The 227,603-nt window shown below is 64.0% G+C and carries 200 protein-coding genes, 1 other RNA gene and 4 pseudogenes (1 of these 205 running past the window's edge); 104 read left to right on the forward strand and 101 right to left on the reverse strand.

Translation table 11 applies throughout. The features are described from left to right. Window positions 1–1,289, forward strand: the 3' portion of a protein-coding gene (recN, locus tag CSC73_RS02725; RefSeq protein ID WP_163838888.1) for a DNA repair protein RecN. 379 nt of this gene lie to the left of the window's left edge; 1,289 of the gene's 1,668 nt are visible here — the last part of the coding sequence; the start codon falls outside the window, past its left edge; its stop codon occupies window positions 1,287–1,289. Window positions 1,290–1,543: 254 nt separating this feature from the next. Here recN and fur read toward each other — a convergent pair whose 3' ends face one another. Then, window positions 1,544–1,945: a ferric iron uptake transcriptional regulator gene (gene fur, locus CSC73_RS02730; RefSeq protein ID WP_163838889.1), complete on the reverse strand. Its 402-nt coding sequence runs from the start codon at window positions 1,943–1,945 to the stop codon at window positions 1,544–1,546. A gap of 114 nt (window positions 1,946–2,059) precedes the next feature. Here fur and CSC73_RS02735 point away from each other — a divergent pair, with 114 nt between their 5' ends. After that, the gene (locus tag CSC73_RS02735) at window positions 2,060–2,458 is read left to right on the forward strand and encodes an outer membrane protein assembly factor BamE (protein ID WP_163838890.1); all 399 of its coding nucleotides are present in this window, start codon (window positions 2,060–2,062) and stop codon (window positions 2,456–2,458) included. A 3-nt stretch (window positions 2,459–2,461) separates the two neighbouring features. On the opposite strand, the gene CSC73_RS02740 is transcribed toward CSC73_RS02735, so the two are convergent. After that, on the reverse strand, window positions 2,462–2,722 hold the full coding sequence (locus CSC73_RS02740) for an RnfH family protein (protein WP_163838891.1): 261 nt from the start codon (window positions 2,720–2,722) through the stop codon (window positions 2,462–2,464). Then, on the reverse strand, window positions 2,722–3,150 hold the full coding sequence (locus CSC73_RS02745; RefSeq protein WP_093280074.1) for a type II toxin-antitoxin system RatA family toxin: 429 nt from the start codon (window positions 3,148–3,150) through the stop codon (window positions 2,722–2,724). The genes CSC73_RS02740 and CSC73_RS02745 overlap by 1 nt, the downstream gene beginning before the upstream one ends. Before the next feature lie 64 nt (window positions 3,151–3,214). Here CSC73_RS02745 and smpB point away from each other — a divergent pair, with 64 nt between their 5' ends. Next, a complete protein-coding gene (gene smpB / locus CSC73_RS02750) occupies window positions 3,215–3,709 on the forward strand; it encodes an SsrA-binding protein SmpB (RefSeq protein WP_163838892.1) in 495 nt (164 codons plus the stop codon). Window positions 3,710–3,785: 76 nt separating this feature from the next. Here the strand turns inward: smpB and CSC73_RS02755 are convergent, their stop codons facing one another. Then, entirely contained in the window at window positions 3,786–6,254 is a 2,469-nt protein-coding gene (locus tag CSC73_RS02755; RefSeq protein WP_425502261.1) for a S8 family peptidase, read from the reverse strand. A gap of 156 nt (window positions 6,255–6,410) precedes the next feature. Here CSC73_RS02755 and ssrA point away from each other — a divergent pair. Continuing rightward, window positions 6,411–6,764: a transfer-messenger RNA gene (ssrA, locus tag CSC73_RS02760) on the forward strand. 89 nt (window positions 6,765–6,853) lie between these two features. Here ssrA and CSC73_RS02765 read toward each other — a convergent pair. From CSC73_RS02765 to CSC73_RS02795, 8 genes are all read right to left on the reverse strand, one after another. After that, window positions 6,854–7,078, reverse strand: coding sequence for a helix-turn-helix transcriptional regulator (locus CSC73_RS02765; RefSeq protein WP_163838893.1), 225 nt, complete (start codon window positions 7,076–7,078; stop codon window positions 6,854–6,856). A gap of 132 nt (window positions 7,079–7,210) precedes the next feature. Next, the gene (locus CSC73_RS18620) at window positions 7,211–7,525 is read right to left on the reverse strand and encodes an FDXHR family putative zinc-binding protein (RefSeq protein WP_425502262.1); all 315 of its coding nucleotides are present in this window, start codon (window positions 7,523–7,525) and stop codon (window positions 7,211–7,213) included. Further along, a complete protein-coding gene (locus CSC73_RS02770; RefSeq protein ID WP_163838894.1) occupies window positions 7,525–8,166 on the reverse strand; it encodes a hypothetical protein in 642 nt (213 codons plus the stop codon). The genes CSC73_RS18620 and CSC73_RS02770 overlap by 1 nt, the downstream gene beginning before the upstream one ends. Before the next feature lie 127 nt (window positions 8,167–8,293). Continuing rightward, window positions 8,294–8,569 (reverse strand): hypothetical protein, encoded by a 276-nt coding sequence (locus CSC73_RS02775; protein WP_163838895.1) that lies wholly within the window; start codon window positions 8,567–8,569, stop codon window positions 8,294–8,296. Between the two features lie 423 nt (window positions 8,570–8,992). Then, a complete protein-coding gene (locus CSC73_RS02780; protein ID WP_163838896.1) occupies window positions 8,993–9,673 on the reverse strand; it encodes a recombinase family protein in 681 nt (226 codons plus the stop codon). 1,281 nt (window positions 9,674–10,954) lie between these two features. After that, the gene (locus CSC73_RS02785) at window positions 10,955–11,359 is read right to left on the reverse strand and encodes a hypothetical protein (RefSeq protein ID WP_163838897.1); all 405 of its coding nucleotides are present in this window, start codon (window positions 11,357–11,359) and stop codon (window positions 10,955–10,957) included. 17 nt (window positions 11,360–11,376) lie between these two features. Continuing rightward, window positions 11,377–11,652, reverse strand: a complete 276-nt coding sequence (locus CSC73_RS18625; RefSeq protein ID WP_163838898.1) for an integrase core domain-containing protein — start codon at window positions 11,650–11,652, stop codon at window positions 11,377–11,379. A gap of 97 nt (window positions 11,653–11,749) precedes the next feature. Beyond that, window positions 11,750–12,679 (reverse strand): LysR family transcriptional regulator, encoded by a 930-nt coding sequence (locus CSC73_RS02795; protein WP_163838899.1) that lies wholly within the window; start codon window positions 12,677–12,679, stop codon window positions 11,750–11,752. A 100-nt stretch (window positions 12,680–12,779) separates the two neighbouring features. Between CSC73_RS02795 and CSC73_RS02800 the strand changes: the two genes are divergently transcribed. The 3 genes from CSC73_RS02800 to CSC73_RS02810 all read left to right on the forward strand — a co-directional run bounded on the left by CSC73_RS02800 (window position 12,780) and on the right by CSC73_RS02810 (window position 15,138). Then, window positions 12,780–13,415 (forward strand): NAD(P)-dependent oxidoreductase, encoded by a 636-nt coding sequence (locus tag CSC73_RS02800; RefSeq protein WP_163838900.1) that lies wholly within the window; start codon window positions 12,780–12,782, stop codon window positions 13,413–13,415. Between the two features lie 65 nt (window positions 13,416–13,480). Next, on the forward strand, window positions 13,481–14,434 hold the full coding sequence (locus CSC73_RS02805) for an MBL fold metallo-hydrolase (RefSeq protein WP_425502263.1): 954 nt from the start codon (window positions 13,481–13,483) through the stop codon (window positions 14,432–14,434). A gap of 146 nt (window positions 14,435–14,580) precedes the next feature. Next, window positions 14,581–15,138 (forward strand): sugar O-acetyltransferase, encoded by a 558-nt coding sequence (locus tag CSC73_RS02810; RefSeq protein WP_163838902.1) that lies wholly within the window; start codon window positions 14,581–14,583, stop codon window positions 15,136–15,138. A gap of 51 nt (window positions 15,139–15,189) precedes the next feature. On the opposite strand, the gene CSC73_RS02815 is transcribed toward CSC73_RS02810, so the two are convergent. The 3 genes from CSC73_RS02815 to alr form a co-directional block, all read right to left on the reverse strand. After that, window positions 15,190–15,867: a YiaD family glycine zipper/OmpA-like lipoprotein gene (locus CSC73_RS02815; RefSeq protein ID WP_093280067.1), complete on the reverse strand. Its 678-nt coding sequence runs from the start codon at window positions 15,865–15,867 to the stop codon at window positions 15,190–15,192. A gap of 121 nt (window positions 15,868–15,988) precedes the next feature. Further along, window positions 15,989–17,458, reverse strand: coding sequence for a WS/DGAT/MGAT family O-acyltransferase (locus CSC73_RS02820; protein ID WP_163838903.1), 1,470 nt, complete (start codon window positions 17,456–17,458; stop codon window positions 15,989–15,991). Between the two features lie 80 nt (window positions 17,459–17,538). Beyond that, complete coding sequence (gene alr / locus CSC73_RS02825; protein WP_163838904.1) at window positions 17,539–18,726, reverse strand: alanine racemase; 1,188 nt, start codon at window positions 18,724–18,726, stop codon at window positions 17,539–17,541. Between the two features lie 38 nt (window positions 18,727–18,764). On the opposite strand from alr, the gene CSC73_RS02830 reads away from it, so the two are divergent. Continuing rightward, window positions 18,765–19,691: a hypothetical protein gene (locus CSC73_RS02830; protein ID WP_211840793.1), complete on the forward strand. Its 927-nt coding sequence runs from the start codon at window positions 18,765–18,767 to the stop codon at window positions 19,689–19,691. A gap of 76 nt (window positions 19,692–19,767) precedes the next feature. On the opposite strand, the gene CSC73_RS02835 is transcribed toward CSC73_RS02830, so the two are convergent. The 6 genes from CSC73_RS02835 to CSC73_RS02860 all read right to left on the reverse strand — a co-directional run bounded on the left by CSC73_RS02835 (window position 19,768) and on the right by CSC73_RS02860 (window position 24,986). Continuing rightward, window positions 19,768–21,162 (reverse strand): replicative DNA helicase, encoded by a 1,395-nt coding sequence (locus tag CSC73_RS02835; RefSeq protein WP_163839069.1) that lies wholly within the window; start codon window positions 21,160–21,162, stop codon window positions 19,768–19,770. A gap of 210 nt (window positions 21,163–21,372) precedes the next feature. After that, window positions 21,373–21,822, reverse strand: a complete 450-nt coding sequence (gene rplI, locus CSC73_RS02840) for a 50S ribosomal protein L9 (protein ID WP_163838905.1) — start codon at window positions 21,820–21,822, stop codon at window positions 21,373–21,375. Window positions 21,823–21,948: 126 nt separating this feature from the next. Beyond that, complete coding sequence (rpsR, locus tag CSC73_RS02845; protein WP_093280062.1) at window positions 21,949–22,179, reverse strand: 30S ribosomal protein S18; 231 nt, start codon at window positions 22,177–22,179, stop codon at window positions 21,949–21,951. 11 nt (window positions 22,180–22,190) lie between these two features. Next, window positions 22,191–22,622, reverse strand: a complete 432-nt coding sequence (gene rpsF, locus CSC73_RS02850; RefSeq protein WP_093280061.1) for a 30S ribosomal protein S6 — start codon at window positions 22,620–22,622, stop codon at window positions 22,191–22,193. 174 nt (window positions 22,623–22,796) lie between these two features. Continuing rightward, on the reverse strand, window positions 22,797–24,557 hold the full coding sequence (locus tag CSC73_RS02855; RefSeq protein WP_163838906.1) for a DUF885 domain-containing protein: 1,761 nt from the start codon (window positions 24,555–24,557) through the stop codon (window positions 22,797–22,799). 93 nt (window positions 24,558–24,650) lie between these two features. After that, window positions 24,651–24,986, reverse strand: a complete 336-nt coding sequence (locus CSC73_RS02860) for a HesB/IscA family protein (RefSeq protein ID WP_093280059.1) — start codon at window positions 24,984–24,986, stop codon at window positions 24,651–24,653. 118 nt (window positions 24,987–25,104) lie between these two features. On the opposite strand from CSC73_RS02860, the gene asnS reads away from it, so the two are divergent. From asnS to CSC73_RS02905, 9 genes are all read left to right on the forward strand, one after another. After that, window positions 25,105–26,505: an asparagine--tRNA ligase gene (asnS, locus tag CSC73_RS02865; RefSeq protein ID WP_163838907.1), complete on the forward strand. Its 1,401-nt coding sequence runs from the start codon at window positions 25,105–25,107 to the stop codon at window positions 26,503–26,505. 168 nt (window positions 26,506–26,673) lie between these two features. After that, window positions 26,674–26,979, forward strand: coding sequence for a hypothetical protein (locus tag CSC73_RS02870; protein ID WP_163838908.1), 306 nt, complete (start codon window positions 26,674–26,676; stop codon window positions 26,977–26,979). Continuing rightward, window positions 26,976–27,284 carry a hypothetical protein gene (locus CSC73_RS02875; RefSeq protein ID WP_163838909.1) on the forward strand — a complete coding sequence of 103 codons (309 nt, stop codon included), beginning with the start codon at window positions 26,976–26,978 and terminating at the stop codon, window positions 27,282–27,284. Before CSC73_RS02870 ends, CSC73_RS02875 begins: the two co-directional genes overlap by 4 nt. A gap of 9 nt (window positions 27,285–27,293) precedes the next feature. Beyond that, window positions 27,294–27,926 carry an FMN-binding negative transcriptional regulator gene (locus CSC73_RS02880; RefSeq protein WP_163838910.1) on the forward strand — a complete coding sequence of 211 codons (633 nt, stop codon included), beginning with the start codon at window positions 27,294–27,296 and terminating at the stop codon, window positions 27,924–27,926. A 7-nt stretch (window positions 27,927–27,933) separates the two neighbouring features. Beyond that, on the forward strand, window positions 27,934–28,722 hold the full coding sequence (locus tag CSC73_RS02885) for an SDR family oxidoreductase (RefSeq protein ID WP_163838911.1): 789 nt from the start codon (window positions 27,934–27,936) through the stop codon (window positions 28,720–28,722). A gap of 70 nt (window positions 28,723–28,792) precedes the next feature. Beyond that, on the forward strand, window positions 28,793–30,220 hold the full coding sequence (locus CSC73_RS02890) for an aldehyde dehydrogenase (RefSeq protein ID WP_163838912.1): 1,428 nt from the start codon (window positions 28,793–28,795) through the stop codon (window positions 30,218–30,220). 7 nt (window positions 30,221–30,227) lie between these two features. After that, on the forward strand, window positions 30,228–30,893 hold the full coding sequence (gene can / locus CSC73_RS02895; protein WP_163838913.1) for a carbonate dehydratase: 666 nt from the start codon (window positions 30,228–30,230) through the stop codon (window positions 30,891–30,893). Beyond that, complete coding sequence (locus tag CSC73_RS02900; RefSeq protein WP_163838914.1) at window positions 30,886–31,311, forward strand: RidA family protein; 426 nt, start codon at window positions 30,886–30,888, stop codon at window positions 31,309–31,311. The genes can and CSC73_RS02900 overlap by 8 nt, the downstream gene beginning before the upstream one ends. Window positions 31,312–31,315: 4 nt before the next feature. Continuing rightward, window positions 31,316–31,861 (forward strand): 3-hydroxyanthranilate 3,4-dioxygenase, encoded by a 546-nt coding sequence (locus tag CSC73_RS02905; protein ID WP_163838915.1) that lies wholly within the window; start codon window positions 31,316–31,318, stop codon window positions 31,859–31,861. 40 nt (window positions 31,862–31,901) lie between these two features. On the opposite strand, the gene CSC73_RS02910 is transcribed toward CSC73_RS02905, so the two are convergent. After that, on the reverse strand, window positions 31,902–32,420 hold the full coding sequence (locus tag CSC73_RS02910; RefSeq protein WP_163838916.1) for an REP-associated tyrosine transposase: 519 nt from the start codon (window positions 32,418–32,420) through the stop codon (window positions 31,902–31,904). A 131-nt stretch (window positions 32,421–32,551) separates the two neighbouring features. Here CSC73_RS02910 and CSC73_RS02915 point away from each other — a divergent pair, with 131 nt between their 5' ends. From CSC73_RS02915 to CSC73_RS02940, 6 genes are all read left to right on the forward strand, one after another. After that, complete coding sequence (locus CSC73_RS02915) at window positions 32,552–33,562, forward strand: amidohydrolase family protein (RefSeq protein ID WP_163838917.1); 1,011 nt, start codon at window positions 32,552–32,554, stop codon at window positions 33,560–33,562. 121 nt (window positions 33,563–33,683) lie between these two features. Then, the gene (gene kynU, locus CSC73_RS02920; protein ID WP_163838918.1) at window positions 33,684–34,958 is read left to right on the forward strand and encodes a kynureninase; all 1,275 of its coding nucleotides are present in this window, start codon (window positions 33,684–33,686) and stop codon (window positions 34,956–34,958) included. A gap of 78 nt (window positions 34,959–35,036) precedes the next feature. Then, the gene (locus tag CSC73_RS02925) at window positions 35,037–36,404 is read left to right on the forward strand and encodes an FAD-dependent oxidoreductase (RefSeq protein ID WP_163838919.1); all 1,368 of its coding nucleotides are present in this window, start codon (window positions 35,037–35,039) and stop codon (window positions 36,402–36,404) included. Beyond that, window positions 36,404–37,846, forward strand: coding sequence for an exodeoxyribonuclease I (sbcB, locus tag CSC73_RS02930; RefSeq protein WP_163838920.1), 1,443 nt, complete (start codon window positions 36,404–36,406; stop codon window positions 37,844–37,846). The genes CSC73_RS02925 and sbcB overlap by 1 nt, the downstream gene beginning before the upstream one ends. Before the next feature lie 93 nt (window positions 37,847–37,939). Further along, window positions 37,940–38,626, forward strand: coding sequence for a DUF2461 domain-containing protein (locus CSC73_RS02935; RefSeq protein WP_163838921.1), 687 nt, complete (start codon window positions 37,940–37,942; stop codon window positions 38,624–38,626). A gap of 2 nt (window positions 38,627–38,628) precedes the next feature. After that, a complete protein-coding gene (locus tag CSC73_RS02940) occupies window positions 38,629–39,165 on the forward strand; it encodes a DUF2939 domain-containing protein (RefSeq protein WP_163838922.1) in 537 nt (178 codons plus the stop codon). A gap of 75 nt (window positions 39,166–39,240) precedes the next feature. Here CSC73_RS02940 and CSC73_RS02945 read toward each other — a convergent pair whose 3' ends face one another. The 4 genes from CSC73_RS02945 to CSC73_RS02960 form a co-directional block, all read right to left on the reverse strand. Continuing rightward, entirely contained in the window at window positions 39,241–40,149 is a 909-nt protein-coding gene (locus CSC73_RS02945) for a 5'-nucleotidase (RefSeq protein WP_163838923.1), read from the reverse strand. A 110-nt stretch (window positions 40,150–40,259) separates the two neighbouring features. Continuing rightward, a complete protein-coding gene (locus CSC73_RS02950) occupies window positions 40,260–40,760 on the reverse strand; it encodes a hypothetical protein (protein ID WP_163838924.1) in 501 nt (166 codons plus the stop codon). A gap of 100 nt (window positions 40,761–40,860) precedes the next feature. Next, complete coding sequence (locus CSC73_RS02955) at window positions 40,861–41,628, reverse strand: NAD kinase (protein ID WP_163838925.1); 768 nt, start codon at window positions 41,626–41,628, stop codon at window positions 40,861–40,863. Window positions 41,629–41,738: 110 nt separating this feature from the next. Continuing rightward, complete coding sequence (locus tag CSC73_RS02960; RefSeq protein WP_425502265.1) at window positions 41,739–46,721, reverse strand: NAD-glutamate dehydrogenase; 4,983 nt, start codon at window positions 46,719–46,721, stop codon at window positions 41,739–41,741. Between the two features lie 355 nt (window positions 46,722–47,076). On the opposite strand from CSC73_RS02960, the gene CSC73_RS02965 reads away from it, so the two are divergent. The 6 genes from CSC73_RS02965 (at window position 47,077) to CSC73_RS02990 (ending at window position 58,868) form a co-directional block, all read left to right on the forward strand. Then, window positions 47,077–47,742, forward strand: coding sequence for a TetR/AcrR family transcriptional regulator (locus tag CSC73_RS02965; protein ID WP_163838927.1), 666 nt, complete (start codon window positions 47,077–47,079; stop codon window positions 47,740–47,742). A gap of 14 nt (window positions 47,743–47,756) precedes the next feature. Next, window positions 47,757–48,962 (forward strand): efflux RND transporter periplasmic adaptor subunit, encoded by a 1,206-nt coding sequence (locus tag CSC73_RS02970; protein WP_163838928.1) that lies wholly within the window; start codon window positions 47,757–47,759, stop codon window positions 48,960–48,962. 15 nt (window positions 48,963–48,977) lie between these two features. Continuing rightward, on the forward strand, window positions 48,978–52,142 hold the full coding sequence (locus tag CSC73_RS02975) for a multidrug efflux RND transporter permease subunit (protein ID WP_163838929.1): 3,165 nt from the start codon (window positions 48,978–48,980) through the stop codon (window positions 52,140–52,142). A gap of 522 nt (window positions 52,143–52,664) precedes the next feature. Then, a complete protein-coding gene (locus CSC73_RS02980; RefSeq protein ID WP_163838930.1) occupies window positions 52,665–53,861 on the forward strand; it encodes an efflux RND transporter periplasmic adaptor subunit in 1,197 nt (398 codons plus the stop codon). A 10-nt stretch (window positions 53,862–53,871) separates the two neighbouring features. Further along, window positions 53,872–57,048: an efflux RND transporter permease subunit gene (locus CSC73_RS02985; RefSeq protein ID WP_163838931.1), complete on the forward strand. Its 3,177-nt coding sequence runs from the start codon at window positions 53,872–53,874 to the stop codon at window positions 57,046–57,048. 143 nt (window positions 57,049–57,191) lie between these two features. Beyond that, a complete protein-coding gene (locus tag CSC73_RS02990) occupies window positions 57,192–58,868 on the forward strand; it encodes a M28 family peptidase (protein WP_163838932.1) in 1,677 nt (558 codons plus the stop codon). Between the two features lie 266 nt (window positions 58,869–59,134). Here the strand turns inward: CSC73_RS02990 and CSC73_RS02995 are convergent, their stop codons facing one another. Together CSC73_RS02995 and CSC73_RS03000 are read right to left on the reverse strand one after the other, a co-directional pair. After that, a complete protein-coding gene (locus CSC73_RS02995) occupies window positions 59,135–61,012 on the reverse strand; it encodes a DUF885 domain-containing protein (RefSeq protein ID WP_163838933.1) in 1,878 nt (625 codons plus the stop codon). Between the two features lie 388 nt (window positions 61,013–61,400). Next, on the reverse strand, window positions 61,401–62,582 hold the full coding sequence (locus CSC73_RS03000; protein ID WP_425502266.1) for an acyl-CoA dehydrogenase family protein: 1,182 nt from the start codon (window positions 62,580–62,582) through the stop codon (window positions 61,401–61,403). A 90-nt stretch (window positions 62,583–62,672) separates the two neighbouring features. Between CSC73_RS03000 and CSC73_RS03005 the strand changes: the two genes are divergently transcribed. From CSC73_RS03005 to CSC73_RS03025, 5 genes are all read left to right on the forward strand, one after another. Then, window positions 62,673–63,602, forward strand: a complete 930-nt coding sequence (locus CSC73_RS03005; protein WP_163838935.1) for an ArsR/SmtB family transcription factor — start codon at window positions 62,673–62,675, stop codon at window positions 63,600–63,602. After that, entirely contained in the window at window positions 63,599–64,678 is a 1,080-nt protein-coding gene (locus CSC73_RS03010) for a homocysteine S-methyltransferase family protein (protein ID WP_163838936.1), read from the forward strand. Before CSC73_RS03005 ends, CSC73_RS03010 begins: the two co-directional genes overlap by 4 nt. Before the next feature lie 135 nt (window positions 64,679–64,813). After that, a complete protein-coding gene (metH, locus tag CSC73_RS03015) occupies window positions 64,814–67,528 on the forward strand; it encodes a methionine synthase (RefSeq protein ID WP_163838937.1) in 2,715 nt (904 codons plus the stop codon). 203 nt (window positions 67,529–67,731) lie between these two features. Further along, window positions 67,732–68,436, forward strand: a complete 705-nt coding sequence (locus CSC73_RS03020; protein WP_163838938.1) for a hypothetical protein — start codon at window positions 67,732–67,734, stop codon at window positions 68,434–68,436. Window positions 68,437–68,448: 12 nt separating this feature from the next. After that, on the forward strand, window positions 68,449–69,630 hold the full coding sequence (locus CSC73_RS03025) for an MFS transporter (RefSeq protein ID WP_163838939.1): 1,182 nt from the start codon (window positions 68,449–68,451) through the stop codon (window positions 69,628–69,630). Window positions 69,631–69,740: 110 nt separating this feature from the next. Here CSC73_RS03025 and CSC73_RS03030 read toward each other — a convergent pair whose 3' ends face one another. From CSC73_RS03030 to CSC73_RS03055, 6 genes are all read right to left on the reverse strand, one after another. Beyond that, window positions 69,741–70,229 carry an alpha/beta fold hydrolase gene (locus CSC73_RS03030; protein ID WP_163838940.1) on the reverse strand — a complete coding sequence of 163 codons (489 nt, stop codon included), beginning with the start codon at window positions 70,227–70,229 and terminating at the stop codon, window positions 69,741–69,743. A gap of 220 nt (window positions 70,230–70,449) precedes the next feature. Further along, window positions 70,450–71,109 carry a DUF2058 domain-containing protein gene (locus CSC73_RS03035; RefSeq protein ID WP_163838941.1) on the reverse strand — a complete coding sequence of 220 codons (660 nt, stop codon included), beginning with the start codon at window positions 71,107–71,109 and terminating at the stop codon, window positions 70,450–70,452. A 69-nt stretch (window positions 71,110–71,178) separates the two neighbouring features. Then, a complete protein-coding gene (locus tag CSC73_RS03040) occupies window positions 71,179–71,415 on the reverse strand; it encodes a SlyX family protein (protein WP_163838942.1) in 237 nt (78 codons plus the stop codon). Next, the gene (locus CSC73_RS03045) at window positions 71,405–72,757 is read right to left on the reverse strand and encodes a UDP-glucose dehydrogenase family protein (protein ID WP_163838943.1); all 1,353 of its coding nucleotides are present in this window, start codon (window positions 72,755–72,757) and stop codon (window positions 71,405–71,407) included. Before CSC73_RS03045 ends, CSC73_RS03040 begins: the two co-directional genes overlap by 11 nt. Window positions 72,758–72,783: 26 nt before the next feature. Further along, a complete protein-coding gene (locus CSC73_RS03050; protein WP_163838944.1) occupies window positions 72,784–73,728 on the reverse strand; it encodes an FKBP-type peptidyl-prolyl cis-trans isomerase N-terminal domain-containing protein in 945 nt (314 codons plus the stop codon). Between the two features lie 87 nt (window positions 73,729–73,815). Continuing rightward, on the reverse strand, window positions 73,816–74,376 hold the full coding sequence (locus CSC73_RS03055) for a glutathione peroxidase (RefSeq protein ID WP_163838945.1): 561 nt from the start codon (window positions 74,374–74,376) through the stop codon (window positions 73,816–73,818). 137 nt (window positions 74,377–74,513) lie between these two features. Here CSC73_RS03055 and CSC73_RS03060 point away from each other — a divergent pair, with 137 nt between their 5' ends. From CSC73_RS03060 to CSC73_RS03085, 6 genes are all read left to right on the forward strand, one after another. Beyond that, the gene (locus CSC73_RS03060; protein ID WP_163838946.1) at window positions 74,514–74,774 is read left to right on the forward strand and encodes a hypothetical protein; all 261 of its coding nucleotides are present in this window, start codon (window positions 74,514–74,516) and stop codon (window positions 74,772–74,774) included. Between the two features lie 6 nt (window positions 74,775–74,780). Further along, on the forward strand, window positions 74,781–75,149 hold the full coding sequence (locus CSC73_RS03065; RefSeq protein ID WP_163839070.1) for a GntR family transcriptional regulator: 369 nt from the start codon (window positions 74,781–74,783) through the stop codon (window positions 75,147–75,149). Next, window positions 75,146–76,033, forward strand: a complete 888-nt coding sequence (locus CSC73_RS03070; RefSeq protein ID WP_163838947.1) for an ABC transporter ATP-binding protein — start codon at window positions 75,146–75,148, stop codon at window positions 76,031–76,033. Before CSC73_RS03065 ends, CSC73_RS03070 begins: the two co-directional genes overlap by 4 nt. Further along, entirely contained in the window at window positions 76,030–77,025 is a 996-nt protein-coding gene (locus CSC73_RS03075; RefSeq protein WP_163838948.1) for an ABC transporter permease, read from the forward strand. The genes CSC73_RS03070 and CSC73_RS03075 overlap by 4 nt, the downstream gene beginning before the upstream one ends. A gap of 78 nt (window positions 77,026–77,103) precedes the next feature. Continuing rightward, window positions 77,104–77,934, forward strand: a complete 831-nt coding sequence (locus tag CSC73_RS03080) for a DUF4097 family beta strand repeat-containing protein (RefSeq protein WP_163838949.1) — start codon at window positions 77,104–77,106, stop codon at window positions 77,932–77,934. A gap of 24 nt (window positions 77,935–77,958) precedes the next feature. Continuing rightward, window positions 77,959–78,651 (forward strand): DUF2884 family protein, encoded by a 693-nt coding sequence (locus CSC73_RS03085; protein WP_163838950.1) that lies wholly within the window; start codon window positions 77,959–77,961, stop codon window positions 78,649–78,651. Between the two features lie 44 nt (window positions 78,652–78,695). On the opposite strand, the gene CSC73_RS03090 is transcribed toward CSC73_RS03085, so the two are convergent. Continuing rightward, entirely contained in the window at window positions 78,696–80,102 is a 1,407-nt protein-coding gene (locus CSC73_RS03090; protein WP_163838951.1) for a class II fumarate hydratase, read from the reverse strand. Window positions 80,103–80,319: 217 nt separating this feature from the next. On the opposite strand from CSC73_RS03090, the gene purB reads away from it, so the two are divergent. From purB to pilH, 14 genes and pseudogenes are all read left to right on the forward strand, one after another. Further along, window positions 80,320–81,687, forward strand: a complete 1,368-nt coding sequence (purB, locus tag CSC73_RS03095) for an adenylosuccinate lyase (RefSeq protein ID WP_163838952.1) — start codon at window positions 80,320–80,322, stop codon at window positions 81,685–81,687. Between the two features lie 32 nt (window positions 81,688–81,719). Beyond that, window positions 81,720–82,199, forward strand: a complete 480-nt coding sequence (locus CSC73_RS03100; protein ID WP_163838953.1) for a VOC family protein — start codon at window positions 81,720–81,722, stop codon at window positions 82,197–82,199. Then, entirely contained in the window at window positions 82,196–82,594 is a 399-nt protein-coding gene (locus CSC73_RS03105) for a VOC family protein (RefSeq protein ID WP_163838954.1), read from the forward strand. The genes CSC73_RS03100 and CSC73_RS03105 overlap by 4 nt, the downstream gene beginning before the upstream one ends. Then, the gene (bla, locus tag CSC73_RS03110) at window positions 82,591–83,523 is read left to right on the forward strand and encodes a subclass B3 metallo-beta-lactamase (RefSeq protein WP_163838955.1); all 933 of its coding nucleotides are present in this window, start codon (window positions 82,591–82,593) and stop codon (window positions 83,521–83,523) included. Before CSC73_RS03105 ends, bla begins: the two co-directional genes overlap by 4 nt. After that, window positions 83,520–84,692: pseudogene (locus CSC73_RS03115) on the forward strand (ribosomal protein uL16 3-hydroxylase); the annotation flags it as partial. The gene bla and the pseudogene CSC73_RS03115, both read left to right, overlap by 4 nt. Window positions 84,693–84,694: 2 nt before the next feature. After that, window positions 84,695–85,603: a GNAT family N-acetyltransferase gene (locus tag CSC73_RS03120; protein ID WP_163838957.1), complete on the forward strand. Its 909-nt coding sequence runs from the start codon at window positions 84,695–84,697 to the stop codon at window positions 85,601–85,603. Window positions 85,604–85,825: 222 nt separating this feature from the next. Further along, window positions 85,826–88,666: a 2-oxoglutarate dehydrogenase E1 component gene (locus CSC73_RS03125; protein ID WP_163838958.1), complete on the forward strand. Its 2,841-nt coding sequence runs from the start codon at window positions 85,826–85,828 to the stop codon at window positions 88,664–88,666. A gap of 41 nt (window positions 88,667–88,707) precedes the next feature. After that, a complete protein-coding gene (sucB, locus tag CSC73_RS03130) occupies window positions 88,708–89,940 on the forward strand; it encodes a dihydrolipoyllysine-residue succinyltransferase (protein ID WP_163838959.1) in 1,233 nt (410 codons plus the stop codon). 194 nt (window positions 89,941–90,134) lie between these two features. Beyond that, window positions 90,135–91,559, forward strand: coding sequence for a dihydrolipoyl dehydrogenase (lpdA, locus tag CSC73_RS03135; RefSeq protein WP_163838960.1), 1,425 nt, complete (start codon window positions 90,135–90,137; stop codon window positions 91,557–91,559). A 180-nt stretch (window positions 91,560–91,739) separates the two neighbouring features. Further along, window positions 91,740–92,333: an LOG family protein gene (locus CSC73_RS03140; protein ID WP_163838961.1), complete on the forward strand. Its 594-nt coding sequence runs from the start codon at window positions 91,740–91,742 to the stop codon at window positions 92,331–92,333. 242 nt (window positions 92,334–92,575) lie between these two features. Further along, window positions 92,576–92,734: pseudogene (locus tag CSC73_RS18430) on the forward strand (GIY-YIG nuclease family protein); the annotation flags it as partial. 3 nt (window positions 92,735–92,737) lie between these two features. Then, window positions 92,738–92,854 carry a GIY-YIG nuclease family protein gene (locus tag CSC73_RS18715; protein ID WP_484573218.1) on the forward strand — a complete coding sequence of 39 codons (117 nt, stop codon included), beginning with the start codon at window positions 92,738–92,740 and terminating at the stop codon, window positions 92,852–92,854. Between the two features lie 70 nt (window positions 92,855–92,924). Further along, complete coding sequence (locus tag CSC73_RS03150; protein ID WP_163838962.1) at window positions 92,925–93,920, forward strand: acrylyl-CoA reductase family protein; 996 nt, start codon at window positions 92,925–92,927, stop codon at window positions 93,918–93,920. Window positions 93,921–94,015: 95 nt separating this feature from the next. Then, complete coding sequence (pilH, locus tag CSC73_RS03155) at window positions 94,016–94,408, forward strand: twitching motility response regulator PilH (RefSeq protein WP_093280002.1); 393 nt, start codon at window positions 94,016–94,018, stop codon at window positions 94,406–94,408. A 36-nt stretch (window positions 94,409–94,444) separates the two neighbouring features. On the opposite strand, the gene CSC73_RS03160 is transcribed toward pilH, so the two are convergent. Next, complete coding sequence (locus CSC73_RS03160; RefSeq protein ID WP_163838963.1) at window positions 94,445–95,341, reverse strand: DnaJ C-terminal domain-containing protein; 897 nt, start codon at window positions 95,339–95,341, stop codon at window positions 94,445–94,447. A gap of 106 nt (window positions 95,342–95,447) precedes the next feature. Then, on the reverse strand, window positions 95,448–95,900 hold the full coding sequence (locus CSC73_RS03165; RefSeq protein ID WP_163838964.1) for an Hsp20/alpha crystallin family protein: 453 nt from the start codon (window positions 95,898–95,900) through the stop codon (window positions 95,448–95,450). 147 nt (window positions 95,901–96,047) lie between these two features. On the opposite strand from CSC73_RS03165, the gene CSC73_RS03170 reads away from it, so the two are divergent. Together CSC73_RS03170 and CSC73_RS03175 are read left to right on the forward strand one after the other, a co-directional pair. After that, complete coding sequence (locus CSC73_RS03170; protein ID WP_163838965.1) at window positions 96,048–96,530, forward strand: peroxiredoxin; 483 nt, start codon at window positions 96,048–96,050, stop codon at window positions 96,528–96,530. Between the two features lie 29 nt (window positions 96,531–96,559). Further along, window positions 96,560–97,144: a ferritin-like domain-containing protein gene (locus CSC73_RS03175; protein WP_163838966.1), complete on the forward strand. Its 585-nt coding sequence runs from the start codon at window positions 96,560–96,562 to the stop codon at window positions 97,142–97,144. An 83-nt stretch (window positions 97,145–97,227) separates the two neighbouring features. Here the strand turns inward: CSC73_RS03175 and pbpC are convergent, their stop codons facing one another. The 10 genes from pbpC to CSC73_RS03225 all read right to left on the reverse strand — a co-directional run bounded on the left by pbpC (window position 97,228) and on the right by CSC73_RS03225 (window position 121,201). Then, window positions 97,228–99,609, reverse strand: a complete 2,382-nt coding sequence (gene pbpC / locus CSC73_RS03180) for a penicillin-binding protein 1C (RefSeq protein ID WP_163839071.1) — start codon at window positions 99,607–99,609, stop codon at window positions 97,228–97,230. 107 nt (window positions 99,610–99,716) lie between these two features. Further along, window positions 99,717–104,642 (reverse strand): alpha-2-macroglobulin family protein, encoded by a 4,926-nt coding sequence (locus CSC73_RS03185; RefSeq protein WP_163838967.1) that lies wholly within the window; start codon window positions 104,640–104,642, stop codon window positions 99,717–99,719. Window positions 104,643–104,873: 231 nt separating this feature from the next. After that, window positions 104,874–107,465, reverse strand: coding sequence for a DNA gyrase subunit A (gene gyrA / locus CSC73_RS03190; protein ID WP_163838968.1), 2,592 nt, complete (start codon window positions 107,463–107,465; stop codon window positions 104,874–104,876). 312 nt (window positions 107,466–107,777) lie between these two features. Next, window positions 107,778–108,833 carry an S-methyl-5-thioribose-1-phosphate isomerase gene (gene mtnA, locus CSC73_RS03195; protein ID WP_163838969.1) on the reverse strand — a complete coding sequence of 352 codons (1,056 nt, stop codon included), beginning with the start codon at window positions 108,831–108,833 and terminating at the stop codon, window positions 107,778–107,780. Between the two features lie 41 nt (window positions 108,834–108,874). After that, a complete protein-coding gene (locus CSC73_RS03200; protein WP_246197293.1) occupies window positions 108,875–109,579 on the reverse strand; it encodes a DUF3011 domain-containing protein in 705 nt (234 codons plus the stop codon). Between the two features lie 93 nt (window positions 109,580–109,672). Continuing rightward, complete coding sequence (gene epmA, locus CSC73_RS03205) at window positions 109,673–110,632, reverse strand: EF-P lysine aminoacylase EpmA (RefSeq protein ID WP_163838970.1); 960 nt, start codon at window positions 110,630–110,632, stop codon at window positions 109,673–109,675. 100 nt (window positions 110,633–110,732) lie between these two features. Next, entirely contained in the window at window positions 110,733–113,072 is a 2,340-nt protein-coding gene (gene ligA / locus CSC73_RS03210) for an NAD-dependent DNA ligase LigA (RefSeq protein ID WP_163838971.1), read from the reverse strand. Window positions 113,073–113,612: 540 nt separating this feature from the next. Beyond that, window positions 113,613–114,338: a cell division protein ZipA gene (gene zipA, locus CSC73_RS03215; protein ID WP_163838972.1), complete on the reverse strand. Its 726-nt coding sequence runs from the start codon at window positions 114,336–114,338 to the stop codon at window positions 113,613–113,615. Between the two features lie 106 nt (window positions 114,339–114,444). Continuing rightward, window positions 114,445–117,948, reverse strand: a complete 3,504-nt coding sequence (gene smc / locus CSC73_RS03220) for a chromosome segregation protein SMC (protein ID WP_163838973.1) — start codon at window positions 117,946–117,948, stop codon at window positions 114,445–114,447. Between the two features lie 301 nt (window positions 117,949–118,249). Next, window positions 118,250–121,201, reverse strand: coding sequence for a DUF748 domain-containing protein (locus CSC73_RS03225; protein WP_163838974.1), 2,952 nt, complete (start codon window positions 121,199–121,201; stop codon window positions 118,250–118,252). A 273-nt stretch (window positions 121,202–121,474) separates the two neighbouring features. On the opposite strand from CSC73_RS03225, the gene CSC73_RS03230 reads away from it, so the two are divergent. The 4 genes and pseudogenes from CSC73_RS03230 (at window position 121,475) to CSC73_RS03245 (ending at window position 126,883) form a co-directional block, all read left to right on the forward strand. Further along, window positions 121,475–121,885, forward strand: coding sequence for a GntR family transcriptional regulator (locus CSC73_RS03230; protein WP_163838975.1), 411 nt, complete (start codon window positions 121,475–121,477; stop codon window positions 121,883–121,885). A gap of 53 nt (window positions 121,886–121,938) precedes the next feature. Further along, window positions 121,939–122,523, forward strand: a pseudogene (locus tag CSC73_RS18630) (ABC transporter ATP-binding protein); the annotation flags it as partial. A gap of 376 nt (window positions 122,524–122,899) precedes the next feature. Beyond that, a complete protein-coding gene (locus CSC73_RS03240; protein WP_163838977.1) occupies window positions 122,900–124,717 on the forward strand; it encodes a hypothetical protein in 1,818 nt (605 codons plus the stop codon). 54 nt (window positions 124,718–124,771) lie between these two features. Next, window positions 124,772–126,883 carry a S9 family peptidase gene (locus CSC73_RS03245; protein WP_163838978.1) on the forward strand — a complete coding sequence of 704 codons (2,112 nt, stop codon included), beginning with the start codon at window positions 124,772–124,774 and terminating at the stop codon, window positions 126,881–126,883. Here the strand turns inward: CSC73_RS03245 and CSC73_RS03250 are convergent. Next, window positions 126,880–127,977, reverse strand: coding sequence for an ABC transporter ATP-binding protein (locus CSC73_RS03250; protein ID WP_163839073.1), 1,098 nt, complete (start codon window positions 127,975–127,977; stop codon window positions 126,880–126,882). The genes CSC73_RS03245 and CSC73_RS03250 overlap by 4 nt on opposite strands. A 217-nt stretch (window positions 127,978–128,194) precedes the next feature. On the opposite strand from CSC73_RS03250, the gene CSC73_RS03255 reads away from it, so the two are divergent. From CSC73_RS03255 to CSC73_RS03270, 4 genes are all read left to right on the forward strand, one after another. After that, on the forward strand, window positions 128,195–129,556 hold the full coding sequence (locus tag CSC73_RS03255) for a GH1 family beta-glucosidase (RefSeq protein ID WP_163838979.1): 1,362 nt from the start codon (window positions 128,195–128,197) through the stop codon (window positions 129,554–129,556). A 49-nt stretch (window positions 129,557–129,605) separates the two neighbouring features. Then, window positions 129,606–130,640: a glucokinase gene (gene glk, locus CSC73_RS03260; protein ID WP_163838980.1), complete on the forward strand. Its 1,035-nt coding sequence runs from the start codon at window positions 129,606–129,608 to the stop codon at window positions 130,638–130,640. Between the two features lie 211 nt (window positions 130,641–130,851). Further along, window positions 130,852–132,765 (forward strand): phosphogluconate dehydratase, encoded by a 1,914-nt coding sequence (gene edd, locus CSC73_RS03265; protein ID WP_163838981.1) that lies wholly within the window; start codon window positions 130,852–130,854, stop codon window positions 132,763–132,765. A gap of 177 nt (window positions 132,766–132,942) precedes the next feature. After that, window positions 132,943–133,602 carry a bifunctional 4-hydroxy-2-oxoglutarate aldolase/2-dehydro-3-deoxy-phosphogluconate aldolase gene (locus tag CSC73_RS03270; RefSeq protein ID WP_163838982.1) on the forward strand — a complete coding sequence of 220 codons (660 nt, stop codon included), beginning with the start codon at window positions 132,943–132,945 and terminating at the stop codon, window positions 133,600–133,602. 134 nt (window positions 133,603–133,736) lie between these two features. Here the strand turns inward: CSC73_RS03270 and CSC73_RS03275 are convergent, their stop codons facing one another. The 11 genes from CSC73_RS03275 to CSC73_RS03325 form a co-directional block, all read right to left on the reverse strand. Further along, window positions 133,737–136,970: a discoidin domain-containing protein gene (locus CSC73_RS03275; RefSeq protein WP_163838983.1), complete on the reverse strand. Its 3,234-nt coding sequence runs from the start codon at window positions 136,968–136,970 to the stop codon at window positions 133,737–133,739. An 80-nt stretch (window positions 136,971–137,050) separates the two neighbouring features. Continuing rightward, window positions 137,051–137,875, reverse strand: coding sequence for a carbohydrate ABC transporter permease (locus tag CSC73_RS03280; protein ID WP_163838984.1), 825 nt, complete (start codon window positions 137,873–137,875; stop codon window positions 137,051–137,053). Next, complete coding sequence (locus CSC73_RS03285) at window positions 137,872–138,750, reverse strand: carbohydrate ABC transporter permease (protein WP_163838985.1); 879 nt, start codon at window positions 138,748–138,750, stop codon at window positions 137,872–137,874. The genes CSC73_RS03280 and CSC73_RS03285 overlap by 4 nt, the downstream gene beginning before the upstream one ends. Continuing rightward, a complete protein-coding gene (locus CSC73_RS03290) occupies window positions 138,747–140,081 on the reverse strand; it encodes a sugar ABC transporter substrate-binding protein (RefSeq protein ID WP_246197295.1) in 1,335 nt (444 codons plus the stop codon). Before CSC73_RS03290 ends, CSC73_RS03285 begins: the two co-directional genes overlap by 4 nt. Window positions 140,082–140,239: 158 nt before the next feature. Then, a complete protein-coding gene (locus tag CSC73_RS03295; RefSeq protein ID WP_163838986.1) occupies window positions 140,240–141,844 on the reverse strand; it encodes a glucoamylase family protein in 1,605 nt (534 codons plus the stop codon). Between the two features lie 77 nt (window positions 141,845–141,921). Continuing rightward, entirely contained in the window at window positions 141,922–143,448 is a 1,527-nt protein-coding gene (locus tag CSC73_RS03300) for a tryptophan halogenase family protein (RefSeq protein ID WP_163838987.1), read from the reverse strand. A 134-nt stretch (window positions 143,449–143,582) separates the two neighbouring features. Continuing rightward, on the reverse strand, window positions 143,583–146,585 hold the full coding sequence (locus CSC73_RS03305; protein ID WP_163838988.1) for a TonB-dependent receptor: 3,003 nt from the start codon (window positions 146,583–146,585) through the stop codon (window positions 143,583–143,585). Between the two features lie 82 nt (window positions 146,586–146,667). Further along, complete coding sequence (locus CSC73_RS03310) at window positions 146,668–147,708, reverse strand: LacI family DNA-binding transcriptional regulator (RefSeq protein ID WP_163838989.1); 1,041 nt, start codon at window positions 147,706–147,708, stop codon at window positions 146,668–146,670. Between the two features lie 211 nt (window positions 147,709–147,919). Continuing rightward, window positions 147,920–150,124 carry a glycoside hydrolase family 3 N-terminal domain-containing protein gene (locus tag CSC73_RS03315; RefSeq protein WP_425502267.1) on the reverse strand — a complete coding sequence of 735 codons (2,205 nt, stop codon included), beginning with the start codon at window positions 150,122–150,124 and terminating at the stop codon, window positions 147,920–147,922. Between the two features lie 156 nt (window positions 150,125–150,280). Next, entirely contained in the window at window positions 150,281–150,568 is a 288-nt protein-coding gene (locus CSC73_RS03320; RefSeq protein ID WP_163838990.1) for a BolA family protein, read from the reverse strand. Beyond that, window positions 150,565–150,864 carry a YciI family protein gene (locus CSC73_RS03325; RefSeq protein WP_163838991.1) on the reverse strand — a complete coding sequence of 100 codons (300 nt, stop codon included), beginning with the start codon at window positions 150,862–150,864 and terminating at the stop codon, window positions 150,565–150,567. Before CSC73_RS03325 ends, CSC73_RS03320 begins: the two co-directional genes overlap by 4 nt. Before the next feature lie 354 nt (window positions 150,865–151,218). Between CSC73_RS03325 and CSC73_RS03330 the strand changes: the two genes are divergently transcribed. From CSC73_RS03330 to CSC73_RS03350, 5 genes are all read left to right on the forward strand, one after another. After that, the gene (locus tag CSC73_RS03330) at window positions 151,219–152,136 is read left to right on the forward strand and encodes a segregation and condensation protein A (protein WP_163838992.1); all 918 of its coding nucleotides are present in this window, start codon (window positions 151,219–151,221) and stop codon (window positions 152,134–152,136) included. 26 nt (window positions 152,137–152,162) lie between these two features. Beyond that, window positions 152,163–152,987 (forward strand): SMC-Scp complex subunit ScpB, encoded by an 825-nt coding sequence (gene scpB, locus CSC73_RS03335; RefSeq protein WP_246197298.1) that lies wholly within the window; start codon window positions 152,163–152,165, stop codon window positions 152,985–152,987. Next, on the forward strand, window positions 152,984–154,627 hold the full coding sequence (locus tag CSC73_RS03340) for a pseudouridine synthase (protein ID WP_163838993.1): 1,644 nt from the start codon (window positions 152,984–152,986) through the stop codon (window positions 154,625–154,627). The genes scpB and CSC73_RS03340 overlap by 4 nt, the downstream gene beginning before the upstream one ends. 120 nt (window positions 154,628–154,747) lie before the next feature. Further along, entirely contained in the window at window positions 154,748–155,866 is a 1,119-nt protein-coding gene (locus CSC73_RS03345; protein WP_163838994.1) for an NAD(P)/FAD-dependent oxidoreductase, read from the forward strand. A 90-nt stretch (window positions 155,867–155,956) separates the two neighbouring features. Continuing rightward, window positions 155,957–156,745 (forward strand): ferredoxin--NADP reductase, encoded by a 789-nt coding sequence (locus CSC73_RS03350; RefSeq protein ID WP_163838995.1) that lies wholly within the window; start codon window positions 155,957–155,959, stop codon window positions 156,743–156,745. 81 nt (window positions 156,746–156,826) lie between these two features. On the opposite strand, the gene CSC73_RS03355 is transcribed toward CSC73_RS03350, so the two are convergent. Beyond that, complete coding sequence (locus CSC73_RS03355) at window positions 156,827–157,312, reverse strand: glutathione peroxidase (RefSeq protein ID WP_163838996.1); 486 nt, start codon at window positions 157,310–157,312, stop codon at window positions 156,827–156,829. Window positions 157,313–157,439: 127 nt separating this feature from the next. On the opposite strand from CSC73_RS03355, the gene CSC73_RS03360 reads away from it, so the two are divergent. Then, window positions 157,440–158,042 carry a hypothetical protein gene (locus CSC73_RS03360; RefSeq protein WP_163838997.1) on the forward strand — a complete coding sequence of 201 codons (603 nt, stop codon included), beginning with the start codon at window positions 157,440–157,442 and terminating at the stop codon, window positions 158,040–158,042. A gap of 15 nt (window positions 158,043–158,057) precedes the next feature. Here CSC73_RS03360 and CSC73_RS03365 read toward each other — a convergent pair whose 3' ends face one another. Next, the gene (locus CSC73_RS03365; RefSeq protein ID WP_163838998.1) at window positions 158,058–160,106 is read right to left on the reverse strand and encodes an amidohydrolase family protein; all 2,049 of its coding nucleotides are present in this window, start codon (window positions 160,104–160,106) and stop codon (window positions 158,058–158,060) included. Between the two features lie 152 nt (window positions 160,107–160,258). Between CSC73_RS03365 and CSC73_RS03370 the strand changes: the two genes are divergently transcribed. After that, window positions 160,259–162,451 (forward strand): M3 family metallopeptidase, encoded by a 2,193-nt coding sequence (locus CSC73_RS03370; RefSeq protein WP_163838999.1) that lies wholly within the window; start codon window positions 160,259–160,261, stop codon window positions 162,449–162,451. 603 nt (window positions 162,452–163,054) lie between these two features. On the opposite strand, the pseudogene CSC73_RS18635 reads toward CSC73_RS03370, so the two are convergent. The 5 genes and pseudogenes from CSC73_RS18635 to CSC73_RS03395 all read right to left on the reverse strand — a co-directional run. Next, window positions 163,055–163,831: pseudogene (locus CSC73_RS18635) on the reverse strand (glycerophosphodiester phosphodiesterase family protein); the annotation flags it as partial. Between the two features lie 225 nt (window positions 163,832–164,056). Further along, entirely contained in the window at window positions 164,057–164,464 is a 408-nt protein-coding gene (locus tag CSC73_RS03380; protein ID WP_163839001.1) for a hypothetical protein, read from the reverse strand. 72 nt (window positions 164,465–164,536) lie between these two features. Continuing rightward, entirely contained in the window at window positions 164,537–165,667 is a 1,131-nt protein-coding gene (cfa, locus tag CSC73_RS03385; RefSeq protein ID WP_163839002.1) for a cyclopropane fatty acyl phospholipid synthase, read from the reverse strand. A gap of 13 nt (window positions 165,668–165,680) precedes the next feature. Beyond that, window positions 165,681–166,514, reverse strand: a complete 834-nt coding sequence (locus CSC73_RS03390; protein ID WP_246197301.1) for a DUF3298 and DUF4163 domain-containing protein — start codon at window positions 166,512–166,514, stop codon at window positions 165,681–165,683. Between the two features lie 82 nt (window positions 166,515–166,596). Beyond that, window positions 166,597–166,872 carry a GNAT family N-acetyltransferase gene (locus tag CSC73_RS03395; RefSeq protein ID WP_163839003.1) on the reverse strand — a complete coding sequence of 92 codons (276 nt, stop codon included), beginning with the start codon at window positions 166,870–166,872 and terminating at the stop codon, window positions 166,597–166,599. Between the two features lie 198 nt (window positions 166,873–167,070). Here CSC73_RS03395 and CSC73_RS03400 point away from each other — a divergent pair, with 198 nt between their 5' ends. Next, on the forward strand, window positions 167,071–167,286 hold the full coding sequence (locus CSC73_RS03400) for a hypothetical protein (RefSeq protein ID WP_163839004.1): 216 nt from the start codon (window positions 167,071–167,073) through the stop codon (window positions 167,284–167,286). Window positions 167,287–167,432: 146 nt separating this feature from the next. Here CSC73_RS03400 and CSC73_RS18540 read toward each other — a convergent pair whose 3' ends face one another. From CSC73_RS18540 to CSC73_RS03415, 3 genes are all read right to left on the reverse strand, one after another. Then, window positions 167,433–168,077, reverse strand: coding sequence for a hypothetical protein (locus CSC73_RS18540; protein WP_281352867.1), 645 nt, complete (start codon window positions 168,075–168,077; stop codon window positions 167,433–167,435). Window positions 168,078–168,159: 82 nt separating this feature from the next. Further along, window positions 168,160–168,774: a rhomboid family intramembrane serine protease gene (locus CSC73_RS03410; RefSeq protein WP_163839005.1), complete on the reverse strand. Its 615-nt coding sequence runs from the start codon at window positions 168,772–168,774 to the stop codon at window positions 168,160–168,162. After that, window positions 168,774–170,393, reverse strand: coding sequence for a POT-type proton-dependent oligopeptide transporter (locus CSC73_RS03415; protein WP_163839077.1), 1,620 nt, complete (start codon window positions 170,391–170,393; stop codon window positions 168,774–168,776). Before CSC73_RS03415 ends, CSC73_RS03410 begins: the two co-directional genes overlap by 1 nt. A 139-nt stretch (window positions 170,394–170,532) precedes the next feature. Here CSC73_RS03415 and CSC73_RS03420 point away from each other — a divergent pair, with 139 nt between their 5' ends. From CSC73_RS03420 to dbpA, 5 genes are all read left to right on the forward strand, one after another. Continuing rightward, on the forward strand, window positions 170,533–172,305 hold the full coding sequence (locus tag CSC73_RS03420) for a M14 family metallopeptidase (RefSeq protein ID WP_163839006.1): 1,773 nt from the start codon (window positions 170,533–170,535) through the stop codon (window positions 172,303–172,305). Between the two features lie 20 nt (window positions 172,306–172,325). Further along, entirely contained in the window at window positions 172,326–173,231 is a 906-nt protein-coding gene (locus CSC73_RS03425; RefSeq protein WP_163839007.1) for an endonuclease/exonuclease/phosphatase family protein, read from the forward strand. Between the two features lie 87 nt (window positions 173,232–173,318). Continuing rightward, a complete protein-coding gene (locus CSC73_RS03430) occupies window positions 173,319–173,870 on the forward strand; it encodes a guanyl-specific ribonuclease (RefSeq protein WP_163839008.1) in 552 nt (183 codons plus the stop codon). After that, window positions 173,867–174,304, forward strand: a complete 438-nt coding sequence (locus tag CSC73_RS03435; protein ID WP_163839009.1) for a barstar family protein — start codon at window positions 173,867–173,869, stop codon at window positions 174,302–174,304. The genes CSC73_RS03430 and CSC73_RS03435 overlap by 4 nt, the downstream gene beginning before the upstream one ends. 62 nt (window positions 174,305–174,366) lie before the next feature. Further along, a complete protein-coding gene (gene dbpA / locus CSC73_RS03440; protein WP_163839010.1) occupies window positions 174,367–175,755 on the forward strand; it encodes an ATP-dependent RNA helicase DbpA in 1,389 nt (462 codons plus the stop codon). 45 nt (window positions 175,756–175,800) lie between these two features. Here the strand turns inward: dbpA and CSC73_RS03445 are convergent, their stop codons facing one another. Together CSC73_RS03445 and CSC73_RS03450 are read right to left on the reverse strand one after the other, a co-directional pair. Continuing rightward, the gene (locus CSC73_RS03445; protein ID WP_163839011.1) at window positions 175,801–177,360 is read right to left on the reverse strand and encodes a protein adenylyltransferase SelO; all 1,560 of its coding nucleotides are present in this window, start codon (window positions 177,358–177,360) and stop codon (window positions 175,801–175,803) included. A gap of 96 nt (window positions 177,361–177,456) precedes the next feature. After that, the gene (locus CSC73_RS03450; protein WP_093279947.1) at window positions 177,457–177,666 is read right to left on the reverse strand and encodes a cold-shock protein; all 210 of its coding nucleotides are present in this window, start codon (window positions 177,664–177,666) and stop codon (window positions 177,457–177,459) included. A 265-nt stretch (window positions 177,667–177,931) separates the two neighbouring features. Between CSC73_RS03450 and CSC73_RS18340 the strand changes: the two genes are divergently transcribed. After that, complete coding sequence (locus CSC73_RS18340; RefSeq protein WP_170299048.1) at window positions 177,932–178,090, forward strand: hypothetical protein; 159 nt, start codon at window positions 177,932–177,934, stop codon at window positions 178,088–178,090. Here the strand turns inward: CSC73_RS18340 and CSC73_RS03455 are convergent. After that, window positions 178,087–179,091, reverse strand: coding sequence for an RluA family pseudouridine synthase (locus CSC73_RS03455; protein ID WP_163839012.1), 1,005 nt, complete (start codon window positions 179,089–179,091; stop codon window positions 178,087–178,089). The two genes, CSC73_RS18340 and CSC73_RS03455, sit on opposite strands and share 4 nt — an antisense overlap. On the opposite strand from CSC73_RS03455, the gene CSC73_RS03460 reads away from it, so the two are divergent. Then, window positions 179,042–179,596 (forward strand): YaeQ family protein, encoded by a 555-nt coding sequence (locus CSC73_RS03460; RefSeq protein WP_163839013.1) that lies wholly within the window; start codon window positions 179,042–179,044, stop codon window positions 179,594–179,596. The two genes, CSC73_RS03455 and CSC73_RS03460, sit on opposite strands and share 50 nt — an antisense overlap. 4 nt (window positions 179,597–179,600) lie before the next feature. Then, window positions 179,601–180,785 carry a BaiN/RdsA family NAD(P)/FAD-dependent oxidoreductase gene (locus tag CSC73_RS03465; RefSeq protein WP_163839014.1) on the forward strand — a complete coding sequence of 395 codons (1,185 nt, stop codon included), beginning with the start codon at window positions 179,601–179,603 and terminating at the stop codon, window positions 180,783–180,785. 91 nt (window positions 180,786–180,876) lie between these two features. Here the strand turns inward: CSC73_RS03465 and CSC73_RS03470 are convergent, their stop codons facing one another. From CSC73_RS03470 to CSC73_RS03480, 3 genes are all read right to left on the reverse strand, one after another. Continuing rightward, entirely contained in the window at window positions 180,877–181,860 is a 984-nt protein-coding gene (locus tag CSC73_RS03470; protein WP_163839015.1) for an LLM class flavin-dependent oxidoreductase, read from the reverse strand. Window positions 181,861–181,956: 96 nt separating this feature from the next. Beyond that, window positions 181,957–182,628 (reverse strand): glutathione S-transferase, encoded by a 672-nt coding sequence (locus tag CSC73_RS03475; RefSeq protein WP_163839016.1) that lies wholly within the window; start codon window positions 182,626–182,628, stop codon window positions 181,957–181,959. Between the two features lie 217 nt (window positions 182,629–182,845). Continuing rightward, window positions 182,846–183,583 carry a sulfurtransferase gene (locus CSC73_RS03480; RefSeq protein ID WP_163839017.1) on the reverse strand — a complete coding sequence of 246 codons (738 nt, stop codon included), beginning with the start codon at window positions 183,581–183,583 and terminating at the stop codon, window positions 182,846–182,848. 90 nt (window positions 183,584–183,673) lie between these two features. Here CSC73_RS03480 and CSC73_RS03485 point away from each other — a divergent pair, with 90 nt between their 5' ends. The 3 genes from CSC73_RS03485 to CSC73_RS03495 are packed head-to-tail and all read left to right on the forward strand — an operon-like array spanning window position 183,674 to window position 185,027. After that, on the forward strand, window positions 183,674–184,030 hold the full coding sequence (locus tag CSC73_RS03485; RefSeq protein WP_211840795.1) for an ArsR/SmtB family transcription factor: 357 nt from the start codon (window positions 183,674–183,676) through the stop codon (window positions 184,028–184,030). Next, complete coding sequence (locus tag CSC73_RS03490; RefSeq protein ID WP_163839018.1) at window positions 184,027–184,470, forward strand: SRPBCC family protein; 444 nt, start codon at window positions 184,027–184,029, stop codon at window positions 184,468–184,470. The genes CSC73_RS03485 and CSC73_RS03490 overlap by 4 nt, the downstream gene beginning before the upstream one ends. 23 nt (window positions 184,471–184,493) lie before the next feature. Then, on the forward strand, window positions 184,494–185,027 hold the full coding sequence (locus CSC73_RS03495; protein WP_163839019.1) for an SRPBCC family protein: 534 nt from the start codon (window positions 184,494–184,496) through the stop codon (window positions 185,025–185,027). A 156-nt stretch (window positions 185,028–185,183) separates the two neighbouring features. On the opposite strand, the gene CSC73_RS03500 is transcribed toward CSC73_RS03495, so the two are convergent. Next, window positions 185,184–185,549 carry a DUF6164 family protein gene (locus tag CSC73_RS03500; RefSeq protein WP_163839020.1) on the reverse strand — a complete coding sequence of 122 codons (366 nt, stop codon included), beginning with the start codon at window positions 185,547–185,549 and terminating at the stop codon, window positions 185,184–185,186. Between the two features lie 74 nt (window positions 185,550–185,623). Here CSC73_RS03500 and CSC73_RS03505 point away from each other — a divergent pair, with 74 nt between their 5' ends. Together CSC73_RS03505 and CSC73_RS03510 are read left to right on the forward strand one after the other, a co-directional pair. Further along, window positions 185,624–186,055, forward strand: a complete 432-nt coding sequence (locus CSC73_RS03505) for an FKBP-type peptidyl-prolyl cis-trans isomerase (protein ID WP_163839021.1) — start codon at window positions 185,624–185,626, stop codon at window positions 186,053–186,055. 6 nt (window positions 186,056–186,061) lie between these two features. Beyond that, window positions 186,062–187,315: a TIGR03862 family flavoprotein gene (locus CSC73_RS03510; protein ID WP_163839022.1), complete on the forward strand. Its 1,254-nt coding sequence runs from the start codon at window positions 186,062–186,064 to the stop codon at window positions 187,313–187,315. 149 nt (window positions 187,316–187,464) lie between these two features. On the opposite strand, the gene CSC73_RS03515 is transcribed toward CSC73_RS03510, so the two are convergent. From CSC73_RS03515 to CSC73_RS03530, 4 genes are all read right to left on the reverse strand, one after another. Then, the gene (locus CSC73_RS03515) at window positions 187,465–187,617 is read right to left on the reverse strand and encodes a DUF4175 domain-containing protein (RefSeq protein ID WP_143014527.1); all 153 of its coding nucleotides are present in this window, start codon (window positions 187,615–187,617) and stop codon (window positions 187,465–187,467) included. 31 nt (window positions 187,618–187,648) lie between these two features. After that, the gene (locus tag CSC73_RS03520; RefSeq protein ID WP_163839023.1) at window positions 187,649–187,840 is read right to left on the reverse strand and encodes a hypothetical protein; all 192 of its coding nucleotides are present in this window, start codon (window positions 187,838–187,840) and stop codon (window positions 187,649–187,651) included. 24 nt (window positions 187,841–187,864) lie between these two features. Next, entirely contained in the window at window positions 187,865–188,374 is a 510-nt protein-coding gene (locus CSC73_RS03525; protein WP_163839024.1) for a DUF1993 domain-containing protein, read from the reverse strand. Window positions 188,375–188,493: 119 nt separating this feature from the next. After that, on the reverse strand, window positions 188,494–189,351 hold the full coding sequence (locus tag CSC73_RS03530; RefSeq protein ID WP_163839025.1) for a PA4780 family RIO1-like protein kinase: 858 nt from the start codon (window positions 189,349–189,351) through the stop codon (window positions 188,494–188,496). A 117-nt stretch (window positions 189,352–189,468) separates the two neighbouring features. On the opposite strand from CSC73_RS03530, the gene CSC73_RS03535 reads away from it, so the two are divergent. After that, the gene (locus CSC73_RS03535; protein WP_163839026.1) at window positions 189,469–190,179 is read left to right on the forward strand and encodes an rRNA pseudouridine synthase; all 711 of its coding nucleotides are present in this window, start codon (window positions 189,469–189,471) and stop codon (window positions 190,177–190,179) included. Between the two features lie 342 nt (window positions 190,180–190,521). On the opposite strand, the gene CSC73_RS03540 is transcribed toward CSC73_RS03535, so the two are convergent. Beyond that, entirely contained in the window at window positions 190,522–190,866 is a 345-nt protein-coding gene (locus tag CSC73_RS03540; protein WP_163839027.1) for a RidA family protein, read from the reverse strand. A gap of 178 nt (window positions 190,867–191,044) precedes the next feature. On the opposite strand from CSC73_RS03540, the gene CSC73_RS03545 reads away from it, so the two are divergent. From CSC73_RS03545 to CSC73_RS03555, 3 genes are all read left to right on the forward strand, one after another. Further along, a complete protein-coding gene (locus CSC73_RS03545; RefSeq protein ID WP_246197318.1) occupies window positions 191,045–192,460 on the forward strand; it encodes a phospholipase D family protein in 1,416 nt (471 codons plus the stop codon). 192 nt (window positions 192,461–192,652) lie between these two features. Beyond that, the gene (locus CSC73_RS03550) at window positions 192,653–193,339 is read left to right on the forward strand and encodes a class I SAM-dependent methyltransferase (RefSeq protein ID WP_163839028.1); all 687 of its coding nucleotides are present in this window, start codon (window positions 192,653–192,655) and stop codon (window positions 193,337–193,339) included. Beyond that, entirely contained in the window at window positions 193,336–193,659 is a 324-nt protein-coding gene (locus CSC73_RS03555) for a YkgJ family cysteine cluster protein (RefSeq protein ID WP_163839029.1), read from the forward strand. The genes CSC73_RS03550 and CSC73_RS03555 overlap by 4 nt, the downstream gene beginning before the upstream one ends. An 81-nt stretch (window positions 193,660–193,740) precedes the next feature. Here the strand turns inward: CSC73_RS03555 and CSC73_RS03560 are convergent, their stop codons facing one another. Beyond that, the gene (locus CSC73_RS03560) at window positions 193,741–193,905 is read right to left on the reverse strand and encodes an oxidoreductase-like domain-containing protein (protein ID WP_163839030.1); all 165 of its coding nucleotides are present in this window, start codon (window positions 193,903–193,905) and stop codon (window positions 193,741–193,743) included. Window positions 193,906–193,943: 38 nt separating this feature from the next. On the opposite strand from CSC73_RS03560, the gene CSC73_RS03565 reads away from it, so the two are divergent. After that, on the forward strand, window positions 193,944–194,447 hold the full coding sequence (locus CSC73_RS03565; RefSeq protein WP_163839031.1) for a M48 family metallopeptidase: 504 nt from the start codon (window positions 193,944–193,946) through the stop codon (window positions 194,445–194,447). Here CSC73_RS03565 and CSC73_RS03570 read toward each other — a convergent pair. The 3 genes from CSC73_RS03570 to CSC73_RS03580 all read right to left on the reverse strand — a co-directional run bounded on the left by CSC73_RS03570 (window position 194,444) and on the right by CSC73_RS03580 (window position 195,820). Further along, window positions 194,444–195,058 carry an HD domain-containing protein gene (locus CSC73_RS03570; RefSeq protein ID WP_163839032.1) on the reverse strand — a complete coding sequence of 205 codons (615 nt, stop codon included), beginning with the start codon at window positions 195,056–195,058 and terminating at the stop codon, window positions 194,444–194,446. The two genes, CSC73_RS03565 and CSC73_RS03570, sit on opposite strands and share 4 nt — an antisense overlap. 64 nt (window positions 195,059–195,122) lie before the next feature. Next, window positions 195,123–195,461: a tRNA-binding protein gene (locus CSC73_RS03575; RefSeq protein WP_163839033.1), complete on the reverse strand. Its 339-nt coding sequence runs from the start codon at window positions 195,459–195,461 to the stop codon at window positions 195,123–195,125. 29 nt (window positions 195,462–195,490) lie between these two features. Next, window positions 195,491–195,820: a hypothetical protein gene (locus CSC73_RS03580; protein ID WP_163839034.1), complete on the reverse strand. Its 330-nt coding sequence runs from the start codon at window positions 195,818–195,820 to the stop codon at window positions 195,491–195,493. Window positions 195,821–195,955: 135 nt separating this feature from the next. Between CSC73_RS03580 and CSC73_RS03585 the strand changes: the two genes are divergently transcribed. From CSC73_RS03585 to CSC73_RS03600, 4 genes are all read left to right on the forward strand, one after another. Next, window positions 195,956–196,963 (forward strand): cupin-like domain-containing protein, encoded by a 1,008-nt coding sequence (locus CSC73_RS03585; RefSeq protein ID WP_163839035.1) that lies wholly within the window; start codon window positions 195,956–195,958, stop codon window positions 196,961–196,963. A 292-nt stretch (window positions 196,964–197,255) separates the two neighbouring features. Next, on the forward strand, window positions 197,256–199,055 hold the full coding sequence (locus tag CSC73_RS03590; protein ID WP_246197303.1) for a Calx-beta domain-containing protein: 1,800 nt from the start codon (window positions 197,256–197,258) through the stop codon (window positions 199,053–199,055). A gap of 231 nt (window positions 199,056–199,286) precedes the next feature. After that, window positions 199,287–200,666 (forward strand): hypothetical protein, encoded by a 1,380-nt coding sequence (locus CSC73_RS03595; RefSeq protein WP_163839036.1) that lies wholly within the window; start codon window positions 199,287–199,289, stop codon window positions 200,664–200,666. A 194-nt stretch (window positions 200,667–200,860) separates the two neighbouring features. After that, window positions 200,861–202,699, forward strand: a complete 1,839-nt coding sequence (locus tag CSC73_RS03600; protein WP_211840797.1) for an extracellular catalytic domain type 1 short-chain-length polyhydroxyalkanoate depolymerase — start codon at window positions 200,861–200,863, stop codon at window positions 202,697–202,699. An 82-nt stretch (window positions 202,700–202,781) separates the two neighbouring features. Here CSC73_RS03600 and CSC73_RS03605 read toward each other — a convergent pair whose 3' ends face one another. Beyond that, window positions 202,782–203,405, reverse strand: a complete 624-nt coding sequence (locus CSC73_RS03605; protein WP_343042684.1) for a DUF6445 family protein — start codon at window positions 203,403–203,405, stop codon at window positions 202,782–202,784. 44 nt (window positions 203,406–203,449) lie between these two features. Continuing rightward, window positions 203,450–203,716: a DksA/TraR family C4-type zinc finger protein gene (locus tag CSC73_RS03610; protein WP_163839038.1), complete on the reverse strand. Its 267-nt coding sequence runs from the start codon at window positions 203,714–203,716 to the stop codon at window positions 203,450–203,452. A 182-nt stretch (window positions 203,717–203,898) separates the two neighbouring features. On the opposite strand from CSC73_RS03610, the gene CSC73_RS03615 reads away from it, so the two are divergent. Then, complete coding sequence (locus CSC73_RS03615; RefSeq protein ID WP_163839039.1) at window positions 203,899–204,990, forward strand: tetratricopeptide repeat protein; 1,092 nt, start codon at window positions 203,899–203,901, stop codon at window positions 204,988–204,990. Here the strand turns inward: CSC73_RS03615 and CSC73_RS03620 are convergent. Beyond that, window positions 204,985–205,587 (reverse strand): 2'-5' RNA ligase family protein, encoded by a 603-nt coding sequence (locus CSC73_RS03620; RefSeq protein ID WP_163839040.1) that lies wholly within the window; start codon window positions 205,585–205,587, stop codon window positions 204,985–204,987. The two genes, CSC73_RS03615 and CSC73_RS03620, sit on opposite strands and share 6 nt — an antisense overlap. A 196-nt stretch (window positions 205,588–205,783) precedes the next feature. Continuing rightward, window positions 205,784–206,590 carry an AraC family transcriptional regulator gene (locus CSC73_RS03625; RefSeq protein ID WP_163839041.1) on the reverse strand — a complete coding sequence of 269 codons (807 nt, stop codon included), beginning with the start codon at window positions 206,588–206,590 and terminating at the stop codon, window positions 205,784–205,786. Window positions 206,591–206,688: 98 nt separating this feature from the next. Here CSC73_RS03625 and CSC73_RS03630 point away from each other — a divergent pair, with 98 nt between their 5' ends. The 3 genes from CSC73_RS03630 (at window position 206,689) to CSC73_RS03640 (ending at window position 210,713) form a co-directional block, all read left to right on the forward strand. Continuing rightward, window positions 206,689–207,168, forward strand: coding sequence for a DUF3224 domain-containing protein (locus CSC73_RS03630; RefSeq protein WP_343042682.1), 480 nt, complete (start codon window positions 206,689–206,691; stop codon window positions 207,166–207,168). An 88-nt stretch (window positions 207,169–207,256) separates the two neighbouring features. Then, on the forward strand, window positions 207,257–207,499 hold the full coding sequence (locus CSC73_RS03635; RefSeq protein WP_163839042.1) for a DUF2789 domain-containing protein: 243 nt from the start codon (window positions 207,257–207,259) through the stop codon (window positions 207,497–207,499). A 313-nt stretch (window positions 207,500–207,812) separates the two neighbouring features. Continuing rightward, window positions 207,813–210,713, forward strand: coding sequence for a bifunctional diguanylate cyclase/phosphodiesterase (locus tag CSC73_RS03640; RefSeq protein WP_163839043.1), 2,901 nt, complete (start codon window positions 207,813–207,815; stop codon window positions 210,711–210,713). Between the two features lie 99 nt (window positions 210,714–210,812). Here the strand turns inward: CSC73_RS03640 and CSC73_RS03645 are convergent, their stop codons facing one another. From CSC73_RS03645 to CSC73_RS03665, 5 genes are all read right to left on the reverse strand, one after another. Next, window positions 210,813–211,451: a Crp/Fnr family transcriptional regulator gene (locus tag CSC73_RS03645; protein ID WP_163839044.1), complete on the reverse strand. Its 639-nt coding sequence runs from the start codon at window positions 211,449–211,451 to the stop codon at window positions 210,813–210,815. A 153-nt stretch (window positions 211,452–211,604) separates the two neighbouring features. Continuing rightward, window positions 211,605–213,278, reverse strand: a complete 1,674-nt coding sequence (locus tag CSC73_RS03650) for an AMP-binding protein (RefSeq protein WP_163839045.1) — start codon at window positions 213,276–213,278, stop codon at window positions 211,605–211,607. A 138-nt stretch (window positions 213,279–213,416) separates the two neighbouring features. Further along, on the reverse strand, window positions 213,417–214,556 hold the full coding sequence (locus CSC73_RS03655) for an SDR family oxidoreductase (protein ID WP_163839046.1): 1,140 nt from the start codon (window positions 214,554–214,556) through the stop codon (window positions 213,417–213,419). Between the two features lie 265 nt (window positions 214,557–214,821). Continuing rightward, complete coding sequence (locus CSC73_RS03660; RefSeq protein ID WP_163839047.1) at window positions 214,822–216,138, reverse strand: aminotransferase class V-fold PLP-dependent enzyme; 1,317 nt, start codon at window positions 216,136–216,138, stop codon at window positions 214,822–214,824. A gap of 101 nt (window positions 216,139–216,239) precedes the next feature. Continuing rightward, on the reverse strand, window positions 216,240–217,163 hold the full coding sequence (locus CSC73_RS03665) for a M14 family metallopeptidase (RefSeq protein ID WP_163839048.1): 924 nt from the start codon (window positions 217,161–217,163) through the stop codon (window positions 216,240–216,242). Window positions 217,164–217,377: 214 nt separating this feature from the next. Here CSC73_RS03665 and CSC73_RS03670 point away from each other — a divergent pair, with 214 nt between their 5' ends. The 3 genes from CSC73_RS03670 (at window position 217,378) to CSC73_RS03680 (ending at window position 218,772) form a co-directional block, all read left to right on the forward strand. Beyond that, entirely contained in the window at window positions 217,378–217,608 is a 231-nt protein-coding gene (locus CSC73_RS03670; RefSeq protein WP_163839049.1) for a DUF4287 domain-containing protein, read from the forward strand. Between the two features lie 91 nt (window positions 217,609–217,699). Next, entirely contained in the window at window positions 217,700–218,050 is a 351-nt protein-coding gene (locus CSC73_RS03675) for a hypothetical protein (protein ID WP_163839050.1), read from the forward strand. A 116-nt stretch (window positions 218,051–218,166) separates the two neighbouring features. Continuing rightward, a complete protein-coding gene (locus CSC73_RS03680) occupies window positions 218,167–218,772 on the forward strand; it encodes a DUF1579 domain-containing protein (RefSeq protein WP_163839051.1) in 606 nt (201 codons plus the stop codon). 240 nt (window positions 218,773–219,012) lie between these two features. Here the strand turns inward: CSC73_RS03680 and CSC73_RS03685 are convergent, their stop codons facing one another. Both CSC73_RS03685 and CSC73_RS03690 read right to left on the reverse strand, forming a co-directional pair. Next, window positions 219,013–219,915 (reverse strand): bifunctional helix-turn-helix transcriptional regulator/GNAT family N-acetyltransferase, encoded by a 903-nt coding sequence (locus CSC73_RS03685; protein WP_163839052.1) that lies wholly within the window; start codon window positions 219,913–219,915, stop codon window positions 219,013–219,015. A gap of 106 nt (window positions 219,916–220,021) precedes the next feature. Beyond that, window positions 220,022–220,273, reverse strand: a complete 252-nt coding sequence (locus CSC73_RS03690; protein ID WP_163839053.1) for a hypothetical protein — start codon at window positions 220,271–220,273, stop codon at window positions 220,022–220,024. A gap of 319 nt (window positions 220,274–220,592) precedes the next feature. Between CSC73_RS03690 and CSC73_RS03695 the strand changes: the two genes are divergently transcribed. After that, a complete protein-coding gene (locus tag CSC73_RS03695) occupies window positions 220,593–220,814 on the forward strand; it encodes a hypothetical protein (RefSeq protein ID WP_163839054.1) in 222 nt (73 codons plus the stop codon). Between the two features lie 526 nt (window positions 220,815–221,340). Here the strand turns inward: CSC73_RS03695 and CSC73_RS03700 are convergent. After that, entirely contained in the window at window positions 221,341–222,723 is a 1,383-nt protein-coding gene (locus CSC73_RS03700) for an SPFH domain-containing protein (RefSeq protein ID WP_163839055.1), read from the reverse strand. A 437-nt stretch (window positions 222,724–223,160) separates the two neighbouring features. Between CSC73_RS03700 and CSC73_RS03705 the strand changes: the two genes are divergently transcribed. Next, complete coding sequence (locus CSC73_RS03705; protein ID WP_163839056.1) at window positions 223,161–223,397, forward strand: hypothetical protein; 237 nt, start codon at window positions 223,161–223,163, stop codon at window positions 223,395–223,397. Window positions 223,398–223,666: 269 nt separating this feature from the next. Beyond that, entirely contained in the window at window positions 223,667–224,260 is a 594-nt protein-coding gene (trmY, locus tag CSC73_RS03710; RefSeq protein WP_163839057.1) for a tRNA (pseudouridine(54)-N(1))-methyltransferase TrmY, read from the forward strand. A 36-nt stretch (window positions 224,261–224,296) separates the two neighbouring features. Here the strand turns inward: trmY and CSC73_RS03715 are convergent, their stop codons facing one another. The 4 genes from CSC73_RS03715 to CSC73_RS03730 all read right to left on the reverse strand — a co-directional run bounded on the left by CSC73_RS03715 (window position 224,297) and on the right by CSC73_RS03730 (window position 226,484). Continuing rightward, window positions 224,297–224,554 carry an RICIN domain-containing protein gene (locus tag CSC73_RS03715; protein WP_163839058.1) on the reverse strand — a complete coding sequence of 86 codons (258 nt, stop codon included), beginning with the start codon at window positions 224,552–224,554 and terminating at the stop codon, window positions 224,297–224,299. A gap of 33 nt (window positions 224,555–224,587) precedes the next feature. Continuing rightward, window positions 224,588–225,028 carry a hypothetical protein gene (locus CSC73_RS03720; protein ID WP_163839059.1) on the reverse strand — a complete coding sequence of 147 codons (441 nt, stop codon included), beginning with the start codon at window positions 225,026–225,028 and terminating at the stop codon, window positions 224,588–224,590. Between the two features lie 151 nt (window positions 225,029–225,179). After that, the gene (locus CSC73_RS03725; protein WP_163839060.1) at window positions 225,180–225,992 is read right to left on the reverse strand and encodes a restriction endonuclease; all 813 of its coding nucleotides are present in this window, start codon (window positions 225,990–225,992) and stop codon (window positions 225,180–225,182) included. A 45-nt stretch (window positions 225,993–226,037) separates the two neighbouring features. Next, window positions 226,038–226,484 (reverse strand): hypothetical protein, encoded by a 447-nt coding sequence (locus CSC73_RS03730; protein ID WP_163839061.1) that lies wholly within the window; start codon window positions 226,482–226,484, stop codon window positions 226,038–226,040. Window positions 226,485–227,603 lie beyond the last annotated feature (1,119 nt).

Consider the following 227,603-nt stretch of genomic DNA (forward strand, 5'->3'; position numbering starts at 1 on the left):
TCCATGGCCAGCACGAACATCAGGCGCTGCTGTCGCGCCACAGCCAGCTGGAGCTGCTGGACGCCTACGCGCGCAACGAATCCGAACGCGCCGCTGTCCGCAACGCCGCGCAGGCCTGGAGCGCTTTGCTGCACGAACGCGACACCCTCTCCCGGCAAGGCGACGTGTCGGACCGAATCAATTACCTGGAACATCAATTCAAGGAACTGGAGCGAGAAGAATTGGCCGCGGCGGCCATCGAATCGCTGTCGGCCAGCCACCGCCGCCAAGCCCATGCCTCGGGCCTGATCGACGCCTGCAACGCCGCCTTCGCGCGTCTGGCAGGCGAGGAAGCGCCTTCGGTTTCCAGGCAGTTGCAGCAGACCCGCAGCGAACTGGCGCGCATGGCCGAGCACGAGCCGCGTCTTGGCGAAGTCGATGCGCTGCTGGAAAGCGCCAATATCCAACTGGACGAAGCGCTGGTGGTGCTGGACAAGGTGCGCGACGACCTCGACGCCGATCCGGCGCAATTCATGGAGTTGGAACGCAAGCTCACCCGTATCCACGACCTGGCGCGCAAGCACCGGGTCGCGCCGGAGCAGCTAGAGACGCGCCGCGACGCCATCGCTGCGGAACTGGATGGCTTGCGCGGCGCCGGGGAGCGCCTGCTCGGCTTGAATACCGAAATCGCCTCGGCCACCACTGCGTGGCGCGATGCCGCCGCTAAATTGAGCAAGACCCGCCAGAGATCCGCCGACAAACTCGCCAAGGCGACCGCCGCGCTGATCGCCGAGCTCGGCATGGGCGGGGGCCGCTTCGAGATCGCGCTGGAAGCCAACGAAACCGAGCGCGCCGACCCGCTGGGCGGCGAGCGGGTGGAATTCCTGGTGTCTGCCAATGCCGGCCAACCCCCGCGTGCGCTGCGCAAGGTGGCTTCCGGCGGCGAGCTCTCGCGCATCTCGCTGGCCATCGAAGTGGCGGCGCTGGGGCTGGACGCGGTGCCGACCATGGTCTTCGATGAAGTGGATTCGGGCATCGGCGGCGCGGTTTCGGACATCGTCGGGCAGAAACTGCGTGCCCTGGGCGAAAAGCGCCAGGTGTTGTGCGTGACCCACCTGCCGCAAGTCGCGGCGCAGGGCCATGCGCACTACCGCGTCAGCAAGGCGCCGGTGGACGGCATGACCCAAAGCTCTGTGGAATTGCTGCGCGCGAAAGATCGGGAAGAAGAACTCGCCCGCATGCTGGGTGGCGTGGAAGTGAGCAAGGAAGCGCGCGCGGCGGCGAAGCGGCTGTTGAGCGACGTGGCGTGAATCCACCTCTCCCCTTGTGGGAGAGGTCGGCGCGCGAAGCGTGCCGGGAGAGGGGCTGGTGGAGAGGTGAATACTTCCGACCGCAGCCATCAAGCCGTGTTCGCTAGATCATCTGTAGTCCTGACTGTTAAGGCGTACCACTCCGCTCGCCCTCTTCCGCCCCCGTATCAAGTACAGGGCAAGCTCTACGGGCACCCCGTATCGAGTACGGGGCAGGCTCTTCTCCCGCAAGGGGAGAAGGGAAAAGCACAACCTCAGCGTTTCTTGCGCACGTAAAGCACCAGCGAATGCTCTTCGATCTCGTAGCCGTGCTGGGCCGCGATCTTGGCCTGCAGCGCCTCGATCTCCTCGCTGGAGAATTCGATGACCTTGCCGGTGTCTATGTCGACCATGTGGTCGTGGTGCTGGCCGCGGTCCAGTTCATAGACCGCTTGCCCGCCTTCGAAGTTGTGCTTGAGCACCAGGCCCGCAGCCTCGAACTGGGTCAACACCCGGTAGACCGTGGCCAAGCCGATTTCGTCGCCATGGTCCAGCAAATGGCGATAGATGTCCTCGGCGGTCATGTGGCGGGGCTTGCTCTGTTCCAGCAGCTCCAGGATGCGCATCCGGGGATGCGTCACCTTCAGTCCGACTTTGCGTAGATCCTGCGATTCCATGGCCTCTCCGTTCATTGGCGGTTTAGCGCCAGCTGCCTCGAACCGGGTTGCGGCGGTCGTCGGAAGTGTATCATCGCCCGGTCAATTCCCTGTCGAATCGCGGTGCCCTTCCCGATGCGTAAATTCCTGCTGATCGCCGCCGTAACCTTCGCTGTCTCCGGTTGCGGCATCCTGTACAAACAGCCGATCTACCAGGGCAACCTGATCGAGAAGAGCAACGCGGACCAACTGGCGGTGGGCCAGAGCAAGCAACAGGTCGTCGCCCTGCTGGGCACGCCCTCCATCGCCGATCCCTTCCATGCGCAGCGCTGGGACTACACCGCCTCCGAACGCACCAACCGCCGCGGCAGCATCGAGATCAAGAACCTCACGGTGTTTTTCGAAGGCGACGTGGTTTCGAAGTGGGAAGGCGAATACTTCCCTGAAAACGATGTGCAGCTGTCCAAAGATGTGCGCAAGTTCGGTCCGAACCTGGCCAAGGACAAGAAGAAAGGCGGCTCCCGCCGCCGCTGAGCCTCAGCGCTTGGCTTTCGATGCGCGCCGGCGGCGCGCATCCTTGGGATCGATCTGCAGCGGCCTCAACAGCTCTATGCGATCGCCCTCATGCAATACGGTCGATGCTTCGGCGTTGACGCCGAAGACCGCGTAGCCGTCCACATTCTCGACCTGCGTCCAGCCCGCCTTCTCCAGAGCCTGCTGCAGTGTGGCGTTTTCGGGCAGATCCAGCGTCACGGCCCGGTGCCGGCGCGGCCACGCCATGATCAGTTCGACCTTCATCATTCGCCCCGGTCGGCGACCCGCACGAAATCGTCCACCATGCGGTCCGCCAGCCCCTGGAATCCCAGCGCGATCGCCGGGCCCAGCAGACGGTTGTTGGGATCGAATTCCAGCGTCAGGGTGACTTTGCTCGCGCATTCGTCCAGCGCATGGAATTCCCAGCGGCCGTGCAATTTCCGGAACGGGCCGTCGACCAGGTTCATGTCGATGCTGTGCGGGCGGTCGAGCGTGTTTTCGGTGGTGAACCAGGTGCTCAAGGCGCCCAGCCCCAGGTCCAGCCGCGCGACAAGGCGGTCGGGGCCGGACTCGATCAACTCGGCGGCGCTGCACCAGTCGAAGCGCCGCGGGTAGGCGGCCACGTCGTTGACCAGTTCGAACATGCGGGCGGTGGAGTGTTCGACCAGGGCGCTGCGGCGGATGGTTTGCATGCGTTGACGGGACTCTTTATGGGACAAGCTCGCGTGCACTTCCCCCATCGGCGACAATAGCGCCATGGCGAAGAAACCCGGCAAGGATAAAGCAAACAGCACTGGCACGATTGCGCAGAACAAGCGCGCGCGCCACGAATACCACCTCGAGCAGCATTACGAGGCCGGCATGGCGTTGCAGGGCTGGGAGATGAAGGCCATCCGCGCCGGCCGCGCCAACATCACCGAGGCCTATGCGGTGGTCCGCAATGGCGAGCTGTTCCTGTTCGGCGCGCAGATCACGCCCCTGATCCAGGCCTCCACCCACGTGGTCGCCGACGATCGCCGCACCCGCAAGCTGCTGCTGCATAAACGCGAGATCGACGTGCTGATCGGCAAGGTGGAGCGCGACGGCTACACCATCGTGCCCACTTCGCTCTACTGGAAAGGCAACAAGGTCAAGGCCGGCATCTCCCTGGCCAAGGGCAAGCAGACCCACGACAAGCGCGAAGCCAGCAAGGACCGCGACTGGGCGCGCGACAAACAGCGCGTGATGCGCCGCCACAACCGCGACGCCTGATTTTTGTAGGAGCGGGTCCTGCCCGCGACGGGCGTTACCGGCAAAGCGGTCGCGGGCAGGGCCCGCTCCTACAACATCAGGTGGAAGCCAGCATCTGGATCATGTTGGGAATGCCCTTGCCCTGCATGTAGGGATCGCGTCCGATGTCGGTGCAGTGGTTCAGCACTATCTGCTTGACCCGGTCGGGGAAGCCGATGACCTCCCGCCGTACCGACAGAAAGCCCGCGATCAATCCCGACACATGCGGCGCGGCCATGCTGGTGCCGCTCATCTCCACCATCCAGGTGTTCGGGTCCGACGCCTTGAACCCGTAGTGCGCCGAAATGATCTTTTCGCCGGGCGCCACCACGTCGGGCTTGTGCCGGCCATCGGCGGTAGGACCCCGCGAGGAAAAATAGGAAACGCCGTAGCTGTGCGGATTGCCTTTGTGCACCGAACCCACCGCGATCGCATCCTCGAGGTTGGCCGGATCGCCGATGGTCATGTCCATGTTGGCCGGGTACGACTCGCCGTCGTTCTGCACCAGCCAGGCCAGGCCTTCGTTGCCCGCGGCCAGCACCACCACCACGCCCTGCCGCCACAGACGCCGCAGTTCGTTGCATAGCGGGGTGAAGCCGCAGCCGTAGCTTTCCGCATCGAAGTATCCGCCCAGGCTCAGGTTCATGCCGTGGATGACCAGCTCCCCGGCGTGGTCGTTGATGTCGGCCACCTGTTGCACCGCCTTGATGATCCACGAGTCGCGGCCGTTGCCGTCATCGTCCAGCACCTTGAAACCGTACAGCTGCGCCAGCGGCGCGATGCCGGCGAAATCCACCTTTTCCTTGCCGTCGCCCGGCAAGGGAGCGCTGCACTGCCCTGCGATCACTCCCGCCACGTGCGTGCCATGGCCGTTGCGGTCCAGCTTGCTGAAGGCCACGCCGTCGGCGCGCAGCAATTTCCTCGGCTTGCCGCGCACGGTGCAATCCCACTGCGCCGCCACCACGTCGCGCTTGCCCTTCTCGTAGAAATGCGGGTGCCCAGCGGCGATGCCGGTATCCAGCACTGCCCAACCGATCTTCTGTCCCAGCGCGCGGTAGGCCGTCTGCGCGGCGTCGGCCTGGATCACGCTGCGCGACTGGTTCAGCAGCGCGCGCTTGCCCGCATCGCGCCACAGCCGCTTGAAACTCAAGGTCTGGTAGTCGTTGCGCAGCGATTCGATTTCGAAACGGGTCAGTTTGGCCGAAACGAAACGCTGCAGGTTGTCCTCCAGGTAGATTTCGTCGTCCAGCGCCTGGTTCCTGAGCTTGGTCGTTTCCGAAGCCAGGCCGCGTATGCGCGCGACCAGCGCAGCGCGCGCTGCCTCGCGACCGCCCTCGCCCGCCGGCAGCTTGTCGAGCTCGATCAGCACTTCATGGCGATGCTCGGCGCCGTTGGCTTCCAGCTGGTCGGACAGATCCTTGATGAGCACGGTGTTGGAAACCGGCTGGTCGAAACCCACGCCCACCACTTCGCGCACTTTGGCGCGCACATGCAGATTGGAAAGGTAGCCGGAACCGGAATGCGGATTGCGCGGACTGTCGGTATTGACGTCGGCGCCTTGCAGGTTGGAGAAGCGTTGCCCGGGATTCTCTATGTCGTCGGTCAGATTGCCGTCCAGCGCGACCGGATCCTGGCGGTCGGCGACGTTGTACCAATGGCGCACGCAGGACGGGAACGGCAGCTTCTTCTTGCCGATCGACTGCTTGAACATGCTGCGGACGCTGGGCAGGCCGAGCGGCGAGCCGATGGTGACGAACAGCGCCACGTCGTATTTGGCCGGGTCGAGTTTGCGCAGCACTTCGTAGGCGATCATCGAGCCCTGACTGTGGGACACCACCACGAATGGCCCGCCACCGGATTCCATACGGTCCAGCAAACTGCGCTCCATCGCCCCGCGCCGCGTCTTGTCGAAGAAAAAATCATGCACGTCCTGCAACAGGGCGGCTGAGATCAGTTTGAGCAGGATTTCATTGACCTTATCCAGCAGTCCGCGCTTGCCGGGGCCGCGTTGCGGCGTGCCGGTCGCGCCCATCTCCTCAAGCATGGCGTGCAGCATTTCGCTCTCGGCGGGCGTACCGGCCAGCGCGTCGGCCAGTTCGCCCAGGTCGCGGCGGCTGGGCGCGACACCCAGCGCGCTCAGCACGCGCTGCTCGGCCTGATTGATGGTGGGGCCCTGGTCGCGGTCGCCGCAGGTGCCTGGCTCCGGAGTCGGATAACGATTGCGATTGACCCAGTACGCCAGCCGCGTGCGCTCGCCCATGCCGCGTCCGAACAAAGCCTTGTCCCATTGGCAGCGCAGGACCTCGGCGGTCGGCTTGTTGCCGATGCCATGGATGTAGATGACGGTCTTGGCCTCGCCCTGGGCGGCCGCCATGAAATCGGAACGCTGCAGGGCGTCGGACTTGGCGGACTTCGCTGGGGCCGCTTTCCTGGCCTTGGCCAGTGCCTTCGCCTTGGTGGTCGTCTTGCCCGCTGTTGCGACGCCGCGTGACGCCGGGATCCGTTTGCCGCCTTTCTTTGCCGCCATGATCGATCCTCCGCTCTCCACCGGAAACGCATTCCCACCGGGCCCAGGGCCATCGGCGCGGAAAGCGATGAAGCAATGCTAACCAGCGCCTGTCGCAGAAGTTGTGACCCGGGTCCATCGCCCCTACACTGGGGGTATCAGCAAGATCTGATTCCCGGGGATGCACTGGCTTCGACGGGGGTTGCGAAATTGCCTGGTGCATGCCGAGGGGGCGACTTTCCTCGTTAATCCAGTAGCAAACTTCTAGTTGCCAACGACGACAACTACGCTCTCGCCGCTTAAGGCGTAAGCCCCGAACCCACTTGTGCCCGTGCTCGTGGATGTAGGGTCATTATCACGGAACCGGCTGTGACGGCTGCCTGTCAGTCACGGCTTAACCAAAACAGGCTGGTCACCGGGTGCGCTTTGCGTGCCGTGCTGCCCGGGGGCGAGATCTAACGGAACGCTAAGCATGTAGTACCGGGGATGGAGTGCCTTCGGACGCGGGTTCGATTCCCGCCATCTCCACCATATACTGGTGGCACAGCAATTAAGCCCTTGATTTTAAAGGGCTTTTTTGTTGTCTGCGATTTCCTTCCCTACGAACCTTCCCCACTATTTCAATGGATCAGCTTGCTTGTGATCCATGCCTGCACAGCCTTCTCTGACCAGACAGATGCGCCACCAAGCTTCACCGGCTTGGGAAAGTCCTTTGTCTGGATTCGATGGTAAAGAGCGGACTTGCTCAATGCTGTCGCCTCTAGAACGTCGTCCTTCTTGAGGAACTTGTCAGGGCATGGGCACGGCACATTCGCCGAGATATCAACTTGGGTTTCTACGGTCATGCAACAATCCTCCTAGTAATGATTGGGGCTTCCTACTGGTAAGCCCCTTCGGTTTTCCATCGCCCACAGTCGAACGTCCACCCGATGTCCTGGGTGCGCGTATGCAGGTGTAGTGCGGCTCAGAGGAGCCGGTTACGCAGCTTGTGCGATTTGCACTTTTCCGGCCCGTTGAGAGCGGACCCTTCCCCAACTACCGTGACCTATTACGGACGGCTGTTCTATCTCAGCCCCGGCACTTTTGAGAGCCCTTCTACGGGCATCGGGTACTAACCAAAAACCCTTGGGGTTCCTGTCCCAATTCGCAGCCAGCATTTCGGCAGGTGTCAGGCAGCTCCTCGGAACCCCTGTTCCGAATTTGCCCATTCTGTGCTTGTCGAACCCCCTCACGTCGCTAAAGAACTCGCCGCAGGCTGTGCATTCGCACCTGCCTCCTCGTAAGGCAGGCATTAGCGAGCCCGCTTCTTGTTGTAATCGAGAGCGTTGTCAATGCGACGCCAATCCTTGTTGATTGCGTCATGCATTCCCAACTGGGCAAACAACTGATGCTTGGTTGCCAGCACGTCAACTAAATCGTGACTAAGGGACAACTGCCCTTGGTACTCACGCTTCACTAGGAGATCGCCCTTACCCTTCGGCACGAACAGTCCGCCGTATGGCAAGTCGTCGGAGGGCAGGATGATCTGCTGAGGCCAATCATGCTCCTGGGGAAATCGCTTGAATGTCAGCTTCCTCTCTCGCTTCAGCCACTCTAGCGCTTGGTAGGCCTGCTCTAGGGTTTCCGCCCCCTCCACGTCTTCATAAATTGGAAGCGCTGCTATGAAACCTGTTAGGACCTTTCCTCGTAGGTCTGTGCCCGCAACATTTAGAAGAACATCGGCCACGGTCGAGGGGTGGCGAGCCGGGATTCTCGTTTGCTCCAACCTATAAGCGCCGAAGCCCTGTGCATTGAAGTGATCCTCAACCGCTGCCCAAACTATGACTTCCTCATCCCGAACGCGGCTTGCTACGGTGTCATCTTCAAGGTCGAACCTTTCTGACTGAGTTTTCCATGTTGCTACCCAGTGCTGTCCGCTTTCTGCTTTCCTCACTTATCTGCATCTCCTTTAGTTTGTTCGTCGAACGTTTTTAACTGCTGCCTTGCCAGCGCTAAAGCTGGGATGGGGTGGTCTGTCCTGAGCGCGTTGACATAGAGCAGGAACAGCCGATCCTCAAGCGTCACTCAGCTTCCTCCTGGCGTTCGTTCTCGTCACCATCCCCATAAATGCCGCCCTTACCGCTCGGCTGCTTAACCAGTCCGAGAGACTTAGCAACGTTGACTTGTGTTGCGTGCCATTCGGCTTGGAGCTTTGTGGGGTTCTTTGGCAACGGGGTAATCGTGTACGCGGTCGGTTGTCCGTTCTGCGCTGCTACGCGCTGTTTAACAGTCTCCCACTCGGTACGTAACGCTGAGCGCGGCGAGCCGTGCAAGCGGAACGGTTTGGGTTGGTTCAAATCTGTTTCTCCTTCTGAATTGCGGAAATGATTTCGACAACCGCGTCACTAATGACCGGAAGTCGGGCTGGAGTTGGTGGTAAGCGGCGTCTAGTGCCGTTGGCGAACTTCACAGAGCGGACGTACTTCGGCTCTAAGTTCATTGCTGTTGCGATCTGATACGGGGTGAACCCGTCACTCACGTGCCGCATTATCTCTGCACGGATTCTTGCGTCGTACTTCTCCCGCCTGTCCCCTTGAGGGGCGGGGCTGTTACTCACACTGCTTTGCAGTAGTCACTCCTTTGCGTGGCTTAGGAAAGACGTTTCTTCCCTTATAAGAACATTATACCACAATTGCGTATAATGTCAATACCGCATCTACAATCTATCTATATAAATCAATTAGATACAACTTTACATAATATTCTCGCTTAGCTGTAATTCAGCCTAGCCTCGCAAGTAACAGCGACACGGAGCTTCTCCCCCACTTCCCGCCACGGGGACTAGGCATGGATCGAGCATTCAACCCGTCCGCTACAGCTGCAAGCGTTGTTGCTCCCTGTGACCGTAAATCCTCAATCACCTCCTTCAATCCCTGTGCTCTGGCCTGAGCCAGGTGGGAGGCTGCCTTTGTGCCAGCTTGATTGCCTCTCCCTGCCCTTCGTAGTGCTGCTGCCCCGTTGGGATTGCCAAGCCGAACTCCCCGCGTCTTAGCCGCAGCTAACGCTTCCTTAGTCCGCTTAGAGATTGCCTCTCGCTCCTGCTGAGCAACAAGCGCCATGATGCCTATGGTGAGGTTGTTAGCCTGGGGCATGTCGGCTGCTACGAAGCGAACGCCACTCTCTTGAAGGCTTAGGAGGAAGGCTGCATTCCTGCTCAAGCGATCCAACTTCGCGATCACCAGGGTTGCATTTGTTAGACGGCACTGCTTGAGCGCTTTCATAAGCTCTCTGCGCCCGTTTCTAGAGCCGCTCTCTACTTCGGTGTACTCACCGAGCACAGAGCCCTGCACGGCTGCTACGTAGGCGTCTACGGCGCTCTGCTGCGCCTCCAATCCGAGTCCGCTCCTGCCTTGTTTATCAGTGGATACACGACGATAGATCACCAACTTTTGTTTCTGCATTTCCAATTCCTCGCAACGTTCGATAGCTGGAAGTGGACAGCAGAAAACAAGGGGTTTCAAGCATTATCAGCTGATAAAACAACCGCCTATCGGGTAGTTGAACCAGCGCGAGAGCCACGGCTGAAAGCGATCACTCAACGTCACGAGCGACAGAGATTGTGAGGGTCAGAGATGAAGTGTTTGGGGATGGGAAAAGCAGTGCTGTTGCAGGGGGTACCCCGGGGGGATAGGGGGTATGCGTAGGGAGATGGACTCGACCTACACAAAATCTCAAAAAAAAATACCAGTTTCCAAAGGCTTACCCACAACGTAGACAGCCAAAGGGCGTAGATATCACCGATAAAGATGGATTTTCAGAGCAAGGCAGCTTTGCTTGCAGCACTAGCTGCATAGGTAATTCCATGTGGCAACCATGGCTGTAGGTTGCCCCAACTCCCTTCGGTGTCTTTCCTCTCACCTCAGAACCCGAACTTTCAGCGCTTCGCTTGGTGGCCATGCTCTCCTCGAAGAGGGAAGCCGCATATGTCCCAGCCTACGGCTTAGGGCTGGGACAAAGGCGAGAATCTCGAAAGAGATTCGAGCTATCACCCTCTCCCTTTCCCCTCAAAGGGAGGGAGAGGTTTAGCTTCATTCGCAGTGGTCATGCCCCGCACTGCTCACCCAATCAAGATCAAGATCCAGAGCTTCCAAACCTACTGGATTTGAGAAGCTCACCCCCTTGTGGGGTGTTGGGTAAGTCAAGAGCACTCTTTAGATAAAAATATCTTAAAGCTTTTAAAGCTATAGCTTTTAAGATGATCTTTAAAAGCTAAAAGCTTTTGTTTTTAATCTTTAAGAGCTTTTGCTGTTGCTTTTGCTTTTAAGCTGAGATCCAGCGGCTACCGCCTGCCGCTGGAGATGCCCTCCAACCCCCAAGGGTTTTCGCTTCACCGATTGGCGGGGCGCTGCTACATGCCGGGGTGCACTTTTCAGGGCTGTCTGACCCTACCCGCACCGCTGGTATACCCGAGCCCCTGCGTGGTCGTTCTACTTCAGCCCCGGCACCTCTCAGGGCTATCTCAGATCCATCGGTTGCCGCGCCGTTGCAGGTGGCCCGGATGGACGGCCAGGAAGACCGGTAATTAATCAATGAGAATTGCTCTCATTAAACTGAGATTTGAGGCCCCTGACAGGCTGGCCGGTAGGTTGGGCTATCCAAGCCCCTCGGTGCCTCTTCTACTTCAGCCCCGGCAGTAACCAGAGGCATTCTGGAAGCTGCTTCTCGCCCTCACGGTCGGCTGCTCATTGGGGGCAGTGCTTCCCTTTCACTTTTACTTCCAACTTGTCCGCAAACTTTCGGGCAATCGCCTCTGCGCCGCCACCAAAGTTAACAAAGATCTTCTCTTCCCAGAGCTTCTTGCCGTTGGGGGCGTAGCAGACGACCCGGCCTGTCTCAAAAGCTGCGTCGGTGTCTAGTTTGATTTCTATAACCCCTTTTGCTTCTCCTGACTTGGCTAGAGTTAGCGCCTGGAGCAGCGAACCTTCGTGATAGGCAACTTCGTCAGCAAGCACGGCTCCTATCTGAGCGGCCGCCCACGGGTGGTTGGGGTCAGGCACCACTAGCACCACGTCGTCCTTCGGTCGGACCTCTTGGCTAAAGCCGTGGAAGCCCACCACACAGAGCAGGATCAATAGTAAATATTTCACAACACCCCCACTCTGCTTTAGCTGGATTTCGCTAGAACAGCATACTGCAAAGGGGATAGCCCTCCGAGCGAATGGTGAGGCCTGGAAAGGTTATACCGCACACGCCAGTCTTCGAGCATCCGGCCTGCCTCGGCAATCGAAGTCAACAAGTAGCGGTCAAGCACCTCTTGCCGCATGGTGAGGTTGAAGCGCTCCACAAGGACATTTTCGGTAGGAGATTTTGGACGGATGTAGACCCTTCGGACGGCAGCGGCCTTTGTCCAAGCGATGTAATCATGCCCTTTAAACTCCATACCGTTATCGCTCCGGATTGCCTTGGGAACTCGCCCAAGCACGGAACCGCGAGGTTCCGGCTTTTCGTTTTCCGGCGGTCGCGCCGCGATGGAGCGCCTAACCCAGCGGCAGGACCGATGGCGGCTCACGGTCCCAGTCGGGCGCTTCGCCGAAGCGTTCGCCCAGGAAATCCAGGAACGAGCGCACCAGCGTCGGCATCTGCCGGCGTGAAGCGTAGACGCCGTAGATGCCCATCGGCGGCACTTCGTAATCCGGCAGCACCGGGATCAGTTCGCCGCTGCGGATGAGCGGCGCCAATTGATAGGTCGGCAGCATGGCGATGCCGGCGTCGGCGCGCACCGCCTGCAGCAGTACGCTCGCCTCATTGGCGCTGATGCTGCCGCCCACCGCCACTGCGATGTCGCGCCCGTTGCGGCGCAGCTGCCACAGGCTTTTGCCGACGAAATGATGGGTCAGACAGTCGTGCCGGAGCAGGTCCTCGGGCCGCTGCGGGGTGCCGCGTGCGGCCAGATAGGCAGGCGTGGCGCACAGCAGCGAACGGCAGACCGACAGCCGGCGCGCGATCAGGCCGGGATCCGGTTCGTGGGTGATGCGGATAGCCAGATCGATGCGTTCCTCGATCAGATTGACGGTACGGTCCACCATCAGCATGTCCACCCGCACGCCGGGAAAGCGGGCGATGTAATCGGCTACCGCCACGGCCAACTGGCTTTGTCCGAACGAGGTGCTGCAGGTGATGCGCAACTGGCCGCGCGGCGAGGCATCGGTGCTTTCGCCGACTGCCGACTGGAGATCCTCGCCGAGTTCCAGCAACCGGCGGCAGCGTTCCAGCGCCTGCTCCCCTGCGAAGGTCAGGTTGATGCGCCGGGTGGTGCGATGGAGCAGCCGCGCGCCCAGCCAGCCTTCCAGCTCGGTCAGATAGCGGGTGACCATCGCCCGGGACATGTCCAGCGCATCCGCCGCCGCGGTCATGCTGCCGCGCTCGGCGACTTCGACAAAGACGGTCATGGCGGTCAGCCGGTCCATTATTTGATCGATCCACGCAACAAATAAAGTACTTATACGGGGTTTTTCGCGCGATTTCAGCTCACTAAAGTGCCTCCATCCCTCAACACTGGAGTGCTCCATGAAAATCGCCCTTATCGCCGCCACCGGCAAAATCGGCCGTCACATCGCCCAGCAGGCGATCGCCCGCGGCCACGAGGTCACTGCCATCGTCCGCCGCGATGCCGGCCTGCCCCCTGAATTGGCCGGTGCCCGTCTGGTTATTGCGCCGTTGGACGATCACGACGCGCTGGTTGCGGCTATCCGGGGCAACGACGTGTTGGCCAGCGCCTATGGTCCGGCACCCGGGGCTGAGGCAGCGCTAAGCGGGGTTGCCGACGAGCTGATCGCCGCGGCGCGCGACGCCGGCATCCGTCGCCTGGTCGTCGTAGGCGGCGCAGGCAGCCTGGAAGTGGCGCCCGGCACGCAACTGGTCGATGCGCCGAATTTCCCGGCGGCTTACAAGCCGGTCGCCCTTGCCCATCGCGATGCGCTGAAGCGCTACCGGGCTGCCGACGATCTGGACTGGACCTTCTATTCGCCTGCCGCGGAAATCGGCCCGGGCGAGAAGCGCGGCGTCTTCCGCAGCCAGGCCAACGCGTTCCTGGCCGATGCCGACGGCAGAAGCGCCATCAGCTACGCCGACTACGCCGATGCCTTCGTCAGCGAAATCGAACGGCCCAGATACCCGAAGCAGATAGCCACCGTCGCGTACTGAAAGCACCGGTAGCGACTCCATCGCGAGAAGTTCGAACCAGCCCTATCGCACACGAAGGAACAATCATGAAAACGAACATGAAGCCTCGCTCCCTGCTTGCGGCCTGCAGCGCAGTCCTCGCCCTGACCCTGGGCGCATGCGACCGCCAAGCGGCTCCCGCCGCTGCAACCGATGCGACCACCACGGCTGCGGAAATCGCCGAACCGGCCGCCCAACCACTGACGACCGAAATCTACAACCCTGGCGAGAAAGCGATCTTCGCCGTGACTTCGGTGCTGGTCAGCGGCGCGAAGGACGCCGTCCTGATCGACGCGCAGTTCTCCACTATCGACGCGCAGAAAGTGGTGGACCTGATCCGTGCTTCCGGCAAACGGCTGACCACGATCTATATCAGCCACGGCGATCCCGACTTCTATTTCGGTCTGGAAACGCTGAAACAGGCATTCCCCGAAGCGAAGATCCTGGCCACCCCGCAGACCATCGCGCATATCAAGGAAACCAGCGCGGGCAAGCTGGCCTACTGGGGACCGATCCTGGGCGCCGGCGCGCCGAAACAGGCGATCGTTCCCGAACCATTGGATGGCGACAGCCTGGATCTGGAAGGGCGGAAACTTCAGATCGTCGGCCTGGACGGCCCTACCCCGGACCGCAGCTTCGTGTGGATTCCCTCGATCAGGACCGTCGCCGGCGGCATTCCGGTGCTGGCCGGCGAGCACGTGTGGATGGCCGATACGCAGACTCCGCAATCGCACGCCGACTGGCTGGCCACGCTGGCCAGGATCGAATCCCTGCAGCCGGTACGGGTGATCCCCGGACACTTCGCGCCTGGCGCGGCGCAAGACCTGCAGGCAGTGCGTTTCACCGCCGCTTACATCAAGGCCTACGACGAGGAGGCCGCCAAGGCCAAGAATTCGGACGCGCTCATCGCGGCCATGAAACGGCGCTACCCCACACTGGGCGCGCTGCCGTCGCTGGAACTGAGCGCCAAGGTCAGCAAGGGCGAAATGAAATGGCCGTAATCGCGTCATAGTCAACCGTCGGCCGGCGACGTTGGAAAGTTCCGGGAGATGGGTCGCGAAGGCGGCCCATCTTCGTTGCATTCCGGTTTCGTGGGCTGCGTTGTGGGCGCTTAGAATCGCGTCACGCCAACAGGGATCCAATTGCGATGAATGCCCGCTCCGAAATGCAGAAGATGCTGGCCGGCGAGCTCTACGACGCGGGCGATACGGAGATACAGACCGCGCAAGCCGCCGCCAAGCACTGGATGGCGCGCTACAACGCCGCAGCGGACCAGCCCGCTTCGTTCCGTCGCGAACTGCTTCGCGAACGTTTGGCGGCCGTGGGCGATGGCGCGGTCATCCGCCCGCCGTTCCATTGCGACTACGGCTTCAACATCCACCTGGGCGCAGGCGTATTCCTCAACTTCAATTGCGTGATCCTGGATGTCGTGACGGTGACCATCGGCGCCAGGACCCAGATCGCGCCGGGCGTGCAGATACTGACCGCCGACCACCCGCGCGATCCGGAAACCCGGCGCACGGGGCTGGAATTCGGCCGCCCGGTGCGTATCGGCGAAAATGTCTGGATAGGGGCCGGCGCGCTGATCCTGCCGGGGGTGACGATCGGCGACGATGCCCTGATCGGCGCCGGCAGCGTGGTGACGCGCGACGTGGCCGCCGGCGCTACGGTGTTCGGCAATCCGGCGAGGGCCAAGCCGCAATGAAAACGGGCCGCTTTCGCGGCCCGTTTCATCAATACAACCGAACGTCGTGGCTTACGAACGTAGCGGCAACACGCGGATTTCGACGCGGCGGTTCAAGGCACGGCCCGAATCGGTGTCGTTGCTGGCCACCGGCTGGGTTTCGCCGAAGCCGACGATTTCGAAACGCTCGCGCACCAGCCCCTTGCCGATCAGGTAATTGCCCACCGAATTGGCGCGTTGCACCGACAAGGTCTGGTTGGCCGCATCGCTGCCCACGCTGTCGGTGTGGCCGGACACCTCGACGATGGTCTGGTTGTATTGGGCCAAAGTACTGGCGACGTTATCGAGCGCCGGATAGAACTGCGGTTTCAGGTTCGCCTTGCCGAAGTCGAAAGTAACGCCATCAGGGAGATTGAGCTTGATGACATCGCCATCGCGGCTGACCTCGATTCCGGTTCCCGCGGTCTGCCGGCGCAGCTCGGCTTCCTGACGGTCCTGATAGGCGCCGATGGCGCCGCCGGCAAGGCCGCCCACGCCCACGCCGACCAGCGCGCGCTGACGCCGTTCGGTCGCGTTGCCGCCGCTCAGCAAACCGGCCACTGCGCCGATACCGGCGCCGATCAGCGCGGCATTGCGGGTGCGGTTGGGATCGTTGGGATCGTTGGTCTGCCCGGTGTAGGTGGCGCAGCCACCCAGGGTGAGGGTGGCGATAAGCGCAGCTGCGGTGGCCTTGATTGCGTAGGTCTTCATTCGACTTCTCCTGTCATGAGGGACCGTGTCCCCTGGGTGGTTCAGAGTCCGCAAGCTACCTAGCCTGTGATGTCTGCTGGATAAAGCGGAGTGAAGAAAACGCAAAACGGAGTTGATCCGTTCAGTTTGAGGCGACGGTCAGAGCGGCCGCCGCTTCCGAATCCAGACTCCTGTCCCAGTTGCCCATCAGCGCCAGATACAGCAATTTCTCGAACTCCGGACCGAAACGCTGGATCACCGCGTCCGGATCGGGAACCAGCTTGGCGTCGGCGATCAGACCGAAATGCACGCGGTTGTTGTAGCTCATGATGGAAATGCCGATGCCGATAGAGCCGGTCTGCGGTACCCAGAACATCATCTCCCGCATCTTGCACCCGCCCAGATACAGAGGCTGTTGCGGGCCGGGAACATTCGTCGCCACCGCCGTGGCCTTGCGGCTGAAAAGCTCCAGCGCGACCCCCTGCACCGCCGTTGGCGCCATTCCCAGTGCGGCGAGAAGTCCAAATGCAACAATGGCTTGCCTTGAATTCTTCAAGTCATTCATACATTGAGCGACACGCTCCACCCGCCGGATCGGGTTGTCCTCCCCGACCGGCAGCTCAAGAAAGACAAGACCGAAGTGGTTGCCCAGTTTCTTGGCGTGTTCCAGCGGGCGCAGGTTCACCGGCACTGTGGCGCGCAAAGTCACTCCTTCCAGATCCTCGCCGCGTTCGATCATGTAGCTGCGCAGCGCGCCGGCCGCCGCCGCCATCAGCACGTCGTTGACAGTGCAGTCGCAGGCGCGGCCGACCGCCTTCACTTCATCCAGATCGAGCGGTTCTGCCCAGGCCACGCGCTTGCTCACGCCCAGCTTGCCGCGGAGCATGGTGGGCGGATCGTCGGACAGCGCCAGCGCCGCCAGCAGTTCGCGGCCGATCTCGCCGCCCTCCTTGGCCAGCATGGTGGCCAGGGTCGGGTCGCGATATATCTCCATGCCTTTGTCCAGCACCTTGCCGCCGATCTTCATGTAGCGGTCCATGGCGCCGACCCGGCGCACGACTTCGGCGCCGTCCTGCTTGAGCCAGGCGGCGCGCAGCTCGCTGCTTTTCTCGGGCTTGCGGGTGGTGTCGGTCAGCGACAGCAGTACCTGCACCAGGGCGATGCCGTCGGCGTAGCTGTGGTGGATGCGGGTGACCAGCGCCGAACCGCCGCCGTACTTCTCCACCAGGTGGAACTGCCAGAGCGGCTTGGATTTGTCCAAGGGCGTGGACGCCATCTGGCTGACGAAGCGCTCGAACGCCTTTTTCTCGGATTTCTTGTCGCTGCGGCCCGGCAGCGCGGTCATGCGCACATGCCAGTCCAGGTCGAAGTGCTCGTCTTCCAGCCAGGCCGCGCCGGCTGGCGTATCCACCGCCTTCTGCAGGAACCGCGGATAGGCCAGGAAGCGCTTTCTGATCACTTTCTTCAGCGTTTCGAGCGTCATCGGCTCGTCCAGCATCAGCACGCCGGTGATCATCATCGGGTTGGTGGGACGTTCCATGTGCAGCCACGCGGTATCGACCCGCGACATGGGTTCCTTGCGCGGCTTGCGTGGCGCTTTCGTCGTTGCCATCGTTTTCTCCTCTCCCGCGCCGAGTGAAACACGCAGCGACGAAGGGCGTCAACGCAGCTTGGAAGGCCAGGCGGGAAGCGTTATGCGACGACGGCGCCGCCTGCAAGGTACTCGCGCGGTATGCGCTGGTTGAGGCCGGTCAGGATTTCGTAGGGAATGGTGCCTGCGGCCTGCGCCACCGCTTCGCAGTCGATCGCCGCATCGCCCTGCCGCCCGATCAGCACCGCTTCGTCGCCGTTGTAGGCGGTACCGTCCGGGCCGATATCGACCATGAACTGGTCCATGCAGATGCGGCCGACGATAGGGTACCGCTGCCCGCGCACCAGCACCTGGCCGCGCGAGGACAACGCGCGCGGGTAGCCGTCGCCGTAACCGATGGGAAGCGTGATCACGCGGGTATCGGCGCTGGCGGTCCAGGTAGCGCCGTAGCTCACCGTGCGGCCCGCCTTCACTACTTTGAAGTAGACCACGCTGGACACCAGCGACAGCGCCGGTTTCAGCGCCACAGTAGCGCGCGAGGCCGGGTCCGGCATCACTCCGTACAGGGCGATGCCAGGGCGCACCATGTCCAGCCAGGTTTCCGGGAAATGCAGCACACCGCCGGAATTGGCCAGATGGCGCAGCGGCATCGGCGCGCCGATCCGCTCGAAGTGCGAGCAGGCGGCCAGAAAGCGCTGCAACTGCATGGCGGTCATGGCAGAAGAAGGATCGTCGGAACAGGCAAGATGCGAATAGACGCCCTTGACCGTGCACCAGGACGAAGCCGCCGCCGCTTCGATGAACGCCGCCGCGCTCTCGCTGTGCACGCCGATGCGTTCCATGCCGGTATCGATCTTCAGGTGGATCACCGCCTTGCGGCCGATGGATTGGGCGGCCTGCTCCACCTGGCGAAGCTTGTCGATCGAGGAGACGGTCACTTCCAGATCGTGGATCAGGAACTGGGTCACCTGCGGGGCGTGGATGCCGCCCAGCACCAGGATCGGCACCCGCACTCCCGCCCGACGCAGCGCCAGCCCCTCTTCCACGAAGGCGACGCCCAACTGGGCGATGCCCTGCGCTTCGAGGTGCAAAGCCACGGGCACCAGGCCATGCCCATAGGCATTGGCCTTGACGATGCCCATGACCGGCACGCCGGTGCGGCTGTGCAGCGCTCGCAGGTTGTGGGTCAATGCGTCGAGGTCCACGCGGATGCGCGTGGGGCGGTCGCTGGCTTCGGTGCGATACAGGTTGGCTTGGCCGGGCACGGCGGTCGTAGACGGTTCGGACATCGCCGGATTGTAGCCGCCCTGCCCCGGCGGCATCGCAGGTGGCCTGCGCCACCGCCGGATTTCGTATCGACAAGGATAGCCACGGCGCGCCAGGATCGATGATGGACACCACGCCCAACCCGGACAGTTCGGTCTACCGCATCCTCTATTTCGAAGAGATATACCCGAGCCGGGCCGCTGAAGAGCAGGCCGAGAAAAGCAAGCTCGCCGCCTTCGGCACACTGGCCCGGCTCAACCCGTTGAACCGTCCGAAACCCGAAACCGTGAAGCTGTCGAAGTGGGAGCTGCGCTACGAACCCTTCTGGCACCTCGTGGCGCGCCGCGAGATCGACTACCTGCACGAAGCGGTGTATCCGGTGCAGATCACCAATCCTTATGCGCGCAGGGTGGAAATCGCCGGCAGCGCCTTCGAGATCGTTCCCGACAGCGGCAGCAAACCGCGCATCGACGTGCAGCTGCAGGAATTCTGCCACCGCAAGATCGACGCGGTAGTCCACCAGGACGGACTCAAGCGCGGGATCAAGCCGGTCAAGCTGCAGAGCTACATCGACCGCTACAAGGCCACCGAGCGCACCCAGCTGGACGTGGACGGCACTATCCCGCCACAGCTGCCGTTCAACGCCGCGGTGCAGATCGTGAAGGCCAAACTGGCCGCCGAGCCCATCGATGCGCATTCGATCCAGAGCGACACGGTGGAGTTCACTACCGCGCACCTGTACTTCCGTCCGGTATTTGCCTTCGAATACAACTGGAACAACAAGCTGGGCGTGATCGAGATCGACGGGTTGACCGGCGAGGTGATCGAGAACGGGGAATGGTTCCGCGAGAAGGTGGACATCGTGATGTCGCGGGAAATGATGTTCGAGCTGGGCGCCGAAATGGCCTCGGCGGTGGTGCCGGGCAGCGGCTATGCGGTGAAGTTGTTGAACAAGGTGACGCAGGAGAAGCCCAAGGCCAACATGTAGGGCGGGCACTGCCCGCCATGGATCTCCGACGTACATGGGTGGCGGGCAGTGCCCGCCCTACGTTTGTCGCAGAACGCTATTCGAAGCTTCCCACCGCATCGTGGGCCAGATTGTCGAAGCGCGTGTACTCGCCGAAGAACTTCAGCTTGACCGAACCGGTGGGGCCGTTGCGCTGCTTGCCGATGATGACTTCGGCCAGGCCCTTGTCCGCCGAGTCCTTGTGGTAGTACTCGTCGCGGTAGATGAAGATGATGACGTCGGCGTCCTGCTCGATGGCGCCCGATTCGCGCAAGTCGGCCATCACCGGGCGCTTGTCGGTGCGGGTTTCCAGCGAGCGGTTGAGCTGGGAGAGCGCGATCACCGGCACGTTGAGTTCCTTGGCCAGGCCCTTTAGCGAGCGCGAGATCTCGGAGATCTCGGTGGCCCGGTTTTCGCTGTTGCCCGGTACCGCCATCAGCTGCAGGTAATCGATCACGATCAGGCCCAGATCGTGCTCGCGCTTGAGGCGGCGCGCCTTCGAACGCAATATGTCGGGCGACAGCCCCGGCGTGTCGTCGATGAAGATCTTGGTTTCCTTGAGCATGCGGATGGCGCTGGTGACGCGGCTCCAGTCCTCGTCCTCCAGCTGGCCGGTACGCAGGCGGGTGGCGTTGACCCGGCCATTGGAGGAAATCAGGCGCAGGGCCAGCTGCGACGCCGACATTTCCATCGAGAACACGGCCACGGCCTTCTTCGACTTGATCGCCGCATACTCGGCGATGTTCAGCGCCAGGGTGGTCTTGCCCATCGCCGGGCGCGCGGCCAGGATCAGCAAATCGGTGGGCTGCAGGCCGGCGGTCATCTCGTCGAATTCGTGGTAGCCGGTCGGCAGGCCGGTGATGCTGCCGCCGTTCTCGAAGCGGTTCTGCAGCACTTCGAACGCGTCCTTCAACGCGGTGTTGACCGCGGTGAAATCGGTGCGTCCGCGCGCGCCGGCCTCGGCGATGGCGAAGACTTCCTGCTCGGCCTTGGCCAGCAGCTCGGCGCTGTCGCGGCCGTCGGGCTGGAAACCGTCGTTGATGATCGCGGTGCCGACTTCGATCAATTGCCGCATCACCGCTTTGTCGCGCACGATCTCCGCATAGGCCACGATGTTGGCGGCCGACGGCGTGGTGGTGGCCAGCTCGACCAGATAGGCGCCGCCGGCGACCTGCTCGATCTGCCCCTGCGATTCGAACCACTCCCCCAGGGTCACCGCGTCGTAGGGGCGGCTCTTTTCCGCCAGTTCGCTGATGGCGCGGTAGATGAGCTGGTGGTCGCGGCGGTAGAAGTCGACGTCGTTGAGTTTGTCGTTGATGCGGTCGTAGGCTTCCGGCGCCAGCATCAGCCCGCCCAGCACCGCCTGTTCGGCTTCGATGGAGTGCGGCGGCACGCGCAGTTGTTCGATACGCGCGTCGTGCTGGTCGTAGCGGAAACCTGGGCGTGCGGACATGGGTGCGGTGGATTCCTGTGCGGTTCTTGCGATGCTGCGGATGCTTGCGTGATCGGCCATCGTAGGTGCTCCGCCTGTGTGCTCGCGATGGCACAACCTGTGGATAAGTACGATTGCTTGATAAACCTTTCGAGTCTCAGGGGCTGCGACCTTCGGAAACGAAACAGGCGCCTTTCGGCGCCTGTCCCGGATGCAGCTTGAAACAGCAGCTTACGCTTCGGCGATGACGACGACCTTGACGGTCGTCTCGACGTCGGCGTGCAGGTGCACCACCACGTCGTACTCGCCGATGTGGCGGAATGCGCCTTCGCCGAGAATGACTTCGCTCTTCTCCAGCGGGTAGCCGGCCTTGGTGAAGGCTTCGGCGATGTCGCGCGGACCGACCGAACCGAACAGCTTGCCTTCGGTAGCGGCGTTGGCGCTGATGGTGACGCTGGCGCCTTCCAGCTTGGCGCGGCGGCCTTCGGCTTGGTCATGGATCGACTTGGCCTTGGCTTCGTATTCGGCGCGCTTGGCTTCGAACTCGGCCACGTTGGCGGCGGTGGCCGGCACGGCCTTGCCCTGCGGCACCAGGTAGTTGCGGCCGTAGCCCGGCTTCACGTCGACTTTGTCGCCGAGCACGCCCAGGTTGGTCACTTTCTGCAGGAGGATCAGTTGCATGGTATTGCTCCGTATTCGTTAGCGGGATTCATCCCGCAGCGGTGGGCTGTCCGAATGACAGTGGAAGTTGGCGAAGCCTTGCCGGGAAGAGCCGCGCACTGCTGCGGGCTCCTCGCGGGCTACGACTCAGTTGTCGTGGCTGTCGGTGTACGGGATCAGCGCCAGGAAACGCGCGCGCTTGACTGCGGTCTGCAGCTGGCGCTGGTAACGCGACTTGGTGCCGGTCACGCGGCTGGGGACGATCTTGCCGGTTTCGGTCAGGTACTGGCGCAGGGTGTTGAGATCCTTGTAGTCGATCTCTTTCACGCCTTCGGCGGTGAACTTGCAGAACTTGCGGCGACGGAAGAACTTGGACATGGGGGTGCTCCTTAGGCGGCTTCGGCAGTGTCGGAATCGGTATCGACGGCGGCTTCGACAGCCTCGCCCTCGTCGTCATCGCGACGGCGACGTTCGCCACGCTCGGGCTTGTCGCCCTTCTCGTCCTTGCTCTTCATGATGATCGACATCTCGGTGTCGGCTTCATCGCGCTTCATGATCAGGTGGCGCAGCACCGCATCGTTGAAGCGGAAGCTTTCGGTCAGTTCGGCCAGGATCGCCTGTTCGACTTCGATGTTGAACAGCACGTAATGGGCCTTGACCAGGTTCTGGATGGGGTAAGCCAGCTGACGGCGGCCCCAGTCTTCCAGGCGGTGGATCTTGCCGCCGCCGTTTTCGACCAGCGTCTTGTAACGCTCGATCATGGCGGGGACTTGCTCGCTCTGGTCGGGGTGGACCAGGAACACGACTTCATAATGACGCATCGTTGTATACCTTTCGGATGATGGCCGGCATCCCTGGTGGAGGCCGGCCGGACAGCCCCCCGACCGTCCCCAGAGTGGGAATGAAGGACGCGGTGGGGCAAGGATTCCCGCAGGACAAGCCCGCAGGAAGCCGGAAATTATGTCAGCTCAATGACTTAGCTGCAAGCAGCAAGGCTATTTTGCCGCCTTCCGGGCGCTTATCCAGGCGTCGATGTGCTTCTCCAGGGCCTCCAGCGGCACCGAGCCGGTTTCCAGCACGGCATCGTTGTACTCGCGCAGATCGAATTTCGGCCCCAGCTCCCGCTGGGCGCGGGTCCGAAGCTCGGAGATCTTCATCTGCCCGATCTTGTAGGCCAGGGCCTGGCCGGGGGTGCCGATATAGCGGTCGATCTCGTTGACGATGTCCTGCTCGGTCTTGGCCGCGTTGTCCTTGAAATAGGCGATGGCCCGCTCCCGGCTCCAGCCCTTGGCGTGCATGCCGGTGTCCACCACCAGGCGCACGGCGCGCCACATTTCGTAGACCAGCTGGCCGAAATGGTCGTAAGGGTCGTCGTACAGGCCCATTTCGAAGCCCAACTGCTCGGCGTACAGGCCCCAGCCTTCCCCGTAGGCCACAAAATAGGCGGTCCGGCGGAACATCGGCGCGTCGGGAATCTCCAAGCCCCGCGCGAACTGGAAATGGTGCCCCGGCACCGCCTCATGCAGGGACAGCGGCACCATTTCCCAGGTCGGCCGCACCTCGGGCTTGTACAGGTTGACGTAGTAGTAGCCCGGACGGGTGCCGTCCGAAGCGCCCGGCTGGTAGTAGGCGGTGGTGGTGTCGGGGGCGATGTTGTCCGGGATCGGCCGCACGCCGTAGGGCAGGCGCGGGATGGTCTTGAACACCTTTACCAGTTCCGGGTCGATGCGCTTGGACAGCGCGCGGTAGGCGGTCAGCAACTCATCTGGCGTCTTGTGGAAGAACTTGGGGTCGCTGCGCAGATAGGCGAAGAACTCGGCCAAGGTGCCCTTGAAGCCAGCCTGCGTCTTCACCTTCTCCATCTCCGCGCGGATGCGCGCGACTTCTTTCAGGCCGATGGCGTGGATCTGCTCGGCGGTCAGGTCGGTGGTGGTGTAGTAGCGGGCCAGGAAGTCGTAATAGGCCTTGCCGTCCGGCAGATCGGTCGCGGCGATCGACTCACGGGTCTTGGGCAGGTATTCCTCATTGAAATAGGTTTGCAGCTTGCGGTAGGCCGGAACGACGTCGCTGGCGATCACGCGCCTGGCTTCCGCCTGCAGCTTGTCCCGGTCGGCTTGAGCGATGGAATCCGGGAACTTGAGGAACGGCTTGTAGAACGCGCTCTTGGCCGGATCGTCCACCACCTGCCCCGCAATCTGCGCCGGCACGCGCTGCATCAGCACGCGCGGCGGCAGGTTGCCCGCCTTCACGCCTTCCTGCATCAGCACCACGACCTGGTCCAGGGTCCTGGGCAACGCCTGCAGGCGCTTCAGCCAATCCTGGTAGTCCTTGACGGTGGCGAACGGCAGCACCTCGGCGATCCCGTCCGCGGTCTGCGGTCCGCCCTGGTGGCTGATCGGTTGCTGGTATTCGTGGAATTTCTGCCGCTCGATGCTGCGCTGCAGGTTCCATTCGAAAGTGTCGTAATCCAGCTGGTCGGCCGCCGACAGGGTCTTGCGGTCGATCGCATGCAGTTTTTCCAACGCCGCGCGATCTTCTTCTTGCCGGATAGCGATGGCCGACAGGCTGAAATCGGTCCAGCGGTCGTTGAAGCGGGGGTCGCCGTTGTAGCTGGCGTTCTCGGGGCTTTCGCGCAGGCCTCGCTCCCATTCGTCGGCGAAAAGCTTGTGGAGCGTGGGGTTCTGGGCGCTGGTTTGCGCGTGCGCGGGTAGAACGGCGGCGAGCGTCAACGCTGCCAGCAACAGGGGACGGAACATGGACCACTCCGGATTCGGCGAACCGGGAGCTTAATACGGAGAGGTCAGGTCGGTGGGAGTGCCATTGGTCGCACTCGCCGCACTGCGGTGCCTTCAGGCCAGATCGGCTTCGGTGGTGAAGCTTTCTCCGCATCCGCATTCGGCGGTGGCGTTGGGGTTGCGGAACAGGAAGGTTTCGCTGAGGCCCTGCTTGCCGAAGTCGATCTCGGTGCCGTCGACCAGGGACAGGCTGTCGGCATCGACGAAGATCTTCACGCCTTCCTGTTCGAACACGGTGTCGTCCTGGCGCTGGTCGCGGGCCAGGTCGGCCACATGGCCCCAGCCGGAGCAACCGGTGCGGGTAACGCCGAAACGCAGACCCAGGGCGCCCGTCTCGGCAACGAAACGCTGCACGCGCTGGAATGCGACCGGGGTAAGGGTGATGGCCATCGGATCTCCTGCTGGCGACGATTATAGACTTGCATAGACCTGCGGACGGGGCTTTCCGGGCGCTGCTCCGGTAAACTCCGCATTCCATTAATGGTTGCGTTCCCCAAGGATTCAAGTCATGACGGTGGTAAGCGTCGAACATGCGCTGGCGGGCAAGATCCCGGCCGGCGGCGAAGTCACGGTACGCGGCTGGGTGCGCACACGGCGCGATTCCAAGGCCGGCCTGTCCTTCGTCAACGTCAGCGACGGCTCCTGCTTCGCGCCGATCCAGGTCGTCGTGCCCAGCGCGCTGGGCAACTACGAATCGGAAGTGAAGCATCTCACCGCCGGCTGCGCGGTGATCGCCACGGGCACGCTGGTGGCCTCCCAGGGCCAGGGCCAGAGCTACGAAATCCAGGCCTCGACGCTGGAAGTGGTGGGCTGGGTGGAGGATCCGGAAACCTATCCGATCCAGCCCAAGGCGCACTCGCTGGAATTCCTGCGCGAAGTGGCCCACCTGCGCCCGCGCACCAATCTGTTCGGCGCGGTGACCCGCATCCGCAACTGCCTGGCCCAGGCGGTGCACCGCTTCTTCCACCAGAACGGCTACTACTGGATCAGCACGCCCATCGTTACCACCTCCGACGCCGAGGGCGCCGGCCAGATGTTCCGCGTGTCCACGCTGGACCTGGCCAACCTGCCCCGCACCGACAAGGGCGAGGTGGATTTCAGCCGCGATTTCTTCGGCAAGGAAACCTTCCTCACCGTGTCCGGCCAGCTCAATGTCGAGGCCTACTGTCTGGCGCTGAGCAAGGTCTACACCTTCGGCCCCACCTTCCGCGCCGAGAACAGCAACACCACCCGCCACCTGGCCGAGTTCTGGATGATTGAGCCGGAAATCGCCTTCGCCGACCTGGCCGAGGACGCGCGCGTGGCCGAGGCTTTCCTCAAGTACCTGTTCCGTGCGGTACTGGACGAACGCGGCGACGATCTGGCCTTCCTGGCTGAGCGCGTGGACAAGAACGCGATCAGCAAGCTGGAGGATTTCATCAACGCGCCGTTCGAACGCATCGAGTACACCGATGCGATCAAGCTGCTGCAGGAATCCAAGCAGAAGTTCGATTTCCCGGTGGAATGGGGCCTGGACCTGCAGACCGAGCACGAGCGCTGGCTGACCGAGCAGCATGTGGGCCGGCCGGTGGTGGTGACCAACTACCCCGAGCACATCAAGGCCTTCTACATGCGCCTCAACGACGACGGCAAGACCGTGGCCGCGATGGACGTGCTGGCGCCGGGCATCGGCGAGATCATCGGCGGCAGCCAGCGCGAAGAGCGTCTGGACGTGCTGGATGCGCGCATGGCGCAGTTCGGCCTGGATGCGGCGCATTACGGCTGGTACCGCGATTTCCGCCGCTACGGTACGGTGCCGCATGCCGGCTTCGGCCTGGGCTTCGAGCGGCTGGTGGTCTATGTCTGCGGACTTTCCAATATCCGCGATTCGATCCCCTACCCGCGTGCGCCGGGGAATGCGGAGTTTTGATGTCACCGGCATCCGAGAAAATAGAGCATCGTCATCCCAGCGAAAGCTGGGATCCATCTTGATCTTCGCGACGGCGTTTCAGATGCATGCAAGTCAAGGGCAAAGTCAAAATGGATCCCAGCTTTCGCTGGGATGACGGCCCTTGAAAATTACGAGGTTTGATTCCCAGTGATCCTGTTCTTCGCCCTGCTTTTCCTGGCCACCGCCATCGCCGGTTTCTGCGCGTTCGTGATTTTCTGGCCACTGACCCTGGTGCACGTGCGCGACCGCCATGAAGCCATTGCCGCGGAATTCGGCGCTGGGGCTTTTCTCAAGCCGGTCGCATTGGGTTGGCTGTTGAGCGGGCGCTATCGCGATACCAACGACCGCTCGCTGACCGGTTTGGCGACACCGGCGAAGGTTTCGCTACTGGTCATTTTTGGTGGCTTGGCGTGCGCAGCAGCGCTCTGGCTTTTGTCCCTGGTGATGGCATGAACGAAACCGTGGAATACCAATGGTACGTGGCGTCCCTGGGTCGCACCCTCGTGTGGGCGCGGTTGCGCGTGCGCGAAGCGGGCACTGCGGAAGTCTTCGATAGCGACGGCAACACCTTGACCTACGACAGCGACGACACCGCCCGCGCCGCGCTGTTCGACGCCGAATTCGTGGCCTTCGACGGTCTGGACGAAGACGATGCGCTGGCCAGGGGCTTCTCGCTGGACGAAGTCTCTCCCCCACGCGCCGAGAACGACGCGGCATTGCGCCACCTGATGGTGCAGTCGCTGGGCGCGCGGGCCTGATTCGGGCCGATGTACACGCCCAGGGCCTTCGTTGAAACCGACCTGTTGGAATTGGACAGGCTGCTTGCGCGCGATCCCTTCGTCACCCTGATCACCAACGACGAAGGCATTCCCTTCGCCAGCCACCTGCCGGTGCTGTATTCGCGCGACGGCGGACAAGTGATACTCGAAGGCCACTGGGCCAAAGCCAACCCGCAGGTCCTGCACTCCGGCCCCGCCCTGATGATCGTGCAAGGCCCGCATGCGTACATCTCCCCGGGCTGGTACACCGACAAGGAAGAAGCGGCGCGGGTGCCCACCTGGAACTATGCCGTGGCGCACCTGATCGGCCGGCTGCAGGCTTCCGACGAAGAGGATTTCCTTGCCAGCATCGTCGACCGCTTGAGCATCCGCCACGAAACCGCCGTCGGCAGCGATTGGCGTTATGAACACGACAATCCGCGGCTTCGCAGCCAGCTGCGTGGCATCGTGGGGTTCCGTTTCGTGCCCGAACGGATCGAACTGAAGTTCAAGCTCAGCCAGAACCATCCTGAGGCCAATGTGCGCGGCGCGGTAGAGGGATTGTCCGGGCTGGAAGACCCGCAATCGCATGAGATCGCGGAACTGATGAGAGAGCGGCTGGCAAACCGCGCACCCGACTGAGGAACGCATGGACCTGAATCTCAACGGCAAGCACGCGCTGGTCTGCGGAGCATCGGCAGGCATCGGCCGTGCGGCCGCGCTGGAACTCGCGCTGCTCGGTGCGGACGTCACCCTGCTCGCGCGTCGCGCCGAGACGCTCGAAGCGGTGGCGTCCTCCCTGCCCCGCAAGGCCGAAGGCCAGCGACACGGCTGGATAGCCGCCGACATCTCCGAACGCGATGCGCTTGCCGCGCGCGTACAGGCGCTCGCCGCCGCCAATCCGGTGCATATCCTGGTCAACAACACCGGCGGTCCGCCCGGCGGCCGCGCCATCGATGCGGAGGCCGACGCTTATCTGGACGCTTTCAACAGGCATCTGCTCGCCAACCAGGCGCTGGTGCGGGCGGTGCTGCCGGGCATGCAGAGCGCGCAATGGGGCCGCATCGTCAACGTGATTTCCACCTCCGTGAAGGAACCCATCGTCAACCTCGGCGTGTCCAACAGCATCCGCGGCGCGGTGGCGAGTTGGGCCAAGACCCTGTCGCGTGAGCTCGCCCACGACGGGATCACGGTGAACAACGTACTGCCGGGCTACACCCGCACGCAGCGGCTGGAGCAGATTCTGGACGACCGTTCCGCTTCCACCGGCAAGTCGCGCGATGCCATCGCCGCCACCATGCTGGCGACCGTGCCGGTGGGCCGCTTCGCCGAAGCGAGCGAGATCGCCGCAGCCATCGCCTTCCTTGCCAGCCCTGCCGCCGCCTACATCAATGGCGTCAGTCTGGCGGTGGATGGCGGACGCATGCAGTCCATCTAGGTAGGTCGGGGCTACGCCCCCGACGCCCTCCATGCTCATCCTCCTGCGCCCGTGCGGTTAAGCTTGGCATATGCAGAAACTGCACCACTGGATCGACGGTCAGGCGCAGCCGCCCCGAAGCGGAGGTTGGCTGGACGTATTCGACCCCAATACCGCGCAAGTCCATGCACAAGTGGCGCGCGGCGACGCTAGCGATGTCGAGGCCGCGATGGCTGCCGCGGCACGCGCCTTTCCTTCATGGTCCGCGCTACGCAACAGCGAGCGCGCCGGGTGGCTTGAAAAGCTGGCGTCGGCGCTCGAATCGCGTACGGAGGAATTCGCCCGCGCCGAATCGCTGGACGGCGGCAAGCCGCTGGCTTTGGCGCGCGACGCTGAAATTCCCCGCGCCGTCTCCAACCTGCGCTTCTTCGCCCATGCCGCGACCCAGTTCGCCAGCGAGTCGCATCACGGCGAGGCCGGCCTGAATTACACGCTGCGCCCGCCCTTGGGAGTGGTGGCGACGATTTCGCCGTGGAACCTGCCGCTGTACCTGTTCACCTGGAAGATCGCCCCTGCCCTGGCGGCCGGCAATACCGTTGTCGCCAAGCCTTCCGAAGTGACGCCGCTGACGGCGACGATGTTGGCCGAATTGGCGGCCGGGATCGGGTTTCCCAAAGGCGTGCTCAACATCGTCCATGGATTGGGACCGGAGGTCGGCGAACCGTTGGTGACCCACACCCAGGTGCGCGCGGTCTCGTTCACCGGCAGCACCGCCGTCGGCAAGCGCATTGCGGCGCTGACTACGACTTCGCTGAAGAAGCTGTCGCTGGAACTGGGCGGCAAGAACCCTACCCTGGTCTTCGCCGACAGCGATTGGCGCCGGCAGCTGGATACGCTGGTCCGCTCCGCTTTCCAGAATTCCGGGCAGATCTGCCTGTGCGGGTCGCGCCTGCTGATCGAGCGTTCGATCTACGGCGAATTCCGCGATGCATTCGTCGAACGGGTACGCGGCTTGCGGGTCGGCGATCCGGCGACCGAAGGGACCAACCTGGGTCCGCTCGTTTCCCAAGCCCACTTCGACAAGGTCATGGCCTGCCTGCAGCGTGCCCGCGACGAAGGCGGCACGTTCCTGTGCGGCGGCCGCAGTATCGAGCGCGCCGGCTGGTTCGTCGAACCGACGGTGATCGAAGGGCTGGGACCGGGTTGCGTCAGCAACCGCGAGGAAATCTTCGGCCCCGTGGTCACGCTGCAGCCATTCGATACGGACGAAGAAGCCCTGGTCCTGGCCAACGCCAGCGACTACGGCCTGTCCGCGTCGCTATGGACACGCGACCTGGATCGCGCGCACCAGCTTTCCGCACAGCTGCGCGCAGGCATCGTGTGGGTCAATACCTGGCTGATGCGCGACCTGCGCACGCCGTTCGGCGGCGTGGGTTCTTCCGGGCTGGGCCGCGAAGGCGGGGCCGAGGCGATGCGCTTTTTCACCGAAGCGAAAAATGTCTGTCTGGCTCTGGGATAATGGACGCATGAGCGAACTCGACGACCTGCTGCGCAACAACCGGGAATGGGCCGAACGGATCAAGCAGGAAGATCCTGGCTTCTTCAAGCGCCTGTCCCAGCAGCAATCCCCGCGTTACCTGTGGATCGGCTGCTCGGACTCGCGCGTGCCGGCCAACCAGATCCTGGGCCTGGACCCTGGTGAGGTCTTCGTACACCGCAACATCGCCAATCTGGTGGTGCATACCGACCTGAACTGCCTGAGCGCCATCCAGTTCGCGGTGGACCTGCTCAAGGTCGAACACATCCTCATCGTCGGCCACTACGGCTGCAGCGGCGTGCACGCCAGCCTGACCAATCGCCGCGTCGGCCTGGCCGACAACTGGCTGCGCCACGTGGGCGATGTGGCACAGAAACATGCCGCGCTGCTGGAGCAGGTGGAAACCGATTCGCTGCGTCACGCCCGTCTTTGCGAGCTCAACGTGATCGAACAGGTCAGCAACGTGTGCCAGACCACCATGCTGCAGGACGCCTGGGCACGCGGACAGAAGGTCTCGGTGCACGGCTGGGTCTACAGCCTGTTCGACGGACGCGTGCGCCAGCTCGGCATCGATGTGGACAACGCCGACCAACTCGTTTCCGCATACCAGAACGCCGTTGCCGCGGTGAAGCCGCAGGGCGACCGGCATGAGTGAAGTCGTGCGCACGGATTCGGCCCCGGCTCCCGTGGGCAGCTATCCGCATGCGTGCCGCGTGGGCAACCTGCTTTTCCTTTCCGGCATCGGTCCTCGCGATGCGACGACCAATGAGATCGCTGGCAACGAGTATTTCGCCGACGGTCGCGTGCGCAAATACGACATCGAGGCCCAAGCGCGCGCTGTATTCGCCAACGTGCGCGCCGTGCTGCAGGCCAGCGGCGCGCAATGGGCCGATCTGGTGGATGTGACCGTCTACCTCACCGATATGGGCCACGACTTCAAGGCCTACAACAAGGTCTGGGCCGAACATTTCCCCGATCCGGCCACTGCGCCGTGCCGGACCACGCTGGGCATCACCGCCCTGCCCACGCCCATCGCCATCGAGCTCAAGTGCGTCGCCGCGATCAAGGAGTAATCGGATGCTTTCCAGCCCGCTGAACCTGCAAGCCTGGATCGAGGAACACCGCCACCTGCTGAAGCCGCCTGTCGGCAATAAAGTGATCTATGCCGGCGATTTCATCGTCATGGTGGTGGGCGGCCCGAATTCGCGCACCGACTACCACTGGGACGAAGGTCCGGAGTGGTTCTACCAGTTGGAGGGCGAGATGGTCCTGCGTATCCAGGAACATACCGATGACGGCGGGAGCGCGGTGCGCGACATTCCCATCAAGGCGGGCGAAATCTTCCTGCTGCCGCCGCGGGTCCCGCACTCGCCGCAACGCATGCCCGACTCCATCGGCCTGGTGATCGAGCGCAAGCGCCTGGCGCATGAGGACGACGGCCTGCTGTGGTTCTGCGAGCGATGCAACCACAAAGTCTATGAGGAGTACTTCCACCTGCACGACATAGAAAAAGACTTCCCGCCAGTGTTCGATCGCTTCTATTCCTCAGTTGAACACAGGACCTGCAAGCACTGCGGCCACCTGAACCCCGCACCGATCCGTTATGTAATGCCGGACACCTGAGCTGATGTAGGGCGGGCACTGCCCGCCGCTCCATCCGTCATCACTCGCCAAAACCGGAATCCGGCTGATTGCCAACGATTCCCCAATCGCTCTCATAGAACCCTTCGCGTACCAATCTATGGAAGCTGGAGAACGGCCAATCGCACACTCGTGCAACCATGCCGTGCTTGACCGGATTGAAATGCAGATAATCCATCTGACGGCGCCAATCTGATTCATCACGAATCAGATGCTCCCAGAATCGAGGCTGCCATACGCGGGCGTCGCCTCTAATTCCAGTGCAGCTGGATAGCCTGCTCTCCTTCGAGAATTCTGCCTTGATAAGCCCCAATCGTTTCGAATAGTTGCAGTCATGTTCCGGTAAATGCCAGATGGCATGCATGTGGTTAGGCAGGACCACCCAACCGTCAATCCGGAACGGAAGCGCGACCCGCACTCTAGCCACGATCTCGCGTAGCAATTCGATATTGGACCCTGCCAGCATGGGTCGCCGGTTCTTGGTGACCACGGTGAACGAGTAACGGGCTCCGTGAGCATGGGCACGACGGTAGTTCGGCATTGCCACAGGCTAGCGGCCGCGGCGGGCAGTGCCCGCCCTACAAACCCGATTTTAATGTAGGAATCTTGCTTGATTGGCCATCTTTGACGTTCGAGCCGGGCAGGCCACGCCTTGCCCGGCTAAACTGGGCCATGCTCAAGATCGACACCCACGCCCACTACCTGCCGCACACATGGCCGGACCTGGCCAAGAAGTACAACGACGAGCGTTTCCCGGTCATCCATCACGGCGACGACGGGCGGGCGCGCATCTATAAGGACGGGAAGTTCTTCCGCGAAATCTGGCCCAAGACCTGGGACCCGCAGGTGCGCATCGACGATTACGCCCGGTTCGGCGTGCAGGTGCAGGTGCTCAGCACCGTGCCGGTCATGTTCAGTTACTGGGCCAAGCCCAATCAGGCCCTGGAATTGCATCAGGCCCTCAACGACCACACGGCCGAGGCGTGCCGGCAGTACCCGCGCCACTACGCGGGCATAGGCACCGTGCCCATGCAGTCCCCGCGCCTGGCGGTGCAGGAACTGGAGCGCTGCATGGACCAGTTGGGGCTGCAGGGCGTGCAGATCGGCAGCCATATCGGCGAGCTGAATCTGGATGCGCCCGAGCTTTTCGAATTCTTCCAGGCGGCGGCCGAACTGGAAGCTGCGGTACTGGTGCACCCTTGGGACATGATGGGCGCCGAAAGCATGCCCAAATACTGGCTGCCCTGGCTGGTGGGCATGCCCGCCGAACAATCGCGCGCGGCCTGCTGCCTGATCTTCGGCGGTGTGCTGGAGCGGTTGCCGAAGCTGAAGATCTGTCTGGCCCATGGCGGCGGCAGTTTCCCCTACACCATCGGCCGTATCGAGCACGGATTCAATATGCGTCCGGACCTGGTGGCCACCGACAACCCCGGCAACCCGCGCGACTACATCAAGCAGCTCTACTTCGATTCCTGGGTAGCCGATCCCCGCGCCCTGCAATACTTATTGGATACAGTAGGCACCGATCGGGTGATGCTGGGTACCGATTACCCGTTCCCATTGGGCGAACAGGAACCGGGCGCAGGCATCGCTGCGCTGAACCTGGATGGGGCCGGCCAGGCGCGCCTGTACCACGGCACAGCGCTGGAATGGCTGGGCCTGTCGGCCTCGAGATTCCAATGACCCCTATCCCCCCGTAGGAGCGACGTAAGTCGCGATGGATTTTTGCTGGTGAAACCTGATCGCGACTTACGTCGCTCCTACGGCGCTTCTACGGCGCTTCATTCTTTCCATTGAAAGGCTTATGACCGACTCGCTTTCACGCACTCACGCCATGGCGCTGGATGCCGCCGATCCGCTGCGCCCTCTGCGCAGCGAATTCCTGATTCCCAAGCACAAACACAGCGAACAGATCTATTTCTGCGGCAACTCGCTGGGCCTGCAGCCGCGCGGCGCCCGCGCGCACGTGCTGCAGGTGCTGGACAAGTGGAGCCATGAGGCGGTGGAAGGCCATTTCACCGGCCAGGCGCAATGGATGACCTATCACGAACAGGTACGCGAACCGCTGGCGCGCGTGGTCGGGGCCCAACCTTCGGAAGTAGTGGCGATGAATTCGTTGACCGCCAACCTGCATCTGATGATGGTCAGCTTCTACCGCCCCACCAGCGAACGCGCAGCCATCATCATCGAAGCGGGCGCTTTTCCTTCCGACCGGCATGCGGTCGAATCCCAGATCCGCTTCCACGGTTTCGATCCGGCGACCCACTTGATCGAAGTCGAGCCCGACCAGGCCGATGGCACCTTGTCGATGGAGGCCGTAGAACGCGCGATAGGCCAACACGGGTCGCGCACTGCTTTGGTGTTGTGGCCGGGCATCCAGTACCGCACCGGACAGGCTTTCGAACTCAAGAAGATCGCACGCCTCGCCCATGCGCAAGGTGCGGTGGCGGGTTTCGACCTGGCCCATGCGGTCGGCAACGTGCCAGTGAACCTGCACGACAGCCAGGCCGATTTCGCGGTGTGGTGCCATTACAAATACATGAACTCCGGCCCGGGTGCGGTGGGCGGTTGTTTCGTGCACGAGCGCCATGCGCGCACCAGCCGTCCGCGCTTCGCCGGCTGGTGGGGCCATGAAAAGGAAACCCGTTTCCAGATGGGCCCGCGGTTCGTGCCGACACCCGGAGCCGATGGCTGGCAGCTCAGCAATCCGCCCATTCTGGCGCTGGCGCCGCTGCTGGCCTCGCTGGAACTGTTCGACAAGGCCGGTGGCATGACCGCGATCCGCACGAAGTCGGAGAAAATCACCGGCTTCCTCGAAGCGCTCATACACGCGCGCGTTCCCGAGACCCTGGAGATCGTCACTCCTTCCGACCCGGCCCGTCGCGGCAGCCAGCTTTCGCTGCGCGTCGCCGGCGGGCGCGAACGCGGACGCGAGCTGTTCGAATACCTTTCCTCCGTCGGCACCGTCGGCGACTGGCGCGAGCCCGACGTGATCCGCATCTCGCCCGCTCCGCTCTACAACAAGTTCATGGATGTCTACCGGTTCGTGGAAGAAGTGGAGTCGTGGAGAGGTGTCTGACGAGCATTGTTGGACCGTAATCCCCGCCTTCGCGGGAATGACGAGCGGAAATTTTGCGAATGACGAAAGGTGGATGCATTGACTGATACGACCGCCAGATCCATCACCCTCATCGGCGCCGGCCTTGCCGGCGCATTGCTGGCCATCCTGCTGGCGCGCCGCGGCTGGCGGGTGGACGTCTACGAGAAGCGCGGCGATCCGCGCGTAAAAGGCTACCAGGGCGGCCGCTCCATCAATCTGGCCCTGGCCGAACGCGGGCGCAACGCGCTGCGCCAGGCCGATGCCGACGATGAGGTTATGAAACAGGCGGTGATGATGCGCGGCCGCATGGTGCATTTCCTGGATGGCCGCCAGCAGCTGCAGCGTTATGGACGCGACGATTCGGAAGTGATCTGGTCGATCCACCGCGGCGATCTCAATATCGTGTTGCTCGATCTCGCCGAACAGGCAGGCGCGGGCCTGCATTTCGACCGCAAGCTCGAGAGCGTCGATTTCGACACCCGCTGCGCACGTTTCGTCGATGAGCGCGATGGTTCGGAAAGCGAAACAGCGTTCGAGGCATTGGTGGGCGCCGATGGCGCAGGTTCGTCGCTGCGCGCTGCGATGATGAAGCAGACCGATCTGGGCGAGACCACCGAATTCCTGGATCATTCCTACAAGGAACTCGAAATCCCGCCGGATGCCAACGGCGGGTTCAAGATCGAACCCAATGCGCTGCATATCTGGCCGCGCGGCCACTACATGTGCATCGCCCTGCCCAACGACGAGAAGACCTTCACCGTCACCTTGTTCCTGCCCAATCAGGGCGACCCCAGTTTCGCGACGCTGCGCACCGGAGCCGAAGCCAGGGCGCTGTTCGAGCGCGATTTCGCCGACGCCGTACCGTTGATCCCGCGGCTGGAGCAGGACTGGGAGCGCAATCCGCCTGGTCTGCTGGCCACGCTATATCTGGATAGATGGCATATCGACGGCCGCGCGGTGCTGCTCGGCGATGCCGCACACGCCATGGTGCCCTTCCATGGGCAAGGCATGAACTGCGCTTTCGAGGATTGCGTGGTATTGGCGCGCAAGCTGGAGCAGCATGCGGACCTCGCCGATGCCTTCGCCGCTTTCGAGGCCGAACGCAAACCCAACGCCTCTGCCATCCAGCAGATGGCGCTCGAGAACTACCTGGAGATGCGGGACCGCGTGGACGACCCTGATTTCCTGCTGCAGCGGGAACTGGAACGCGTATTGCAGGAACGCCACCCCGGGCGCTTCGTGCCGCATTACACCATGGTCACTTTCATGCTGATCCCGTACGCGACCGCACTGCACCGCAGCGAAATACAGCGCGAAATCCTGGTCGCCGCCACACGCGGGCTAGATTCGCTGGACGCGGTCGATTGGAAAGTCGTGGATGCCGAGATAACGGCGCGCTTGGACGTGCTGGTGGATGCCGCCTGATGGCCGCAAGTTTTCTGTTCTACGATCTGGAGACTTTTGGCCGCGACCCGCGCCGCACCCGCATCGCGCAGTTTGCAGCGGTGCGTACCGACAGCGATCTCAATATCGTGGAAGAGCCCATCAGCTTCTTCGTGAAACCTGCCGACGACCTGCTGCCCTCGCCCACCGCCACTCTGATCACCGGCATCCCCCCTCAGCATGCGTTGCGCGAGGGCGTGGACGAAGCGGAAGCCTTCGCCCGTATCGCCGAGGAAATGTCGCGGCCGGAAACCTGCACATTGGGCTGGAACTCGCTGCGTTTCGACGACGAGTTCGTGCGTTACGGACTGTTCCGCAATTTCTACGACCCGTACGAACGCGAATGGCGCGGCGGAAATAGTCGGTGGGACATGCTGGACGTGATGCGGCTCGCACACGCGCTGCGTCCCGAGGGAATCGTCTGGCCGGAACGCGAGGATGGAGCTACCTCCTTCAAACTGGAGCACCTGGCGGCGGCCAATGGCGTTCGCGAGGGCGATGCCCATGAGGCCTTGTCCGACGTAAACGCCACGATAGGCATGGCGCGTAAATTCCGCGATGCCCAGCCGCGCTTGTGGGACTACGCATTGAAACTTCGCGACAAGCGTTTCGCCGCCACGTTGCTGGATACCATGGCGCTGACCCCGGCTCTGCATATCTCCCAGCGCTATCCCGCAAGCCGGATGTGCGCTGCGCCCGTGCTGCCGCTGGCCCGCCATCCGCGATTCGACAATCGCGTTATCGTGTTCGACCTGGATGGCGATCCTGAAGCGTTGCTGGGTCTCGACGCCGGAGATATCGCCGACCGGCTCTACACACCTGCGGCGGATCTTCCGCCCGGCGAGCAGCGCGTGCCGCTGAAAGAAGTGCACCTGAACCGCTCTCCCGCGCTGGTCGCATGGCCGCACCTGCGCGAGGAAGATTTCGCCCGCCTGCGGATCGACAGGCGTGCCGCGGAAGCCGTGGCCGAGCGGCTGCGTCCTTTCGCGGCGCAACTCGCCGAGAAGATGCGGCAGGTTTTCGGCAGCGAACGCGCTCACGACAAACCCGACGTCGATGCCGCTCTCTACGACGGCTTCATCGCCGATGGCGACAAACGCAGGATGGCCGAGGTCCGCGCCACGCCGCCCGAGCACCTGGACAAGCGCGAATTCGGCTTCAGCGATCCGCGGCTGCCAGAGTTGCTGTTCCGCTACCGCGCACGGAATTGGCCCGGCACCTTGACGCAACCCGAACAGGAACGCTGGAACCATTACCGTCGGCAACGGCTATGCGCGGACAGTGGAATGTCGGAAGTGACGTTCGAATCCTATTACCAGGAGATCGATACCCTGCGTCTGCAGTATGCGACAGACGGCGCCAAGCAGATCCTGCTGGATCAGCTAACGGCATGGGGCAACGAACTGGAACACCAACTATCGTAGGAGCGACGTAAGTCGCGAAGGACATCTTCCATAGCATCCTTCGCGACTTACGTCGCTCCTACGCGATTACATGCAACCCGTTATGGCCTTTCTATGACCGCCTATTTCTCCGATGCCAGCTTCAAGTTCCTGCGCGCCCTGGCCAAGCACAACGACAAGGCCTGGTTCGCCGCCAACAAGCAGAAGTACGAAGACCACGTGCGCCAGCCGTTCCTGCGCCTGCTGGTCGACCTGCAGCCGGACCTGGCCCGGGTCAGTCCCCATTTCCGCTCCGACCCCAAGACCGTGGGCGGTTCGCTGTTCCGCATCTATCGCGACGCGCGCTTCTCCAACGACAAATCCCCCTACAAATCCTGGCAAGGCGCGCGCCTGTACCACGAACGGCGCAAGCAGGTGCCCGCGCCTTCCTTCTATGTGCATCTGCAGCCCGGCGAATGCTTCGTCGGAGCGGGCTTGTGGCATCCGGAACCCGATACCCAGCGCCGCGTCCGCCAGTTCATCCACGACAATCCGGGAAGCTGGAAGGCGGCCGCGCATGCGCCCAAATTCCGCAAGCGCTTCGAATTCGAAGAAAGCGAGATGCTGACCCGACCGCCGCGCGGGTTCCCGGCCGATTTCGAATTCATCGACGACCTGAAGCACAAGAATTTCGTGTTCTGGCGCTCGCTGGACAACGAAACCATGACCGGACCCAGACTGCGGCAGACGCTGGCGGCGGACCTTGCCGCCCTTGCGCCGTTCGTGGACTATCTGTGCGCGGCCCTGGATCTGGAGTTCTGAGCATGAAGAAGTGGATCGCCTTGGTAGCAGCGGTACTGATCGCTCTTGGCGGCTATGTGGCTGCCGGGCCTTACCTGGCCATCAACGGCATCCGCACGGCATTGGCCGAGCAGGACACCGGGAAGCTGGAGCGGCACGTCGATTTCCCCGCGCTGCGCGTCAGCATCAAGGCGCAGATGGAAGACGCCCTGGCGCGGCGTGCGGGCAGCGATCTGGGCTCCAATATCTTTGGCGCCGTTGCGTTGTCGATCGCCAGCAATGTAATGGGCACCGGCGTGGACACCATGGTGACACCGCTGGGCATCGGCGCCTTGCTGCAGGGCCGCAGCATGTGGAAAAAGTCCATCGGTGAAACCGTTGATGGCGACACCTACGGCAAACCCGTGCCTGCTGACCCTTTGAAAACAGCGACACATAAGTACGAGTCGCTGTCGCGCTTCACCGCCACGGTGCACGACGAGGACGGCGACCCGGTGATCTTCGTGTTCGAGCGCAAAGGGCTGACCTGGAAGCTGGCCGACATCCGCCTGCCCTTGTAGGAGCGGGCCCTGCCCGCGACCGCTTCTCACGCAAAAAAGCGGTCGCGGGCAGGGCCCGCTCCTACAACAGACCGATCAGGAATTGGCTACGCCGTGCGGCACATGGCCGGTGGCCACATGCAGACGTGCGCTGTCGATGTTGTGCTGCGAATCGTCGAAGAAGATGTCGGCGCCGAAGGCTTCCAGGAACGGGCCTTTGTGCCTGCCGCCGAGGAAGAGCGCTTCGTCCAGACGCACGCCCCACTCTCGCAGCGTACGGATCACGCGCTCGTGCGCCGGGGCCGAGCGCGCCGTGACCAGCGCGGTGCGGATTGGCGCGTCCTTGCCGGGCGGGAAAGCGGCCTGCAGGTCGTGCAACGCGGAAAGAAAGCCCTTGAACGGACCGCCCGACAAAGGCTCCTTGGCGCGGTCGCGCTCATGCCGGCCGAAAGCTTCCACCCCCTGCTCCCGCGACACGCGTTCGCTTTCGTCGCCGAAGATCACCGCGTCGCCGTCGAAGGCGATGCGCAGCTGATCGGAACGCTGCTGCAGGGCCTTGGCCGGCAGGATGGTCGCCGCGGCGATACCGTGCTCCAGCGAACGCCGCACGGACTCCGGATTGGCGGAGAGGAACAGGTCGGCGCCGAACGGCTTGGCGTACGGCCAGGTCGGCTCGCCCGAGGTGAACGTGGCGCGGACGATGCCCAGTTTATGGTGCTGGATGGAATTGAAGATGCGCAGCCCGGTATCGGCCGAATTACGCGACAGCAGAATCACCTCGACCCTGGGCGTGTCGGCAGGCGCGCCTTCGTTGAGCGCCAGCAACTTCCGCACGACCGAGTAAGCCATGCCGGGCGCCAGCACGTCGTCCTCGTGCGTGCGTTGGAAATCGCTATAGGCCTCGACTCCTTGGCTCTCGAACAGGGCGTGACTTTCTTCCAGGTCGAAGAGCGCGCGGGAAGTGACCGCGACCGTCAGCAGGCGGGGGGCGTTATCGGAAGACATGCGCCATTATCCCGCACCCTGGTCGCATGCAACGAGATCCCGTAGGTCGGGGCTACGCCCCCGACGCACGGACGATTTCGGTATACGCACGTCGGGGGCGTAGCCCCGACCTACATTGCTCCTGGAGCCGCCCGCACCACGATCCGGGTCGCCGGACCGCGGCGGTTGTCGCGGGTGACCGCCCGCACGTCGACCTGCAGGTCGATGGTCTTCTGCTGGGCCGGCGCGCCTTCCTGCCACATGAACAGGAAATCGCTGCTGCGTCCATCGACGGGAGCCTGTATCGGCCCCTCGGGGAAGATCGCATAAGGCTGGCTGCCTGAAACCACTTCGAACTCGAACCCCAGGTCGCGCAGCTTGTGCTTCCCGCGAGGCCATTCCAGCGCCACCGAAAGCAAGCCTGTGTCGTCGCAGGACGCATGCTTGGGCCCGATGCCGCGAACTATTTCCTTTACCGCCACCACGGGCGCGGGAATCTCGCCGTCGGTCGTTTCGGCAGACCCATTGCCCGCGTCCAACGCGAACGGCGTCAGCCTGTTGGTCATCCCGCACGCATATACATGCGGTGCGGCCAATAGCGCGCACAGCATGACCGTCCACTTGCCCTTCATAGGAGACCCCTCCCCCAATCGGATGTGTCTGTACTTCGGCCGCCCCACTTCGCGGCCACCGGAAGCATACCCCTTTCCGGTCGAGCCGAGTCAAGCAGGCTCAGACCACGAACTGCTCGCTCAGGATGCGCTCTTCCAGGTTGTGTTCCGGATCGAACAGCAGCGTCACCGTGCGCTCGCGGGATTCGCGGATGGTGACTTCCACCACGTCGCGCACTTCGTGCGAATCGGCGGTGACGCTGACCGGACGTTTGTAGGGATCCAGCACGCGGAAGCGCACTTCGGTGTCGGCCTTGAGGATGGCGCCACGCCAGCGGCGCGGGCGATACGGCGCGATAGGAGTCAGGGCGATGGTGTGCGAGCCCAACGGCAGGATCGGGCCGTGCGCTGAAAAATTGTAAGCCGTGCTTCCGGCCGGAGAAGCCACCAGCACCCCGTCGCAGACCAGTTCATCGACTCGCGTCTGGCCGTTGAGGTCGATGCTCAGATGCGCCGCCTGCCGGGTCTGGCGCAACAACGAAACCTCGTTGTAGGCCAGCGAGCCGATGCTGGCGCCCGACTCGGTGAGCGCCAGCATTTCCAGCGGGCGCAGTTTGGCGGGCTCGGCCGCGGCGATGCGATCGAGAAGGCCTTCGTCGCGGTAGTGATTCATGAGGAAGCCGACCGTACCCAGCTTCATGCCGAACACCGGTTTGCCCAGGCCACCATGGCGATGCAGGGTCTGCAGCATGAACCCGTCCCCGCCCAGCGCGCAGAGCACGTCGGCCTCTTCCGGTTCGCAGGCGCCATGAAGCGCGGTCATTTGCACCAGCGCCTGTTGTGCTTCTTCGGCGGGACTGGCGAGAAAGGCGATGCGGGGCGTAGTCATGGCGGCAGCATAACCGGTCTCCCCATCAATGTAGGAGCGGGCCCTGCCCGCGACGCTTTTGTCGTGCGAAACGAAAAGCGTCGCGGGCAGGGCCCGCTCCTACAAGGGGCTCAGTGCTTGGTGGACAGTTGCGATAGACGCTGGACCGCGACGGAGGCCGTCGGATAGTCGAGCGTCTTCTGCGCCGCCAGTTCGTTGAGCATCGCCAGGGTGAAGCGCAAGAGAGCGTCGTCGCGTCCGATCCAGTTCTGGACCTTGGCATCGGCATTGGCGCCCGGCATCGACAGCACCTGGTCGGTAAGCAGGCGCTGCTGCAGGGCGAGTTCGTCGCGCAATACGCCGCGCGCCACCGCGTGCCAGCGGCCGTCGACCTGCAATGCGTCTATCTGGTCGAACAGCCAGGGCAGGTGCAGCGCTTCGCCCAGGCGGTAGTGGACCTTGGACACTTCCGCGGGCTTGAGCTTGCGCGCACGCGCCAGTTCGATGATGTCGCTGGACGGCTCAAGGTACGGCAACGCCGCCAGCTGGCCGGCGAGCGCGGGCGGCAAGCCCTTCTCCTTCCAGTCCTGCAGGCTGGCCTCGTAGGCAGGACGCAGGGAAGCGGGCAACACGCCGTCGGCCGCACGGATCTCGTTGTAACCGTCGTGGTAGCGCGCCACCGCCGTGGCGATATCGGGAATGGCGCCCGGGCGGCTCAGCAACCAGCGCGTGAACGAACGCTGCAGCGACCAGATCACCTGCAGGGCGTCGATCTGCACGGGTTCGGGCACCTTGCCGTCCAACGCATCGATCTGGGTCCACAGGGCGCGGGCGTCCAGGGTTTCGCGGGTGATGGTGAACGCCTTGGCCACTTCGGCCGGACTACGCCCGGTGTCTTCCTGCATGCGCAGCAGGAAGGTCGCGCCCATGCGGTTGATGGTGGAATTGGTCACTGCGGTGGCGATGATTTCGCGCTTGAGGCGGTGCTTCTCCATTTCGTTGGCGTATTTCCTCTGCAACGGCTCGGGGAAGTAGCGCTGCAGTTCCTTGGACAGGTAAGCGTCCTCGGGAATGTCAGAATCCAGCAACTGTTGGTAAACCACCAGCTTGGAATAGGACAGCAGCACCGCCAGTTCCGGACGGGTCAGCCCCTGTCCACGCACCTTGCGCTCCGCCAGCTCCGCATCGGAGGGCAGGAACTCGATCTGCCGGTCCAGCAGGCCCTGCGATTCCAGGGTCTGGATGAAGTGCTGCTTGGAGCCCAGGCGCGAGACGCTCATCCGCTCCATCAGGCTGATGGCCTGGTTCTGGCGGTAGTTGTCGAACAGCACCAGATCGGCCACCTCGTCCGTCATCGACGCAAGCAGTTTGTTGCGCGCCTCGAAGGTCAGCTTCTTGGACTGCACCACGCCGTTGAGCAGGATCTTGATGTTGACCTCGTGGTCGGAGGTATCCACGCCGGCGGAGTTGTCGATGAAGTCGGTATTGAGCAGCACGCCGTGCTGTGCGGCCTCGATGCGGCCGAGCTGGGTCAGGCCCAGGTTGCCGCCCTCGCCAACCACCTTGCAGCGCAGGTCGCTGCCGTTGACGCGCAATGCATTGTTGGCGCGGTCGCCGACGTCGGTGTGCTGTTCGCTGCTGGCCTTGACGTAGACGCCGATGCCGCCGTTCCACAGCAGGTCCACCGGCGACTTCAGGATCGCGCTCATCAGTTCGTTCGGCGACAGCGACTTCACGTCTTCGGCCAGGTCCAGCGAAGCGCGGACTTCGGGGCTGATGGCGATAGCCTTCAGCGTGCGCGGATAGACGCCGCCGCCCTTGGAGATCAGGTTGACGTCGTAATCGGCCCAGCTTGAACGCGGCATCTGGAACATGCGCTGGCGCTCCTTGAACGAACGCGCCGCATTGGGATTCGGATCCAGGAAAATATGGCGATGGTCGAACGCCGCGACCAGGCGGATATGTTCGGACAGCAGCATGCCGTTGCCGAACACATCGCCCGACATGTCGCCGATGCCGGCGCAGGTGAAATCCTCGGTCTGCGAATTGCGGCCCATGGCGCGGAAGTGGCGCATGACCGATTCCCAGGCGCCCTTGGCGGTGATGCCCATGCCCTTGTGGTCGTAGCCGACCGAGCCGCCGGACGCGAACGCGTCGCCCATCCAGAAACCATGCGCGATGGCCAGGCCGTTGGCGATGTCGGAGAAGGTCGCCGTGCCCTTGTCCGCGGCGACGACCAGGTACGGATCGTCGTTGTCGTGGCGGACCACGTCCGGCGGCGGCACGATCTTGTTGCCGACTATGTTGTCGGTGATGTCCAGCAAGCTCTGGATGAACATCTTGTAGCAGGCGATACCCTCGGCCAGCACCGCGTCACGATCGCCGCCGACCGGCGACTGCTTGACGAAGAAGCCGCCCTTGGCGCCGACCGGCACGATCACCGTGTTCTTCACCATCTGCGCCTTGACCAGGCCCAGCACCTCGGTACGGAAATCCTCGCGCCGGTCGGACCAGCGCAGACCGCCGCGCGCCACCGGACCGAAACGCAGGTGCACACCTTCCACGCGCGGGCCGTACACGAAGATTTCGCGGTACGGGCGCGGCTTGGGCAGGTCCGGCACCTTCGCCGAATCCAGCTTGAAGCTGATCGTATGCGCGGGCAGGCCGTCGGCGCTCTTCTGGTAATAGTTGGTGCGCAGAGTGGCCTCGATCACGCCCATGAAGCTGCGCAGGATGCGGTCTTCGTCCAGGCTGGAGACGCGGTCCATCAGCTTGAGCAGGGTCTTGTGGGTGGCTTCGACCTGGTGCTCGCGGCCTCCGCCGCGCATTTCGATCACGTACTGCAGCGACTTGAGCGTGGCTTCGTCGCCGGCCGCCAGGGCGCGCAACTGCTGCGCGAAACGTTCCTGGCCCTGCTTGATCTCGGCCTTGCTTTCCTTGCCCGTGCAGGGATCGAAGCGCGCCTCGAAAAGCTCCACCAGCAGCCTGGCCAACAGCGGATAGCGGTTCAGCGTCTCCTCTACGTAACTCTGCGAGAACGGCACGCCGGTCTGCATCAGGTATTTGCAATAACCGCGCAACAGCGCGACCTGGCGCCATTCCATGCTGGCGCCCAGCACCAGGCGATTGAACCCGTCGTTCTCGGCGTCGCCGCGCCAGATGCGCGCGAACGCTTCCTCGAAAGCCGCGTTGCGGGCTTCCACATCGATCTCGCCGAAGGTGGACTCGACTTCGAATTCCTGGATGTAGACCGGACTGTTGTCCACTTCCAGCCGGTACGGATGTTCGGAGATCACGCGCAGGCCCATGTTCTCCATCAACGGCAGGGCGTCGGAGAGCGGCAGGTCGCTGTTGCGGCGATAAAGGTTGAGCCGCAGCCTGCCCTCGCCCTCACGCTGGCGGCGCGATAGATGCAGGCTCAGGCGCAGGTCGTCAGGGCCGTTGAGCGCAGCGAGTTGCTCCACATCGTTGGCGGCGATATCGGGAGATACGGTTTCGATATAGCCAGCGGGCAAGGCGCGTGCATAGCTGCCCGAGAGTTTCAGGCCATCGGATTCGCCATGGCGCGCGATCAGGATTTCGCGCAGATCGTCCTGCCAGTTGCGCAGCAGGTGCGCCAGACGCGCTTCGAGTTCGGCGGTGTCGACATCGACCTGCTCGCCCGCGCGCGGGCGCACCACCAGATGCAGCTGCGCCAGCGGCGATTCGCCCAGCTGCACGTTGGTGTCCACGTATTCGCCGTGCAGCGCTTCCTTCAACAAAGCCTCGATGCGCAAGCGCACGTCGGTATTGAAACGTTCGCGCGGAATGTAGACCAGCGCCGAGAAGAACCGGCCGTAACGGTCGCGGCGCAGGAACAGCTTGCTGCGCACGCGTTCCTGCAAGCCCAGGATGCCCAGGCTGGTGCGGCTGAGTTCGTCTTCGTTGGACTGGAACAGTTCCTCGCGCGGCAGCGTTTCCAGGATATGGCGCAAGGCTTTACCGCTGTGGCTGCTGGGCGACAGGCCGGATTGGCGCATGACGTGTTCGTGGCGCTCGCGCACCAGCGGGATTTCCCAAGGGCGGCGGTTGTAGGCGCTGGAGGTGTACAGGCCGATGAAGCGCTGCTCGGCCACCGGATTGCCCTTGGCGTCGAATTCCAGCACGCCGATATAGTCCATGTTGCCGGGGCGGTGCACGCTGGAGCGGGCGTTGGTCTTGGTCAGGATCAGCGTATCCACCGAACCCGATTGCGGCATGTAATGGGCGGCCAGCGACTTCACGTTGCGCGCGGTCGATTGGCCCTTGCCGCGCAGCAGGCCCAGGCCGCCCCCGGTCGCCTCCAGAATCCGTTCGCCGTCCTTGCGTTCGATGCGGTATTCGCGATAGCCGAAGAAGGTGAAGTGGTCGTCGGCGGCCCAGCGCAGGAATTCCTGCGCCTCGCGACGGCCGGCGTCGTTGACCGGCATGCGGCGCGTGGCCAGTTCTTCGGCCAGCGCCAGCATTTTGTCGCGCATCGCGCTCCAGTCCTGCACGATGGAGCGCACTTCGCCCAGCACCTTGCGCACGCGGGCTTCGATCACCGGCATCTGTTCGGCGGGCTGACGGTCGATCTCCAGCAGCATCAGCGATTCGGAATTACCCTCGCCCACCGCGGTCAGCTTGCCGGCCTTGTCGCGGGTGAAGCGCAGCAACGGATGCCCAAGCACGTGCACGCCGATACCGGCCTCGGCCATGGCCATGCTTACCGAATCGACCAGGAACGGCATATCGTCGTTGACGATCTGCAGCACCGTGTGCGGCGACTCCCAACCGTTGGCTTTCACAGTGGCGTTGAACACGCGCACGTTGGCGGCGCCCGGCTTGCGCACGCGCGCGAAATCCAGCATGTCGCAGGCCAGCGCAGCCCAGGCTTCGGGCGTGTGGTGCGGGTATTCGTCGTCTTCCATCCGCTTGTAGAACGACTCGGCGAAGGCCTTGGCTTCGGCCTGACGCGCGGCGGGCAAACGCTTGCGGATGGCAGTGAAGATGGGTTCGAGCGAGAAGCCCGGAGCGGGCTTGGCTGGCGCCGCTTTCGCTGCAGTGGCCTTGGTCGCTTTGGTGGTCTTGGCCGCGGTGGCCTGGGTGCCGCTGATCGCGGATTCTGGCTTGGAAGCGGACTTCGCGTTCTTTTTGGGTGCGGTTTTTTTCGGTTTGCGAACAGCGTTCATGCAGGCCGTGACTCTGTGTTTGTAGGCAGTCGTTCATTGTAGCCTCGCGGGCGATGACAGCCTTGTTGCGCGGCCGCAAATATCGGGGTGGCTTCATCGAGGAATCAGCGGTCTGCTGGTAGGCCGATGGCGGTCGATTCGGAACATGCGTACCCCTTCGCTTTTCGAACAAGCCCCGGCCCTGGGATCGATGAATTGCCCATGCGGGTATCGAAACGAACCCTGCTTGGGCTCCAAAGGGCTGGTCAAATTCTGAACTGGACGGTATAGTCCAATTCTTATGCCCCCCTCCCCCAAGCCTTCTCCTGCCTTGCGGCGCCGCCAACGCGTGCACGACGCCGTGCGGGAGTTGATGGCCGAACAGGGCTTCCGGATCAGCATGGACGCGGTGGCCGCCCGCGCCGGCTGCTCCAAGCAGACCCTGTATTCGTACTTCGGCAGCAAGCAGGAGCTGATGCGCAGCGTCATGCAGGAACACCTGGACATGGCCACCGCCCGCCTGGACAACCAACACGGCGATCTACGCACGGCCCTGCTAGCTTTCGCGATGGAACACCTGCAGCGCCTGTCGGAGCCGCACGTGATCGTCACCTGCCAACTCTTGAGCGCGGAGGCTGCCCTGTTCCCCGAAGAGGCCCGGACCCTGTACCGCGACAGTTGCGACACCCTGCAGCAGCGCCTGGCCGAATGGCTGGAGCAGGCCATGCGCCGCGGACAGCTCAGGCATGACGATCCGCACTGCGCCTCGGAACTTTTGCTGGGCATGATCGTCGGCCTGGATTTCGAGCGCCAACGCTTCGCCGTGCCGCATCGCGACACCGATGCCGCGCGTGGGCACTGGACCGAATTCGCTGTCGATGCCTTCCTGCGCGCGTTCGCACCGGATGCGCGCGCCCTGTCTGCAGCTTCTCCTGTCGCTTTTCTTTCTCCCGTACCCAAGTCTTGACCCGGAGTTCCCCCATGACCCCCACTCTTCGCCCCATCGCCTTGAGCGCCGCATTGCTTCTGGCCCTGGCCGCCTGCAAGAAGCAGGAGCAGCCCGCACCGCCGCCGCCGGAAGTCGGGGTGGTCGCCGCAGCGCCGCAGACGGTGCCGCTGCAGCGCGATCTGGTCGGCCGCCTGGCCCCGTACCGCAGCTCCGATGTGCGCGCCCGCGTACCCGGCGTGCTGACCAAGCGCGTGTACCAGGAAGGCAGCGATGTGAAGGAAGGACAGGTGCTGTTCCTGATCGACCCCGCTCCGCTGCAGGCTTCCCTGAGCGCAAGCCAGGCGCAGCTGGCGTCGGCGCAGGCCAGCTATACCAACGCGCATATCGCCGCCGAGCGCGCGCGTCAGCTGATTGGCCAGAAGTTCATTTCCAAGTCCGACCTGGACAACGCCGAAGCGGCCGAGCGCAGCGCCGCGGCGGCGGTGCAGTCGGCCAAGGCCGGGGTGACCAGTTCGCGCATCAGCCTGGACTACGCCAGCGTGCGCGCGCCCATTTCCGGACGCGCGGGCAAACAGCAGGTCACCGAAGGCGCGCTGGTCGGACAGGGCGACGTGACCCTGCTGACCACCATCGACCAGATCGACCCGCTGTATGTCAATTTCTCGATGAGCGTTTCCGAGCTCGAAGCGCTGCGCAAGGCGCAGGGCGCCGGCAGCGTGGCGCTGCAGGGCAACGGCAAGGCGCAGGTGCAGGTGACGCTGGGAGACGGCAGCGTGTACGGCGAAACCGGCACGCTGGATTTCTCGGACGTGGTGGCGGATCCGCAGACCGGCGCGGTGTCGCTGCGGGCGCAGCTGCCCAATCCCGACAAGGCACTGCTGCCCGGCAGCTTCGTCACTCTCAAAGCGACGCTGGGCGAGCAGAACAACGTGTTCCTGGTACCGCAAGCGGCGGTGCAGCGCGACACCATCGGCGCCTACGTGATGGTCGTCGGCAAGGACGGCAAGGTAGTGCGCAAGAACGTCGAGACTTCCGGTACCCGCGACGGCAAATGGCTGGTGACCTCCGGTCTGGCCGCAGGCGACCAGGTCATCGCCGCAGGCTTGCAGAAGGTCAAGGAAGGCGTATCCGCCAAGACGACGCCGTGGAATCCGAACGCAGCCCCGGCCGGCGCTCCGAACGCCGCCAAACCCGATGCGCAGCCGAAGGGCGAAAAGCCCGCCGCGCAGCAGAACTGACCGAGGCGCCAGACCATGTCCAAGTTTTTCATCGACCATCCCGTCTTCGCTTGGGTGGTGGCGATCCTGATCACGCTTTCGGGCGTGATCTCGATCCTGGGGCTCGGCGTCGAGTCCTACCCCTCCATCGCCCCACCGCAGGTCACCGTCAACGCGACCTACCCCGGCGCCAGCGCCGACACCGCCGAAAAATCGGTCACCCAGGTGATCGAGCAGCAGCTGACCGGCATCGATCACCTGCTGTATTTCAGTTCCTCGTCCAGTTCCAACGGTCGGGTCAGCATCACCCTCACCTTCGAAACCGGCACCGACGCCGACATCGCCCAGGTGCAGGTGCAGAACAAGGTCGCCCTGGCCACGCCGCGCCTGCCCAGCGAAGTCACCCAGCAGGGCGTGGTGGTGGCCAAGGCCAACGCCGGCTTCCTGATGGTGGTGGGCCTGCGCTCGACCAACAGCGCCATCGACCGCAACCGTCTCAACGACATCATCGGCTCGCGCGTGCTGGAACAGATTTCGCGCATCCCCGGCGTCGGCAGCACCCAGCAGTTCGGTTCCGAATACGCCATGAACATCTGGCTCAACCCCGACCGCCTGCAGGGCTACGGTATGTCGGCCAGCCAGGTGCTGACGGCGATCCGCGGCCAGAACGTGCAGTTCGCCGCCGGCTCGGTCGGCGCTTCGCCGCAGCCGCAGGGCCAGGGCTTCACCGCCACGGTCTCGGCCGAGGGCCGCTTCAGTTCGCCCGAGCAGTTCGAGAACGTGGTGCTGCGCGCCAACAGCGACGGCACCACGGTGCGGCTGAAGGATGTGGCGCGGGTCGAGTTCGGGGCGCAGAGCTACGGCAACGACACCCGCTATAACGGCGCGCCCACCGGCGCCTTCGCCGTGCAGCTGCTGCCAGGCGCCAATGCGTTGAACGTGGCCGGCGCGGTGCGCAGCAAGATGGACGAACTGGCGCCCAGCTTCCCGCAGGGCGTGGAATGGTTTTCGCCCTACGACAGCACCACCTTCGTCAACATCTCGATCAAAGAGGTGATCAAGAGCCTGGTCGAGGCGATGGTGCTGGTGTTCCTGGTGATGCTGATCTTCCTGCAGAACTTCCGCGCCACGCTGATTCCGACCCTGGTGATTCCGGTGGCGTTGCTGGGGACGTTCCTGGGCATGAGCGTGATCGGCTTCACCATCAACCAGCTGACCCTGTTCGCCATGGTGCTGGCGATCGGCATCGTGGTGGACGATGCGATCGTGGTTATCGAAAACGTCGAGCGCATCATGTCGGAAGAAAAGCTTCCGCCGCGCGAAGCCACCCGCAAGGCCATGGGACAGATCACCGGCGCGGTGATCGCAATCACGGTGGTGCTGGCCGCGGTGTTCATTCCCAGCGCCCTGCAGGGCGGTGCGGCGGGCGAAATCTACAAGCAGTTCGCGCTCACCATCGCCATCGCCATGGCGTTCTCGGCGTTCCTGGCGCTGGGTTTCACCCCGGCGCTGTGCGCGACCATGCTGAAGTCCGAGCACCACGACGGGAACAAGAAACCCAACTTCGTCTTCCGCATCTTCAACAAGTACTACGACAAGGTGCAGCACACCTACGTCGGCCACATCACCAGCGCCGTCAAGCACGCGCCGCGCTGGATGATCCTGTTCGCGGTGCTGGCGGTGCTGACCGGCTTTCTGTTCACCCGCATTCCGGGCAGCTTTTTGCCGGAAGAGGACCAGGGCTATGCCCTGGCCATCGTGCAACTGCCGCCGGGCGCGACCCTGGAGCGCACCAACAAGGTGTTCGAACAGATGCGCGGCAAGTTGGACGGCATGGAGGGGATCGAGGGCATGCTGCAGATCGCCGGCTTCAGCTTCGTCGGCTCCGGCGAGAACGTCGGCATGGCCTTCATACGGCTCAAGCCATGGGACGAGCGCGACGTGGTCGCTTCCGATTTCATCGGCCAGGCCAACGGTGCGTTCTCAAGCATCAAGGAAGCGCAGATCTTCGTGGTCAACCTGCCGACCGTGCAGGGCCTGGGCCAGTTCGGCGGTTTCGACATGTGGCTGCAGGACCGTGCCGGCCTGGGCCATGAAGCATTGAACCAGGCCCGCAATACCCTGCTCGGTGCCGCCGGTCAGAACCCGGTGCTCACCGGCGTGCGCCCGAACGGCCTGGAGAACGCTCCCCAACTGCAACTGCACGTGGACCGCGTTCAGGCGCAGTCGATGGGCATGTCGGTCAACGACATCTATAGCGCGATCCAGCTGATGCTGGCGCCGGTATACGTGAACGACTTCTTCTACGAAGGCCGCATCAAGCGCGTCAACCTGCAGGCCGATGCGCCGTACCGGCAAGGCCCCGAAGCGCTGTCGCGCTTCTACACCCCCAGCACGCTGGCCACCGGCAGCGGCGGCACCACCACCATGATTCCCCTGAGCAATGTGGTCAGCAGCGAATGGGTGACCAATCCGCCCTCGCTGACCCGCTACAACGGCTATGCGGCGGTCAACATCGTGGGTTCGCAGGCGCCAGGCCGCAGTTCCGGCGAGGCGATGAGCGCGATGGAGGAAATCGTGCGGGACAAGCTGCCGGCAGGCTACGGCTACGACTGGGCCGGCATGTCCTACCAGGAGATCATCGCGGGCAACTCGGCGACGTTGCTGCTGGTGCTTTCGCTGGTGGTGGTGTTCCTGTGCCTGGCCGCTCTGTACGAGAGCTGGTCTATCCCGCTGGCGGTGATGCTGGTGGTGCCGATAGGCATCCTGGGCGCGCTGTCGTTCTCGATGCTGCGCGGTTTGCCGAACGATCTGTACTTCAAGATCGGCATGACCACGGTGATCGGTCTGGCGGCCAAGAACGCCATCCTGATCATCGAATTCGCGGTCGAACAGCGGCGCGAGGGCAAGACCCTGCGCGAAGCCGTGGTCGAAGCGTGCCGCTTGCGTTTCCGCCCCATCCTTATGACCTCCTTCGCCTTCATCATGGGCGTGATCCCGCTGGCGGTCTCCACCGGCGCCGGCGCCAACTCGCGACATGCCATCGGCACCGGCGTGATCGGCGGCATGATGTTCGCCACCTTCATCGGCCTGCTGCTGATCCCGGTGTTCTTCGTGGTGGTGCGGCGCATGCTGGGCGACAAGCTGGATGAGCCCTCGGGCGAATACCTGGAACGCCAGAAGCTGCCGCCGCCGCGCTGATCCGAAAAAACGCGGACCCTTGAGAACCCCGGCATGCTGCCGGGGTTCTTAATTTTCAGCGAGGCGGCCCGTTAGCCGTAACGACAGTTACAATACGGTCGATCACCCGGCAAGCCGCCAATCGATGCAAAGGATCGCCAGTGCCATGGAAGCGCGTGCGGAAATGTCGAAACGGCATGCTTCGATTCGTCGTTTGAAGAAGGCCAGCGGCCTCCATCCCTCTTTCGAGCGCGGAGCAGTCGCCAGTCCGGTCCGTCAGCGCCGTGCGCTTCTGTCGCAATCCATGCGACTGCGTACGACCATGATGGTTGCGATGCATCGGTTCGGTCAGGGGACTTTTCTTGTACTCATGCGTTCGGTATCTTTCACCTTCAGCGCTTTCCCCCAGCCAAGCTTTCATTCGTCGTTCCCGCTCTTCGAGCGCCGGGCCCCGACGAAATGACACCAGCACCCGGGTTCCATCCCGCTAGATTCCCGCACGGTCGCCGTCACCCTGCCCGCCCTTTGCCCTGAGGTTTCACCATGGTCCAGAAAGAAAAGAAGCAGAAGAAGCCCGCCTCCATGCCCAAACGTCTGTTCTGGATGCTGCTGCTGGCGCTGGTGGTGTTCGGCGGAGTATTCGGCATCAAGGCAATGATGGCCAAGCAGACCAACGCCTTCTTCGACAGCATGCCGCAGCCGGCGTCGGCGGTGACCGACTTCGCAGCCAAGAAGGAACAATGGGCCGATGCCGAGGAATCGGTAGGCACCTTCGTCGCCATCAACGGCACGGACGTGACCACCGAAGCCGGCGGCATCGTACGCGAACTGTCGATCAAGCCGGGCCAGCCGGTGAAGGCCGGCACCGTACTCGTGCAGTTGAACACCACCAATGAAGTAGCCGTGCTGCGCTCGCTGGAGGCAGCGGCCAAGCTGGCCGTGGTCCAGCGCGATCGCTGGCGTGCACTGGGCAAGGACAAGCTGGTTTCGCAGGCCGAAGTGGAAGAGCGCGCGACCACCGCCGCCACCACCCTGGCGCAAGCCGAAGCACAACGCGCACTGATCGCGCAGAAGACCATCCGTGCGCCGTTCAGCGGCGTGCTGGGCCTGCGCAAGGTGAATCTGGGGCAGTACGTCAATCCGGGCGACCCCATCGTCAGCATCCAGTCCTTGGATCCGATCTTCCTGGACTTCTCTCTGCCCGAGCAGCGCATGGGCCAGGTACTGGAAGGCACGCTCATCCGCGCCACCGTCGACGCCCTGCCCGGCCAGGCTTTCGAAGGCAAGGTCACCGCGATCGAACCGCTGGTCGACACCAACACCCGCAACTTCAAGGTCCAAGCGACCTTGCCCAACCCCGAAAACAATCTGCGCCCGGGCACTTTCGCCCATGTCAACTTTGACACCGGCGGGCTGCGCGAGGTGGTGGTCATCCCGCAAACCGCGGTCAGCTTCAATCCATACGGCAACGCGGTCTACGTGATCAGCCAGGTGCCGCGCGGCAAGGACGAGAAGGATATGCAGGGCAAGCCCCTGACCGGCAACAAGCTGATCGTGAAGCAGCGCTTCATCAAGACCGGCGCCACCCGCGGCGATCTGATCGCGGTGACCTCCGGCCTGAAGCCCGGCGAGCGGGTCGCGACCAGCGGCCTGTTGAAACTGCGCAACGACGCAGAGGTGACTGTGAACAACAAAGTGCAGCCGACCGCCAACGCCGCCCCCACGCCCGAAAACCGCTGAGGATCGCCGGATGAAATTCACCGATATCTTCATCAAGAAACCGGTGCTGGCGATGGTCGTCAGCTTGTTCATCTTGTTGTTCGGGATGCGCGCGTTCACCGAACTCAACGTGCGCCAGTATCCAGAACTGCGCAACGCCGTGATCAACATCAGCACCACTTATTATGGCGCCGATGCGGATCTGATCCAGGGCTTCATCACCACGCCGCTGGAGCGCGAGATCGCCAGCGCCGAAGGCATCGAGTACATGAGCTCGACCAGTTCGGCCGGCATCAGCACCATCCAGGCGTACATCCGCCTGGATCAGGACCCCAATGAAGCGCTGACCCAGATCGCCGCCAAGGTCAACAAGATGCGCGGCCAGCTGCCGCCCGAATCTGAAGACCCGGTAATCGACCTGCAGCAAGGCCAGCAGATCGCGGCCATGTACGTCTCCTTCGCCAGCGACACCCTGGACAATAATCAGATCACCGACTACCTGACCCGCGTCATCCAGCCCAAGCTGGTGACCATCCCCGGCGTGCAGCGCGCCGACATCCTGGGCGCAGGCACCTTCGCCATGCGCGTGTGGCTGAAGCCGGACCGGATGACGGCATTGAAGGTCACCGCCAGCGACGTGGCCAACGCCCTGCAGAACAACAACGTGCTTTCGGCGGTGGGTTCGACCAAGGGCGAGATGGTCGCCATCGACATGACCGCGCGCACCGACCTGCGCAACGCCGATGAGTTCCGCAAACTGGTGGTGCGCGAGCAGGACGGCGCCATCGTGCGCCTGGGCGATGTGGCCGACGTGATGTTGGGTTCGGAGAACTACGGCACCTCGGTGCGCATCAACGGCGAAGCGGCCACATTCATGGGTATCTTCGTCGCCCCGGACGCCAACTCGCTGGACGTGATCAAGGACGTGCGCAAGTTGTGGGACGGCGAAATCGTGCCGCAGCTGCCGCAGGGCATCAAGGCCACCATTCCCTACGACAGCACCGAGTCCATCCAGGACGCCATCGACGAGGTGGTGAGCACCATAGTCGAGGCGGTGATCATCGTGATCGTGGTGATCTTCCTGTTCCTGGGATCGATGCGCAGCGTGCTGATCCCGGCGGTGACGGTGCCGCTGTCGCTGATCGGCGGCCTGTTCCTGATGCTGCTGATGGGCTTCACCATCAACCTGCTGACTCTGCTGGCCATGGTACTGGCGATCGGCATCGTGGTGGATGACGCGATCATCGTGCTGGAGAACATCCACCGCCATATCGAGGAAGGCATGTCGCCGTTCGACGCTGCGATCCGCGGCGCGCGCGAGCTGGCCTGGCCAGTGGTGGCCATGACCACCACGCTGGTCGCGGTGTACCTGCCGATCGGCTTCCAGGGCGGTCTGACCGGCGTGCTGTTCACCGAGTTCGCCTTCACTCTGGCGGGCGCGGTGCTGTTGTCCGGCGTGATCGCGCTGACCTTGACCCCGATGATGTGCGCCAAGATCCTCAAGCCGCACGCCGAAGGCAGCAAGGGCAAGCTGGAAGCCTGGCTGGACGCCCGCTTCGATTGGCTTCGCCATGGCTACCAGGGCAAGTTGCACGGAGCGCTGGAAACCAAGGGCGTGATCGCCATCTTCGGCATCATCACCCTGGTCTCGTGCGCGTTCCTGTACATGGGCGCGGCCAAGGAGCCGGCGCCACTGGAGGACGAAGGCTTCATCTTCTCCATCGCCAATGCCGATCCCACCGCCACCCTGGACTACGTGGAACGCTACACCGAGGAAGTCACCGAGATCGCCAAGGGCGTGCCCGAGGTGCAGGACTACTTCCTGTTCAACGGGGGCTTCGGCGGCAGCGGCGGCGGCGCTAGTCCGATGGCGATGGCAGGCTTCGTGCTCAAGCCCTGGGGCGAGCGCGACAAGTCGACCAACGCGGTGTTGCAGCAGGAGCTGCAGCCGAAGATGAGCCAGGTTACGGGACTCAACGTGTTCGCTTTGGTTCCCCCTTCCCTGCCCAGTGCGGGTGGCGATGGCGGCGGCGAGTTCATCATCGGCGGGGTCGGCGACCTCAGCCAACTCAGCGAACTGGCCGACGGCATCCTGGCCAAGGCGATGGAGAGCAAGCGCTTCATCTTCCTGGACAAGGATCTGAAGATCGACAAGCCGCGCATCGAAGTGCAGATCGACCGCGACAAAGCCGCTAGTCTGGGGATCGACATGCGCACCCTGGCTGCGGACATGTCGGCCATGCTGGCGGGCGGTTACATCAACCGTTTCGCGATGCAGAACCGTTCTTATCTGGTGATCCCGCAGGTGCAGCGCAGCGACCGTCTCAACGCCAGCGCATTGGGCAACTACTATACCCGCACCCGCGACGGCGAGTTGATTCCCCTGTCCACCGTGGTAACGCTGAAGGAAAGCGCACAGCCCCAATCGCTCAAGCGTTTCCAGCAGCTCAACTCGGTGTCGATCACCTTCGCTCCGCGTCCCGGCGTCAGCAAGGGCCAGGCGCTGGAAATCCTGGACCAGGCGGCCAAGGAAATCCTGCCGCAGGGCTACAGCGTGGACTACGCAGGCGAATCGCGGCAGTTCAAGGAAGAAGGATCGACCATGCTGCTGACCCTTGCGTTGGCGCTGGTGGTGATCTTCCTGGTGCTGTCGGCCCAGTTCGAGAGCTTCCGCGATGCGCTGATCATGTTGTTGACGGTGCCCATGGCGATCTGCGGCGCATTGTTGGCGTTGAACGTGCTGGGCCTGCTGTCGGGCATCCTGCAGTTCATGGGCATCGAAGCCTTCCCCGGCATGAGCATCAACATCTACACTCAGGTGGGCCTGGTGACCCTGGTGGGCGTGATCTCCAAGCACGGCATCCTGATCGTGGAGTTCGCCAATAAGCTGCAGCTCGATCAGGGTCTGAGCAAGCGCGAAGCGATCGAGGAAGCCACTGCGATCCGTCTGCGTCCGGTGCTGATGACCACCGCCGCATTGGTGTTCGCGATGATCCCGCTGCTGATCGCCAGCGGTCCGGGCGCTGCTTCGCGCTTCTCCATGGGCGTGGTGATCGCCTCGGGCATGACCATCGGCACCGCGTTCACCCTGTTCGTGCTGCCGGCGTTCTATCTGTATCTCGCCCAGGACCACAGCAAGGCGCACGCGCAGGCCAAGGACGACGACGCGTTACCGTCGCTGCCCACGGTAACGCCAACGCCGCACTGATGCTTGGCCTCCGGCGGTGGTCCACGACCATCGCCGGAGCTTCCGTCCGGGTGTTGTCCCTGTTTGGCGTTGTGCGTTCCGGCACTCGGTGGGCCTGCAACCAGCATGCTAGGGTTCCGGCTCCTTCGATGGAGCCGTTGCCCATGCCCCGCAATATCCCCTTGATCCTTGCGCTTGCCTGCCTGGCCGCGTGCAAACCCGAGCCGGCACCGGCACCGGAAACCGCAACGCAGGCTCCTTCCGCAAGCGCCTCCTCCGATGAAGCCAGGCGCATCGAAGCCGACGTGCGCTATCTGGCGGACGACAAGCTGGAAGGACGCGACACCGGTACACCGGGCTACGACCTGGCAGCCGAGTATGTGGCCCGACGCTATGCCGACATGGGCCTGAAACCGGCGGGCGACGACGGAACCTTCTTCCAGCGCGTGCCGCTCCTGAAAGCGCTTCGCCAGGAACAAGGGGCCGCCTTCACCATCGAGCGCGACGGCGGCAAGGTGTCGTTGAAATTCCGTGACGAATTCCTGCCGGGCCTCAACTACAACGCGCCTTCGCATTCGCTGACCGCAGCGGCGGTATTCGTCGGCCAGGCCGTGTACGCGCCTGACCTGGGACAGGACGATTTCGCCGGAGTCGATGTGCGCGGCAAGATCGCGGTGCTGTTCCCGGGCGCGCCCGCACGCTTCGACAACGACCGCCGCGCCTTCTATTCGTCCGGCACCCAGAAGCTGCGCACGCTTTCGGAGAGAGGCGCGGCCGGCGTGGTGTTCGTGGGCACTCCGCAATACGAGGAGCGCGGGCCCTGGGCGAGTTCGGCCGCCAAATGGAGCATGCCCGGCATGCGCCTGCGCGCCGAAGACGGCACCGGCATCGATACGTTTCCGCAGCTGAAGGCGAGCGCCTCGGTCAGCGCGGCCATGGCCAAGGCGATCTTTGCCGGCAGCGGGCACGAAGCGGACGCCTTGTTCAAGGCCGCCGCGGACGGACAGCTGAAAGCGTTCGATCTGCCGGGCACGCTGACCCTGGCGGGAAGAACCCGCATAGAGCCGGCCGAGTCGCGCAATGTCGTGGCCAGGTTGAACGGCAGCGATGCCGCGTTGGGCCGCGAGTTCATCGCCTACACCGCCCATCTCGACCATATCGGCGTGGGCGCGGCAGTGAACGGCGACCGTATCTACAACGGAGCCATGGACAACGCACTGGGCGTCTCGGTGATGCTGGAAGCGGCGAAACAGTTGACCGATGCCGCGGACAGACCCAAGCGCTCGTTGCTGTTCATCGCCCTGACCGGCGAGGAGAAGGGATTATTGGGTGCGGAATGGTTCGCCTCGCACCCCACCGTACCCAAGACCGACCTGGTGGCCAACATCAATATGGACATGCCGGTGCTGCTGGTGCCGGCCAAGGATGTAGTGCCGATCGGCTTGGAGCATTCGACGCTGAAAACCGCGCTGGATACGGCAGCCAGGGAAATCGGCGTGGGGCTGTCGGCCGATCCGTTTCCGGAAGAGGTGGTGTTCGTGCGCAGCGACCAGTACGCCTTCGTGCGTGCGGGCATTCCGGCGGTCTATCTGGACGGCGGCATAGAGCCTGCTGCAACTGGCGGTGCGAGTCCAAAGGAAGCCTTGGACAAGTTCCTGCGTACTTGCTACCACCAGCCCTGCGACGACGCCTCACAGCCGATCCAGTACGAAGACGCGGCTAGGCTGGCCAAACTCAATGCAAGGATCGGCGTGCTGATTGGCGATGCGGCCGAGCGACCACGCTGGAATCAAGGGGATTTCTTCGGGGATAGATTCACCCCAAATGCCAGCGGGCACTGAGAAAGTAAAGAGTCCCTCTCCCGCTTGCGGGAGAGGGTGCCGAAGGCGGGTGAGGGAAACGCCGGAGCCGATTTACTCTTATAGCCAGCGCGTACCGAGTGTGGAACTCCAAGCTTCTTGGGTGCCGTCTATCCGCACAACCAAACAGCTGCGGCAGCCTCCCTCATCCGGCCTGTCGGCCACCCCGTATCGAGTACGGGGCAGGCTCTTCTCCCGCAAGCGGGAGAAGGACGCACCCCAGGAAATCTCGACGAGTAGTCAGCAAACTACTTCGCAGCAGCAGCCGCATCCTTCTCACTGGCGATCCACTGATCCACCCGCTTCTCCAGCAAAGTAAGCGGCAACGCGCCACCACCAAGCACCGTATCGTGGAAACCCTTGATGTCGAACTTGTCGCCCAGTTCGGTCTCCGCTTTCTTGCGCAGTTCCTGGATGCGGATCATGCCGATCTTGTAGGCCGTGGCCTGCCCCGGCATGATCAGATAGCGCCGCACTTCGGAGCGGATAGCCGCCAGCGGCACGGCGCTGTTGTCGTCGAAATACTTGACCGCTTGCTCCTCGGTCCAGCCCTTCGCATGCAGGCCGGTATCCACCACCAGACGGATCGCCCGCCACATCTCCGAGCTCAGACGGCCGAACTCAGAATACGGATCCTGATAGGTGTTGGGCATCTCCTTGGCCAGCCATTCCGAATACAGGCCCCAGCCTTCCTGATACGCGGTGAAACCGGCCTGCGTACGGAACTTGGGCACGCCGGTGAGTTCCTGGGCGATGGAGATCTGCATGTGATGGCCCGGCAGGCCTTCGTGGTAGGCGATGACTTCCAGTTCCGGTTTCGGCATCGCGCTCATGTCGGACAGGTGCGCGTAGTACACGCCCGGGCGCGAACCGTCCGGCGTGCCGGGGAAGTAATGCTGGGCCGCGCCATCCTGTTCGCGGAAGGCCTCCACGCGCTTGACCACCAGGTCCGCCTTCGGCAACAGACCGAAGTAGTTCGGCAGTTCCTTCTTGATATTGGCGATGACGCGGCTGGCTTCGTCGATGTACGCCTGGCGTCCGGCGTCGGTGTTGGGGAAATTAAATTGCGGATCGCTGTCGATGAAGGCGAAGAAAGCGTCCAGGTCGCCCTTGAAGCCGACCTTGTCCTTCAGCGCGGTCATTTCGCCCTTGATGCGCTCCACTTCCTTCAGGCCCAGCGCATGGATCTCCTCGGCCGTCATCCCGGTGGTGGTCATCAGGCGCAAGCGGTACTCGTAGTAGGCCTTGCCGTTGGGATGCGTGCTGCCCACGCCGGTGGCATTGACCGCGGCGTTCGGCAGGTCTTCCTCGCACCAGGCGATCACGCGGTCGTAGGCGGGTTTGAACTGCTCGAGCAGCGCCTTGCGCGCCTCTTCTTTCAACGCGGCCGCGCGCGCAGCGTCGATCTTGCCGCTCTTGACCAGCGCGTCCGCCTTGGCCTGCGCGTCCGCCCAGATCGCCGAATCCTTGCCTGCCGAGAACGGCGCGCCGGCGATCACTTTGCGCGACTGGTCGATGACGCCCTCATAGGCGAATTTGGGCGGGCGGATGCCCTGCCCGGCCGACTTGCGGGCGCGTTCCAACAACTGGTCGAATGCGCGCGCGGTGGCCTTCAGACGGGAGACGTAGGCGGTGTAGTCGGATTCTTCGTCCACCTTGTGGAAACTAATCAACACGGTGGGCAGGAAACTCTGCGCGCCGTTCATCTGATCGAAGCTGTAGCCGTCGTCCAGGAAAGGCAGGCCGGCTTTGGCATCCTCGTACTGCAGTTTCCAGAGATCGTAGGAAAACTTGCCTTCGTCGCTTAGCTTGCCGTAGTCGAAGGTTTTTTCCATCTCCTCGACACTGGCCTTCTGCCAGGCCAGCTGGTCGATCTGGCCCTTCTCCGACAGATCGTCCAATTGGTCGTACAGATCCTTGCGCCCCTGGAAAGTCAACTGCAACGGGCTGAAACGCAGTTGTTCTTCGTACTTCTTCTCGAACCACTGGTTGAGGCGTTCGGTTTCGGCTGCGATGTCGGCTTGGGAGGCGGCGACAGCGGGTTTCGCGGCGGTATCGGACGAAGGAGCGCGGTCACAAGCGGCCAGGGCCAACGCCATGGCACAGACGATCAGGGTTCTACGCATCGGGTTCTCCAGTAGAGGCACGGTGGTCAAGGGCATAAGGCATGTCCAACCGCCGAACTCTAACGGATCGGAGCGATCCCGTCCGCTGCGCGCATTCCACAACCGTATCGAGGGCAGGCTCCGCTCTTGCTTTGCTTGCTTTGCTTGCTTTGCTTGCTTTGCTTGCTTTGCTTGCTTTGCTTGCTTTGCTTGCTTTGCCCCCTTTGGAAAAGGGGGCTACGGGGGATTTGCTTTTGATCTTGATCTTGATCTTGCTCTGCGCGAAGAGCAAATCCCCCTCGGTCCCCCTTTTTCAAAGGGGGAGGCCATCACGACTTGTGCAGGGAGGACTGCAATCGACCGCTTCGATCTTTCTCCAACATACAAGCGATCCGCAGACCCTCGAATCTCAGCGCAAACCCGTCTCGTTGCGGGCGATCACAAGCCGCTGGATCTCGCTGGTGCCCTCGTAGATCTCGGTGATCTTGGCATCGCGGAAATAACGCTCCAGCGGCATTTCCTTCGAATAGCCCATGCCGCCGTGGATCTGCACCGCCTGATGGGTGATCCACATGGCCGCTTCGGAAGCGGTGAGCTTGGCGATGGCCGCCTCGTTGCTGAAGCGCTGGTCCTGGCCCTTCACCCATGCCGCGCGCAGGGTCAGCAACAAGGCCGCGTCCAGCTTGCACTTCATGTCGGCGATCTTGGCCTGGGTCATCTGGAAAGTGCCGATGGCCGCACCGAAGGCTTTGCGCTCCTTCACGTATTCCAGCGTCGCCTCGTACGCCGCCCGGGCGATGCCGATGGCCTGCGAGGCGATGCCGATACGGCCGGCGTCCAGCACGCCCATGGCGATCTTGAAGCCCTCGCCTTCGGCGCCCAGCACATCCTCGGCGGCGACCACGTAATCCTGGAACTCGATCTCGCAGGTGGCCGAAGCACGGATGCCCAGCTTCGGTTCGGTCTTGCCGCGGTGGAAACCGGGATTGGCGGTGTCCACCAGGAACGCGGTGATGCCGCGCGCGCCCTTGTCCGGTTCGCTCATGGCGAACAGCACGATGTACTTGGCTACCGGTCCGGAAGTGATCCAGCTCTTCTTGCCGTTGACCACGTAGCTGCCGTCGGCCTGCTTCACCGCGCGGCAACGCATGGCGGTGGCGTCGGAACCGGATTGCGGCTCGGTCAGCGCGAATGCGCCGATCTCGCGGCCTTCGGCGATCGCACGCACGTACTTCTGCTTCTGCGCTTCCGTGCCGCTCTTCAGGATGCCGTTGCAGAACAGCGAGTTGTTGACCGACATGATGGTGGAATGGGCCGCGTCGCCAGCGGCGATCTCGACCATGGCCAGCACGTAGGCGATGGGGTCCATGCCGGCGCCGCCGTATTCCTCGGGCACCTCGATGCCCATCAGGCCGTTCTCGCCCAGCAGGCGGATGTTCTCCAGCGGGAACTCGCCCGCCCGGTCGAAGTGCTCGGCGCTGGGCGCGATCTTCTCCTGCGCGATGCGTCGCGCCACGTCCTGAAGCATCAACTGTTCTTCGGTGAATCCGAAATCCACGGCAAACCCCTTCCTGTAAGCATGTCCGCCTATTGTACCGGGCCACCCTACGCGGGCGTACGCGGCTTGACCCGGCGCCCGCCACGGCGGACAATATCTTTATATCGCGATAGGAAGATATGTATGGATCTGGAAGCCTGGTCGACCCGGCTCAAGGTATTCGCCGATGCCACCCGCGTGCGCCTGCTGGTGCTGTTGGCCTCCGAAGAGCTGACTGTGGCCGAGCTTTCGGCCATCACCCAGCTGGCCCAACCCCGGGTTTCCACCCATCTGGCGAAATTGAAGGAAGCCGGCCTGGTGCGCGACCGCCGCGCCGGAGTGTCGGCGTATTACCGCTTCGACGAAGACAATCTGGACAGCGCCCAGCGCGAACTGTGGCGCAGCCTGCGCCAGGGCAGCGACGATCCGCTGCTACGTCAGGACGCCGAGCGGGTACCGTCGGTGCTGGCCTCGCGCGCGGCCGAACAGAACTGGGCCGACAGCGTGGCCGGCGACATGGAGCGGCACTATTCCCCCGGCCGCACCTGGGAGGCGCTGGCCCGCACCGCGCTGCCCCTGCTGGAAACCGGCGACGTGCTGGATATCGCTTCCGGCGACGGCGTCCTGGCGGAATTGCTGTCGCCGCACGCCAAGCGTTACGTCTGCATCGACACCAGCGCCCGCGTGGTGGCGGCCGCGGGCGAGCGCCTGCGCCGTTTCCCCAATGTGGAAGTGCGCGAAGGCGACATGCATGCCCTGCCCTTCAAGGACAACGGTTTCGACCTTGTGGTGCTGATGCACGCCCTCACCTATTCGTCCAAGCCCGCGCAGGCGGTGGCCGAAGCGGCCCGCGTGCTGCGCCGTGGCGGGCGCCTGCTGCTCAGCAGCCTGGCCAAGCACGAGCACCAGGCCGCGGTGCAGGCCTATGGCCACCTCAACCTGGGTTTCACCGACAAGGAACTGCGCAGGTTCGCCGAAAAGGCCGGGCTGCAGGTCTCCAACCTGGGCACGGTGACCCGCGAACGCCGCCCGCCGCATTTCGAAGTGATCTCGCTGATAGGAGTCAAACCATGAAGACCCTGCCCTGGTTGAATCCGGCGCGCGCGCAAGCGCTGCAGAACGCCTTGTCCGAACGCATCCTGATCATCGATGGCGCGATGGGCACCATGATCCAGCGCCACCGCCTGGAGGAAGCCGACTACCGCGGCGAGCGTTTCGTCGACGGTTTCGACAGCGCGCATGTCCACGACGGCCAATGCGGCCACGACCTGAAGGGCAACAACGACCTGCTGCTGCTGAGCAAGCCGGAAATCATCGCCGGCGTGCACACCGAGTATCTGGAAGCCGGCGCGGATCTGGTGGAGACCAACACCTTCAACGCCACCTCCATCAGCCAGGCCGACTACCACCTGGAGCACCTGGTCTACGAACTGAACAAGGAAGGCGCACGGGTCGCCCGCGCCTGCTGCGATGCCGTGGAAGCCAGGACGCCGGACAAACCCCGCTTCGTGATCGGCGTGCTCGGCCCCACCAGCCGCACCGCTTCCATCAGTCCCGACGTCAACGACCCCGGCTACCGCAACACCAACTTCGACGAACTGCGTACTACCTACCGCGAGGCGATCGAAGGTCTGATCGACGGCGGCGCCGATACGATCATGGTGGAAACCATTTTCGACACGCTCAACGCCAAGGCCGCGCTGTACGCGATTGAAGAGGTATTCGAGGCGCGCGGTGGCCGTCTGCCGGTGATGATTTCCGGCACCATCACCGACGCGTCGGGACGCACGCTTTCCGGCCAGACCGCCGAGGCGTTCTACGCCTCCGTTGCGCACGGCAAGCCGTTGTCGGTGGGCCTGAACTGCGCACTGGGCGCCAAGGACCTGCGCGAACACGTGGAAACGCTCGCCCGCGTGGCCGACGGATACGTCAGCGCGCATCCCAACGCCGGCCTGCCCAATGCGTTCGGCGAGTACGACGAGACGCCCGAAGAGATGGCTGCGACCCTGAAGGAATTCGCCGAATCCGGCCTGCTCAATCTGGTCGGCGGCTGCTGCGGCACTACTCCGGCGCATATCAAGGCTATCGCCGAAGCCGTCAGGGGCATCGCACCGCGCCGGCTGCCTGCGTTGCTTGCGCATGCTGCCTGACTTGCCTGCGATGCGTAGGTCGGGGCTATGTCCCCGACGTTCGTGTGTCCGGGCAAGAGCCGTCGGGGGCATAGCCCCGACCTACGCATTGGCTCACATCGAGCCGCACCGATCCGTATTCGAAGAGCTTTCCACATGACGGCAACCCCGCGCCACACCCGCCTTTCCGGCCTCGAGCCGCTGGTCATCACGCCCGATCTGTTGTTCATCAACGTCGGCGAGCGCACCAACGTCACCGGCAGCGCGCAGTTCAAGAAGCTGATCAAGGAAGAACGCTACGAGGAGGCGGTGGAAGTCGCTCGCCAGCAGGTCGCCAACGGCGCGCAGATCCTCGACGTCAACATGGACGAAGGGCTGATCGATTCGGAGAAGGCGATGGTGCGCTTCCTCAACCTGATCATGTCCGAACCTGATATCGCCCGCATTCCAGTGATGGTCGACTCGTCCAAGTGGAGCGTCATCGAGGCCGGCCTGAAGTGCCTGCAGGGCAAGAGCGTGGTCAACTCCATCTCGCTGAAGGAAGGCGAAGAAGCTTTCGTCGAGCACGCGCGCAAGGTCTTGCGTTATGGCGCCGCCGCGGTGGTGATGGCTTTCGACGAGGACGGCCAGGCCGATACCTGCCAACGCAAGGTCGAGATCTGCACCCGCGCCTACAAGGTGCTGACCGAGAAGGTGGGATTCCCACCCGAAGACATCATCTTCGATCCGAACATCTTCGCCGTGGCCACCGGCATCGAGGAACTCGACAACTACGCGGTCGATTTCATCGAAGCCACGCGCATCATCAAGCAGACTTTGCCGGGCTGCCACGTCTCCGGCGGCGTGTCGAACGTGTCGTTCTCCTTCCGCGGCAACGAACCGGTGCGCCAGGCGATCCACTCGGTGTTCCTGTACCACGCCATCAAGGCCGGCATGGACATGGGCATCGTCAACGCCGGCGGCATGCCGATCTACGACGATCTGGACCCGGAGCTGCGCGAACGCGTCGAGGACGTGATCCTCAACCGGCGCAAGGATTCCACCGAGCGCCTGCTGGAGATCGCCGAGCGCTACCGCGGCAAGAAGGGCGAGGTACAGGTCGAAAACCTGGCCTGGCGCGAAAAGCCGGTGCGCGACCGCCTCAGCCACGCGCTGGTGCACGGCATCGACCAGTACGTGGAGACCGATACCGAGGAGGCGCGGCAGATGTCCACGCGCCCGTTGGATGTGATCGAAGGTCCTTTGATGGACGGCATGAACGTGGTCGGCGACCTGTTCGGCGCGGGCAAGATGTTCCTGCCGCAGGTGGTGAAGTCGGCCCGGGTCATGAAGAAGGCGGTAGCCTACCTACTGCCCTTCATCGAAGCCGAAAAGTTGCGCACGGGCGAAGTCGGCAAGTCCAACGGCAAGATCATCATGGCCACGGTCAAGGGCGATGTGCACGACATCGGCAAGAACATCGTCGGCGTGGTGCTGGCCTGCAACAACTTCGACGTGGTGGACCTGGGCGTGATGGTGCCCACGCAGAAGATCCTGGATGTGGCGCGCGCCGAGAACGCCGACCTGATCGGCCTGTCCGGCCTGATCACGCCCTCGCTGGAGGAAATGACCCACGTCGCGCGCGAGATGCAGCGCCAGGGCATGACCATGCCGTTGCTGATCGGCGGCGCCACCACTTCCCGAGCACATACCGCGCTGAAGATCGATCCGCACTACAAGTCGCCGACCGTCTGGGTGAAGGATGCTTCGCGCGCGGTGGGCGTGGCGCAGTCGCTGATTTCCAAGGACCTGCGCGGGCCGTTCATGGCCGCCAACGACGCCGATTACGCGGAGATCCGCGAGCGTCACAAGAATCGCGGCGACGCCAAACGCCTGGTTTCGCTGGCGAAAGCCCGTGAGCAACGCTTCGATGGCGGCTGGGACGACTACACCCCGCCTACACCGAACAAACCGGGCATCACCGTGTTCGACGACTATCCGCTGGCCGAGCTGGTGGAGCTGATCGACTGGACGCCGTTCTTCCAGGCATGGGAGCTGGCGGGCAAGTATCCGGCGATCCTCACCGATGAAGTAGTGGGCAAGCAGGCCAGCGAACTGTTCGCCGATGCGCAGGCGATGCTGAAAAAGATCGTCAGCGAGAAATGGTTGACGGCCAGGGCGGTGTTTGGGCTGTGGCCGGCAAATAGTGTGGGCGATGACGTTGTAGTCGGAGGCGTAGGAGCGACGTCAGTCGCGACTGACGTCGCTCCTACGAGAACTTTGCACTTCCTTCGTCAACAGGTGGACAAACCCATCGAACGCCCCGACTTCTGTCTGGCCGACTTCATAGCTCCGAAGGATAGCGGCAAGCAGGACTGGATCGGCGCCTTCGCGGTCACCGCCGGCATCGGCATCGACGAGCACGTGGCCCGCTTCGAGGCCGACCACGACGACTACAACTCGATTCTGCTCAAGGCGCTGGCCGACCGTCTGGCCGAAGCCCTGGCCGAACGCCTGCACCAGCGCGTACGCAAGGAGTTCTGGGGCTACCAGCCCGACGAGCAGCTGGACAACGAGGCTCTGATCGCCGAGAAGTACGTGGGCATCCGCCCCGCTCCGGGCTACCCCGCCTGTCCGGAACACAGCGAGAAGGGAACGCTGTTCGAATTGCTGGACGCAGGCAACAACGCCGGCATGGCTCTGACCGAGAGCTTCGCCATGCTGCCTACCGCGGCGGTGTCGGGCTACTACTTCAGCCATCCCCAAAGCCAGTACTTCGTCGTCGGCCGCGTTTCCAAGGAGCAGGCCGAAGACTATGGCAAGCGCAAAGGGGCCGATCTGGCACAGGCCGAAAGATGGCTGGCTTCCAATCTGGACTACGATCCGGAATAGGTGTTCATAGAACCGATGGCCATTGCTGGCGAACTGTCCCGAAATACCGTTCGTGGTGAGCTTGTCGAACCACGCTTTTCGAGCAGGCGCCCGGCTATCGCGATCCGTCGGATCATGCCAAGAGCGTGGTTCGACAAGCTCACCACGAACGGATTTGAGTTCTAATATTTACGAATCTGCCGGAACGAAAATCCCGAACCCACATGGACGTCGTCGAAAACCACTCCCAATCCTCCAACGCCGCCTTCATCCGCAAGCATGCCGCCCCCGGCCGTATCGGCCTGAGCGGCGGCCGCGACTGGATCAACAAAGCCATCCGCAAGGCGCAGGCGCCGCTGACCAACGACGGGCACCGCAGCCTGTGGTCGCATGCCTTCGTTTTCAGCGAGCAGCGTCTCGACGGGCACTGGTGGGTGCTGGAATCCGATCTGGACCTGCGCTACCGGCAGATCCGCCTGGGCGTGCAGGAAAACCGCGCCGACCGCTATTTCGACGACGAATTGTTTCCGAACCTTGCCATTCTCGATTTCGGACTGGATGAAGCGAAAATCCGCCAGGTCCAGATTGCGGGGCTGGATCTGCTGTCCGGGCTCTCCAGCTATTCGCTCAGCGAGCTGGTCGGCACTCTGTTCGCCATGCACAGTACCCGCCTGCGCAAGCGCGACAACCTGCTGGCCAAGGAAGGCGCGCTGTACTGTTCGGCGATGGTGCAGCACTGCTACGCGGCGGCTGGCGTGGAATTCATTCCCGGCGTGCACGGCAAGAACATCGCGCCGCAGGACATCTACGACTCCGTGCTCCCGCACCGGACCCATTCGCTGATCCGCGATCTCGGCATTTCCAGCCTGCGCCGTTTCGCCCACGAAGCCGGCGAACTGCTCAATACGCCGGTCGAGGATCTGCTCTGAGCATCCGCCGCCATGGCTGAGGCAGCGCCGCAAGCGATCGCCGGCGCGCGCGTGCCCATGGTCCGCCTGTCCGGTTTTTATTTCGCCTACTACGCGGCGCTGGGCGCCTTCACGCCCTACTGGAGCCTGTATCTGAAGTCGCGCGGCATGGAAGTGGCCGCGATCAGCGTGCTGATGAGCCTGTGGTACGCCACCCGTATCGTCGCGCCCAGCACCTGGACCACGCTGGCCTCGCGTTCGGCGCATCCCATCGGCTGGTTGCGCCTGGGCTGCCTGCTGACCTTGGTGAGCTTCGCCGCCTTTCTGCTGCCGCTGGATTTCACCGGGCTGTTCGCGGTGATGTGCGCGTTCTGTTTCGCCTACAACGCGGTGATGCCGCAGTTCGAATCGATCACCATGTCGCACCTGGGCGCGCGCAGCGACCGCTACGGGCATATCCGGGTCTGGGGTTCCATCGGCTTCATAGCGGTGGTCTCGCTGTTCGGCGTGCTGCTCGACCGCTTCGGCGTAGGCACCCTGCCCTGGCTGATGCTGCCGTTGCTGGCCGGGCTGCTGGCGTCGTCTTTCGCCAACAACTACGCGCACCCCGTCGAAGAAACGCATGACGAGAACCATGTGGGTTTCCGGGCGCGGTTGAAGCGTCCGCAGGTGATCGCCTTCTTCGTGGCGGCGTTCCTTGCCCAGGTTTCGTTCGGGCCGTACTACACGTTCTTTTCGATCTATCTGACCGAGCACCATTACTCGGCGACCATGCTGGGCGTGTTCTGGACCGTGGGCGTGCTGGTGGAGATCGGGGTGTTCTTCCTCTCCAGCCGCATCTTCCGGCGCTGGGACGCCGGCAAAGTGCTGATGTTCGCCCTGCTGAGCGCGGCATTGCGCTGGTGGGCGACGGCGCTCTGGCCCGACAACGTTCCGGTGATGGTCCTGGCTCAGCTGACCCACGCGCTCAACTTCGGCGCGTTCTTCGCGGCGGTGATGCAGTTGCTGGTGCGCTTTTTCCCGGGACGCATGAACGGCCACGGGCAAGGCGTTTTCTACGGCCTGTCGTCGGGCGTAGGCGGCGTGGTCGGTGCGCTGACGGCCGGACAGCTGTGGCACTTCGGCGGCAATGTCGCGTTTTTGGCGGCAGGCTGCTTCGCGCTGCTGGCCGCTTTCATAGCCTGGTACTGGCTGGTGAGACGGAACGCTGCGTAGGACTGCGTAGGAGCGACGTAAGCCGCGATTGGACACGCCAGGGAATTCTGCACAAATGACATTCGCGACTTACGTCGCTCCTACGCCAAGCCAGCGCGCTGGGTCCTCGGTCAACCGTTCCGGATATCGCGGTCCCGCAGGAAATTCCGTATAGCTTCGGCGGCTTGGGAAGCCACTACCTGGAATATGAAATGCGGCGCTTCGATGTCGGTGCGCCACACGCCGGGCATGTTGAAGTCGTTCTCCACGCCGCTTTGAAGCAGCCGGTCGCGGTTGGCCCGCAAATACAACACGGGCACGGTTATCCGCTGGAAATCCACCCTGACGTCCACTTGCAGCGTCGCCATCAGACGTGCCTTCAGTACCTTGAGCTCGACGAGGCGCAGCGATGCTCCGAGTTCGCGCTTCACTTCGGCATCCTTCCAACCACCCATCAGGACGGCCTCGAGTGCGGGAAGAGGTGGTGGCGCCCAGGCGGGTAGGAAGCGCAAGACTCGCGACAGCAAGCCGGCCCGCGCAACTGGATTGCGGAGGAACGAGGCAGCGATGACTACGCCTTTGAGGCCAGGTGGCGCCGTCGCAGCCAGCAGAACCGCCAAGGGGCCAGCAAACGACTCCGCCGCGATCAGGAAGCGCCCATCCTGGGGGAGACGAGGTGCAAGCGCTTCGGCAAGGGCCTGGTAACCATCGAATTCATCGACCGGATAGCTGATACCCGCACATCGAAGTCAGCCGCCAGATCCGCGGCGAGACGGTTATACAGTCGACCGGTGCCATCCAGACCAGGCAATAGACAGACAATCAGACGTTGATCGTCGGCTACCAAATCAGGTCATCGGGCACTTGGTACTGCGGGTCGGCATACGGGTCGTCGCCCACCGGCGCATCCGGATCCACCTTCAAAGCCACGCATGCCGGGAAGATGCTTTCGGCTTCGGCCAGCAGCGCCGCGGTAACCAGCAGATAGCGGCCGTTCTGCTGCACCACGCCCAGTTCGCCGGCATTGAGCGCTTTCAGCTGCTCCGCGTTGACATGGATGCGCTTGATCTTGCCGCCATAGGGGAAATGGCGCGCGATCTCCGCATTGGGGTCGTTCAACGATTTGCCCTTCAGCAATTCCTCGACGCGGGCCTTGGCTTCGCGGCGCACGCGCGCCTCTTCCTGCTTCAGGCGCTCGGCTTCGATGCGTTCATCCTTCTCCTTCTGCGCGCGGATGGCGTAGGCCTTGGCCAGATCCATTTCCTCGCGCGAACGTGCAGGCTTGGGCTGGGCCGCACGCGGCGCGTTGTTCGGCCTGGGGGCCTGGCCCGGCCGGCCAGCTGGCTTGCCTGTGGGCTGGTTGCCGGCCTGCCTGTTGCCGGGCCGGGAATCAGCCCTGGAGTCGGGTTTGCGCTCCGGCTTACGCTCGGGTTTGCGTTCGGGCTTCGGTGCCGGCTTGAAGCCCAGCCCCAGGAGTTGGTCGCGTAGGGAGTCGGTCATGGTCGTAGGGGATGGAGGAATCGCTGGTCCGGCATCCATCTCTACCGGAGCCAGCGGAATCGCAGGGTATCAATAGTGCGGCGGCGGCGGTTCGTCCGCGGCATCGGCGTACAGCTCGGTCCGCACCTTGCGCAGATCCGACAGCATGTTGCGCATCAGCTCGGAGGTGCGGTTGCCTTCCGCGCGCGCATCGGCGAGCGCTTCGCTCAACTCGCCAAGCGCGTGTTCCTGGAAGGCGAGCCGGGTCTCCAGTTCGATCAGGCGTTGTTCCAGCGCGGGATCCAGTGCTTTGGGATCATCCGGCATGCACCGATCTCCCCCGGCCTATGCCGTAGTACGCCAGGCCCGCCGCCTCGACGTCGGCGGGCTGGTAGAGATTGCGGCCATCGAACACGACCGCATCGCACAGCGCCGCCTGCAGCCGCGCGAAATCCGGGCTGCGGAACTGTTTCCACTCGGTGACCACCACCAGCGCATCGGCGCCTTGCACCGCCTCCGTGGCCGATTCGCAAAGCACCAGATCATCGCGCTCGCCGAAGATGCGGCGCGCTTCATGCGAAGCCTCCGGATCGTAGGCGCGGACCAGGGCGCCGGCTCCCCACAGCTGCTCCAGCAGGCGCCGGCTGGAAGCCTCGCGCATGTCGTCGGTATTGGGTTTGAAGGCGAGCCCCCAGACCGCGAAGGTCTTGCCGCGCACGCCTTCGTCCTCGCCAAGGTCGTAGTGGCGCTGGATCAGCTCGAACAGATGGCCCTTCTGCGATTCGTTGACCGCTTCCACCGCATTGAGCAGGCGCGCGTCGTAATGGTGCTGGTGCGCGGTACGGGCCAGCGCCTGCACGTCCTTGGGGAAGCAGGAACCGCCGTAACCCGCGCCGGGATAGATGAAATGCCAGCCGATGCGCGGGTCCGAGCCTATCCCGTGGCGCACGTGTTCGATATCGGCGCCCACGCGTTCGGCGATGTTGGCGATCTCGTTCATGAAACTGATCTTGGTGGCCAGCATGGCGTTGGCCGCGTATTTGGTCAGTTCGGCCGAACGCACATCCATCGCCACGATGCGCTCGTGGTTGCGGTTGAACGGCGCGTACAGGCGCTTCATCCTGTCGACGGCGCGCGCGTTGTCGGCGCCGATCACGATGCGGTCGGGGCGCATGCAGTCGTTGACGGCATCGCCTTCCTTCAGGAACTCCGGATTGGAGACCACGTCGAAGGCCACATCGGCTCCGCGCGACTGCAATTCCGAGGCGATGGCGGCGCGCACCTTGTCGGCCGTGCCTACCGGCACGGTGGACTTGTTGACCACCAGGGTCGGCCTGTCGATGTGCCGGCCGATGGTGCGCGCGACCGTGAGCACGTACTGCAGGTCGGCGCTGCCGTCTTCGTCGGGCGGCGTACCCACCGCGATGAAAATGACCTCGCCATGGGCGATGGCCGAGGCGGCGTCGGTGGTGAAATCCAGCCGGCCCGCAGCATGGTTGGCTTTCACCATGGGCTGCAGGCCCGGCTCGAAAATGGGCACTACGCCCTGCTTCAGACTGTGCACTTTGCCTGCGTCGATATCGACGCAGACCACGTCATGGCCTACTTCCGCCAGACAAGTGCCGGTGACCAAACCAACATAACCGGTTCCGAATATTGCAATCCGCATGGGGGACTCACTGAATCAACAAAGGACTACTGCAGGATACCCATCAGTTCGACATCGAATGTCAGCGTCGCGTCAGGACCGATCGGTCCCTGGCCGCCATTGGGGCCGTACGCAAGGCTAGATGGGATCCAGAAACGGTACTTGGCGCCCACCGGCATCAGCGAAACGCCTTCGGTCCAGCCGGCGATGACCTGGTTCAGGCCGAATTCGGCCGGCTGGCCGCGCTGGTAGGAGCTGTCGAACACGGTGCCGTTGAGCAGCTTGCCTTCGTAGTTCACCCGCACGCGGCTCTGCGGCGTGGGACGCGCGCCGCTGCCCTGGCGCAGCACCATGTACTGCAGGCCGGACGGCGTGGTGATGACGCCCTTCTCGTTCTTGTTCTTGCTCAGGAAAGCGGCCCCTTCCTCGCGGTTCTTCTGGCCGGCGGTGCTCTGCTTCTTGGTCATGTAGGCCTGCATGGTGGCCTGCGCTTCCTGCTCGGTCATCAGCAACGGGCTCTTGGCGAGCGAGCTGCGCACTGCCTGGATCAGCACGGGCAGGTCTATTTCGTCCTTCAGGGGCGCCAGCGACGGGCCTACCGCGAAACTGCCCAGCATCAGGCCCACCTTGTCCTTGGCCACGGCCGGCGGCTGCGAACCCGGCGGCATGCCGGGAACAGGCGCACCCTGCTTCACCGCCAGGTTCATGCGCAGGGCTTCATCGGTCGCTTTGGCTTCGGCCTCGCTGATCAGCGGCTGCCCCCCGGCGAAGATGTTGCCGATGGCGCGTTCGAACGCGGCCACGTCGATGTATTCGCCGATCGGCTGGAAGGACCGGCCCACATCCATGCCCACCGCATAGCTGACTTTGTCCTTCTCCGTCACCAGCGCGGCCTTGCCGCCCTTCTCCGCCGTTTGCGCCGACAAGTTGCCTCCCATCATCGCCAAAGTCGCCGCCATCAATGCGGCTACGCCGCGCATCGCCCGCTTCATTGCTAACTCCTGAAAAATTGGGAACCGACGCCGGTACCCGGCGCAATGCGGATATTGTCGCATGCACGGCTCCGATCACGTGGCGGCTTACTTGCCGGGACCTTTGGCCTTCAGTTCGCGTTCTATCGCAGCCACCAGCGCAGCATCGTCCGGCTTGACCTTGCTGGGAAAATTCGCCACCACCGTGCCATCGCGTGCGATCAGGTATTTGTGGAAATTCCAGCCGGGCGACACGCCGGTCGCTTTCGCCAATTCCCGATACAGCGGCGTGGCTTCGTCGCCTTTGACGTGCACCTTTTCGAACATCGGGAACTTCACGCCATAGGTGAGCGTGCAGAACTCCTTGATCTGCGCTTCCTCGCCCGGTTCCTGGCCCATGAAGTCGTTGGAAGGAAAGCCGAGCACCGTGAAGCCGCGCGCGGCGTATTTCCGCTGCAGCGCCTCCAGGCCCTCGTACTGGGGAGTGAAACCGCACTTGCTGGCGGTATTGACCACCAGAATGACGTCGCCGCCATAGGCTTCCTTCAGGTTGACGGCGGTTTTCCCGGCCAGCGCCCGGTAGTTCTGGTCCAGCAATCCTTGCGCCATTACGCTCTGACCGGTCACCAGAAGACCGATTAATATCAATGTTTTCAATATGTTAGTCATAGCAATAACGCCTTGGGGAGAATCGGCAGGCAGTATGCCTTCAGTTGGGGTCACAAAGTTGACATGGGCTATTGACGCACCGTGATTAGGTGTTATAGTTCAATACAACACCACTCACCCAACGCAGCGGGGGTCCCATGAACCACAAACTGTTCACCGCACTGTCCAGCCTCTCGATCAGCAGCGCACTGCTGGCCGTGGGCCTGATGGCCAACGGCGAGGCTGCCCGCCTGCCGGATCCGGTCAGCGACAGTCCGCTGGTCGAATCCGTCGAAACCGGCGCCGCGCAGGCGACCGAAGAAGTTGTGGTCCCGGTTGAGCGAAAACACCGTCGCGGCCGTTCCTCGCTGTCGATGCCCTATTTCTCCTTCGCCCAATCACTGCGTCCGCGGGGCTGAACCATGATGACTCTTACTTCTATCCAATGGAGCGACGGCGCTCCCATTTACCGCCAGCTGAAGGATCGCGTGATCGCGATGATGCTGGACGGTGTGCTTAAACCGGGCGATGCCTTGCCCTCGGTGCGCCAGGTGGCGGCCGAGTACCAGCTGAACCCGATCACCGTCTCGCGCGCCTATCAGGAACTGGCGGACGAGGCACTCGTCGAAAAACGGAGAGGACTGGGGATGTTTGTCACCGACGAAGCCGCAAAAAAACTGCTCGTTAGCGAGCGCGAACGATTCCTCCAGGATGAATGGCCGGCAGTCGCCGAGCGCATCAACCGTCTGGGTCTGTCCACCGAAGAATTGCTGCGCCAGGGGGGTGCCAAATGAACGCTGCGGACAATGTGGTCGGTTCAAATACGGTCATCAGCGCGCGCAACCTGCGCAAGGCCTACCGCAACAAGGTCGCTCTGAACGACACCGGCTTCCAGATCGAAGCCGGCAAGATCATCGGCCTGATCGGCCCCAACGGCGCCGGCAAGACCACCGCGCTTAAAGCGATTCTGGGGCTGGTGCCCTTCGAGGGCGATCTGAAAGTGCTTGGGCTGGATCCGCGCAAGCAGCGCGACGAGCTGATGAACGAAGTCTGCTTCATCGCCGACGTGGCGGTGCTGCCGCGCTGGATCCGGGTCAAGGAAGCCATCGATTTCGTCGACGGCATCCACCCGCGCTTCGACCGCGCCAAGTGCGAGCGTTTCATCGCCCACACCCAGCTCAATCCCAATCTGCGCGTGCGCGAAATGTCCAAGGGCATGATCGTGCAACTGCACCTGGCGCTGGTGATGGCCATCGACGCCAAGCTGCTGGTGCTGGACGAACCCACTCTGGGCCTGGACATCCTGTACCGCAAGCAGTTCTACCAGCGCCTGCTGGAGGATTACTTCGACGAGCAGAAGACCATCATCGTCACCACCCACCAGGTGGAGGAGATCGAGAACATCCTCACCGACGTGATGTTCATCCGCGACGGCAAGATCGTGCTGACCGCGGCCATGGACGAAGTGGCCGACCGCTACACCGAAGTGCTGGCCTCGGCCGAACACGTCGAAACGGCCCGCGCGCTCAAGCCCATCGACGAACGCGCCCTGCCCTTCGGCAAGACCGTGATGCTGTTCGATGGCGTTCCCAGGCAGCAGCTCGCCGCCCTGGGCGAAACCCGCAACCCCGGCCTGGCCGATCTGTTCGTGGCCATCATGAAAGGAACCTACGCATGAATGCCGTCACCACCCATGACCACAAGACCAACAAGTTCAAGTGGCTGCTGAAGCGGGAATTCTGGGAAAACCGCGGCGGTTTCCTGTGGGCCCCGCTGATCACCGGCGCCATCATCTGCATCCTCACCGCGATATTCGCCGTGATCGGTCTGGTGCGGTTCAAGAACAGCGGCGCTGGGTCGGACCTGCAGTTCAGCGGAAACATGGCCGAACACGCCCGTCAGATCGGCGGCATCGGCGACACTGCCCTGCTGGTCGGCATCAGCCTGACCACACTGGTGCTGGCGTTCGTGGTGTTCTTCTACGCGCTGGGCTGTCTCTACGACGACCGCCGCGACCGCAGCGCGTTGTTCTGGAAATCGCTGCCGACTTCGGACCTGCAGATGGTGTTGTCGAAGGCGACCTGGGCATTGCTGCTGGCCCCCGCCCTGTCCATCGCGGTGGGCGTGCTGATCGGCGTGGTGCTCTGGTTGATCGTCGGCGTCACCCTGGCGGCAGCGGGAATGCCGGGCATGTCCGCCGTCTTCACCCATGCCCATCCGTTGAGCGTGATCGGCAACACTCTGACCGTCATCCCTGTCTACCTGTTGTGGGCGCTGCCCGCGGTCGGCTGGTTGATGCTGTGCTCGGCCTGGGCGCGCAGCAAGCCGTTCCTGTGGGCCGTGCTGATTCCGGTTCTGGCCTGCGTGATCGTGAGCATGTCGGGCATCCTGCCGGGAATGGACATCAATTACGGCACCGTCTGGTACACGCTGGTCTACCGCGGATTGCTGAGCGTGGTGCCCGGCAGCTGGGCTCCGGCCAGCAGCGCGTTCGAGTCCAACTTCAACAACAACTCGGAAATTCACGGGCCGGCCGATCTGATGCACCTCATGAACGTCAGCAACCTCGACGTCCTGGCTTCGCCGGACTTGTGGATCGGCGCGGCCGTCGGCGCGGCCTTCATCGCCGGCGCCATCTACCTGCGCCGCTGGCGCGAGCTGGCCGACTGATGCCGGCACCGGGCGGGCCCATGGGGACCCGCCCGGCAACGAAACCCGCATAGCACTGGTTCGAACTGGAGTTCTCCCATGCGCAAGCTGTCCCTGTTGACTCTGTTGTTGCTGGCGCCCGCCGCGGCTTTCGCGGCAACGCCGGAATGCAAGCACTCCCAGCCTCGGAATCTCGCGCTGGACCTGACCGGCGTCAAGGCGGTGGTTTTCGACATCGCCTCCAATGACCTGACCGTGGACGCCATCGCCGGCGCCAAGGCGGCCCTCGGAGGCCAAGCCTGCGCGTCCGACGAAAAATACCTGCAGCAACTCAAGCTGACCCAGCACAAAGCAGGCGACAAGCTGTACGTCACCGCCCGCCGCGAAGGCTCGGCCAGCGGAATTTTCCTGGGCAGCAACTACGCCTATCTGAAACTCGCCGCCACGTTGCCGGACGATGTGATGGTGCAGTTGAAAGTGGGCTCGGGCGATGCCGTGGTCACCGGCGCCCCGCTGCTCAGCGCCGATGTGGGCTCCGGCGATGTAGAAGCCAGGCACATACGCGGGCTGGTCGCGGCGACCGTCGGTTCCGGCGATATCACCCTGGAGGATATCGGATCGTTGCACGTCATCTCCGTGGGTTCCGGCGATCTTTCCGCCAGGAAGGTGCGCGGACCGGCCAAGGTAGGCAGCGTCGGTTCGGGCGATTTCGAACTGGATGGCGCATCGGGCGATGTGGAGATCGGATCGGTCGGCTCCGGCGACGCCAGAGTCACGGGAGTCTCCGGCAGCGTGAACGTGGCTTCGGTGGGATCGGGCGACGTCGAGGTCGACGACATCCGCGGCGATCTGTCCGTTGCTTCGAAAAGCAGCGGCTCGGTGAGCCACAATCGCGTCGATGGCCGCATCAGCGTGCCCAGCGACAACTGACTCCGCCCCGCACTCGAGACTCCCATGAAGACCATGCATTTTTCTCTCCTGCTCGCGCTTTCCCTGGCCGTACTGGTCGCCGGCTGCAGCCCGGGCACGCACGTCTCCACCGACAAGGGCAATGTCACCAGCAATGGCAAGGTCATCACGCTGCGCGCCAACGGCCAGCCCGACGCCAAAATTTCCGCTGATGGCGAGCTGACCATCGATGGCAAGGTGGTGGCCGTGAACGATGCGCAACGCGCGCTGCTGCAGAGCTACCTCAAGGAAATGAATGCGATGACCGCCGACGGCATCGCCATCGGCAAGCAGGGCGCCGCATTGGCGGGCACTGCGGTCAGCGAAGCCATCAAGGGCGCGATCAAGGGCGATGGCGACCAGGTCGACGCCAAAGTCGAGGCCGAAGCCAAAAAGATCGAACAGCAGGCCATGCAGCTATGCAAACGGCTGGCGACCATCAAGGCTTCGCAGGACGCGCTGGCCGAGCAGCTTCCTGCGTTCAAGCCCTACGCCACCATCGATGCTTCCGATGTGGACGATTGCGGGTCCGAGAGCGGCGATAGCTACGCCGCGGGCAAGGAAGCCGGCGGCTCGCTGGCCAGAGCGATGAAGGGCGAGAACGAGAAAGCCGAACGGGCCGCTGCCGAGCCTGGCGACGCGGCTGCGCAGGCTGACGCCGCTGCCACTGCCGCCGACAACGACGCAAAGAACCGCTGATTCCGGCTGCCGTCGCGCGCATGCGTGACGGCAACACCCACATCCTAGCCCGCGCCACCGCCCGGCTTGCCGTGGATGCCGCCCTTGGCCAATACCGCCGGATCGAGCAAGGCTTTCAGGGTCTTCTCGGATAATCCGGTGACTTCCATCGCCACCTCCAGCACCGGACGGTTCTGCTTGTAGGCCTGCTTGGCGATGGCCGCGCCCTTCTCATAGCCGATCACCGGATTCAATGCCGTCACCAGGATCGGATTGCGGTCCAGCGCTTGGCGGATATGCGCCTGGCGCACGGTGAGGCCGGCGATGGCCGAATCGGCCAGCAACCGCGACACATTGCCCAGCAACTGGATCGAATCCAGCAGATTGGCGGCGATCAGCGGCAAGGCCACGTTCAATTGGAAATTGCCGGTCTGCCCGGCGACGGTAATGGCAGTGTGGTGGCCGATGACCTGCGCGCAGACCATCACCGCGGCTTCCGGGATCACCGGATTGACCTTGCCCGGCATGATCGAGCTGCCGGGCTGCAAGGCGGGCAGTTCGATTTCGCCCAGGCCCGCCAGCGGTCCGGAATTCATCCAGCGCAGATCGTTGGAGATCTTGATCAGGGCGACCGCCAGCGCGCTCAGCTGGCCGGACAGTTCCACCGCGTCGTCCTGCGCGGCCAGGCCTTCGAATTTGTTCGCGGCCGATTCGAAACGGGACTTCGTCATCGACGACAGCGTGCGCGCCACCCTTGCGCCGAAGCGCGGGTCGGCGTTGATGCCGGTGCCTATCGCGGTTCCGCCCAGAGGCAGGCGCCGCAGGCGCTTCAGGCTGTCCTGAAGGCGGTCTTCCGCCGATTTTAACTGCGCCGACCAGCCCGAGAACTCCTGCTGGAAAGTCAGCGGCATCGCATCCATCAGATGCGTGCGGCCGGTCTTCACCACTTTGGCCAGCGATCTGCCGCGCCGGTCGATGGTCCGGCGCAGATGCTTGAGCGCGGGCAGCAGGTGCTCCACTACCGCCAGCTGCGCCGAGACGCGGATCGCCGTGGGAATTACGTCGTTGGAACTCTGGCCCAGATTGACGTGGTCATTGGCATGCACCTTGGTCTTGCCGCCGGCCGCGGCCAGCTTGGCGATGACCTCGTTGGCATTCATGTTCGACGAGGTGCCGGAACCGGTCTGGTAGATGTCGATAGGAAAATGCGCGTCGTATTCCCCCACGGCCACTTGCAGCGAGGCCGTGCGGATCGCCTTGGCCACGCCCTTGGGCAGCAGGCCCAGGCCCGCATTGACCTCGGCGGCGGCGGCCTTGATCAGCCCCAGTGCGCGGATGAAGCCGCGCGGCATCGGCTGGCCGGAGATCGGAAAATTGTTCACGGCGCGCTGGGTCTGCGCGCCCCACAGGGCTTCGGCGGGGACTTTCAGCTCACCCATGCTGTCGTGTTCGATGCGAAAGGAATCGCTCATGGCGGTCTCCATTGCCAGTGATCGTTCTACCGTCATTCCCGCGAAGGCGGGAACCCAGCGACTTTCGGGCAGGTGGCGATATCTTCACGCCAAGGCACTGGGTTCCCGCCTTTGCGGGGTTCTCAACAGCCGAATGGCTGGTCATGACGAATCGGGTTTTCTGAAGGATACGCCCACAACGTTTAGAATGTCGGCCCCACTGCCCAGCCTTGCCTACATGTCCGACTCCGCCCTGCTAGCCCTGTCCCCGCTCGATGGCCGCTATGCCGGCAAGGTGGATGCCCTGCGTCCGATCTTTTCCGAGTACGGCCTGATCAAGGCGCGGGTGAAGGTGGAGGTCGAATGGTTGCTCGCCCTGGCGGCCGAACCGGGCATTACCGAGCTGGCCGATTTCAGCGACGCCGCCCGGCAGCGCCTGCGCGCGCTGGCCTCCGGTTTCTCCGTGGCCGATGCGGCGCGGGTCAAGGAAATCGAGCGCACCACCAACCACGACGTCAAGGCGGTCGAATACTTCATCAAGGAAAAGCTGAAGTCCGATGCCGAACTGGGCCCGGCGCTGGAATTCGTCCACTTCGCCTGCACCAGCGAGGACATCAACAACCTCAGCTACGCGCTGATGCTGGAGCAGGCGCGCAGCGAAGTCCTGTTGCCGGCGCTGGACGCGGTGATCGGCACCCTGCGCACGCTGGCCCATGCGCAGTCCGCGCAACCCATGCTGTCGCGCACGCACGGGCAGACCGCTTCGCCGACCACGCTGGGCAAGGAAATCGCCAACGTGGTGGCGCGTCTGCAACGCCAGCGCAGCCAGATCGCTGGGGTCGAGCTGACCGGCAAGATCAACGGCGCGGTCGGCAACTACAACGCGCACGTGATCACTTACCCGGACGTGGACTGGCCGGCCTTCGCCGAAGCCTTCATCCGCAGTCTGGGCATCGTGTTCAATCCCTACACCACCCAGATCGAGCCGCACGACAACGTGGCCGAAATCGGCGACGCTACCCGCCGCGCCAACATCATCCTGATCGACCTGGCCCGCGACATCTGGGGCTATATCTCGCTGGGTTATTTCAAGCAGACGTTGAGGGAAGGCGAAGTCGGTTCCAGCACCATGCCGCACAAGGTCAACCCGATCGACTTCGAGAACGCGGAAGGCAACCTGGGCCTGGCCAATGCGCTGTTCGAACACTTCAGCGCCAAGCTGCCGATCAGCCGCTGGCAGCGCGACCTTACCGATTCCACGGTGCTGCGCGCGTTGGGCACCGCCTTCGGCCACACGCTGGTGGCGCTGGACTCTTTGGGCAAAGGCCTGGGCAAGTTGACCGTCGCGCCCGAGCGCCTGGACGCCGACCTGGATGGCGCATGGGAAGTGCTGGCCGAAGCCGTGCAGACCGTCATGCGCCGCCACGGGCTGCCCAACCCGTATGAACAACTGAAAGCGCTGACCCGCGGACAGGGCATTACCGAGCAGTCGATGCGGGAGTTCATCGCGACGCTGGAGTTGCCGACCGATGCGAAGCAAAGATTGCTGGAGTTGACGCCGGGAAGCTACACCGGTCTTGCCGATTCACTAGCAAAAAAAATATAAACGACGTCATCCCAGCGGCTTTCAACAGCCAAATGGCTGGTCAAGCTGGGATCCATTTTGACTTTCGCGTTTCAGCAGGAATGCACCGATGTCCAGCCAAGATCAAGATGGATCCCAGCTTTCGCTGGGATGACGAGCAAGCGATGATGCCCGCACTCCCCGAAAACCAGGCTCAAGGCGTCATAGAGATTGTCGGACCCGATGTCGAGGCACTGCTGGAGTTCTATCTGTCGATAGGCTTTGAACTGGAGCGTCGCGACGGCGATTTCGCAGTGGTGCATTGGGAAGGCACGCGACTATTCCTGGCGGGCAACCCCGATGCGCCGGTCACCGACTGCTGGCGCAGCCTGCGCATCATGGTCGACAACGTAGATGCCAAGTGGGACGAGGCCAACCGGTTGCAATTGGAAATAAGTAATCCGATCGCGGACAAACCCTATGGATTGCGCGATTTCGTTCTCAAGGATCCGGCCGGCTTCGGCCTTCGCTTCGCCCAAGCGATCTCCGCATGAAGCAACTCATCAACATCGACGTACCAGATCTTGTGGCCGCTGAAGCTTTCTATGGCGAAGCATTCGGCCTGCGGCCCGGCCGCCGTCTCGGCCGCGAAGTCCTGGAAATGCTCGGCGGCACTGCGCCGCTATACCTCTTGCAGAAAGCACCCGACAGCATCGGCGCGGCAGATGATACGCGCACCTACCAGCGACATTGGATGCCGATGCATGTGGACGTGGTGGTCGATGAGTTGGAACCGGCGCTCGAACGCGCGCTTGCCGCGGGCGCCATCAAGGAAGGATTGATTCGCGAAGCCGGCTGGGGGCGTATCGTCCAGCTGGCCGATCCCTTTGGCCATGGCTGGTGCCTGTTGCAGTTCGTGGGCCGCGGCTACGACGAGATTGCCACATGACCCTGCGCAACACCCTGCTCCGCTACGCGTTCGCACCCGCTCTTTTGCTGCTTGCCCAGCAGGTCACCGCCTCGGACAAGATCGCAGCGCCCCCCACTTCCACCAAAGTGTGTGCCGACGACGCGGACTGGAGCGATCCGTCCGCTCCGCTGCGGGTCTACGGCAACACCTGGTATGTCGGCACCTGCGGGATAGGCGCCTTGCTGGTGACTTCGCCGCAGGGCCACATTCTGATCGACGGCGCCACCTCGCAAGCCGGGGCGCAGATCCTGGCGAACATCCGTTCCCTTGGCTTCAGGCCGGAAGACGTGCGCGCCATCCTGTCCACGCACGAGCACTCCGACCATGCCGGCGGACTGGCCGGACTGCAACGCGCCACCGGCGCCCCGGTGCTTGCGCGCGCACCCGCCGTGGAAACGCTGAAACGCGGCGCCAGCGACCGCAGCGACCCGCAGCTCCTGGAACTCACGCCCTTCCCCGCAGTCGCCAACGTGAAGTCCATCGCCGATGACGAAATAGTCGCGGTCGGTCCGCTGGCGCTGCAGGCCATCGCCACGCCCGGACATACGGCCGGCGGCACCAGTTGGACCTGGCGTTCGTGCGAAGGCGATGACTGCCGGCAGATCGTTTATGCGGACAGCCTGACCGCCATCTCCGACGATACCTATCGTTTCAGCGACGACGACGCGCATCCGGGCTATCTTGCCGCGTTCCGCGAAACGCTGGCGCGCGTGGACGCGCTGCCCTGCGATATCCTGATCACGCCGCATCCTTCGGCCAGCGGTTTGTGGTCGCGTATCGGTCCCGGCGCCAACCAGCCGCTGGCCGACACCGGCGCCTGCCGCGCTTACGCGCAGAAGGCCACGGCACGGCTGGACAAGCGTCTGGCCGACGAAGCCGCCGCCCCCGCCGACAAGAGCGCGCCATGATCGAAGTCCACGCCACCGCCAAACATTTCCTGGGCATGCCTGCGGCGAAGTTCCTGCAGGAATACTGGCAAAAGAAGCCGCTGCTGATCCGCGCCGCTTTTCCGGACTTCGTGTCGCCCATCGAACCGGAGGACCTGGCTGGTCTGGCCTGCGAAGAACTGGCCCTGTCGCGCATCGTCGCCCACGACCGTGCGGCCGATGCCTGGACGCTGCGCACCGGCCCCTTCAGCGAGGAAGAATTCCCCGGCATGCCCGACCACGACTGGACCCTGCTGGTGCAGGATGTGGACAAGTGGGACGTGGACGTGCGCCAGTTGCTGGGGCACTTCGATTTCCTGCCGCGCTGGCGCATCGACGATGTGATGGTCAGCTTCGCCGCCACCGGCGGTTCGGTGGGCGCGCATGTGGACCAGTACGACGTATTCCTGCTGCAGGGCCAGGGCCAGCGCCGCTGGCAGATCGATGCCGGCAAGAATCCACCCACCCGTTTCCGCGACGATGCGGAATTGAAACTGCTGCGTGAATTCACCGCGACCCACGACTGGGTCCTGGAACCGGGCGACATGCTGTACCTGCCGCCGGGCGTGCCGCACCATGGCGTTGCGGTCAACCCGTGCCTGACGCTTTCCATCGGCATGCGCGCGCCATCTTCGGCCGAACTGGTCAGCGACTACCTGGACAACCTGATCGCCGACGCGGACGAATCGTTGCGCTACCACGACCCGGATCTGGTCCCGCCCAAGGATCCCAACGAAATCGACGCTGCGGCGATGGTCCGCGCGGTCGAGGCATTGAATGCGTTGCGGCTCAACGATCCGGACAAGCTGGGGGACTGGTTCGGTCGTTTCATCACCACCTACCGCGCCGGCGGCGAAGTGGTGGCCGGCGGCGATCCGCGCTCGCGCATCGAAATCGAATGGGACCTGCAACAAGGCGCTGTACTGCAACGCCACCCGTTCTCGCGCCTGGCCTGGCGCCGCAGCGGCCGCCAGGCCACGCTGTTCTGCAGCGGCCTGGAATTCAGCCTGCCGGTGAAGGACGCGCAGCGCCTGGCCGCTGCCGAGACGCTCGACGGCGACGCCTATGCCGGGCTTTCCGAAAGCGGCCGCGACGTGGCCATGGAACTCCATTCCCAGGGCCATTATCAGCTGCTGGTGGACGAGGACGACTGATGGACGCACGCGCCTTCCATGTGGAACCCATCGACTACGCGACCGGGCTGGCCGAACTGCGCGCGGTGCGCGAAACGGTGTTCGTGCTGGAGCAACAGGTGCCGGTCGAAGAGGAATGGGACGCGCTGGATCCGCTCTGCCGGCACGTCATCGCCCGCGACCGCGACGGCAAACCCATCGGCACCGGACGGCTGACGCCGGAGCGCAAGATCGGCCGCATGGCGGTACTGGCCGACTGGCGCGGCCAGGGCGTGGGCGATGCGATGCTGGCCGCGCTGCTGTCAGAGGCCCGCAACCAGGGCTGGCCGGCGGTGTCTTTGAACGCGCAGGTATCGGCCGAAGCCTTCTATGCGCGCCAGGGTTTCGTTCCCTACGGCGAACGCTTCTGGGAAGCGGGTATCGAACACCAGGCCATGCGCCGGGTCCTGCACGGCCCCACCGTCGTGGAGAACGCCGCCGGGGCCATCGCCGCGCTGACCGCCGTGACCGCGCAGGCCCGCCGCTGCCTGCGCATCTACAGTCGGGAGCTGGATCCCGGCTTGCTGGACAATCCGCTGGCGCTGGATGCGCTGCGCCGCTTCGCCACCGGTACCCGTGGCGGCGAAATACAGATCCTGCTGCAGGACGCCGCCACTCCGCAGCGCACCCTCGCGCCGCTGCTGACCCTGGCCCAGCGTCTGCCGAGCGTGTTCGCGTTCCGTGAAGTCCGCGAGCCCGTAGACAAGGCCTACGCATCTGCTTTCGTCTGCAACGATGTGAGCGGCTACTACTTCCGCCCGCTGGGCCACCGCTTCGATGGCGAGGCCGACCTGGACGGCGCGGGCCGCGCCCGGCAGTTGTACGAGGAGTTCGGCCGCTTCTGGGAGCGTTCACGGCCCTGCACCGAGTACCGGGCACTGGGGATCTGAGCGGCAGCTCCGGTGAAGGCGGCGTGCACGACAGTTCCGTGACAGCCATGCCCGCCGGTTGGGCGGTTTTCCTTCGCCATTAGTCCAATGCGGGTGCCCGCCCCATTCACCATGCGCGTATAATTTCCGCGTATTCATCTCGCCCGGGCGGGGCCCCACCCATACCCGCCGGAACCCCCCAAGCCAGACATCGGCCCTCCGACAAAGCCAACCTACGCCATCGTGGACAACCTCCTGAAGCAGTTTGCGCAATCCTCGCAACTCGGCGGCGGCAACGCCTCCTTCATCGAAGACCTGTACGAGCAATACCTGGTCTCTCCCGATAGCGTCGGCCCCAAATGGAAGGCCTATTTCGACGGCTTCAAGGGCCGCGAAGCTGGCGACATCCCTCACTCGGCGGTCATCGCCCAGATCACCGAGGCCGCGCGCCATGCCGCCAACAACGGCTATGCCAGCGCTCCTGCTCCAGCCGCCGGCGACGAGCGCGAGCGCAACGTCGGCCGTCTGATCACTTCATACCGTTCGCGCGGCCACCTGGCCGCCAACCTGGATCCGCTGGGGCTGACCCCGCGCCAGGACTCTCCGGACCTGGAGCTTGCGTTCCACAACCTGTCCGACCGCGACCTGGATACCGAATTCAGCACCGGAGGCGTGGCCGGCCAGCCGCGCATGAAGCTGCGCGACCTGCTGGCGCGGCTGAAGGCCACCTACGCCGGCTCCATCGGCACCGAATTCATGTACATCACCGACGTCGAGCAGCGCCAGTGGCTGTACCAGCGCCTTGAAGCGGCCGGCGGCAATTACGGGCTGGACGCCGATGCCCAGCGCAGGACCCTGGAACGCGTGACCGCGGCCGAGGGCCTGGAACGCTACCTGCACACCAAGTACGTGGGTCAGAAACGCTTCTCGCTGGAAGGCGGCGATGCGCTGATCCCGCTGCTCGACCTGACCATCCGCCGCGCCGGTACCGACGGAGTCAAGGACATCGTGCTGGGCATGGCCCACCGCGGCCGCCTCAACGTGCTGGTCAACACCCTGGGCAAGTCGCCGCGCAAGCTGTTCGACGAGTTCGAAGGCAAGTTCGAGCATGCCGAAGACGACCGCGCCCATACCGGCGACGTGAAATACCACATGGGCTTCAGCGCCGACATCGCCACTCCGGGCAATCCGGTGCACCTGGCGCTGGCCTTCAATCCTTCCCACCTGGAAATCGTCGACCCCGTGGTCGCCGGTAGCGTGCGTTCGCGCCAGGAACGCCGCGGCGACAACGAGCGCAAGGCCGTGCTGCCGGTGATCATCCATGGCGACGCCGCCTTCGCCGGCCAGGGCGTGGTGATGGAGCTGTTCCAGATGTCGCAGGCACGCGGTTTCGCGGTCGGCGGCACGCTGCATATCGTCATCAACAACCAGATCGGCTTCACCACCAGCGCGCGCGACGACGCCCGTTCCACCCTGTACTGCACGGACGTGGCCAAGATGGTCGGCGCGCCGGTGCTGCACGTGAACGGCGACGATCCGGAAGCGGTGGTGTTCTGCGCCAACCTGGCCTACGAATTCCGCCAGGCCTTCAAGAAGGACGTAGTGATCGATCTGGTCTGCTACCGGCGCTGGGGCCACAACGAGGCCGACGAGCCGGCGGCGACCCAGCCGTTGATGTACCAGGTGATCCGCGCCCACAAGACCACGCGCGAGCTCTATGCCGCGCAGCTGGAAGAAAAAGGCGTGATCCGTCCGGGCGAGGCGCAGGCGCTGGTCGACAGCTACCGCAACAAGCTCGATTCGGGCGAAGTCACCACCGAGCTGGCCAAGCCCAAGCCCGACGAACTGGCCATCGACTGGTCCAAGTACCTGTCCGGCAAGATCACCGATCCGGTAGACACCAAGGTCAAGCGCAAGACGCTGGACCAGCTGGCCAAGATCGTCAACACCATTCCCGCAGGCGTCACCCTGCATCCGCGCGTGGCCAAGATCTACGAAGACCGCGTGAAGATGAGCAAGGGCGAGCTGCCCGGCGACTGGGGCTTCGCCGAGAACCTGGCCTACGCCACTCTGTTGTCCGAAGGCCACCGCCTGCGCCTGGTCGGCCAGGATGCGGGACGCGGCACCTTCTTCCACCGCCATGCCATCCTGCACGACCAGAAGACCGACAGTTATTACCTGCCGTTGCGCCAACTGGTCGACAATCCCGAAGACGCCACCATCATCGACTCGCTGCTCAGCGAGGAAGCGGTGATGGCGTTCGAGTACGGCTACTCCACCACCGACCCCAACACGCTGGACATCTGGGAAGGCCAGTTCGGCGACTTCGCCAATGGTGCGCAGGTGGTGATCGACCAGTTCATCGCTGCCGGCGAAGCCAAGTGGAGCCGTATCAGCGGCCTGACCCTGCTGCTGCCGCACGGCTACGAAGGCCAGGGCCCGGAGCACAGTTCCGCGCGCCTGGAACGCTTCCTGCAGCTGTGCGCGCTGGAGAACATGCTGGTCTGCGTGCCCACCACGCCGGCGCAGTGCTTCCACATGATCCGCCGCCAGTTGCGCATGACCACGCGCAAGCCGCTGATCGTGATGACGCCCAAGTCGCTGCTGCGCCACAAGCTGGCGGTGTCGTCGCTGGACGAGCTGGCCAATGGCGAGTTCCAGCACCTGATTCCGGATGCCAGCGCCGATCCGAAGAAGGTCAAGCGGGTGGTGCTGTGCTCGGGCAAGGTCTATTACGACCTGCTGGAAGACCAGCAGAAGCGCGGCCAGGACAACGTGGCGCTGGTCCGCATCGAACAGCTGTATCCGTTCCCGCGCGAACTGCTGGCCGCCGAACTCAAGCGCTACGCCGCCGCCAAGGAAGTGGTGTGGTGCCAGGAAGAGCCGCAGAACCAGGGCGCGTGGTACCAGATCCGCCACCACCTGAAGGCCTGCACCAGCGACAAGCAGGAGCTGTATTACGCTGGCCGTCCACGCTCGCCCTCGCCGGCCGCCGGCCATTTCGCCCAGCACGTGGAAGAACAGCTGAAGCTGGTCGCCGACGCGCTGGTCAACAAGTTCGGCAACGTCATCGTCGCCGAATAATTCCATTCGAATAAACCATCCAAACAGGAAGCCTTTCCAACATGGCCACCGAAGTAAAAGTCCCGGTTCTTCCCGAATCCGTTTCCGATGCCACCATCGCCACCTGGCACAAGAAAGCCGGCGACGCGGTCAAGCGCGATGAGAACCTGGTGGACCTGGAGACCGACAAGGTCGTGCTGGAAGTGCCCTCGCCGGTCGACGGCGTGCTGAAGGAAATCAAGTTCGCCGAAGGCGCCACGGTGACCAGCCAGCAATTGCTGGCGATCATCGAGGAAGGCGCGGCGGCGGCGGTAGGCGCGCCTGCTTCGGCCGGCACCGCGCCGAGTTCGGCATCCACACAGCCGACCGCGGCGGTCGCCGAAGCCCCTAAAGCGCAAGCTTCCAATCCCCCGCCTTCGGCCGGCACCGCGATCACCTCGACCACTACGGACCTGCCACCGGGCGCGCGCTTCACCGCTATCAAGGAAGGCATCAATCCGGCCGACGTCGAAGGCACGGGCCGCAAGGGCGCGGTGACCAAGGAAGACCTGATCAACTACGCCAGCGGCAAGACCGCCGGCGTGTCCGGTGGCGCCCGCCCGGAAGAACGCGTGCCGATGACCCGCATCCGCACCCGCATCGCCGAACGCCTGATGCAGTCCAAGAACTCCATCGCCATGCTCACTTCCTTCAACGAAGTGAACCTGGGCAAGGTCATGGCGATGCGCAAGGAACTGGGCGAATCGTTCGAAAAAGCCAACGGCGTCAAGCTCGGTTTCATGAGCTTCTTCGCCAAGGCCGCCGCCAACGCGCTGCAACGCCACCCGGTGGTGAACGCCTCGGTGGACGGCAACGACATCATCTACCACGGCTACGCCGACATCTCCATCGCCGTTTCCACCGACAAGGGCCTGGTCACGCCGGTGCTGCGCAATGTCGAGCGCCAGAGCTTCGCCGATATCGAAAAGGGCATCGGCGAATACGCCAAGAAGGCGCGCGACGGCAAGCTGGCGCTGGAAGACCTGCAGGGCGGCACCTTCACCATCACCAACGGCGGCACCTTCGGTTCGCTGATGTCCACGCCCATCGTCAATCCGCCGCAGAGCGCCATCCTGGGCATGCACGCGATCAAGGAACGCGCCATCGTCGAAAACGGCGTCGTCATCGCCGCGCCGATGATGTACATCGCCCTGTCCTACGACCACCGCATCATCGACGGCAAGGACGCGGTGCTGTTCCTGGTGGATATCAAGAATCAGCTGGAAAATCCGAGCCGCATGCTGCTCGGGATGTGATGCTTAAAGCCCCTCTCCCATCGGGAGAGGGGTTGGGGTGAGGGTACGGCGAAGCACTTCTGGTGACCTCAGAAGATAGTAATCGGCTCTTTTAATCCCCTTCCAGCGGCACCATTTCTACTCCGCCGTACCCTCATCCGCCCTACGGGCACCTTCTCCCGACGGGAGAAGGGAAAGGCAAAGGAATTCAGAACATGGCAGAACAATTCGACGTCGTCGTCATCGGCTCCGGCCCCGCCGGTTACCACGCAGCCATCCGTGCCGCGCAACTCGGCCTGAAAACCGCCTGCATCGACGCGGCGCTTGGCAAGGACGGCAAACCCGCACTGGGCGGCACCTGCCTGCGTGTCGGATGCATTCCGTCCAAGGCGCTGCTGGATTCCTCTCGCCAGTTCTGGAACCTGCAGCACCTGTTCGGCGAACACGGCATCACCACCAAGGACGCCAAGATCGACGTGGGCACCATGATCGGCCGCAAGGACAAGATCGTGAAGCAGTTCACCGGCGGCATCGCCTTGCTGTTCAAGGCCAACAAGATCACACCGTACTACGGCTTCGGCCAGCTGCAACCCGGCAACATCGTCAAGGTGAAGCAGCACGACGGCACCGAAGTGGAACTGAAAGGCACCAACGTGATCATCGCCGCCGGTTCCGATTCGATCGAACTGCCGTTCGCCAAATTCGACAACGAATACATCGTCGACAACGTCGGCGCGCTGGATTTCACCAGCGTACCCAAGCGCCTGGCCGTGATCGGCGCCGGCGTGATCGGCCTGGAACTGGGCAGCGTGTGGAAGCGCCTGGGCGCCGAAGTCACCATCCTGGAAGCGCTGCCGGAGTTCCTGCCCGCTGCCGATACCGAAGTTTCGAAGACGGCCGCCAAGGAATTCAAGAAACAGGGCCTGGACATCCGCCTCGGCGCCAAGGTCAGCAAGACCGAGGTCAAAAAGAAAGAGGTGCACGTCACCTACACCGGCGCCGAAGGCGAGAAAACCCTCGTCGTCGACCGCTTGCTGGTAGCGGTCGGTCGCAAAGCGGCCTCCAAGGGCCTGCTGGCCGAAGGTACGGGCGTGAAGCTCAACGAGCGCGGCCAGGTGGAAGTGGACGAGCATTGCCACACCGGCGTCGATGGTGTGTGGGCGGTCGGCGACTGCGTGCGCGGCCCGATGCTGGCGCACAAGGGTTTCGAGGAAGGTATCGCGGTGGCCGAACTGATCGCCGGTCTGCCCGGCCACGTCAATCTCGACACGGTTCCGTGGGTGATCTATACCGAGCCGGAAATCGCCTGGGTCGGCAAGACCGAGCAGCAGCTCAAGGCCGAAGGCATTCCGTACAAGACCGGTAGCTTCCCGTTCGCGGCGCTGGGCCGTGCGGTGGCGATGGGCGAGCCCGCGGGCTTCGTCAAGGTCATCGCGCACGAAGAGACCGACCGCATCCTGGGCATGCATCTGGTGGGTGTGGGCGTTTCCGAACTGGTGCACGAAGGCGTTCTGGCCATGGAATTCAGCGGCTCGGCCGACGACCTGGCCCGTATCTGCCACGCGCACCCGACGCTTTCCGAAGCGGTGCACGATGCGGCGATGTCGGTGGCCAAGCGGTCTATCCACAAAGTCAATTGATCTCTCGTCCTTCTCCCATCGGGAGAAGGTGCCCGCAGGGCGGATGAGGGCATGGGCTGTCGGCGTTGGTGTCAGCTTCATGGCGAGTCATTCCGCCTCCCTCATCCGGCGCCGCGCGCCACCCCGTATCAAGTACGGGGCAAGCTCTTCTCCCGGCGGGAGAAGGAAGCAAGAGCAACCATGAAATCGATTTGCGTCTATTGCGGCTCAAACGCCGGCAGCAAGACCGTCTATTCCGAGCGTGCAGCGGCGCTGGGCGACCGTATCGCCAAGGAAGGGCTTCGCCTGATCTACGGCGGCGGCAATGTCGGCTTGATGGGCGTGGTCGCCAATGCCGTGCTGGAAGCCGGTGGCCAAGTGACCGGCGTGATTCCGAAGCAACTGGCCGATTGGGAAGTGGCGCACCGCGGCCTGACCGAACTGGAAATCGTCGGCTCCATGCACGAGCGCAAGGCGCGCATGTTCGACCTGGCCGACGGCTTCGTCACCCTGCCCGGCGGCTTCGGCACCATGGAAGAGATCTTCGAGATGCTGACCTGGCGCCAGCTGGGCATAGGCAACAAACCCTGCGCCTTCCTGGACGTGGACGGCTTCTACGCGCCGCTGATCGGCATGATCGACCGGATGGTGGAAGAGCGCTTCCTGCACGCGGACCAACGGCAGGATCTGTGGCACGGCGAAGATATCGCCGCGATGCTGCAATGGATGCGCGATTACCAGCCGGCGCAGGCTTCTAAGTGGATCGATGAGAAGCGGCGGATGGCGTTGCGGTGACTCCGCCCATTAGGGAGATCGCTGAGAGCTGGTCAGCTGTCCTTTTTAGTCATTTCGTAATCCTCATCGACGTCATCCCAGCGAAAGCTGGGATCCATTTTGACTTTCGCGCCATCCCCATTTGGCGCGCGCCGGCGTAATTTGCGAAGATCAAGATGGATTCCAGCTTACGCTGGAATGACGATTCATTATTTCGTGCAAATCCGGGCTAAGGAAAGCCAAATGCAACGAGAGCGCATCCCTTGCGTCTATATCCTCGCCAGCTCAAGGCGGGGCACACTTTATATGTAGGTGTTACATCCAACCTCCCCGCCCGCATCTGGCAGCACAAGAACAATCAGGTGGACGGATTCACCAAAAAGTATCGGATACATACTTTGGTCTGGTACGAGGTGCACGGGACCATGGAATCTGCAATCCTGCGCGAGAAGGCGATCAAGGCCTGGAAGCGGCTTTGGAAAATCGAGTTGGTGGAGAAGTCGAATCCGGAGTGGCTGGATCGTTATTCCGGAATACTCTGATTCGGCCCTGGAACAAGATCAAAATGGATCCCAGCGTTCGCCGGGATGCCGACTGGAGAAGTTCATTGTCATGACCATCCCGAATCAGTTCCCCGCCTTCCGCATCCACGACGACGCCGACGGCTACCGCGCCGGCATCGAATCCATTTCGCTGGATGACCTCAATCCCGGCGAAGTGGTCATCAAAACCGAATACTCCTCGGTCAACTTCAAGGATGCCCTGGCCGGCACCGGCAAAGGCAAGATCCTGCGCAAGTTCCCACTGGTGGGCGGCATCGATGTCGCCGGCCACGTGGTTGCCAGCACCGATCCTGCTTTCAAGGAAGGCGACGCAGTGCTGGTCACCGGCTCCGGATTGAGCGAAACCCGGGACGGCGGTTACGCCGCCTATGCGCGGCTGGAGTCGAAGTGGGTGATTCCCCTGCCCACCGGCCTGAGCCTGCGCGAGAGCATGATCCTGGGTACGGCCGGCTTCACTGCAGCGCTCGCGCTCTACCGCATGCTCGACAACCGGCAGACGCCCGGCCTGGGGCCGCTGGCCGTCACCGGCGCCACGGGCGGCGTGGGTTCGCTGGCGGTCGATATCTTCTCCAGCGCCGGTTTCGAGGTGCATGCCATCAGCGGCAAGGCCGACCAGGCGGACTACCTGAAGTCGCTGGGCGCCGTCCAGGTGCTGGGACGCGACGCGCTGGCTACCACCCGCCCGATGGAATCGGTGCGCTTCGGCGGCGGCCTGGACAACGTGGGCGGCGGCATGCTCACCAGCCTGCTGGCGCAGACGGCTCCTTACGGCAACGTGGCTTCCGCTGGCCTGGTGGCCAGCCAGGAACTGCCCACCACGGTCATGCCATTCATCATCCGCGGCGTCTCTTTGCTGGGTGTGGCCTCGGCGGGAACCGCCCGCGGCATACGCGACGATATCTGGCGGCATCTGGCCGACGACTGGAAACCGAAGCGCCTGGAGGCCATCTGCAAGCGGGAAACGGCGCTGGACGGCCTTCCCGAGGTGTTCAACGGCATGCTTTCGGGCCGGTCGTTCGGCCGCACCCTGGTCAAAACAGGCTGAACGCCAGCCCGGTCGCGCCAGCCCGGCGCCTACCCCATTTTCCGTTGACGCAAAGTCGCACTACAATCGGCGCTGGGGACTACTTGGGGTAAAGCATGGCGCGCATTCTGATCGTCGACGATTCGCCTTCCCAGCTGCTGGGCATCCAGCGGATCGTCGAAAAACTTGGCCACGAATCACTCACCGCCGAAGACGGCGCTGCGGGCGTCGAAGTCGCCAAGCGCGAACTTCCGGACATGGTGCTGATGGACGTGGTCATGCCCAACCTCAACGGCTTCCAGGCCACGCGCACTTTGAGCCGCGAAGCCACCACCCGGCACATCCCGGTCATCCTGGTCACCACCAAGGACCAGGACACCGACCGCATGTGGGGACTGCGCCAGGGCGCCAAGGCCTACCTGACCAAGCCGTTCTCGGAAGACGAGCTGGCCGAAGTCATCGAGCGCATCTTCAGCACCAGCGAAATGCCGCCGTCCACCGCGGCCTGACGCAAGCGATCGGAATATCCACGAAAACGACGGGGCTCACCCGTCGTTTTCTTTTTCCTCGAACGCATTGGCCAGCATCCGGTAGACGGTGCGCTGACGCTCGTTCACTGCGCGCGGCGCGGTGATTTCCAATTCCACGATCTGGTCGCCGGTGGGCGTGCCCGGCAATCCGCGCCCGCGTAGCCGCAGCTTGCGCCCGGCTTCGGAGTCGGGAGGAATCTTCAGCTCCACCGGGCCGCCCAGGGTGGACACGCTGACCGTGGCGCCGAGCGCGGCCTGCCAGGGAGCCACCGGCAGTACATAGATGATGTTGCGTCCGTCCACCTCGAACTGCGGGTGCGCGGCGTACTCGACTTCCAGCAGCAGGTTGCCGCCACCGTCGCCCTGCCCGGCCAGACGGATCACCTGTCCGGGGCGCACGCCCTTGGGCACGCGCACATCAAGCTGCTTGCCGTTGAGCCCCAGGCGCACACTGCCGCCGTCGTAGACCGCTTGCAGCGGCACGGACACCTTGGCACGCGTATCGCTGGGAGGACGCGGCCCGCGTGCGCCCGCGCCGGGGTGCTGCGCGCGGCGGCCGAACAGGCCTTCGAAGAAATCGCTGAAGCCGCCGTTCGAGCCATCGCTGCCGAATACCTCTTCGAAATCGAAACCCGGGCCGCCAGCGCCGCCGCGCCCGAAATCGGGCGGCGGACGGAACTCCTCGCCGGGCCGGTAACCCCGCGCACGCAACTGGTCGTAGGCCTGGCGCTTCTGCGGGTCGCGCAGCGCCTCATAGGCTTCGTTGACGCCTTTGAACTTCTCTTCGGCCCCCGCTTCCTTGCTGACGTCGGGGTGGTACTTGCGCGCCAACCGCCGGTAGGCGGTCTTGATTTCGGCATCGCCGGCAGTCGGCTCGACCCCGAGCACCTGGTAGTAATCCTTGAACTGCATCGTTCACCTCATGAGCAATCGGCCCGCAATCCTGCGACTGCGAGCCGATTCTACTTAACTGCGGGGCACGGGCGGCGCTACACGCCGAATGCCGTGCCCGCTCCGCTTACTGCACCGTCGGTTCGCCGACCTGGATGCGGCGCGGAGCCGGTTGGGCCTTCTTGGGAATGCTGATCTCCAGCACGCCGTTGCTGCCCTTGGCGACGATGCCTTCGGCGTCGGCGCTGTCCGGCAAGGCGAACTCGCGGTGGAACGCGCCCTGGCGCCGCTCGGTGCGCGAGTATTTCTCGCCTTCGCCGAGCGCCGGATTGGCGCGCTCGCCCTTGATGCTCAACACGCCCTTGTCCATCTGGATCTCGATGGCGTCGGCGGAGATGCCCGGCAGATCGGCCAGGATCACGAAACGTTCCGCTTCCTCGCGCACGTCCACGCGCGGCACCCACTGGGCTTCTGCGGGGCCGTTGGCGGCGGTCTTGTCGAAGAAGTGCTCGAACAACTGGTTGATCTGCTGCTGGCGCGCGACCTGGCGCGGCCAATGGCGGTAACGAACGGCATGCATGGTGTAACTCCTGGAATCTGTTTCCGGTAGGGAGCGGCACTCGGCCGCCATGCACAGGAAATAGGCGTCAAGCAGCCGATTTCAAGTACCTTTGACACGGCCTTACCATTCCACCGCCTACCCTTCGTTCATTCTCAAGGAGTCTCCATGACCATCCAGACCGGCGATGCAATCCCCGAAATCACCCTGAAGCGCATCCGCGAGGGAGTTGAAACGGTGGACACGCCGACGTTGTTCCAAGGCCACAACGCGGTGCTGTTCGCGGTGCCCGGCGCCTTCACGCCCACCTGCTCCGAACGCCACCTGCCCGGCTTCATCGAACACTTCGACCAATTCCGCAAGCGCGGCATAGATGTGTATTGCGTGTCGGTCAACGACCCGTTCGTTATGCAGGCCTGGGGGCAGTCGCAACACGTGCCCGAAGGTTTGCAGATGCTGGCCGATGGCAACGCCGATTTCACCCGCGCGCTGGGCCTGGAAATGGACGCCAGCGGCTACGGCATGGGCGTGCGTTCCAAACGCTACGCGCTGTACGCCGAAGACGGCGTGGTCAAACAGCTGTGGGTCGAATCCCCGGGCGAATTCAAGGTGTCTTCCGCCGAGCACGTACTGGAAAACCTGCCGAACTGATTCCTTCCCCCACGCCACAAGGCCAGCCGATGTCCAAGCCAGCCAGCAAATCCAAGCCACGGCAAGCTGCCGTTACCGGCAAGTCGCCTTTGACCGACACCGCCACCCTGCGCGCCAATGCCCGCAGGAACATCGAGGACGGTGCGGTCACCAGCACCTACGGCGCAGACAAGGAGGAAGTGATACGCCTTCTGAACGGAGCGTTGGCCACCGAGTGGGTCTGCGTGTTGCGCTACTACCGCCATTACTTCATGGCTTCGGGCATGCTGGCCGACTCGGTCAAGGCCGAGTTCCTGGAACACGCGCAGCAGGAGCAGGAGCACGCCAACAAGATCTCCGAACGCATCGTGCAACTGGGAGGCGAACCGGATCTGAATCCCGACACGCTGAGCAAACGCGCGCATGCCGAATACAAGGTGGGCCACAACCTTCGCGACATGGTCAAGGAGGATCTGATCGCCGAACGCATCGCCATCGACAGCTATCGCGAAATGATCAACTACATCGGCGACCGCGACACCACCACCAAGCGCATCCTGGAATCCATCCTGGCCCAGGAAGAAGAGCACGCCGACGAGTTCTCGGACCTGCTCGACGGCTGGATAGGCGACTGACCGGTTTTGTAGGAGCGGGCCCTGCCCGCGACGCTTTTATCGGGCGAAATGAAAAGCGTCGCGGGCAGGGCCCTACACGATCCTCATAAAAGGACGCGGAAACCTATCCGCGTCCAGGCGCCGTTCTCCGCCAGCGCGGTCAGGGTGTGGTCGCCGGGCTCCGCATAGTCGCGCTGGAAAGACTGCGCGCCCTGGGTCTGCGCTATCCACTTTCCATCCAGCAGCCATTGGATCTTGGCGTCGCTGCCCAGCGCGCGTATCTGCAATCTCGCGGCATGCGCACTGCCGGGCGCACGGGCGATGGTGGCGCGGTCGTTCAGGCCTTCGATGCGAAGTTCCGTGGAAGCTTCGCGTCCATCGGCGATGCAGTCCGGGGACAGGGCCGGCAACCGGGATTGCTTGCGCGTTTCCGCCGACAGCCACGGCGAGGCCAGTGCCGGCCAGCGCGCGATCTGCGCCGCACGCGGCTCATGCGCTTTCGCGCACTCGCCCGAGAGCCTGAGACCTGTTTTCGCATCCACCTCGAAGCGCTCGCGTCCTGCACTCCAGAGTCTGGCATCGCGCTCGGCGAAAGTCGGCGGGACGGCTCCGTCCAGCGTCCATGCCTTCATCCGCCGCTGGCACAGTTGCGGCGCTTCGGTTTCTGGCGGCAGCCCGAGCGGCCAGCAGATCTCGGTTTCCGCCACGTTGGCCGGCGGCGGCACGGGAACGCCATCGCTGCGCGCGCGCGGCAGACTGTCGATCACTTCGAACATCAAAGGCAGCGCGGTGACCGCGCCGTACTGGCCCGGCAAGGGCGTACCGTCCGGGCGCCCTACCCACACGCCGACCGTATAGCGGCGCGTGCCGCCGATCGCCCATGCGTCGCGGAAACCGTAGCTGGTGCCGGTCTTCCACGCTACGCGCGGACGCGAACCGATATCGAACGTACCCAACCCATAACCAGGCCTCGGGTTGGCTTCGAGTATTTCGCGCAGGATCCAGGCCGCGCCCGGCGACATCATGCGTCGGTCCACCGCCGGGTCGGCATCGGTATAACGCACGCGCCCGGCGAGGCCTTCGCGGTTGAATGCGGCGAACGCGCCCACCAGGTCTTCCAGCCGCGCGCCTGTGCCGCCCAGGATCATGGCCAGATTGGGTTTGCCGCCACGCGGATATTTCAGCTCGATCCCGCCATTGGCCAAGCGCGCGGAAAAACGCGCCGGGCCTACCCGATCCAGCAAGTCCACCGCGGGCACATTCAAGGAAAGCCGCAAGGCTTCGGCCGCGCCGATGGGACCGTTGAACGCCGAATCGAAATTGCCGGGACGATAGCCGCCGAAAGTCTGCGGCGCATCGATCAGCAGGCTTTCCGAATGGATCAGCCCGTCGTCCAGCGCCAGCCCATACAGGAAAGGCTTCAAGGTGGAACCGGGCGAGCGCCAGGCCTGCACCATGTCCACGTGGCCCAGTCGTTGTTTGTCGCCGAAAGTCACCGAACCCACGTAGGCGCGCGCCTGCATACTGGCGTTGTCGACCACCAGCAGGGCCGCCGAAGTGCGTTCGGGAAGATTGGAGAAATAAGCGGCCACGCGTTCCTCCAGTGTGCGCTGGAGTTCGGGATCGATGCTGGAGACGATGCGCGCGGCCTTGGGATCGGCCTGATGCAGGCGTTCGGCCAGCAAGGCGGCGTTGAGCGGTGGTTTCAGGGAACGGGCGACCACCGATTCGACGCGGGCATCGTCCACCTCCGCTTGCGACCAGACGCCTAAGGCGACCATGCGCTTGAGCACTTTGTCCCGCGCCGCGCGCGCCGCTTCCGGATGCCGGTCCGGGCGCAGGCGGCTGGGCGATTGCGGCAACACCGCCAGCAGAGCCGCTTCGGCCTGCGACAGTCGCGAAGCCGGTTTGCCCAGATAGGCCCAGCTGGCCGCTTCCACGCCCTCGATGGTGCCGCCGAACGGTGCGCGCTCCAGATACAACTGCAGGATTTCCCGTTTGGACAGATGCGCTTCGAGCTGCAGCGCACGCAGCAGTTGCTTGGCCTTGCCCCAGGGCGTGCGCGAGTGCGGGTCGAGGATGCGCGCGACTTGCATGGTCAAGGTGGAACCGCCGGAGACGATGCGTCCGCCACTAAGCCATTGCCCGCCCGCGCGCAGCAACGCCCAGGGGTTGATGCCGGGATGCTTCCAGAACCAGCGGTCTTCGTAGTTGAGCAGCGCCTGCAGGTACAGCGGCGACACGGTTTCGGGAGTGGCCGGGTAGCGCCAGACGCCATTGCGGTCGGCGAAGGCACGCAGCGGAGTTCCGTCGCGCGCTACCACCAGCGTGCTGGTGTCGCGGGCCTTGGGAAGTGGCAGCGGAAAGGCGAGATCCAGAACGAGGACCGTCACCAGCACGGCGACGGTGCCCCATCGAAGCCAGGACAGCAGGCGTCGCACGCCTTTCCTTCTCCCTCCGGGAGAAGGTGGCGCGAAGCGACGGATGAGGGAGTGGAAATTCCGCGTCACGGATGTCTACCGCGAGCGGATAGTCCGCTCCCTCATCCGCCCTTCGGGCACCTTCTCCCAGAGGGAGAAGGGAAGCCCGCAAGTCACGGCTGAACCACCGTGATCGAAGCCGGCGTCGACTTGCCCACCCCGCGGATATCCGGCCGATACATATCTTCCACCAGCGGCGGCGGCACGCTGTAGGTGCCGGGCGTGACCGCGCGGACCAGATAGAACACCTTGGCCGCGTCGCCGCGGTCCAGCTTCAGCGCAGCCACGTAGCGGTCGTCGCGGTACTCCTCGTGCTTGACGTCGGCGGAACTGGAACGGTCGGTGATGTTGATGCCGTCCACCACCACATCCGCCCACTGCTTGGCGTCGCCCAGGTTGAAGTTCTCGATCTCGAGGCCCGCCGGCAGCAGATCGGTGAACAAGGCGTCGGGCATGCTCACGTTGGCGGTGATGCTGACGCGGACGATCAACGCCTCGCCTTCCTTCAAGACGCCGCCCTTCCACTCCTTGCCGTCGGTCGTGTAGTAATCGCGCTCGATGCCGATCTGCTTGTTGTCGAAGGCCGGCGCACTACGCGGAATGCCGGCGATTTCCAGGCTGGCGAACAGCGGCGGCGCGCCTTCCGGCGTGAACTTCACGCCCTTGGCCAGGGTGACGTAGTCGAACGCACGGCCGAACAGCTTGGTTGGCGCAATGCTTTCGCTTTCGCCGCCTACGCTGTAGCTGCCGGACACCAGTTTCGTCTGGTCGGCCATCAAGGCCTTGCCCAGCCGCGCCAGCGCGACCTGCTCCTGCGTGCTCAAGTACATCCAGCCGGAATTGCGGCGTGCATCCAACTCGCGCCCCAAGGCCACCGAACGCGCATCGTAAGCCGGCTTGGACAGCTTGCGTTCGTGCACCAGCGCGATCATCAGCGCATCGTCCCGCACGCGGCTGCCGTAGTCGCCCAGGTAACCGGGACGGTCGCCGGTCTTGGCGAAACCATCGGCGATGGCCTTCTCGCCCCGCTTCTTGTCGCCCTGCAGCGACAGCGCGATGCCCAGATGGACCAACGGCAAACCGGTGAGGCTCTTGCCGCGCTCGTTGTCGTACAACGCGCGCAGCGTGCCCAGCGGCGCACGATTCACCCGTGCCAGCACGTAGCCCGAGTAAGCCTGGCTGGCGAACTTCAGATGGTCGCGCGAGTCGTAGCCGTAGAACTGCGCGCCACCAGCCAGCAGATCCTCGCTCAGGCGATTGAGCGCTTTCTGCAATACGCTATCGGGCACGGCGAATCCGCCCTCCTTCGCATCCAGCAGGAACTCGACGATGTACGGGGTCAGGCCGGGATTGACGTAACCGTCGTCGCCCCACATGGAGAAGTGCCCAGTCGAGACCTGCATCGAAGCCAGCCGCCCGAACGCGCCTTCCATGCGCTCGCGCCGCTTCTTCGGATCCAGGCCCTTCACGCCCAGCATCTTGGCGGTGGCCTCGTCCAGTTCCAGCGCTGCATAACCCTTGCTGGTGGTCTGCTCGGCGCAGCCGTACGGATATTCAAGCGCGCCTTGCAGCGCGCTTGCGAACGGAATCGGCGGCAATGCGCTGACCATCATGCGGGCGGTGACCGAACCGGTCATCAAACCATCGGCGAACCCGCTGCCCAGTTCCACCGGCGACAGCGTATCGAGCACGCGCGTCTGCGAACGCAGCACCGAGGGCCAGCCGGCGCGCACCGGCACGTCGTACTTGCGGTCCACTTTGAAACCGCCCCCGTCCACACGCACGCGTACCTGCGCGGTCGTGTAGCCCTCGCCCGCAACGATGGGGAAGCTCAGCGTGGTCTTGGCGTCCTTGCCCAGCTTGGCGCTGCGTGCCGACTGGGCGATGTTCAACGGCCCGATGCCATCCACCTGCACCTTGAAGTCGCCTGCCGCGCCGGTGAAATTCTGCACGTCCAGGGTCACCGTGCTCTTGTCGCCCGGCGCCAGCACGCGCGGCAGGCTGGCTTCGGCCACGATGGGCGCGCGCACCAGGGTCTCGCGGTCCTTGTTGCCGTAACGGTCGTCGGAATACACCAGCACCGACACGCGCAAGGTGCCGTTGAAATCCGGAACCTTCAATTTGACCCGCGCATTGCCCTTCGCATCCAGTTGCACCGGCCCGGCGAACAGGTCCACGGTCTGCACGCGCGAAGTCGGGCGCTTGGCCTGCGGCAGCGCCGCCAGCGCCATGTCGCCGCCGAAACGGATCTTGGCGGTATCGCCTTCGAAGCTTTCGATCACGCGGCCGTACACGTCGTACGCGTCCACGCCCAAGCGGCGCTGGGCGAAGAACTGCGCATTGGCGTCGGGTACCGGGAAACGGGTGATGTTGAGGATGCCCACATCCACCGCCGACACCGTCACGAACGCCTGCTTGCCGGCCAGTTCCGGTACGCTGACGGTGACCGGCATATCCTGCTCGGGCCGCATCTGCTTGGGCGCGACCAGACCCACCGAAACACGCCGCGCCCTGCGGTCCATAGGCACATGCGCCACGCCCACGGCGCGCGCCGGAGTGATCTTGCTGGGCACCGAACCGCCGCGGAACACCAGCGCAGTGACGTACACGTCATGGCGCTCCCAATCCTTGGTCACCGGAATCTCGAAGGTGCTGCCCGGCTTGGCGTCGATCTCCTGCACGTACAGCAGGCGGTCGCTCTCGACCATCAGCAGGCCCTTGCCGGGGTGCGGCGGGGTGACGGTGACCTTGAGCGTATCGCCGGCCTTGTAGCCGGTCTTGTCCAGCGCGATCTTCACTTTGTCGGGACGCGCGTCCAGGCCGCGGTTCTCGTCGTCCCAGCTCCAGCCGGCATTGAACGGATAGCGCGTGGTCAGGCCGGTGGCCGGATCGAACACTTCCAGCCGGTAGCCGCCCCACTCCACCGGATAATCGACCTTGGCCGCGGTGGCGCCGACATCGAGGGTCTTCACCTCCAGGTTCTCGAAGCGCTGGGTGAAGTCGTAGTCCCAGCCGTCGTCCTCGTCGTAGTTCCAGTGGTAGTCGCGATGCTCGCGCACCAGGGTGACCTTCAGGCCCTTGGCTGGTTGCGGTTTGCCGGCGGCGTCCACCCGCACCAGTTCGAAGCGCGCGTTGCTGTTGGCATCGGCGCCGTCTTTGTCGTCGAACAGCGGGCGCACACCGACCAGCGCAGCGGCCGGCCACAGCACGCGCTTGAGCGTACGGTTGACGGTGCGTCCGCCGGTTTCGTACACGCTGCCCGACACCACCGCCGCTATGGTGCTGGTGGGCTTGGCTTCGGCGGGCAGCGCTATGTCTTCTTCGTACACGCCTTCGGCATTGAAGGTGGTGTCGATGATGTCCTTGGCTTCCTTGGGCAACTGCAATGTTGGGTCGCCGAAGAAGTAACCGGGCAGCTGTTCCAGCGGATGTTGTTCCACGGCGATCGCCAGCTTGGCGGTGAAGCGGTTGCCGTCGGCGGGCGCGCCGTACAGATAAGCGGCCTTGGCCTTGATCTTGAAAGGCTCGCCCGGCTTGAGCACGGCCTGCGTCGTTTCCAGGTCCAGCTTCATGCGCTCGGGCAGGAATTCCTCGATGCGCAGGGTCATGCCCTGCACCGCTTCCTTGCTGGCCGGATCGGTGCGGAATTCCACCTGCCAGCGGCCGGTGGGCGCTTCCACCGGAATGGTCTGTTCGAAGCTGAAATAACCCAGCGCCCCAGGCTGCAGGCGTGTCTCGCGGAAGGTCTTGCCGTCCGGCTGTTTCAAACGCAGGAACACCGGTTGCGGCTTGGTGGGCTTGCCGTCGTTGTCGCGCAACAGCGCGTTGATGCGTACGGTTTCGCCCGGGCGGTAGAGATCGCGTCCGGACCAGGCGAAAACATCGAACCAGGCGGCTTCACGGCCCGCCACCGAGAACTCGGACAGGTCCAGCGCCGGCTGGTTGAACGGCAGCATGGACACGTCGTTGCCGCGCTTGGCGATCAACACCTGTCCCGCATCCAGCTTGTAGTTGAGCAGGACGTTGCCGTTGCCGTCGGTCTCGCCCTTCAGGAACACTTCGCCCTGCGGGTCCAGGACCTTCAGCTCCACCCCGCCGATGGCATCGCCGTTGTTGAGCGAGGCGGTGTGCACGAACAACTTGTCCTTGTAGGCGCGCGCGTGCAGGCCGATGTCGCTGACGGTGAAGAAGGCGGTTTCGAAATCGCCGGAGAACTTGCCGGTGCGCTTCATCACCGCGAAGTACAGGCCGGGTTCCTGCAGCTCCTTGATGTCCTGGATGGGCAGGTAGGTCAGCATGCGTTCGTTGGGCTTGCCGCCCAGCACGAAGCGGTTGACGTAGACCGGTTCGGCCAGATCTCCGATCGGCGTGTTGTCGCCGTAGTCGCTGTCCAGGTCCCAGCTGCCGCGGCGGCCGCCGCGCTGGTACTCGGAAAAGAACTTGGGCAGGCTCTTCTCGCCGACGCGCAGGAACTCCACGTCCACTTCCTTGACGTTGATCGACACCACCGGCAGGCCACGGCTTTCGCGCGCCGGCAGCACGCTGCCTTGCGAGGCGAAGCCCACTGCAGGATCCAACTGGCCGGTATGGACTTTCTCTTTCAGCTCCTTGCCCAGACGGCTGCCGTCGGCGGCCAGCAGGTCGGCGCGTACCAGGACCTGATAGTCCTTGGCCGCTTCCACGTAAGGGAAGCGCAGGATCAGGCCTTTTTCGTCCAGCACCCAGCTGCCCTTGACCGCAGCGCCCTTGTCGTCGGTCACCGCCAGCAGGTCGTCGAAGTTCTGCGAGCCCACCAACGGGCGGCTGAATTCCAATGCGATGGAAAGGTCGCCGTCGTGTTCGTCCGGGTAAATGCTGGCCAGCGCGAAGCCCTTGATCTCCTGCTTCTGCGCCTTGATCGGCTCGCCGCTGGGCTCGGGAAGCTGCCCGGTTTCGTTGCGCTTGCAGGCGCCCAGCGCCAGCAGCAATAACGCTGAAACGAAAAACGCGCGCACCAGATGGGTACGCGCGTTTGCCTTGCTCTGCGATGCCGATTCCATTTGCATTTCCCTGCCTAGGATGTACTGGCAGTATAGAACGCAAACCTGACCTGTTCGGGGTCAACCCTACTCACAATTGCAAGATTCTGCCCTCGCTCAAACGCATGGCTTAAGTCAGCGATCGGCTCTTGCTTTGCCCCCTTTGGAAAAGGGGGCTACGGGGGATTTGCTCTTGGCGCCAAAAGCAAATCCCCCTCAATCCCCCTTTTTCAAAGGGGGAGGCAACGTTGGTCAGGCTTGCGGACTGGGACCATCAAGCGACGCCACCTCGGCAGCGCTCTCTTCCTCGTCGTCCAGCGACGCATCCAAACGCTCGACCGCCTGCAGGGTTTCTTCCTTGGCCAGCTTGATCAGGGTCACGCCCTGGGTGTTGCGGCCGACCTGGGAGATTTCCGCGGCGCGGGTACGCACCAGGGTGCCGCCATCGGAAATCAGCAGCACTTCGTGATGGTCGGACAACTGCACCGCGCCGACCAGCTGGCCGTTGCGGGCGGTGGTTTGCAAAGCGATCACGCCCTGGGTGCCGCGGCCCTTGCGCGGGTAGTCCTCGACCGGAGTGCGCTTGCCGTAGCCGCGCTCGCTGGCGGTCAGGATGTCGCCGTCGCCCTCGACCACGATCAGGCTGCGCACCTGCTCGCCCTTGGCCAGGCGGATGCCGCGTACGCCGGTGGTGTTGCGGCCGGTGCTGCGCACTTCCTTCTCGGCGAAGCGCACGGCTTTGCCGTTGGAGGCGAACAGCATCACGTCGCGGTTGCCGTCGGTCATGGCCACGCCGATCAGGGCATCGCCTTCGTCCAGGTTGATGGCGATCTTGCCGCGCGATAGCCGGTAGGCGAATTCGGTGAGCGGAGTCTTCTTGACCGTGCCGTCCTGGGTGGCGAACAGGACGAAGTGGCCTTCGTCGTATTCGCGCACCGGCAGCACCGCTTGCACCCGCTCTCCGGCTTCCAGCGGAATCCAGTTGATGATCGGGCGGCCGCGCGCATTGGAACCGGCCTCCGGCAGCTGGTACACCGACAGCCAGAACACCCGACCACTGCTGGTGAAGGTCAGCAGGGTGTCGTGGGTGTTGACCAGCCACAGCTGGTCGATGAAATCCTCTTCCTTGGTCGCCGCCGCGCTGCGGCCGCGGCCGCCGCGGCGCTGGGCGCGGTAGGCGCTGGCCGGCTGGCGCTTGGCGTAACCGGCATGGGACAGGGTCACCACCACGTCTTCCGGGGCGATCAGGTCCAGGATGTCCAGGTCTTCTTCGCTGTGGCGGATTTCGCTGCGGCGTGCGTCGCCGAATTCTTCCTTGATGTTCAGCAGCTCGGTGCGGATCACCTCCAGCAGCACGTCCGGGTTTTCCAGGATGCGGATCAGGCCGGCGATGGTTTCCAGCAGCTCCTTGTATTCCTCGGTCAGCTTTTCCTGCTCCAGACCGGTCAGGCGGTGCAGGCGCATTTCCAGGATCTGGGTGGCCTGCACTTCGGTCAGCTGGTAGGTGCCGTTGAGGAAGCCTACGCCTTCGGGCAGGTCTTCCGGACGCGAGGTATCGGCACCGCTCGCCGCCAGCAAGGCGCCGACCAGACCCGGTTCCCAGGTCTTGGCCAGCATGCGCTCGCGCGCTTCCTGCGGATTGGCCGAGGTCTTGATCAGCTCGATCATCTCGTCGATGTTGGCCAGCGCGACGGTCAGGCCTTCGAGGATGTGCGCGCGGTTGCGCGCCTTGCGCAGTTCGAAGATGGTGCGGCGGGTGACCACTTCGCGGCGGTGGCGGATGAACGCCTCCAGCATCTGCTTCAGGTTCAGCGTCTGCGGACGGCCGTCGACCAGCGCCACCATGTTGATGCCGAACACCGACTCCATCTGGGTCTGCTGGTACAGGTTGTTGAGGACCACGTCGGCCGAATCGCCGCGTTTGACCTCCATGTAGATGCGCATGCCGTCCTTGTCGGACTCGTCGCGCAGCTCGCTCAGGCCTTCCAATTTCTTTTCCTTGACCAGCTCGGCGATCTTTTCGATCAACCGCGCCTTGTTCACCTGGTACGGAATCTCGGTGACTATGATCGACTCGCGGCCAGTGTCGTCGTTGACCTCGATGGTGGCGCGGGCGCGCATGCGCACCCGGCCGCGGCCGGTGCGGTAGCCGGCGACTATCCCGCTGGTGCCGTTGATGATGCCGGCGGTGGGGAAATCGGGGCCGGGGATGTACTGCATCAGGCCGTCGACGTCGATCTCGGGGTCGTTGATCAAGGCGATCAGGCCGTCGATGACTTCAGTGAGGTTGTGCGGCGGGATGTTGGTGGCCATGCCCACGGCGATGCCGGCCGAGCCGTTGACCAGCAGGTTCGGGAACCGGGTCGGCATGACCGTCGGTTCGAATTCCTTTTCGTCGTAGTTGAGCTGGAAGTCGACGGTTTCCTTGTCGATATCGGCCATCAGTTCGTGGGTCAGGCGCGACATGCGCGCCTCGGTGTAGCGCATGGCCGCGGCGGAGTCGCCGTCGACCGAACCGAAGTTGCCCTGCCCGTCCACCAGCAGATAGCGCAGCGAGAACGGCTGCGCCATGCGCACCAGGGTGTCGTACACCGACTGGTCGCCGTGCGGATGGTACTTACCGATCACGTCGCCAACGATACGGGCCGACTTGAAGTGGGCCTTGTTGCTGTGCGCGCCGAGTTCGTTCATCGCGAACAGGACGCGGCGATGGACGGGTTTCAGGCCATCGCGGACATCGGGAAGCGCGCGTCCCACGATCACGCTCATGGCGTAATCCAGGTAGCTCTTGCGCATCTCGTCTTCGAGGTTGACCGGGATGATTTCCTTGGCGAGTTCTGCCATTCGGGTTCCGTTTTCTGGTTATTTCTTACGGCCAAAGACCGGGCTGCCGAAGCGGGTTCGGCGGTCCGGTAGTGGTGGGATTTTCAACTGTGGAATTGTACCACGGATGGGTACCTGGGAGCAGCTCTGGAAAGCCGAAAAAACAAGCACTTAGAGGAGCGAAAGTGGCTATCGGGAAGCGGTGGACTCCTTCCAATTTCACTACGCACCAGAGGGCGCCCCAGCGACCATGCACCAGGTGACTCCAACGCAGGGCGGGCAGTGCCCGCCATGCCGTGCGCGCGGAGAGCGGCGGGCAGTGCCCGCCCTACTTCAACCGAAAGCCAGCCGCATCTTTTCGACAGTCGGCTGCTCTATCACGCCCTTCTCGGTAACGATCGCATCGATCAGCTCCGCCGGGGTCACGTCGAATACCGGGTTCCAGGCATGGATGCCTTCGGCCACGATGCGGGTGCCGCCGATGCCCAGCATCTCCGCCGGATCGCGCTCCTCGATCTCGATCAGGTCGCCGCTGGCGGTGTCCATGTCCACGGTCGAGGACGGCGCCACCACCATGAATTTCACCCCGTGATGGCGTGCGGCGATGGCCAGCTGGTAGGTGCCGATCTTGTTGGCGGTATCGCCGTTGGCGCAGATGCGGTCGGCGCCCACGACGACCCACTGCACCGCCCCGGTCTTCATCAGGTGCGAGGCGGCCGAGTCGGCGATCAGGGTCGCGTCGATGCCGTCCTGCTGCAGCTCCCACACGGTCAGGCGGGCGCCCTGCTGCCAGGGCCGGGTCTCGCCAGCGAAAACCTTGGCGATGCGCTGCTGGGCCACGCCCGCGCGGATCACGCCCAGCGCCGTACCGAAACCGGCCGTGGCCAGAGAACCGGTGTTGCAATGGGTCAGCACGCCGCTGCCTTCGCCGATCAGGGCCGCGCCCAGCGCGCCCATGCGGCGGTTGGCGGCCAGGTCTTCCTCGGCGATGGCCTGCGCTTCGCGCTCCAGCACTTGCCGCCAATCGGCGCCTGCGCTCTGCATCGCCCTGCGCATGCGCGCGAGGGCCCAGGCAAGATTGACCGCCGTGGGCCGTGCCGCATTGAGGCGCTGCAGGGCCGGCTCGAGCTTGAGGGCCGCTTCGGCGCCGTCGGCTGCGTCGGTCTGGCGCGCGGCCAGCACCACGCCCCAGGCCGCGGCGATGCCAATGGCAGGAGCGCCGCGCACCGCCAGCGAATGGATCGCGGCGGCGACTTCATCGCTGTCGTGCGAACTGAGGTGTTCCACCTGGAACGGCAGCTTGCGCTGGTCCAGCAGGTCCAGCGTTTCGCCGGTCCAGAGGATCGGGCGGATCCGGTCGTAGCGGGCGTAGTCGATGTCTTTTTCCATGCATCAAGTTTAGAGCATCGACGGTGGACGGAATGTTGCGCTCAATGCACCCCGAATTCCGCCCTGCACCCTTTGTCCACCCAGATCCCGGCGCGGTCCCAACCCCAATTGGCTTCCTTCACGCAGCGCGTCCGCGACAGCTGGCGCAGGAGGTCCACTCCGTTGTCCACGGTCACTTCGCAACGTTTCCGCTGCTTGTCGTCTGATGCGCACACCAGCTTCTTCGAGCGCGCATCCACAGGCCCGGCGGGAACATCTGCAAAACCCACCCTGAATTCCGCGCGGCAGCCGCGGGCTGTCCAGATGCCGGTCTCGTCGTAGCCCCAGTCCAGGTTCTCGACGCAGTCCGAGGTCGACAGCAGCCGCGTCAGGCGCACGCCGTGGCCGGTATCGGCGGGACAATGCTCCACGCGGTTGGCGAGGGACTCGCAGCGCACCAGTGCGCCCCGGGCTTCTTCCTGCACTGGAACCAGCTTGCCGGCGACGAATTCCGCGCGGCAGCGATGCGATACCCAGACCCCATGGCGGTCGTAGTCCCAGTTGCGGCCTTGCATGCAGGGGATTTTCGACAGTTGCTTGACCAGGGTGATCCCTTCCGTCGTATCGACTTGGCAGTAATGCTGCTGGGTGCGGTCGGATTCGCAGCGGAACCGCATGCCGCCGGCAGCCGGCGACGGCGGTTCGGCAAGCGCATGGGCCTGGCAAACCAGCAGCGATACCAGGCAACTCTTAAGAACGATGTTCATGCCCGCCCCCACAACGTCGGCGACAGGGTCGCATTAATGTCGTTAACGAATATGTAAAACAGGCGTCTGAACGCGGAGTGCGTCCTCATCCGTTCAGGCTTCGCTGAACGGGAAAGCCAGCACCTCGGCGATGCGATCGGTGCCGATCATGGCCATCAGCAGTCTGTCCACGCCCAGCGCCACTCCCGCGCAGGCGGGCATGCCGTGCGCCATGGCGTCGAGCAGGCGCTCGTCCAACGGCGGCAGCGACGCGATTCTGGACTCGCGCATCGACAGGTCGCGCAGGAAACGCTGGCGTTGCTCGTTTGCATCGATCAGTTCGTGGTATCCGTTGGCAAGTTCGTGATGGCCCAGGTACAACTCGAAACGTTCTGCCAGCGGCGGATCGCCGGGGCGTATTCTGGCCAGCGCGCACTGGGTGGCGGGCCAATCGCGGACCACGGTGATGCGGCCCGTCGGAAAGGCCGGTTGCAGCAGATGCGTGATCAGCAGATCCAGCCAATCGTCGCGGGTCAGACCCTGCGCATCGATTTCGTGAGCGGACAAGGGCGCGCGCAGCTGCGCTTCGGTGGCGACGAACGGATCCAGGCCCAGGCCCTGCAGGAACAGCTCGCGGTAAGTGCAGGAAACCACTTCGGCCTGACGGCCGATCAGGCCCAATGCGCGCTGCACCAGCTGTACGGTTTCTTCGATCAGGCGCAGGTGGTCCCAACCCACGCGATACCACTCGAGCATGGTGAACTCGGGGTTGTGGCGCCCGCCCGCTTCGCCATTGCGGAATACGCGACCCAGCTCGTAGCAGTCGCCCACGCCCGCAGCGAGCAGGCGTTTGAGCGGATACTCGGGCGAGGTGCGCATCCAGCGCGTGCGCGCGCCCGCGCCGGAATGGCCGGTGAAATGGGTGGTGAAACTCTCGATGTTGGGTTCGGTGTTGCCGGCTTCGGACAGGACGGGCGTTTCCACTTCCAGCACATCGCGTTCGGCGAAATACAGACGGAACAACGCATTGACCGCCGCGCGCAGGCGCAGGGCGTCCAGGGCGATGGCGGTCAAGGCGCTGCGGTCCCAAGGTAGGAGCGACGCGAGTCGCGAAGCCGTGGAGGTTTCAGAGCTTCGCGACTCGCGTCGCTCCTACAGAATGCCGGTCCATTGATCATGCGTGCGCTTCCAGGAACTCCAGCAGCTTGGCTTCGTCCCAGATTTCGATGCCCAGCTCTTCGGCCTTCGCCAATTTGGAACCGGCGGCTTCGCCAGCCACCACCAGGCTGGTCTTCTTCGAGACGCTGCCCGCGATTTTCGCGCCCAGCGCTTCCAGCCGTTCGCCCGCCTCGTCGCGGCTCATCGAACTCAAGCCGCCAGTCAGCACCACGGTCTTGCCGTCCAATGGACCGGAAACGACTTCTTCGCTCTCCGGCACCAACTTGCGCAGCCGCGCGATCGCTTCGCCGCCGCGCAGCAGCAGCCCGGCGTTTTCCGGATCTTCCAGCCATGCAGCCAGCGCGTTGGCCGATTCGGAAGGCAGGCCGGCGCTGACGAAATTGTGCGCAGGCGCGTCGACCAGCGCCTGCGCCGTGGCGAAGGCGTTGCCGAGCTGTTCGGCGCGGATGCGGGTCACCTTGGGGATTTCCAGATCCGCCAGCAAAGTCGCCATATCCAATCCTTCGCGCAGTTTTGCCGTCGGCGGATGGGTATCGGAAATCGTCACCCCGCGTGCAAGCAGGTCGTCGATCACTTGCTGGTTGCCGGGCTGGCTCAGGAAGTGGCCGATGGAACGTGCGACTTCGCCACCGACATCGGGGACATGTTTGAACAAAGGCCAGGGCAACCGGCGGATCAATTCCAAGTCGCCGAACCATGCCGCCAGCGCCTTGGCGGTGCTCTCGCCGACGTGCTGGATGCCGAGCGCGAACAGGAAGCGCTCCAGCGTGGTGGACCGGCTGCGGTCGATGGCTTCGATCAGGTTCTCGGCCCACTTGGTGGCGATCTTTCCCGACTTCACGGTCTCCGGAGTGGTGCCGTCGCGTTCGTCCGCCCGGCGCTTCATTTCCAGCAGATCCTCCAGCTTCAGCTTGTACAGATCGGCTACCGATTGCAGATAATCCAGGTCCGACAAAGCTTCGATGAAGCGGTCGCCCAGTCCTTCTATATCCATCGCACGGCGCGATGCGAAATGGCGGATCGCTTCCTTGCGTTGGGCCGGACACGACAGCTCGCCGGAACAGCGCCATACCGCTTCGCCTTCTTCGCGCACGATCTCCGAGCCACAGATCGGACAGGCCGTCGGCATTGTCCAGGACTGGGCTCCTTTGGGCCGCTGCTCCAGCATCACGCTGACTACTTCAGGGATCACATCGCCCGCACGCCGCACGATCACCGTGTCGCCCACGCGCACGTCCAGCCGCGCGATCTGGTCGGCGTTGTGCAGGGTGGCGTTGGTGACGACCACGCCGGCGACCTGCACCGGCTTCAGGCGCGCGACCGGCGTGGCCGCGCCGGTGCGCCCGATCTGGATCTCGATGGCCTCGACCGTGGTGGACTGCTCCTGCGCGGGAAACTTGTGCGCGATGGCCCAGCGCGGCGCGCGCGAGACGAAACCCATCTCGCGCTGGCCGGCGTTGTCGTCCAGCTTGTAGACCACGCCGTCGATGTCGAAGGCCAGCGCGTCGCGCTTGCCGCCGATGCGCTGGTAGTAGTCGAGCAGGCCTTGGACGCCTTCGACCACTTCCGATTCCGAACTGACCGGAAAGCCCCATTCGCGCAACCGCTTGAGCGTTGCCGAATGGGTATCCGGCAACGCACCGCCTTCGATCAGGCCCACGCCATAGGCGAAGAAGGACAGCGGGCGCTGCGCGGTCAGCCGCGGATCGAGCTGGCGCAGCGACCCTGCCGCGCCGTTGCGCGGATTGGCCAGCACCTTGCCGCCATGCAGGCGCGCCTGCTCGTTGTATTTCTCGAAAGCCGCGCGCGGCATGTACACCTCGCCGCGGACTTCGAGAATGGCAGGCCAGCCTTTCCCGCGCAGATGCAACGGAATGGCCTTCACCGTGCGCAGGTTGGCGGTGACGTCCTCGCCGCTGGCGCCATCGCCGCGGGTGGCGCCCTGCACGAACCGGCCGTTTTCGTAGCGAAGGCTGATGGCCAGGCCATCGAGTTTGGGTTCGGCGGAAAACTCCAGCACCGGCCGCTTCAGCTTGTCCTCGATACGGCGCGCGAAGTCGCGCACTTCGGTTTCGCTGAAGGCATTGCCCAGGGACAGCATGGGAATGGCATGGCGGACTTCTGCGAACTTGGAGGACGGCGCGCTGCCGACGCGCTGGGTCGGGGAATCGGGCGTGGCCAATTCGGGGTGCGCGGTTTCCAGTTCGTCCAGTTCGCGCAGAAGGCGGTCGTATTCGGCGTCCGGGATATTGGGCTCGTCGAGGACGTGGTAGCGGTAGCTGGCGTCGTCCAGTTGCTGGCGGAGTTTGCTGGCGCGGGTGGCGGGGTTGGTCATATGCGATGGCGGCTTTCCAAGCCCTTCTCCCATCGGGAGAAGGTGGCGCGTAGCGCCGGATGAGGGTACGGCGGAGTCGGCGGCGTCGGAACCATCATGACTTCGCCGTACCCTCACCCCCACCCCTCTCCCGATGGGAGAGGGGCTCTGTGTCGAGTTGCTGGCGGAATTTGGCGGCGCGGGCGGCGGCAGTAATCATAAGGTGGCGGCTTTCAAACCCTTCTCCCATCGGGAGAAGGTGGCGCGTAGCGCCGGATGAGGGTACGGCGGAGTCGGCGGCGTGAACCATCGCGGCTTCGCCGGACCCTCACCCCAACCCCTCTCCCATTGGGAGAGGGGTTCTGTGTCGAGTTGCTGGCGGAATTTGGCGGCGCGGGCGGCGGCAGTAATCATAAGGTGGCGGCTTTCAAACCCTTCTCCCATCGGGAGAAGGTGGCGCGTAGCGCCGGATGAGGGTACGGCGGAGCCAGCGTAGTTCAACCATCATGACTTCGCCGTACCCTCACCCCAACCCCTCTCCCGCAGGGAGAGGGGCTCTATTCACCAGCGCGGCGACTTGGTCAGCGGCGGCGCTTCGTGCTGGCGGTCGTAGGCGCGCAGTTCTTCGCGGATATGCATGATGCGCTGGCGGCCCAGCGCGTTGCGGCTGTCGTCCAGCACCACCCCGTCCAGCAGTTCGGCCATGCGCTGCACGTTGGGCAGCAGCTTCTCCCAGGCGTCCAGCGCGGTCAGCGGCGCCGGCAGGGTGAGGAAGAAGGCGATGGCCGGCGTTTCCAATTCGCGGATGTTGGCCATGTCGAAACTGCCGGGCTGCAGGATGTTGGCCATGCTGAAGATGGGGCCGCGCTCGGGATGGTTCTCCACCAGGCGGTGGAACACGTTCATGTGGCCGAAGGTCAGGCCGGTCTTTTCGGCGGCGACCACAATGTCCTCGCCGCGCAGGGTGTGGCCTGCGCGCGCGGCGACGTAGAGCGAGACGATCTTGTCGAAATCCTGGCTGGGACGCTTGCCCAGGTCGGTTTCGGTGGCGCCGCCGGGCAGGCCCAGCTCGGGTTGGGAAACGGCGTCGCTGCTGTAATCCAGGCCCGAGCCGTCCGCGGAAAGGTCGCCAGCCAGGCTGGGTTCGGTGCGCGCCGCGTCCCGCTCGCCGGGTTCGATGCGCTTGCCCTGTTTGGACTTCTTGGGGCGGCCGAAAAAGATGATCGCTGCGATCAGCAATACGCCTGCGATCAAGATGCCGATTCTAAGCAAGGCCATGTCGGACATTTATCTGTTTCTCCGCGTGGGGGTCGCTGAGGGAATCATGCTGTTCAAGGTCGTGCTTTCAGGGTAACGCAACGGCCATGCTGCACAAGGTCGATGTCCTCCAAAATCAGGCGGCTCCGGCCAGGCGCGCGGCCTCTTCCAGGTCCACCGAGACCAGACGGCTGACGCCGGGCTCCCGCATGGTAACGCCACTGAGCTGGTGTGCGGCCTCCATGGTCGACTTGTTGTGGCTGACGAACAGGAACTGCACCTTCTCGCTCATTTCCTTGACCATCGCGGTGAAGCGGCCGACGTTGGCCTCGTCCAGCGGCGCGTCCACCTCGTCCAGCAGGCAGAACGGCGCGGGATTGAGCTGGAAGATGGCGAACACCAGCGCCACCGCGGTCATCGCCTTCTCGCCGCCGGACAGCAGCGAGATGTTGGAGACGCGCTTGCCGGGCGGGCGGGCCATGATCGCCACGCCGGTATCCAGCAGGTCTTCGCCGGTCAGTTCCAGGTAGGCATGGCCGCCGCCGAACAGGCGCGGATACAGTTCCTGTACGCCCGAATTGACGCGGTCGAAAGTGTCCTTGAAACGGCCGCGGGTCTCGCGGTCGATCTTGCGGATGGCCTCTTCCAGGGTCTCCAGCGCCGCAGTCAGGTCGGCATTCTGCGCTTCCAGGTATTCGGAACGCTGCGAGGCCTCGCCGTATTCGTGGATCGCCGCCAGATTGACCGGCTCCAAGCGGCGCATCTTGCCGTCGATGCTGCTGACCGCCTGCTCCCAGTCGGCCACGGCCGCGACTTCGGGCAAGCCGTTGATGACGTCTTCCAGCACGAAGCCCGCATTGACCACGGCCGACGACAGCTGCTCGGCCTTCAGGCTCAGCGCCTGCTGGTCCAGCTTGCGCTGCGAAATCACTTCGCGCTGGGTCAGCGATTGTTCGTCGCGCTGGTGGCGGATCTGCTCGAAGTTGCGCAGGTCGTTGTCTATCCCTTCCAGCGCCGCGCGCGCCTCGCCCAGCTGGCGATCGGCCAGCACGCGCTGTTCCAACGCCGCCTGGCGTTCGTTTTCCAGGGATTCGACCGGAGAGTCGCCAGCACTCAACTGCGAGGACAGTTCGCCCAGGCGCGTATCGAGCTGGCCGCGCTGGCCGCTCATGCGCTCCAGGGCCTGGCTCAGGGCGACGATCTGGGTGCGCTGGGACTCCAGCGTCAGCGCCAGCGCGTGGGCGGTATCGCGGGAATTGCGGGCCGCGTCGCGCGCGGCGTCGCGCGCTTCGGCCAACTGGCGGCGCTCGGCTTCCAGCGCCTGGCGCGTGGTTTCCAGCTCGCCCATGCGGCTGATGGCGTCTTCCAGCTTCGAGCGCGCCTCGCGGGCCTGTTCGCGGCTGTTGTCCAGGGTTTCATGCAGCTGCAGCAGTTCGCCGTCGATGCGGTCGATGCGGTTGCGCGCCGATTCCACCTTGCCCTGCTGGCTCTGCAGCTGCCCGGCCAGTTCGGAAACGCCGCGGTGGGCCATGTACAAAGCGCGCTGTGCGTCTTCGCGATGCTGTTCGGCGGCCAGCAGCTGGTCGCGGAAGCTGGTCAGCAGCTGGTCGAGTTCGGCCTCGCGTTTCTGCAGCGCTTCGATGTCGATGCGCAGGGATTGGATCTCGCGCTCGCGCAGCAGCGCGCCCTGCTTGGCCGCGCCCGAGCGCAGCACGCGCACCCAGCCGGCGCCCATGCGTTCGCCGCCGCGGGTGATGACCGAATCGCCCTCGCCCAATTGCGGCAGCAGGCGGCGCGCTTCGGCCAGGTCTTCGGCCACGTGCAGGCGTGCCAGCAGGCGACGGATCGCCAGCGGGCCCTGCACTTTGGCTGCCAGCGAGGTGGGCGCGAAGGAAGAGCCGTCGTCGTCGGAGGACACCAGCGCGATGCGGCCTTCGCCTAGTTCGCCCAGCGCTTCGACCAACGATTCCGGAGCATCGACCAGCACGCCTTCGATCAACTGGCCGAGCGCGCCTTCGACGGCGTTCTCCCAGCCCGATTCGACCGAGAGTTTTTCGCCGACGCGGGCAGCCGAATCCAGGCCACGCGCTTTCAGCCATGCCACCGCCGCGCCCTGCTCCTGGCCCAGCGCGGCATGCTGCAGGGTTTCCAGCGAGGACAGGCGGCCGCGCGCGGCCTGGGTATTCTTGCGGACTTCGGCCAGCTCGGACTGCGCGCCGCGCTGCTGTTCCTGCAGCGCACCGACGGCCTGCTTGCGGGCTTCCAGGTCGGCATTGAGTCCGTCCAGCGACGCCTTCTGGGTTTCGTGCTGCAGCTGGGCCTGTTCGAAGGCCGCGGCCAGCGCATCGAGGTCCAGACCGCTGCGTTCGCTGGTCAGGATCTCGCGGCGGCGGTCGGCTTCCAGCGACTGCTTGTCCAGGTAATCGACGCGGGTGCGCTCCACTTCGCCGGCACGCGCGGCCTCGGAGGATTCGCGGCTGTGGCCTTCCCAGCGCTGCTGCCAGTCGGAGAGCCGGGTCTCCGCTTCGCGCAGCGCTTCCTGTTTGTACTGGTCGTCTTCCTGCAGCTGGGCCAGTTGCGGCTCGGCCTCGGCCACCGACTCGCGCAGCACCGCCAGCTTGGTTTCGTCGCCGCTGATGTGCTGGCCCAGTTCGGAAAGCGCGTTCTGCGCTTCGTCGCGGGCCTTCTGCAGGCGTTCGGCGAGCTCGCGCTGGTGCTGGATCTGCTGTTCGATGCGGGCCAGCGCGGAGCCGACCTGATAGACCTCGCCCTGCGCTTTATTGAGGGCGTCGCTGGCCGATTCGCGGCCGGCGCGGCCGGTTTCCAACTGGCGTTCGGCTTCGCGCTGCTCGGCGATCAGTTGCTGCAGCTTGGTCTCTTCCTGCGACAGGCCTTCGCGCAGCTTCTGCAATTCGCCGTCCAGGCCGCGGTATTCCAGCGCCTTCCATTCGGCGTCCTTGATCTTGCGCTCTTCCTGCAGCGCCTGGTACTGCTCGGCCTGCCTGGCCTGGCGCTTCAGGTGCTCCAGTTGCTTGGTGATCTCTTCGCGCAGGTCGCCCAGGCGGTCGAGGTTTTCGCGGGTGTGGCGGATGCGGGTTTCGGTTTCCTTGCGGCGCTCCTTGTATTTGGAGATACCGGCCGCTTCTTCCAGATAGATGCGCAGGTCTTCCGGGCGCGCTTCGATGATCTGGCTGATCATGCCCTGCTCGATGATCGAGTAGCTGCGCGGGCCCAGGCCGGTGCCCAGGAACAGGTCGGTGATGTCGCGGCGCCGGCACTTGGTGCCGTTCAAGTAATAGCTGCTGGTGCCGTCGCGGCTGACCAGGCGCTTGACCGAGATTTCGTTGAAGGCGGCGAACTCGCCGGCGATGGTGTGGTCGCTGTTGTCGAAGATCAGCTCCACCGTGGCCTGCGAGACGGGCTTGCGCGCGGCCGAACCGGAGAAGATCACGTCGGTCAGCGAATCGCCGCGCAAACGGCTGGCCGAGCTTTCGCCCATCACCCAGCGCACCGCATCGATGATGTTGGATTTGCCGCAACCGTTCGGACCGACCACGCCGGTCATGTTGGTGGGCAGATGCAGGGTGGTCGGGTCGACGAAGGATTTGAAACCGGACAGCTTGATGGTGGAAAGGCGCATGCGGCGGTTGCTTCCAGGCATCGCGGCCGGACCGGCCGGCGCGCTGCCACATTTGTTAATCGGGATTAGGTTTCAACGCCAAATGCTTGATTCAAATGGCGAAGACACTCCGAAAACAGAGTATCAACCAGGGAGTATAACGGGCCGCAAGGGTGGAACGGCTGTCGCTGCAAGCCTGGACCTTATGTTTTGTAGAGCCGAGCTTGCTCGGCTGCTCCTGGCACGGATGGAAAAGCAGCCGAGCATGCTCGGCTCTACAAAGCGCATGGCCACCAGCCGCTTCCGGCGACCTGTCGGCCTGTCATTCCAAGCCCAGTTCCAGCCGTACCTGGCCCTCGTGCGCCACCGGCGCCTTGTTGGCGGTGATGAAGACTCGGACCGGGTCCAGTTCGCCGCCCGCCAGCAGGGCGTCCTGGATGGCGCTGGCGCGGGTACGGCCCAGCTCCTGCAATTCGGCGGGCGTTGCCTGGTAGCGGGTCAGCAGCTCGGTCTTGAGCCAGGCCGCCTGCGCCTGTTCGCGCAATGCCCGCTTTTCCTTGCGGCTGGCTTCTTCTTCAGCCGCCGGGGGTTCCGGATCGGGCAATTCCGGCTTGCTGCCGACCACTTGCCTGTAGAGCTTGCTGAGCAATTCCACCCGCCGTTCGGGGTCCATCGTCGCCAGGGATACTCCGGCCTCCCCCGCTTTCTCCTGGCCCGCCAGCGCCTGCTGCAGGCGCGCCTCGGCCAGCGCACCGGGGTCCAGTGCGGCGACTACGCCGGAGGGAATGTCCAGCTTGAGCGCCGGCCTGTCCGCCAGGCCCTTGGCCAGTGCGGCGAGCTGGGTCCTGGCGCTTTCGGAAAGTTCGGCCGAACCCGGCGCGAAGCTCACGTATTGCGCATCCTCCGCTCCGGCGAACAGCGAACCGAGAAAGGAGAACGGCGCGGTCACCACTTTGGTCAGGATGTTCTTGACGATCTGCCAGACCACCGGACCGACGCGGAACTTGGGATCGTCCAGGGTGCCGTTGACCGGCAGGTCGAGGTCGATGACGCCGTGGCGGTCCTTCAGCAGCGAGGTCGCCAACCGCACCGGCAGCGAAACCTTGTCCTTGCTGTCGGTGGCCTGGCCCCATTCCAGCTGATCCAGGATCACATGGTGGGCGGCCTGCAGTTTGCGGTCGTCGATCCGGTAGTGCAGCTCGGTGGTCAGCTTGCCCTTGGCGATCGCGTAGCCGGCGAAGCGTCCCGAATACGGATTGAAGATGGGCAGGTCGATGTTGCGGAAGGTCATCCTGATGTCGGTGTGCTTGTCGTAGGCGAACAGGTTGGTGCCGCCCTGGATGGTCACCGGCGAATACTTGTTGATGATCTGGCCCTTGAGGTCGATGTCGGCCACCGAGTCGGTGGCGGTGGACAGGCCGGCGATGCTGCCGCTGAGCGCGTCGATGCGGGCCTGGAAGTTGGGTTCGATGGAATAGTCGGCGAAGCCCATCACCCCGTTCTCCAGCGACAGGCGGCCAATCTTGATGGGCATCTCCGCCGTTTCTTTTTCGCTGGACGCGGCCGGCGCAGTGCCCGACGGCGTGGACAGGATGCTGACCAGGTTGATGGTGCGGTCCGGCGCCACGATCACCCGGGCGAACGGCTTGCGCGCCTTTATCTGTTTGATGGAAACCGAATCGGGTGCCTGCGCGAAAGCGATGCCCTGCGCATCGAGGCGATCCCAGGAAATGAATTCGCGGGCGCCGGCGGTTTCAAGCAAATCGAAATCCGATACCGAAGCGTCGCCATCGAAACTCAGCGATGGGCCCGGCTCCGGTTCCGGCTGCAGACGCAGCTGGCCTTTGGCGCCCACTACGCCGGACTTCAAGGTCAAGCCGGGGTATTGCGGCAGATAGGCCATCACCTCGCGCAACGGCAGGCCGGACAATTCCACCTGCAGGTCCGCCGCTGTCGTTTCCGGCACCACGCTGCCGCTCAGCGACAACGGCGCCTTGCCGTTGAGCGTGGTCTGCAAGGTGAGCGACAACGGTTTGGTCAGGTCCAGGCTGACCTCTTCGACATTCAACGCCAACGGCGAGAGCTGGAATTTCGCCGCCGGGCTCACGCTTCGATCCTCGAAATCCAGCCGCCCCTGCTGCAACGCAAGCTGGCCCAGCGCGACCTTCCAATCCGACGACGCGGCCGCTGGTCTGGAGGCCGGTGCAACCGTAGCGGCTTCCGGCGACGGAGCCAACAGGCGGTCCAGATTCAACGAACCGTCGCGCTCCCGCCACAGCGTGGCCTGCATGCCTTCCAGACGCAGGGCGTCGATGTCCACCATCCGCCGCGCCAGCGACAGACGGGTATTGTCCAGTGAAGCTTTCGGCAGCGTCACCCAGTCCTTGTCCACGCCGCGTGCGCGTAGGGCCAGCCCGGTGGCCATGGCCTTGGACAAGGTCGCATCCAGCTGCGTACCGGCCTGCCTGCCGGCGGAGAACACATAACGCCCATCCACGTCGAAGCTGCCTGCACTGAGTTCCATCGGCAGTTCGTCACTCAGGAATTCGTAAACGCTGCGCGCCTGCAGCGCAGCGACGCGGAACTGGCCGGTGGAAGCCAACGGCTGCAGGTTCAATTTGCCCTGCCAATCGAAACGCTCGCCCCGCTCGCTTGCGGCGGCCAAGGTGAAACCGCCGCTCTCGGCGGTGGTGCGGAAATCGCGCAGACTGAAATCGATGGGCGCCAGGGTTTTTTCCGGCTTCAGGCGACGGCTCTGGTCGGCGAAATCGACACGGCCGCGATTGACCTGGAATTGCTCTATCAGCACTTCCGGCGTCGGCGTTTCTTCCTTTTCCTTCGGTATCAACTCCGCCAGGTTAAGCGAACCGTCCGCACGGATGATGGCGCGCGCGAACGGCTCGTCCATGGCGACCTGACGGAATACGTAACCGCTTTTCCACAACGAGGAAACCTGGAAATCGGCGGACAAGCGCTTCAGCGCCACCAGCGGTTTGCCGCGCGCGACGCCGCGGTCGCGGATGGCGATGTCGCGGATTTCCAGTTGGAAGGTGAAAGGATTGAACTTGATCTCGCCCAGGGCCAGATCCTTGCCCAGTTCCGTGGCCACGTATCCGATGGCTTGGGAGCGCATGTATCTGGGCAGCGCCCAGAAACCCAGCAAGGCGTACAGACCGACCAGCAGCGCCAGTGCGAGAGGGACGAAGAAAAGCAGCCTGGATTTCTTCCAGAACGACATGACGCCACCGCATGCCCGCTTGGGGGCGATCATCATGCAGTAGTTTTCGTTATAGCGGACAGGCGGGCTAAGCGGCATGGGTCGCAGATCGAGTTCCTCGAATCGTGCCCATGAATGCGCTTCGCTAGATGCGGCATTCCGCACCGTCGATCCGGATCGAAGCGGGCTTCCCCGACGACACCGATCAACGACAGTCCATCGCAGCAGCCGGCCGCCCCCTCGTTTTGCATGACTTTCAGGGGGTTGACAGCGGGTAATGTTCGTACTGTACTAATAGTCACAGTACAGAAGACACAGTAGAGACGGACAATGGCGCGCACCCAGGCATTGATGCTCCAGATCGCCACTGGCGATCCCCGCCCCATCAGCAAACAGATCGTGGATGCGATCCGCATGAAGATCGCCACGGCCGAGCTGGCCACCGGCGACCAACTGCCCAGCGTGCGCGGGCTGGCGCAGCAGCTGACCATCAATCCCAACACCGTGGCCAAGGCCTATGCCGAACTCACCACAGAGGGTTGGCTGGAATCGCGCCAAGGGCTGGGCCTGTATGTGGCCACGCCGCGCCAGCGTCTGAGCGACGCCGAACGCGAACGGCGACTGGACGAGGCGATCGGGCGCTTCCTCAACGACGTGATCGCGCTGGACTACCCGCCTGGCGAGGTGCAGGCGCGCCTGGAAGCCGAGTTTCGCGCGTTGGCGCCCCGCAAGACCGCCTGACTCCATCACCTGACCCCTTCCCTTCGCCAGCTCCCGCTACGCACGAGACCGCCATGTCCGTTCCGCAAAACTATTACGTGATCGAAACCGAGACGCTGAGCAAGCGTTACGGACGCAAGCTGGCGCTCGACCGCCTGGACCTGCGCATCCCGCGTGGACGCATCCACGCCATCGTCGGCGCCAACGGCGCCGGCAAATCCACTTTGTTCCGCGTCCTGCTCGGCTTTCTTCCGCAGACGGCGGGCCAGGCGCGGGTCCTGGGACGCGACAGCCGCAAGCTGACGCCGGGCGACCGCGAACGCATCGGCTTCGTCAACGAAGAGCACACGCTCCCCGGCTGGATGAAGGTGTCGGCGGTCACCGCGATGCACCGCCGCCTGTATTCGCGCTGGAACGAAGCCGCCTTCCGCGGCGTGCTGGACCACTACCACGTACTGCCGGAACAGAAGGTCGGCCAGCTCTCGCGCGGCGAGCGCGCCGGTTTCAATCTGGCCCTGGCGCTTGCGCAGCGCCCCGAGCTGCTGGTGCTGGACGAACCGACCCTGGGCCTGGACGTGGTCGCCAAGCGCGCGTTCCTGGAATCGCTGATGTACAGCAACGCCGCCGACGAATGCACGGTGATCTATTGCTCGCACCAGATGGAAGAGATCGAGCGCGTCGCCGACAACCTGATCATCCTGGAGCGCGGACAGCTGAAGAACATGTCCGCACCCGACGATTTCTGCGCACGGGTAACGCACTGGGTCGCCGACATGCCTTTCAAGGGGCCCGAGCCTGCCGCCGTGCCCGGCTTGCTGGAGGTGCAGCGCCTGGACGGCCTGCACCACTATCTGGTGCTGGACCAGGACGAGCGTTTCGGCGATTTCCTGCGCACCCACGGCGCACGTTCGGTGCAAAGCATGCAAGTGAGCCTGGATCGCGCTGTCAACAGCTTCCTGGCCAAGAACCACGCCGCGCCGCAGGCGCTTGCAAGCGCGTCCGCCTGACGCGGCGCCAACCCCGGAGAATCGAAACATGTGGGATTTGTTCAAGGCCGAACTACTGCGTTTCCGCAGCTGGGCCATCGCCTATGCCGCGCTGCAGTTGGTCCTGCTCGGCTTCATGAGCCGCGTGGTCGACATGGCGCAACAACCGCTGCTGGTCTACGAAGTCATAGGCGGTCTGTACGGATTGACCGGCTTGCTGCTTGGGCTCTATCAGATGGGCGGCTACCGGCGCCCCAACACCTGGTTGAACCTGCTGCATCGGCCCATGCCGTCCTGGCGAATCGCCGCCGCTCTGTACGGCGCCGGCGCGCTGTTGCTGGCGATCGCCGTGCTGCTTCCGTTGCTGGTGCTGGCCGGCTGGCAGGAATCGATGACCGCGCGCGTGGTCGATACGCGCCACTTGCTGCTGGCGCTGTCGGGGTGGCTGGTGGCGCTGTGCGCTTATCTGGCCGGCGGTTACGCCATGCTGGCCAACAAACGCTACAGCTTCTGCGCACTGGTATTCGTGCTGTTGCTGGTCTTCTGCAAGGCTACGGGCATGGGCGCTATCGCGATGCAATGCATGGCGCTCGCGTTCCTGGCGGCCATGAACCTGACCGCGTTCAAACCGGATCTGGACGCGGCGCCACGCAATCTTGCGGGCATCGCGGTCACCGCGCTGCCGCTGCAGATGGCGATGTGGTTCGCGCTGGTGATGGTGGGTTTCGGAGTGGAATTCGTCTGGATAGCGCAGGGTTCGCATCCCAACAACATGGCGGTGCCGCTGCCGGGTGGCGAGAAAGAAGCGGAAAACGCCGAGGCCAAGGATCTGATGATCGCCGGGCTGAGAAACAGTGCAGATCCGCAAGCGCCGCTATGGCGCGAACAGGCCGGCATTTCCGAGATGTTCGGGATAGAGTCCTATCTGCGTGCGGTGCCGGTGCGCAACGAACTGACCAACCTGGCGCCGATGGAATTCGACGACACGACCCGCCGCGTACGTTGGGTGTTCAGCCACGACGACATGCGTTTCCACGGCTACAGCCTGGTGGACAAGCGCCCGGTGGGCACGCTGGGCGTCGCTGGGCAGCAGCCGTTCCCCTCGCCTCCGCTGTCCGGTCCCGGCAGCGTCTTTTTCACCGCCGACACCGTGTACCAGTACTACGAAGACGACGAGTCGATGCTGCCGCGCGCGCATCTGCCGTCGGGCGAAGTCGTCACCGGTTACGGAAAAGTCGGCGACGATCTGGCGCTGCTCAGCAACCGCGGCCTGTATTTCTACGACCTGGAGGAATTCAAGAACGACGATGGCGTGCTGACGCCGCGTCAGCGCGTTCCGCTGCCGGGCAAGCCGGGCGACCTGATACGCATCGAGTTGATGGAACTGCTGGACGGCTGGCTGGGTTCCTTCACCTACACGCGCCGTTCCTACAACGCCGAGGGCGCATTGCCTTTCCAGCAATTGATCAGAGTGGACACGCAGGGCCACGTCGCCCAGGTCGCGCGGCGCGATTTGGTCATGGATTATCCGGTCGCCTGGCGTTACCAGAACTGGTACACCTCGCCCGCACTGTATTCCGCGCAGAGGGCCATCGCCCGCCTGTTCTCGGGTTACCTGCCGGACGAGGAAACCGACCGCCCCGCAGTGCCCCGCAGCGCCCGGACGATCGCCGCCGTGCTGATGCTGCTTTCGCTGCTGGGCGCAGTCTGGCGAACGCGCCAGACCGCGCTTGCGATGCCGGCGCGCATCGCCTGGATCGTGGTTTGCGGAGCGGTCGGCCTGCCCGCCTTGATGAGCCTCTGGTTGATCCATCCCAAACGCGAAGCGCTGGAGGACCTGCCGCTGGCGCAGGCCGCTACGGCATGACCCACCGCTGATCCCATTCCGGCCCGTCCTTGCACGGGTTCGCAGGAGAAGAACATGTTGAAGTTCCCGAAGAGTTTCGGGGGGCGGGTGGCCGTTGCCTCGATGCAGAGTATCCAGTGCACGCTCGCGGCCGCGGTTCTCACGCTATCGCCCGCATCATCCGCATTCTCGGATGAGACGGCCGCTCTACGCGCCGCCGTTTCCGCCGAACGCGCGCGGCCACGCGCGCCGCAGCTGGACCGCGACCAGTTCCTCGCCAAGGCCGGCGTCCCGGGCGCATGGCTTTCGCCCGATGGCCGGCATGTCGCCTATTTGCGCGAAGAAGGCAGCAATCGCGGAGTGTGGTTGCTGCCGACCGCGGGCGGTGCGGCGAAACAGCTGTTGCCGGACACCGAATCGGCGCAGTTGAGCTGGTCGGGCGACAGCCGTTGGCTGTTCCTGTCGTCGCCACGGCAATTGTCCGTGCTTGCGTCGGGCGGACAATCGGGATCCGGCGTCATCGCCAAGCTGGACGGACGCTGGCAACGCGTCTTCAAGGGCGCCGATCCGGTTCTTCCCGCGGCGGCTCTGGTCGTGGAGATTCCGCCCAAGGTGTCGCGCCTGCCGCGCAAGTGGCGATTGCTACGCATCGGCCTTGACGGCAGGCAGTCTCTGCTGCACGAAGACGCCAGACCCATCGTCGATTTCGCTATCGGCCCCAACGGTCGCCTTGCGTACGTGACCCTGGCCGAGAAAGACAAGTACGTCATCTACCGCAAGCAGGGCGACCGGTTGCAGCAGGCGATGCGCTGCGAAGGCCTGGATCGCTGCCGTATCGTCTCCACCCTCCATGCCGGCCAGGAACTCCTGCTGTCCACCGATACCGGCAGCGGTTTCCGGCGCCTGGCGTTGCTGGACTACAAGGGAAAACTGACGACGCTGCATGCCGATCCGCGGGGCGAAGCCGATCTGGACGAAGTGGTGCTGGAACCGGACACTGGACAGCCTCTCATCGCCGGCTACCGCAGCACCGTCGCCGCCAACTACGGGCTGACGCCAGTCGCCCGTCGCCATGTCGAAACGATCGAGCGGCGTTATCCGGCACGCAACCTCAGCATCGAGGTTGGCAGCGGCGCGCATGCGCAATGGCTGGTGCGGGACCGCGCGGGCTCGCTGAAAGGCGCGCTGTTCCACCTCTACGACCCCGCCACCGGCGGTTTCCGCGACATCCTGGACGGCATCGCTTTCCGGCACGCAGGAAAGACCGTCGCGCGGCCGCCCGAATCGGCGATGGCGCGCAGGATCGCCTTCGCCTACCGCGCCTCCGACGGCATGCGCCTGCACGGCTTCCTGATGGTGCCGCCGGGGATCGACGCTGCGCACGCGCCGTTGATGGCGCATGTGCACGGCGGGCCGTTCAACCTGGCGCGCCCGGAATTCAGTTCGACCGGCCAGTTGCTCGCCAACCGCGGTTACATCGTCTTCGAACCCAATTTCCGCGGCTCCACCGGCCTGGGCCGCGACTATCTTTTTTCCGCGCGCGGCGATTTCGGCAATGGCCGCGTCCAGCAGGACATCGTGGAAGGCGTGCGTTTTTTGCTGGCGCAAGGCATAGGCGATCCATCGCGCGTGGGTATCGACGGCGCCTCCTTCGGGGGCTATTCCGCGCTGCAGGGGGCCACCTTCCAGCCGGAATTGTTCAAGGTGGCCATCGCCGCCGTGCCGCCCGCCGATTTTGGCTGGGTGCTGCGCTGGTATTCGCATTCGGCCGATCAGTTCACCGACGGCATTCCGATGTCCACCACGATGCGGCTGTTGTCGCTCGATCCCGCCGACCCCAGCATAGCCGAGCGTCTGCGGATGCAATCGCCTATCGCCAACGCGGGCAAGCTGTCGCGTCCGCTGCTGTTGCTGGCCGGCGCCGACGATGAGCGCGTGCCGATCCGCAGCGTGACCCACTACGCTGCCGAGCTGAAATCGCTAGGCAAGGATTTCAGCCTCTTCATCGATGCCGAAGGCCGTCACCAGCTGGAGGACCCGCGCACGCGAGAAGCCTATTTCTATCTGATGGAGGAATTCCTGCATCGCCGCCTGGGCGGTGCGGCGCCGGAACCGCCCGGCAAACCGCTGCGCGAATACCTGCGACGCAACCTACGGGTGAAAGGCCGCGACCTGTCCGGCCTCTAGGGCGACAATGCCTGGCCGGTTCCGCTATCGAAGAAATGCATGCGTTCGGCCGCATAGCCCAGGTGGACCTGGTCGCCCACCGCGGGCAAGTGATAAGGAGGCAGGCGGATCACCAGATCGCAACCGCCGCAGCCCAGATTGAGGAAGGCTTCGTTGCCCACCGGCTCCACCACTTCGACCTTTGCCGGCAGACTGTCCGGGCCCGCCGACCCCAGGTGCATGTCTTCCGGCCGCAAGCCTATGGTCAACTGCCTGCCTACATAAGCCTGCAACGCAGATTGCATGGCCGCCTGCCGCAACGGCAGTTCGACGCCCTCGCCGACGACCAGACGCAAGCCATCGTCGCGCTGCTGCAGCTCGCCCCACAGCAGGTTCATTTTCGGACTGCCGATGAAGGTGGCCACGAACAGGTTGGCCGGTTTCAGATACAACGCCATCGGCGTATCGATCTGCTGCACCTCGCCGTCCTTCATCACCACGATGCGCTGCCCCAGGGTCATGGCTTCGACCTGGTCGTGGGTGACGTAGATCATGGTGGTGCCCAGTTGCCGGTGCAGGCGGGCGATCTCGGTGCGTACCGAGTGGCGCAGCTTGGCGTCCAGGTTGGAGAGCGGCTCGTCGAGCAGGAAGACCGAAGGCTCGCGCACCAGCGCCCTGCCCAGCGCCACGCGCTGGCGCTGGCCGCCGGACATCTGCCCCGGCAGCTTGTCCATCATCGGCGTGAGCCCCAGGGTTTCGGCCGCCGCGGCGACCCGTTTCTTGATGGTGGCCTTGTCGTGCTTGCGCAGCTTCAGGCCGAAGGCGAGGTTTTCGGCCACGGTCATGTGCGGATAAAGCGCATAGCTCTGGAACACCATGGCGATGTCCCGGTCCTTCGGGGCCACTTCGTTGACCACGCGACCGCCGATTGAAAGAGTGCCTCCGGTGATTTCCTCAAGCCCGGCGATCATCCGCAGCAAAGTGGATTTGCCGCAGCCCGATGGCCCCACCAGCACCATCAGTTCGCCATCGGCGACCTTGAAACTGGCCCCGTGCACGGCCACCTGGCCTTTCTCGTATACCTTGCGGACGTTATCCAATTGAACGCTGGCCATCATTTCTCCGGCGATGAAGTACTGACGGTCGCCGGCCCTCCCGGTGACTGCTGGCATGCCCGTATTCGCCGGCTGCGGCAATCGGGATGCAATCGGCTTTATTTCTGCCCTAGAACGGTTCCGCTGATCGAAGGCTTGCGGTATTCTGCCATGTAACCGTTTTCACAACGCAATACTCCGAATCTTAGATACATCCACCGACACCGCCGGAGGGGCCATGTCGAATATTTACCAGTTCCCGGACGATTTCGTCTGGGGAAGCGCCACCGCCGCCTACCAGATCGAAGGCTCCCCGCTCGCCGATGGCGCCGGCCCCAGCATCTGGCAGCGTTTCGCCCACACCCCGGGCCGCATGCTCAACAACGATACCGGCGATGTGGCCTGCGACCACTACAACCGCTGGCGCGAAGACATCGCGATCATGAAAGAACTGGGCATGCAGGCCTACCGCTTCAGCATTTCCTGGAGCCGGGTGCTGCCCGAAGGCCGTGGCCGGGTGAACCAGAAAGGCGTGGACTTCTACGAACGCCTGGTCGATACCCTGCTGGAGAACGACATCCAGCCCGTCGCCACCCTCTTCCACTGGGACCTGCCCGCCGCGCTGGACGACCAGGGCGGCTGGTTGAACCGCGACATCGCCGGCTGGTTCGCCGATTACGGCCGCCTGATGTTCGAGCGCCTGGACGGCCGCATCAAGCGCTGGGCCACGCTCAACGAACCGTGGGTGGTCACCGACGGCGGCTACTTACATGGCGCGCTGGCGCCGGGCCACCGCAACCGTTTCGAAGCGCCCATCGCTTCGCACAACCTGATGCGCGCGCATGGCGCGGCGGTGAAGGCGTACCGCGAAGTCGGCAAGCACGAAATCGGCCTGGTGGTGAATATCGAACCCAAGTATTCGGCCAGCGACAGCGCCGAAGACCTGGCCGCGACCCGCCGCGCCGAGGCCTACATGAATCGCCAGTACCTGGATCCGGCGTTCTTCGGGACCTATCCGGAAGAGCTGCGCGAGATCTTCGGCGAAGCCTGGCCGGAGTGGTCGCAGGACGACATGGACCTGATCAAGCAGCCGCTGGATTTCATCGGCGTCAACTACTACACCCGCAACGTGGCCAAGCACGACGAAACGAACTGGCCGCTGAAGGTCGCGCCGGTCCGGCAGAAGCAGCATACGTATACAGAAACCGGCTGGGAGGTATTCCCGCAGGGACTGACCGACACGCTGGTATGGGTGAAGGAACGCTACGGCAACCCCAAGGTTTTCATCACCGAGAATGGCGCGGCCTTCTTCGATCCGCCCAAATCCGAGAACGGACGCGTCCGCGATCCCTTGCGGCTCAGCTACTTGCGCCAGCATCTGCGCGCGGTGCACGCAGCCATCGAAGCCGGTTGCGACATCGGCGGCTACTTCGTGTGGTCGTTGCTGGACAACCTGGAATGGTCGCTGGGCTACTCCAAACGGTTCGGTATCGTCCACGTGGACTTCGAGACCCAGACCCGCACACCGAAGGACAGCGCACGCTATTATGCGAAAGTTGTCGCCACTCACGGCGCAGCGCTGGCCAACGAGGACGACTGAGTCGGATGCCGCGGAATACTCTTTGTAACCATCACCTGAAGTACTCCGCATGACCGCCGCGCCTGCTGCTTCGGCAGAACGTGCTTCTACGGAACGCGCCTCTACGGAACGCGTGTTGCTCGCCGACATCGGCGGCACCAATGCGCGCTTCGCGCTGGCCGATACCTCGCTGGAAACGCCGCTGATCGTCGATAGCGTCGGGGAATTCGCTGTCGCCGATTTCCCTTCGCTTGCCGATGCCGCGCAGCATTACCTGGACAAGACCGGGGCGACCGCGCAAAACGGAGTGTTCGCCGTCGCCGGCCGCGTCGACGGCGACGAAGCCCGCATCACCAACCATCCCTGGGTCATCTCGCTTTCGCGTACGCGCGCCGCGCTGCGCTTCGACGACATCAAGCTGGTCAACGATTTCGCCGCGCAGGCGATGGCGGTGTCGCTGCTCACTCCGGCCGACGTGGTGCCGATCGGCGGCGCGCGCTGGTCACCTGCGCCGGCGTCGGTGAACAAGACCTACGCCGTCATCGGCCCGGGCACCGGACTGGGCGTGGGCGGTCTTATCGTGCGCGATGGCCGCCGCTATCCGCTGGAAACCGAAGGCGGCCATGTCAGCTTTCCGCCCGGCACGCCGGAAGAGATCGAGATACTTCAGAAACTCTCGGCGCAGTTCGGCCGCGTTTCCAATGAACGCCTGATCTGCGGCCCCGGTCTGGTCAACCTGCATCGCGCCTTGAGCGAGATCGCTGGCGAAGACCCTGGCCCGATGCAACCGGCCGACATCACCGCGCGCGCCGCGGCCGGCGATCCGCGCTGCATGCGCACGCTGGATGTGTTTTGCGCCGTATTCGGCGCCATCGCTGGCGATCTGGTGCTGAGCGCCGGCGCCTGGGACGGCGTATTCCTCACCGGCGGCCTGGTGCCCAAGCTGTTGTCCTCGCTGCAGCATTCCGGTTTCCGCCAACGCTTCGAGCATAAAGGCCGGTTCTCGCCCGCCATGTCGCGCGTGCCTACCCTGGCCGTGGTGCATCCGCGCCCCGGATTGCTGGGTGCGGCCGCCTTTGCGGTGGAAAGCTTCGGCGCGAAGTAACCTTCCGGGGGCATTAGGGCTAACGAAGTGGTATTTCACTGGCATTAAAATTAGCCAGGAAATGAAACGCCTAAACGGCTAAACTCAATCGGGCGGAGCGCTCTCGCAGACCCATTCCGATAATTGGTATTGCTGTGGTCTGCTAGCGGAAAGTCCCAACCCGCCTTCGCCGGATTGTCCCTGCCCTTTTCTGCGGACCCAGCCTTTCGCCATGACCCTGCACCCACGACTCCACGAAATCACCGAACGCATCCGCAAGCGCAGCGCCGATTCGCGGCGCGCCTACTTGGCGGGCATCGACGCCGCCCACCGCGAAGGCCCCAACCGCACGCGTCTGAGCTGCGGCAACCTGGCGCACGCCTTCGCCGCTTCGGGCACGACCGACAAGGGTCGCTTGCGCGCCGACATCACTCCCAACCTGGGCATCATCAACGCCTACAACGACATGCTGTCGGCGCATCAGCCGTTCGAGCATTACCCGGAGATCGTGCGCCAGGTTGCCCGCGAATTAGGCGCCACCGCGCAGGTCGCCGGCGGTGTGCCGGCGATGTGCGACGGCGTCACCCAAGGCCGGCCGGGCATGGAACTGTCGCTGTTCTCGCGCGACAACATCGCCCAGGCGACCGCCATCTCGCTGAGCCACGACATGTTCGACGCTGCGCTGTACCTGGGCGTGTGCGACAAGATCGTTCCGGGCCTGCTGATCGGCGCCCTCGCCTTCGGCCATTTGCCGGCGATGTTCGTGCCGGCCGGTCCGATGACGCCGGGTATTCCCAACAAGAAAAAAGCCGAAGTCCGCGAGCGCTACGCCGCCGGCGAGGCGACCCGCGAAGAATTGCTGGAGGTGGAAGCGGCTTCTTACCATGCCGCAGGCACCTGCACTTTCTACGGTACGGCAAATTCCAACCAAGTATTGCTCGAAGCGATGGGCCTGCAACTTCCCGGCACTTCCTTCGTCAATCCGGGCACGCCGCTACGCGATGCGCTGACCCGCGCTTCCACCGAGAGGGCGCTACGCATCACCGCGCTTGGCAACGACTACCGCCCTATCGGTCATCTGATCGACGAACGCGCCATCGTCAACGCCATGGTCGCGCTGATGGCCACCGGCGGCTCCACCAACCACACCATCCACTGGATCGCCGTGGCGCGTGCCGCCGGCGTCATGCTGACCTGGGACGACATGGACGAGCTTTCCCAGATCGTGCCGCTGCTGGCGCGCGTGTATCCCAACGGCGATGCCGACGTTAACCGTTTCGCGGCGGCGGGTGGCACCCAGTTCGTGTTCCGCGAACTGATCGACGCCGGCCTGATGCATGGCGATATCGCCACTGTCGTTGCCGGCGGCATGCGCGCCTTCTGCGACGAGCCCCGCCTGACCGACGGCAAGCTGGACTACACGCCGGGCGTTGCCAAGAGCGCGGACGAAGCGGTGGTGCGGCCGGTAAGCGATGCCTTCGACCCGCACGGCGGACTGCGTCTGTTGCGCGGCAATCTGGGCCGTTCGCTGATGAAGATCTCAGCGGTGAAGTCCGAATACCACCGCATCGAAGCGCCTGCGGTAGTGCTGGACGATCCGCGCGCGCTCAACAAGCTGCATGCCGCTGGCGTACTGCCGCAGGATTTCATCGCCGTGGTCCGCTACCAGGGTCCACGCGCAAACGGCATGCCGGAACTGCATTCGCTGGCTCCGCTGCTGGGTCTGTTGCAGAACCAGGGCCGGCGCGTGGCGCTGGTCACCGACGGCCGCCTTTCCGGCGCTTCGGGCAAGATTCCCGCCGCCATCCACCTCACTCCTGAAGCGGCGCGCGGCGGCCCGATCGGCAAGCTGCGCGAAGGCGACATGATCCGGCTGGATGCGGTGGCAGGCACTCTGGAAGTGCTGGTCGATGCGGACGAGTGGAACTCGCGCAGTCATGCGCCCAACACCGCGCCGGCCGCGCAGGATCTTGGCCGTAATCTGTTCGCCTGGAGCCGCAATCTGGTGACGCCTGCCGATCAGGGGGCGTTGTCGATTTCCTGTGGTCCGCCTTCTCCTGAAGGTGGTTGGGAATACGATGCGGAATACGAGTTGGGACATGATCATGCTGCGGCTGCGGCGCCGCATGAAGACAAGGACGCTTGATTTTTTCCCCTTCTCCCATTGGCGCCCGAAGGGTGTGCAAAGCTGAGAAGGTGGCGCGAAGCGTCGGATGAGGGTACGTCGAAGTCCATGATGTTTGCGCCACCCTCACTCCGCCGTACCCTCACCCCAACCCCTCTCCCGATGGGAGAGGGGCTACTACCGGAGCCAGAGAATCGCATGACCATCGCCCAACACCAGCAAAAAGCCGAACAACTCCTCCGCGCCGCCGGCATCCTGCCCGTGGTCACCGTGCACACGCTGGACGAAGCCCGCAAAGTATCCGCAGCGCTGCTCAAGGGCGGCCTGCCGGCGATCGAACTGACCTTGCGCACGCCGGTAGCGATGGAAGCGCTGGCGATGCTGAAAAAGGAACTGCCCGATATCGTGATCGGCGCGGGCACCGTGCTGACGGTCGAACAGATGGAGCAATCCATCGCCGCCGGCGCCGATTTCCTGGTCACGCCCGGCACGCCCGCGGAGATGGCGGACGCGCTGGCCAAGGCGCCTATTCCGGTCGTGCCCGGCGCGGCGACGCCGACCGAACTGCTGTCGCTGATGGCGCGCGGTTTCCGCGTGTGCAAGCTGTTCCCCGCCAGTGCCGTGGGCGGCCTGGCGATGTTGAAAGGCCTGGCCGGCCCGCTTTCGGATCTGAAGATATGCCCCACCGGTGGCATTACCGAAGACAACGCAGCCGACTACCTCTCGCAGCCCAACGTGGTCTGCATCGGCGGTTCGTGGATGGTGCCGAAGAACTGGATCGAGGCCGGCGAATGGGACAAGGTTACTGCCAGTTCGGCGAAGGCCGCTGCCATCGTCGCCGAGGTACGTGGGGCGTAGTCCGCTGTTCAGAGCTTCTTGTAGTCCGGAACACCGACTAGTCGGGAATGCCGTAGGAGCGACGTAAGTCGCGAAGGATTGCCGGAAAAGATGTATTCGCGACTTACGTCGCTCCTACGGCAATCGACATTCTTCTAGGGCGTCTCGGCTATCACGCGCGCGGGCAACTTCAACACGCGCAACTCGCCGTCCTTCCACTCCGCGAGCTGCCCGTCGACGGTCGTTCGCCCAGGAGCGTCCGGATACGGCCATGGCAGGATCAGGCCACCCGCTGGCAGCTTCTTCAGGCCCGCACTGATCTCCAGCTCCAGCTTGCCGCGCGCATGGCGCAGCGAATAACCCAGCTTGCCCTCCGGCGTGCGCAGGTCGCGTATCGCGATGCCCTTCCCTTCCAGCCAGTCCGTCGGGATGCCCGCCGCCAGCACGATGCTGTCGTCCGACTCGCGCGCATAAGCGAACATGTCCAGTGCCGAGCGCACGAAATCCGACGCTACCCACGCATGCGGCAGATCGCCGACGAAGAACGGTTTGCGCGGCGTGTGCGAGACCACCTCGGCCCACTGGTTCCAGGGCTGCGGCGCACGGTCCTTGAAGAAGAACTGCACCGCGTCCCACGCCCGTTCGCGCCAGCCCAGACGCACGAAGGCCGAAACATTGCGCCATTCGTAGGGCGTGTAGTCCTTCCACTCGCGGGTGCCGTTGCTGCGCTTCTCGAACTCTTTCCAATAACGCTCGAAGGTCGCATCCAGCAATTGCTTCGGCATCCTGTCCTGCTCGCCGCCAGGGGCCAGACCGATGGTGGTCGAGGTGGCGTCGAAATCGCCCAGTTCCGCCGAGCCCGGCAGGAAGTCGATGCCGTGCTGCCGCACCGCAGCCTGGAAAGAAAGGTACAGGTCTTCATGGAACTGGTCGCGCGAAGCGGCGAAGCGCTTGGCCTCTTCGTTCTTGCCCAGCCAAAGGGCCACGTCCACCGCGTCCTTGTAGCCGCGCAGCGCCCAGAAATTGTCCCAGTACGAATGCACCGGCTTGGCCGAATAACCTTCGTGGCTGATCGACACCGGCATCATTCCGTAGAAGGCCGGGTTGAGCGCGCGATTGGCCTCGGTGCGCTCGCTCAGGCGCAACTTCTCCATGTATTGGTACGCACCCAGTACGTGCGGCCACATCTCTTCCAGGAACGCCTTGTCGCCGTCGTAGCGGTACAGCTCGGCGATGTTGTAGATCAGTTCGCCATGGCTGTCGTTCTCCGGTACCGGGTCGCTGCCGCGGTCGTCCACGCAACACGGCACCATGCCGTCCTTGAACTGGTACGGCGCATAGAATTCGACGTAGTCGCGCACGACTTCTTCGCGGCCCATGCGCAACAGGCCTTCGGAGATCATCGCCCCGTCGCGTATCCAGCTGCGCGCGTACGAACGCGTGCCCGGCTGCAGGCGCGGGCCGATACGCGAAATCAGCATGTGCGCGGTGGCGGTACGCAGGGTATCGGCCAGCGCCTGGCCTTGCGCGGAAACCTCGATCCGCACCTGGTCCAGTTTTTCGCGCCACTGCGCAGCGACTTGTTCCTGGGCGGTATTGGCATCGAAACCGGTGGTGCCGACGTGGTCGTAGGCGACGCCGCCTTCCAGCGGCAGCAGCCACGCTACCTCGCGGCTTTCCCCGGGCGCCAGCTTGATCCGGTACAGCAACGCACCGGAAGCCAAGCCCGTCGTATCCTCATCGGTTGCGGCCAGCTTGGCGTCTTTCGCGCCCCAGAAATCGCTACCCGCCTGCAGACGCTGGGCGATCATGCCTGCATCGAAGGGCGTCGCCAGCATCGCATCGGCAGGCTCGACGGCATGCACGATCTTGTGCTGGAGAGCTTCAGGCCGGTCGGTATCGTCGTTGATCCAGAGATGGGTCGGGGTCAGCTGCAGCTTGGTGATCGCGCTGACGCCACCAGGGGTATTGAGGAATTGGCTGGGCGGATTGACCTGCCAGGGCTGCACGGCCAAGGCCAGCACGTAGTCGCGCGTGCGCTTGCCGGTGTTCGTCAGCCGGTAGCGTCCCACCAGTCTCGCATCGCCGGGCTTGCCTTCAGCGAACGCGGTCACGCGCAAACCGAAATCGGCATGCTTCCAGTCGACGCTGGGAATCGGCAGATAGCCGTCCTGCAAGGATTGGCTCAACTCTACGTCGGCCCAGGTGACCAGCTTGCCGTCGACCAGCACCATGGGCGCGATGCTGGGCGCACCCTTGCCCAGCTCGATGGCGCCGTCTTCGCCGATCAGACCCTGCTCGTGGCCGCCGTCGATGCCGACGATGGTCCAGTACGGCTGCTCGCCGACGAAGCCGCGCGGAAACCAGCCGCGCGGATTTTCGCCAGCGACCGACTTGATGAAATCGTTGGGCGTCGCAGCGAACTGCAACGGTTCTATTACCGCCTCGGCAAGCCCGAACGATTTCCCAGGCCCGGCCGCCACACTCAAACGCAAATAACGCGCTTCGGATTCGGGAAGCGCCAGATAGTCGCTGCCGCCGTCGCCGCCCACCACGGTGCGCACGTCGCGCCAACGCGTGCCGTCGTCGGAAAGCTGCAACAGGTAGTCCGAGGCCGATTCGTCTTGCTTCCACACCAGTTTCAGGCCACCGAACTCGCGCTGCTTGCCCAGATCCAGGGTCAGCCGCGGCTGCGTCGCGGCAGCGAAGTCCGCATACCAGGCCGTCTCCGGATCGCCATCCACCGCATTGCCGCCCACGCCACTGCCATTGGCTACTGATGCGCTGGCCGTGGCAGCGAGCGGCGAACGGTCTTCCGGCGCCAGTACAGTGAAGGTCAACTCGTCGAAACAGACCGAGCCCTTGCCGCCTTCGTTGTTGTAAATAGTGAATTCAAGTTTGGCGCTCTTGCGCAGGACACGGTCGGGATTGGGGCCCCAGGCCTTGTCGATATGCCGCTTCTGGTAGCGCACGCCGGTCCATTGGTGCGGGTACTCGTACCTGGGCTTGTTCACCCACCACACATTGTCGCCACTGGCGTCGGTCACTTTGAATTGCAGGTCGTTCTTCGGCGAATCGCCGCGCAGTTGGAAATCGAAACGATAGTTCTGCGGGTATTCCAACGGCAGGTCGCGCTGGATGCCGACATAGCCGGAGACGCCGTTGTAATCGTAATCCAGGCACAGGGCCTTCCCCTTCGTTCCCTCGACCGTGCGCAGGCTGCCGCTGACCTGGTTGGAGGTGACCACTCGCCAGGTGGCGGGATTGCTGAAGTCGTCAAGGATGTAGGGTTTTTCTTGTGCTCTTGCAGTAATTGCAATCGACCCAAGGAAAACAGCCAACAAAAATGACCTCGTCGTTCCCGCGCAGGCGGGAATCTTTTCCCGCATTGATAGCCGCAAGGCCAAGTCGCTGGGTTCCCGCCTGCGCGGGAATGACGGTTCAATTATCCTGCGCACAACAATCATCGTTATCCTTTTACGCTTCCAAGCAACAGACCCTGGATGTAGTACCGCTGCAGCACCAGGAACAACAACAGCACCGGCAGGATCGTCACCACCGAACCGGCCATCATCAGCTCGTAGTCCATCACGTGTTCGCGCGACAGCGAGGCCAGCGCTACCGGCAGCGTCTGCAGCCGGTCGTCGCTCAACACGATCAACGGCCACATGAAATCGTTCCATGCGCCCAGGAAGCTGAAGATGGCCAGCGTCACCAGGATCGGCTTGAGCGCCGGCAGCACGATCTGGAAGAAGATCCGCCATTCGCCGGCGCCATCGATGCGCGCGGCTTCCAGCAGTTCGTCGGGAATCGTGCGCGCGTACTGCCGTACCAGGAAAATCCCGAAGATCGCGGCCATGCCCGGCACGATGGCGCCCATGTAGGTATTGACCAGGCCCATCTGTTTCAGCAGCAGGAACAACGGCATCATCGCCACCTGCGCCGGGATCACCAGTGCGGCCAGCAAGGCCCGGAAGGTGCGGTCGCGGCCCTTGAAGCGCAGCTTGGCGAAAGCGTAACCGGCCAGCGTGTTGAACAGCACCGACAACACCATCACGCAGCTGGAGATGAGAAAACTGTTGAACAGGAAGCGGCCCATGCCCGCGCGCATGAACAGCTCGCGGTAGTTGGCAAAGGTGGCGTGCGAGGGCAGCAGCGGCGGCGGGAAATGCCCCGCTTCGCCGGTCTGCATGAAGGACACCGACAGCATCCACAACAACGGCGCCAGGCTGATCACTGCGACCACGACCAGCATCGCGTTCACGGCCAACGACCAGAGCGGACGACGCTTCATTCCACCCCCTTGCGGCGCGCGAACCACAGCAGCCCGCTGGTGGTCGCCACCATCAGCAGGAACAACAGGAACGCGACCGCCGAAGCGTTGCCCAGGTTCCACCATTTGAAGCCTTCTTCGTACATCAGATACAGCACGCTCTTGGTGCTTTCCAGCGGCCCGCCCTGGGTCATCACGTAGGGCTCGGCGAACAACTGGAAATAACCGGCCATGGTCAGGATGCTCACCAGCAGCAGCACCGGCCCCAGCATCGGCAGGGTCACGTGGCGGAACTGCTTCCAGGTGTTGGCGCCGTCGATGCGCGCGGCTTCGTAAAGGTCCTCCGGGATGCTCTGCAGGCCGGCCAGGAAGATGATCATGTTGTAGCCGAAGTTCTTCCACACCGCGAACAGGATGATGGTGGGCATGGCCCAGCGCGGATCGCCCAGCCAGTCGATGGCGTCGATGCCCAACACCGACAGACCCCAGTTCACCAGACCGTATCTGGTGTGGAACAGATAGCGCCAGATCACCGCCACGGCCACCACCGTGGTCACTACCGGCGCGAAATAAGCGGTGCGGAAGAAGGGCTTCAGACGTCCGACCTTGGAATGCAGCAGCAGCGCTGCGCCCAGCGACATCGCCACCGACAGCGGTACGCCCACGATCACGAAGTACAAAGTGTTGCCGAGCGACTTCCAGAACAGCGGGTTCTGCAACAAGCCCACGTAGTTGCCCAGGCCGACGAAGCGCAGATTGCCCGGATCGGCCAGCGCATAGATGTCGAAGTCGGTCAGGCTCAACGCCAGCGCGGCGACCACCGGCAACCCGAAGAACAGACCGATCACGGTCAGCGCCGGCGCCGCGAACAACCAGCCCGCAGTCGAGGCCTTCACGGCGCACCCGCCTTGGCTGCCTGGTCCAGCATCCAACGGCGCTTCTCCAGGAAGCGATCGGCGCGGCGGTCCATTTCCTCGGCGGCCTGGTCGACGGTCATGCGTCCGTTGGCGACCTCCTCGCCGATGATCCGCATCTCCTGCGCGATGCGCTCCCATTCGGGCACCTTGGGCGTCGGCACGGCACGCTCGAGTTGCTCGCGGAAGGCTTTGGCGTGCGGATCGTTGGCCAGCGCCGGCGTCTGCCAGGGCAAACGCCGCGGCGGCAGGTCCCCGGTGAGTGCATGGAAGCGGGCCTGCGTCTGCGGCAGGGAAAGATAGTGGATCAACTTCCACGCCGCCGCCTTGTGCCTGGACTGGCGGAACACCACGAAGCTGGTGCCGTTGGCCAGCGATGCGCCTGGTCCGTTCGGACCGGGCAGCGGCATGGTCATCCAGTCGTCCTGCTGCGCGGCGGGCAAACGCTCCTTGAACTTGGCGATGTTCCAGGGGCCGGAGATGTAATACGAATAGAAGCCTTTGCCGAATTCGTCCCACACATTGGAGATCTGGTTGTTGGTGACCACCGGCGCGAGCTTCTGGTCGAATATTTCCTTGTAGAAACCCAACGCATGCTTGAAGCCGGCGCTGCGGAAATTGCCGTAGCGGCCGCCATCGCGCAGCAGCGGGTCGGGTTCCTGTATGGCCAGGCTCAACAGCGGCTCGAATTCGTTCAACGGCAGCAGGATCGCATAACGCTCTGGCCCCACTTCGCGCTTCACCGCCTGCATGGCCTTGCGCCACTCGTCCCAGCTGCGCGGCGGCGTGGCGATACCGGCTTTGGCCAGCAGATCGGTGCGGTAGAAAGGCAGGCGCGTCTCCACGTACCACGGAACCGCATAGATTTTCCCCTCGACCAGGCCGCTGTCCCACACGCCGGGAAAATAATCGGGCACGTCGAAATCCGGCGTCGCCGCGATTTCGTCGTCGAGAGGCTCCAGCGCATCGAGCGCGGCGAATTCGGGAATCCAGGTATTGCCTATCGGAGATACGTCCGGCAGCGACTCGCCCGCGAAGGCAGTCAGCAGCTTCTCGTGCGCCGACAGCCACGGCAACTGCTGCAGGTCGACGCGGATGCCGGGGTTCTGCCGCTCGAATTCCGGTATCAACTGGGCCACGACTTCGCCTTCGTAACCCATCGCCCAGAAGGTGACCACTTCGCGGTCGTCGGCCTTGCGGTTGCAGGCCACACAGAGGGTAAGCAAGACGACGATTACAAGGAGTGCGCGCAAGGCCATGGTCGTCCGCAACCTCACACTCTTGCCGTCATCCCAGCGAAAGCTGGGATCCATTTTGACTTTGCTTTTGTCTTCGCAGGCATCAGGCCAAAGAAAAGCAAGAGCAAGATGGATCCCAGCTTTCGCTGGGATGACGACACGGGGATTCTTGCGCCAACCCGAAGTTGCGCCATCGCCTCGTCGATTTTCCTGCTACTCCACATCCGCACAGCTTACTTCGGCTGCTGCGGCCTTTGCGCAGCTTCCTCTTGCTGGCCGTCCGGATTGCTGCCGCGGGATTCGGCGGTGCCCAGTGCGCGCGCCGTAGCGGCCTTGGGATCGGCGGGAGCCTGGGCGGGCACGGGCTCGCCTTTCGGCGTGAGCCATCCGCCCTTGAATCCGGCGCGCTCCAGACCCTGCCTGATGTGCGCGTTCTTCTTCATCACGTTCCAGACGAATCCGTTGCGGTAGTTGGCGATCATGGTCAGGATCGGACCCTGGTCGATACCGATGTAATCGCTGGATACCCAGCCCTCGCCCGGCACCAGCCGCCCGGTCTTGAGCGGGATGTCGTACTCGAAGCTGCGATTGAACGAATCCAGGAAGCCGTAGCTGGAATAGATGTATTCGCCATAGCGCTTGTGCATTTCCGTGGTCGCCGGTATCACGATCTCCGGAGCGAAAGGCAATGAGGCGACCGCCGCGGTCGGGGCGATGGTGCCGTCATCGAAATTCTCGCGCAGGCCCGCGCCGCGCGAAGAATAGTGGCGGAATTCGCGCTGCTCGCCGCGATAGTCCTGCAGTGTCTGCTGCGGACCATCGCTGGCGGTCAGGCCCCACACGTTCTCGCCATAATCCTTCCACTTCATCGGGTTGGAAATCGCGTACGAGCGTTGCGCCAGCGTGGCGCGGCGGCTGTTTTCGAAATAGTCGAGGCCGCGTTCGCGCATATAGTCGTCCTGGATACCCTTGTAGTCGATCCAGACCTGGCTGTACTGATGTCCGAACATCGGGCCGAACGCCAGGAATTCCTGATCCTGGTAAACGCCCCAGACCTCGTTGTAGGTACGCGTCCACACTTCCCATGCGTCCGGGCTGATCGGATGGGTGGGCGAACCCAACGCCAGCACATAGACCATCATCGCTTCGTTGTAGCCGGCCCAGTCGTGCTTGATGAAACCGCTCTCCGGGTACCAGCCCATGGAGATCAATGGCTTGTTCTGCTGCATCCAGGGCCAGTCCACGCGCCGGTAAAGTTCTTCGGCGACATCGCGGATCTCCTTCTCGCGCGGATCGTCGCGGTCGTAATACGACTGCGCGAACAGCACTCCCATCATCAGCAAGGCGGTGTCGACGCTGGACAGCTCCACCCAGCTGTCGTAGCGCTGGCCCTTCTGTATGTCCAGGAAGTGGTAGTAGAACCCCTTGTAGCCGCTCTTGCCCGTGCGCTGCGGCCCTTGCGGCATGTCGCGGAAGAATTTGAGCGTCAGCAAGGTTCGATCCACCGCCTGATTGCGGCTGACCCAATTGTTCTCGATGCCGATGGGATAGGCGGTCAGCGAAAAGCCCACCGAGGCGATACTGGCGAACGGACGCGACGGAAAGCGGTCGGGCGTCAGTCCGTTGACTTCGTTGGTGGTATCCCAGAAGAACTGGAACGTGCGGCGTTCTATGTCGCGGAAAAGCGGTGGGAGTTCCGGCTTGACGTTCTGGGCGGGCACGACCGCCGCTGGTTTTGGCGCTGCGGCGGGCGGTGGCGCCTTGTTGCACGCGGCCACGAGGGCGATCAGCGCGCCCAATGCGATCGTGCGAACAAGTTTCGAATTTGCTGAATTCATCTTGCGATCCGTTGTAAACGTTTTCATCTTGAATCGAGGATCGGATCGCACGTATTTGGCAATCCATCCAGGCATTTCTACATTGCTGTTGGAGGAGCAGCCGCGCAGTAGCGGTCAATGAAGGCTTGCTGCATCGGCATGACGTCGACGCAATCGGAAATCGTGCCGCCGATGCTCGCCATGTATCGAGCCAACTCTTCGTTCGGCAACTGATCGACCAGCGGATGGTAGCTCTGCGGCAGGATGCCCTGCCCGATCAGAATCTGCACCCAGCTCATCTCCGCGAACATCTCGTCGGCATTGCGGAAGAAACGGCCGCTGTCGCGGAACAGGTCGATATTGGCTTGAAGTTCGGCCGGTATCGACATGGCCGCGCACTGTCGCCAGAAAGCGGTGTCGTCGCGCTGGGTAGCGTGGTAATGCAGGATCAGAAAGTCGCGGATCCGTTCGAACTCGAATGCCAGCTGCGCATTGTAGCGATCGACCAGCACTTCGCTGATGCCGTCTTTCGGAAACAGACTGAGCAGGCGCATGATGCCTACCTGGATCAGGTGGATGCTGGTCGCCTCCAAGGGCTCCATGAATCCGCTGGAAAGCCCCAGGGCGACGACGTTCTTGTTCCAGCACTTGTTGCGTCGGCCGGTGGTGAAGCGCAGCGGCCTCGGATCGTCCAGCGCGCGCCCGTCCAGATTGCGAAGCAGTGTAGCCGCTGCTTCGTCGTCGCTGATGTGCGCACTGGAATACACGTAACCATTACCGGTGCGGTGCTGCAGGGGGATGCGCCATTGCCAACCTGCTTCGCGTGCGGTAGCGCGCGTGTACGGCAGCGCGGGACCTGCGTTCTCGCTGGGCACGGCCATGGCGCGGTCGCAGGGCAGCCAATGGGTGAAATCGATGTATCCGGTTCGCAGCGTCTCTTCTATCAACAGTCCGCGGAAGCCCGAGCAGTCGACGAAGAGATCGCCGGCGATGCGCTCGCCGCCTTCCATCTCCACTGCCTCGATGAATCCCGATTCCGGATTCTGCGAAACGCGGGAAACGATGCCTTCCGTACGCTTGACGCCCTTCTGTTCGGCATAGCTGCGCAAGTAGCGGGCATACAGGCCGGCGTCGAAGTGATAGGCATAAGCGATACTGGCCAGCGGCGACGCCGCCGGCACGTCCGTCGCCGAAACCATGAATTTGCCGCGCTTGGCCGCAAGCGCAGTCAGCAGGTAGGCACCGATGTCGGCGGCCTTGCCGGACTGCACCGCCTTGATCCAGTACTGGTGGAACGGAAGCATGCCCAGGCTGCGGCCGATTTCGTTGCCGAAACCGTGCATGTAGGAGTCGCCGATGCGGGTCCAATCGTTGAACTGGATGCCCAGCTTGAAGGTGCCCTGGGTCTTGCGGACGAAATCCGCCTCGTCGATCTGCAGCATCTGATTGAACAGCCGGATGTGCGGGATCGTGCCCTCGCCCACGCCGACGGTGCCGATGGCTTCGGATTCGATCAATCGGATCGAATAGCTTTCCCCAAGCACCCTGGAGAGCGCGGCCGCCGCCATCCAGCCGGCGGTTCCGCCTCCGACGATGACAATATTCTTGATCGCGTTTTCGCTCATCGCATGACGCTCTTCACGCAAATACGGCTCAATTTCATCAACCTAATTCCAACCATTTCCAGCGTTTCTGCCCTATCGCAAGACAAGACCCGCATTCGCGGGTCTTGTCTTTTCTCCTGTTGCGCCAGCTGCGATTACCAGATCACCCGGACGCTCATAAACAGCGTACGAGGCGGCGTGTATTGCGAGCCGTACTGGTTGAAGCTGACATCCGGGCTATAGACTCCGCCGCTACCCCAGTTGATGTTGTAACTGCTCAAATTGTCGGCATCGGTGACATTTATCAGATCGCCGCGCACCTGCACCGTCACGTTTTCCGTCACCAGCATGTCCTTGGACAAGGACAGATCGAGCTGCTTGACGCCGAAGGTGCCCGGCGCATCCACGGCCACTGCGCGCGGGAGCACCGTGTTGGGCGCGCCGTAATTGTAGAAGCCCACGATCTCGTTCAACGGCGCCGGAGTGGCCAGGGTCAGCTTGGCCGAAGCAGTTATATTCCAAGGCAGATCGTAGATGCCAGTCACGACCAAGCGATGCTTGGGCACGGCCTTCAGATCGATGAAGGCATAGTCCTCGATCCTTGCGGCATCGAAGGCGTAATGCTCATCGCCACCGCGATTGCCTGTGGCGTGCGAGAACGTATAGGCCGCCGAAACGCCCCAGCCCGATTCCTTGGTGTAGGGCTTGTCCGCAGAGAGCAGCAACTGCGTGGTCTTGGTCTCGATGCCGTTGTTACCGATGATCAATGCGCCGAAACCCGGCGGCGAATGGCCCCACGGCTGCGAGCCGCCTTGGAAGAAGTCGCCATTGGGATAACGGTTGCCGAGCGTGAAAACGAACCCTTCCTTGCTATGGATATAAGCCACTGTCGCCGACGTGTTCCATTCGCCCACCTTGTTCCGCATGCCCAACGAGAACTGGTCCGAATACGGAGTCACCAGGTCGTTATTGAGCAGATCGATTTCGCCGTTACGGACGTTGGAGGTGACCAGGCCCGCCAGTTGATCGGTGCCGTTGAGATAATTCGGATTCCAGGCCACGCAACTGCCCGGCGTCGGGGTACAGCCGGTCGTGTCCGAGAAACGTATCGTGTAGCCAGAAAGTGCGGATTTGACTTGTTCCAGACCCATGTAGTCATACAAATTACGGTCGTAGCTGCGGCCAGCGCCGCCGAATATCACGTGCTGCTCGTCGCCGTTGAGATCGTAGGAGAAGCCCAGACGGGGCGCCCAGTTGTTCTTATCGGACTTGCGGTTGTTTCCGTTGCTGATGTAGTCGTCCAGGTCGATGCCGCCAAGCGCCAGCTGTTCGGCGTAGGTAGCGGTGATCGCCGGATTGGTGCCCGGGCCGGTCAGTGCAGCGACAACCTCCGGCGGGGTGACAAAGTCGGTATAGGAAGGGATTTCCTCATAGTCCCAGCGCACGCCGAGATTAAGTTGCAGTTTGTCGGTCACGTTCCAGTCGTCTTGGATGTACAGGCCGATCTGCTTGGACTTGGTAGTAACGGAAGGCGTGGCGCCAGCGAATGGCAGATTGAATCTGACCTGATATGGAATGCTGCTGGTGCCAATAGGCAGGCCTGCCTGTGTACCGTCGTTCACCGCATAGTAGAACGACGGGTTGGACGTGGAGTTCTCGCTTTGGGTCAGGTCCACTTCCTTGTACTTGATGCCCGCCTTGATGACGTGATCGCCATTCCACTCGAAACCGTTGAAGGTGATGTCGTTCTGGATGGCCGGTCCTTTCTGGCCCTTGCGCTGAATAGCCAGGCCGCTGGTCGCATCATCGAAAAGAACGACTCGATTCTGATCCAGACCAAGCGTATAGACCGACTGGTTGCCGATGGTATAAGCGGTTGGGTTGAACAACACGTCCTCATAGGTGACGCGCAGTTCGTTCAAGTAGCTTTCGCCGTAGTGCTCCCAATTCAGGTCGTAGCGCTCTTCGGTATTCTTGTTGAGCTTCGCGGCGTCGGCCGTGGTGATACCACCAACGCTGTCGCGGCTGTCTTCGTCACGCACCTTGGCGGAAAACTCCAACTTATCGTTGTCGCCGATCTCCCAGTCGATCTTGCCGAAGTACAAATCCTCCTGGAACGGCCGCGTCACCGGTCCCAGCTTGTCTTGAACCTCGGCCGGCAGATACTGGCCGATACCGACGTTGGTGCCCGGGACGATTGGGTCCGCGGGAATGACGAAACCCTTCCCTTCATAGCTGAAGAAGAAGTGCATCTTGTCCTGAATGATCGGGCCACCCAAGGCGAAACCGTATTCGTTCTGGTGCGTTTTCTGCTTCTCCTTGCCTGGAGCCCTTTCGCCTGCGGTTTCCGTGCGCCAGCCCGAATCCGTATGCCGGCCGAACACCTCGCCATGGAACTCGTTGGTGCCGGACTTCGTCGCCGCGACGATAGCCGCAGAACCCACCTGGTCGAACTCGGCCTTGTAATTGGAAGTGATGACTTTGTATTCGCCGGTCGCCAACTGCGGGAACGGGTTACCCGCGCTCTGCTGCTGACCCGACACGCCGCCGAACAGGTAGCTCTTCTGGCCGACGCCGTCGATGTAGACGTTGACCGCACTGGTGGTCTGTGCGCCGCCACGGATGTCGCTGTGCCCGGAACCGTCGGTGGTGAACTGCATACCCGGAACGGTGTCGGCGAACTCAAGGAAGTTGCGGGTCAGCTGCGGGACCGTGTTGATCTGCTTCAACGACACGTTGGTGCCCACTTCGGAAGTCTTGACCTCGGTCAATGGCGGCGCCACCACCGTCACCGTATCCAAAGTAGTCGCATCGCCTGCGGCAGGAGCTGCGGCGGTGCCACCCAGGTCCAGGCTGACCGAAGTGGCGACGCTGAGGGTCACCGTTTGTTGGGTACCCGGACCAGCATCCACCTGATAGGTGCCGGGAGGCAAGCCCACCAAGGAGTAGGAACCATCGGCATTGGTCATGACCCGACGTGTCGCACCAGTGGCGGTGTTTTTCGCCGTTACCTCGGCTCCGACCGGCGCCTTGCCGCGCAGAGTCGCGTTGGAGGACTGGGCGAAGGCGGGAGCCATGCTCAGCGTCAAGCAACTGGCCAAAGCACAGGTAAGCAACTTGCGTGTCGGACGGATGTTGCGCGGCTTGCGGTTCTTCATGACCTCTCCCCTCCCAGGGTATGCAAACTAAAATTGGAAACAACTATGGAATCGGTTACATCGACAAAAAAAAATATTCGGCTCAGGAACTTCCGGATTGGGTGCTCCGGCGTGTTGCGTGGGTACTGGATTCGCGCACGATGAGTTCGGGCACCAGGGTCTGCAGCGTGGACGGTTGCGATTCCTCGGACTCGATCGATTGCAGCAAGCGGGTAAGCGCCAATCCACCCAGCTCCGCGATACTGACCCGCATCGTGGTCAAAGTAGGGTGAACGAAGCGCGCCAGCGGAATGTCGTCGAATCCGGCCAGCGCTATATCCGCGGGAACTTTCACTCCCGCTTCGTTGAAGGCGTAGAGACACCCCAGCGCCATCATGTCGTTGGCCGCGAACACCGCATCGGGGCGCTGCTTGGCAGCCAGGATCCGCTTGCCGGCTTCGTAACCGGAGGATTCGTCGAAATCGCCCGGCAACTCGACAGGCTCGGCATCGGGCAGATGCTGCGCCAGCGCGGTGCGATAGCCGCGCAGGCGTTCGCTGGCGTCGAAGTTGTCCTCGGGGCCGCAAATGAAAGCGATGCGCTTGTGCCCGGCTTCGGCCAGATGCTTGACCATGGCCGATGCGCCGCCGAAGTTGTCGATGCTCAGCACCGGATAGGTGGCGTCGGGCAGGTGCGTATTGATCAGCACCGCCGGCAACGCCGTCGGCAGGTTGTCGGTAAGGAAGCCGGGGCGGTCCGCGTAAGGCGACAACACCAGCAGGCCGTCGACGCGGCCGCGCATCGCGCGCAGCGCTTCGCCCTGCTCTTCCGGATGGCCGTGATAACTGGAAACCAAGAGATGCTGGCGACGGGCGCGGGCGACGGCGTCTATACCGCGGATCAGTTCGGAAAAGAATTCGCCGTACAAATCCGGCAGTACCACGCCGATGGTCTGGGTACGGCGGCTGCTGAGGCTGCGGGCAGCCGCGTGCGGCTGATAGCGAAGCCGATTTGCGATCTCCGTCACATGCTTGCGTACGCCTTCTGCGACATTCTCATGCCCGTTCAGCGCGCGCGACACGGTGGCGACGGAGACCGACGCTTCACGTGCGACATCCTTGATGGTGACATTGGTTCGCGCCATTCCCGCCCCTCCGCGGTTACGACTGCTTTAAGTGGCGGCGACTGTAAACGTTTCCACGAGCATATGTAAAGCTTTCATAAGTCGCGCTTTCAATCCGTTATTTTTCAGTTACTTGCAGAGCATAATCCGGCCGAATCAGTGCCGCAGCGCAACATATTTGGCCGGCCTGACGGATTATCGCCGGCCGGCCGATTGCGCCTGTCGTCGCCGCTTACTGAGCGGTCACTTCGAACTTGGCTTCAAGATTGTCGACCGAGTTGCCCCCGGCGAACACCGTGAAACTGCCCGGCTCCACGACCCGCTTCATGTCCGCTCCGTAGAAGGCCAGGTCATTTGCGGTCAAAGTGAAGGTCAAAGTTTCCGACTGCCCGGCCCGCAAGTGGACACGGCGGAACCCGCGCAGCTGTTTTACCGGGCGCGTGATGCTGGCGACATCGTCGCGCAGGTAGAGCTGCACTACCTCGTCGCCGGCGCGGTCGCCGGTATTGGTGACGGTGACTTCCACCTGTAGCGTGCCGTCGGCCGCGATCTTTTTCTGGCTCAAGCGCAGTGCATCGTAACGGAAGCTGGTGTAGCTGAGTCCGTGGCCGAAGGCGTACAGCGGCTTCCACGAGACGTCCAGGTACTTGGAGGAATATCTCTCCTCCTCGCGCGGCGGACGGCCGGTGTTCTTGTGCGCGTAGTAGATCGGCACCTGCCCGACATTGCGTGGGAAGGTGATGGGCAGGCGCCCGGCCGGGTTGTAGTCGCCGAACAGGACATCGGCCAACGCATGGCCCGCTTCGACGCCGGGGAACCACGCCTCCAGGATCGCCGGCACCTGTTCCTGCAGGCTATTGACCGACAAGGGCCGGCCGTTGAACAGCACCGCGGTCACCGGCTTGCCGGTCTTCTGCACGGCCAGCGCCAGTTGCTCCTGCACGCCCGGCAGATCGAGCGAGGTCCTGTTGTTGGCTTCGCCGCTCATGTCCTCGGCTTCGCCCAGCATCAGCAGCACCGCGTCGGCCTGCCCTGCGATGCGCACCGCTTCGGCGATGCCGGTGGTGTCGGCAGTGTTGATGTCGGCGCCGCGCGCATAAAGGATCTTGGTTTCGGGCCCGACCGCCGCGCGGATGCCGGCAAGCGGCGTCACCACGTCCTCGGGACGGCCCATACCGGCCCAACTGCCCAGCATCGCGCGCGGGTTGTCGGCCAGCGGCCCGATCACCGCAAGCGTGCGCACCTGTTTGGAAAGCGGCAGCACGGCGCCTTTGTTCTTCAGCAGGACCATGGATTCGCGCGCCATGCCGCGTGCCGCATCGCGATTGGCGGCGGTGAGCGTCTGGCTTTTCTCCAGCGACTCATCGCAATTCCGGTACGGATTGTCGAACAGTCCCAACCTGTACTTGGCGTTCAATACGCGGCGCACCGCGTCGTCGACGGTGGCTTCGGAAACCTTGCCGGCGCGCACCGCCTTGGGCATGTCCTTGCGGTAGATCTCGCTGACCATGTCTATGTCGACGCCAGCGTCCAGCGCGCGCGTCCCGGCCTCGGTGGCGTTGGCGGCGATGCCATGGTGCATGAGCTCCATCACGCCGGTGTAGTCGCTGACCAGCACGCCGTCGAAGCCCCATTCGCCGCGCAGCACACCGTTGATCAACGGGCCGTTGGCGTGCATCGGCACGCCGGCGATCTCGTTGAAGGAAGCCATCACCGACCCCACGCCCGCATCGACCGCTGCGTGGAAGGGCGGCAGATAGACCTCGCGCAGGGTGCGCTCGGAAATGTCCACGGTGTTGTAGTCGCGGCCTGCCTCTGCACCGCCATAGGCGACGAAATGCTTGGCGGTGGCCAGCACGCTGTCGGCGGCACGCAGATCCTTGCCCTGGAAACCGCGCACCCGCGCAGCCGCCAGCACTTCGCCCAGATAGGTGTCTTCGCCGGAGCCTTCGACCACCCGTCCCCAGCGCGGATCGCGCGCCACGTCCACCATCGGCGCATAGGTCCAATGGATGCCGTGCGCGGTGGCTTCCACCGCGGCGATGCGGGCCGTGTTTTCCACGGCGGCCGGGTCGAAGCTGGCCGCTTCGCCCAGCGGCACCGGGAACACGGTGCGATAACCGTGGATCACGTCGAAGCCGAACAGCAGCGGGATGCCCAGCCTGGATTCCTTGACCGCGATGCGCTGCATATCGCAGGTCTGCTTTACGCCCTGCATGCCCAGGAACGAACCCACCTGGCCCTTGCGCACTTGCTCGGTACCGGCAGCCTTGGCCTTGGGCCCCGTGTCGTTGCCGATGCCGGGCGGCTGGTTCAACTGGCCCAGTTTTTCCTCGAGGGTCATCCGCGCAAGCAGGGAGTCGACGAAAGCCTTTTCCCCGCTATCGGAGGGTTTTGCCGCTTCGGCGGCCAACACTCCCAAGGGCGCCAAGGCCATCATCCACAGTGCCAGGGAACTCCGGGCGCGTCCTCCACGGTTCCCCTTCCGATGCGTCGCTTTCATTTCCCGGCTCCTCCTTCCAGATTTTCAGGCGGGCAAATGTAAACGTTTTCAGGGAAGGGTGTAAGTCGCAGCGCAGCACATTGGAGAAAGTCAGTCGGCCTCGCCCGGCGCCCGGGCGCGGATCTGCAGTGCATGGATGTCCGTCGTCATCATTTCCCCCAATGCCGCGTACACAGACCTGTGCCGGGCCAGGGAACTCTTGCCGGCGAAGGCGGCGCTGACTATTTCGACGCTGTAGTGGCCCCTGCCGTCCCGCGCACCGGCGTGGCCGGCATGCAGATGGCTGTCGTCGTTCACGAGCAGATGAGTGGGCGCGAAAGCCGCCTCCAACGCTTCGCGGATGCGGGCGAGCCGTCCGCCCGGGGCCTGTCCGCTCAAGGCAGCACCTTGCGGAAGGGGCGCACCTCGGTCCGCGCATAGGCGCCCGCCTCCACATAAGGATCGGCCTCGGCCCAGGCGCGCGCGGCCTCCAGCGAGTCGAATTCGGCGATCACGATGCTGCCGCTGAACCCTGCAGGGCCCGGATCCTCGGCATCGATCGCCGGACACGGCCCCGCCAGCAAAAGCCGGCCTTCATCGCGCAACGCGATCAGCCGCGCCAGATGCGCGGGTCGTGCAGCCATCCGCTTGGGCAGGGCGTCGACCGCGTCATATCCTTCAATGGCGTACCACATCCGATCTCTCCAGAACCCGTTCCAGCCTGAATTGTACGGTGGCGCGGCATGCCGGACGCTGGACACCCGCTCCGTCACCGCTTACTCTTGATCCATTGCACGGCCGGAAGCAGCGGCCCGCCCGGACCCGGCTCATTCGCCTTCAGGCTCATTTGCCAGCAGTCCCGTCGACCGATTCGCTGCCCCCACCCGCCCGGGCCCAACGACCTTCTCGCTAGTCTGCCGCCATGCCCCCTGGCGTGCGTTGCCTGCTTGATGTGTGGGAATGCGATCGCACTGCGACGCACTGTTCAGCCGCAATACCCAAGCGCGCCGGCCCCAGCCGCGCGATGCCTGCAATTCATGGCTTACTAGATGACTTCCGACCTCGCGCAAGACGCGAATCCGCAAATCGATACGCACAAGCAACAGCAGCCGGCCCCTCAGCAACATGAGATGCCGCTGGCGATGGTGCATGGGCAGGCCGTGCTGCAGATTCCGCAGGATCTCTACATTCCGCCCGACGCGTTGGAAGTGATCCTGGACGCGTTCGAAGGTCCGCTGGACCTGCTGCTGTACCTGATCCGCCGGCAGAACCTGGACATCCTGGACATACCCGTGGCCGAGATCACCCGCCAGTACGTCCAGTACATCGGCGTGATGCAGGACCTGCGCTTCGAGCTGGCCGCCGAATATCTGGTCATGGCCGCGATCCTGGCCGAGATCAAGTCGCGCATGCTGCTGCCCCGCCCGGTCAGCGAGGAAGGCGAGGAAGGCGACCCGCGCGCCGACCTGGTGCGCCGCCTGCAGGAATACGAACGCTTCAAGCAAGCCGCCGAAGACCTCGACGCCCTGCCCCGCCAGGACCGCGACACCACCCCGGTGCAGGCGCATGTGCCCGAACGCGCCGTGTTGCGCCTGCCGCCGCCGGTGGACCTGCGCGAGATGCTGCTGGCCCTGCACGACGTGCTCAAGCGCGCCGACCTGTTCACCGGCCACGCCATCAAGCGCGACGCGCTGAGCGTGCGCCAGCGCATGGGCGATGTGCTGACGCGGCTGGAGGACGGCAAATTCCACCGCTTCGAATCCATGTTCACGCCCGAGGAAGGCCGGCAGGGCGTGCTGGTCACGTTCCTGGCCATGCTGGAGCTGGCCAAGGAACAGCTGCTCGACTTCGTGCAGGAAGCGCCGCTGGCGCCGATCTACCTGAAGTCGCTGGCCCTGAACAACACCAACGAACCGCTGGCGTTCTCCAGCGAATTCGACGACGGCGACGCCGCCAACGACAACTGAACCGACACCCAGAAGCCAAGCACCGCATGGATCAAGCGCTCATCACCCGCATCGTCGAAGCCGCCCTGCTGGCCGCCAACCAGCCGTTGACGCTGGCGCAGCTGCACGGCCTGTTCCCCGAAGAACAACCGGCCCCGCCCGGCAGCGTCGAACAGGCGCTGGAACAACTGCGCGAAGCCTGCGCCGAGCGCGGTGTGGAGCTGGTCGAAGTCGCTTCGGGCTTCCGCTACCAGGTGAAGGAAGAAGTGCACGGCTGGGTTTCGCGCATGTGGACCGAGCGCAAGACCAAGTACACCCGCGCCACGCTGGAAACGCTGGCGCTGATCGCCTACCGCCAGCCGATCACCCGCGGCGAAATCGAACAGGTGCGCGGCGTGGCGGTCAGCAGCAACACCATCCAGGCGCTGGAAGAGCGCGAATGGATCCGCGTGGTCGGACACCGCGATGTGCCCGGCAAGCCGGCGCTGTTCGGCACCACCAAGATCTTCCTGGACTATTTCGGACTGAAGCGGCTGGACGAATTGCCGCCGTTGTCGGAACTGAAGGACATCGGCGAACTTGAACCGCAGTTGTTCATGGACGAAGCGCCGGTGCCGGCCGGCCTTCCCAACCCGGAAGCGGCGCAGGAAGGCGACGCGGCCGAGGACGGCGAAGAATTGCAGGCCGCCAACGACGAACCGTCCGCGGACGACGCGACGGACGACGAAGAACAAGACATCCCTTTCGAAGACGACGCTTTCGAAGAAATTTCTTCCGAAGCGATCGCCGATGAAGAACATCCCTTAGAGAACCAGGACGAAACCGAAGGCGCCGATACGGTCAGCCAGGATTCGTCGGAGCAGAAACAATGAGCGACACCCCCCGCAACAAGCCCTCCCTGGGCAAACTTTCGCTGAAACGCGGCGACGCCGCCGAAGCCGGCGAAACCGCCAAGCTTTCCGAGCGCCTGCACAAGGTGCTGGCCCAGGCCGGCCTGGGTTCGCGCCGCGCGCTGGAGCAGCGCATCGCCGACGGCCTGGTCAAGGTCAACGGCGAGGTCGCGCAGACCGGCATGTCGGTCAAGGGCGGCGACCGCATCGAACTGGACGGCAAGACCTTCGTCGCCAGCGCCCTGACCGAACCGGCCCGCGTGCTGCTGTACAACAAGCCCGAAGGCGAAGTGACCACGCGCGAAGACCCCGAAGGCCGCCCCACCATCTTCGAAGCGCTGCCCGCATTGAAGGGCGCGCGCTGGATCGCCATCGGCCGCCTGGACATCAACACCACCGGCCTGCTGCTGCTCACCACCGACGGCGAGCTGGCCAACGCGATGATGCATCCGTCCTACGAAGTGGAACGCGAATACGTCTGCCGCGTGCGCGCACCGGAAGGCATGGAGACCGTTCCCGACAATCTGGTCGATCGGCTCGCCCGCGGCGTCGCGCTGGAAGACGGCCCGGCCAAGTTCGATGTGATCGAACGCATCGGCGGCACCGACTCTCACGACTGGTTCCGCGTGGTGGTGAAGGAAGGCCGCAATCGCGAAGTCCGCCGCCTGTGGGAATCGCAGGGCTGCCAGGTCAGCCGCCTCAAGCGCACGCGCTACGGCAAGATTTCCCTGCCGCAACCGCTGCTGCGCGGCCAGTCGCAGGAACTGCCCGACGTGCAGGTGGAAAAGCTCCGCGCCGAGCTGGGCCTGGAAACCGGCGCTCCGCCCGCGCTGACGCTGCAGCCGGTGATCGGCCAGCGCAAGGCGGCCAAGTCCACCGTGCACATCGGCGCCGGCCGCAGCACCGGCCAGGCTTACGTCAACGGCCACAACACCGCCGATGAAGGGCGCGAGCTGCGCCGCTTCGACCACGTGCGCGAAGACCGCGGCCGTGGCCGCTTCGGCAGCAAAAAGCCGCATGGCGGCCTGACCGTCAGCGGCGAAGCGGCAGCCAAGCAATCGCAGAAGCCGTTCAAGTCGCGTCCCACCAAAGGCCCGAAGCCGCTGCCCGACGGCAATCCCGCCGCGTTCCGCAGCTGGTACGTGCCCGAGGGCGTGGACACCGGTCCGACCGGTCACCGCAACGCCGGTCCGCCGAAGCCTTATGGCAAGAAACCCGGTGGTCCGCGTCCCGCGGGCGCCGGCCGGCCGGGTCCAGGCGGCAATCGCCCCTACGCGGCCCGCAGCGAAGGCAACTTCGGCAACGAATCGCGCGGTCCGCGCGGCGCCGGCCCCAAGGGCCCGCGTCCCGGCGGCCAGGGTGAAGGGCAGCAGCGCGCACCGCGTCCTTACGGGCACCCGGGCAATGCGCCCAGCTTTCCTTCCGACCACGCCAACCCCGGCGCCTACAATCCATATGGCCAACAACCGCGCGCTCCGCGTCCGCAGGGCGCGCGTCCGGGCGGCAATCGGCCGCACAACAACGCGGGTCCGCGTCCGAACGGTCCGCGTCCCGGCGGCCCGCGCGGCGCCGGACGCCCGCCGGGCGGCAATCGCGGCCCGCGCGGCGGCGGCCACGGCTGAATCACTGCAAGCTTATGGATAAACAAAAGGGCGCTCAGGCGCCCTTTTTTATTGTCACTTCATGCCCGCCTCACATTGCGCCGGCACTGTGCGCGTACCACGACAACCGGCACGAAATCGATGGCAATCAGCAAGACCCCGCACTACGACGCAATTGTCGTGGGCAGCAGTTTCGGCGGCGCCGCCTGTGCGCTGGCGGCGCGCGAAGCCGGCCTGCGCGTATGCGTGCTGGAACGCAAGCGCGACCCGGGCGAACGCCTCCATACCACCGGCATCATCGTCAAGGAGGCCGCCGAAGACACCGCGCTCGGAGAACTGCCTGCGAACCTGGTCCGCAGGATCGACAAGGTGCGGTTGTATTCGCCCAACTTGCGCAGCGCGCTGCTGTCGGCGCCAGGTTATTTCTTCCTGACTACGGACACGCCCAACGTCATGCGTTGGCTGGCCCAGCGGCAAAGCGACGCGGGGGTGGAACTGCGGTTGGGCCATTCTTTCCAAGCCGCGCAACGCACCGGTTCCGGATGGCATGTGGACGGCGTGGGCACCGCGCGCCACCTGATCGGCGCCGATGGCGCGCGTTCGCGCGTGGCGGAACGCTTCGGCCTGGGCAGACCCAAGAGTTTCCTCTACGGCATCGAATACGAGTTCGACGGGGTCGCATTGCACGAGCCCGACACGCTGCATTGCTTCATCACCCGGCGGTTCGCACCGGGCTACATCGGCTGGGTCGCGCAGACGCCTACCGGTGTGCAGGGCGGTCTGGCGATGCGCTACGACCCGGCGGCCGCGCGCACGCCTGACATCGCCGGTTTCCTGGATCGCGTAGGCGGTCTGGTAGGTCTGCCGGCACGGCGCCGAGCCGACGCGGTACGCGCGGGGCTGATTCCCTGCGGAGGCCCGGTGGCGCCCTTGGCGCGCGACGGGGTCATCCTGACGGGAGACGCCGCGGGCATCGTCTCCCCGGTCACCGCGGGCGGAATCCATTCGGCCTGGCGCCATGGCTGGCTGGTCGGCCGCGCATTGGCGGGTGCGGGCGGCGTTGCCGAGGAAATCGCGATCTGCCAGGCGCCGCGGTTCCGCAGCAAACGGCTGATGCGCTGGGCCTTCGATCATGCGCAGATGGATTGGCCCTTCGATCTGCTGTTGAGGACCGCGCCGCTGCGCTGGGCCGCCGAACGCATCTACTTCCACAAGCGCGGTTCAGCCAGGACGACGCGGCCCGAAAGCGACGCGGCCTGAAACCCCGTGCCTGCCGGCGGCACGATGGGAACCGCTCTTACCCGCTCGGTTACAATACGCACCGAACCCTCTTCACCTCCGACGTTCCCCATGTCCTCCGCTTTCGGCACCGAGACGGTGCTCGACGTCCGTCACTGGACCGACGATTACTTCAGCTTCACCACCACGCGCGACGACGGTTTCCGTTTCGACAACGGCCAGTTCGTGATGATCGGCCTGCAGGGTGCCGATGGCTCGGCGAAGCCGCTCATGCGCGCCTATTCCATCGCCAGCGCCAACTGGGAAGAGCAGCTCGAATTCTTCAGCATCAAGGTACCCGACGGTCCCTTGACTTCGCGCCTGCAGCACATCAGGCCCGGCGACACGATACTGGTCGGCAAGAAACCCACCGGCACGCTGTTGATCAGCGACCTGCACCCCGGACGCAACCTCTATCTGCTGGGCACCGGCACCGGGCTTGCGCCCTGGTTGTCGATCATCAAGGATCCGGAAACCTACGACCGTTTCGACCGCGTGGTACTGGCCCACGGCGTACGCCATGCGCATGATCTCGCCTATCGCGACTACTTCGAAAAGGAACTGCCGAACCACGAGTTCCTGGGCGAACAGATCCGCGAGAAGCTGCTCTACTACCCGGCCGTCACCCGCGAGGATTTCGTCAACAAGGGACGGCTGACCGACCTGCTGGAAAGCGGCCGCATGGCCGAGTCGCTGGGACTCCCACCGCTGGACCCGGAGCACGACCGCGCCATGATCTGCGGCAGCCCGCAGATGCTGGCCGACCTGCGCCGCATCCTGGATGCGCGCGGCTTCGTTCCCGCCCCCCGCATCGGTACCGCCGGCCAATACGTCTTCGAGCGCGCCTTCGTCGAAAAATAAGCGCGGCCCGCCGTAGGTCGGGGCTACGCCCCCGACGCACGGATACTCTGCCTGTATGTGCGTCGGGGGCGTAGCCCCGACCTACTCAGCCAATGCGGATTCGATATCGCCCGCGATGGATTCCGGCTTGTCGGTCGGCGCATAGCGTTTGACCGGTTTGCCGTCGCGGCCGACCAGGAACTTGGTGAAGTTCCACTTGATCGCATCGATGCCCAGCAGCCCGCCTTTTTCCTTCTTCAGCCATTTCCATAGCGGATGGGTGTTGGCGCCGTTGACCTCGATCTTGGCGAACATGGGGAAATCCACGTCGTAGGTCAGCGAGCAGAAGTTCTTGATCTCCTCCTCGTTGCCCGGCTCCTGGTTGCCGAACTGGTCGCAGGGGAAGCCCAGCACCACCAGCCCGCGTTCGCGGTAGTCCTGCCAGAGTTTTTCCAGACCGGTGTATTGCGGGGTGAAACCGCACTTGGAGGCCACGTTGACGATCAGCAGCGCCTTGCCGCGATAGTCGGCCAGAGACACGTTGTTGCCATCGATGTCGATGGCGTCGAATTCGTAGGCGGTGGTCATGATTGCGCTCCGGACAATGGCTTATGAGACACCCGACGCGGGCAATGGGCAAGTCCGGCCCTGTGCGTCCGGTGCGAGGATCGAATAGCCTATGCCGTACGAGACGAGCGCAGAACGGTCCCCGCCCATGCAGGCAGCTTCCGACCCCAACTCCCTGGCCACCCTGTATATCCACGTGCGGATATTGCTGGGCATGATCGTGGGCCTGGGACTGACTCACCTGCTGCGGCATCTGGCGCGCATCGTCGAACGCCCCAAGGTGCGGCGGATCTACTGGGTGCACCTGGTGTGGGCGCTCTTCATGTTCGTCTACCTGCTGCATTTCTGGTGGTGGGAGTTCTACCTGTCGCACCAGACGCGCTGGAATTTCAATCTCTATCTCTTCGTCACCGTCTATGCACTGCTGCTGTATCTGCTCTGCGCGCTGATCTTTCCGGAAAGCGTGGACGACTACCAGGACTACCGCGATTATTTCTATTCCCGCGGGCATTGGTTCTTCGGTTTGCTGGCGGTGATGTTCGCGGTGGATGTAGTCGATACCGCCATCAAAGGCGCCGACTACTTCCGCCACTTCGGTCCTGAATACCTCATACGCAACACCGGCTACATCCTGGCCAGCCTGGTCGCCATGAAGACCCGCAACAAGTACTACCACGGCGGTTTCGCCGTGGTGGCCCTGCTCTACGAACTTTCCTGGATCCTGCGCCGCTACGAAGCGCTGCTGTTCTGATCGCGCCGCACGCGATCAGCGCGCCGTCTGCACCCGCACCGGTTCGGCGAAGGGCTTGATGCCCAACGCTTCATCGATCTCGCTGGGGTAATAGGCCTTGCCCTGGTGGATGACCAGGGCCACCTTGCGGATATCGGCGATGTCGACGGTAGGATCGCCGTCCACCAGCACCAGGTCGGCGCGCTTGCCCACCGCCACCGAACCGCGGTCTTCCGTAGTGCGCGTGTACTTGGCGCCGTTCCAGGTGGCGATCTGCAATACCTGCGCGGGGGTAATGCCGGCTTTCACGTACAGCTCCAGCTCGCGCTGCAGGGTGAAGCCGGAGATCTCGTCGGTGCCGGCCACGATGGGCACGCCAGCCTTGTACATGCGGCCGACGAATTCGACCAGCTTATCGAACGACTTCCCGTACAGCGCCTCGGTGGCGTCGTCGGGAATATCCATCTCGCCGACCCGGCGGCTGCGCTGGATGTCGGGCGGCAGATGGTCGGCCACATCGGCCACGATCGGCGACAGCTCACCTTCGCGCTGATGGATGAATTCGAAGGTGGCCAGCGTGGGATCGATCACGATCTGTTTCTTCGCCAGATTGGCGATAAAATCCTGCACCGGCTTGGAATCGAAATCCAGGCCCGCGGTCTTTTTCGCCACCAGATAGAAACGCTCCAGCGTGCGCGTATCGGTCTCCGGGGTGACGAAGAAGTTCAGCATCACCTGGTTGATGTGCTGGATCTCGTCGTAACCCTGATCCACCGCGTCCTGCGCGCGCATGAAGGCCGGAATGTGGCCGCTGACCCGCAGGCCGCGCTGGTGCGCGTAGGCGGCGGTATCGCGCAGGATGTCCTTGGGGAAGGAGTTGTAGATCTTGACCTGCGGATAACCGTGGTCGGCGTACCAGTCGACCGCCTTCTTGGCTTCGTCCAGGTTCTTGATGACGAAGCCGTTGCGCGCCGACATCTTGCTTTCGCCTTCGATGAAACCGGCCGGCACTACGCTGGGGCCCAGCAGCTTGCCCTCGCTCAGTTGCGCCATCAGCTGCTGCAAAGTGGTGTTGTCGTTGCCCATGTCGCGGATGGAGGTGATGCCGGCCGCCAGATGCAGGCCGCCATCCCAGGGACCGAAATGCGCATGCATGTCGAACAGACCCGGCAGCAGCACCTTGCCGCCTGCCTCTATGACGTTGTCGGCCTTGGTTTGTCCGCCGCCGGCATTGGCGATGGACACGATCTTGCCGTCGCGGATCAACACATCCGAGGCCGCGCCCAGAGTCGCCTTCTCGCTGTCGAACACGCGCGCGTTGCGGATCAGGGTGGTACCGGGCAGCGGATGGGCCAGGCGTTGTTCCATGCCCAGCAGCACTTCGCCTTCGGCCTGCTTCTGGCGCGTTTCCAGCGCTGCGGCATTGGATTCCCAGCCTTCCTCGATCAGCTGCAGGAAACCGGGATAGATGAATGCGAACAGCCGGGGATTATCGCCGGTGGTGGACCAGGCAAACGAGGGGGTCAGGCCCACGCCGGTCATCGCCACCAGCTGCACCGCGCGCTTTTCGCCGCCACGGGTGACTTCCGCATCGGCGACCTTGCGCACGGTCAGGGTGCCGCTGGGAATCAAAGGCAGTTTGCCGTCGCTGCGTTTGGCGAGCGCCGACATCGCTACCGAAAAACCTTCCGGCGTACCGCCCAGGGCCGAGTACAGGGCCGTGCCGGAAACCGACTGCTTGCCTTGATCCGAAGTCGACTTCCACTCCGCGCTGTCGCCCGTGCGCGAAAAAGTTTCGTCGACCTTGGCTCCGAACGTGGAGGTACCGCTGACCTTGTACTGGCTGTAAGTGCCATCAGCGGCCAGTTTGTATTCCTCTTTCAGCTCCGGACCACGACCGTTGTCCTTGAAGATGAAATCGACATGGGTGGTGCCGTCGTCGTCCTTGCGCACGACCTGTTCGCCGGCCTTGGTACCGCCATCGACCAAGGCCACGTAGCGGATGGTTTCGGCCGCAGCTGCCGGGCCGGTTAGGACCGGGCCTGCGAGGAGCAGCGCGAGGGACAGGCACAGGACATGCTTCATCCAGAAAACTCCAAGGGCAATAAGGGGTGGCCGGCAAGCGGCTACCGCAGCTTAGCCCAGGTCCCCGACCCCTACCCCTGTCTTTCGTCACAGGTCGGCCATGCCTCGCATCGGGTAGCCTGTAAAGTCCGTATCTGTAAGGAAGCTGCCGAATGACCACCCGTCTCGCCCTGGCGCTTGCCGCCTCTCTTGGACTTGCCATGCCCGCTTATTCCCAGGCCGCCGTACCGGCGAGCGCCGAAGCCGCCAAAGCTTCCAATCCGTTCTTTTCCGAAAGCCCGCTGCCGCTGCATTACCCCCAGTTCGACAAGATCAAGGACAGCGATTTCGCCCCCGCCTTCGACGCCGGCATGGCCGAGCAGTTGAAGGAAGTGGATGCGATCGCCAACAACGCCGCCGCGCCGACTTTCGACAACACCATCCTGGCCATGGAAAAAAGCGGCCAGGTATTGAACCGCGCGCAGACCGTATTCTTCAGTCTGGTCGGCGCCGATACCAATGACGCACGCAACAAGCTGCGCGCCGATTACGCGGCCAAATTCGCCGCGCATGGCGACGCCATCGCGCTGAATCCGAAACTGTTCGCGCGCATCGACACGCTGTACAAAGCGCGCGACACCCTGGGCCTGGATGCCGAAGGCGTACGGCTGGTGGAGCGCTACCACACCGATTTCGTGCGCAGCGGCGCCAATCTGTCCGAGGCCGACAAAGCCACCCTGAAAGGCATGAACTCGCAGCTGGCCGAACTGGGCAGCAAGTTCAGCGACAACGTGCTGAAGGAGGTCAACGCCTCGGCCGTGGTCATCGACGACGCCAAGCAGCTGGCCGGTTTCACTCCGGAGCAGATCGCTACCGCCGCCGCGGCCGCCAAGGAGCGCAAGCTCGATGGCAAGTACGTGATCGCACTGCTCAACACCACCGGCCAGCCGCCGGAATCCGAACTGACCGACCGCGCCACGCGCCAGAAGCTGCATGAAGCCTCCATCGCGCGCGGCAGCCGCGGCGGTGAGTTCGACAACCGCGAAATCATCAGCAAGATCATGAAGCTGCGCGCGGATCGCGCCAAGCTGCTGGGCTACCCCAACCACGCGGCCTATGTGCTGGAAGACGAAACCGCCAAGACCCCGCAGGCCGTCAACGACATGCTGGGCAAACTGGCCCCGCCGGCCGTGGCCAACGCCAGACGCGAAGCGGCCGACCTGCAGGCCATGATCAAGAAGGAAGGCGGCACTTTCGAACTGGCGCCATGGGACTGGGCGTTCTATTCGGAAAAAGTGCGCAAGGACAAATTCAACTTCGACGAGTCGGAGTTGAAGCCGTACTTCGAATTGAACAACGTGCTGGAGAACGGCGTGTTCTACGCCGCCAACCAGCTGTACGGCCTTACCTTCAAGAAGCGCACCGACCTGCCGGTGTACAACCCGGACGTGACGACCTACGACGTATTCGACGCCGACGGCAAGCAGCTGGCCATCTTCATCGCCGACATGTACGCGCGTCCGTCCAAGCGCGGCGGCGCGTGGATGAATTCGTACGTGTCGCAGTCGGGCCTGACCGGCTACAAGCCGGTGGTCGCCAACCACCTCAATATCCCCAAGCCGCCGGCCGGCAAGCCCACGCTGCTGACCTGGGATGAAGTCACTACCGCCTTCCATGAATTCGGGCATGCGCTGCACGGCATGTTCTCGAACGTGGAGTATCCCTACTTCACCGGCACCAGCGTGCCGCGCGACTTCGTCGAGTATCCCTCGCAGGTCAACGAGATGTGGGCCGACTGGCCGGCGATCCTGAAGAATTACGCCAAGCACCACGAAACCGGCGCGCCGATGCCGCAGGAACTGCTGGACAAGGTGATCGCCGCATCCAAGTTCAACCAGGGTTTCCGCACCACCGAATACCTGGGCTCGGCGATGCTGGACCAGCGCTGGCACCAGATCACCGCCGACCAGGTGCCCGACGCGTCCGGCGTGATGGCTTTCGAAGCCGCCGCGCAGAAAGCCGACGGCACCGACTACGCGCCGGTGCCGCCGCGTTACCGTACGCCCTACTTCAGCCACATCATGGGCGGCTATTCGGCCGGCTACTACGCCTACATCTGGTCCGAAGTGCTGGACGCCAACAGCGTGGAATGGTTCGAGCAGCATGGCGGTCTGACCCGCGCCAACGGCGACCACTTCCGCAAGACCCTGCTCTCGCGCGGCGGCAGCAAGGACGCGCTGCAGCTGTTCCAGGATTTCGCCGGGCATGCGCCGAAGATCGAGCCGTTGCTGAAGAAACGCGGATTGGTGGCCGATGCCGCCGATGGCGCCAATCCGACGCTCGCCCCAGAAGCACCGAAGAAATAAATCCTATCGTCCTCGTTGTGCAGGCACGCCACCTTCGGGTGGCGTGCTTGTTTGGGAAGCACGATCCCGGCGGTCTCACCGCTCGCGTAAAGGCCGGCTCAAATCCAGGAAGATTTCACGAGCCGCCACACCCTGGTCCGGATGATCGATGAAGAAGCCCTGCACGCCCAGACCGTACAGTTGCACCGCCTCGGCGATTACCGACTGCGGGATTCCACCTGGCGTCTGCGCGAGGAAGGACTCTTCCGCGCGCAAGGTGTAGGGATGCACCTGCAGTCCTGCCTTCAAGGCCCAGCCGAGCATCGGGTGGACCAGACCGGTTCCCTGGCTGGCCAGCTCGGCCTTGCCGTTGCGGTCGGCATCGACCTTCGAAGCCAGCGTCACCCGTGGCAGCAGATTGCCCTTCCAGGGGCCGACGCCGCTGGCGTAATTCGCCTTCATCCACTGCAGGACCTGTTCGGTGGCGAACGCGCCGTACAGCGTATTGGCGCTGATGCCGCCCTCGACCTGCCCGATCAGACCGCCGTACAGCGCAGCGAGATTGGCGCCATGGCTGGCGTTGTAGACCACGTCATATGGCTTGGCCGCGTGGAAATCGTCGTACAGCTGCACCAGCGGCAGATCGACGCCGGCCGCAGGCATCCAACGCTTCTCCAGTTCGATCAGGTTCTCGAACTCGAAGCTCTGGATATAGACCTGCGCCGGATTGATGAAACCCTCCGCCACCAAAGTCTCGATCAGCTTGGCGCCTAGAGAGACCGCGATGGGACTGCCGTCGATGCGGCGACCCTCTTTGGCGAAATAGGTCGGGTGCTTGGTTTCCGGATACACACCGATGCGGCGCCCGCCGCGGCTCTCCTGTTTGGCCAGCTGCACTACTTCGGCGAAGGTCGGAATGGCGTACTGACCGTCGAAGCGGGTATTGCCCGGACGGATCTGCGGAATGCGTTCCTTGGCGCGCAGCGTCTTGATCTCGGCCAGGGTGAAATCTTCGGTGAACCAGCCGGTCATCGCCACGCCATCGACCAGTTTCGTGGTCTTGCGGCTGGCGAACTCGGGATGGGCGGCGACGTCGGTAGTGCCCGAGATTTCGTTTTCGTGGCGGGCGATCAACACGCCGTCCTTGGTGGCGACCAGATCGGGCTCGATGAAATCGGCGCTTTGCTGGATGGCCAGGCGATAGGCCGCCAGCGTGTGCTCGGGGCGGTAGCCGCTGGCGCCGCGGTGCGCGATGACGATAAGCCCTTGCTTGTCGTGCCCGCGCTGTTCGGGTTTGTGGGAATTCACGGCTTCCTTCGCGAAGGCAATGGCGGCCAATGAGAACAGAGCGCATACAGATAATGCACGCGCCAGCGCTACGCGGTTCGGTCTCTTGTTCATCGGTTCGTCCTTTTGGGAGATCGGGATGCCGGGCTTCCCCCTCAAGCCGACGCGGCCAGCCTCGAATACGCAGATTGCAGCCGTTTTACCGAATGGCTTACATCGCATGACCCGCATGCGACGTGTGATGCCGGCCCGCTATCTCCAATGAAGACAGGAACTTGTTCCGAACCGTGCCGCCGACGTCGCGGCGCCCCATTCCGCTGAACGCCGCGCAATCCGCGCCTAATCCAACAGCTTTTGTTGCTGACCCGAAGTCTCCGTCCAGTGGTAGCGGCCGGTAGCCGGGTCGTACACGCGATTGGGCGCGACCTGGATCATGCCGTTGACCGGCTTGCCGTTCGCGTCCAACAGATTGGCCGGCTGTTTCCGCGACCCGGATCCGGTCGGCACTTCATGCGCCGGCCCTTTGCTGGGAATCGCAGCAGGCGCCTGCGGGCGCTGGTTGGGATCGCTGGCCACCTTGGGCGTCTGCACGGGTTGCGCCTGATCGAGCTTGGGGCCGATGCCGCTATCGCTGGGCGGCGTGACCGGCTTGGCGGCGGGTACGGTGGGCTGCTGCAGTTGCTGCGCCAACGCCGGCTGTGCGGCCAAACCGATCAGCGCGGCTAAAACCAGGGAAATGCGTTTCATGAGGGGGCTCCAGTGGAAGGAATAGCCCGACCGTAATCCCCTCTACCTTCACGCACCATGAAAAAGACGGTTTCAGCGTGGAGCCAGATAACCGCCCTTCACCCCGCCGTTGGACAGCACCACCTGCCACAACTGCGAATTGCGCGTGCGGAAAGTGGCCATGGACGCGGCCAGATAGAACCGCCACATGCGGCGGAAGCGTTCGTCGTAACGCGGATCCGACGGCCAGGCGCGCTCCACGTTGCCGCGCCATGCCTGCAGCGTGCGGTCGTAGTCGGCGCCGAAGTTGTGCCAGTCTTCGATGACGAACAGGCCTTCCACCGCCTGCGCGATCTGCGCCGTGGAAGGCAGCATGGAGTTGGGGAAGATGTAGCGCCCGATCCAGGCGTCGGTATGGTTGACCGAACGGTTGGTGCCTATGGTGTGCAGCAGGAACAGCGCGCCCGGCGGCAGGCAGCGCTGCGCCACTTCGAAATAACCGCGGTAGTTCTTGACGCCCACATGCTCGAACATGCCGATGGACAGCGCCGCATCGAACGGCTCGTGCAGCTCGCGGTAATCCTGCAGCCTGATTTCGATCGGCAGGCCGGCGCACAGTTCGCGCGCATACTCGGCCTGCTCCTTCGAGATGGTGATGCCCACCCCGCTGACCCCGTAACGTTCGGCGGCGAATTTCAGCGCCTCGCCCCAGCCGCAGCCGATGTCCAGCACACGCATGCCCGGTCGCAGGCGAAGCTTGCGGCAGGTCAAGTCCAGCTTCGCTTCCTGCGCCGCATCCAGCCCGTCCAGCACGCGCCCGTCGGCCTGCGTCCAGTAGCCGCAGCTGTAGACCAGGCGCCGGCCCAGCATGGCCGCATACAGATCGTTGCCCAGATCGTAGTGGCGTTCTCCCACTTCCCGGCTGCGGTTGCGGCTCTGCAGATTCAGCAAGCGCGCGCGCAGCGCGTCCCAGAGTTCGCCGGCGCCGTGCACGCGCTGCTCCAACCGCGCCTGCAGCAGATGGAACAGGAATCCGTCCAGCGATTCCGCATCCCACCAGCCGTCCATATAGCTTTCGCCCAGGCCCAGCGATCCCTGCCCCAGCACCCGCGCATAGAAATGGGGATCGTGCACCTGCAGATCCCAAGGGCGCGCGCCGCCGATCTGCACGTCCGCCTCCGCAAGCAGGTGGGCGACCCGTCGTTGGAAGCGTTGCTGCGACATGGCCCGGGCCGGATTATCGGGGTTTGGCGAACAGGCCGGCGTATTCGGGGGCGACGTAGGGCAGCAGTACCGCCGCCGGCACGTCCACCGTCTGCGTCCCGTCCGCGTACGGGCCCACCTGATACGGCGGGAATACGAAGCGCAACGCGATCACCTTGCCGTCGGCGCCGACTATCGGCTGGAACTGGCTGAAATTGTCCACGTCCGGTTCGGTGCCTTCGTCGATCATCTTGTCGGCGCTGCGCACGAACTGCAGCCGTTCCTCGGGCGGCATTTCGTCGGCATCGGCGCGCACGGAGACGCTGGTGTGCAGTTGTTCCCGGATGAAGGCGCCGATGGCGGCCCAACCTTCCACCTTGGGCACCAGTTCCTTGGCCGTCAGCAGCTTGTTCTGCGGAGGCAGCCAAACGAAACGCGCCACCAGCGGTTCGCCGTGCGCGCCGCCGGTGTAGCGGCTGCCATCGGCGGCGACCGCCACCAGCTCCGGCGTTTCGGCGACTTGTTCGAAGCTGAGCGACAGTTCGTACGGCGCCGACGGCTTGTCGTTGCCGAATCCGGCCACCGCCTGCATCAGCTCCGCCCGCGCCGCGTCGGAATAGGCGGCGACGGCCTGCGCCAGACCCGGATACTTGTTGAGCGTCGGCGGATAGCTGATGCCCACTATGTAGGCATCGTTGGTTTCGATGACGTCCTTGAGCTCGGGCACGGCGGGCGCGCCCGCAACCGGGGCCTGCGCTGGCGCGGTGTCGGGTTGCGCCGGGGCGGCGGGCGTGTCGGCTTCGCGCCTGCAGGCGCCGAGTGCCAGTACCAACAGGAAAAACAGGGGGAATTTCGACACGGATCGCACGACCAGACTCCTTCCAGGGAATGCATACAGTTTATGCCGCGACGCAGCAGCGCGACAGCCGCAATTCCGACCGGCGCGCTCTTCAGTCGACCAGATCGGCGTACTCCGGATGGTGCTGGACGTAGGCAGCCGAATAGGAACAGGCCGGCACTACCCGCAACCCCTCCGCGCGCGCGTACTCCAGCGCGGCCTTGACCAATTCCCCGGCGATCCCGCGTCCACCGATGGCCTCAGGCACGCCGGTGTGGTCGATGGTCAGGCGCCCGCCGTCCCGGCGGTAAAGCAGCTCCGCTTCGTATCCCTCTACCCGGACAGCGAAACGGCGGGAGGCGGGGTCGTGGGCGATGTCCAGGGGCATGGGTCTCTCCAATGGGGAATGCATCACGGCTGGATTGTGCCGCAGGCGGTTCAGGGGCGGCAAAACTGGACGCGGCGCGTCACATTCGGGCTGGCCCATGCCACTTGCCCCCGTCCTTCAACGCTTTCAGTGCCATAACTCACAGTTGGCACGATAACTGCTTTAACCCTCCCAAGAGCAAACACACGGGGAACGGCAATGAACTTCGACGACGCAACCATCAGCAACAACAACTCGTCCAGCGACTTCACCCTGCTGGAAGGCCTTTACCAGCTTGCCGTCACCGGCCACACCGACGACTGGGAATTCGAGCGCCTCAACAATGCGGTATACGAGCGCCTGCTCTCTTCCTACAACAGCGGTGTCGACATGGGCATGCACGAAACCGCCAATCCGATGAACCTGGTGGGCTGAAACACGCTTCACTCTGCGATACCGGTTCGACGATATCGCGACAACGCAACAACCAGAACAATAAGACGGCCTGTACACAGGTCCGGACGCAGGTGACGGGGGTCGCCTGCGTCATTTTTTTGGGTCCGTTTTTTGGCCGTATCGCCTCAGCGATTGTCCCGCTTGCCCTGGTTGCGCCTGTCCTGCGTGCCCAGACTACCCTGTATCGCTTTCATCCTGCTTTCGGCGGCATGCAGTTCCACCGCCTTGTCCGCCGCTTCGTTCGATTGGAAGCCCGGGTCCGGCACTGGCGCGTGGTGCGGATCCAACAGCTGCCAGGGCTGCGTTTCCCGGTCGTGCGCCCGCTTCTGTTCCAGCAGCTTGCGGGTATTGGCCAGCGCCTGATGCGGGGTGACTTTGCGTGGGGCAGCCTTGCTGGCTCGTTTGGCGGGTGCCGATTTCGCCGCGGAGTTCGATGGAACCGGCTTGGCCTGCGTCTTCCTGACCTTAGCCGTGGCCTGCTTTACCGCAACCTTCTTCGCCACCGGCTTGCTGGCGACCGCCTTTTTAGCGGTTTTTTCGACTACCGATTTTTTTGCGACGGCCTTCTTGGCTACGCTCTTGGTCGCTTGCCTGGCCGGCGCTTTCCTCGCAGAAGTCTTCTTCACTGCCGCCTTGACGGCCTTTCGCGGTTTGGCCGCCGGCTTTATCGCTTTCTTGGCGACCTTCTTCGCGGTCTTGCCTTGTGTTTTATTTTTTGCGGGCGTCTTTTTTGCGGCCTTGGATGTCTTGGCGGGTTTGCGGGTAGCCATCGCTCACGATCTCCGTTGATGTCTCGTGGCTATTCGATAGCACGCAAAACATTCAGATACGGTGATCGCGCCGACGCGCAGTTCAGCCTCCGAACGAGGGTTGCTGCAATTGCCGCAGGAAATGCCCCAATACGCGCGGCTCCATGATCAGCATGAACAGCACGCCATAGGCAGCGCCGGCGAGGTGTGCGCTGTGGTTGATGCGATCGCCGCCGCGACGGTCCATCCAGATGCTGTAGCCCACGTAGAGCACGGCGAACAGGATGGCGGGCATGGGAATGAAGAACACGCCGATGATCGACCACGGCCTGACCAGGATGTAGGCGAACAGGATGGCCGACACCGCGCCCGACGCGCCCAGGCTGAGGTAGTTGGGGTTCTTCTGGTTCTTCAGATACGTGGGCAGGATGGACACCACCAGCGCAGATACGTAGAACACGGGATAGACCCACACGCCCATGTCGCCCATCAACGACTCGATCGGCGGTCCGAAGAAGAACAGCGTGATCATGTTGAAAAGCAGATGCATGAAATCCGCATGGATGAAGCCGTAGGTCACCAGCCGGTCGTACTGCTTGTGCTTGTCGATCGCCGGCGGCCACAGGATCAGCCGGTCGGCCAGCTTGCGGTTGTTGAACGCGATCCACGACACCACGCAGGTGATGGCGATCAAGGCATAGGTAACGGGGGTTTCCATCAAACGGCTCCGACGGCGCGATAGTTGTCCTGCATTGGATAGCGCCACGCGTACAGCGCGAATACCAAGGCCGCGATGAAGGCGAACACGGCGAAGAAGAACATCAGAAATGCATTCTCGCTCAGTCCTGTACTGGCGATGCGTGAAATCACCGCTTCATTGCGCACGCTGACATTGGTCAGCAGCACCCACACATTGCCGAAAGTAACCGAGAGGTACCAAAGCGCCATGATCACTCCCTTCATGGCCTGCGTAGCCTGGCTATAGGCGAATTCCAACGCCGTAGCCGATACCAGCACCTCGCCGAAGGTCAGCAGCAGGTAGGGCAGGATCTGCCAGGCCAGCGATACCGGATCGCCGCCATCGATCCACAACTGGATCGCACCGGCGGCTATCCATGCCACGCCGGAGAACGCGATGCCCCACCCCATGCGCCTGAGCGCGGTGGGCTCGAAACCCATGCGCCGCAGCAGTGGATACAGCACGATATTGTTGAACGGGATGATCAGCATCACCAGCAGCGGATTGAGCGCCTGCATCTGCCCCGCTTCCTTGACCAGCCAGCTGGGCCACCACCACAGATCGTGCGGCACCATCATGGTCTTGCCCTGCAGCACCCAGGTGGAAGCCTTCTGGTCGAACAAGGACCAGAACGGCGTGATCAGCGCGAACACGATGATCACGCGCAGCACCGCGCGAACGCTGTCCACCGCAGAATCCGGATGCAGGCCGCGGGCGCGTTCGAGCTGCATCGACACGCCGATGCCGCCGAACGCGATCAACGCGCCCAGCGCCAGGCAGGCGGTGATGACGAAACCGAAACCTTCCGGCCAGAAACCAGGCTTGAGCGCCCAGCACAGCAGCATCGCCACCGCCAGCGCGGCCCCGGCGAGGGCCACCGACAGACCGGGCCGGCCCTGTCCCTGCTCGTGCCGGGTCAGCGCGGTGCGGGCGACGCTGTAGAACGAGTTCGGGTCGTCGCCATGCGTCGGCGGCACCCGCACGTACTGTTTGCGCCCCAGCCAGAAGATCAGGGTGGCGATGAACATCAGGATGCCCGGGATGCCGAAAGCGACGGCGGGTCCGTGATTGCGCAGGAACAGCGGCATCAGCAGCGAGGCGAAGAAACTGCCGAAGTTGATCGTCCAGTAGAAGAAATCGAACACGATTTTGGCCAGGCTCTTGTTCGACTCGTCGAACTGGTCGCCGACGAACGACACCACCAGCGGCTTGATGCCGCCGGAACCGAGCGCGATCAGGAACAGCCCGGCATAGAACCCGTTACGGTTGTCGTCGAATGCGGCCAGGCAGGCATGGCCCGCGCAATAGATCAGCGAGAACCACAACACGGTGTTGTATTTTCCGAAATATCGATCCGACAGCCACCCCCCGAGCAGGGGGAAGAAGTAAACCCCGATCACGAAACTGTGGAATACGTCCTTGGCCGCTCCCTCGCGGTCGGCTTCCGGCAGATAGGCGAGGATCACGCTGCTCACCAGGAACTGGACCAGGATGTTGCGCATCCCGTAGAAACTGAAGCGCTCGCAAGCCTCGTTTCCGATAATGTAGGGAACCTGCCGCGGCAGGCGTGCCGATTGCGCCCTGGCTGTCGTGCTCATCCGGTATTCCAGCGAATAGTTGCGGGAAGGGTAACCCATGGAACGTGCGCGGATCGACTGCACGAATGGACACTCCCGGCTAATGCGATGCCGGCCCGCAACGTGCATCATTGGCTTTTGAAGGCGAGAATCCACCCCTATGCGCTCATTGCTCCTGCTTCTCGCGGTACTTTTGCTCACCGCACCCGCCATGCCCGCCTCCGCCGCCAACGACGCACTGACCACGGTTTCCGAGCGCTCAGGCTTCCTCAAGACCGGACGCTACGAGGAAGTCGCGGCCTTGTGCGACGCCTTCGCCAAAGCCTATCCGGACGCGGTGCGCTGTATCGACTTCGGCAACTCTCCCGAGGGCCGGCCGATGAAAGCGCTGGTCGCTTCCACCAGCGGCGCGCTGGATGCCGCAACCGCGCGCAAACGCGATCTCCCTGTAGTGCTGATCCAGGGTGGGATACACGCCGGCGAGATCGACGGCAAGGACGCCGGCTTCCTGGCGCTGCGCGAAGTCCTGGAAGGCAAGGCGGCCAAAGGCGCGCTGGACAAGCTGGTGTGGGTGTTCGTGCCGGTGTTCAGCGTCGATGGCCATGAACGCTTCGGCGCCTGGAACCGCCCCAACCAGCGCGGCCCGGAGGAAATGGGCTGGCGCACCACCGCGCAGGGCTACAACCTCAATCGCGACTACGTGAAGGCCGATGCGCCCGAAATGCAGGCGATGCTGGCCCTGATCGACGAATGGGATCCACTGGTCGAAGTGGACCTGCATGTCACCGACGGCGCCAAGTTCGAACACGATGTCTCCATCCAGGTGGAACCCATCCACGCCGGCGACGGCGAACTGCGCAAGGCCGGCCGCGCATGGCGCGATGGCGTGATCGCCGACCTGGCGGCGCAAGGCTCGCTGCCCCTGCCCTACTACCCTTCCTTCGCGGTGTCCGACGACCCGACCTCGGGTTTCGACGACGGCGTGCCGCCGCCGCGGTTCTCCCATGGCTACTTCTGGCTGCGCAACCGCTTGGGCATGCTGGTGGAAACCCACTCCTGGAAGACCTACCCGGTGCGCGTGCGCATCACCCGCAACACCGTGGTCTCGGTGCTGGAACAGGTGGCGAAAAACGGCTGGCAATGGATGCAGCTTGCGCACCAGGCCGATGCGCGCGCCCGCGAATTGAAGGGAAGTTCCGTACCGCTGGCCTATGCGGCCGGCAAGGAATCGCACCTGGTCGATTTCCGCGGCTACGAATACACGCGTACGCCTTCCGAGATTTCCGGCGCGCTGATGACGCGATACGACGAGAGCAAGCCGCAGATCTGGCGGATTCCGCTGCGCGACAACGTACAGCCCAGCCTGAGCGTGGCCGCACCTGCCGGCGGCTATCTCATTCCAGCCGCGCATGCCGGCTGGGTGGGAGCGAAGCTGAAACAGCACGGAATCGAATTCCGCACGCTCGATGCGCACCCGGGACTGGCGGTCGAGAGCTTCCGCGCCAGCGAGGCGACGCCTGCCGCGCAGTCCTCCGAAGGCCATCAGCGGATGGCGGTCAAGGGCGAATGGAAAGCCGACAAGCGCGATATCGGCGCGGGCGCGCTGTTCGTGCCGATCGCGCAACCCAAATCGCGCCTGGTCATGTCGATCCTGGAACCGCTGGCGCCGGACTCGCTGGTGGGCTGGGGCGAGTTCAACAACGCTTTCGAGCGCAAGGAATACATGGAGGACTACGTGGCCGAGGAAGTAGCGCGCGAAATGCTGGCCAAAGACGCGGCGCTGAAGGCGCGGTTCGAAAAGCGCGTCCGCGAGGATGCCGCTTTCGCCAAGGACCCGCAGGCGCGCCTGGAGTTCTTCTACCGGCTGCATTCCTCATGGGACGAACGCAACAATCTGTATCCGGTGATGCGCATCGATACGGTTCCCCGCTGATTCTTTGGTGAGTTCATGGAATGAAGACGCTCGTTCTGGCCCTGCTGTCGCTGATCGCCTTCTCGCTGCCCGCAGGCGCGGCCGATTCGTCGCCCGCGCTATCGGAGAGAACCTTGAAAGTCGTCACTCTCAACCTCTACCACGACAAGGACGACTGGCCGAAGCGCCGCGTGCAGATCGTGGAGGAATTGAAGCGTCTACGCCCCGATGCGATAGCCCTGCAGGAAGTGCTGCAGGATGAAGGCCTGACCAACCAGGCCGAATGGCTTGCGACGCAATTGGGCTACCAGTGGCATTTCGTCAGCATCGATCCGGCCGGCCAGCCGCGGCGCTACGGCAACGCCCTGCTGACCCGCCACCCGATCCTCGAGCGCGGCCAGAAGCTCCTGCAGCCGCTCGACGACAGCCGCAGCGCGGGGTTCCTGCGTATCGATCTGGACGGACGGCCGCTCAACCTCTACGTCACCCACCTGCACTGGACCGACCAGGGTGGAGCGATCCGCGCCCGGCAGATCGCCGACCTGATGCAGTACATCGCCGCCACTTCGGAGAATATCCCCAGCCTGGTGGCCGGCGATTTCAATTCGACCGCCGATTCGCCGGAACTGGCCGCGCTGCGCGAAGGATTCGTGGATACCTACGGCGACCGGCACCCACAGGCCGACGCGGCCTCCAGCAGCACCTTGAACCCGAAGTATTTCGTCGCGCCCAAACGCATCGATCACGTGTTCTTCCAGCGTGGCGCGTTCGCCCCCCTCGGCGCCACGATCCTCTTCAGCCAGCCCGATGCCCAAGGCGTATGGGCCTCGGACCATTTCGGCATGCTCGTCGAATTGCGCCTGGCCGCATTTGAAATCAAGGCGAAGCCGGCCCTGGATCAGCGATTGCGGTCCGATCGCCAGGCCGCTTTCCGTCACGGTCGCTGAAGTTTTCTGCGGCTATGCTGCACTCCCGGGCAACACGGGCCAGGGCTTCCGGCCGTTGCGCGCACCTCCCGTTCGATTGGAAACCGCATGCCGCTTCGTTCCCGCTCACATAGAAGGTCCGGCGTACGCAAGCCTGCGCTGATCGCGCTAGTGCTGGTGGTCCTGCTGTCGGGATGGTTCTGGCAGCAGAATCGTACGCGCCATGCCGCGGGGAACGATCCCGCACCGGCCGCCGCGCCTGCCGCCAATGCCGGCAACAGCCAGCCGCTGCCCTTGCCGCCCTTGGAAACCACGCGCAATGGCTCGCAGACGGACACCCCGCCAGCGTCGGCGCCGGCAGCTTCGACGCAGGCTGCCCCGGCGACTGCCGCATTCCTGCCGGCGGAGGCGCACGCGACGTTGCGCCTGATCGCGCAGGGCGGGCCGTTCCCGCACAGCCAGGACGGCAGCGTTTTCGGCAACCGCGAGAGGCGCCTGCCGTCCAAGCCGCGCGGCTATTACCATGAATACACCGTCGAGACGCCGGGCCTCGGCCACCGCGGCGCGCGGCGCATCATCACCGGAGGCCAACCACCGGATGTCTATTACTACACCGATGACCATTACGACTCATTCCGCAGCTTCCAGGTCGCGCGATGACTGAAACAGGCTTCGATCTGGGGCTGAGCGACCCGACCCGCGCCGGTGTTTTCTTCGTCACCGCCGACGATCTCAACGTGCTCGCGGCCGCCGCGCACGACGCGGGCCTGCTGCCCTGCCTCATCGACCTGATGGGCTGCGGCAACAAGGCCACCCTGTTGTTGCGGATCGCGGTCGCCATGGATTTCCCCACCACTTCCAGCCGCAACTGGGATGCGCTTTCCGACAGCCTGCGCGATCTGGACTGGATGCCGGCCCAGGGCTACGTATTGCTGTTCGACGGCGCCGGAGAGCTGCATCACGTGGACGAAGAAGATTTCGACACGCTGGTCAGCATCCTGGACGAAGCCAACCGCGCCTGGGCCGAGCGCGACGTGCCGTTCTGGGCCTTCCTGGCCCTGCGCGAAAGGGATTTCGACGAACTGGAGGATTGACGCCGGCGCTCGCCCCACCATGCGAGGCTACGCAGTTCAGCGCGATGCTGCGATCATGGCGCATGACCGACCAGCCGACAGACTTCGACAGCCTCTCCCTCTCGCCAGGCCTGCAGCAGGGCGTGGAGGTGGCCGGCTACGCGCAGATGACCCCGATCCAGGCCGAAAGCCTGCCCGCCATCCTCGCCGGACGCGATGTCATCGCGCAGGCGCCCACCGGCAGCGGCAAGACGGCCGCATTCGGCCTGGGCCTGCTGCACAGGCTGGACCCGGCGCTGATCCGCGCTCAGGCGCTGGTGCTCTGCCCTACCCGCGAACTGGCCGACCAGGTGGGCAAGCAGCTACGCAAACTGGCTTCCGGCATTCCGAACCTCAAGCTGCTGGTGTTGACCGGCGGCATGCCGCTGGCGCCGCAACTGGCTTCGCTGGCGGCCCATGACCCGCACGTGGTGGTCGGTACGCCCGGCCGTATCCAGGAGCTGATGCGCAAAAAGGTCCTGCACCTGGCCAGCGTGCGCACGCTGGTGCTGGACGAAGCCGACCGCATGCTCGACATGGGCTTCGAGGAAGCGATCCGCGAAATAGTGGGAAAGACTCCGAAAGAGCGGCAGACCTTGCTGTTCTCGGCCACTTTTCCCGACGCCATCCGCGATATCGGCCGCAATACCATGCGCGACCCGCTGGAGGTCACCGCCGGCGGCGTGACCGAGCAACCGGTGGTCGAACAGACCTTCTATGAAGTGGATCTGTCGCGCAAGCAGACCACGCTGGCCGGACTGCTGTTCGAGCAAAGGCCCGAGTCGTGCGTGGTGTTCTGCAACACGCGCCGCGACGTCGACGAGGTGGCCGAATCGCTGAAGCACTTCGGCTTCACCGCGCTGGCCCTGCATGGCGACATGGAACAGCGCGACCGCGACGAAGTGCTGGTGCGTTTCGCCAACCGCAGCTGCAATGTGCTGGTCGCCAGCGACGTGGCCGCGCGCGGGCTGGATATCGACGAGCTGGCCACGGTGGTCAACTACGAACTGCCCACCGACCCGGACGTGTACGTGCACCGCATCGGCCGCACCGGGCGCGCGGGCAAAGGCGGCCAAGTGCTGAGCCTGGTCACTCCTCGCGAGATATCGCGCGCGCATGTGATCGAGGAAAGACAAGGTTCGCCGTTGCGCTGGAAAAAACCGGTCGCCATGGCGCCCGCGGCGCGCAGCGCACCGCCTGCCGCGATGGCGACGCTGCGCATCGACGCCGGACGCACCGACAAGCTCCGCCCCGGCGACGTCCTGGGAGCGCTCACCGGCGATGCGGGATTGCCCGCCAGCGCCATCGGCAAGATCGACATTTTCGCGACGCGTTCCTATGTCGCCATCGCGCGCAACCAGGCCAACAATGCGCTGGCGCGGCTCGATAAGGGCCGGATCAAGGGCAAGAACTTCCGTGTCCGAAAGATGTAGGTCGGGGCTACGCCCCCGACGTTCCGGATGCAAGGGTAAGGCTTCTCAGGAACTGCAGGAAAGCATTGAACATCCCGCCCGATCGCGTGCCCAGTCCGGACGGCGCTGTGCAAAGGCCTCACGGCCCGGCTGTTCGTCGTAGGGACGGCGCATGACCTCCAGCAATTCCTCAATCCCCGCCGCATCGCCCTGCTCGGCACGGTCTATCGCCTGCTGCGCCAGATAATTGCGCAGCACGAATCGAGGATTGGCCATGCGCATGCGTGCTTGCCTGGCGTCGGAATCGAGCGGATCGGCACCGATCCGCGCCGTATAGCGCCGCAGCCAATCCAGCAGCGCCGGCTCCGCGGCTGCGCGCCTGTCGGCGTCATAGAAGGCTTCGTTCAAAGGATCGAGGGCCGGCACGGCGGGATCGATCCGGGCCAGCTCGCGGAAGAAGATGCTCATATCCACTTCACCCGCATGCAGCAGCGACTGCAGGTCCTCCATCAGCGCCACATCGTCTTCCCGGCATTCCGCCAGACCGAGCTTGCGCGCGATGTTGTCGTGATCGGCGCGGGCATAGGTTTCCCGATAGCACTGCAACCCTTCCTGCAAAGGTTCTGGACTTGCGAATAGCGAAGACAATGCGACTGCCAACCGGGTCAGATTCCAGTAAGCGATCTTCGGCTGCCAGCCGAAGCGGTAGCGCCGCCCCTGCGCATCGGTGGTGTTGGGCGTCCAGTCCGGGTCGTAGTCGTCGATCCAGCCGTAGGGACCGTAGTCGATGGTCAAGCCCAGGATCGACATGTTGTCGGTGTTCATCACCCCATGCACGAAGCCGACCCGCATCCAGTGCGCCACCATGACCGCGGTGCGCTCGCATACCTGCGCGAACCAGCGCGAATAAAGCGCTTCGCCCTCGCCTTCCAGTTCGGGGAAATCGCGGCGGATGGTGAAGTCCACCAGTTGCTTGAGCAAGGGCAGCTCGCCGCGCGAGGCTGGCAACTCGTAATTGCCGAAACGCAGGAAAGAAGGCGCGACGCGGCAGACGATGGCGCCCGGCTCTGCTTGCGGGTGCCCGTCGTAGAACATGTCGCGGATCACCGGCTCGCCGGTCGTCACCAGACTCAACGCGCGCGTGGTGGGTACGCCCAGGTGGTGCATGGCCTCGCTGCACAGGAATTCGCGAATGGAAGAGCGCAGCACGGCGCGGCCGTCGGCGGTGCGGGAATAAGGCGTCGGGCCGGCTCCTTTGAGCTGCAGCTCCCAGCGCTGGCCCGCGGCATTGATCGCCTCGCCCAACGAGATGGCGCGGCCATCGCCCAGTTGCCCGGCCCAATGCCCGAACTGGTGGCCGCCGTAATTGGCCGCAAAGGGCCGCATGCCCTGCAGCAGCGCATTGCCGCCGAAGACCTGGGCGAATTCCGGAGAAGCGACGTCGCTTTCTTCCAGATCCAGCAGGGCGGCCGTTTCCCGCGACCAAGCCAACAGCCGTGGTGCGGCGACCGGAGTCGGATTCACCAGCGAATACAGCGCCGCGCGGACTTCGCGCACGCCCGTTCCCTGTTGCGGATCGCCGGGGAGATCGGCGATGAAACGGTTATCGAATGTCAGTGACTTCATCTGTACAGGCTACGCGCCAGCGGTACCACCATTAAAGCGACGCAAATAAAAACGCCGGGGCAAGCCCCGGCGTTTCGGACAACGATACAGTCGCTATTAGAGCGGCTGGACTTCGTCGGCCTGCATACCCTTCTGGCCCTGCACGGCGACAAAGCTCACGCTCTGGCCTTCCTGCAGCGACTTGAAGCCGGAACCCTGGATCGCGCGGAAATGCACGAAAAGGTCCGGGCCGCTCTGCGGGGTGATGAAGCCAAAACCCTTGGCATCGTTGAACCACTTGACGGTACCGGTTTGACGGTCAGACATCTTTGAAACTCCTGAAACGGATGAAGAAAATCACGACCTGGGGACCCCGGGCCGAGACTGAGTTGCAGGTGTTAAGCAAAGCGGAAAGATGTAGCTGATCGTTTTGGATCGACTGCATCAGGCCACGATTTACGGTGACCCAAGCAAACACAGTGCCGTGCACACTACACACCTTTCCGGGAAAAGCCAATCCCCCGCCCAACCGCGGATAACCGGCAGTGGGGCGGTTTGCCCTAAACTGGCCTCCCCTACCGGAAACAAGCCCATGGCCAAGCCCAATTATTCGTTCGAAAAGAAGCAGCGCGAGCTGGCCAAGAAGAAGAAACAGGACGAAAAACTGGCCAAGAAGCAGGCTGCGCGGGACCCTGGCCAGGCCGACGGCAACCCGCCAGCCGGGCCGGATTCGTCCGGCGGCGGCCGCTAGTCCAGGCTTTCCAGCTCCCTGCGGCTCTCGAAAACCCGTCGGACACCGCTCAAAGGGTCCACGAAGGACAGGCTGCTGGCCAGCAACTGCAGGGGGCGCCCGTAGTCATCAGGAGCCTGGTCCGTCAGATCCGGGTAATAGGGATCGTGTCGGATTGGCGCCCCCAGGCCAGCCATATGCACCCGCAGCTGGTGTTTGCGGCCGCTGACCGGGAACAGCGCGTAACGCCACCACTCCCCGTCCGAACGCAACACCTCGATCCGGCTGAAGGAATTGGCTTCCCCTTCCTCCTCCCGCATCCGGAAGAACGGCTCCGCCTTCACGATGCGCGACTCCCGCACTCGCGGAAACTGCAGCTCTGGCAGTGCCGGAGCCACCGCCTCGTAGCGTTTTTCGATCCGACGTTCGCGGAACAGCGTCTGATAGGCATCCCGGCTGCGCTTGTCGGCCGAAAAAAGCACCAGCCCGGCGGTACCGCGATCGATGCGGTGCAGCGGCGCCAGATCGGGATTGCCCAGACGCTCCACCAGCCGGGTCAACAGGGTTTCACGCACATGAATCCCGGCCGGAGCGACCGGAAGGAAATGCGGCTTGTCGGCCACCACCAAGTGCTCGTCGGCATGCAGGATCGTTTCTTCGAACGGAATCCGGGGCTCTTCCGCCACTTCACGGAAATAATGGATGGTCGCGCCGACGCGGTACGGCGTGTCGGCAGATAGCGGCTGCCGCTCCGAGTCCAGCACCCTCCCCCGCGCGAACCGGTCCAGCCACTGCGCGCGGTCGATCTGCGGGAAGCGCGCGCACAAGCCGTCCAGCAGGGTCGCCCAGGCGCCCGGCGGGAGCTGCAGGCTGCTGGCGGGGGTTTCCCCCGGATCGGAATGGAGTGCGGACAAGACGAAGCCTCCCTGGAGCAAAGCCGTATCATGGCCGACCTTTTCCCCAGGCACCTCGATGGCGCTCAAATCCACGGTCGTGAAGGCCGAACTGCAGATCAGCGACATGGATCGCCACTACTACGCGACCCACAACCTGACCGTGGCCCAGCATCCGTCCGAAACCGATGCGCGCCTGATGGTGCGGCTGCTGGCGTTCGCCATGTACGCGGACGAACGCCTGGAATTCGGGCGCGGCCTGAGCCAGGACGACGAGCCCGATCTGTGGCGCAAGGAAATGACCGGCGAGATCGTGCAATGGATCGACCTGGGACAACCCGACGAAGCGCGCGTGCGCAAGGCCTGCGGCCGTTCCCGCCAGGTGGTGCTGTTCACCTATGCCGGACGCAGCTCGGATATCTGGTGGGAAAAGAACGCCGCTTCGCTGGCCCGCAGCAGGAACCTCACCGTCATCGACATCCCGGTCGGAGCGGTGGAACAGTTGACCGCGATGATGGTGCGCGGCATGCGCCTGAACGTGATGATCCAGGACGGCGAGCTGCAGGTGCTGGGCGGCGATGTCACCATCGATATCAAGCCGGTCGTCCGCCAGGCGGCCACCACGGGCCAGTAAGCGCATGAGCCACAGCCACGACGTGCTGGTCATCGGCGGCGGCGCGGCCGGGCTGATGTGCGCGTCGACGGCCGGCCAGCGCGGGCTTCGCGTATCGGTGATCGAACACGCCAACCGCGTGGGCAAGAAGATCCTGATGTCCGGCGGCGGGCGCTGCAACTTCACCAACACCGGCACCACGCCTGCGAACTATCTGTCGGCCAATCCGCATTTCTGCAAATCGGCGTTGGCGCGCTACACGCCTTCCGATTTCATCGGGATGGTCGAACGCCATGGCATCGCCTATCACGAGAAGGAGCTTGGGCAGCTGTTCTGCGACGATTCTTCCAAGCAGATCGTGAAGATGCTGGTGGACGAATGCGAAGCGGCCGGCGTGCGCATCGAAACCGGCTGCAGCGTGGAGAACGTGCAGCATACCGACGGCGGTTTCCGCCTGCGAACCACACGCGGCACGCTGTCGGCGCCCGCGCTGGTGGTGGCCTGCGGCGGCCTTTCCATCCCCAGCATGGGCGCCAGCGGTTTCGGCTACGAGCTGGCGCGCCAGTTCGGCCATACGGTGCTGCCGACGCGCGCCGGGCTGGTGCCGCTGACTCTGACCGGCAAGCATCAGGAACACTTGCAGGACCTGAGCGGCGTGGCGCTGCCGGTGGAAGCGACCTGCAACGGCCGAAGCTTCCGCAACTTCATGCTCATCACCCATCGCGGCGTGAGCGGGCCTTCGATCCTGCAGATCTCTTCCTATTGGCAGCCCGGCGACGATCTGCGCCTGGACCTGCTTCCGGACGACGACGCTTTCCAGCTGCTGCGCGAACAACAGGCCGTTCGCCCCGCCGCCGAACTCAAGACCGTACTGTCCGATTTTCTGCCGCGACGCTTCGCCCAGCGCCTGTGCGAGCTGTGGCTGCCGAATCGGCCGATGAAGCAGTTCAACGATCCGCAACTGCGCGAGATCGCCGCGCAACTGCAAAGCTGGCCGCTGATCGCCAGCGGCACCGAGGGCTACCGCACCGCGGAGGTCACTCTGGGCGGGGTGGATACCGACGAACTGTCTTCAAGCACCATGCAGTCGAAGAAAACCCCGGGGCTGTACTTCATCGGCGAAGTGGTCGACGTCACCGGCTGGCTGGGCGGCTACAACTTCCAGTGGGCCTGGGCCTCCGGCCACGCCGCTGGCAATGCGATCGCGTAGGTCGGGGCTACGTCCCCGACGAACGGAGCCGATCATGAACGTCGACGTCCCAGACCTCACAGGATCCGCGCGTCGGCCACGTAGGGCCGACCTACCCGTTCATGGCTTCGGCCGCCAACTCGAACGATCGCAATCGCGCCCCGTGGTCGAACACATTGGCCACCAGCATCAGCTCGTCCGGACGATGTCTGTCTACGAATGCGGCGATCCCGCGCTTCACCGTTTCCGGGCTGCCCACCACGCTGCATGCCAGCGCATTCTCCACGCCCAGCTTTTCATGCGGCTGCCAATAAGTTTCGATATCGTCGATAGGCGGCGGGATCAGTCCGGGCTTGCCGCGACGTAAGTTGACGAAGCTCTGCTGCGCGGTAGTGAACAGACGTCTGGCTTCGGCGTCGGTATCAGCGGCGACCACGTTCAAGGCCAGCATCGCGTGCGGCTTGGCCAGGTATTGCGAAGGACGGAAATCGCGGTGATAGACCGCCAACGCCTGGTCCATCGCGTCCGGGGCGAAATGCGAAGCGAAAGCAAACGGCAGCCCCAGCGCTGCAGCCAATTGCGCGCTGAAGAGACTGGAACCCAGCAACCACACCGGCACTTCGAGCCCGGCGCCCGGAACGGCACGCACGAGCTGGCCGGGCTGCACCGGTGCGAAGTAGCCCAGCAGTTCCTGCACGTCGTGCGGGAATTGCTCGGCGCTATCGAAATAACGCCGCAACGCCTTCGCCGTGGGCTGGTCGGTGCCGGGCGCGCGGCCCAGTCCCAGGTCTATGCGGTCCGGATACAGCGAGGCCAGCGTGCCGAACTGTTCGGCCACTTGCAGCGGCGCGTGGTTGGGCAGCATCACTCCGCCCGAGCCGACGCGGATGGTTTTGGTGCCGCCGGCGACATGGCCGATCAACACAGCGGTCGCTGCGCTGGCGATGCCCGGCATGTTGTGGTGCTCGGCCAGCCAGTAGCGCCGGTAACCCCAACGCTCGGCATGCTGGGCCAGATCCAGGGTATTGCGGAACGCCTGTGCGGCATCGCTGCCTTCGCAGACCGGTGCCAGATCGAGTATCGAGTAGGGAATCATTGGGGCTGCCGTCGAAGTCATGGCTTCGACATGGGGCCGGCGCCGGGCATTGCCAATCCGATCAGCGACCGGACTGGCGGGACGCTGAGTTCCGCATCAGCCAAGCAGATCGAAAGGACCGCCCTGCTCCAGCGCGCGCCGATAGGCGGGACGCGCGTGGATGCGCTGCAGGAATCCGCTCAGATTGGGCTTGTCTTCCAGTCCATGGCGCACCGCGGCCGCTTCCACCGGGAAGCTCATCTGGATGTCGGCCGCGCTGAATCCGTCGCCGGCGAACCAGCGCGACTTGCCCAGCTCGCTTTCCATGTAGTCCAGGTGCAGCTTCACCTGCGGGCCGACGAAGGTCTTCATCACCTTGTCGGCGATTCCCTTGGCCACCGGTTTGACGAAGAACGGCATCGGCGCCTTCTTCAATCGCGAGAACACCAGGCTCATCAGCAGCGGCGGCATCGCCGAGCCTTCCGCATAGTGCATCCAATAACGGTAGCGCAGCCTCTCGGGCGTGCCCGGCGACGGGGCGAAATCGTGCGCGGTGTCGTAGCGTTCGACCAGGTATTCGAGGATCGCGCCGGATTCGGCCAACGTGTTTTCCCCGTCCACCACCACCGGCGATTTCCCCAGTGGATGCACCTTGCGCAGCGATGGCGGCGCCAGCATGGTTTCGGCATCGCGCTGGTAGCGGATCACGTTGTAGTCCAGCCCCAGCTCCTCGAGCAACCAGAGCACGCGCTGCGAACGGGAGTTGTTGAGATGGTGGACGGCGACCATGGATGCCTCGACATAGTGGGAGAACGCGTCAGAGACGCATGCCGATCATAGCCCAACGTACTTATCGACTAATGCGGGAGTGGCCCCTGTGGGAGCGCGCTTGTGGGAGCGGCGTCCCGCCGCGAGCTCCTAGCCGGTACCGACAGGGCGAGTATTGAGCGACTTCATTGAAAGTGCAAAAGCTCGCGGCGGGACGCCGCTCCCACAACGCGACTCCTCAGGCTGCGTCCACCAGCGGCTTGAGCTCCGGATCCAGCGCCACGCGTTCGTCGAACACGAAGCAGCGGCCGTCGTAGCCCTGCCCGCCGACCTGCTCGAAATAGCCCAGGATGCCGCCATCGAGCTGCAGCACGTTGTCCATGCCCGCGGCCTGCATCCACAAAGCTGCCTTTTCGCAGCGGATGCCGCCGGTGCAGAAGCTCACCACCGTCGCGTCGGACAGATCGTCGCGGTGGGGCTGCATGGCCTCGGGCAGATCGGTGAATTTGTCTATCGGCAAGGTCAGCGCGCCAGCGAAGGTGCCGTACTCGACTTCCTGCCGGTTGCGCGTATCCAGCAACACCACGCGCTTGCCTGCGTCGTCATGGCCTTGCTGTAGCCACTTGGCGAGTGTCGCCGGAGCGACGGCAGGGGCGCGTCCCGCCAAAGGAGAAGTCTCTTGGCGACGGAAACTGATGATCTCCGGCTTGACCTTGACCTTGAGCCGGGCGAAAGGCTGCGCACCGCTGCGGCTGTATTTGACCCGCAGCTCGGCAAACCGCGGATCGGCCCGCAGCTGTTCGAAAAACGCGTCGATCGCCCGCTCTTCTCCGGCAAGGAAAAGGTTCACGCCTTCCGATGCGATCAATGCGGTGCCGCGCAATGCGCCCGCTTCCGCCCATGCGCGTACCTGCGCGGCCAGGGCCGACGGATCTGCGATGGGAACGAAATGGTAGGCGGCGGTATTGAGAATCATGGGCACCATTGTAAATGGCGCCAGGCGGGAACCGGAAAACATTCAACCAAAGGGTTGACAATCAAATCAGGATCGATAATATTCAACCTCATGGTTGAATATGACTCTCCCCAGCTGGACTCCGTATTCCAGGCCCTCTCCGACAGCACGCGCCGCCGCATGCTGCGCAGCCTGAGCGCGCAACCGCGCAGCGTCGGCGAGCTGGCCGCGCCTTTCAGGATTTCGCTGGCCGCCGCTTCCAAACACATCAAAGTGCTGGAACGCGCCGGCCTGGTGCAGAAGCGCATCCAGGGCCGCACCCATCTGTGCCAGTTGCGCGCCGAAGCTCTGGCCGAAGCCGAACGATGGCTGCAGTACTACCAGCAATTCTGGAGCGAACGCCTGGATGCGCTGGAAATCGCGCTGCACGCCGACACCGCCGCGCAAACCAGGAGGAAATCGCGATGAGCCCTGCCCCACCTATCGAAGTGCGCGTGACGCGCTACTTCGAAACCGCTCCCGAGCGCGTTTTCGACGCCTGGCTGGTGCCGCGCACGCTGGGGCAATGGATGTTCGGCCCGCGCGTGCGCGAGGAGAACGTGGTTCGGCTGGACGTGGACCCGCGCGTCGGCGGCAGCTTCTCGCTCAAAGTCGAGCGCAACGGCGAAATCATCGATCACGTGGGCCGGTACCTTGAAATCGAACGGCCCCACCGGCTGGTCTTCACCTGGGCGGTCAAAGGCCAGTCGGACGACGAACCCAGCCAGGTGCGTATCGACATCGCCGCCTCCAGCAGCGGCTGCGTGCTGACCCTCGTCCACAGCATGGATGCGAAGTGGGCCGAATACGCGCAACGCACCCAGGACGGCTGGAACACCATGCTCGACGCGCTCGCCGGGCTCTTCTGACCATCCACCCGCAAGGTACGACCATGAACAATTCCTACGCCGCAGTCATCGCCCCGAATACCGTGCGCATCGAACGCACCTTGCCCGGCCCGATCGAACGGGTCTGGGCGTTTCTCACCGAATCCGAAAAGCGCCGCCAATGGCTGGCGGCCGGCGAGATGGAATTGAAGGAAGGCGGCGCGGTGGAGCATGTATTCCGCAACTCGGAACTGACCGGGCACGACGGCAACCCTCCCCCGAAATACGCTGCGCACGCCGGCGAAAGCCGCATGCACGGCCGCATCACCGCCTGCGAACCGCCGCGCCTGCTCGCCTACGAATGGGGCGAAGGCGAAGACGCTTCGCACGTACGCTTCGAACTCACCCCCCAAGGCGATGCCGTGCATCTGGTCCTCGTGCACAGCCGCCTGCCCGACCGCGAGGAGATGCTCAGCGTCGCCGGCGGCTGGCATACGCACCTGGGAATCCTGCTGGACAAGCTGGAAGGCCGCGAGCCGGAGGGTTTCTGGCCGACGCATGCGCGGCTTGAGGCGGAGTACGAAAAGCTCATTCCGTAGCCGATGGCAAATTTGAAGGAAACCAAGCGAGGGCTGACTAAGTCAGCTCTCCCGTTCCTTGTCATCCCGAGCGCAGCGAGGGATCTGTTCTTAGGGCGGCCAGCAGATCCCTCGCTGCGCTCAGGATGACATGGTTCTTAATGCTTGGACAACACGTTAGCGCAAGAACAGATACGGCAATGCCAGCGTCAATGCCACGATGCCGATGATCGCAATCAGTATCCCCAGTACGTACCACGGACGCTGGCTGAAAAGCTTGCCGAAGGTTTCCTCGCTGCCCTGTTCGCGCGCCGCGTCTTGCGCCGCCCTGGCCCGCTGCAGGCGCTTGGCCTGGTAGTCGGCCATCAAAGCCTTGGCGCGGACGATGTCCGCATCCTCGCGCATCCAGATGCCACCCGACGAGATTCCCCACGGGCTGGGTTGGGTTTCGTAGAAATCCATGCCGCTTTCGGTCAGCCAGGCGCGCACTTCGTCGGCTTCGTCGTCGGGCACGTTGCGCAGATTTAGCAGTAGTTTGGCCATGTCCGCATGATAACGGCGTAACCGGGAATCGCGGCATGCGTTACCCTGCGCGCCTCCGACAACAAGGATCCCCCATGCGTTTCGCACTGCCGTTGCTCGCCCTGCTGGCCCTTTCCGCCTGCGCCGACCCTGGCCCGCCGCCCGGCGGCAGCGTGGCCGAGCTGCAACGGATCGACGAAAAAACCGGTACCGGCGCGACCGCAACCGCGGGATCCGACGTCACCGTGCACTACACAGGCTGGCTCTACGACGAAAAGGCCAAGGACATGCGCGGCGAAAAGTTCGACAGTTCGGTGGATCGCGGCGAACCTTTCACCTTCCTGCTCGGCGGCGGCCAGGTGATCCGCGGCTGGGACGACGGCGTGGCCGGCATGCGGGTCGGCGGCAAGCGGCGCTTGCTGATTCCTTCCCACTACGGTTATGGCAGCGATGGCGCGGGCGGCGTGATTCCGCCGAACGCCTCGCTGGTCTTCGAAGTCGAACTGCTTGCCGTCAAGCCGCACTGATACGCGATGACCTCCCATTCCGCAGCATCTTCTCCACGCCTGGCAGTGATCGGCGGCGGCCCCGCCGGGTTGATGGCGGCAGAAGTCGCGCGCGCGGCGGGCCTTGAAGTGGATGTCTATGAAGCCAAGGGTTCGGTGGGGCGCAAATTCCTGATCGCCGGCAAGGGCGGATTGAACCTCACCCACTCCGAACCCCTGCCCGCCTTTATCCAACGCTTCCGCGAGCGCAGTAGCGAAGTCGGCGCCTGGCTGCGGGATTTCGACGCAGACGCGGCGCGCGAATGGGCGCGCGGACTGGGCGTGGAGACTTTCGTAGGCAGCTCAGGGCGCGTGTTTCCTTCCGACCTTAAAGCCGCACCGCTGTTGCGCGGATGGGTGCGGCGGCTGCGCGAAAGCGGTGTGCGCTTCCATGTGCATCATCGATGGTCGGGCTGGCATGGCGAGCAGCTGCGTTTCGATACGCCCGCGGGAGAAACAAGCCTTCGCGCGGACGCCGTGGTGCTCGCGCTAGGTGGCGGCAGTTGGCCGCAGCTGGGCTCCGATGGCACCTGGCAGGCACTGCTGGCCGAAAGCGGGGTCGATGTCGCGCCGTTGCAGCCGGCCAACTGCGGTTTCGATGTCGGCTGGAGCGAGCACCTGGCCGCGCGCCATGCCGGTGCGCCGCTGAAACCGGTGGTCGCCCATTGGCGCGATGCCGATGGCCGCGAACACGCACTGCAAGGCGAGTGCGTGATCAGCGCAGATGGCATCGAAGGCAGCCTGATTTATGCCCTGTCGGCCGAACTACGCCAGGCCATAGCCCGCAACGGCCACGCCACCCTGCAACTCGATCTGGCGCCAGGGCGCAGCCTGGAGCGCCTGCAGCAGGAATTGTCCAAGCCCCGCGGCCATCGCAGCGTCAGCGAACATCTGCGCCGCCACGCGGGCATCAGCGGAATCAAGGCGGCGTTGATCCACGAAATTCTGGACAAGACCCAACTGGATAATCCCGTGCTGCTTGCGCGCACGATCCATCGCCTGCCGCTGACCCTGAAACGCGCGCGTCCTCTGGCTGAAGCCATCAGCAGCGCCGGCGGCGTGCGCCTGGAAGCGATGAACGACCGACTGATGCTGAACGCATTGCCCGGAGTGTTCTGCGCAGGCGAAATGCTGGATTGGGAAGCGCCGACCGGCGGTTACTTGCTGACCGCTTGCCTGGCAAGCGGCCACCGCGCCGGCGAAGGCGCGGTGGCTTGGCTCAAGGCATCGATGCCCGCTTGAGATGCCTGCTCGATCTGGTCGTCCGCCATGGCCCGGCAAGGGGAGAGATCCCTGCCTGCGACGATCGCGGACGTGGCAACAGGATATCCAGCGCGGTGTTGAAATTCGGTTAGAACTCCGCGTCATTCTGATGACAGAAGAGCATGTGTTCAGAACGGAATCGGCAATCCCAACACAGGCGCCAGCAACCAGTAGGCGATGCCGAACACCAGCACCCACAGCAATAACTTGAGGGCGAAGCCGGCGACCTTGATCGCCAGGTAGATGCCGACCACGACCAGCACGATTCCGATCCAACTCATGCGTTTTCTCCGCGGCTGCGTTGTGTGAAGTTCATTTGCTCTTGATGCCGCGCTTGCGCGCCTGCGACGCCACGAACATATTGTCCACCAGGTTCGGATAAGCGCGGCCCGCCGCTTCGGCGCGTGCCTTGGCCTGTTCTATCTGTTCCGGCGTCAACTTGACGTGTCCGCCGGGTCCGGCCGGATTCTTGCGGTCCCACGGTTTTGCGGTGCGGCTGGTCATTGCTTGGATCCTTGTGCGGCGGGCTCAGTACGCGCCCATGTAGTCGCGCTTGCCCACTACCACGCCATTGTGGCGCAGCAGGTCGTAAGCTGTGGTGACATGGAAGAAGAACTGCGGCAGGCCGTAGTGCAGCAGGTAGGGCTGGCCTTCCATCCTGCGTTCCTTCGGCGTACCCGGGCGCAGCACGATCTCGCGCGAACCGGCGGCCGCGAATGCAGCCGGGTCCAGGCCGCCGATGAAATCCAGGCTGGCGCCGATCAGGCCGCGCAGATCGGCGAAGCTCTTGTTGTCGCCTTCGAGTACCGGCAGTTCCGCGCCTGCCAGGCGACCGGATACCCCGCGTGCGAAGTCGCAGGCCACCACCACCTGCTTGGCCAATGGGAACATGTCGGGGAACAGCCGCGCTTGCAGCAGAGCGTCAGCGTCGATCTTGTGTTCGACGGCGTGCGCCTCGGCTTTGGCCAACAACTGGTCGAGGCTGCCGAGCAGTTGCTGGAAAACGGGAACGGAAGCGGCGTGCATTGAAATAGTCATGGGATATCCAGGGTTGGAGAATATGTGGGGTTTTGTAGGAGCGGCGTAAGCCGCGATGAGGCCTTACCGGTAAGGCCTCATCGCGGCTTACGCCGCTCCTACAAAAGCATTAAAGGGGATCAATCCAGCTCGGCGGCGGCCTCGCGGCCCTGCTGGCGGATCAGCGCCTCCTCGCGGGCGTCGTTGATGGCGTCGCGCACGCCGTCCAGGTCCACGCTGCGCTCGTCGTGCACGAACTTGCCGGTCAGCGGCGTGTCCGCCAACAGATCGCCGGTTTCGAACAGCGCCCACATTTCCTCGCCGTACCAGCTGTCCAGCAGTTCCGGTGCGAACGCGCCCAGAGTGGCGGTCAGGTTGTTGACGTCGCGCAACAGCATCGCCCGTGCGGCGTTGTTGCCGCCGGCGCTGACCACCTGCGGGAAATCGATCACCACCGGACCTTCGGCGCCCACCAGCACGTTGTAGGCCGAAAGGTCGCCATGGATCAGGCCGATGCACAGCATCAGCTGCACCTGTTTGACCAGGAAAGCGTGGTATTCGCGGGCCTGACCGGGTTCGAGTTCAAGCTCGCCCAGGCGCGGCGCCGAGAAGCCATCGGCATCGGTGACCAGTTCCATCACCAGAACGCCATGGAAGTACCCGTACGGCTGCGGCACGCGCACGCCGGCCTCGACCAACTGGTAGAGGGCGTCGACCTCGGTGTTCTTCCAGGCCGTTTCCTGCTGCTTGCGCCCGTACTTGCTGGCCTTGCCGATGGCTCGCGCCTCGCGGCTGCCTCGCACTTTGCGGCCTTCCTGGTATTGCACGCGCTGTTTGAAGCTGCGCTGTGCCATGTCCTTGTAGACCTTGGCGCAGCGCACGTCGTCGCCGGACCGCACCACATAGACGGCCGCTTCCTTGCCGCTCTTCAGCGGGCGCATCACTTCGTCTATCACGCCGTCGTCGATCAGCGCTTGCAGGCCTTGCGGGGTCTTCATCCAGTGGGGCGGGTGGCAAAGGAAGCCCATTGTGCCTGCGCGGGGCCTTCATCGGGGTAAACCTTGCGTTGGCATGCCAGCGCTTACACTGCACACCCTACCCGTGCCTTGCCTTCCATGTCCGAACCCGTCCGCCTTGCCAAACGCGTCGCCGAACTCGCCGGTTGTTCCCGGCGCGAGGCCGACCAGTACATCCAGGGCGGCTGGGTGACCGTGGACGGCGAAGTGATCGACGCTCCCCAGCACCCCATCACCACGCAGACCGTGCTGATCGACCCTGAAGCGGATCTGGAAGCCGCCGAACCGGCGACTTTGCTGCTGCACAAGCCGGCCGGCGTCGAGTTCGAAGCAGCATCCAGACTGGCCACCCCCGCCAGCCACACCGAAGGCGACGATCCCGGCATCCGGGTGCTCAAGCGCCATTTCGTGCGCCTGACCCCGCTGATGCCGCTGGATGCCGAAGCCAGCGGCCTGGTCGTATTGAGCCAGGACGGGCGCGTCTGGCGGCGGCTGAGCGAGGACGCGGACATGATCGAACAGGAGTTCGTGGTGGAGGTGCAAGGCGAACTCGCGCCCTACGGCCTACCGCGTCTGTGCGACGGCATGCTCTACCTGGGCCGCGCCCTGCCCCGCGCCAAGGTCAGTTGGCAGAACGAGAACAACCTGCGCTTCGCGATCAAGGCGGTACGGCCCGGTCAACTGCGGCACATGTGCGCGCAGGTCGGCCTGGAAGTGCTGTCGATCCGCCGCCTGCGCATCGGCCGCATCGCTCTCAACAGGATGCCGGTAGGCGAGTGGCGTTACCTGCCTGTCGGCGAGCGCTTCTGACCGCCTGCTGTTCGATCCCCGCAGCGGCTTTTCCGGCGATTGACTAAGGCCGCCGGGCTGACAACACTACTCGCCGCACCGGCATGGTCGTTGCGGCCGCCGTTCTCCAACCAACGCAAACGAAGAAGAGGCCTGTATGAGCAAGGGTATGGACCAGAAGAAAAACGAGAAGAAGGCGCCGACCAAGACGCTGAAGGAAAAGCGCGCCGAGAAGCAGGAAAAGAAGAAGAACAAGTAAGCGCCCGCCCTTCTTCGTTGCAGAGCCGAGCTTGCTCGGCTGCTCTTCGCGGAAGAACCTAGGCAGCCGAGCAAGCTCGGCTCTACAACTTCAGACCGCCGCCGTTAGACCGCGGCGGTGATCACGACTTCGATCTTCCATCTGGGATTGGCCAGCGCGGCCTGCACGGTGGCGCGAGTGGGCGTATGGCCCGGCACCACCCATGCTTCCCAGACCTGGTTCATCGCTGCGAAATCGCCCAGGTCGGGCAGGAAAATCTGCGCATGCAGGATCTTGCTCTTGTCGCTGCCGGCCTGCGCCAGCAAACCGTCGATGGATTCCAGCACCTGCCGGGTCTGGCCCTGGATGTCGGCGCCGGCGTCTTCGGCAATCTGGCCGGCCAGGTAGACGGTGCCGTTGTGGATCGCCATTTCCGACAGGCGCGGACCTATTTCGAATCGCTGGATCATGGGGGTTTCCTCCGTGGCTCGATAAGGGTCCATCCTACGGGAAGTGCCCGCCATCCCGTAACATCCGTTCATCCACGCAAACGATTTCCATGGGGTGAATAGTTTGGACGGAACCAAGGCTTCCTCTCATGGGACCGCAAAGGGGCATCTCCGGCGCGCATGCAAGCGCCTGTTGCTGGTGCTGTTGGCCTGTTATCTGATCTCAGCCGCCTGGCAGGCCTACAAACCGCTGCCCGCCGGCATCGGACGGAATTTTCCCATCGCCTCTTCCGGCGATACGGCATTGCTGACCGACATCACTTATGTCGATGCGGCCGGCGCGCGCTACAGCGATCAGCAGGTGTTCGATGAAATCCTGCGCCTGATCGGGCAGGCGCAACGCGTGGTCGTGGTGGACATGTTCCTGTTCAACGACTTCACCGGCGCCGATGCCGCACCCAGCCTGCGCCCGCTGAGCGCGCAACTGACCCAGGCGCTGGTCGAACGCAAACGGGCGGTGCCCGGCTTGCAGGTCGTCATGATCACCGACCCCATCAACACGCTGTATGGCGGAATGACCTCCAAGCACCTGGACGCGTTGCGCGCGGCTGGCATAGAAACGGTGGTCACCGATCTGACCCGGATCCGTGCGCCCAACCCCGCGTGGTCCGGACTCTGGCAGCTGTGCTGCCGATGGCTTGGGAACAGCGACCGCGGCGGCTCGCTGCCCAGCCCGTTCGGCCAGGGCAAGGCGACGCTGCGCAGCTATCTGGCCTTGCTCAATCTCAATGCCAACCACCGCAAGACCCTGGTGGTGGATTCCGGCGGCGATTGGGTGGGATTGGTGGCCAGCGCGAATCCACACGATGGCAGCAGCGCGCATGGCAACGTGGCGTTGCGGTTCCGCGGTCCGGCCGCATTGGACCTGCTGCAAAGCGAACGCGCGGTGGTGGAGATGTCCGGCGCCGCCTGGCCGCGATCGCTGGTTTCGATCGCGCCTTCCGCCCGCCCCGCCGGCACTGCCGACGGCACCCAGGTGCAGATCCTCACCGAAGGACGCATCCGCGATGCGTTGCTCGCCAGCATCGCCAGCGCCAAGCCGGGCGACCGGCTGGATATCGCGGTGTTCTATTTTTCTCACCGTGGATTGCTGAAGGCGGTAGCGGCGGCGCAACGGCGTGGCGTGAAGCTGCGCGTGTTGCTGGACCCCAACGAGGACGCTTTCGGCAGGAAGAAGAACGGCATTCCCAATCGCCAGGCGGCGCTGGAACTGCACCGGGCCGGAGTGCCCATACGCTGGTGCGACACCCATGGCGAACAATGCCACGCCAAATTCCTGCTGAAACGCAGCGCCGCCGGCAAAGCGGAATTGATCGTGGGTTCGGCCAACTACACCAGGCGCAATCTGGACGACTACAACCTGGAAAGCAGCGCGCGCGTGCTGGCAGCCGCCGATACCGCCGTGATGGGCCGGGCGGCCTCCTATTTCGAGCAGAGTTGGAGCAATACCGAAGGCCGCCGGATCAGTCTGCCCTACGCCCGCTATGCCGACGATTCGCGTCTGCGCTACTGGCGTTACCGGTTTACCGAGGCCACGGGCCTGTCCAGCTTCTGAAACGCTCCGCCCAGGCCCGCGGACGCCATTTGCAGGCAGGGCGGCCAGCTTCAGGAAGTCTGGCGTAGGATGCCGGGGTTGCATGCTTGCTCGCGCGTCTCGCCCGGCCGTACTCCAGTCGCCCGCTTCGCTCCTTTCCCCCGCGTCTCGCCCGTTGTCGGGAACACTCGAGACGCCATTGCCGGAGCGCCCATGCCGGGCTACGCCACCCGTTTGCTCACCGTCCGTCTGGGCGGCCACGACTACCGCATCCGTGCGCTCAGCGATCTGCAGCAGTTCGCCGATCCCACCGGCCAGGCGCATCGTGCGGGCATCTCTTCGTCGCTGTGGAGCCTGTTCGGGCAGGTCTGGCCTTCGGGCCGGGTGCTGGCCGAGGCCATGAGCAGCTTCGACATCGCAGACAAGCGCATCCTGGAACTGGGCTGCGGCCTGGGCCTGTCCAGTCTGGTGCTGGCCAAACGCGGCGCCGACGTGGTGGCCAGCGATCACCATCCGCTGGCCGAATCCTTCCTGGCCTACAACGCCGGGCTCAACAATCTGCCTGCAGTGAGCTACCGCGACCTGCCCTGGTCGGTGCCGGACGCGACCCTTGGCAGCTTCGACCTGATCATCGGCAGCGACATCCTGTACGAACGCGATCACGCCGCGCAGGTCGCGGCGATGATGCTGCGCCACGCCAATGCCGACGCCGAATTGCTGGTCACCGATCCCGGCCGCGGCAACAGCGGGCCCTTCACCCGCGCCATGGCCGAACAGGGATACGAAGTCACCGAGCGCCGCAGCCGTTTCAACGAAAAGGACATCGAGCCCTTCCGCGGCCGCCTGCTCAGCTACCGCCGCGGCAGTCCGAAAACCAACCCCGCACCGGCGCTGCCATGAGCGGCATTCCCCTACGCCTGCACAACGGCATCGACGCCTCGGTGTCGTGCAGCCGTTGCGATGCGGTCTGTTGCAGGCTGACCGTGGTGGTCATGCCGGAGGACCAGGTGCCACGCCACCTGGTGGATCGCAACGAGCACGGGGTGGAAGTCATGGCCCACGGCGAGGACGGATGGTGCGTGGCGATCGACCCGCTGCGCATGTGCTGCAGCATCTACGACCAGCGCCCGGGAATCTGCCGCAAGTTCGCCATGGGCAGCGAGTACTGCGTGGATGAACGCAGGATCTACCGCAACCGCTACGACCATCCGCCCACATAGAGATTCCGTAGGAGCGACGCGAGTCGCGATGAAGCTCTACCGGTAATGCCCCATCGCGACTCGCGTCGCTCCTACGCTCTGCTACGCGTCCCCATGGCGCGCTTTCCAGGCGGCCAGCGCTTGTTCGTAGCGCTCCAATGCGTTTTCGTAGGCGTCGTAAACGCAGGTCACGCAGCCCCCGCCGCAGCAATCGCCAGGGTCGGGTTTGACGGGAGGCTGCGGCGGCGGATCGTCGTTCGGCTGCATAGGCTTACTGTAACGCCGGGAACCGGTATGGTTGCGCCATGCAAGCGCTCAAATACCTCGCCGGATATCCCGAAGACCTGCAGATGCGGGTACGCACGCTGATCGAGCAGGACCGGCTGGGTGCGGTGCTCGCCGACAAGTACGGTCAGAAACATGCCGTGCGCAACGACCGTCAGCTGTACGAATACACCCTGGAAATGAAGGACCGCTACCTGCGCAAGGCCGAGCCGCTCAACAAGGTCGTCTACGACAACAAGCTGCAGGTCGTGAAGCATGCGCTGGGCACGCATACCACCGTATCGCGCGTGCAAGGCAGCCGCTTGAAAGCCAGCCGCGAGATCCGCATCGCCACCGTTTTCCGCGACGCCCCGGCGGATTTCCTGAAGATGATCGTGGCCCACGAACTGGCGCACCTGAAGGAAAGCGACCACAACAAGCCGTTCTATCAGCTATGCGCGCACATGGCGCCGGACTACCACCAGTTGGAATTCGATCTGCGCCTGTACCTGACCCACCTCGATTGCGGCGGCAGCCCCGCCTAACGGTCGATCGCGCGCCGCAGGTTCGCTCGCGCCGCGGCGTCGTAACGCTGATGGAACCAGTCGCTCAGGTAGATGCGTTCGCGGGCAAGCAATCCCTTCAGGAATCGTTTGCGGTTGAGCCTGAACAGGAATCCCGGCACATGGCCCCGGTATTCCTCCGCGATGCCGGCGTCGTACGCATCGAACACGCCCGCTTCCGCGCCCAGGATCGCCATGTCGCAATCGAGGAAATGGCGCGTATCCAGCGAAAAACCGTCGTCGCCGAAATCCGCCGGCGAGAACTGGCCGTGGCGTGCGGTGAGATCGATCAACTCCGCGACGCGCAGCGTGTCGACCCCGTGTTGCGGCAGCCATTGCGCGATCTGCGCCATCGCCAGATCGGCCGAACGCGTTTCGTTGTCCTTGCGCCCGGCTTCGTAAACGGCGTCGTGGTACAGCACCGCAAGATAGACCTCGGCAGGTTGCGCCCAGCCCGGTCCCGCGGTCACCTCGGCGAAACGGTGCAGCACTTCCTGCACATGTCCGAAGTTGTGGTACGCGCGCGGCGGCGTGGCGTACGCCGCTTCCAGCTCGGACAGCATCGATGTGGGCAGCGTCAGTGGCGCGGACATTTTTTCGGCTCCAGCCAGGACTTATGCGGACACTATATCGCCAGCGGCGCCCGTCGCCTTGCGATCACAACAGCTTGGCACCCAGCGGCACTTCCCGCTCGGGAACGCACAAAGCGACATTCCCTTCGGCATCGTGGAAACCGGTCACCAGACATTCGGACATCAGCGGACCGATCTGCTTGGCCGGAAAATTGACCACCGCCACCACCTGTCTGCCAATCAGCTGTTCTGGCGTGTAAAGCGCGGTGATCTGCGCGCTGGATTTGCGAATGCCCAGCGCTTCGCCGAAATCTATCCGCAGCACATACGCAGGCTTGCGCGCTTCCGGGAAAGGGTCGGCGGCGATGATCCGCCCGACCCGCAGCTCGACTTTCTCGAAATCGCCCCAGGAAACAGTCTGCATCGCAAGATTCCTTCCGCGCCGGTCCTCGCTCATTCCACGAAGAACGCGGTGATATCGAAATGCAAATCCACCCGTGAACCGCTGGCCAGTTTCAGCGTGATCACGTCGTAATGCGGCGGACCGACCACCCTGCCCTTCGATTCGACTACCGCACCGGGATAGTGAATGCGTATCCATTCCTGTTCGGCTGCCATGCCTTCATCGACGCTGCCTACGCCGGCGATCACGACGGCTTTCTTGAGCGTGAGCCCATCGCCGCCGGAATAGCGGACGGATGGGGCGGCGGCCTGCGCCAGTGCCGGACACGGGCCGGCCGTCGTCAGCAATAGCAGGCAGGAAACCAAAACGAAACCACGCATACGAAATCCTCAGCCGGAATTGTCGGCGTATTTGCGGTGCCCTCGGCCCTGGCACCAAGGGCATTGTCGTCCAAGCGGCCACGCATTGCATCGGGCGCGCTAGGATTCGCTGATCCGCTTCCACTGGACCGGCGCATGCCTTCCGCAATCGAAGAATCCCACGTCGGCGACCGCGCTTTCACCCAAGCCGACCTGGCCGACCGCGAACTACCGCTGGTGATCCGCGGATTGTGCCGTGACTGGCCGGTGGTCGCGGCGGCGCGCGAATCCGACACCTCTTTCGCCCACTACCTGGCCGGCTTCGACAATGGCGCCGAGGTCGACACGCTGTTGATGGCGCCCGAAGAGGACGGGGTCATCGGCTACAACCCGCAGATGGATGGCTTCAACTACCGGCACTTCCGCGTGCCGGTCACCGAAGCCTTGCGGCGTCTGGCTGCCTACAGCCGCCATGACGGCGTCACTTCGGGGGTAGCGCTGCAGAGTGCGCCGGTCTCCGCCTGCCTGCCGGGTTTCCGTCAGGAACACCCGCTGCCGCAACTGCAGGCGGCGATCGAGCCGCGCCTGTGGATCGGCAACCGGGTCACCACGCCCGCGCATTTCGATGCCTCCCACAACCTGGCCGTAGTGGTCTGCGGCCGCCGGCGCTTCACCCTGTTCGCGCCGGAACAGGTAGGCGATCTCTACATCGGTCCGCTGGATTTCGCCCCGACCGGGGCCGCCATCAGCATGGCGCGGCTGGACCGTCCGGACGACCCGCGCTTTCCGCGATTGCGCCAGGCGCTGGCGCAATCGCTGGTGTCGGAGCTGGAGCCGGGCGACGCGATCTATATCCCGCCGCTGTGGTGGCACCACGTCGCCTCGCTGGAACGATTGAACGCGTTGGTGAACTACTGGTGGAAACCGGCCATTGGGCAAGGGGTGGTGCCGGAATCCGGGCTGGGTGCGTTGATGCACGCCATCCTCGCGCTGAAATCGTTGCCACGCAGCGAACGCAAGGCCTGGAAGCATCTGTTCGATCACTACGTATTCGACGACCACGACCCTGCCGCTCACATCCCGGCGGAACGGCGCAATTTGCTGGGCAGGCTGACGCCGGCGCTGGTGGAGCAGATCAAAGGGAAAATCCGCTCGTATCTGTAGCGGAATCCATCGGCCGAGTCTGGATCCGGCCGCATTCCCGGCCCGGATGGCGCGCCCGCACTGGCCGATAAGCGGGCGATCCCTTGGCGTTCACCTCGCATTTAGCGCTTTATGTGGCCTACGTCTCGCATAGCGCCAATTCAGCTAGAAAACCGCTGCGGCTGCGTTTGACTCCCCTTGGCCCGGCCCCGACCATCGCCGGGCCCTGTAGTCGATGAAGTAGATGCGCATGCGCCGTTCGTGGTTGTGCCGATGGCTTGTCTCCCCCCTATTGCTCCTCGCCGTTCTCCCCGTGGCCTTCGGCCAATCCTGCCCCGCCACCGTCCCGGTACAGGGCGCGCCGGTGGCCGCGCCGGTATTTCCCGCCGACAACTGGTGGAATACGGACATCAGTGCGGCGCCGGTCGATGCGTCCTCGGCCAGCTACATTTCCTTCATCGGCGCCACCCGCGCGCTGCACCCCGACTTTGGAGGCGAAGAGTCGCCCGGCAGCACCAACATCTATGGCTTTCCCTACGCTGTCGTCGATGGCTCGCAGCCCAAGCAGACCGTCACCTTCGACTACGACGATGAAAGCGACGGCAATGGCGTGGCGTTCTACCCCATTCCCGCCCAGGCCATCAGCCAGGTCCACTGGGTGGAAGGCGGCGCGCCCGGCAACGTCGATCAGCGCGGCAGTTCCGACCGCCACCTGCTGATGATCGATTGCACCAACCGGCATCTCTACGAGCTCTACAACGTCTACTACAACGCCTCGCAGAATCGCTGGTACGCCGGTTCTGGCGCGTTCTTCGATTTGAACACCAATGGCCGCCGCCCGGAAGGCTGGACTTCGGCAGACGCCTCGGGCCTTGCGATCTTCCCGGGCCTGGTGCGCTACGACGAAGCGGCCAATGCGGCCGTACCGGAAATTACCCATGCCCTGCGCGTCACGCTGCGCGCCAGCAACGGCCATGTGTACCCGGCCTCGCATAGTGCCGGCAGCACTTCCGGCGCGCTGCCCATGGGCGCGCGCCTGCGCCTGAAAACCAATGTCGGCGGCGCGGATCCGGCATTGCGCACTACCGATCCGATATCGCGCAAGATCTTCCGCGCCATGCAGAAGTACGGCCTGATCATGGTCGACAACGGGTCGGACCTGTACATCTCGGGCACTTTCGATGTGCGCTGGAACAACGGCACGCTCAATCCCGCGTTCGCCACCCTCAAGGCCAGCGATTTCGAGGTGATCCAGCTGGGCTGGAAACCGACCGTGGTCACCGCTGCGCTCAGTGCGGTCAGCGCCTCGCCCAACCCGGTGACCGGCGGCCAGGCGGCCACCGGCACGGTCACGCTCACATCCGCTGCGCCCAGCGGCGGTGCGCAGATCGCGTTGAGCAGCGCCAGCAGCGCCTTCTCCGTGCCGGCCAGCGTCACCGTGGCGCAGGGCGCCAGCAGCGCCACGTTCCCGATCGCCACGGCCGCCTCGGACACTACGGCCTCCGGCACCTTGTCGGCGACCTATGCGGGCATCACCCGCACCAGCACCGTTACCGTGAATGCCGCGCCGCTGAGTCTTGCCATCGGCGACGCATCGGTGACCGAAGGCGCCAGCGGCACCGTGGCGATGACCTTCACGGTCAGCCTGACGCGCGCGTCCACCGCCGCCGTGAGCTACAACATCGCCACCGCCAACGGCACGGCCACGGCGGGCAGCGATTACGCGGCCCGTTCGCTGGCCGGCGAAACCATCGCCGCCGGGCAGACCAGCCGGACCTTCACGGTCACGGTCAACGGCGATGCGGAACGCGAACCGAGCGAGACTTTCACTGTCAATCTCAGCGGCGCGACCGGCGCCACGCTGGCCGATGGCCAGGCTACCGGCACCATCGTTTCCGATGATGCACGAGTCATGTCCAGTCCGCTTCCCGCTCGTCCGGGCACCGGCAACGCCGCGCAGAGTTCGCCGTCGTCGGTCGGCGCCGTGCAGCAACCCGTGTCTGCCAGCACCAACGCCTGCCTGCTGCGTGGCGGCGCCCTGCGCTGCGTGCAGCAGTTGCAGTCGCGTTGGCTGCAGGCATGGAATCGACTGCGCACGCTGCTGACGCCGTAGTCGCTGCGCACCAGGCGAACGTTGCCTGGCGGTCGTGGCACGAGTCTTCGTTGACACCTATGGCGCATGGCGAGGGCAAAACGCGCTGTTCCAAATTGGATTCCAATCTGTAATCGGTTACGCCTTCTGCCGGCTAAACGGCGCCGGACGGCCTCAGAATCCATTCATAGCGTCGGCCGCCAACTACGCACAGGCCAACTACACCGTTGGTAGTCCGAACAGGAAACCGACATGAAACTCTCTCCCCGCCAACAGACGCTTTGGTCCGTTGCGCTAGGCTCTGCCCTCGCCCTCGGCATGGGTGCGGCCGCCACCGCGCAGGATCGAAACGACCGCGACCGCGAAGACAAAGAACAGAGCGACAACAAGGCCCGCGCCGACCAGCGCCGCCAGCAGGCCGAAGCACGCCAGGAGCAGGCCCGCCAGCAACAGGCCCAGCGTCAGGGCGAACGCCAGCAGATGGAGCGTCGCAACGACGATGCCCAGCGTCAGCAGATGGAAGCGCGCCAGAACGCCGCCCGCCAGCAGCTGGAACGCCGCAACGACATCCAACGCGAACAGGCTGCTCGCCAGCAGGCCGCGCGCCAAGGCGAGCGTCAGCAATTAGAGCGCCGCAACGAAGATCAACAGCGCGCCTTGCGCCAGCAGAACGAAGCCCGCCAGAACGCCCAGCGCCAACAGGCCGCGCGCCAAGGCGAGCGTCAGCAATGGGAGCGCCGCAACGAAGACCAACAGCGCGCCTTGCGCCAGCAGAACGAGGCCCGCCAGAACGCCCAGCGCGAACAGCTGCAGCGCCAGCAGGACGCGCGCCGAGACGAACGCATCCGCGAACAGCGGCGCGATGGCGACCTGCGCCAACAAGCCGTCCGCGACGACGCTGCCCGTCAACAGCTACAGCGCCAGGCCTCCGGCCAGCCTGCACGCGTCATGGGCGGCAACCAGCCGGGCCGACGCGACGAACGACACGACTACGACCGCCGCAACGAGCAGAACCGCCTGAGCCGTGAAGTGCAGGAGCGCCGCATCCGCGAGGAGCGCCAGCGCGCCGAACGCTTCCGGCAGCAGGAACGCCAGCGCTACAGCAACCGCAACGATTGGGAACAGCGCTACGCCCGCCAACTGCGCGAACAGCGCCGCAACTCGCAGTACCGCTACCAGCAGCAGTATTACGACCGCCTGCGCCAACAGCAGATCCGCTTCAGCTCGCGCAACTACAACTACTACAACGACCCGTACTACTACACCCCGGCCAGCTATCGCTATTCCTACGGCGGCCGCTGGTACGAAACCAACCGCTATGGCGGCGACCTGCTGCGCCAGGCCGTGAACTACGGTTACCGGGAAGGCCTCAACGCCGGTCGCGCCGATCGTATGGACGGCTGGCGCAGCGACTACCGCAACAGCTATGCCTATGAAGATGCCAATTATGGTTACAACGGCTATTACATCGACCAGAGCCAATACAACTACTACTTCCGCCAGGGCTTCCAACGCGGCTACGAAGACGGTTACTACGGCCGCTATCGCTACGGCCATCGCGGCAGCGACGGCAGCTACGCCATTCTGGCCGGCATCCTGGCGGTGATCGTGGGGCTGCAACTGATCGATTGATAGGCGGCACGAATCCGGAAAATGGGAAACGCCCGGCGAATGCCGGGCGTTTTTTCGCATGAGCGATGGATACGCGGGTCGATGCACGGCGCATACGGCGATGGTGCACCGCAGCTTGCCCTTTTGGACAATGGCGACGCCTGCGGGTGCATGCGCTACTGCGCCCTGCCCGTCGTCCACAAGGAACCGAACGCATGTCCGTCCTGTCCGACTGCATACCGCTTCTTTCGCGCCGCACCCCGCGTACCAGCATGCTGCGCTGGCTGACCCTGGCTTCCCTGGCGATGACGGGACTGCTGTGCCTGCCTGCCTTCGCCCAGACCGAAGTCACCGGCTTCGGCAGCAATCCCGGCAATCTGCGCATGTTCAAGTACGTGCCGCCAGGCCTGCCCGCCAATGCGCCGCTGGTGGTGGCGATGCACGGCTGTTCGCAAAGCGCGGCCAGCTACGACGCGGAAACCGGCTGGCAAATGCTGGCGCAGCGGTGGCAGTTCGCGTTGCTGCTGCCGCAGCAGCAGAGTTCCAACAATTCCAGCACCTGCTTCAACTGGTTCGAGGCCGGCGACACCGCGCGCGGATCGGGCGAGGCGCTGTCGATCAAGCAGATGGTCGACCGCATGCAGGCCGATCACGGCAGCGATCCGGCGCGCGTCTACGTCACCGGGCTTTCGGCCGGCGGCGCGATGACCGCGGTGATGCTGGCCGCGTATCCCGAAGTCTTCGCAGGCGGCGCCATCGTCGCCGGCCTGCCTTACCGTTGCGCCACCAGCCAGTCGGCCGCTTTCAGCTGCATGAATCCCGGCACCGACCTCACACCGGCGCAGTGGGGCGACAAAGTGCGCGCGGCCAGCAGCCACACCGGTGCCTGGCCTGTCGTCTCGATCTGGCACGGCGACAGCGACTACGTGGTGCGTCCGGCCAACCTGACCGAAAGCATGCAGCAGTGGACCAACGTGCACGGCATCGACCAGACCGCGGACGTCAGCGACACCGTGGGCGGATTTCCGCACAAGGTGTACAAAGATGCGGACGGTACGCCGCGCGTGGAGACCTACACCATCACCGGCATGGGCCACGGGACGCCGGTCGATCCGGGCACCGGCGAAACCCAGTGCGGTACCGCGGGCGCCTACATCCTCGACGTGAACCTGTGCTCCAGTTACTACATCGGCCACTTCTGGAGTCTGGACAACCTGGATGGCAACGCGCCCACCGTCAGCCTTACCGCGCCTGCGAACGGGGCCAGCGTCAGCGGCACGGTCACGGTCAGCGCAACGGCCAGCGACGACATCGGCGTGGACCGCGTGGAATTCCTGCTTGACGGCACGCTGTTGGGCAGCGACGCCAGCGCGCCGTACTCGATCAGCTGGAACTCGGCCACCGCCAGTACCGGCAATCACACGCTGCAGGCGCGCGCCTTCGACCTGGTGGACAACGTGGGCACATCGGCCACGGTTGCGGTGAACGTGCTGGAAGGCTCCGGCGGCGGTACGCCGCTGCTGGCGGAGTTCTCCAACGAAGACTCCAACGACGGCTACGTGAAGGCCAATGCCGACGGCAGCGCACCGGCGGTGGGCACGCTGGAAGCCTATTCCGGGCTCGCCCTGGGACGCGGTACCGACGGCAAGTTCAACCGCAGCCTGCTGTCGTTCGACACTTCCTCGCTGCCCGATGGCGCGACTGTCGTGTCGGCCACGGTCACGGTGGCGTATCGCAGCGCTTCGGGAAATCCGTGGGGCAACCCCGCCGGCAACACGCTGGTGGTGGACGTGAACAACGGCTGTTTCGGCGCATGCGTCATCGAGACGGGCGACTACGCAGCGGCCGCCAGCGCGAGCGCGGTGGCGCAGCTGCTGAGCTTCAGCGGCGGCAGCCAGACCAGCAACGCGTTCGCCAGCGCCGGCCTGTCGGCGATCAACCGTGGCGGCCGCACCCAGCTGCGCCTGCGCTTCAGTGGCAATCCCACATCCACCAACTACTTGTGGATAGACAAGGGCGCCACCGCGAAACTGCGCGTGGAGTACCTGCCGTAACGGGCTTGTTGTCGATCGCGGCGCGACGATGGAAACGAAAACGCCCGGCGCTGCCGGGCGTTTCTCATGCGCGTGCTTGGCCTCAGCGCTGGGAAGAGGCGAAGAACATCAGATAGACCAGTCGCCCGTTTTCCAGGGTGTCGCCGAAGTTCGCGCCTGCCGTATGCCACAGCCACGGGCGCAGCAGCAGCAGGCGGTTGAAGCGCATGGGCACGCACTGGGTCATTTCCCACTTCGAGTCGTCGGTGCCGTCTCTCTCCAGGATCTCATCCACCATGCCCTTGGCGGACGAGTACCCGAGCGCCGCCGCTTCGCGATCGTCGTACGGCGCCCGATCGGTGTTGGTGGCACGGTGACGGAAGAATTCGGTGCCGCCCTGGCAGTCCTGGGGACGGCTGAGATACAGGATGCCCGACCAGTGAGCGGCATCCACATGCACTTTCGCCTTGCCCTTGTCCGCAGCCAGGGTGATGCGGCTTTTGGCATGCGCCTGCGGCGGCGGCATCGCTTCCAGCGGTTCGCCCACCAGCCGGGAAACCTGTTGCGCGAGTCCTTCTATGTTGATCCGCTCCACCGAATTGCGGCCGGGAAACATGCCCTCTTGCGGCGGATAGGTCAGCCGCAGCGAGGCTTCCCGCAAGGCTTGCGCGTTGTCCAGGAAGTCGTCGACGATGATCATAGAGGTAGGCATGCCGGCCAGCCTAATCGTTCGCCACCGTTTCCTTCAACCGCAGGCGCGCGGATCGACGCTCAGCGCAGCTGGCTGTCCTTGCTGCCGCGCCGGTTGAAGCCGCTGTGCGCACCTTGCTCTTCGTCGTGCGCTTCCTGGCAGGGAACGCACAGGCGCACGCCCGGCACCGCCTTGCGCCGTGCCTCGGGAATGGGCGCATCGCATTCTTCGCAGTGGCTCAGGCTCGGACCCTGCGGCAATTGGCTGCGGGCGCGCTTGATGCCGTCTTTTACGGTGGCGTCTATCTGGTCCTGTACGGCGCCGTCGCCTGCCCAGCCGGTAGCCATGGCGGCCTCCTGTTGCGGTATGGGACGAGGATAACCCCGCCGGAATGAACGATATTGCCATGGTGCGATACCGGGGATTTGCGCAGCGCCGCATGTTGACCGATTGCGCACAGGTATTGGCGCGGACTAGGGTCTAGACTCGCCGCGAGCGGCATGGGCCGTTTGCTGTAGGAGGGTCGGCGATGATCGGCTGGGCGCTTGCGGCGGCCTTGGCGCTGTCCACTCCGGCGGTCGAGCATGCTTCCTTGGAGCATGCCCCGCCAGACCCGGCGCAGCTCATGGCAGTGCCGCCAGCCCTCCGTGCGCTGGTGCAAGAGCGGGTAAACGCACCGGGCCGCAGCCAATCGCAACGCCTGCGGCGACTGATCGGGCTGATGTCGACCAGCCAGGACGGGCTGCGCCTGGAATACCAGGACGACGCCACCCAGACAGTGGAACAGGCCTACCTCAACCGGCAGGTCAACTGCCTCACCTACACCCTGGTGTTCCTGGCTCTGGCGCGCGAAGCGGGATTGGACGCCTATCCGCAGGAGATCGACGAAACACTGTCCTGGCAGCAGCGCCAGGACGTCGTCTACCGCAGCAACCACGTCAATGCCGCGGTACGCCTCGGCGCGCAGCGCTACGTGGTGGATGTGGGCAGCAGTTTCGTGATCGGGCGCCATCCTGCCCATGTCATCAGCGAACAGCGACTGCTGGCGCAGTACTACAACAACCGCGCCGCCCAGTTGATGGTCCTGGACGATCTTCCCGCCGCGCTGGCGCATGCCGATATCTCCCTGGAACTGGACCCCGCCTACCCCACTACCTGGAGCAATACCGGCGTACTGCGTCTGCACAGCGGCGACTTGGCGGGCGCGGAGCGGGCCTACGCCACCGCGCTGTCGCTGGCGCCCGAGCATTCCAGCGCCCTGTTCAATCTGGTAGCCCTGTACAAGCGCAGCGGCGACCACGAACGCGAAGCGCAGTTCCAGCGCCGGTTGGACAAGGTGCAGTCGCGGGATCCTTTCCACCAGTTCATGCTCGCCATGCAGTTCGAGCAACGAGGCGACTACGCCCAGGCCATCAAACGCTATCAGCGCGCGATCCGCCTGCATGGCGGCGAACACCGGTTCTACCACGGACTGGCCCGCGCCTATGCGCAGGCGGGAAATTCGCGCAGCGCCCGCCGCGCGCTGCAGCGGGCGGTGGCGCTGGCCGCGGGCAAGGACGAGGCGGCGCTGGCTCAATACCGGGCGATGCTGCACGGCCTTCTCGCGGCCGGCGGTTCATGACGCGCGCAACGCCCAGCTGCCGACCACCTCGTACTCGCCCTGCCAGCTGCGCACCAGCGCGAAGTCGCGCGCCTGCCAGCGGATCGGTTCGATCGCCTGCGGGATCAGCACGCGCGTGTCGTACAGCACCGTGACGTGCGGAGTGAATTCCCGTTTCAGATAGCGTCCGAACCCGCCGGCCATCAGACGGTTGCTGAGCTCGCGCCACAATCCGTGGACCGGCGGGCGCTCTTCCGGGCACAGCAATACGCAAGGGTGCTTGTCGCTGCGCGTGGGAAAGCTGGAGGCGCGCGCCAGGGTCACTTCGAACGGCGCGTGCCTGACCCGCAATGCCGCCGTCGTCGCCGCCTCCACTATGTCGGCGCGATCGATCAGATGCTCGCCCAGGTAATGCAGCGTGACATGCAGCCGGTTGGGCTTGATAACCGCGCCGACCAGCGAATGCTCGGCACGCAGGGCATCGGTTTCGGCGGCGATGGCTTCCCTTGCCGCCGGGTCCGGAAATACGCAAAAAAACAGGCTGCCTGTTTCGGTTCTCACTTCCATGCCGGCGAGAGAGTCCTGCAGGGGAACGGGCGAGTGCCGGCGCACGCTCACGCGTTTTTCACATCGGCGCCGCTCGGCGCCATACGCGGTGTGTGATCGGCCTTACGATGCCTTGCCTTCATTCCCAAGCCCATTTTCCCGCAAGAGCGACACGCTAACGCATGCGCGGCGTTCAAGCAAAAACGTCGTTGCCTCCGGGAAGCCGCTGCAAATGTTCTCCGCGCCGCCTGACGCTGTGCGAACAGCGTCAACCGTCGTGGCGACGTCGCCGGTATTCGGCGGGTGGGCACCCTACCAGGGCCTTGAAGTCGCGGATGAAATGCGCCTGGTCGAAATAGCCCAATTCCAGCGCCAGCCGCGCCCATTCCAGCTCATCGTCCTGCTCCATGCGCTCCAGCGCTTCGTGCATGCGGTACCGGTTGATCACCCATTTGGGTCCGACGCCCACGTATTCGTTGAACATCCGCTGCAACGCGCGCCTGCCTGTACGCCATTGCGCCACCAAGTCCTCGAGGGTGTTGACGCTGCGGTCCACTGCGATCCCGTCGACGATCCGCCCTACGCGCTCCACTTCCTCGCCGACCGGCGGCAAATGCAGAGCAAGAAAATCGACGGCTACCGCCGCCATTGCCGCATCGTCCTGCTGAGAAAGCACGGCCGGGCCCAGACAGTCGCCCTCGGCGCCGAACAATTCCCGTAACGGCACGCTGCGGTTGCGCAAGGTCGACAGCGGCGCCCGCAGGAACGGGTGGAAACCGCCAGGACGGAACTTCACCCCGAATACCGCGCCCTGTCCTTCGAGCACGGTGGCGAAGCGGCCGGTGTGGACGCCGTGCACGCGCGCCTGACCGGTTTCCAGCACCAGATGCGCGTTGGGATGCGGCAAAGTCTCGCGGATTTGCGCAGGGCACCCGCGCAAATCCCAGCGCACGATCCAAAAGTGCTGAACCACCGCCGCCAGCGCAGCCGGCGGCGACAGGCGCGCATGGTGGAAAACACCGGGCGCCGGCGCAGAACGCAACAAGCCACGGGCCTTGCCCGCTCCGGAATTCACCGGTGCGTTCCCGGCCGCGCATGCGCAAGTCGCGTTTTTACAATCGTCGGCACTTTCGCCATGCTCTCATCGGTACTCCAGCCCCGCTCGAGTTTCCCATGAAAGCCCTTGCCCCGTTGCTGCTCGCCTGCACCGCCTGCCTGCCGGCCGCGGCATCGGCGCAAACCGTCACGGAGTCCGTTCCCATGCATGCCCTCGGCACCTTCGAAGTCAAGATTCAACCGCAAACCGCGGACAATCCGCCTGCCCAGGCGTCCGGATTCGGCCGCCTTTCCCTGGACAAGCGCTTCCACGGCGATCTGGAAGCGACCGGCCAAGGCGAGATGCTGGCGTCGGGAGATGGAACGGCGTCCGGCGCCTACGTGGCTCTCGAGAAGATCACCGGCACCCTGCACGGACGCAACGGCAGTTTCGTCATGGTGCACCGCGCGCTGATGGTCCGGGGCACACCGCAGGAATGGACGGTGACCGTGGTTCCGGAGTCCGGGACCGGCGCGCTGGAAGGATTGTCCGGTTCGATGCGGATCGTCGTCGAGGACGGCAAGCACTCCTACGACTTCAGTTATGCGCTGGAATAACCTGGATCGACGCGGCATTGGCGCCGCCTATCCCGCGGCTTAACCTGCCCGCCGTTAGGCTGCCGTTCCCGCCATTTCTAACAGCGCCATGGAACCGACCGTACACCCGTTCTCCGAATTGTTCGCCCAACTGGGCCTGGCCAACGACAACGCCAGCATCCAGCGCTTCATCGCCATCCATTCGCCACTCCCCGACGGCATGCGCCTGGAGGACGCGCCGTTCTGGTCGCCCGCGCAATCGCAGCTCCTGCGCGAGGAACGCCAGGACGATGCAGACTGGGCCATGGTGGTGGACCGGTTGAACGTAGCGCTGCATGCGATGCCCGGCTGACGGGTTCCCGGCTCGCGTCGATCGAAGCAGCGACGGCCTCCGCCGCAACTCCCGGTCCTTCCGTGGACGGCGCCCGGGCCAGCCGTTGGTGCAGGCCAGCTGTCAGTGCAGGATTTCCGCCCGGGAAGCCGCACTCCCCTCTCCGCCATCCGACGCTAAGGCGAATGCCGTCACGGTATGCAGGGCGGGCTGCCCGTAGCATTACCGATGCGTCCGTCCGTGTCCGTCATCGAATCAGCGCTGTTTTTCCCCCGCGACAGGCGCTTGTGACGACAACGGCGGCAGCTCCACCAAGCGAGGGGAAAAGAACGCGATGACCATACCGCGGCTAAGCAAGGCGAAAGCCGAGGATGCGGCAGCCGTTTCCGTACGCATGGAAGAGACGGCCACCCGCCTGCTGCACGCCGCCACGCCCGCCGAAGCCATCGAAGTGCTGCTGGGGACCGATCGCCGCGCTACCGTACTGTGGTCGACGCACTGGCCGCGCGACATCGCCTGCCATCCCGCCGCGCCCGCCGACGCCGTCTTGGCCGAAGCCGTGGATGCGGTGGATGTCGCGCGGACCGGCGGCGTGCCGCCGGAGCATCTGCGCATCCTCCACGACGACGGCGACCAGATAGCGGCGGTGCTGCATTGCCCCGCCGGTTGCCCCGAGCCGCTGGAGCCGGTCGCGCACCGCCTACGCGAGCTGCTGACGGTGCTGGGCATGCAGCAAAGCGTGCTGCGCCTGGAGCAGGCCGAAATGCTGCAGCGCTCGCTCTATGCCATAGCCGACATGGCCGGTTCCGATCTGGACATGCCCGACATGCTGCGCGGCCTGCACCGCATCGTTTCCGATCTGATGTACGCGGAGAACTTCTACATCGCCTTGTACGACAGCGACCGCGACAGTCTGCGCTTCCTGTATTTCGCCGACGCGGTCGACACCCAGGAGCTGAATCCCGACCAGGAAGTTCCGCTGGCGCAGATCGAACGCGGGCTGACCTGGTACCTGGTCCGCGACCGCAAGCCGTTGATGGGCTCGAGCGCGCAGCTGCGCACGCAGGTGTCCGGCCCGCTGCGCCTGCACGGCGCGGACAGCAGCGACTGGCTGGGCGTGCCGATGATGCGCGAAGGCCAGGTCCGCGGGGCGCTGGTCGTGCAGAGCTACCTGGAAGGAACGCAGTACACCACGGCGGAAATGAGCCTGCTGGCGTTCGTGGCCGAACACGTACTTACCGCACTGGAGCGCAAGACCACGCAAGAGGAACTGGAGCGCAGGGTCGAGGAACGTACCCGGCAGCTGGCCGAAACCAACTTCGAGCTGCGGCGCGAGGTGGTGGAGCGCGAACGCGGCGAGCGCCTGCAGGCGGCGCTCTATCAGATAGCCGCGCTCACCAACGTCGAGGACACCAACGAGCACTTCTACCACCACGTGCACGCCATCGTCGGCGAACTCATCAATGCCGAGAATTTCTACATCGCCCTGGCTTCCGACGACGGCGCCACCGTTTCGTTCCCCTACGCCAGGGACCGGCACGAACGCGATTGGAATGCGCGTTCGCACCGGCGCGGCCTGACCGAATACATCCTGCGCACCGGCAAGCCGCTGCTGGTCGACGGCGCGCGCGCGCAAGCCCTGCTCGAAGCCGGGGAAATCGAACCGGAAATGATGGTCAAGCCGACGCTGATGTGGCTGGGCGCTCCCCTGCTGGGCGCGGAAGGCCCCATAGGCGTGGTCGCGGTGCAGAGCTACGACTCCGATGTCGGTTTCGACGAACGCGACGCGGAGTTGCTGACTTTCGTGTCCTACCAGCTCGCCAGCAGCATCCAGCGCCACAAGGCCGCCGATGCCCTGAAGCAGGCCAACGCTTCGCTGGAGCAGCGGGTGGAAGAGCGGACCGGCGAACTGCGCGAACAGATCGCCGTACGCGAACGCGTCGAGGCGCAATTGCAGCACCAGGTCATGCACGATGCGCTGACCAAGCTGCCCAACCGCGTCTACCTGCGCGACCGTCTCGAGCGCGGCATCGCCCGCCTGCGGCGCAATCCGGGCCACCGCCTGGGGCTGCTGTATATCGATGTCGACCGTTTCAAGGTGGTCAACGACAGCCTGGGGCATCTTGCCGGCGACGAAGTGATCAAGGAAGTCGCCCGGCGCCTGGCCGCCTGCGTGCGCGAGCCGGATATGGTCGCGCGGCTGGCCGGCGACGAGTTCGCGATCCTGATCGAACAGGTGCAGATGCCCGAAGCGGTCTCCAAGATAGCGCAGCGCGTACTGCAGTCGATGCAACCGGCCATGGTCGCCGGCGGACGCGAACTGCAGGTTTCCCTCAGCGTCGGCATCGCCATCATCGACGACAGCTACGATTCCACCGACCGCATACTGCACGACGCCGACCTGGCTCTGTACAGCGCCAAAGCCGCCGGACGCAATCGTTTCGCACTGTTCGACGGGGCCATGCAGCACGCCACCACGGGGGTGCTGGATCTGGAGCAGTCGTTGCGCGATGCGCTGCTCAACGACGAGTTCATGCCCTACTTCCAGCCGTTGGTGCGGCTGGCCGACGACGCGGTGGTCGGCTACGAGGCGCTGCTGCGCTGGCAGCATCCGCAACGCGGAGTGCTGGCGCCGGGCGAGTTCCTGCAGGTGGCCGAGGACAGCGGCCTGATCCAGGCGATCGATTGGCGCATGTTCCGGTTGGCGCTGGTGTGCGGACAGGCACTGGTGCGCAACGGCGGCTACCTCACCCTCAACGTCTCGCCGCGCCTGTTCCAGCAGGAAGACTTCGACCGCCGGATGCTGGATCTGACCACGGAAATCGGTTTCGACCCCACGCATCTGCGCCTGGAAGTGACCGAGGGCACTCTGCTCGGCGATCCGGAGGCGATGGTCGCGGTGCTGCAGCGGCTGCGCGACGCCAACATCGAAGCCGCGCTGGACGATTTCGGCACCGGCCACTCCTCGCTGGGGCACGTGCAACGCTTCCCGTTGAAGATGATCAAGATCGACCGCAGTTTCATCGCTCCGTTCGCGGCCGGGGCATCGCCGCGCAGCTCGGCGGTGATCGGGGCGATTCTTGCCCTGGGCCACGCACTGGGCGTGGAGATCGTGGCCGAGGGTATCGAGACCCGGCACCAGCGCGAGGTATTGGCCACGATGGGATGCGACTACGGCCAGGGCTATCTGTTCGGACGGCCGCATCCGGTGGACCATTGGCTGGACAGGCAATGAGCGCGACGCGGCCCGGATTCCTTGGAAAGGGCCGTACTTGACCGTCGGCACGCGCGCGCACTGAGATCCCGGCGTTGATCGGCGCCTCCGCCCGCAGGCTCACCAGCGCTTCGGCAGCATCTTGGTGAAGACCAGGCGTTTCTTTTCGTCTCGCGCCAGAAAACCTCCGCGCATCAAATCGCGGAGGATGTGGTTGATCATTTCCCGGGTGGCGCCCACCCGGTCCGCGATCTCCTGCTGGGTCAGCGTCAACGGCACCACGCGGATATCGCCTTCGGTCAACGCGATCTTGTTCAGCAGATCCACCGTCCGTTCGTAAACGTCGTGCAACGCCAGGCCCTTGCTCAGTTCGGTCGCATGGCGCAGCCGCGCTATCAGCTTGTAGACCAGGCACTCCGCGAATTCCGGATAGGTCTTCATGAAGCCGCGGATCGCCAGGTGGTCGATAACGATGCATTGCGAATCGACCACCGCCTTCACCGACGCCGACCTCAGGCCGCCGTCCAGGAAAAGCTCGCCGAAGAACTCGCCCGGCTGCAGGATGTTGTAGACCAGCTCGCGCCCTTTGCTGTCCTGGGTGAACACCTTGAGCTGCCCGGCGATGAGTATGTAGAGCGCGTCCGATACGTCGCCTTCCACGATGAGCATCTGGTTCCGGCCATACCACTGGGCATCCCCGCACTGCGCCAGCTGCGAGAGCAGTTCGGCGGAAAGGGTGTTGGCGCTCTCTCCGTGCATGGCTGATGCCGTCTCCTTCGCTCCGACCCGCGGGCCTGGGAGCATAGCCCAAGTCGGACCGGGCTTTATTCGCGAACCCGCAACCATCCCGGCCACCGCCCGCTTGTGAAATATTTACGTCGCGCAGTCATTGCGAACGTTCGATCGATCCGGCTAACGCAGTTCCCTTCGCAATATCTTGCCGACCGCCGTTTTCGGCAGGCTGTCGCGGAATTCGATCCGTGAGGGCTGTTTGTAGCCGGTCAGGTACTTGCGGCAATGCGCGCGCAGATCGTCCTCGCTCAAGTCCGGGTCCTTGCGCACCACGATCAGGCGCACGGCTTCCCCGCACTTCTCGTCCGGCACGCCGACCACGGCCGCTTCCAGCACGCCGGGATGCATCGACACCACGTCTTCCACCTCGTTGGGGAACACGTTGAAGCCCGACACCAGGATCATGTCCTTGCGGCGGTCCAGCAGGAAGTAGTAACCCTGTCCGTCCGCCTTGGCGATGTCGCCGGTGCGGAACCAGCCGCCGTCGAAGAAGGCCTCGCGCGTTTCCTCCGGCCGCTGCCAGTAGCCGGTGGTCATGTGCGGGCCACGCGCGCATAGTTCGCCCGGTTCGCCGAGCGCAACCGGGTTGCCGCTTTCGTCGCGCAGGCTGATTTCCACATCGGCCAGCGCCAGGCCGATGGAGCCCACCGGATTGGGCGCGTCCCAGCGGTTGTAGGTGATCGCCGCGCTGGTCTCGGACAAACCGTAGCCTTCCACCACGTCCTTGCCCGTCAACGCCTTCCAGCGTTCGGCGGTGCCGCGGCGCAAGGCGGTGCCGCCCTGCAGGCACAGCTTCAGCCCCGAAAAATCCAGGTTGGCGAAGTCCGGAGAATTAAGCAGCGCGTCGTACAGCGTGTTCACGCCGGAGAAGAACGCCGGCTTTACCTTGTCGAAAGTGGCCACCAACGCCGGAATGTCGCGCGGATTGGTGACCAGCACCGAATGGAAGCCATGCGCCATGTCGAAGGTGAGGTTGCTGTAAGCGGCGATGTGGTACATCGGCAGGCAGATCATCACCACGTCTTTTTCCGGATCCAGGCAATGGCCGAAACATTGCTCGGCCGAGGCGACATTGGCGATCAGCGCGGTATGCGCCAGCACGGCACCCTTGGATATCCCGGTGGTGCCGCCGGTGTATTGCAGTTGCGCCGTGTCGCTTGCCTTGGCCATGGCCTGCACGCGCGGCAGGCGCTTGCCTTCGGCCAGTGCCCGGGGCCAGCGCAACGCCATGGGGATACGGAATGGCGGGATCATTTTCTTGACGTGCTTCAGCACGGTGTCCACCAGCAGCGACTTCGGCCACGGCAGCATGTCGCCGACGCGCGTAGTGATGACGTGCCGTACCGCCGTGCCCTCCAGCGCCTCGGCGGCCACCGAACCGAAATTGTCCAGCACGATCAGCGCCGCGGCGCCGGAATCGGCCAGCTGGTGCCGCAGCTCGCGTGCGGTGTAGAGCGGATTGACCAGCACCGCGACCAGATCGGCGCGCAGCGTTCCCAGTACGGCCACGGGGTATTGCAGCAGGTTGGGCAGCATGATGGCCACGCGCTCGCCCGCCTCCAGACGCAGGCCATTGCGCAGGTAGCTGGCCAGATCGTCGCTCATGCGTTCGACGTCGGCGAAGCTCAGGGTGTGGCCCAGATTGGTGAACGCAGGCCGTTCGGCATGGCGCTGGCAGGCGGCGATGAGCATTTGCGGCAAGGTCTGGCCGCGGTCGAAGGCGTCGCTGGCGACGTTATGGAAGTCGGGCTGCGCCAGCACCGAGCTCACGTTGTTTCCGAACGGCTTGATCATCGCGACGCCCCCCAGGCGATTGTCGGTCGACAGAAGCCCTCCCCAGGGCTGTCCGCTACCTTACGCCGGGAAAGGGCGCCGTGCCATTTCTCCGGCACGCCGCCCGCATGTGCCGGCGACGGCCGATGGGCGTCGAACCTATGCGCCCTTGCGTGCCTGCCAGGCCTGCAGCAGCTTGGCCTCCTGCTCGCGGGTGATGCCGGCCTTCACCGTCGCCTGGCGCTCGGCCGGCAGACTGTGGAACCACGCCAGCAAGTCGGTCACCGTCGTCGCCAGCGGGCGGAAGGTCAAACCGGCCTTGATCGCGCGCGCATTGCTGACCTGCCCGTAGCCGGCGTAGGGATTGTCGCGGGCAGGCACCCAGATCGGCAGTTCCACCTTGTTCTCTTCCAGGAAGGCGAGCGGCACGCGGGTGAACTCGACCCCGCCGCCGGTGACCGCCTGGCAGCCATGCAGCATCGCGTCCATGCCCAGGGTGTAATCGGGGCCTACCGCATTGAAGGTGCCGTAGGTGCCCGCTTCGGCCAGCCGCACCATCCATTCGCCCAGGTCGCGGCCGTCGATGATCTGCACCGGATCGTCGCGGTCGCCCGGCACCAGCATCTGCCCGCCTTGCGCGACGCGCAGCGGCCAGTAGGTGAAGCGGTCGGTTTCGTCGCGCGGGCCGACGATATAGCCCGGGCGCACGATGGTGCTGCGTTCGCCGAACTGTTTGCGCACCTCCGCTTCGCTCAGCGCTTTCAGCGGACCGTACAGATTCTCGATGTCGGCGCGCAGCGTCTCCTGGGTTTCGGCCATCGCATCCTTGCCCTTGTAAGGAGCCAGCGCGGCGTCTTCGGTGATGCCCGGCTTGCTGCCGTCGGCATAGGTGGAGATGGTGGAAATGAAAAGGTAGTGCCCCACATTGCCCTTCAGCACCTTGCCCGCATCGCGCACCCAGAACGGCAAACTGGTCGGATTGTCGATGCAGACATCCCACTTCCGGCCCTCCAGCGATTTCAGGTCGCCGGTGTTGCGGTCGCCGTGCAACTGCTCCACTTCGCCCGGCCATTCCGGCGAAGGACGCTTGCCGCGGTTGAACAGGGTCACCTTGTGTCCGCGCGCAAGCGCGTAGTTGACCTGGAACGGACCGGTGAAGCCGGTGCCGCCCAGGATCAGGATGCGCAGCGGTTTGGCCGCACGGGTCACCGGTACCGTGGACTGCGCCGCAAGCGCTGGCAGTGCGGTTGCGGCGGCGGTCAGCGCGCCGAGTTTGAGCAGGTCGCGGCGAGTGGGCATGCGGCATCTCCAGGACATTGGCGGAAGCCCTACTCTCGCACCGCGCACTCGCCGGGTGCGTGTGGCTTAAGTAGGGGGTGCGGCCCTGCCGCCAAGGGGCGCAAAGGAAGCCAAATACCGTCAAACAGTTCGTAGGAGCGACGTAAGTCGCGAACACTCGCATGGCTTCGCGACTTACGTCGCTCCTACGGCCTCCTACGGCCTCCTACGGCCTCCTACGGCCTACGGACCATGGGTACGAAAGGCACGGACTCCGAGCGCTTCCTCAACCCGATATCTCCCGCACCGTCTTCACCGCACGCTCCACCTGCTCGGGCGTGTTCACCAGACTCGGCGCCAGCCGCGCATAGGTGATCGCATAGGGGCTGGTGCTGGCGACGATGTTCTTGGCCAGCAAGCGCTTCACCACCTCCGCGGGCTTCATGCCGTCGACTTCGAACGACACCAGCCCGGCCGACAGCGCGCCCGACATCGGCGTGTGTATCTTCACTTTCGGATTTTCCGCCAAGCCGGCCTTGCACTGGTCGTTCAGGGCGCGGATGCGCGCGGCCACGCGCGCCTTGCCCATCCGCTGGTGCATGCGGAACGCCGCCGCGGCGGCCCATTGATGGTCGTAGGCGACGAAGCCGCCCGGGCTCATGCGGTCGGCGTTGTTGGGCGAAGCGATCGCGACCTGCTTTTCCCATGCCGTGTATTGATCCAGATCGCTGAAACTCGGAATCAGCGGGCGCAGGCGGGCCCAGTTTTCCGCACTGGCCCAGACCAGGCCGGTGCCGCGCGGGGCGAACATCCATTTGTGCGTGCCGGCGCAGAAATAATCGGCGCCCATGGTGGCGACGGTTTCGTCGACGCTGCCCAGCCCGTGCACGCCGTCGACCACCAGCAACACCGGCGCGCCGCTGCGCGCGCGCAACGCGGCGGAGATCTCGCGGATGGGCAGGCGGATGCCGCTGCTGGAATGCACCCAGGTCAGCCCCACCACGCGCGTCTTCGGGCCTATGCCGGCCAGCAACGCGGCGATCAGCGAGTCGGTGCTGGCGACAGCCGCATCGGCGAACAGCGGGATCATGCGCATGCTGGCGCCAGCGCGTTCGGTAGCCAGGCGAATGGATTCGTGATGCGAGTAGTGATCGTGCGTGGTGCACAACACCTCATCGCCCGGCTTGAGCGGCAAGCCGTGATAGACCAGGGCCAGGCCGGTGGTGGTGTTGGGAGTCAGGCACACCTCTTCCGCACGGCCGCCCAGGTACTGGGCGATTTCGGTTTTCACCTGCAGCGGTACGTTGTGGGCTTCGTCCTCGAACAGTCCCTGTTCCACAACCAGGAAAGGATTGGAATCGATCGCGCGCCGGTAGCCTTCGATAGCCTCCCGCACGGGCGCAGGATGGCTGGCGATGAAGAAACTGGCGAAATGCAGATACGCCGGGTCCAGTACGAACTGGGCGCGCACGGCCTCCCAGTCGGACAGGTCGGCATGCGGTGCCGCCTGCGCGGCCAGCGCCGTGATCAATGCGGAAGGAAGCAAGGCGCCCGCGGCCAGGGCGGTCGGGGCGGTGAGGAAACGGCGTCGGCTCAGGGTCATGTCGGACAGCTCCCGGGGCAAACAGATGCCCCATTCAAGATGCCAACGCCCTGACGCGGGAAGAACGGACAGCGCGGCTGCGCCGACCGGCTGACTGCAGCCTATCGGCCGTGCGCCAGCATGAAATCCAGGGTCGCGCAGACCGCTGCGACCTGGGCGGCGTTGCACTGTTCCGGGGTCGCGCGGGGACTGTCCGGATAGACCTCGGTGGTGGTGGTGTAGCGCGCTTCGGTGACGCCTGCGCACAGGCCGAGCCGCTTGAAGGCGTACTGGATGACGCCGGGCGAGACCACCGGCGAGCCGATGATTTCGCCCTTGGCGTCGGCCGGCGCGATGTGGGTGACCTGGGCCACCGCCGCGATCACCGCGCGCTGGAAATCGGGCTGCGGATTGTCGGTGTCGTCGACCAGATAGAAGCCGTCGGGAATTTCGCCCGGTTCGTATGGCTTGCCGTCTCGGGCCGCCAGTGCAGGACGGAACTCGGACTCGTCGGTGTCGGTGGTTTCGTGCAGATCGATGTGCATCGACACGCGATCGCGCAGCGGCGCGACCAGGCGCATCAGCGCGGCGGACTCCTGCGCCGGGCTGTTGTCGCGGAACGAACGGTTGGGATCCACCGCATCCGGATTCCAGCGATGGATCCGTTCGTAGGCCCAGGGGCTGACGCATGGGGCCACGACCAGATTGACCGAATTTCCATAGTCCGATGCACGATCTTCGAGGAACTGCAGCGCGCCATGCACGCCGCTGGTTTCGTAGCCGTGCACGCCGCCGGTCACCAGTGCGACGGGAAGCTCTTCGCGCCAGGTGCGGCTCTTGAGGGCGAACAGCGGATAGGTATCGGGACCATAGTCCAGGCGTCCGTACTCGACCACATCGAAGCGCGGGCGCAGGCCGTCGATCGCACGCACCACATCGTCCTGGTAGCTGCGCTGGCGGATCTGCCGCGAACGCCAGGCCGCCACTTCCGCCGGCCCCCAGGGTTGTCCGGGCGTGCCGATGGAATAGAAGGCCTGGGTCGTCATCTGATCGCTCGCTCTATTGATGTCGTCTGGAGGATGCTGGGAATTTTACCATCGCGGCCGCCCTGGCCTTGCGCTGCCCATGCAATACAGGCCGGCGAACTTTTTTCAACAGCGTGTCGATTCCGCTCCCGCCCGTTCGTCGTCCAGCAAGAGCATCGCTTCCCTCCCCCGGTTTGCCTGCCCGCCCTTCCCTTCAACTCAACGAGCCGCCTTCATGTCCTTCCAAGCCTATCTGGACAATATCCAGACCAAGACCGGCAAAAGCCCCGCCGATCTGCGCGCCCTTGCCGCCCAAAAAGGTTACGCCAATCCCAAGGGCCTGCTGCCCGGAGTCAAGGCCGGCGATATCCTGGCATGGCTCAAACAGGATTTCGGACTGGGCCACGGCCATTCGATGGCCATCGTGGCGCTGTTGAAAGGCACCAAGAAGGAAGGCGACCGATGACGGCGACAGACACCGCAAACCGGCCGGCATCGATCGCATCTGCCAACCCCGCAAACGACCCGCAAACACCACGCTATCCACGGAGACGATCATGAAGAATTTTCTGGCGATCTTTACCGGCTCGGCCGCCGCGATGGACCAATGGAAATCGCTCGACGCAAACACGCGCCAGCAACGCGAGCAGGCAGGCATGCAGGCCTGGCAGAACTGGGCCACCAGTAACGCCGGCAGCATCGTCGATCACGGTGCGCCGCTGGGCAAGACCAAGCGCGTCACCGCCGAAGGCATCGCCGACATCCGCAACGCGATGGCCGCCTACACCGTGGTCAAGGCCGAATCGCATGAAGCGGCCGCCAGGATGTTCGTGGACCACCCGCATTTCTCGATCTTCCCCGGCGACGGCGTGGAGATCATGGAATGCCTGCCGATGCCGGAGATGTAGAACCGCTCCGGAACGCCGCGGCCAACCGGCCGCACCGTCCGTTTTCACATGGTTTAAGCACCGGGTGGCGCACATAGTGCGCGTGCTCGATTCCCGTCCAGCCAAGGAGATTCGCCATGACCCGCAAGCACGCCGTTTCGATGACCGTCCTCGCCCTGCTGTTCGCCGCCCCCCTCGCGGCGCAGGAAGCCACGGGGCCGAAGATGACGCCCGAGATGCAGGCGATGATGGAAGCGTTCCAGAAAGCCGGCACGCCCGGCGTGCAGCACCAGCAACTGGCTTCGACGGCCGGCACCTACGATCTGACCGTCAAGAGCTGGCACAGCCCCGGCGCCGAACCGGCGATCGATACCGGTACCGCGACGCGCAGGATGATCCTGGGCAATCGCGTGATGGTGGAGGAAGTGACCTCGCAGATGATGGGCCAGCCCTACAACGGCCAGGGCCTGCATGGCTACGACAACGTCACCGGCAAATACTGGGCGACCTGGAGCGACAGCATGAGCACCGGCCTGATGGTCAGCGAAGGCAGCTGCGACGCCAAGCTGGTCTGCACCTACACCGGCACCTATCACGACCCGGTGACCAAAAAGCCGCAGACCTCGCGCATGACCAGCCGCTGGCCCGACAAGAGCACCGAGGTGTTCGAGATGTACGGCCCGGGCATGGACGGCAAGGAAACCAGGATGATGGAAATCACCTACAAGAAGCGCGCGCAGTAAGACGACCGATGGGCAACCCGAGATGGACCGCCGTCCCGGCGAAAGCCGGGATGACGGTTTGGTTGGGGCGTGCTCTTTTTTCTGGCGTCCTTCCGGCAAATTTCTGCAGTACGTAGGAGCGACGTGAGTCGCGAAGCCCCCCATCCTTCCGGCACCCGATTGGCCTGCAATCCGCGCACTTGTTTCGCGACTCACGTCGCTCCTACCTCTTACAGCCAGTGCCATGACCGCGTTGAGGCATCAAGCGGATCTATGGTCCTGGAGCTCCCGTTTCTCGAACCAATGATGGGCATAGGGATTGTCGTTGTAGCGGGGAATTTCGCGGTAGCCGTTGCGCGCATACAGCGCGCGGGCCTCGGTCAGCGCGCGGTTGGTGTCCAGTTGCAGCGTATCCAGGCCCATCCGCACGGCCTGTTCTTCCATCGCATCCAGCAGACGTTGCGCGATGCCCAGGCCGCGCGCATCGGGCGCCACCCACATGCGCTTTATTTCGCCAAGCTTGGGTCCTGTCGTCTTCAAACCGCCGCAACCGACCGGACGCCCGTCCAGCCGCGCGATCAGGAACCGTCCCGCCGGCGGCATCAGTTCTTCGGGATCGGCCGATACCGTGCGCGCCGGATCGAATCCCGTTTCGAAGCGTTCTTCCAGTTCGCTGAAATACGCCTCGATGCACATGCGGGCATCCGCACTGGCGGGGTCGGCGGGTTCTATCGTCACCGCCGATGCGCGCATCAGCCGCTCCACCCCCGCCATCGCCGTGACCATGCGCTCGCGGTGCGCCGCGCCGAGCGAGGCCAGCAACGAAGTCGCGAAATCCTGCGAACGACGATCGAGCGCGTCGAATTCCCCCAACCCTTTCCGCGTCAGCACCGCCCGCCGCACCCGCCCATCGCCGGCGGCGCGCTGCGAATCCACCAGGCCTTGCGCCTCCAGCGAACGCAGCATGCGGCTGAGGTATCCGGAATCCAGCGCCAGCCGCGCGCGCAGATCGCGCAAGTCCGCGCCGCTCCTGCCGATCTCGAACAACAGCCGCGATTCGCCCAGCGGCCGGCCGCGGCCCAGGTAGTCGTCGGACAGCACTCCGATCCGCTGCGTCACGGCCCGGTTGAAGTTGCGGACTTGCCGGATCTGGTTCTTGTCCATTTATCTGACTTTAGTCAGACAAACGGATGCTGTCAATGCGCCGGCAACGCGGAGCGGAACCCCCGGATGTCGGCCGCCGGCGGGAGCTCAGCCCGCCTCGCGCGGGTCAGGGCACATCGCATTCCCAGATGGAACTCGCCAGCCAGAGGTTGGCCCTGGTCAAATGGTTGTACACCTCTTCCACCGGCGTTCCCGCCTGTAACGTGCATTTGGCTACGGCGTCGGCACGCGCGTTCTCCAGCGCGATGCCAGGATCGTAGCTCTGGCCTTGTCCGCTTACGTACACCACCGCGGCCATGGCCGTGCCGGAGAGGGGCAATAGCAGCGCCAAAGCAATGGCGATGGAATATTTCCTCATTCTCGTTCTCCCGATGCCGATACGGATGAACGCCCATTCGAACATCTGGCGCATGCAGGCGGCCGTGAAAACCGGGTGAGAGCGATGTAAAGGCGATTCACGGCGATTTCGCGCGACGGCCGCCACAATCGGCGCATGCGATCGGCCGCATGGGAATCGGCAAGAGTGAACCGGCAAAGAATGCGGTGTTAAATCCACGCATCCGTTTATCTCCGCCCCGGGCATCTCCATCTAACGGAGCATGCCGCAGGATGAAGGCATGAAAGCCATGGCCCGTGCCCCCTCCAAGCGAACGCCCCCGCGTCGGCGACGACACGACATGGCCACGATGACCAACGAGATCGCCGGCCATATTCCCAGGATGTGGATGCGTTCCTCGTCGGAAGACGACTTCTGGCGCTGGTTCTGCGGCGAAGCCCAATCGGTGATGAGGAATGCGGCCGACATCAAGGAAGGCAGCCGGCTTCACGCACGCCTGCTGGCCGCGCTTTCCCGCGCCGGATTGCCGCAGCCTCCCCCGGCGTTCCAGTGGAAGTGCTGAGCGGAAAGACCGGCCGGAAACAGGTTCCGATCAGGCAAGATTCCGGCGGCCCATTCGAAAAAATCGCTCCGGTTCCGATCCGTGCAATGGCAGCTTTCCTCCGCCCTCTGCGTTGAAGGGAAGACAACGGCCCCCGCCGGTGGACGATCATGGCGTTTCCAATACCTGGCGATGGCAGCATGCAGGATTGAGGAATCAATCCTGCACGCCGCGTTCCGTGCCCACGCGCAAGCTCTTTAAACGCGCCCATGCGGTTCGCGCCAGCCCCAAGGATCGTCATCCCGGCGAAGGCCGGGACCCGACTTTCAGCGAGTGCCGGCTTGGGTCCCGGCTTTCGCCGGGATGACGACCTGAAGGTGGGTCGGTCGCTTACGTGCCGTCGATTTTCCTTGATCCACGCAAGCGAGGCCTGTCGCCTCACAACGCCGTAGGAGCGACGCAAGTCGCGAAGCCCTCTTGCTCTAACGTTGAGGGTTCGCGGCTTGCGTCGCTCCTACGGCTTATTTCCCTTATGCGGTTCGCGGGTTCATTCCGGTTTCTTGTTCGCGAATTTCTCCAGCACCTTCTTGCCCTCGGGCGACTGCGCCAGGCCTTCCAGCATGCTGGCGATGGCGGTGCCGCCGTCGGCGGAGAACAGGTCCATCACGCTGGACAGCCCCTTGCTGGGAGTGCCGGCGTTGGAGATCACCTTGACATCGGCCGACTTCAACGCCTCTGCCTGGGCCGTGCCCACCGCCTGCGCCGCTTCGATGTTGCGGATGCCCAGCAGGTAGTTCTGGTAGCCCTGGTCGCTGCCGATCTTCTCGGCCAGCTTGATCTGCGCGTCCACAGGCGCCATCAGGATGGCGGTTTCCGCCGTGCCCTTGGCGCTGCCTTCCACCGCGATGCCCTCGGCATTGCGCTTGGCCGCTTCCAGCTTGCCCTCGGCGGTCAACACGGTCTGCTGCTTGCTGCCCTCGGCCGAGACGATGGCCCCCTGCTGGGCGGCGTCGGCCTGCACGATGCCCCCTTCCTTGGCCGGGGCGGCGGTGATCACCGCCACTTCGCGGTTGATCTCGGCCCCGCGCACGTTCTTCACCTGCACCACGTCCATTTCCTTGGCCGCGGTTTCGCGCTGCTGCACTTTCACCTGCTGGGAGGATTGTTCGTTGGCCACGCCGACGTTCTTCTCTTTCTCGGCGGTGCGCAGGCCCACCTGCTCGGCGGCCTGCTGGCGCGACATCTCGATCTCGCGCTTGGCGGCGATCTCGGCCATCTCGGCCTGGCGGGCGTTGTCGGCCACCACCAGCCGCGATTCGCGCTCGATGCCGGAGGTGCGCTTGGCCATGATGTTCTGGATCACTTCGCTTTCCTTGGAATCGCGGATGTCCATCAGTTCGATGTTCTTGATCGCCTCCACGCCCCACCCGCCCAGCTGCGGCGTCACTTCCTTGGTGAAGGCTTCGCCGAAGCGGCTGCGGTCCAGCATGATCTGGTCAATCTCGTGCGCCGCCAGCACGGTGCGCACGGAGCCCTGCACGATGGCGGTCAGTTGTTCCTTGAGTTCCTCGAACGAGGCCACCCGCTGGGCGGCGGTGTTGGAGTCGCTGATGCGGAAGAAGGCCATGACGTGCACCAGGAACGGCACGCGCTCTTTGTCGTAGGCGGCGTAGTCCGGCAGGTCGATGGAGAAGTTGGACACCGGCAGCGTCACCCGCACCAGGCCGATCATCGGAATGCGCGAGGGCCATTCGTAGTAGGTGTTGCTGGCGAAGCCCTTGCCGTAGGAAACGGTGTTCTTGCGGGTCTGGACGATGTGGACTTCGTTGACGGGCACCACGCGGCGCAGGGCGATGGTCCAGAAGAACAGGGAAATGCCGATGAGGGCGGCCACGGCGATGGCGGCCAGCATGAGGGTGGTGCCGAGCATGGAAGTTCCTGGGGTTTGTGCAAGGACGGCCAGTATAGAGGCCTCATAGGGTGGGCCCTGGCCCACCATCGCCATGGATCCAATCGCATTGGCGTCGGAACCAAGGGCGCCGCCCCCGAGGTCAACACGAACGACAGCAACGGTAGGAGCGACGCAAGTCGCGAAGCCCTCAACTCAGAACCATCCCCAGCTTCGCGACTCGCGTCGCTCCTACACCCTGCACTCCTGCCCCTCCTCCGCTCTCAGCGTCAGCCCGCGCAACCTATCCCCCTACCCGCCGGACAAGGTCAACGCAGGGGCCTTTTCGTCGCCCTATTTCCGGTTTGATCGGCGGTTGGGGCGGTTTTGTCGTGCGTGGGTTGCCGGCCCGCTTCGGGCGTCGCAATCTGCTCCTGCTGCCGGGGCCGGCAGCCCGTGAAACGCCGAGGAGTCTGGAGTTGAAGACACTGTTTGCCGTGGCTGCCTGGTGCATCCTCTTCGTTCTATGCTGGCCGCTCGCCCTGCTGGTTCTGGTGCTTTGGCCCCTGGTCTGGCTGGTCGCTTTGCCGTTCCGGCTGGTGGGCATCACCTTCACCGCCCTGTTCGCGTTCCTGCAGGCGCTGCTGTTCCTGCCGGCACGCCTGCTGGGCTGGCGTCCGCGGCACGCGCAGGCGCCTCACGCCGCAATGGGCTGATTCCCGGGTGCCGAAGCCGCCCGCCTGGGCGGCTTGGTCCGGTGCCTGCGAACAGTGGCGGAAGCTGGCATCACTGTTTCCTGGATCCGCGTGAATGCAATCGAGTCGCGGGAGCAGGAAGCGCCCGCGCCAAAGATGACTGCGCCTGATTGGGGAATCATCCATCTTGACGTTCGCGCAGTACCGAACCGCAAGATTCAAAACCCGAATTGCCTCCGTCCCTTTAAATTACAATGCGGCGCGCGGACGGCGGAGCGGTTACGACACATATGCGGACCTTTGTATTGAGAGCACGTGCGGCGCCTACGGACAGCCAGAAGCTGCTGGCGTCGGTCGGCAAGGAGGCCCATACCGAAATCCTGGCGCATACGCTGATGAACGCGATCTTCGTGGCGCAGTCGCACCGGGCCGATGTGACGGTCTACCTGGTGCTGGAAAGCACGCAGGACTTCTCCCGCACGCTCTGCTTCGACGCCAACGCCATGCATGACCTGGGCGGCTTCGATGAGCGCGCGCTGCTGGGCAAGGTCGCCAAGGCGCTGGACGTTTCCAGGGGCATGGGCAAGGAGGAAACGCGGCCGGTGGAATCGGGCCTTACGGTGCGCACGCTGAGCTTCGAGCGGCTGGTGCAGGGCTTGGCGGAAGATCATCAGCTGTTCGTCATGGACAGGAAGGGCACGCCGATGCGCGAGCAGGCCTTCGAGGGCAATCCCTGCTTTCTGCTGACCGACCATATTCCGATGCCGAAGAAGACTTTCCACAGTCTTGAGCGTCTGGGTGCGAAGAAGATCGCGCTGGGGTCGAAGATGCTGTTCGCGTCGCAGTGCGTGGTCTTGATCCACTACGAGCTGGATCAGCGTTGATGCGCCCGGCCTGAAAACGGATCAACAAAAAAGCGGTCAGGGGGCCTGGATCGCCCACTGTTGATTGTTGCCGCCCGTCCAGGCCCACTGATGTACGTTTGCGCCATTGGCCGTGGAGACGCCCGCGACATCCAGCGCGGAGCCGGTGCTGCTGGCGAGTGAGAGCCGGCAGAAGCCGCCGCTGGTCGCCGAGATTATCCAGCGCTGATTATCGGCGCCGGTACAGGTGCGGATGTCTGCGTTGATTCCATTCGCAGTCGAGGTGCTGGAAGCGAAGGCGGCGGAATCCGCCATGCGGGTTCCGCCTTGTGAACTCGCCTCAGGGGTTTACTTGAACACAAGCTCGCGCAGCAATTCGCTGCCCAACAGGGTGCGCATCACAGTGCGCTTGCCGGAGGCTTCGTCGGCCTGCTTGTAGTTCATCTTGGTGACCTTGGCCATGATCGGATCCATCTTCTCGTCGATACCGTCGAAGGCGGCCATGTTCGGGTAGGTGACGACCAGGTACAGGTCGGCTTCGTTCGGGTTGTGGGCCGTTGCGCTGTAGACGTGGTACTCGGTGATGAGTCCCGCTTGCTTGGACGCCTCCTGTACCTTCCGCCAGGTCCCGTTCAAATAGGCCATGTAGTTTTCGAACTGGCCATCGACGATCTTGATGGCGTTGACGACGATGACGGGGCCATCGGCATAAGGCTTCTCTTGGGCGATGGCCGGCATGGCGGCGACGGCAAGCAACAGGCACAACAGGCTGGCGTACAGACGATTCATGGAAAGCTCCCGGTGAACGGGCCACGCGGACACCCGCATGGCGTGACCCGTCGCCCCTGTCCGGCTGGTCGCACGTAGCCCAACGCGGTGTGGCGACGGCAGCGGCCAACAAGCCGTAACCGACCGGCATTCGCCGGGATGACGACCTTAATTAGCCGGGCTCGACTGCGCCCGCCTCGGTTTCCTGCTTTTCGTTCTCTTCCAGGATGCGCATCGATTCTGCGTTCTTGCGCTCCCACTCTTCCTTTTCAGCACCGGTCATGCCCGGTTCCACACGCGGTGGAATCTCGACCTTGGCTTCCGGCGCAGGCGCTTGAGGCCTGGTGTACGGCACAGGAGTTCTCTGGACACGCACGCTTCCTCCCTGGGGGAGCTGCACTTGGAAGGTGTGGTGCATGGGCCAGGTGGCAAGTCTGAACAAGCCATAGCAAACCACGACGGCAAACACTAAAGCTCCGAATAACAGGGCGGAGCGCTCACCGACCGATCTTTCCCTTCGTTTTCGGCGATAAGACGATGCAGCAATAGGCAGGGGTGGCACGAGTGACGTCAAAGCATCAAGTTGTGGACCGAGCATGGCGCGCAGGGAGTCGCCATCGACGAGTTGGACGTGGCCTTGGCGGGTGGCGGCTTCGTGGGCGGCCTGGGTGAATTCGCCGCTGGTGATGACGATGGCGCCGGTGGCGTTTTCGTTGGTCTTGAGGCCGAGCAGTTCGTTCACGGCGTTGTGAGGAACCTGCTTGGCGTTCCAGTGTTTGCATTGGACCAGGACGTATTCGTTGTCCTTGCGCAGTTTCAGGTCGATGCCGCCATCGAAACGGGTACGACCGCCGCCGGTGCCCACATGGTCGACGCTCCAGCCCTGCCCCCGGTAGTAATCGGCCAGCATCGTCTCCAGCTGGTCCCACCCCACCCGCGCCAATGCGTCGTCGCGGCGGTTGCGTACGTTCTTCAGTCCGGTCATTCCGTCCCCACGGAAGGCGATGGGCATTGCTGCCCGTGGTTCATCCTACTGGGTCTGGGCGGGCTTCTGGTAGTTGGAGATCTTGCTGGCGACTTGGGGATGGTCGCGGTAGTAGGCGGCGTTGTCGGCGAGTGCGTGCCAGCGTTGGTGGTCGGTGAGGAGGCGGGTCAGGTGGCGGAGGGTGCCGGTCAGGGTGATGTGGGAAAGCGTGGGTGGGTCGGTGGCCAGGCTGGCGTGCAGGAGTTCCAGCAGGCAGTGGATGCGGTCCAGGCAGTCGTCGGATTCGAGTTGTGCGGCGGCGCTGATGCGGTCGAGGGTATGGGGGTCGCAGGCGGCGATGCCGGAATCGGCCAGTGCGCAGGCGCTGCCGCCCTGGAGCAGGTTCAGCAGGGTTTCCAGCGGGGTTGGGCCTTCGGCCAGCCCGGGCGGGATGTCTGCGAAGGTGAGTCCGGCGGGTTTGTCGAATGCTTGGCGCAATTCGGGGTTTGTCATGGCGACGGCTTCCTTGGTCTGTGATGCGCGCGGGGTGCTTGCTGTATGGCTGATCCATACAAGGTCCATCCATAGATACCCGACGCTGGGCGAGTCGGATACTACGAATTACGTAACCCTATCCGCGCTTTCCGGATATCTGAAAAACAGATATGAATTGGATGTCTACAGACCGAATTCTTCGGCGGGGTGTGTGTTCCACCAACAGGTCGTCATCCCGGCGAACGCCGGGATCCAGCTATGCGTGCACGGACGGTTGGATCTCGGCATTCGCCGGGATGACGGTCTGATAGTTGGGCTGTTGCTTCGATGATATTGACTATCTCGTCGCCTCGAGGCGATGGGTGTCGCTTCGCTCGACCCATCCTACGGTCCTTACCAACCCCTCGGCACTCGATCTGGCCATCGCTCCGCAACAGGGGAGTTGGCAACAACTTGCTCAATTACCTTTCCTACGTCGCCTGACAGACGTTCAGGTGAATACAGAATCGTATATGGTCGGCCAGTGACAGCAATCATGCTACCTCCTGTCAAAATTCCGAACGCAGCCAGGGGACCAGCCTCCCTAGCTCCGGCCATCAACTGAATATCGACAGTTTTTGACTCCAAACAATATCCTGCACTTATAAAAGGACACCCATCTGCAGAGTCAAAATCCAAGCTTGTATCGAACAAGTCTAAACGCGTAGCTGGGAACCAATGAACGGACTCAACCGCGAACCCAGGAGGAACTAACCTCCCAACAAGGCTAGTTGCCTTACGATCGGACCACCCGCCGCCGCTCTACAGAACACTCCCAGCTCACCAGCACACCCTCAACCATCCAAACCTGCCATTGCAGATCGACAGGCACATCCCACACCCGATACAACGCCCCTGTCGCGCATCGAGGCATGACAATACTTGAATTCATAGTCATAAAGACGGATTCGCGACGCCCTAGCGCGCTGTCGTAGGTGTAAATAATTCACATAGCGCAACGCAGCATTGGTGCTGGCATCGATGCGCTGCCCAGAGGTTCTGACTGATTAAGGGTCGTCGGTGCGCAACGCCGCACGCTCCGTCGCAGTCAACACTTCAATCCCCCGAATCGGCTGCCCCTCCCCATCAAAAAACAAC

The sequence above is a fragment of the Pseudoxanthomonas sacheonensis genome, from assembly GCF_010093305.1.
Classification (GTDB): Bacteria; Pseudomonadota; Gammaproteobacteria; order Xanthomonadales; family Xanthomonadaceae; genus Pseudoxanthomonas_A; species Pseudoxanthomonas_A sacheonensis.

What these genes read in the sequence shown, in the direction of transcription:
- fur (WP_163838889.1), bottom strand. Translation starts at nt 1,945, where the DNA reads ATGGAATCGCAGGATCTACGCAAAGTCGGACTGAAGGTGACGCATCCC.
- CSC73_RS02735 (WP_163838890.1), top strand. Translation starts at nt 2,060, where the DNA reads ATGCGTAAATTCCTGCTGATCGCCGCCGTAACCTTCGCTGTCTCCGGT.
- CSC73_RS02740 (WP_163838891.1), bottom strand. Translation starts at nt 2,722, where the DNA reads ATGAAGGTCGAACTGATCATGGCGTGGCCGCGCCGGCACCGGGCCGTG.
- CSC73_RS02745 (WP_093280074.1), bottom strand. Translation starts at nt 3,150, where the DNA reads ATGCAAACCATCCGCCGCAGCGCCCTGGTCGAACACTCCACCGCCCGC.
- smpB (WP_163838892.1), top strand. Translation starts at nt 3,215, where the DNA reads ATGGCGAAGAAACCCGGCAAGGATAAAGCAAACAGCACTGGCACGATT.
- CSC73_RS02755 (WP_425502261.1), bottom strand. Translation starts at nt 6,254, where the DNA reads ATGGCGGCAAAGAAAGGCGGCAAACGGATCCCGGCGTCACGCGGCGTC.
- CSC73_RS02765 (WP_163838893.1), bottom strand. Translation starts at nt 7,078, where the DNA reads ATGACCGTAGAAACCCAAGTTGATATCTCGGCGAATGTGCCGTGCCCA.
- CSC73_RS18620 (WP_425502262.1), bottom strand. Translation starts at nt 7,525, where the DNA reads ATGCCTGCCTTACGAGGAGGCAGGTGCGAATGCACAGCCTGCGGCGAG.
- CSC73_RS02780 (WP_163838896.1), bottom strand. Translation starts at nt 9,673, where the DNA reads ATGCAGAAACAAAAGTTGGTGATCTATCGTCGTGTATCCACTGATAAA.
- CSC73_RS18625 (WP_163838898.1), bottom strand. Translation starts at nt 11,652, where the DNA reads ATGGAGTTTAAAGGGCATGATTACATCGCTTGGACAAAGGCCGCTGCC.
- CSC73_RS02795 (WP_163838899.1), bottom strand. Translation starts at nt 12,679, where the DNA reads ATGGACCGGCTGACCGCCATGACCGTCTTTGTCGAAGTCGCCGAGCGC.
- CSC73_RS02800 (WP_163838900.1), top strand. Translation starts at nt 12,780, where the DNA reads ATGAAAATCGCCCTTATCGCCGCCACCGGCAAAATCGGCCGTCACATC.
- CSC73_RS02805 (WP_425502263.1), top strand. Translation starts at nt 13,481, where the DNA reads ATGAAAACGAACATGAAGCCTCGCTCCCTGCTTGCGGCCTGCAGCGCA.
- CSC73_RS02810 (WP_163838902.1), top strand. Translation starts at nt 14,581, where the DNA reads ATGAATGCCCGCTCCGAAATGCAGAAGATGCTGGCCGGCGAGCTCTAC.
- CSC73_RS02815 (WP_093280067.1), bottom strand. Translation starts at nt 15,867, where the DNA reads ATGAAGACCTACGCAATCAAGGCCACCGCAGCTGCGCTTATCGCCACC.
- CSC73_RS02820 (WP_163838903.1), bottom strand. Translation starts at nt 17,458, where the DNA reads ATGGCAACGACGAAAGCGCCACGCAAGCCGCGCAAGGAACCCATGTCG.
- alr (WP_163838904.1), bottom strand. Translation starts at nt 18,726, where the DNA reads ATGTCCGAACCGTCTACGACCGCCGTGCCCGGCCAAGCCAACCTGTAT.
- CSC73_RS02835 (WP_163839069.1), bottom strand. Translation starts at nt 21,162, where the DNA reads ATGTCCGCACGCCCAGGTTTCCGCTACGACCAGCACGACGCGCGTATC.
- rplI (WP_163838905.1), bottom strand. Translation starts at nt 21,822, where the DNA reads ATGCAACTGATCCTCCTGCAGAAAGTGACCAACCTGGGCGTGCTCGGC.
- rpsR (WP_093280062.1), bottom strand. Translation starts at nt 22,179, where the DNA reads ATGTCCAAGTTCTTCCGTCGCCGCAAGTTCTGCAAGTTCACCGCCGAA.
- rpsF (WP_093280061.1), bottom strand. Translation starts at nt 22,622, where the DNA reads ATGCGTCATTATGAAGTCGTGTTCCTGGTCCACCCCGACCAGAGCGAG.
- CSC73_RS02855 (WP_163838906.1), bottom strand. Translation starts at nt 24,557, where the DNA reads ATGTTCCGTCCCCTGTTGCTGGCAGCGTTGACGCTCGCCGCCGTTCTA.
- CSC73_RS02860 (WP_093280059.1), bottom strand. Translation starts at nt 24,986, where the DNA reads ATGGCCATCACCCTTACCCCGGTCGCATTCCAGCGCGTGCAGCGTTTC.
- asnS (WP_163838907.1), top strand. Translation starts at nt 25,105, where the DNA reads ATGACGGTGGTAAGCGTCGAACATGCGCTGGCGGGCAAGATCCCGGCC.
- CSC73_RS02875 (WP_163838909.1), top strand. Translation starts at nt 26,976, where the DNA reads ATGAACGAAACCGTGGAATACCAATGGTACGTGGCGTCCCTGGGTCGC.
- CSC73_RS02880 (WP_163838910.1), top strand. Translation starts at nt 27,294, where the DNA reads ATGTACACGCCCAGGGCCTTCGTTGAAACCGACCTGTTGGAATTGGAC.
- CSC73_RS02885 (WP_163838911.1), top strand. Translation starts at nt 27,934, where the DNA reads ATGGACCTGAATCTCAACGGCAAGCACGCGCTGGTCTGCGGAGCATCG.
- CSC73_RS02890 (WP_163838912.1), top strand. Translation starts at nt 28,793, where the DNA reads ATGCAGAAACTGCACCACTGGATCGACGGTCAGGCGCAGCCGCCCCGA.
- can (WP_163838913.1), top strand. Translation starts at nt 30,228, where the DNA reads ATGAGCGAACTCGACGACCTGCTGCGCAACAACCGGGAATGGGCCGAA.
- CSC73_RS02900 (WP_163838914.1), top strand. Translation starts at nt 30,886, where the DNA reads ATGAGTGAAGTCGTGCGCACGGATTCGGCCCCGGCTCCCGTGGGCAGC.
- CSC73_RS02905 (WP_163838915.1), top strand. Translation starts at nt 31,316, where the DNA reads ATGCTTTCCAGCCCGCTGAACCTGCAAGCCTGGATCGAGGAACACCGC.
- CSC73_RS02910 (WP_163838916.1), bottom strand. Translation starts at nt 32,420, where the DNA reads ATGCCGAACTACCGTCGTGCCCATGCTCACGGAGCCCGTTACTCGTTC.
- CSC73_RS02915 (WP_163838917.1), top strand. Translation starts at nt 32,552, where the DNA reads ATGCTCAAGATCGACACCCACGCCCACTACCTGCCGCACACATGGCCG.
- kynU (WP_163838918.1), top strand. Translation starts at nt 33,684, where the DNA reads ATGACCGACTCGCTTTCACGCACTCACGCCATGGCGCTGGATGCCGCC.
- sbcB (WP_163838920.1), top strand. Translation starts at nt 36,404, where the DNA reads ATGGCCGCAAGTTTTCTGTTCTACGATCTGGAGACTTTTGGCCGCGAC.
- CSC73_RS02935 (WP_163838921.1), top strand. Translation starts at nt 37,940, where the DNA reads ATGACCGCCTATTTCTCCGATGCCAGCTTCAAGTTCCTGCGCGCCCTG.
- CSC73_RS02940 (WP_163838922.1), top strand. Translation starts at nt 38,629, where the DNA reads ATGAAGAAGTGGATCGCCTTGGTAGCAGCGGTACTGATCGCTCTTGGC.
- CSC73_RS02945 (WP_163838923.1), bottom strand. Translation starts at nt 40,149, where the DNA reads ATGTCTTCCGATAACGCCCCCCGCCTGCTGACGGTCGCGGTCACTTCC.
- CSC73_RS02950 (WP_163838924.1), bottom strand. Translation starts at nt 40,760, where the DNA reads ATGAAGGGCAAGTGGACGGTCATGCTGTGCGCGCTATTGGCCGCACCG.
- CSC73_RS02955 (WP_163838925.1), bottom strand. Translation starts at nt 41,628, where the DNA reads ATGACTACGCCCCGCATCGCCTTTCTCGCCAGTCCCGCCGAAGAAGCA.
- CSC73_RS02965 (WP_163838927.1), top strand. Translation starts at nt 47,077, where the DNA reads ATGCCCCCCTCCCCCAAGCCTTCTCCTGCCTTGCGGCGCCGCCAACGC.
- CSC73_RS02970 (WP_163838928.1), top strand. Translation starts at nt 47,757, where the DNA reads ATGACCCCCACTCTTCGCCCCATCGCCTTGAGCGCCGCATTGCTTCTG.
- CSC73_RS02975 (WP_163838929.1), top strand. Translation starts at nt 48,978, where the DNA reads ATGTCCAAGTTTTTCATCGACCATCCCGTCTTCGCTTGGGTGGTGGCG.
- CSC73_RS02980 (WP_163838930.1), top strand. Translation starts at nt 52,665, where the DNA reads ATGGTCCAGAAAGAAAAGAAGCAGAAGAAGCCCGCCTCCATGCCCAAA.
- CSC73_RS02985 (WP_163838931.1), top strand. Translation starts at nt 53,872, where the DNA reads ATGAAATTCACCGATATCTTCATCAAGAAACCGGTGCTGGCGATGGTC.
- CSC73_RS02990 (WP_163838932.1), top strand. Translation starts at nt 57,192, where the DNA reads ATGCCCCGCAATATCCCCTTGATCCTTGCGCTTGCCTGCCTGGCCGCG.
- CSC73_RS02995 (WP_163838933.1), bottom strand. Translation starts at nt 61,012, where the DNA reads ATGCGTAGAACCCTGATCGTCTGTGCCATGGCGTTGGCCCTGGCCGCT.
- CSC73_RS03005 (WP_163838935.1), top strand. Translation starts at nt 62,673, where the DNA reads ATGGATCTGGAAGCCTGGTCGACCCGGCTCAAGGTATTCGCCGATGCC.
- CSC73_RS03010 (WP_163838936.1), top strand. Translation starts at nt 63,599, where the DNA reads ATGAAGACCCTGCCCTGGTTGAATCCGGCGCGCGCGCAAGCGCTGCAG.
- metH (WP_163838937.1), top strand. Translation starts at nt 64,814, where the DNA reads ATGACGGCAACCCCGCGCCACACCCGCCTTTCCGGCCTCGAGCCGCTG.
- CSC73_RS03020 (WP_163838938.1), top strand. Translation starts at nt 67,732, where the DNA reads ATGGACGTCGTCGAAAACCACTCCCAATCCTCCAACGCCGCCTTCATC.
- CSC73_RS03025 (WP_163838939.1), top strand. Translation starts at nt 68,449, where the DNA reads ATGGCTGAGGCAGCGCCGCAAGCGATCGCCGGCGCGCGCGTGCCCATG.
- CSC73_RS03035 (WP_163838941.1), bottom strand. Translation starts at nt 71,109, where the DNA reads ATGACCGACTCCCTACGCGACCAACTCCTGGGGCTGGGCTTCAAGCCG.
- CSC73_RS03040 (WP_163838942.1), bottom strand. Translation starts at nt 71,415, where the DNA reads ATGCCGGATGATCCCAAAGCACTGGATCCCGCGCTGGAACAACGCCTG.
- CSC73_RS03045 (WP_163838943.1), bottom strand. Translation starts at nt 72,757, where the DNA reads ATGCGGATTGCAATATTCGGAACCGGTTATGTTGGTTTGGTCACCGGC.
- CSC73_RS03050 (WP_163838944.1), bottom strand. Translation starts at nt 73,728, where the DNA reads ATGAAGCGGGCGATGCGCGGCGTAGCCGCATTGATGGCGGCGACTTTG.
- CSC73_RS03055 (WP_163838945.1), bottom strand. Translation starts at nt 74,376, where the DNA reads ATGACTAACATATTGAAAACATTGATATTAATCGGTCTTCTGGTGACC.
- CSC73_RS03060 (WP_163838946.1), top strand. Translation starts at nt 74,514, where the DNA reads ATGAACCACAAACTGTTCACCGCACTGTCCAGCCTCTCGATCAGCAGC.
- CSC73_RS03065 (WP_163839070.1), top strand. Translation starts at nt 74,781, where the DNA reads ATGACTCTTACTTCTATCCAATGGAGCGACGGCGCTCCCATTTACCGC.
- CSC73_RS03070 (WP_163838947.1), top strand. Translation starts at nt 75,146, where the DNA reads ATGAACGCTGCGGACAATGTGGTCGGTTCAAATACGGTCATCAGCGCG.
- CSC73_RS03075 (WP_163838948.1), top strand. Translation starts at nt 76,030, where the DNA reads ATGAATGCCGTCACCACCCATGACCACAAGACCAACAAGTTCAAGTGG.
- CSC73_RS03080 (WP_163838949.1), top strand. Translation starts at nt 77,104, where the DNA reads ATGCGCAAGCTGTCCCTGTTGACTCTGTTGTTGCTGGCGCCCGCCGCG.
- CSC73_RS03085 (WP_163838950.1), top strand. Translation starts at nt 77,959, where the DNA reads ATGAAGACCATGCATTTTTCTCTCCTGCTCGCGCTTTCCCTGGCCGTA.
- CSC73_RS03090 (WP_163838951.1), bottom strand. Translation starts at nt 80,102, where the DNA reads ATGAGCGATTCCTTTCGCATCGAACACGACAGCATGGGTGAGCTGAAA.
- purB (WP_163838952.1), top strand. Translation starts at nt 80,320, where the DNA reads ATGTCCGACTCCGCCCTGCTAGCCCTGTCCCCGCTCGATGGCCGCTAT.
- CSC73_RS03100 (WP_163838953.1), top strand. Translation starts at nt 81,720, where the DNA reads ATGGCTGGTCAAGCTGGGATCCATTTTGACTTTCGCGTTTCAGCAGGA.
- CSC73_RS03105 (WP_163838954.1), top strand. Translation starts at nt 82,196, where the DNA reads ATGAAGCAACTCATCAACATCGACGTACCAGATCTTGTGGCCGCTGAA.
- bla (WP_163838955.1), top strand. Translation starts at nt 82,591, where the DNA reads ATGACCCTGCGCAACACCCTGCTCCGCTACGCGTTCGCACCCGCTCTT.
- CSC73_RS03120 (WP_163838957.1), top strand. Translation starts at nt 84,695, where the DNA reads ATGGACGCACGCGCCTTCCATGTGGAACCCATCGACTACGCGACCGGG.
- sucB (WP_163838959.1), top strand. Translation starts at nt 88,708, where the DNA reads ATGGCCACCGAAGTAAAAGTCCCGGTTCTTCCCGAATCCGTTTCCGAT.
- lpdA (WP_163838960.1), top strand. Translation starts at nt 90,135, where the DNA reads ATGGCAGAACAATTCGACGTCGTCGTCATCGGCTCCGGCCCCGCCGGT.
- CSC73_RS03140 (WP_163838961.1), top strand. Translation starts at nt 91,740, where the DNA reads ATGAAATCGATTTGCGTCTATTGCGGCTCAAACGCCGGCAGCAAGACC.
- CSC73_RS18715 (WP_484573218.1), top strand. Translation starts at nt 92,738, where the DNA reads ATGGAATCTGCAATCCTGCGCGAGAAGGCGATCAAGGCCTGGAAGCGG.
- CSC73_RS03150 (WP_163838962.1), top strand. Translation starts at nt 92,925, where the DNA reads ATGACCATCCCGAATCAGTTCCCCGCCTTCCGCATCCACGACGACGCC.
- pilH (WP_093280002.1), top strand. Translation starts at nt 94,016, where the DNA reads ATGGCGCGCATTCTGATCGTCGACGATTCGCCTTCCCAGCTGCTGGGC.
- CSC73_RS03160 (WP_163838963.1), bottom strand. Translation starts at nt 95,341, where the DNA reads ATGCAGTTCAAGGATTACTACCAGGTGCTCGGGGTCGAGCCGACTGCC.
- CSC73_RS03165 (WP_163838964.1), bottom strand. Translation starts at nt 95,900, where the DNA reads ATGCATGCCGTTCGTTACCGCCATTGGCCGCGCCAGGTCGCGCGCCAG.
- CSC73_RS03170 (WP_163838965.1), top strand. Translation starts at nt 96,048, where the DNA reads ATGACCATCCAGACCGGCGATGCAATCCCCGAAATCACCCTGAAGCGC.
- CSC73_RS03175 (WP_163838966.1), top strand. Translation starts at nt 96,560, where the DNA reads ATGTCCAAGCCAGCCAGCAAATCCAAGCCACGGCAAGCTGCCGTTACC.
- CSC73_RS03185 (WP_163838967.1), bottom strand. Translation starts at nt 104,642, where the DNA reads ATGGAATCGGCATCGCAGAGCAAGGCAAACGCGCGTACCCATCTGGTG.
- gyrA (WP_163838968.1), bottom strand. Translation starts at nt 107,465, where the DNA reads ATGGCAGAACTCGCCAAGGAAATCATCCCGGTCAACCTCGAAGACGAG.
- mtnA (WP_163838969.1), bottom strand. Translation starts at nt 108,833, where the DNA reads ATGGAAAAAGACATCGACTACGCCCGCTACGACCGGATCCGCCCGATC.
- CSC73_RS03200 (WP_246197293.1), bottom strand. Translation starts at nt 109,579, where the DNA reads ATGAACATCGTTCTTAAGAGTTGCCTGGTATCGCTGCTGGTTTGCCAG.
- ligA (WP_163838971.1), bottom strand. Translation starts at nt 113,072, where the DNA reads ATGACCAACCCCGCCACCCGCGCCAGCAAACTCCGCCAGCAACTGGAC.
- zipA (WP_163838972.1), bottom strand. Translation starts at nt 114,338, where the DNA reads ATGTCCGACATGGCCTTGCTTAGAATCGGCATCTTGATCGCAGGCGTA.
- smc (WP_163838973.1), bottom strand. Translation starts at nt 117,948, where the DNA reads ATGCGCCTTTCCACCATCAAGCTGTCCGGTTTCAAATCCTTCGTCGAC.
- CSC73_RS03225 (WP_163838974.1), bottom strand. Translation starts at nt 121,201, where the DNA reads ATGATGATCGCCCCCAAGCGGGCATGCGGTGGCGTCATGTCGTTCTGG.
- CSC73_RS03230 (WP_163838975.1), top strand. Translation starts at nt 121,475, where the DNA reads ATGGCGCGCACCCAGGCATTGATGCTCCAGATCGCCACTGGCGATCCC.
- CSC73_RS03240 (WP_163838977.1), top strand. Translation starts at nt 122,900, where the DNA reads ATGTGGGATTTGTTCAAGGCCGAACTACTGCGTTTCCGCAGCTGGGCC.
- CSC73_RS03245 (WP_163838978.1), top strand. Translation starts at nt 124,772, where the DNA reads ATGTTGAAGTTCCCGAAGAGTTTCGGGGGGCGGGTGGCCGTTGCCTCG.
- CSC73_RS03250 (WP_163839073.1), bottom strand. Translation starts at nt 127,977, where the DNA reads ATGGCCAGCGTTCAATTGGATAACGTCCGCAAGGTATACGAGAAAGGC.
- CSC73_RS03255 (WP_163838979.1), top strand. Translation starts at nt 128,195, where the DNA reads ATGTCGAATATTTACCAGTTCCCGGACGATTTCGTCTGGGGAAGCGCC.
- glk (WP_163838980.1), top strand. Translation starts at nt 129,606, where the DNA reads ATGACCGCCGCGCCTGCTGCTTCGGCAGAACGTGCTTCTACGGAACGC.
- edd (WP_163838981.1), top strand. Translation starts at nt 130,852, where the DNA reads ATGACCCTGCACCCACGACTCCACGAAATCACCGAACGCATCCGCAAG.
- CSC73_RS03270 (WP_163838982.1), top strand. Translation starts at nt 132,943, where the DNA reads ATGACCATCGCCCAACACCAGCAAAAAGCCGAACAACTCCTCCGCGCC.
- CSC73_RS03275 (WP_163838983.1), bottom strand. Translation starts at nt 136,970, where the DNA reads ATGCGGGAAAAGATTCCCGCCTGCGCGGGAACGACGAGGTCATTTTTG.
- CSC73_RS03280 (WP_163838984.1), bottom strand. Translation starts at nt 137,875, where the DNA reads ATGAAGCGTCGTCCGCTCTGGTCGTTGGCCGTGAACGCGATGCTGGTC.
- CSC73_RS03290 (WP_246197295.1), bottom strand. Translation starts at nt 140,081, where the DNA reads ATGGATCCCAGCTTTCGCTGGGATGACGGCAAGAGTGTGAGGTTGCGG.
- CSC73_RS03295 (WP_163838986.1), bottom strand. Translation starts at nt 141,844, where the DNA reads ATGAATTCAGCAAATTCGAAACTTGTTCGCACGATCGCATTGGGCGCG.
- CSC73_RS03300 (WP_163838987.1), bottom strand. Translation starts at nt 143,448, where the DNA reads ATGAGCGAAAACGCGATCAAGAATATTGTCATCGTCGGAGGCGGAACC.
- CSC73_RS03305 (WP_163838988.1), bottom strand. Translation starts at nt 146,585, where the DNA reads ATGAAGAACCGCAAGCCGCGCAACATCCGTCCGACACGCAAGTTGCTT.
- CSC73_RS03310 (WP_163838989.1), bottom strand. Translation starts at nt 147,708, where the DNA reads ATGGCGCGAACCAATGTCACCATCAAGGATGTCGCACGTGAAGCGTCG.
- CSC73_RS03315 (WP_425502267.1), bottom strand. Translation starts at nt 150,124, where the DNA reads ATGGCCTTGGCGCCCTTGGGAGTGTTGGCCGCCGAAGCGGCAAAACCC.
- CSC73_RS03325 (WP_163838991.1), bottom strand. Translation starts at nt 150,864, where the DNA reads ATGTGGTACGCCATTGAAGGATATGACGCGGTCGACGCCCTGCCCAAG.
- CSC73_RS03330 (WP_163838992.1), top strand. Translation starts at nt 151,219, where the DNA reads ATGACTTCCGACCTCGCGCAAGACGCGAATCCGCAAATCGATACGCAC.
- scpB (WP_246197298.1), top strand. Translation starts at nt 152,163, where the DNA reads ATGGATCAAGCGCTCATCACCCGCATCGTCGAAGCCGCCCTGCTGGCC.
- CSC73_RS03340 (WP_163838993.1), top strand. Translation starts at nt 152,984, where the DNA reads ATGAGCGACACCCCCCGCAACAAGCCCTCCCTGGGCAAACTTTCGCTG.
- CSC73_RS03345 (WP_163838994.1), top strand. Translation starts at nt 154,748, where the DNA reads ATGGCAATCAGCAAGACCCCGCACTACGACGCAATTGTCGTGGGCAGC.
- CSC73_RS03350 (WP_163838995.1), top strand. Translation starts at nt 155,957, where the DNA reads ATGTCCTCCGCTTTCGGCACCGAGACGGTGCTCGACGTCCGTCACTGG.
- CSC73_RS03355 (WP_163838996.1), bottom strand. Translation starts at nt 157,312, where the DNA reads ATGACCACCGCCTACGAATTCGACGCCATCGACATCGATGGCAACAAC.
- CSC73_RS03360 (WP_163838997.1), top strand. Translation starts at nt 157,440, where the DNA reads ATGCAGGCAGCTTCCGACCCCAACTCCCTGGCCACCCTGTATATCCAC.
- CSC73_RS03365 (WP_163838998.1), bottom strand. Translation starts at nt 160,106, where the DNA reads ATGAAGCATGTCCTGTGCCTGTCCCTCGCGCTGCTCCTCGCAGGCCCG.
- CSC73_RS03370 (WP_163838999.1), top strand. Translation starts at nt 160,259, where the DNA reads ATGACCACCCGTCTCGCCCTGGCGCTTGCCGCCTCTCTTGGACTTGCC.
- CSC73_RS03380 (WP_163839001.1), bottom strand. Translation starts at nt 164,464, where the DNA reads ATGAAACGCATTTCCCTGGTTTTAGCCGCGCTGATCGGTTTGGCCGCA.
- cfa (WP_163839002.1), bottom strand. Translation starts at nt 165,667, where the DNA reads ATGTCGCAGCAACGCTTCCAACGACGGGTCGCCCACCTGCTTGCGGAG.
- CSC73_RS03395 (WP_163839003.1), bottom strand. Translation starts at nt 166,872, where the DNA reads ATGCCCCTGGACATCGCCCACGACCCCGCCTCCCGCCGTTTCGCTGTC.
- CSC73_RS03400 (WP_163839004.1), top strand. Translation starts at nt 167,071, where the DNA reads ATGAACTTCGACGACGCAACCATCAGCAACAACAACTCGTCCAGCGAC.
- CSC73_RS18540 (WP_281352867.1), bottom strand. Translation starts at nt 168,077, where the DNA reads ATGGCTACCCGCAAACCCGCCAAGACATCCAAGGCCGCAAAAAAGACG.
- CSC73_RS03410 (WP_163839005.1), bottom strand. Translation starts at nt 168,774, where the DNA reads ATGGAAACCCCCGTTACCTATGCCTTGATCGCCATCACCTGCGTGGTG.
- CSC73_RS03415 (WP_163839077.1), bottom strand. Translation starts at nt 170,393, where the DNA reads ATGAGCACGACAGCCAGGGCGCAATCGGCACGCCTGCCGCGGCAGGTT.
- CSC73_RS03420 (WP_163839006.1), top strand. Translation starts at nt 170,533, where the DNA reads ATGCGCTCATTGCTCCTGCTTCTCGCGGTACTTTTGCTCACCGCACCC.
- CSC73_RS03425 (WP_163839007.1), top strand. Translation starts at nt 172,326, where the DNA reads ATGAAGACGCTCGTTCTGGCCCTGCTGTCGCTGATCGCCTTCTCGCTG.
- CSC73_RS03430 (WP_163839008.1), top strand. Translation starts at nt 173,319, where the DNA reads ATGCCGCTTCGTTCCCGCTCACATAGAAGGTCCGGCGTACGCAAGCCT.
- CSC73_RS03435 (WP_163839009.1), top strand. Translation starts at nt 173,867, where the DNA reads ATGACTGAAACAGGCTTCGATCTGGGGCTGAGCGACCCGACCCGCGCC.
- dbpA (WP_163839010.1), top strand. Translation starts at nt 174,367, where the DNA reads ATGACCGACCAGCCGACAGACTTCGACAGCCTCTCCCTCTCGCCAGGC.
- CSC73_RS03445 (WP_163839011.1), bottom strand. Translation starts at nt 177,360, where the DNA reads ATGAAGTCACTGACATTCGATAACCGTTTCATCGCCGATCTCCCCGGC.
- CSC73_RS03450 (WP_093279947.1), bottom strand. Translation starts at nt 177,666, where the DNA reads ATGTCTGACCGTCAAACCGGTACCGTCAAGTGGTTCAACGATGCCAAG.
- CSC73_RS18340 (WP_170299048.1), top strand. Translation starts at nt 177,932, where the DNA reads ATGGCCAAGCCCAATTATTCGTTCGAAAAGAAGCAGCGCGAGCTGGCC.
- CSC73_RS03460 (WP_163839013.1), top strand. Translation starts at nt 179,042, where the DNA reads ATGGCGCTCAAATCCACGGTCGTGAAGGCCGAACTGCAGATCAGCGAC.
- CSC73_RS03455 (WP_163839012.1), bottom strand. Translation starts at nt 179,091, where the DNA reads ATGTCGCTGATCTGCAGTTCGGCCTTCACGACCGTGGATTTGAGCGCC.
- CSC73_RS03465 (WP_163839014.1), top strand. Translation starts at nt 179,601, where the DNA reads ATGAGCCACAGCCACGACGTGCTGGTCATCGGCGGCGGCGCGGCCGGG.
- CSC73_RS03470 (WP_163839015.1), bottom strand. Translation starts at nt 181,860, where the DNA reads ATGATTCCCTACTCGATACTCGATCTGGCACCGGTCTGCGAAGGCAGC.
- CSC73_RS03475 (WP_163839016.1), bottom strand. Translation starts at nt 182,628, where the DNA reads ATGGTCGCCGTCCACCATCTCAACAACTCCCGTTCGCAGCGCGTGCTC.
- CSC73_RS03480 (WP_163839017.1), bottom strand. Translation starts at nt 183,583, where the DNA reads ATGATTCTCAATACCGCCGCCTACCATTTCGTTCCCATCGCAGATCCG.
- CSC73_RS03485 (WP_211840795.1), top strand. Translation starts at nt 183,674, where the DNA reads ATGGTTGAATATGACTCTCCCCAGCTGGACTCCGTATTCCAGGCCCTC.
- CSC73_RS03490 (WP_163839018.1), top strand. Translation starts at nt 184,027, where the DNA reads ATGAGCCCTGCCCCACCTATCGAAGTGCGCGTGACGCGCTACTTCGAA.
- CSC73_RS03495 (WP_163839019.1), top strand. Translation starts at nt 184,494, where the DNA reads ATGAACAATTCCTACGCCGCAGTCATCGCCCCGAATACCGTGCGCATC.
- CSC73_RS03500 (WP_163839020.1), bottom strand. Translation starts at nt 185,549, where the DNA reads ATGGCCAAACTACTGCTAAATCTGCGCAACGTGCCCGACGACGAAGCC.
- CSC73_RS03505 (WP_163839021.1), top strand. Translation starts at nt 185,624, where the DNA reads ATGCGTTTCGCACTGCCGTTGCTCGCCCTGCTGGCCCTTTCCGCCTGC.
- CSC73_RS03510 (WP_163839022.1), top strand. Translation starts at nt 186,062, where the DNA reads ATGACCTCCCATTCCGCAGCATCTTCTCCACGCCTGGCAGTGATCGGC.
- CSC73_RS03515 (WP_143014527.1), bottom strand. Translation starts at nt 187,617, where the DNA reads ATGAGTTGGATCGGAATCGTGCTGGTCGTGGTCGGCATCTACCTGGCG.
- CSC73_RS03520 (WP_163839023.1), bottom strand. Translation starts at nt 187,840, where the DNA reads ATGACCAGCCGCACCGCAAAACCGTGGGACCGCAAGAATCCGGCCGGA.
- CSC73_RS03525 (WP_163839024.1), bottom strand. Translation starts at nt 188,374, where the DNA reads ATGACTATTTCAATGCACGCCGCTTCCGTTCCCGTTTTCCAGCAACTG.
- CSC73_RS03530 (WP_163839025.1), bottom strand. Translation starts at nt 189,351, where the DNA reads ATGAAGACCCCGCAAGGCCTGCAAGCGCTGATCGACGACGGCGTGATA.
- CSC73_RS03535 (WP_163839026.1), top strand. Translation starts at nt 189,469, where the DNA reads ATGTCCGAACCCGTCCGCCTTGCCAAACGCGTCGCCGAACTCGCCGGT.
- CSC73_RS03540 (WP_163839027.1), bottom strand. Translation starts at nt 190,866, where the DNA reads ATGATCCAGCGATTCGAAATAGGTCCGCGCCTGTCGGAAATGGCGATC.
- CSC73_RS03550 (WP_163839028.1), top strand. Translation starts at nt 192,653, where the DNA reads ATGCCGGGCTACGCCACCCGTTTGCTCACCGTCCGTCTGGGCGGCCAC.
- CSC73_RS03555 (WP_163839029.1), top strand. Translation starts at nt 193,336, where the DNA reads ATGAGCGGCATTCCCCTACGCCTGCACAACGGCATCGACGCCTCGGTG.
- CSC73_RS03560 (WP_163839030.1), bottom strand. Translation starts at nt 193,905, where the DNA reads ATGCAGCCGAACGACGATCCGCCGCCGCAGCCTCCCGTCAAACCCGAC.
- CSC73_RS03565 (WP_163839031.1), top strand. Translation starts at nt 193,944, where the DNA reads ATGCAAGCGCTCAAATACCTCGCCGGATATCCCGAAGACCTGCAGATG.
- CSC73_RS03570 (WP_163839032.1), bottom strand. Translation starts at nt 195,058, where the DNA reads ATGTCCGCGCCACTGACGCTGCCCACATCGATGCTGTCCGAGCTGGAA.
- CSC73_RS03575 (WP_163839033.1), bottom strand. Translation starts at nt 195,461, where the DNA reads ATGCAGACTGTTTCCTGGGGCGATTTCGAGAAAGTCGAGCTGCGGGTC.
- CSC73_RS03580 (WP_163839034.1), bottom strand. Translation starts at nt 195,820, where the DNA reads ATGCGTGGTTTCGTTTTGGTTTCCTGCCTGCTATTGCTGACGACGGCC.
- CSC73_RS03585 (WP_163839035.1), top strand. Translation starts at nt 195,956, where the DNA reads ATGCCTTCCGCAATCGAAGAATCCCACGTCGGCGACCGCGCTTTCACC.
- CSC73_RS03595 (WP_163839036.1), top strand. Translation starts at nt 199,287, where the DNA reads ATGAAACTCTCTCCCCGCCAACAGACGCTTTGGTCCGTTGCGCTAGGC.
- CSC73_RS03600 (WP_211840797.1), top strand. Translation starts at nt 200,861, where the DNA reads ATGTCCGTCCTGTCCGACTGCATACCGCTTCTTTCGCGCCGCACCCCG.
- CSC73_RS03610 (WP_163839038.1), bottom strand. Translation starts at nt 203,716, where the DNA reads ATGGCTACCGGCTGGGCAGGCGACGGCGCCGTACAGGACCAGATAGAC.
- CSC73_RS03615 (WP_163839039.1), top strand. Translation starts at nt 203,899, where the DNA reads ATGATCGGCTGGGCGCTTGCGGCGGCCTTGGCGCTGTCCACTCCGGCG.
- CSC73_RS03630 (WP_343042682.1), top strand. Translation starts at nt 206,689, where the DNA reads ATGAAAGCCCTTGCCCCGTTGCTGCTCGCCTGCACCGCCTGCCTGCCG.
- CSC73_RS03635 (WP_163839042.1), top strand. Translation starts at nt 207,257, where the DNA reads ATGGAACCGACCGTACACCCGTTCTCCGAATTGTTCGCCCAACTGGGC.
- CSC73_RS03640 (WP_163839043.1), top strand. Translation starts at nt 207,813, where the DNA reads ATGACCATACCGCGGCTAAGCAAGGCGAAAGCCGAGGATGCGGCAGCC.
- CSC73_RS03645 (WP_163839044.1), bottom strand. Translation starts at nt 211,451, where the DNA reads ATGCACGGAGAGAGCGCCAACACCCTTTCCGCCGAACTGCTCTCGCAG.
- CSC73_RS03650 (WP_163839045.1), bottom strand. Translation starts at nt 213,278, where the DNA reads ATGATCAAGCCGTTCGGAAACAACGTGAGCTCGGTGCTGGCGCAGCCC.
- CSC73_RS03655 (WP_163839046.1), bottom strand. Translation starts at nt 214,556, where the DNA reads ATGCCCACTCGCCGCGACCTGCTCAAACTCGGCGCGCTGACCGCCGCC.
- CSC73_RS03660 (WP_163839047.1), bottom strand. Translation starts at nt 216,138, where the DNA reads ATGACCCTGAGCCGACGCCGTTTCCTCACCGCCCCGACCGCCCTGGCC.
- CSC73_RS03665 (WP_163839048.1), bottom strand. Translation starts at nt 217,163, where the DNA reads ATGACGACCCAGGCCTTCTATTCCATCGGCACGCCCGGACAACCCTGG.
- CSC73_RS03670 (WP_163839049.1), top strand. Translation starts at nt 217,378, where the DNA reads ATGTCCTTCCAAGCCTATCTGGACAATATCCAGACCAAGACCGGCAAA.
- CSC73_RS03675 (WP_163839050.1), top strand. Translation starts at nt 217,700, where the DNA reads ATGAAGAATTTTCTGGCGATCTTTACCGGCTCGGCCGCCGCGATGGAC.
- CSC73_RS03680 (WP_163839051.1), top strand. Translation starts at nt 218,167, where the DNA reads ATGACCCGCAAGCACGCCGTTTCGATGACCGTCCTCGCCCTGCTGTTC.
- CSC73_RS03685 (WP_163839052.1), bottom strand. Translation starts at nt 219,915, where the DNA reads ATGGACAAGAACCAGATCCGGCAAGTCCGCAACTTCAACCGGGCCGTG.
- CSC73_RS03690 (WP_163839053.1), bottom strand. Translation starts at nt 220,273, where the DNA reads ATGAGGAAATATTCCATCGCCATTGCTTTGGCGCTGCTATTGCCCCTC.
- CSC73_RS03695 (WP_163839054.1), top strand. Translation starts at nt 220,593, where the DNA reads ATGGCCACGATGACCAACGAGATCGCCGGCCATATTCCCAGGATGTGG.
- CSC73_RS03700 (WP_163839055.1), bottom strand. Translation starts at nt 222,723, where the DNA reads ATGCTCGGCACCACCCTCATGCTGGCCGCCATCGCCGTGGCCGCCCTC.
- trmY (WP_163839057.1), top strand. Translation starts at nt 223,667, where the DNA reads ATGCGGACCTTTGTATTGAGAGCACGTGCGGCGCCTACGGACAGCCAG.
- CSC73_RS03715 (WP_163839058.1), bottom strand. Translation starts at nt 224,554, where the DNA reads ATGGCGGATTCCGCCGCCTTCGCTTCCAGCACCTCGACTGCGAATGGA.
- CSC73_RS03720 (WP_163839059.1), bottom strand. Translation starts at nt 225,028, where the DNA reads ATGAATCGTCTGTACGCCAGCCTGTTGTGCCTGTTGCTTGCCGTCGCC.
- CSC73_RS03725 (WP_163839060.1), bottom strand. Translation starts at nt 225,992, where the DNA reads ATGACCGGACTGAAGAACGTACGCAACCGCCGCGACGACGCATTGGCG.
- CSC73_RS03730 (WP_163839061.1), bottom strand. Translation starts at nt 226,484, where the DNA reads ATGACAAACCCCGAATTGCGCCAAGCATTCGACAAACCCGCCGGACTC.